The organism is Pedobacter sp. AC379 (assembly GCF_979258145.1).
The window spans coordinates 865,073-1,095,758 of sequence record NZ_OZ409839.1 but is presented as its reverse complement, the minus strand read 5'-3'; the positions used below and the strand labels follow the sequence as shown (position 1 = coordinate 1,095,758).

Annotated in this window: 216 protein-coding genes, 5 tRNA genes and 1 riboswitch (2 of these 222 cut by a window edge); of the genes, 92 read left to right on the top strand and 129 right to left on the bottom strand. The window is 37.8% G+C overall.

Annotated elements, in window-relative coordinates:
* Window positions 1-454 (bottom strand): IS3 family transposase gene (locus ACZZZW_RS04870; protein WP_463492068.1). Its coding sequence is split into 2 segments (ribosomal slippage): window positions 1-193 and window positions 193-454, totalling 1,074 coding nucleotides (it extends 619 nt beyond the left edge of the window); the frame shifts between segments, so codons are not numbered across the junction.
* Between the two features lie 76 nt (window positions 455-530).
* On the opposite strand from ACZZZW_RS04870, the gene ACZZZW_RS04865 reads away from it, so the two are divergent.
* Window positions 531-1,877 carry an ISL3 family transposase gene (locus ACZZZW_RS04865; protein WP_463497717.1) on the top strand — a complete coding sequence of 449 codons (1,347 nt, stop codon included), beginning with the start codon at window positions 531-533 and terminating at the stop codon, window positions 1,875-1,877.
* Between the two features lie 230 nt (window positions 1,878-2,107).
* Here the strand turns inward: ACZZZW_RS04865 and ACZZZW_RS04860 are convergent, their stop codons facing one another.
* The 3 genes from ACZZZW_RS04860 to ACZZZW_RS04850 form a co-directional block, all read right to left on the bottom strand.
* Complete coding sequence (locus ACZZZW_RS04860) at window positions 2,108-3,028, bottom strand: IS3 family transposase (RefSeq protein ID WP_463492455.1); 921 nt, start codon at window positions 3,026-3,028, stop codon at window positions 2,108-2,110.
* Between the two features lie 2 nt (window positions 3,029-3,030).
* Window positions 3,031-3,426, bottom strand: coding sequence for a hypothetical protein (locus ACZZZW_RS04855; protein WP_147226476.1), 396 nt, complete (start codon window positions 3,424-3,426; stop codon window positions 3,031-3,033).
* 202 nt (window positions 3,427-3,628) lie between these two features.
* Window positions 3,629-3,702 (bottom strand) — tRNA-Asn (locus ACZZZW_RS04850).
* A 144-nt stretch (window positions 3,703-3,846) separates the two neighbouring features.
* On the opposite strand from ACZZZW_RS04850, the gene ACZZZW_RS04845 reads away from it, so the two are divergent.
* Entirely contained in the window at window positions 3,847-4,767 is a 921-nt protein-coding gene (locus tag ACZZZW_RS04845) for a PfkB family carbohydrate kinase (protein ID WP_463492454.1), read from the top strand.
* A 256-nt stretch (window positions 4,768-5,023) separates the two neighbouring features.
* On the opposite strand, the gene ACZZZW_RS04840 is transcribed toward ACZZZW_RS04845, so the two are convergent.
* The 3 genes from ACZZZW_RS04840 to ACZZZW_RS04830 are packed head-to-tail and all read right to left on the bottom strand — an operon-like array spanning window position 5,024 to window position 9,010.
* On the bottom strand, window positions 5,024-6,619 hold the full coding sequence (locus ACZZZW_RS04840; protein ID WP_055908438.1) for an MFS transporter: 1,596 nt from the start codon (window positions 6,617-6,619) through the stop codon (window positions 5,024-5,026).
* On the bottom strand, window positions 6,612-7,670 hold the full coding sequence (locus ACZZZW_RS04835; protein ID WP_055908439.1) for an HlyD family secretion protein: 1,059 nt from the start codon (window positions 7,668-7,670) through the stop codon (window positions 6,612-6,614). The genes ACZZZW_RS04840 and ACZZZW_RS04835 overlap by 8 nt, the downstream gene beginning before the upstream one ends.
* 2 nt (window positions 7,671-7,672) lie before the next feature.
* Window positions 7,673-9,010, bottom strand: a complete 1,338-nt coding sequence (locus tag ACZZZW_RS04830; RefSeq protein WP_055908442.1) for a TolC family protein — start codon at window positions 9,008-9,010, stop codon at window positions 7,673-7,675.
* Window positions 9,011-9,095: 85 nt separating this feature from the next.
* Between ACZZZW_RS04830 and ACZZZW_RS04825 the strand changes: the two genes are divergently transcribed.
* The gene (locus tag ACZZZW_RS04825) at window positions 9,096-9,923 is read left to right on the top strand and encodes a helix-turn-helix domain-containing protein (protein WP_055908445.1); all 828 of its coding nucleotides are present in this window, start codon (window positions 9,096-9,098) and stop codon (window positions 9,921-9,923) included.
* Here the strand turns inward: ACZZZW_RS04825 and ACZZZW_RS04820 are convergent.
* The 3 genes from ACZZZW_RS04820 to ACZZZW_RS04810 form a co-directional block, all read right to left on the bottom strand.
* Complete coding sequence (locus ACZZZW_RS04820; protein WP_055908448.1) at window positions 9,910-10,152, bottom strand: cytochrome b5 domain-containing protein; 243 nt, start codon at window positions 10,150-10,152, stop codon at window positions 9,910-9,912. The two genes, ACZZZW_RS04825 and ACZZZW_RS04820, sit on opposite strands and share 14 nt — an antisense overlap.
* A 684-nt stretch (window positions 10,153-10,836) precedes the next feature.
* Window positions 10,837-11,514 (bottom strand): lycopene cyclase domain-containing protein, encoded by a 678-nt coding sequence (locus ACZZZW_RS04815; RefSeq protein WP_055908451.1) that lies wholly within the window; start codon window positions 11,512-11,514, stop codon window positions 10,837-10,839.
* The gene (locus ACZZZW_RS04810; protein WP_055908454.1) at window positions 11,515-12,045 is read right to left on the bottom strand and encodes a hypothetical protein; all 531 of its coding nucleotides are present in this window, start codon (window positions 12,043-12,045) and stop codon (window positions 11,515-11,517) included.
* A 248-nt stretch (window positions 12,046-12,293) separates the two neighbouring features.
* Between ACZZZW_RS04810 and ACZZZW_RS04805 the strand changes: the two genes are divergently transcribed.
* On the top strand, window positions 12,294-13,775 hold the full coding sequence (locus tag ACZZZW_RS04805; protein ID WP_055908457.1) for a phytoene desaturase family protein: 1,482 nt from the start codon (window positions 12,294-12,296) through the stop codon (window positions 13,773-13,775).
* A 475-nt stretch (window positions 13,776-14,250) separates the two neighbouring features.
* Here ACZZZW_RS04805 and ACZZZW_RS04800 read toward each other — a convergent pair whose 3' ends face one another.
* The 4 genes from ACZZZW_RS04800 to ACZZZW_RS04785 all read right to left on the bottom strand — a co-directional run bounded on the left by ACZZZW_RS04800 (window position 14,251) and on the right by ACZZZW_RS04785 (window position 16,875).
* Window positions 14,251-14,781 (bottom strand): RNA polymerase sigma factor, encoded by a 531-nt coding sequence (locus tag ACZZZW_RS04800; protein ID WP_055908459.1) that lies wholly within the window; start codon window positions 14,779-14,781, stop codon window positions 14,251-14,253.
* A gap of 131 nt (window positions 14,782-14,912) precedes the next feature.
* Window positions 14,913-15,929, bottom strand: coding sequence for a UDP-N-acetylmuramate dehydrogenase (murB, locus tag ACZZZW_RS04795; protein WP_463492453.1), 1,017 nt, complete (start codon window positions 15,927-15,929; stop codon window positions 14,913-14,915).
* A 41-nt stretch (window positions 15,930-15,970) separates the two neighbouring features.
* Window positions 15,971-16,426 carry a hypothetical protein gene (locus tag ACZZZW_RS04790; protein WP_463492452.1) on the bottom strand — a complete coding sequence of 152 codons (456 nt, stop codon included), beginning with the start codon at window positions 16,424-16,426 and terminating at the stop codon, window positions 15,971-15,973.
* An 8-nt stretch (window positions 16,427-16,434) separates the two neighbouring features.
* Complete coding sequence (locus tag ACZZZW_RS04785) at window positions 16,435-16,875, bottom strand: sterol desaturase family protein (RefSeq protein WP_200912296.1); 441 nt, start codon at window positions 16,873-16,875, stop codon at window positions 16,435-16,437.
* 167 nt (window positions 16,876-17,042) lie between these two features.
* Between ACZZZW_RS04785 and ACZZZW_RS04780 the strand changes: the two genes are divergently transcribed.
* The 4 genes from ACZZZW_RS04780 to ACZZZW_RS04765 all read left to right on the top strand — a co-directional run bounded on the left by ACZZZW_RS04780 (window position 17,043) and on the right by ACZZZW_RS04765 (window position 23,392).
* Entirely contained in the window at window positions 17,043-17,654 is a 612-nt protein-coding gene (locus tag ACZZZW_RS04780; protein WP_055908467.1) for a TetR/AcrR family transcriptional regulator, read from the top strand.
* Between the two features lie 70 nt (window positions 17,655-17,724).
* Window positions 17,725-19,065 carry a TolC family protein gene (locus ACZZZW_RS04775; protein ID WP_055908471.1) on the top strand — a complete coding sequence of 447 codons (1,341 nt, stop codon included), beginning with the start codon at window positions 17,725-17,727 and terminating at the stop codon, window positions 19,063-19,065.
* A gap of 2 nt (window positions 19,066-19,067) precedes the next feature.
* On the top strand, window positions 19,068-20,135 hold the full coding sequence (locus ACZZZW_RS04770) for an efflux RND transporter periplasmic adaptor subunit (RefSeq protein WP_055908473.1): 1,068 nt from the start codon (window positions 19,068-19,070) through the stop codon (window positions 20,133-20,135).
* Window positions 20,136-20,197: 62 nt separating this feature from the next.
* Entirely contained in the window at window positions 20,198-23,392 is a 3,195-nt protein-coding gene (locus ACZZZW_RS04765; RefSeq protein WP_055908477.1) for an efflux RND transporter permease subunit, read from the top strand.
* A 114-nt stretch (window positions 23,393-23,506) separates the two neighbouring features.
* Here the strand turns inward: ACZZZW_RS04765 and ACZZZW_RS04760 are convergent, their stop codons facing one another.
* On the bottom strand, window positions 23,507-24,940 hold the full coding sequence (locus tag ACZZZW_RS04760) for an AAA family ATPase (protein ID WP_463492450.1): 1,434 nt from the start codon (window positions 24,938-24,940) through the stop codon (window positions 23,507-23,509).
* Between the two features lie 387 nt (window positions 24,941-25,327).
* Between ACZZZW_RS04760 and ACZZZW_RS04755 the strand changes: the two genes are divergently transcribed.
* A complete protein-coding gene (locus tag ACZZZW_RS04755) occupies window positions 25,328-26,050 on the top strand; it encodes a hypothetical protein (protein WP_235526061.1) in 723 nt (240 codons plus the stop codon).
* A 131-nt stretch (window positions 26,051-26,181) separates the two neighbouring features.
* Here the strand turns inward: ACZZZW_RS04755 and ACZZZW_RS04750 are convergent, their stop codons facing one another.
* The 9 genes from ACZZZW_RS04750 to lpdA all read right to left on the bottom strand — a co-directional run bounded on the left by ACZZZW_RS04750 (window position 26,182) and on the right by lpdA (window position 34,006).
* Window positions 26,182-26,682 carry a hypothetical protein gene (locus ACZZZW_RS04750; RefSeq protein ID WP_463492449.1) on the bottom strand — a complete coding sequence of 167 codons (501 nt, stop codon included), beginning with the start codon at window positions 26,680-26,682 and terminating at the stop codon, window positions 26,182-26,184.
* Window position 26,683: 1 nt separating this feature from the next.
* Entirely contained in the window at window positions 26,684-27,061 is a 378-nt protein-coding gene (locus tag ACZZZW_RS04745; RefSeq protein ID WP_463492448.1) for a S41 family peptidase, read from the bottom strand.
* A 183-nt stretch (window positions 27,062-27,244) separates the two neighbouring features.
* Window positions 27,245-28,450: an MFS transporter gene (locus tag ACZZZW_RS04740; RefSeq protein WP_055908493.1), complete on the bottom strand. Its 1,206-nt coding sequence runs from the start codon at window positions 28,448-28,450 to the stop codon at window positions 27,245-27,247.
* Between the two features lie 108 nt (window positions 28,451-28,558).
* Window positions 28,559-29,212, bottom strand: a complete 654-nt coding sequence (locus ACZZZW_RS04735) for a TenA family protein (RefSeq protein WP_463492447.1) — start codon at window positions 29,210-29,212, stop codon at window positions 28,559-28,561.
* Window positions 29,209-30,027, bottom strand: coding sequence for a bifunctional hydroxymethylpyrimidine kinase/phosphomethylpyrimidine kinase (gene thiD / locus ACZZZW_RS04730; protein WP_463492446.1), 819 nt, complete (start codon window positions 30,025-30,027; stop codon window positions 29,209-29,211). Before thiD ends, ACZZZW_RS04735 begins: the two co-directional genes overlap by 4 nt.
* 665 nt (window positions 30,028-30,692) lie before the next feature.
* A complete protein-coding gene (locus tag ACZZZW_RS04725) occupies window positions 30,693-30,854 on the bottom strand; it encodes a hypothetical protein (protein ID WP_463492445.1) in 162 nt (53 codons plus the stop codon).
* A complete protein-coding gene (locus ACZZZW_RS04720; RefSeq protein WP_463492444.1) occupies window positions 30,841-31,842 on the bottom strand; it encodes a DUF5977 domain-containing protein in 1,002 nt (333 codons plus the stop codon). The genes ACZZZW_RS04725 and ACZZZW_RS04720 overlap by 14 nt, the downstream gene beginning before the upstream one ends.
* Before the next feature lie 47 nt (window positions 31,843-31,889).
* Window positions 31,890-32,273 (bottom strand): trypsin-like serine protease, encoded by a 384-nt coding sequence (locus ACZZZW_RS04715; protein WP_463492443.1) that lies wholly within the window; start codon window positions 32,271-32,273, stop codon window positions 31,890-31,892.
* A gap of 326 nt (window positions 32,274-32,599) precedes the next feature.
* On the bottom strand, window positions 32,600-34,006 hold the full coding sequence (gene lpdA, locus ACZZZW_RS04710; RefSeq protein WP_463497714.1) for a dihydrolipoyl dehydrogenase: 1,407 nt from the start codon (window positions 34,004-34,006) through the stop codon (window positions 32,600-32,602).
* Between the two features lie 821 nt (window positions 34,007-34,827).
* Here lpdA and ltrA (ACZZZW_RS04705) point away from each other — a divergent pair.
* Window positions 34,828-36,495 carry a group II intron reverse transcriptase/maturase gene (gene ltrA, locus ACZZZW_RS04705; RefSeq protein ID WP_463492442.1) on the top strand — a complete coding sequence of 556 codons (1,668 nt, stop codon included), beginning with the start codon at window positions 34,828-34,830 and terminating at the stop codon, window positions 36,493-36,495.
* A 121-nt stretch (window positions 36,496-36,616) separates the two neighbouring features.
* Here ltrA (ACZZZW_RS04705) and ACZZZW_RS04700 read toward each other — a convergent pair whose 3' ends face one another.
* The 3 genes from ACZZZW_RS04700 to ACZZZW_RS04690 form a co-directional block, all read right to left on the bottom strand.
* Window positions 36,617-37,282, bottom strand: coding sequence for an HAD family hydrolase (locus ACZZZW_RS04700; RefSeq protein WP_463492441.1), 666 nt, complete (start codon window positions 37,280-37,282; stop codon window positions 36,617-36,619).
* Between the two features lie 21 nt (window positions 37,283-37,303).
* Window positions 37,304-38,464: an esterase-like activity of phytase family protein gene (locus tag ACZZZW_RS04695; protein ID WP_463492440.1), complete on the bottom strand. Its 1,161-nt coding sequence runs from the start codon at window positions 38,462-38,464 to the stop codon at window positions 37,304-37,306.
* A gap of 324 nt (window positions 38,465-38,788) precedes the next feature.
* Window positions 38,789-39,637 (bottom strand): DUF6515 family protein, encoded by an 849-nt coding sequence (locus ACZZZW_RS04690; protein ID WP_463492439.1) that lies wholly within the window; start codon window positions 39,635-39,637, stop codon window positions 38,789-38,791.
* A 249-nt stretch (window positions 39,638-39,886) separates the two neighbouring features.
* On the opposite strand from ACZZZW_RS04690, the gene ACZZZW_RS04685 reads away from it, so the two are divergent.
* The 6 genes from ACZZZW_RS04685 (at window position 39,887) to ACZZZW_RS04660 (ending at window position 47,764) form a co-directional block, all read left to right on the top strand.
* A complete protein-coding gene (locus tag ACZZZW_RS04685; protein ID WP_463492438.1) occupies window positions 39,887-41,758 on the top strand; it encodes a CocE/NonD family hydrolase in 1,872 nt (623 codons plus the stop codon).
* Window positions 41,759-41,898: 140 nt separating this feature from the next.
* Window positions 41,899-43,764, top strand: a complete 1,866-nt coding sequence (locus ACZZZW_RS04680) for a CocE/NonD family hydrolase (protein ID WP_463492437.1) — start codon at window positions 41,899-41,901, stop codon at window positions 43,762-43,764.
* A gap of 65 nt (window positions 43,765-43,829) precedes the next feature.
* Window positions 43,830-45,482 carry a M1 family metallopeptidase gene (locus ACZZZW_RS04675; RefSeq protein WP_463492436.1) on the top strand — a complete coding sequence of 551 codons (1,653 nt, stop codon included), beginning with the start codon at window positions 43,830-43,832 and terminating at the stop codon, window positions 45,480-45,482.
* Window positions 45,483-45,603: 121 nt separating this feature from the next.
* Complete coding sequence (locus ACZZZW_RS04670) at window positions 45,604-46,335, top strand: head GIN domain-containing protein (protein ID WP_055908523.1); 732 nt, start codon at window positions 45,604-45,606, stop codon at window positions 46,333-46,335.
* A gap of 211 nt (window positions 46,336-46,546) precedes the next feature.
* Entirely contained in the window at window positions 46,547-47,305 is a 759-nt protein-coding gene (locus tag ACZZZW_RS04665) for a hypothetical protein (protein ID WP_463492435.1), read from the top strand.
* Between the two features lie 12 nt (window positions 47,306-47,317).
* Window positions 47,318-47,764, top strand: a complete 447-nt coding sequence (locus tag ACZZZW_RS04660; protein ID WP_463492434.1) for a DUF1572 family protein — start codon at window positions 47,318-47,320, stop codon at window positions 47,762-47,764.
* A 319-nt stretch (window positions 47,765-48,083) separates the two neighbouring features.
* On the opposite strand, the gene ACZZZW_RS04655 is transcribed toward ACZZZW_RS04660, so the two are convergent.
* Window positions 48,084-48,974 carry a hypothetical protein gene (locus ACZZZW_RS04655; RefSeq protein ID WP_235526063.1) on the bottom strand — a complete coding sequence of 297 codons (891 nt, stop codon included), beginning with the start codon at window positions 48,972-48,974 and terminating at the stop codon, window positions 48,084-48,086.
* An 85-nt stretch (window positions 48,975-49,059) separates the two neighbouring features.
* A complete protein-coding gene (locus ACZZZW_RS04650) occupies window positions 49,060-49,767 on the bottom strand; it encodes a DUF2490 domain-containing protein (protein WP_055908534.1) in 708 nt (235 codons plus the stop codon).
* A 389-nt stretch (window positions 49,768-50,156) separates the two neighbouring features.
* On the opposite strand from ACZZZW_RS04650, the gene fabV reads away from it, so the two are divergent.
* From fabV to ACZZZW_RS04625, 5 genes are all read left to right on the top strand, one after another.
* Window positions 50,157-51,350, top strand: coding sequence for an enoyl-ACP reductase FabV (gene fabV / locus ACZZZW_RS04645; protein ID WP_055908538.1), 1,194 nt, complete (start codon window positions 50,157-50,159; stop codon window positions 51,348-51,350).
* Between the two features lie 116 nt (window positions 51,351-51,466).
* Window positions 51,467-52,006 (top strand): GNAT family N-acetyltransferase, encoded by a 540-nt coding sequence (locus ACZZZW_RS04640; RefSeq protein WP_463492433.1) that lies wholly within the window; start codon window positions 51,467-51,469, stop codon window positions 52,004-52,006.
* Window positions 52,007-52,452: 446 nt separating this feature from the next.
* Window positions 52,453-52,905 carry a cold-shock protein gene (locus tag ACZZZW_RS04635; protein WP_025142069.1) on the top strand — a complete coding sequence of 151 codons (453 nt, stop codon included), beginning with the start codon at window positions 52,453-52,455 and terminating at the stop codon, window positions 52,903-52,905.
* A 584-nt stretch (window positions 52,906-53,489) separates the two neighbouring features.
* Window positions 53,490-54,176, top strand: a complete 687-nt coding sequence (locus ACZZZW_RS04630; RefSeq protein ID WP_463492432.1) for an SIMPL domain-containing protein — start codon at window positions 53,490-53,492, stop codon at window positions 54,174-54,176.
* Window positions 54,177-54,274: 98 nt separating this feature from the next.
* Window positions 54,275-54,589: a hypothetical protein gene (locus ACZZZW_RS04625; RefSeq protein WP_463492431.1), complete on the top strand. Its 315-nt coding sequence runs from the start codon at window positions 54,275-54,277 to the stop codon at window positions 54,587-54,589.
* A 101-nt stretch (window positions 54,590-54,690) separates the two neighbouring features.
* Here the strand turns inward: ACZZZW_RS04625 and serS are convergent, their stop codons facing one another.
* The gene (gene serS / locus ACZZZW_RS04620) at window positions 54,691-55,962 is read right to left on the bottom strand and encodes a serine--tRNA ligase (RefSeq protein WP_463492430.1); all 1,272 of its coding nucleotides are present in this window, start codon (window positions 55,960-55,962) and stop codon (window positions 54,691-54,693) included.
* Between the two features lie 98 nt (window positions 55,963-56,060).
* On the opposite strand from serS, the gene rsmI reads away from it, so the two are divergent.
* The 6 genes from rsmI (at window position 56,061) to ACZZZW_RS04590 (ending at window position 61,232) form a co-directional block, all read left to right on the top strand.
* Window positions 56,061-56,774: a 16S rRNA (cytidine(1402)-2'-O)-methyltransferase gene (rsmI, locus tag ACZZZW_RS04615; RefSeq protein ID WP_055908553.1), complete on the top strand. Its 714-nt coding sequence runs from the start codon at window positions 56,061-56,063 to the stop codon at window positions 56,772-56,774.
* A 37-nt stretch (window positions 56,775-56,811) separates the two neighbouring features.
* Window positions 56,812-57,465 carry a PH domain-containing protein gene (locus ACZZZW_RS04610; RefSeq protein ID WP_463492429.1) on the top strand — a complete coding sequence of 218 codons (654 nt, stop codon included), beginning with the start codon at window positions 56,812-56,814 and terminating at the stop codon, window positions 57,463-57,465.
* A gap of 107 nt (window positions 57,466-57,572) precedes the next feature.
* Complete coding sequence (lnt, locus tag ACZZZW_RS04605; RefSeq protein ID WP_463492428.1) at window positions 57,573-59,189, top strand: apolipoprotein N-acyltransferase; 1,617 nt, start codon at window positions 57,573-57,575, stop codon at window positions 59,187-59,189.
* Between the two features lie 28 nt (window positions 59,190-59,217).
* Complete coding sequence (gene lspA / locus ACZZZW_RS04600) at window positions 59,218-59,724, top strand: signal peptidase II (protein ID WP_463492427.1); 507 nt, start codon at window positions 59,218-59,220, stop codon at window positions 59,722-59,724.
* Window positions 59,725-59,865: 141 nt separating this feature from the next.
* Window positions 59,866-60,615, top strand: coding sequence for a M57 family metalloprotease (locus tag ACZZZW_RS04595; protein WP_463492426.1), 750 nt, complete (start codon window positions 59,866-59,868; stop codon window positions 60,613-60,615).
* Between the two features lie 200 nt (window positions 60,616-60,815).
* Window positions 60,816-61,232: an OsmC family protein gene (locus ACZZZW_RS04590; RefSeq protein ID WP_086548955.1), complete on the top strand. Its 417-nt coding sequence runs from the start codon at window positions 60,816-60,818 to the stop codon at window positions 61,230-61,232.
* A gap of 145 nt (window positions 61,233-61,377) precedes the next feature.
* Here the strand turns inward: ACZZZW_RS04590 and ACZZZW_RS04585 are convergent, their stop codons facing one another.
* Window positions 61,378-63,018, bottom strand: a complete 1,641-nt coding sequence (locus ACZZZW_RS04585; protein WP_463492425.1) for an NAD+ synthase — start codon at window positions 63,016-63,018, stop codon at window positions 61,378-61,380.
* Window positions 63,019-63,079: 61 nt separating this feature from the next.
* Window positions 63,080-63,754 carry a porin family protein gene (locus tag ACZZZW_RS04580; RefSeq protein ID WP_463492424.1) on the bottom strand — a complete coding sequence of 225 codons (675 nt, stop codon included), beginning with the start codon at window positions 63,752-63,754 and terminating at the stop codon, window positions 63,080-63,082.
* Between the two features lie 30 nt (window positions 63,755-63,784).
* Here ACZZZW_RS04580 and gldB point away from each other — a divergent pair, with 30 nt between their 5' ends.
* The 4 genes from gldB (at window position 63,785) to ACZZZW_RS04560 (ending at window position 67,777) form a co-directional block, all read left to right on the top strand.
* Window positions 63,785-64,819: a gliding motility lipoprotein GldB gene (gldB, locus tag ACZZZW_RS04575; protein ID WP_463492423.1), complete on the top strand. Its 1,035-nt coding sequence runs from the start codon at window positions 63,785-63,787 to the stop codon at window positions 64,817-64,819.
* An 89-nt stretch (window positions 64,820-64,908) separates the two neighbouring features.
* Window positions 64,909-65,679: a patatin-like phospholipase family protein gene (locus ACZZZW_RS04570; RefSeq protein WP_463492422.1), complete on the top strand. Its 771-nt coding sequence runs from the start codon at window positions 64,909-64,911 to the stop codon at window positions 65,677-65,679.
* A 315-nt stretch (window positions 65,680-65,994) separates the two neighbouring features.
* Window positions 65,995-66,789, top strand: coding sequence for a M12 family metallopeptidase (locus ACZZZW_RS04565; protein ID WP_463492421.1), 795 nt, complete (start codon window positions 65,995-65,997; stop codon window positions 66,787-66,789).
* Between the two features lie 70 nt (window positions 66,790-66,859).
* Window positions 66,860-67,777, top strand: a complete 918-nt coding sequence (locus ACZZZW_RS04560) for a hypothetical protein (protein WP_463492420.1) — start codon at window positions 66,860-66,862, stop codon at window positions 67,775-67,777.
* On the opposite strand, the gene ACZZZW_RS04555 is transcribed toward ACZZZW_RS04560, so the two are convergent.
* From ACZZZW_RS04555 to ACZZZW_RS04540, 4 genes are all read right to left on the bottom strand, one after another.
* Window positions 67,774-68,511: a 2-phosphosulfolactate phosphatase gene (locus tag ACZZZW_RS04555; protein WP_463492419.1), complete on the bottom strand. Its 738-nt coding sequence runs from the start codon at window positions 68,509-68,511 to the stop codon at window positions 67,774-67,776. The genes ACZZZW_RS04560 and ACZZZW_RS04555 overlap by 4 nt on opposite strands.
* 84 nt (window positions 68,512-68,595) lie before the next feature.
* Window positions 68,596-69,675 (bottom strand): glycine cleavage system aminomethyltransferase GcvT, encoded by a 1,080-nt coding sequence (gcvT, locus tag ACZZZW_RS04550; RefSeq protein WP_463492418.1) that lies wholly within the window; start codon window positions 69,673-69,675, stop codon window positions 68,596-68,598.
* Window positions 69,676-69,945: 270 nt separating this feature from the next.
* Entirely contained in the window at window positions 69,946-71,148 is a 1,203-nt protein-coding gene (locus tag ACZZZW_RS04545) for a glycosyltransferase family 4 protein (RefSeq protein ID WP_055908593.1), read from the bottom strand.
* Window positions 71,149-71,170: 22 nt separating this feature from the next.
* Entirely contained in the window at window positions 71,171-71,779 is a 609-nt protein-coding gene (locus tag ACZZZW_RS04540; protein WP_463492417.1) for a ribonuclease HII, read from the bottom strand.
* Between the two features lie 96 nt (window positions 71,780-71,875).
* Here ACZZZW_RS04540 and ACZZZW_RS04535 point away from each other — a divergent pair, with 96 nt between their 5' ends.
* The 3 genes from ACZZZW_RS04535 (at window position 71,876) to ACZZZW_RS04525 (ending at window position 73,554) form a co-directional block, all read left to right on the top strand.
* Window positions 71,876-72,214, top strand: a complete 339-nt coding sequence (locus ACZZZW_RS04535; protein WP_463492416.1) for a TfoX/Sxy family protein — start codon at window positions 71,876-71,878, stop codon at window positions 72,212-72,214.
* A gap of 77 nt (window positions 72,215-72,291) precedes the next feature.
* Complete coding sequence (locus ACZZZW_RS04530) at window positions 72,292-72,927, top strand: hypothetical protein (RefSeq protein ID WP_463492415.1); 636 nt, start codon at window positions 72,292-72,294, stop codon at window positions 72,925-72,927.
* 96 nt (window positions 72,928-73,023) lie between these two features.
* Complete coding sequence (locus ACZZZW_RS04525; protein ID WP_463492414.1) at window positions 73,024-73,554, top strand: DUF4251 domain-containing protein; 531 nt, start codon at window positions 73,024-73,026, stop codon at window positions 73,552-73,554.
* 115 nt (window positions 73,555-73,669) lie between these two features.
* On the opposite strand, the gene ACZZZW_RS04520 is transcribed toward ACZZZW_RS04525, so the two are convergent.
* The 13 genes from ACZZZW_RS04520 to ACZZZW_RS04460 all read right to left on the bottom strand — a co-directional run bounded on the left by ACZZZW_RS04520 (window position 73,670) and on the right by ACZZZW_RS04460 (window position 88,131).
* A complete protein-coding gene (locus ACZZZW_RS04520) occupies window positions 73,670-74,752 on the bottom strand; it encodes a glutaminyl-peptide cyclotransferase (RefSeq protein ID WP_463492413.1) in 1,083 nt (360 codons plus the stop codon).
* Window positions 74,730-75,095 carry a YraN family protein gene (locus ACZZZW_RS04515; protein ID WP_463492412.1) on the bottom strand — a complete coding sequence of 122 codons (366 nt, stop codon included), beginning with the start codon at window positions 75,093-75,095 and terminating at the stop codon, window positions 74,730-74,732. The genes ACZZZW_RS04520 and ACZZZW_RS04515 overlap by 23 nt, the downstream gene beginning before the upstream one ends.
* A gap of 261 nt (window positions 75,096-75,356) precedes the next feature.
* Entirely contained in the window at window positions 75,357-77,336 is a 1,980-nt protein-coding gene (gene dnaG, locus ACZZZW_RS04510; protein WP_463492411.1) for a DNA primase, read from the bottom strand.
* Window positions 77,337-77,463: 127 nt separating this feature from the next.
* Window positions 77,464-78,123 carry an SGNH/GDSL hydrolase family protein gene (locus ACZZZW_RS04505; RefSeq protein WP_463492410.1) on the bottom strand — a complete coding sequence of 220 codons (660 nt, stop codon included), beginning with the start codon at window positions 78,121-78,123 and terminating at the stop codon, window positions 77,464-77,466.
* Window positions 78,124-78,143: 20 nt separating this feature from the next.
* The gene (locus tag ACZZZW_RS04500) at window positions 78,144-79,712 is read right to left on the bottom strand and encodes a serine hydrolase (protein WP_463492409.1); all 1,569 of its coding nucleotides are present in this window, start codon (window positions 79,710-79,712) and stop codon (window positions 78,144-78,146) included.
* Between the two features lie 289 nt (window positions 79,713-80,001).
* Window positions 80,002-80,943: a hypothetical protein gene (locus tag ACZZZW_RS04495; protein WP_463492408.1), complete on the bottom strand. Its 942-nt coding sequence runs from the start codon at window positions 80,941-80,943 to the stop codon at window positions 80,002-80,004.
* An 86-nt stretch (window positions 80,944-81,029) separates the two neighbouring features.
* Window positions 81,030-82,214 (bottom strand): M20 metallopeptidase family protein, encoded by a 1,185-nt coding sequence (locus tag ACZZZW_RS04490; protein ID WP_055908629.1) that lies wholly within the window; start codon window positions 82,212-82,214, stop codon window positions 81,030-81,032.
* Window positions 82,201-82,644 (bottom strand): SPOR domain-containing protein, encoded by a 444-nt coding sequence (locus ACZZZW_RS04485; RefSeq protein WP_055908632.1) that lies wholly within the window; start codon window positions 82,642-82,644, stop codon window positions 82,201-82,203. The genes ACZZZW_RS04490 and ACZZZW_RS04485 overlap by 14 nt, the downstream gene beginning before the upstream one ends.
* A 250-nt stretch (window positions 82,645-82,894) precedes the next feature.
* Window positions 82,895-83,122: a hypothetical protein gene (locus ACZZZW_RS04480; RefSeq protein ID WP_463492407.1), complete on the bottom strand. Its 228-nt coding sequence runs from the start codon at window positions 83,120-83,122 to the stop codon at window positions 82,895-82,897.
* 97 nt (window positions 83,123-83,219) lie between these two features.
* The gene (locus ACZZZW_RS04475) at window positions 83,220-83,612 is read right to left on the bottom strand and encodes a type II toxin-antitoxin system VapC family toxin (RefSeq protein ID WP_463492406.1); all 393 of its coding nucleotides are present in this window, start codon (window positions 83,610-83,612) and stop codon (window positions 83,220-83,222) included.
* Entirely contained in the window at window positions 83,603-83,815 is a 213-nt protein-coding gene (locus ACZZZW_RS04470; protein ID WP_055908637.1) for a hypothetical protein, read from the bottom strand. Before ACZZZW_RS04470 ends, ACZZZW_RS04475 begins: the two co-directional genes overlap by 10 nt.
* Before the next feature lie 402 nt (window positions 83,816-84,217).
* On the bottom strand, window positions 84,218-87,694 hold the full coding sequence (locus ACZZZW_RS04465; protein ID WP_463492405.1) for a preprotein translocase subunit SecA: 3,477 nt from the start codon (window positions 87,692-87,694) through the stop codon (window positions 84,218-84,220).
* Window positions 87,695-87,831: 137 nt separating this feature from the next.
* On the bottom strand, window positions 87,832-88,131 hold the full coding sequence (locus ACZZZW_RS04460; RefSeq protein WP_463492404.1) for a hypothetical protein: 300 nt from the start codon (window positions 88,129-88,131) through the stop codon (window positions 87,832-87,834).
* A gap of 233 nt (window positions 88,132-88,364) precedes the next feature.
* Here ACZZZW_RS04460 and ACZZZW_RS04455 point away from each other — a divergent pair, with 233 nt between their 5' ends.
* Entirely contained in the window at window positions 88,365-88,871 is a 507-nt protein-coding gene (locus tag ACZZZW_RS04455) for a hypothetical protein (RefSeq protein ID WP_463492403.1), read from the top strand.
* A 3-nt stretch (window positions 88,872-88,874) separates the two neighbouring features.
* Window positions 88,875-89,567: a pirin family protein gene (locus ACZZZW_RS04450; protein WP_463492402.1), complete on the top strand. Its 693-nt coding sequence runs from the start codon at window positions 88,875-88,877 to the stop codon at window positions 89,565-89,567.
* Between the two features lie 512 nt (window positions 89,568-90,079).
* Here ACZZZW_RS04450 and ACZZZW_RS04445 read toward each other — a convergent pair.
* Window positions 90,080-91,033, bottom strand: a complete 954-nt coding sequence (locus tag ACZZZW_RS04445; protein WP_463492401.1) for a Smr/MutS family protein — start codon at window positions 91,031-91,033, stop codon at window positions 90,080-90,082.
* Window positions 91,034-91,138: 105 nt separating this feature from the next.
* Entirely contained in the window at window positions 91,139-92,059 is a 921-nt protein-coding gene (rsgA, locus tag ACZZZW_RS04440; RefSeq protein WP_055908658.1) for a ribosome small subunit-dependent GTPase A, read from the bottom strand.
* Between the two features lie 197 nt (window positions 92,060-92,256).
* On the opposite strand from rsgA, the gene fumC reads away from it, so the two are divergent.
* The 7 genes from fumC (at window position 92,257) to ACZZZW_RS04405 (ending at window position 97,255) form a co-directional block, all read left to right on the top strand.
* Window positions 92,257-93,654 carry a class II fumarate hydratase gene (fumC, locus tag ACZZZW_RS04435; RefSeq protein WP_463492400.1) on the top strand — a complete coding sequence of 466 codons (1,398 nt, stop codon included), beginning with the start codon at window positions 92,257-92,259 and terminating at the stop codon, window positions 93,652-93,654.
* A 135-nt stretch (window positions 93,655-93,789) separates the two neighbouring features.
* Complete coding sequence (locus ACZZZW_RS04430; RefSeq protein WP_463492399.1) at window positions 93,790-94,137, top strand: hypothetical protein; 348 nt, start codon at window positions 93,790-93,792, stop codon at window positions 94,135-94,137.
* Window positions 94,138-94,144: 7 nt separating this feature from the next.
* On the top strand, window positions 94,145-94,660 hold the full coding sequence (locus ACZZZW_RS04425) for a fumarate hydratase (RefSeq protein WP_463492398.1): 516 nt from the start codon (window positions 94,145-94,147) through the stop codon (window positions 94,658-94,660).
* A gap of 1 nt (window position 94,661) precedes the next feature.
* Entirely contained in the window at window positions 94,662-95,468 is an 807-nt protein-coding gene (locus ACZZZW_RS04420; protein ID WP_463492397.1) for a S1/P1 nuclease, read from the top strand.
* 111 nt (window positions 95,469-95,579) lie between these two features.
* The gene (locus ACZZZW_RS04415; protein WP_463492396.1) at window positions 95,580-96,011 is read left to right on the top strand and encodes a hypothetical protein; all 432 of its coding nucleotides are present in this window, start codon (window positions 95,580-95,582) and stop codon (window positions 96,009-96,011) included.
* 2 nt (window positions 96,012-96,013) lie between these two features.
* The gene (locus ACZZZW_RS04410) at window positions 96,014-96,448 is read left to right on the top strand and encodes a low molecular weight protein-tyrosine-phosphatase (RefSeq protein WP_463492395.1); all 435 of its coding nucleotides are present in this window, start codon (window positions 96,014-96,016) and stop codon (window positions 96,446-96,448) included.
* A 39-nt stretch (window positions 96,449-96,487) separates the two neighbouring features.
* On the top strand, window positions 96,488-97,255 hold the full coding sequence (locus tag ACZZZW_RS04405) for a ThuA domain-containing protein (protein WP_463492394.1): 768 nt from the start codon (window positions 96,488-96,490) through the stop codon (window positions 97,253-97,255).
* Window positions 97,256-97,300: 45 nt separating this feature from the next.
* On the opposite strand, the gene ACZZZW_RS04400 is transcribed toward ACZZZW_RS04405, so the two are convergent.
* Window positions 97,301-97,975 carry a hypothetical protein gene (locus ACZZZW_RS04400; RefSeq protein WP_463492393.1) on the bottom strand — a complete coding sequence of 225 codons (675 nt, stop codon included), beginning with the start codon at window positions 97,973-97,975 and terminating at the stop codon, window positions 97,301-97,303.
* A gap of 163 nt (window positions 97,976-98,138) precedes the next feature.
* Between ACZZZW_RS04400 and ACZZZW_RS04395 the strand changes: the two genes are divergently transcribed.
* Window positions 98,139-99,590, top strand: a complete 1,452-nt coding sequence (locus ACZZZW_RS04395; RefSeq protein ID WP_463492392.1) for an alpha-L-fucosidase — start codon at window positions 98,139-98,141, stop codon at window positions 99,588-99,590.
* A gap of 2 nt (window positions 99,591-99,592) precedes the next feature.
* Here the strand turns inward: ACZZZW_RS04395 and ACZZZW_RS04390 are convergent, their stop codons facing one another.
* The 3 genes from ACZZZW_RS04390 to ACZZZW_RS04380 form a co-directional block, all read right to left on the bottom strand.
* Window positions 99,593-101,119 (bottom strand): rhomboid family intramembrane serine protease, encoded by a 1,527-nt coding sequence (locus tag ACZZZW_RS04390; protein WP_463492391.1) that lies wholly within the window; start codon window positions 101,117-101,119, stop codon window positions 99,593-99,595.
* Between the two features lie 6 nt (window positions 101,120-101,125).
* On the bottom strand, window positions 101,126-101,875 hold the full coding sequence (locus ACZZZW_RS04385) for a class I SAM-dependent methyltransferase (protein WP_463492390.1): 750 nt from the start codon (window positions 101,873-101,875) through the stop codon (window positions 101,126-101,128).
* A 98-nt stretch (window positions 101,876-101,973) separates the two neighbouring features.
* A complete protein-coding gene (locus ACZZZW_RS04380; protein WP_463492389.1) occupies window positions 101,974-105,162 on the bottom strand; it encodes a S41 family peptidase in 3,189 nt (1,062 codons plus the stop codon).
* Window positions 105,163-105,334: 172 nt separating this feature from the next.
* On the opposite strand from ACZZZW_RS04380, the gene ACZZZW_RS04375 reads away from it, so the two are divergent.
* The 4 genes from ACZZZW_RS04375 (at window position 105,335) to ACZZZW_RS04360 (ending at window position 109,526) form a co-directional block, all read left to right on the top strand.
* Window positions 105,335-106,615, top strand: a complete 1,281-nt coding sequence (locus ACZZZW_RS04375; RefSeq protein ID WP_463492388.1) for a glycosyltransferase family 4 protein — start codon at window positions 105,335-105,337, stop codon at window positions 106,613-106,615.
* Window positions 106,616-106,722: 107 nt separating this feature from the next.
* On the top strand, window positions 106,723-107,868 hold the full coding sequence (locus tag ACZZZW_RS04370; RefSeq protein WP_463492387.1) for a PDDEXK nuclease domain-containing protein: 1,146 nt from the start codon (window positions 106,723-106,725) through the stop codon (window positions 107,866-107,868).
* A gap of 129 nt (window positions 107,869-107,997) precedes the next feature.
* Window positions 107,998-108,744 carry a glycosyltransferase family 2 protein gene (locus ACZZZW_RS04365; RefSeq protein WP_463492386.1) on the top strand — a complete coding sequence of 249 codons (747 nt, stop codon included), beginning with the start codon at window positions 107,998-108,000 and terminating at the stop codon, window positions 108,742-108,744.
* A 221-nt stretch (window positions 108,745-108,965) separates the two neighbouring features.
* On the top strand, window positions 108,966-109,526 hold the full coding sequence (locus tag ACZZZW_RS04360) for a type 1 glutamine amidotransferase domain-containing protein (protein ID WP_463492385.1): 561 nt from the start codon (window positions 108,966-108,968) through the stop codon (window positions 109,524-109,526).
* A gap of 99 nt (window positions 109,527-109,625) precedes the next feature.
* Here the strand turns inward: ACZZZW_RS04360 and ACZZZW_RS04355 are convergent, their stop codons facing one another.
* The 5 genes from ACZZZW_RS04355 to typA form a co-directional block, all read right to left on the bottom strand.
* Window positions 109,626-110,669 (bottom strand): hypothetical protein, encoded by a 1,044-nt coding sequence (locus ACZZZW_RS04355; RefSeq protein ID WP_055908699.1) that lies wholly within the window; start codon window positions 110,667-110,669, stop codon window positions 109,626-109,628.
* 96 nt (window positions 110,670-110,765) lie between these two features.
* A complete protein-coding gene (locus tag ACZZZW_RS04350; protein ID WP_463492384.1) occupies window positions 110,766-111,956 on the bottom strand; it encodes a serine hydrolase domain-containing protein in 1,191 nt (396 codons plus the stop codon).
* Between the two features lie 41 nt (window positions 111,957-111,997).
* Window positions 111,998-112,912 carry a lysophospholipid acyltransferase family protein gene (locus ACZZZW_RS04345; protein WP_463492383.1) on the bottom strand — a complete coding sequence of 305 codons (915 nt, stop codon included), beginning with the start codon at window positions 112,910-112,912 and terminating at the stop codon, window positions 111,998-112,000.
* A gap of 91 nt (window positions 112,913-113,003) precedes the next feature.
* A complete protein-coding gene (locus ACZZZW_RS04340; RefSeq protein ID WP_463492382.1) occupies window positions 113,004-113,930 on the bottom strand; it encodes a lysophospholipid acyltransferase family protein in 927 nt (308 codons plus the stop codon).
* Window positions 113,931-114,397: 467 nt separating this feature from the next.
* Window positions 114,398-116,203: a translational GTPase TypA gene (typA, locus tag ACZZZW_RS04335; RefSeq protein ID WP_463492381.1), complete on the bottom strand. Its 1,806-nt coding sequence runs from the start codon at window positions 116,201-116,203 to the stop codon at window positions 114,398-114,400.
* Between the two features lie 219 nt (window positions 116,204-116,422).
* Here typA and ACZZZW_RS04330 point away from each other — a divergent pair, with 219 nt between their 5' ends.
* Window positions 116,423-116,782 carry a DUF4180 domain-containing protein gene (locus ACZZZW_RS04330; protein WP_463492380.1) on the top strand — a complete coding sequence of 120 codons (360 nt, stop codon included), beginning with the start codon at window positions 116,423-116,425 and terminating at the stop codon, window positions 116,780-116,782.
* Here ACZZZW_RS04330 and ACZZZW_RS04325 read toward each other — a convergent pair.
* A complete protein-coding gene (locus ACZZZW_RS04325; protein ID WP_463492379.1) occupies window positions 116,779-117,234 on the bottom strand; it encodes a VOC family protein in 456 nt (151 codons plus the stop codon). The genes ACZZZW_RS04330 and ACZZZW_RS04325 overlap by 4 nt on opposite strands.
* 144 nt (window positions 117,235-117,378) lie before the next feature.
* Here ACZZZW_RS04325 and ACZZZW_RS04320 point away from each other — a divergent pair, with 144 nt between their 5' ends.
* The 4 genes from ACZZZW_RS04320 to ACZZZW_RS04305 all read left to right on the top strand — a co-directional run bounded on the left by ACZZZW_RS04320 (window position 117,379) and on the right by ACZZZW_RS04305 (window position 121,015).
* On the top strand, window positions 117,379-117,795 hold the full coding sequence (locus tag ACZZZW_RS04320) for a hypothetical protein (RefSeq protein ID WP_463492378.1): 417 nt from the start codon (window positions 117,379-117,381) through the stop codon (window positions 117,793-117,795).
* Window positions 117,796-117,854: 59 nt separating this feature from the next.
* A complete protein-coding gene (locus ACZZZW_RS04315; RefSeq protein ID WP_463492377.1) occupies window positions 117,855-118,550 on the top strand; it encodes a TIGR02117 family protein in 696 nt (231 codons plus the stop codon).
* A 114-nt stretch (window positions 118,551-118,664) separates the two neighbouring features.
* The gene (locus ACZZZW_RS04310; protein WP_463492376.1) at window positions 118,665-120,101 is read left to right on the top strand and encodes an MBOAT family O-acyltransferase; all 1,437 of its coding nucleotides are present in this window, start codon (window positions 118,665-118,667) and stop codon (window positions 120,099-120,101) included.
* Window positions 120,102-120,106: 5 nt separating this feature from the next.
* Entirely contained in the window at window positions 120,107-121,015 is a 909-nt protein-coding gene (locus ACZZZW_RS04305; RefSeq protein WP_463492375.1) for a hypothetical protein, read from the top strand.
* A 7-nt stretch (window positions 121,016-121,022) separates the two neighbouring features.
* Here ACZZZW_RS04305 and ACZZZW_RS04300 read toward each other — a convergent pair whose 3' ends face one another.
* Window positions 121,023-121,835, bottom strand: a complete 813-nt coding sequence (locus ACZZZW_RS04300; protein ID WP_463492374.1) for an alpha/beta hydrolase — start codon at window positions 121,833-121,835, stop codon at window positions 121,023-121,025.
* A gap of 181 nt (window positions 121,836-122,016) precedes the next feature.
* Here ACZZZW_RS04300 and ACZZZW_RS04295 point away from each other — a divergent pair, with 181 nt between their 5' ends.
* The 10 genes from ACZZZW_RS04295 (at window position 122,017) to ACZZZW_RS04250 (ending at window position 134,419) form a co-directional block, all read left to right on the top strand.
* Window positions 122,017-122,724 (top strand): esterase family protein, encoded by a 708-nt coding sequence (locus ACZZZW_RS04295; RefSeq protein WP_463492373.1) that lies wholly within the window; start codon window positions 122,017-122,019, stop codon window positions 122,722-122,724.
* 100 nt (window positions 122,725-122,824) lie between these two features.
* Entirely contained in the window at window positions 122,825-123,880 is a 1,056-nt protein-coding gene (locus ACZZZW_RS04290; protein WP_463492372.1) for an ATP-grasp domain-containing protein, read from the top strand.
* Window positions 123,881-123,909: 29 nt separating this feature from the next.
* Window positions 123,910-125,010 carry a carboxylate-amine ligase gene (locus ACZZZW_RS04285; RefSeq protein WP_055908745.1) on the top strand — a complete coding sequence of 367 codons (1,101 nt, stop codon included), beginning with the start codon at window positions 123,910-123,912 and terminating at the stop codon, window positions 125,008-125,010.
* 7 nt (window positions 125,011-125,017) lie between these two features.
* A complete protein-coding gene (locus tag ACZZZW_RS04280) occupies window positions 125,018-125,845 on the top strand; it encodes a type 1 glutamine amidotransferase (RefSeq protein ID WP_463492371.1) in 828 nt (275 codons plus the stop codon).
* Between the two features lie 141 nt (window positions 125,846-125,986).
* Entirely contained in the window at window positions 125,987-127,174 is a 1,188-nt protein-coding gene (locus tag ACZZZW_RS04275) for a hypothetical protein (RefSeq protein WP_463492370.1), read from the top strand.
* Window positions 127,175-128,324: 1,150 nt separating this feature from the next.
* The gene (locus ACZZZW_RS04270) at window positions 128,325-128,483 is read left to right on the top strand and encodes a FeoB-associated Cys-rich membrane protein (RefSeq protein ID WP_082458743.1); all 159 of its coding nucleotides are present in this window, start codon (window positions 128,325-128,327) and stop codon (window positions 128,481-128,483) included.
* A gap of 11 nt (window positions 128,484-128,494) precedes the next feature.
* Window positions 128,495-129,082 carry a Crp/Fnr family transcriptional regulator gene (locus ACZZZW_RS04265; protein WP_055908753.1) on the top strand — a complete coding sequence of 196 codons (588 nt, stop codon included), beginning with the start codon at window positions 128,495-128,497 and terminating at the stop codon, window positions 129,080-129,082.
* Window positions 129,083-129,259: 177 nt separating this feature from the next.
* Window positions 129,260-129,790 (top strand): YceI family protein, encoded by a 531-nt coding sequence (locus ACZZZW_RS04260; RefSeq protein ID WP_463492369.1) that lies wholly within the window; start codon window positions 129,260-129,262, stop codon window positions 129,788-129,790.
* Between the two features lie 67 nt (window positions 129,791-129,857).
* On the top strand, window positions 129,858-130,727 hold the full coding sequence (locus ACZZZW_RS04255; protein ID WP_463492368.1) for a pirin family protein: 870 nt from the start codon (window positions 129,858-129,860) through the stop codon (window positions 130,725-130,727).
* A 287-nt stretch (window positions 130,728-131,014) separates the two neighbouring features.
* Window positions 131,015-134,419 (top strand): glycosyltransferase, encoded by a 3,405-nt coding sequence (locus tag ACZZZW_RS04250; protein ID WP_463492367.1) that lies wholly within the window; start codon window positions 131,015-131,017, stop codon window positions 134,417-134,419.
* A gap of 251 nt (window positions 134,420-134,670) precedes the next feature.
* On the opposite strand, the gene ispF is transcribed toward ACZZZW_RS04250, so the two are convergent.
* Both ispF and porV read right to left on the bottom strand, forming a co-directional pair.
* Window positions 134,671-135,150, bottom strand: coding sequence for a 2-C-methyl-D-erythritol 2,4-cyclodiphosphate synthase (gene ispF, locus ACZZZW_RS04245; protein WP_463492366.1), 480 nt, complete (start codon window positions 135,148-135,150; stop codon window positions 134,671-134,673).
* Between the two features lie 20 nt (window positions 135,151-135,170).
* Window positions 135,171-136,358 (bottom strand): type IX secretion system outer membrane channel protein PorV, encoded by a 1,188-nt coding sequence (gene porV, locus ACZZZW_RS04240; protein WP_463492365.1) that lies wholly within the window; start codon window positions 136,356-136,358, stop codon window positions 135,171-135,173.
* Between the two features lie 661 nt (window positions 136,359-137,019).
* On the opposite strand from porV, the gene ACZZZW_RS04235 reads away from it, so the two are divergent.
* Window positions 137,020-138,708, top strand: a complete 1,689-nt coding sequence (locus tag ACZZZW_RS04235) for an SUMF1/EgtB/PvdO family nonheme iron enzyme (RefSeq protein WP_463492364.1) — start codon at window positions 137,020-137,022, stop codon at window positions 138,706-138,708.
* 115 nt (window positions 138,709-138,823) lie between these two features.
* On the opposite strand, the gene ACZZZW_RS04230 is transcribed toward ACZZZW_RS04235, so the two are convergent.
* The 28 genes from ACZZZW_RS04230 to pckA form a co-directional block, all read right to left on the bottom strand.
* Window positions 138,824-139,324 (bottom strand): acyl-CoA carboxylase biotin carboxyl carrier protein subunit, encoded by a 501-nt coding sequence (locus ACZZZW_RS04230; RefSeq protein ID WP_463492363.1) that lies wholly within the window; start codon window positions 139,322-139,324, stop codon window positions 138,824-138,826.
* A gap of 3 nt (window positions 139,325-139,327) precedes the next feature.
* The gene (locus tag ACZZZW_RS04225) at window positions 139,328-139,945 is read right to left on the bottom strand and encodes a DUF4159 domain-containing protein (RefSeq protein WP_463497711.1); all 618 of its coding nucleotides are present in this window, start codon (window positions 139,943-139,945) and stop codon (window positions 139,328-139,330) included.
* An 86-nt stretch (window positions 139,946-140,031) separates the two neighbouring features.
* Window positions 140,032-140,736, bottom strand: a complete 705-nt coding sequence (locus ACZZZW_RS04220) for a 16S rRNA (uracil(1498)-N(3))-methyltransferase (protein ID WP_463492362.1) — start codon at window positions 140,734-140,736, stop codon at window positions 140,032-140,034.
* Between the two features lie 8 nt (window positions 140,737-140,744).
* Window positions 140,745-142,169: a hemolysin family protein gene (locus tag ACZZZW_RS04215; RefSeq protein WP_082458745.1), complete on the bottom strand. Its 1,425-nt coding sequence runs from the start codon at window positions 142,167-142,169 to the stop codon at window positions 140,745-140,747.
* Window positions 142,169-142,720: an inorganic diphosphatase gene (locus ACZZZW_RS04210; protein WP_055908779.1), complete on the bottom strand. Its 552-nt coding sequence runs from the start codon at window positions 142,718-142,720 to the stop codon at window positions 142,169-142,171. The genes ACZZZW_RS04215 and ACZZZW_RS04210 overlap by 1 nt, the downstream gene beginning before the upstream one ends.
* Before the next feature lie 2 nt (window positions 142,721-142,722).
* Window positions 142,723-143,382 carry a DedA family protein gene (locus ACZZZW_RS04205; RefSeq protein ID WP_055908782.1) on the bottom strand — a complete coding sequence of 220 codons (660 nt, stop codon included), beginning with the start codon at window positions 143,380-143,382 and terminating at the stop codon, window positions 142,723-142,725.
* Between the two features lie 47 nt (window positions 143,383-143,429).
* Entirely contained in the window at window positions 143,430-144,803 is a 1,374-nt protein-coding gene (locus ACZZZW_RS04200) for an NADH-quinone oxidoreductase subunit N (protein ID WP_055908785.1), read from the bottom strand.
* Between the two features lie 3 nt (window positions 144,804-144,806).
* Entirely contained in the window at window positions 144,807-146,270 is a 1,464-nt protein-coding gene (locus tag ACZZZW_RS04195; RefSeq protein ID WP_463492361.1) for a complex I subunit 4 family protein, read from the bottom strand.
* Between the two features lie 20 nt (window positions 146,271-146,290).
* Window positions 146,291-148,192 carry an NADH-quinone oxidoreductase subunit L gene (nuoL, locus tag ACZZZW_RS04190; protein WP_055908790.1) on the bottom strand — a complete coding sequence of 634 codons (1,902 nt, stop codon included), beginning with the start codon at window positions 148,190-148,192 and terminating at the stop codon, window positions 146,291-146,293.
* 13 nt (window positions 148,193-148,205) lie between these two features.
* Entirely contained in the window at window positions 148,206-148,535 is a 330-nt protein-coding gene (gene nuoK / locus ACZZZW_RS04185) for an NADH-quinone oxidoreductase subunit NuoK (protein WP_055908793.1), read from the bottom strand.
* Window positions 148,535-149,038 carry an NADH-quinone oxidoreductase subunit J family protein gene (locus ACZZZW_RS04180; RefSeq protein WP_055908796.1) on the bottom strand — a complete coding sequence of 168 codons (504 nt, stop codon included), beginning with the start codon at window positions 149,036-149,038 and terminating at the stop codon, window positions 148,535-148,537. Before ACZZZW_RS04180 ends, nuoK begins: the two co-directional genes overlap by 1 nt.
* Window positions 149,039-149,136: 98 nt before the next feature.
* Entirely contained in the window at window positions 149,137-149,640 is a 504-nt protein-coding gene (locus tag ACZZZW_RS04175) for a NuoI/complex I 23 kDa subunit family protein (protein WP_025146332.1), read from the bottom strand.
* Between the two features lie 2 nt (window positions 149,641-149,642).
* Entirely contained in the window at window positions 149,643-150,680 is a 1,038-nt protein-coding gene (nuoH, locus tag ACZZZW_RS04170) for an NADH-quinone oxidoreductase subunit NuoH (protein ID WP_055908799.1), read from the bottom strand.
* On the bottom strand, window positions 150,680-151,690 hold the full coding sequence (locus tag ACZZZW_RS04165) for an NADH-quinone oxidoreductase subunit G (protein ID WP_029274750.1): 1,011 nt from the start codon (window positions 151,688-151,690) through the stop codon (window positions 150,680-150,682). The genes nuoH and ACZZZW_RS04165 overlap by 1 nt, the downstream gene beginning before the upstream one ends.
* A gap of 76 nt (window positions 151,691-151,766) precedes the next feature.
* Window positions 151,767-152,303, bottom strand: coding sequence for an ORF6N domain-containing protein (locus ACZZZW_RS04160; RefSeq protein ID WP_463492360.1), 537 nt, complete (start codon window positions 152,301-152,303; stop codon window positions 151,767-151,769).
* A gap of 145 nt (window positions 152,304-152,448) precedes the next feature.
* Window positions 152,449-153,816: an NADH-quinone oxidoreductase subunit NuoF gene (gene nuoF / locus ACZZZW_RS04155; protein WP_463492359.1), complete on the bottom strand. Its 1,368-nt coding sequence runs from the start codon at window positions 153,814-153,816 to the stop codon at window positions 152,449-152,451.
* 75 nt (window positions 153,817-153,891) lie between these two features.
* Window positions 153,892-154,407, bottom strand: a complete 516-nt coding sequence (locus tag ACZZZW_RS04150; RefSeq protein ID WP_463492358.1) for an NADH-quinone oxidoreductase subunit NuoE family protein — start codon at window positions 154,405-154,407, stop codon at window positions 153,892-153,894.
* Window positions 154,400-155,614 (bottom strand): NADH-quinone oxidoreductase subunit D, encoded by a 1,215-nt coding sequence (locus ACZZZW_RS04145; protein ID WP_055908811.1) that lies wholly within the window; start codon window positions 155,612-155,614, stop codon window positions 154,400-154,402. The genes ACZZZW_RS04150 and ACZZZW_RS04145 overlap by 8 nt, the downstream gene beginning before the upstream one ends.
* A gap of 3 nt (window positions 155,615-155,617) precedes the next feature.
* Window positions 155,618-156,118, bottom strand: a complete 501-nt coding sequence (locus ACZZZW_RS04140) for an NADH-quinone oxidoreductase subunit C (RefSeq protein WP_463492357.1) — start codon at window positions 156,116-156,118, stop codon at window positions 155,618-155,620.
* The gene (locus tag ACZZZW_RS04135; RefSeq protein ID WP_055908818.1) at window positions 156,118-156,660 is read right to left on the bottom strand and encodes an NADH-quinone oxidoreductase subunit B; all 543 of its coding nucleotides are present in this window, start codon (window positions 156,658-156,660) and stop codon (window positions 156,118-156,120) included. The genes ACZZZW_RS04140 and ACZZZW_RS04135 overlap by 1 nt, the downstream gene beginning before the upstream one ends.
* A 229-nt stretch (window positions 156,661-156,889) precedes the next feature.
* Window positions 156,890-157,261 (bottom strand): NADH-quinone oxidoreductase subunit A, encoded by a 372-nt coding sequence (locus ACZZZW_RS04130; protein ID WP_055908820.1) that lies wholly within the window; start codon window positions 157,259-157,261, stop codon window positions 156,890-156,892.
* Window positions 157,262-157,345: 84 nt separating this feature from the next.
* Window positions 157,346-159,067 carry a tetratricopeptide repeat protein gene (locus tag ACZZZW_RS04125; protein ID WP_463492356.1) on the bottom strand — a complete coding sequence of 574 codons (1,722 nt, stop codon included), beginning with the start codon at window positions 159,065-159,067 and terminating at the stop codon, window positions 157,346-157,348.
* 86 nt (window positions 159,068-159,153) lie between these two features.
* The gene (locus tag ACZZZW_RS04120) at window positions 159,154-160,050 is read right to left on the bottom strand and encodes a PstS family phosphate ABC transporter substrate-binding protein (protein WP_463492355.1); all 897 of its coding nucleotides are present in this window, start codon (window positions 160,048-160,050) and stop codon (window positions 159,154-159,156) included.
* Between the two features lie 237 nt (window positions 160,051-160,287).
* Window positions 160,288-161,106, bottom strand: a complete 819-nt coding sequence (locus ACZZZW_RS04115) for an energy transducer TonB (protein ID WP_055908833.1) — start codon at window positions 161,104-161,106, stop codon at window positions 160,288-160,290.
* 18 nt (window positions 161,107-161,124) lie between these two features.
* Window positions 161,125-161,631 carry an ExbD/TolR family protein gene (locus tag ACZZZW_RS04110; protein ID WP_055908835.1) on the bottom strand — a complete coding sequence of 169 codons (507 nt, stop codon included), beginning with the start codon at window positions 161,629-161,631 and terminating at the stop codon, window positions 161,125-161,127.
* A 3-nt stretch (window positions 161,632-161,634) separates the two neighbouring features.
* On the bottom strand, window positions 161,635-162,249 hold the full coding sequence (locus ACZZZW_RS04105) for a biopolymer transporter ExbD (protein ID WP_055908838.1): 615 nt from the start codon (window positions 162,247-162,249) through the stop codon (window positions 161,635-161,637).
* A gap of 79 nt (window positions 162,250-162,328) precedes the next feature.
* Window positions 162,329-163,159, bottom strand: coding sequence for a MotA/TolQ/ExbB proton channel family protein (locus tag ACZZZW_RS04100; RefSeq protein ID WP_055908841.1), 831 nt, complete (start codon window positions 163,157-163,159; stop codon window positions 162,329-162,331).
* A gap of 298 nt (window positions 163,160-163,457) precedes the next feature.
* The gene (gene pckA / locus ACZZZW_RS04095) at window positions 163,458-165,053 is read right to left on the bottom strand and encodes a phosphoenolpyruvate carboxykinase (ATP) (RefSeq protein WP_463492354.1); all 1,596 of its coding nucleotides are present in this window, start codon (window positions 165,051-165,053) and stop codon (window positions 163,458-163,460) included.
* Between the two features lie 849 nt (window positions 165,054-165,902).
* On the opposite strand from pckA, the gene thrA reads away from it, so the two are divergent.
* From thrA to thrC, 4 genes are all read left to right on the top strand, one after another.
* Window positions 165,903-168,356, top strand: a complete 2,454-nt coding sequence (thrA, locus tag ACZZZW_RS04090) for a bifunctional aspartate kinase/homoserine dehydrogenase I (protein WP_463492353.1) — start codon at window positions 165,903-165,905, stop codon at window positions 168,354-168,356.
* Window positions 168,357-168,360: 4 nt separating this feature from the next.
* Window positions 168,361-168,819, top strand: coding sequence for a DinB family protein (locus ACZZZW_RS04085; RefSeq protein WP_463492352.1), 459 nt, complete (start codon window positions 168,361-168,363; stop codon window positions 168,817-168,819).
* Window positions 168,820-168,836: 17 nt separating this feature from the next.
* Window positions 168,837-169,769: a homoserine kinase gene (locus ACZZZW_RS04080; RefSeq protein ID WP_463492351.1), complete on the top strand. Its 933-nt coding sequence runs from the start codon at window positions 168,837-168,839 to the stop codon at window positions 169,767-169,769.
* An 86-nt stretch (window positions 169,770-169,855) separates the two neighbouring features.
* Window positions 169,856-171,166: a threonine synthase gene (gene thrC / locus ACZZZW_RS04075; protein WP_463492350.1), complete on the top strand. Its 1,311-nt coding sequence runs from the start codon at window positions 169,856-169,858 to the stop codon at window positions 171,164-171,166.
* 53 nt (window positions 171,167-171,219) lie between these two features.
* Here thrC and ACZZZW_RS04070 read toward each other — a convergent pair whose 3' ends face one another.
* The 9 genes from ACZZZW_RS04070 to murQ all read right to left on the bottom strand — a co-directional run bounded on the left by ACZZZW_RS04070 (window position 171,220) and on the right by murQ (window position 182,454).
* Window positions 171,220-172,644, bottom strand: coding sequence for a sugar MFS transporter (locus ACZZZW_RS04070; RefSeq protein WP_463492349.1), 1,425 nt, complete (start codon window positions 172,642-172,644; stop codon window positions 171,220-171,222).
* A 133-nt stretch (window positions 172,645-172,777) separates the two neighbouring features.
* Entirely contained in the window at window positions 172,778-173,191 is a 414-nt protein-coding gene (locus tag ACZZZW_RS04065) for a tail fiber domain-containing protein (RefSeq protein WP_463492348.1), read from the bottom strand.
* Window positions 173,192-173,267: 76 nt separating this feature from the next.
* Window positions 173,268-173,567, bottom strand: a complete 300-nt coding sequence (locus ACZZZW_RS04060) for a hypothetical protein (protein WP_463492347.1) — start codon at window positions 173,565-173,567, stop codon at window positions 173,268-173,270.
* Window positions 173,568-173,612: 45 nt separating this feature from the next.
* A complete protein-coding gene (locus ACZZZW_RS04055) occupies window positions 173,613-175,004 on the bottom strand; it encodes a pyridoxal phosphate-dependent decarboxylase family protein (RefSeq protein WP_463492346.1) in 1,392 nt (463 codons plus the stop codon).
* 64 nt (window positions 175,005-175,068) lie between these two features.
* Window positions 175,069-176,022 carry a methylenetetrahydrofolate reductase [NAD(P)H] gene (gene metF / locus ACZZZW_RS04050; protein WP_463492345.1) on the bottom strand — a complete coding sequence of 318 codons (954 nt, stop codon included), beginning with the start codon at window positions 176,020-176,022 and terminating at the stop codon, window positions 175,069-175,071.
* Window positions 176,023-176,095: 73 nt separating this feature from the next.
* Window positions 176,096-179,797 carry a methionine synthase gene (gene metH / locus ACZZZW_RS04045; protein ID WP_463492344.1) on the bottom strand — a complete coding sequence of 1,234 codons (3,702 nt, stop codon included), beginning with the start codon at window positions 179,795-179,797 and terminating at the stop codon, window positions 176,096-176,098.
* A gap of 218 nt (window positions 179,798-180,015) precedes the next feature.
* Window positions 180,016-180,120: riboswitch (SAM riboswitch) on the bottom strand.
* A 113-nt stretch (window positions 180,121-180,233) separates the two neighbouring features.
* Window positions 180,234-180,977 carry a Bax inhibitor-1/YccA family protein gene (locus ACZZZW_RS04040; RefSeq protein WP_055908879.1) on the bottom strand — a complete coding sequence of 248 codons (744 nt, stop codon included), beginning with the start codon at window positions 180,975-180,977 and terminating at the stop codon, window positions 180,234-180,236.
* A gap of 38 nt (window positions 180,978-181,015) precedes the next feature.
* Window positions 181,016-181,582, bottom strand: coding sequence for a hypothetical protein (locus ACZZZW_RS04035; protein ID WP_055908881.1), 567 nt, complete (start codon window positions 181,580-181,582; stop codon window positions 181,016-181,018).
* A 68-nt stretch (window positions 181,583-181,650) separates the two neighbouring features.
* Window positions 181,651-182,454 (bottom strand): N-acetylmuramic acid 6-phosphate etherase, encoded by an 804-nt coding sequence (gene murQ / locus ACZZZW_RS04030; RefSeq protein WP_055908884.1) that lies wholly within the window; start codon window positions 182,452-182,454, stop codon window positions 181,651-181,653.
* A gap of 190 nt (window positions 182,455-182,644) precedes the next feature.
* Here murQ and ACZZZW_RS04025 point away from each other — a divergent pair, with 190 nt between their 5' ends.
* The 4 genes from ACZZZW_RS04025 to ACZZZW_RS04010 all read left to right on the top strand — a co-directional run bounded on the left by ACZZZW_RS04025 (window position 182,645) and on the right by ACZZZW_RS04010 (window position 185,640).
* Window positions 182,645-184,252, top strand: coding sequence for a S41 family peptidase (locus ACZZZW_RS04025; protein ID WP_463492343.1), 1,608 nt, complete (start codon window positions 182,645-182,647; stop codon window positions 184,250-184,252).
* 152 nt (window positions 184,253-184,404) lie between these two features.
* Complete coding sequence (locus ACZZZW_RS04020) at window positions 184,405-184,851, top strand: short chain dehydrogenase (RefSeq protein ID WP_463492342.1); 447 nt, start codon at window positions 184,405-184,407, stop codon at window positions 184,849-184,851.
* Between the two features lie 2 nt (window positions 184,852-184,853).
* The gene (locus tag ACZZZW_RS04015) at window positions 184,854-185,000 is read left to right on the top strand and encodes a hypothetical protein (protein ID WP_463492341.1); all 147 of its coding nucleotides are present in this window, start codon (window positions 184,854-184,856) and stop codon (window positions 184,998-185,000) included.
* Between the two features lie 133 nt (window positions 185,001-185,133).
* Window positions 185,134-185,640: a GNAT family N-acetyltransferase gene (locus ACZZZW_RS04010; RefSeq protein WP_463492340.1), complete on the top strand. Its 507-nt coding sequence runs from the start codon at window positions 185,134-185,136 to the stop codon at window positions 185,638-185,640.
* 144 nt (window positions 185,641-185,784) lie between these two features.
* On the opposite strand, the gene ACZZZW_RS04005 is transcribed toward ACZZZW_RS04010, so the two are convergent.
* The 4 genes from ACZZZW_RS04005 to era form a co-directional block, all read right to left on the bottom strand.
* Window positions 185,785-186,294: a GNAT family N-acetyltransferase gene (locus ACZZZW_RS04005; protein ID WP_463492339.1), complete on the bottom strand. Its 510-nt coding sequence runs from the start codon at window positions 186,292-186,294 to the stop codon at window positions 185,785-185,787.
* 283 nt (window positions 186,295-186,577) lie between these two features.
* Window positions 186,578-187,879, bottom strand: a complete 1,302-nt coding sequence (gene der / locus ACZZZW_RS04000; RefSeq protein WP_055908896.1) for a ribosome biogenesis GTPase Der — start codon at window positions 187,877-187,879, stop codon at window positions 186,578-186,580.
* Between the two features lie 156 nt (window positions 187,880-188,035).
* Window positions 188,036-188,542, bottom strand: coding sequence for a TlpA family protein disulfide reductase (locus ACZZZW_RS03995; protein WP_463492338.1), 507 nt, complete (start codon window positions 188,540-188,542; stop codon window positions 188,036-188,038).
* Window positions 188,543-188,558: 16 nt separating this feature from the next.
* A complete protein-coding gene (era, locus tag ACZZZW_RS03990; protein WP_055908902.1) occupies window positions 188,559-189,455 on the bottom strand; it encodes a GTPase Era in 897 nt (298 codons plus the stop codon).
* 114 nt (window positions 189,456-189,569) lie between these two features.
* Here era and ACZZZW_RS03985 point away from each other — a divergent pair.
* From ACZZZW_RS03985 to ACZZZW_RS03970, 4 genes are all read left to right on the top strand, one after another.
* Window positions 189,570-189,645: transfer RNA gene (locus tag ACZZZW_RS03985), tRNA-Met, on the top strand.
* Between the two features lie 68 nt (window positions 189,646-189,713).
* Window positions 189,714-189,785 (top strand) — tRNA-Glu (locus ACZZZW_RS03980).
* A gap of 90 nt (window positions 189,786-189,875) precedes the next feature.
* Window positions 189,876-189,951, top strand: a tRNA-Met gene (locus tag ACZZZW_RS03975).
* A 66-nt stretch (window positions 189,952-190,017) separates the two neighbouring features.
* A tRNA-Glu gene (locus ACZZZW_RS03970) sits at window positions 190,018-190,089 on the top strand.
* Window positions 190,090-190,247: 158 nt separating this feature from the next.
* On the opposite strand, the gene ACZZZW_RS03965 is transcribed toward ACZZZW_RS03970, so the two are convergent.
* From ACZZZW_RS03965 to ACZZZW_RS03920, 10 genes are all read right to left on the bottom strand, one after another.
* Window positions 190,248-191,231: an ISAon1 family transposase gene (locus tag ACZZZW_RS03965; RefSeq protein ID WP_463492337.1), complete on the bottom strand. Its 984-nt coding sequence runs from the start codon at window positions 191,229-191,231 to the stop codon at window positions 190,248-190,250.
* Window positions 191,224-191,577, bottom strand: a complete 354-nt coding sequence (locus ACZZZW_RS03960) for an ISAon1 family transposase N-terminal region protein (RefSeq protein WP_463492336.1) — start codon at window positions 191,575-191,577, stop codon at window positions 191,224-191,226. The genes ACZZZW_RS03965 and ACZZZW_RS03960 overlap by 8 nt, the downstream gene beginning before the upstream one ends.
* Window positions 191,578-191,595: 18 nt before the next feature.
* Window positions 191,596-191,916, bottom strand: coding sequence for a hypothetical protein (locus tag ACZZZW_RS03955; RefSeq protein WP_463492335.1), 321 nt, complete (start codon window positions 191,914-191,916; stop codon window positions 191,596-191,598).
* Between the two features lie 314 nt (window positions 191,917-192,230).
* Window positions 192,231-192,806 carry a YdeI/OmpD-associated family protein gene (locus ACZZZW_RS03950; protein WP_463492334.1) on the bottom strand — a complete coding sequence of 192 codons (576 nt, stop codon included), beginning with the start codon at window positions 192,804-192,806 and terminating at the stop codon, window positions 192,231-192,233.
* 12 nt (window positions 192,807-192,818) lie between these two features.
* Window positions 192,819-193,271 (bottom strand): DUF1569 domain-containing protein, encoded by a 453-nt coding sequence (locus tag ACZZZW_RS03945; RefSeq protein WP_463492333.1) that lies wholly within the window; start codon window positions 193,269-193,271, stop codon window positions 192,819-192,821.
* Window positions 193,272-193,343: 72 nt separating this feature from the next.
* Window positions 193,344-194,051, bottom strand: coding sequence for a helix-turn-helix transcriptional regulator (locus ACZZZW_RS03940; RefSeq protein WP_463492332.1), 708 nt, complete (start codon window positions 194,049-194,051; stop codon window positions 193,344-193,346).
* Between the two features lie 153 nt (window positions 194,052-194,204).
* Complete coding sequence (locus ACZZZW_RS03935) at window positions 194,205-195,290, bottom strand: Gfo/Idh/MocA family protein (RefSeq protein ID WP_463492331.1); 1,086 nt, start codon at window positions 195,288-195,290, stop codon at window positions 194,205-194,207.
* A gap of 8 nt (window positions 195,291-195,298) precedes the next feature.
* Window positions 195,299-196,753 carry a Gfo/Idh/MocA family protein gene (locus ACZZZW_RS03930; protein ID WP_463492330.1) on the bottom strand — a complete coding sequence of 485 codons (1,455 nt, stop codon included), beginning with the start codon at window positions 196,751-196,753 and terminating at the stop codon, window positions 195,299-195,301.
* Window positions 196,754-196,784: 31 nt separating this feature from the next.
* Entirely contained in the window at window positions 196,785-200,243 is a 3,459-nt protein-coding gene (locus tag ACZZZW_RS03925) for a 3-keto-alpha-glucoside-1,2-lyase-like domain-containing protein (RefSeq protein ID WP_463492329.1), read from the bottom strand.
* A gap of 21 nt (window positions 200,244-200,264) precedes the next feature.
* Window positions 200,265-201,551, bottom strand: coding sequence for a Gfo/Idh/MocA family oxidoreductase (locus tag ACZZZW_RS03920; RefSeq protein WP_055908918.1), 1,287 nt, complete (start codon window positions 201,549-201,551; stop codon window positions 200,265-200,267).
* Window positions 201,552-201,741: 190 nt separating this feature from the next.
* Here ACZZZW_RS03920 and ACZZZW_RS03915 point away from each other — a divergent pair, with 190 nt between their 5' ends.
* From ACZZZW_RS03915 to ACZZZW_RS03900, 4 genes are all read left to right on the top strand, one after another.
* Window positions 201,742-203,004 carry an ROK family protein gene (locus tag ACZZZW_RS03915; RefSeq protein WP_463492328.1) on the top strand — a complete coding sequence of 421 codons (1,263 nt, stop codon included), beginning with the start codon at window positions 201,742-201,744 and terminating at the stop codon, window positions 203,002-203,004.
* A gap of 88 nt (window positions 203,005-203,092) precedes the next feature.
* Complete coding sequence (locus tag ACZZZW_RS03910; protein ID WP_463492327.1) at window positions 203,093-203,884, top strand: alpha/beta fold hydrolase; 792 nt, start codon at window positions 203,093-203,095, stop codon at window positions 203,882-203,884.
* A 54-nt stretch (window positions 203,885-203,938) separates the two neighbouring features.
* Complete coding sequence (locus ACZZZW_RS03905) at window positions 203,939-204,616, top strand: GNAT family N-acetyltransferase (protein ID WP_463492326.1); 678 nt, start codon at window positions 203,939-203,941, stop codon at window positions 204,614-204,616.
* 84 nt (window positions 204,617-204,700) lie between these two features.
* A complete protein-coding gene (locus tag ACZZZW_RS03900; protein WP_055908930.1) occupies window positions 204,701-204,925 on the top strand; it encodes a CDGSH iron-sulfur domain-containing protein in 225 nt (74 codons plus the stop codon).
* 120 nt (window positions 204,926-205,045) lie between these two features.
* Here ACZZZW_RS03900 and ACZZZW_RS03895 read toward each other — a convergent pair whose 3' ends face one another.
* Window positions 205,046-205,849, bottom strand: coding sequence for a helix-turn-helix domain-containing protein (locus ACZZZW_RS03895; RefSeq protein ID WP_463492325.1), 804 nt, complete (start codon window positions 205,847-205,849; stop codon window positions 205,046-205,048).
* A gap of 66 nt (window positions 205,850-205,915) precedes the next feature.
* The gene (locus tag ACZZZW_RS03890; protein ID WP_463492324.1) at window positions 205,916-206,794 is read right to left on the bottom strand and encodes an oxidoreductase; all 879 of its coding nucleotides are present in this window, start codon (window positions 206,792-206,794) and stop codon (window positions 205,916-205,918) included.
* 149 nt (window positions 206,795-206,943) lie between these two features.
* Between ACZZZW_RS03890 and ACZZZW_RS03885 the strand changes: the two genes are divergently transcribed.
* A complete protein-coding gene (locus tag ACZZZW_RS03885; protein ID WP_463492323.1) occupies window positions 206,944-207,138 on the top strand; it encodes a hypothetical protein in 195 nt (64 codons plus the stop codon).
* A gap of 46 nt (window positions 207,139-207,184) precedes the next feature.
* Here ACZZZW_RS03885 and ACZZZW_RS03880 read toward each other — a convergent pair whose 3' ends face one another.
* Together ACZZZW_RS03880 and ACZZZW_RS03875 are read right to left on the bottom strand one after the other, a co-directional pair.
* Window positions 207,185-208,876: an arylsulfatase gene (locus ACZZZW_RS03880; protein ID WP_463492322.1), complete on the bottom strand. Its 1,692-nt coding sequence runs from the start codon at window positions 208,874-208,876 to the stop codon at window positions 207,185-207,187.
* A 116-nt stretch (window positions 208,877-208,992) separates the two neighbouring features.
* Complete coding sequence (locus ACZZZW_RS03875) at window positions 208,993-209,361, bottom strand: DoxX family protein (RefSeq protein ID WP_463492321.1); 369 nt, start codon at window positions 209,359-209,361, stop codon at window positions 208,993-208,995.
* A gap of 100 nt (window positions 209,362-209,461) precedes the next feature.
* Between ACZZZW_RS03875 and ACZZZW_RS03870 the strand changes: the two genes are divergently transcribed.
* Together ACZZZW_RS03870 and ACZZZW_RS03865 are read left to right on the top strand one after the other, a co-directional pair.
* Entirely contained in the window at window positions 209,462-209,854 is a 393-nt protein-coding gene (locus tag ACZZZW_RS03870) for a winged helix-turn-helix transcriptional regulator (RefSeq protein WP_463492320.1), read from the top strand.
* 99 nt (window positions 209,855-209,953) lie between these two features.
* Complete coding sequence (locus ACZZZW_RS03865) at window positions 209,954-210,502, top strand: hypothetical protein (protein ID WP_463492319.1); 549 nt, start codon at window positions 209,954-209,956, stop codon at window positions 210,500-210,502.
* A gap of 374 nt (window positions 210,503-210,876) precedes the next feature.
* Here ACZZZW_RS03865 and ltrA (ACZZZW_RS03860) read toward each other — a convergent pair whose 3' ends face one another.
* Window positions 210,877-212,151 (bottom strand): group II intron reverse transcriptase/maturase, encoded by a 1,275-nt coding sequence (gene ltrA, locus ACZZZW_RS03860; RefSeq protein WP_463492318.1) that lies wholly within the window; start codon window positions 212,149-212,151, stop codon window positions 210,877-210,879.
* Window positions 212,152-213,024: 873 nt separating this feature from the next.
* Between ltrA (ACZZZW_RS03860) and ACZZZW_RS03855 the strand changes: the two genes are divergently transcribed.
* On the top strand, window positions 213,025-213,327 hold the full coding sequence (locus tag ACZZZW_RS03855; protein WP_055908947.1) for an ArsR/SmtB family transcription factor: 303 nt from the start codon (window positions 213,025-213,027) through the stop codon (window positions 213,325-213,327).
* Window positions 213,328-213,338: 11 nt separating this feature from the next.
* Window positions 213,339-214,439: an NADH:flavin oxidoreductase gene (locus ACZZZW_RS03850; RefSeq protein WP_463492317.1), complete on the top strand. Its 1,101-nt coding sequence runs from the start codon at window positions 213,339-213,341 to the stop codon at window positions 214,437-214,439.
* A gap of 140 nt (window positions 214,440-214,579) precedes the next feature.
* Here ACZZZW_RS03850 and ACZZZW_RS03845 read toward each other — a convergent pair whose 3' ends face one another.
* Window positions 214,580-214,861, bottom strand: coding sequence for a hypothetical protein (locus ACZZZW_RS03845; RefSeq protein ID WP_463492316.1), 282 nt, complete (start codon window positions 214,859-214,861; stop codon window positions 214,580-214,582).
* 3 nt (window positions 214,862-214,864) lie between these two features.
* On the opposite strand from ACZZZW_RS03845, the gene ACZZZW_RS03840 reads away from it, so the two are divergent.
* Window positions 214,865-215,755, top strand: a complete 891-nt coding sequence (locus ACZZZW_RS03840) for a pirin family protein (RefSeq protein ID WP_463492315.1) — start codon at window positions 214,865-214,867, stop codon at window positions 215,753-215,755.
* On the opposite strand, the gene ACZZZW_RS03835 is transcribed toward ACZZZW_RS03840, so the two are convergent.
* Together ACZZZW_RS03835 and ACZZZW_RS03830 are read right to left on the bottom strand one after the other, a co-directional pair.
* Window positions 215,752-216,930 carry a hypothetical protein gene (locus tag ACZZZW_RS03835; RefSeq protein WP_463492314.1) on the bottom strand — a complete coding sequence of 393 codons (1,179 nt, stop codon included), beginning with the start codon at window positions 216,928-216,930 and terminating at the stop codon, window positions 215,752-215,754. The genes ACZZZW_RS03840 and ACZZZW_RS03835 overlap by 4 nt on opposite strands.
* The gene (locus tag ACZZZW_RS03830) at window positions 216,927-217,565 is read right to left on the bottom strand and encodes an RNA polymerase sigma factor (protein ID WP_463492313.1); all 639 of its coding nucleotides are present in this window, start codon (window positions 217,563-217,565) and stop codon (window positions 216,927-216,929) included. Before ACZZZW_RS03830 ends, ACZZZW_RS03835 begins: the two co-directional genes overlap by 4 nt.
* A gap of 174 nt (window positions 217,566-217,739) precedes the next feature.
* Between ACZZZW_RS03830 and ACZZZW_RS03825 the strand changes: the two genes are divergently transcribed.
* On the top strand, window positions 217,740-218,612 hold the full coding sequence (locus tag ACZZZW_RS03825) for a hypothetical protein (protein ID WP_463492312.1): 873 nt from the start codon (window positions 217,740-217,742) through the stop codon (window positions 218,610-218,612).
* A gap of 59 nt (window positions 218,613-218,671) precedes the next feature.
* On the opposite strand, the gene ACZZZW_RS03820 is transcribed toward ACZZZW_RS03825, so the two are convergent.
* Complete coding sequence (locus ACZZZW_RS03820; RefSeq protein WP_463492311.1) at window positions 218,672-219,070, bottom strand: HIT family protein; 399 nt, start codon at window positions 219,068-219,070, stop codon at window positions 218,672-218,674.
* 97 nt (window positions 219,071-219,167) lie between these two features.
* Window positions 219,168-219,641, bottom strand: coding sequence for a transcription elongation factor GreA (greA, locus tag ACZZZW_RS03815; protein ID WP_029276724.1), 474 nt, complete (start codon window positions 219,639-219,641; stop codon window positions 219,168-219,170).
* Window positions 219,642-219,933: 292 nt separating this feature from the next.
* Between greA and ACZZZW_RS03810 the strand changes: the two genes are divergently transcribed.
* Window positions 219,934-221,814 (top strand): M1 family metallopeptidase, encoded by a 1,881-nt coding sequence (locus tag ACZZZW_RS03810; RefSeq protein WP_463492310.1) that lies wholly within the window; start codon window positions 219,934-219,936, stop codon window positions 221,812-221,814.
* A 185-nt stretch (window positions 221,815-221,999) separates the two neighbouring features.
* Here ACZZZW_RS03810 and ACZZZW_RS03805 read toward each other — a convergent pair whose 3' ends face one another.
* The gene (locus ACZZZW_RS03805) at window positions 222,000-222,476 is read right to left on the bottom strand and encodes an OsmC family protein (protein WP_055908970.1); all 477 of its coding nucleotides are present in this window, start codon (window positions 222,474-222,476) and stop codon (window positions 222,000-222,002) included.
* 285 nt (window positions 222,477-222,761) lie between these two features.
* A complete protein-coding gene (locus ACZZZW_RS03800; RefSeq protein WP_463497709.1) occupies window positions 222,762-223,691 on the bottom strand; it encodes an NAD(P)-dependent oxidoreductase in 930 nt (309 codons plus the stop codon).
* Between the two features lie 216 nt (window positions 223,692-223,907).
* On the opposite strand from ACZZZW_RS03800, the gene ACZZZW_RS03795 reads away from it, so the two are divergent.
* From ACZZZW_RS03795 to ACZZZW_RS03780, 4 genes are all read left to right on the top strand, one after another.
* Window positions 223,908-226,394 (top strand): TonB-dependent receptor, encoded by a 2,487-nt coding sequence (locus ACZZZW_RS03795; protein ID WP_463492309.1) that lies wholly within the window; start codon window positions 223,908-223,910, stop codon window positions 226,392-226,394.
* Window positions 226,395-226,500: 106 nt separating this feature from the next.
* A complete protein-coding gene (locus ACZZZW_RS03790; protein ID WP_463492308.1) occupies window positions 226,501-227,055 on the top strand; it encodes an NUDIX domain-containing protein in 555 nt (184 codons plus the stop codon).
* 1,229 nt (window positions 227,056-228,284) lie between these two features.
* Window positions 228,285-228,746, top strand: a complete 462-nt coding sequence (gene tnpA / locus ACZZZW_RS03785; RefSeq protein ID WP_463492307.1) for an IS200/IS605 family transposase — start codon at window positions 228,285-228,287, stop codon at window positions 228,744-228,746.
* A 36-nt stretch (window positions 228,747-228,782) separates the two neighbouring features.
* Window positions 228,783-229,541, top strand: coding sequence for a lysophospholipid acyltransferase family protein (locus ACZZZW_RS03780; protein WP_463492306.1), 759 nt, complete (start codon window positions 228,783-228,785; stop codon window positions 229,539-229,541).
* Window positions 229,542-229,870: 329 nt separating this feature from the next.
* Here the strand turns inward: ACZZZW_RS03780 and ACZZZW_RS03775 are convergent, their stop codons facing one another.
* Window positions 229,871-230,620, bottom strand: coding sequence for a LytR/AlgR family response regulator transcription factor (locus ACZZZW_RS03775; protein WP_055908986.1), 750 nt, complete (start codon window positions 230,618-230,620; stop codon window positions 229,871-229,873).
* 49 nt (window positions 230,621-230,669) lie between these two features.
* Window positions 230,670-230,686 carry the 3' portion of a sensor histidine kinase gene (locus ACZZZW_RS03770; RefSeq protein ID WP_235526070.1) on the bottom strand. It continues 1,018 nt past the right edge of the window, so the window shows 17 of its 1,035 coding nt (coding positions 1,019-1,035); the start codon falls outside the window, past its right edge — the gene reads right to left on this strand; it ends in the stop codon at window positions 230,670-230,672.

Below are 230,686 nucleotides of genomic sequence, written 5' to 3'. Positions count from 1 at the left end.
CACTGCCAGAAGCCTATGGAGACGTGCTTTTCAACAAGAAGTGAAAGCGCATCAACTACTTCACTATCATCCCGTCGTTTATGTTGATAATAATGTTTGCTGCGGTTCAATCCAACGCATTTACAGGCCTGACGATGGCTTATCCTTTTTACCATTTCATCCACTAAATCCCTTTTTTCGTCAGGCGTTAAAGCTTTTTTTCTACAGCCTCCTTGAAAACTTCATGCACGAGGCTAAGATTAGCATACATTTTCTTTAAACGTGCATTTTCTTCCTCCAATGCCTTAAGTTTTGACAACTCTTTTACTTCCATTCCGCCATATCTCTGGCGCCATTTGTAAAAGGCTGCTGTACTTATTCCTAACTCTCTGCAGAGATCGTGCACATTCTTGCCATTCTCATGTTCCTTGATTGCCTTTACAATCTGGGATTCCGTAAACTTGATTCTTTTCATATTGCCAATTAAAATTAATAGTTTTTCTAATAGCCTCGCTGCGCTCGGTCTAGAATTATACTTTTAACTGGTCTGAATTTGGGGAAGTGCACAACGCTATGAAAATCATTTCCAAGCATGCAAGCGGACAACAAAGCGCCTGGAAGATAAACTATTTAATACTGCTTTAGAATTGGGTGGCAAACCTGCAGAAAGAATATGTTGTCATTTTTCAATACCAGTCAGCGATACTACTTTGCTGAGACTTATCAATAGAGCTCCTTTACCTGCCCCAGGTGTTTTTACAGCTATAGGCGTTGATGATTGGGCCTACAAAAAGCGTGAAAGATATGGCAGCATTCTGGTAGATTTAACAACAAGAAGAGTTGTCGATTTGCTACCCGACAGAGAAGAAGAGAGTTTAATTACCTGGTTAGAGAAACAGCCAAAACTTGAAGTAATAACTAGGGATCGTTATGGCAAATACAAGCGTGCGGCGACTAAAGGTGCACCTCAGGCGATACAGGTGGCCGATCGCTGGCATTTGCTAAAAAACCTCGGTGAGGCGCTCACCAAAATGATGACCCGTGAATATGCCAGATTAACTAGGTCATTAGCGCCGAGGATTGAGGAAAGCCTAGTTGAAATACCTGACGAATTACCTATAAGAGAAAAAGAATTGGCCACAACGGGGATTATAAGGCGACGGTTTGATGAGATGAAGAAATTACAGGCAGAAGGTTTATCAATAAAGGCAATTGCAAGACAATTGGGCATGCATAGGGAAACCGTTAGAAAATACATGTTGACGGAAAATTTAGTCCGTAAATCCTACAAAGACAGGGGGATGATCGAGAACTACTTCAATTATATTAAAAAGCGAATGGAAGAAGATGATGGACTTTATTTGAAAACATTATGGAGTGAGTTACGGCAAATGGGTTATCCGGGAGGGTACAGCACACTCTCTGAAGCCTTAGCTTATTATGGCATTCGCATCGGAAAAAAAGCCAGGAATCCAAAAACGCCACAGCACTCAGGCTCATTCTTTAAGCCTTCTAATGCTGCAATGCTATTCCTGACCTCGGAAAACAGGCTTACCGCAACGCAGAAAAAGCTAATAGACAAATTATGTAAATCATCATGTGGCTTAGAACACGCCTTGGTATTGGTAAGAGATTTCCGAAATCTTATGGAAAACAAGTTGGGAAATCAACTCCAGGGCTGGATAGAGAATGTACTGCACTCAGGGATTAGCGAGATGGCAACTTTTGCGAATGGCCTGTTAAGGGATTATCAGTCTATCAAAAACGCGATCAGCTTGCCTTGGAGCAATGGCCCAGTAGAAGGCAATGTAAATAAGCTAAAGACTATCAAACGGCAAATGTATGGCAGGGCCAGCTTTGATTTGCTCAGAAAAAGATTAGTGCTGAAACCCACATAACCACCAAAAGTGGGGAAGAACCACTTTTAGCGGAACCCCCATGTAAATGACTCGTCCTGATTTTACTTGTCGTTTTTGAGTTATAATACTAGAATTAGTTTACATCTTCTGGGTGGTAATACTGGAATTAGTTTACACCACTTTTGTGTTAATTCTGATATTACTTTACAATTGTACAATTTGTAATTTATTAATAAAAGAATTGCTGTGGGTTTTTTCTGATTGTATTTTCAGACGGTCTCCTGCGACTCCTCTTGCATGCCCTTTTTTTTATAAGGATAGTGTTTCCAACGCTTGCTTATCTCACCAGACATATCATGGGCTTTGCTAGGTGTAAGATAGTCCAGACTACCGTGGGGCCTTTTATCGTTATAGTTTTTGATAATGATTTCAATGCTCTTTTTAGCTTCTTTATGATCCTTATATATCTTTTTTGGGAAGAACTCATTTTTCACTATTCCATTAACACGTTCGGCTAAAGCATTATCATAGGGACTACCACTTTCAGTCATACTTATTGCAATTCTGTCACTGTTAAGAAGCTCAGTATAGCTTTTAGAACAATATTGTATCCCCCGGTCCGAATGATGAACCAATATGAACGGTGAGTCTTTTTTCCTCCCGTTGATAGCCATCTCCAGAGCGATAATACAGCCGGTAGCTTCAAGGTTCGGATGGAGTGCAAACCCTACAATCTTTCTGGAATAGGCATCTGTGATCAGGCTTAGATAGCTAAAGCCATCCTGCGTACGAATATAGGTTATGTCACTTACCCATAGTTGTTCCGGGGCAGAGAGCATCATATGTTTTATGAGATTCGGGTATCTTTTTAGAGAGTGGTTAGAGTCAGTAGTCCTTACGGAACGTTTCCTCCGCCGTATAAGTAGTCCATGAAATCTCAAAAGATCATAAAGCTGGTCTCTCCCCATCTTTATATTATGCTTTTCCATTTCCGGAGAAAGCATGTATAGCAGTTTCCCTGTTCCCAAAAATGGAACTGCTGTACGGAATTCAGCCACCAAGGCCAATACCACCATGTGGGAAATATCAGTTTTGATCGCTGTTTTCTGCGCCAGATAATAAGCCTGGCGGCTTACACCAAACAGTGCACAAAGTTCAACCAGACGCTTATCCGGTAGTTTTTGCCGCATCCTTAAGACCGTTTGGTACCACGCTTTTTTCTAATATTGATCTTAAGTTCGCTTTCCGCAACCTCAATCATAGTCTCTAATCCAACATTTCTCAGCTGGGCATCAGCCAAAGCTTTTGTTAGCTCATCGATCTTTTTCTTAAGAAGTTTTGTCTCTTGGTTTTCGTCCATCGCTGAAAGTTCATAAGATGTTTTAGAATGGACTAAGATAGCCAAATTATGTTTCTCCATCCATTTGCCAATGGTACTTGAAGGTAAGCCATATTTGCGTCCAGCTGCTCGCTGACTGAGCATACCGGATTTGATCTCGCAAATGATTTTCTCTTTCAGATCATCGCTTAACCGTCCCCAAGGTTTTCTAGTTGCAATTTTTGTTTTGTCTTTGCTTTTTGTTGCCATTTTTCAGTTTTTAATGACAAGCTATAGCAGGACGAGACAAAAGGTTTTTCGAAAAGTTTGACATTTATTAGTGTAAAACTTGACGAATAACAGTAATTGAGAAAGTGTTCGAGTGGGTAGAAGAATTCCTATATGCAAACAAAAACCCCATCCTATTGCTAGAAATGGGGTTTTTTGCGATTTTCGGACTTGAAAATCTGAGCTCCCTCTGCTGGGCTCGAACCAGCGACCCTCTGATTAACAGTCAGATGCTCTAACCAGCTGAGCTAAGAAGGAGTGCTGGTTGTTTCCTAAAAACGAGGTTTTTTACACTAATAGCGCACATAGCCTTGTTCGTTTTGGGAATGCAATATTAGGGCTTTTAAATTATTTATGCAATATTTGCAGTGAAAAATTTTAAAAAAAAATTAACACATAGATATGAGCCTGATAATCATAGGTACTGTAGCTTTTGATGCTATTGAAACTCCTTTCGGAAAAACGGATAAAATTGTAGGTGGAGCAGCAACTTACGCAAGTTTAGCCGCATCTTACTTTTATAATAAAGCAAAAATCGTAGCAGTTGTTGGTGATGATTTTCATCAAGCAGATATTGATACCTTTACTTCGCATGGGATTGATACCGAAGGATTACAGATTAAAACAAGCGAAAAATCTTTCTTCTGGTCGGGGAAATACCATAATGACATGAACAGCCGCGATACTTTGATTACAGAGTTGAACGTATTGGAAAACTTCGATCCGGTTATACCAGAAAGCTATCAGGATTGTGAATATTTGATGCTGGGAAACCTTACTCCACAAGTACAACAAACGGTAATTAAACGCCTTAAAAACCGTCCGAAATTAATTGTAATGGATACCATGAATTTCTGGATGGATATTATGATGGACGATTTACTGGAAACCATTAAACTGGTAGATGTATTAACCATTAACGACGCAGAAGCCCGTCAGCTATCTGGCGAATACTCTTTAGTTAAAGCGGCAAAGAAAATCCTTGCCATGGGGCCAAAATACCTGATTATTAAAAAAGGAGAACATGGTGCTTTATTGTTCCATGAAGATCAGATTTTCTCTGCTCCGGCATTGCCTTTGGCTGAAGTATTCGACCCAACTGGTGCCGGTGATACTTTTGCGGGTGGTTTTATTGGTTATTTGGCAAAAGTAGGCACAATTAGCTTTAATAATATGAAAAATGCAATCATATATGGTTCAGCATTGGCATCGTTCTGCGTAGAAAAATTTGGAACTGAAAAGCTATTAAATTTAACAGATGAAGAAGTTGCAGCCAGAATTCAGGAATTTGTAAGTTTAAGTGCTTTTACAATAGAAGCATAGTCAGTTTACAGTTGACAGTTTTCAGTTAACAGTTTACAGTTGATTGCAGATAAACGAACCGCAGATTTAGAGATAAATTTCTTTTAAATCTGCGGTTTTTTTCATTACAACTTATTTAACCAGATTGATGTGCTGAGTTTATTTTAGCATTTTGTTATGGCAAAATTTCCTGATCAGAGGTTAAAAGATTTATTACATGCAGCCATCGCTTTAAGATTACGTATTGCCCAAAATGAGGGTTTTTGCTAATGGTTACTTAAAATCCTGCCGCTGCAGGTTGTTTGTTTCTCAAATTAATCACCGTTTTGCTAATTACCGGCTGCAATGTTATCAGGATGATAGATAAAAAACAAAGGGCTGCAATCCATTCATAATAGCTTACACAAAACTGTAGGAATGTTTGTTTTTGCAGGGCTTTGTTCAGCAAACCCACAGCTACTTTACCCGCTTCATCGTGAGGCAAACCCTTGCCAATTAAAGCAGATTGATACATTTTTAATCTTTCCGGCAGGTTAAAATCCAACAAGGTGATACCGCTACGCAGATCATCGCTCTGTTCTCCTTTAAAATAAAGCTGATAGAAATTAATTAAAGCCAAACTGAGACTAAAAGTAGAAAAACGCACAAATACACCAACAGATGATGCAGATTGGCTTAAATTTTCGGGAACAGATGACATAATGAACATCACAATTGGCGACATCACCATCCCAGCGCCCACACCTTGCAAAAAAAGCGGTACGTAAAAGTTTTCTGTTCCTGCTTCACTGGCAAACAGTTGGCACATCCATAAAAAAAACACAAAAAGCAATACAAAACCACTTATCCACAACACCCTTAAATGTTTTTTACGGATCAAAAATCGAATCGCAACTACTGAGCCCACTACAACCCCTGCAATATTGAAGATCATAATCTCGTTGGCATGCAAAGAATCCATCCCCAAAACATTAATAAAATATGAAGATGTTAAACTGAAAGCACCACGAACAATATAAAGAATAACCAGGAAAACAATTCCGATGGCAAAATTCCTCGATCTGAAAATACTGAGGTCAACTGCCGGCCTTTTTAGGGTAAGCTGCCGGCTAATAGAAACCACAAACAAAAATAAAATCGCTAAAATAGCGTAACGGATACTTGTATCATCCAGCCAATCGTATTGCTGACCATAAACCAGAACATAGGCAATAAGTACAAGCATGGCAGAAAAAAGCACAAAACTCAGCCAATCAATTTTATAAAGTGGTGTTTTGCGTAACAAATGTACCCTGTTCATTACACTAAAAAGCAATATTGCACTAGGTAAAAAACAGAATATAATGGCTTTATATAAAACATTATATTCATAATTTTCAACAATTGGAACAGAAAAAAGTGCCGTAACCGGAGATACACAGAGAATCATTCCATAAAAAATGGTATAACCAGTTTCTTTTGCGTGTTCGGATTTTAACCTGCTAAAAAGTAAATTTAGTGATATACTGGTAAGGCCGCAATTCACAATTCCTTGTAGAAACCTCAATGTAAAAACCAACCAGATTTCGCGGGTATGGTAACACCAGTACGCAATAAGAATTTCAAGAATGATGCAGATCAATAAATAATCTTTAGTAACTACCCTGGCAAAAAAACGGCGTTCTACAACGGCAAAACTGGCAACTGCGGCATAAAACATCAATAATGAAAACTGAACATCCGATGCACTTGCACCATAATAGCCAGCCGCAGCGGTCCCATCAGCGGTAGAGAGTGCAAAAAGCAATACCGACGATAAAAGTACCGCAAAAATGCTCAGAATTATCACCCATTCGGGTACTTTAACTTTAAATATAAGCAAATGATCAGTCATTTTTTTTCACTTTAACACTAGCACTCATTCCCGCACTTAAAAGCTCAATGCCCTGGTCATTTTTACCCAAACGGATGCGAACCGGGATACGCTGTGCAATTTTTACAAAGTTTCCGGTAGCATTATCTGGGGGCAATAGCGAAAACCTTGAGCCTGTAGCACCAGATAGGGATTCAATTTCTCCAATAAACTGTCGACCAGGAAAAGCATCAACCTCAACATTTACTTTTTCGCCAACATGCATTTTAGCAATCTGGGTTTCTTTAAAATTAGCCACCACCCATTTTCCAGCTGTCCGATCAACCAGATAAGCAATAGTTTGGCCGATTTGAACCAATTGACCTGCCTGGATGGTTCTTCTACCCATTTTACCATCATAAGGCGCAACAATTACCGTATAGGAAGTATTCAGGTTGTTTCTTTTTACAACGGCCTGTCTTCGCTTTATTTCAGATTCCAGCACATCACTTTGGGCCTTAATATCATTCGTTTTGGAGATAGCAGTTAAATAATCTTCTCTTGATGCCTGATATTCTGCCTGTGCAACCTGCAATAAACTCTCAACCGTTTCCAACTGTTGGCGGGTAGCCGATTCAGCATCAAAAAGTTTTTTATAGCGGGCATATTCCGCCTGCTGTTTCCAGAGCTTTGCCTTTGCAGCAGCAATTTTAGCTTCCGCAACCAAGGCCGTACTTTGGGCTGTTTTAATATTACTTTGTTGTACCGAAACCTGTGCCTTCGCATTTAGCAAAGAAGCCGCTGCCTCATCTTGTTGAACGGTATAATCATCATCATCTATTAAAACCAGGGTATCACCCTTTTTCACTTCCTGGTTCTCTTCAAATTTCACTTCTTTAATGTAACCACTCACTCGTGCAGTTACCGGATTGATGTATTCATCCACCTGTGCATCGTTTGTTTCTTCAAATTTCATATAGCCGATGAGCGTTTTTCCACCCCATATCATCAATATCACTAAAACGATGAGTGCTATTATTGTGGTAATTCTACTGATGATTTTATCGGCTTTGCTTTGTTTCTGTGTGTTCATTTTTATAAGTTTCCTACGGCTTTTTGTAATTGATAGTATTGTATTTTAGCATTCACCTTTGCAGTGGTGAGTTCGAACCGCGATTGCAATAATTGCGTTTCTGCATCCAGCAAGTCGGTTAAAAGCGACAGTTGGTTGAAATAGGTATTTTGTACAATCCGATAACTTTCTGTGGCCTGCTTAATGTTTTCTTCTGCAAGTGCAATGCGTTGTACCGATTCTTTATAGCGGATATAATTTTCCTGCACTTCCTGGCGGATCTGATCTTTCACATCTTCATCTTCAACTTCCTGCTGATGCACCTTAATCTCCGCCTCCTTAACTTTGTGTTGATTGGTATACCAAGATGAAATCGGAATTTTAAGTTTTAATCCAACCATACCATTACTATAAAGCGATAACGCATAAGGATAAAACTGAATTTGCGGGTATGCAAAGGCATATTCCCCAAAAAAACCCAAAGAGGGCATAACATTGGATTTTACATTCTTTAGTTTCAATTTTGCGAGGGCCTGTTCTTTCTCCGAAATTTTTATTTTGTAAGAAGTTGTTTCGGCATCATTAAAATATTCGTCAATCTGCTTTAGTGCAATGGCGTCTGTTTCATTGTCAGATATTTGAGGATTCAGAGGCGCATCATCTGCCCTGCCAATTAAAATATTAAGTTTCTGTTTAGCGATTTTGATGCTATTGTTAATTTCTGTTAACAACATGCGCTGCTTAGAAAGGCGCAATTCTGCCCTCAATACATCACTTTTTAATATCGTTCCGTTTTTATATAACTGGTTAATTTCTGCCAATTGCTTTTCGCGGTCGCGGATGTCTTGTTCCAATAAATCCTGGTAAGAAATATTACGGAATACATCGTAAAAATAAACCGCAACTGTATAATGGATTTCCTGTGTACTTTGTCCTTTTTGTACCCTGCTCAATTCGCTTTCCACTTTCGAGGCATTAATTTCAGTACTGGTTTTTCCTCCATTATAAATATTGAAATAAGCATCAGCACCTGCTTTATAATAAGTTGGTGCAACCGGAAACTGGCTAGGGGTATGAAAAAGTCCGTTTTCGTAAATAGGTAAGGGTAAAACATGAGCATAAACTCCTTCGGCAGCAATTTCGGGTAACCTTTCGGCCTTGCTTACCTTTACATGCGCATCAGCAGCCTGCACATTGAGGCCCTGCATTTGTATTTTTTTATTGTTACTATCTGCAAGTGCCCAAACCTGGTTAATGGTAAAATTATCCTGATGCGGAATGGCTTGTGGATGAACAAAAATTGATGATAAAAGAAGTGCGATGCACAACCAAAACGATCTTTTATTTCTGTTAAAATTCATATTCGTTAATTAATGATGCAAATTTCGTTACAGATTTGTTACTTTGTTTTATCTAAACTGACAGATATTTATTCAAACCAGCCAAATGATAAAAGTTAGCAACGAAGACCTTTTATTTGCAATAGACGAAAAACCAGAAACCATGTACGTTTGGCATAGCCGGTTTGAAGACCGGTTTCAAGACCACAGCCATTTAAAAGGACAACTCACTTATGTAGAGGGAGGCATTATTTTTTTGTATACAAAAGAGAAATCCTACTTTTTGCCTGCACGGCACTATGTTTGGATTCCGGCCGGAGTAGAACATCATTTACAACACCGGTACCATGCCGCAATTGTTCGGAATATTTATTTTGATACCGCTACGGATGATGAAAATCCGTTTTATAAACAAATCGGAATATATCCTGTAAATAACCTCTTGTTAGAAATGTTCCTTTTTTCTGAGCGTTGGAATGGAAATATTGTTCCAAAAACGAAAGAATACGATTTTTTAAATACACTTAAGAATATTTTGCCTGTGGTGAGCGAACACCCCCTCCCTATTGCGTTGCCAACTACAGAAAACCAGCGTTTAAGACCTGTGTTACAACATATTGTAAATGGACTTGCAGATGATGGCATGAGTTTGGAAAGTGTGGGCAAAGCGATGGGTTTTAGCGAACGTACCCTATCAAGATTATTTCAATCGGCTTTGGATACTTCCTTTTTTCAATACCTAAAACTGGCCCGGATGATAAAGGCAATGGAAAAATTATTGGAAAGCGATGCCACAATCAGCGAGGTTGCCTACCAGGTGGGCTACAATAGCATTTCTTCTTTCAGTAATACTTTTTATAAGATGGTGGGTAAAAGACCCTCAGAATTTAAAGAATTAAAACAATCAACTCTTACTAAAATTAACCTGGTTTAACCAGCATCGCAATAGGTACAAATTTTTCAAAAACAGCATCAGTATGGGGTGCATCGGGCAATTCATCAGTTAAATCCTGCCCTGCCCAATGCTCATAATGTTTACCGTTTCTCCAAAGCCTGCTCTCAGTCATATCGTAGATAAGCCCCTTATAAGCCACCCAGATCTGAGGTTTATCCTGTCCGTTGCGTAAGGCGAGCTGTTGCTTGGTATAAGCTGGTAAATCCATTTAAATCAATTTCGGGTTGAAGATAATCAAAAGGTTTTTAAACATATATAAAATAGAAAGCAGTGAGCTTATATGATTTTACATGCCTTGTATAGTCAAAGCTTCGATTCATTATTAAAGAGAAAAAATTTTAATCACAGATATACACAGAGATCAGTTTTTGCCACGGAAGCACGGAAATTCATAGATGATCATACTACATCGTCCTCGTTTGCAACGAGGATGTACGAGAAAAGCGATTTTATCGCTCTTAAAGGAATTATTTTCGCATTGCAAATGCGTACCTCAAAAATCCTCGTTACAAACGAGGACTATTTAAGACTTTAACCACAGATTTACACAGAGATCAGTTTTTGCCACGGAAACACAGAAAGCACGGAGAATTCATAGATGATCATACAACATCGTCCTCGTTTGCAACGAGGATGTACGAGTAAAGCGATTTTATCGCTCTTAAAGGAATTAATTTTGCATTGCAAATGCGTACCTCAAAAATCCTCGTTACAAACGAGGACTATTTAAGGAGAAATAATTTTAACCACATATCGACACAGAGATCAGTTTTTGCCACGGAAGCACGGAAATTCATAGATGATCATCCCTTAGTTGTGTCATCCTGAGGGATAATTTATTTATAAAAATCAAAATAAATTACAGGGCACTTAAAAAACAAATCTCTTCAGATTATCGTCGCTTGTTTTTAAAAACCTCGTACAGGTAAATATTCATCAACAACAAACTCATTAAATAAAAATGATCCTCAAAAGGAATCGTGCCCACTCTGAAACCCAGGTTCTGCTTATCGTTATACATCACTATCGGAATGGAAGTCAAAAATCCATTAACAACATAAAAAGGTATTAAAGAAACCAAATAAGCCCTGTAAAACCTGTACATAAACCTATACTCAACATTGATGTATTCTACATAAGCCAATACTACAAACAAAAAGCCGAAATTAATTAGCGTATACCACCTGCTGTAACCAAAAAAAAGAATGGCCACACAAAGACCAAGAAATAAATTACTTAGTGCCAGACTATATTTCTGCAAATCATTTTTCGGGAAATAGGCATTTAAACATTCATAAATAAATACACACGCGTACGGAACCGTTAAAAAGAAGAGCATTTCTTCCAGGGGCAATCCTAAAAGATTTATTCCAACCAGGTAATCGGGGTTAAACGACCATACATTTAGTTTGGTAAAAAGGATATCCCATACTAAAAACACAATTCCGGTAATCAGTATTGCAGGAAATATAAATTTCCACTTGCTAAAAAAATGAACCTTTTTATCGAAGGATAAAACCAGCGGAAAGAAAATTACGGCAAGGTTTATGAATAAATAGGTATAATGCATTTATAGGTGTTTCTTTAAAATTTTAACTTCTGCCGGCGTACACTTTTTACTATCAATCATAAATTTGGCAACGTTTTTAACCAAGTCTTGGTCGGCAAGGCCAAAATTTTCATTTTGATAATGCTTAACAATTTCCTTTTTATCAACAGCCAAATCTTTACTGAAACCCAAAAATGAAGGCGTATAAAATTCGATAGAAAAGCGCATAAAACGAATTTCCATATTTTCTTTATCCATATCAATAGCCTTTTGCAGGGTTTTAAGCGAGCTGCCAACATATTTGATCTTGTTATATGGATTCCAGGAATGTTTTGCCTTCAAAGCTTCCAATGTTCCGGTATAGCCCGTAATCAGTGCTGTTTTATTAGGCAATTTATTCAATTGCGTAAAAAGAGAATCAGTTAGCTTTGAATTTTCTACCGCTTTTACCATATTGGCTTTTAATACCGCAATTTCTTGAGTAGATAACTGGGCATAAGTAATATTGCTTGCCGCTAGGAGCAGAAAACATATAAGGCTTAGTTTAATCATGTTTAGCCGCAAAGGTAATAAATCTATCAAGAGTTCTCTCGGCAGATATCCACTCTTTAATATAACTATATTGATAACGTTAAGAAAACTCGCTCAACCTCCTTAAACCCTTAAAAATAAAAGAGATAACCTGGAGTAATCACCTAGATTCGACATCCTCTACAAATTCCCCATTGCATTTAAAATAACCGATGCCCTGAATGACAAAAAAACAAAACAAAACAAGATAAATTTCCTTTATTTACACCATGGAGAAAAAACTTCAGGTTACTATAATTGGTGCCGGTTTTGCAGGTTTGGCCGCGTCAGCACTGTTGGCTAAAGATGGTTACGAGGTTACCGTAATCGAAAAAAATGGAATGGCAGGCGGCCGGGCCAGAACCTGGGAAAAAGACGGTTTTACTTTTGATATGGGGCCAAGCTGGTACTGGATGCCAGATGTTTTTGAAAACTATTACAATATTTTTAATAAAACAGCATCCGATTTTTACGAACTCAAAAGATTAAGCCCTTCCTATCGTATTTATTTTGACAAAGATGAACGCATTGATGTGCCTGCTACACTGGATGAACTATATGCATTATTTGAAAAGCTAGAGCCTGGCAGCACTAAAAACCTTCAATCTTTTCTCGATCAGGCCAAATATAAATATGATGTTGGCATGAATGAATATGTTTTTAAACCTTCACACAGCGTAATGGAATATTTTGATCCGCGATTGGCCATTAGCGGAGTAAAACTGCAGTTACTGGGCAACATGCGGAAACATGTACATCAATTGTTTAAAAATGAGCAATTGAGGAAACTTCTGGAATTTCCGGTTTTATTTTTAGGTGCCACACCGCAAAATACTCCTGCTTTATACAGCCTGATGAACTATGCAGATCTTGTTTTAGGTACCTGGTACCCCATGGGCGGGATGCATAAAATTGTGGCTGCCATGCAAAACATAGCTGAAGCTGAAGGCGTAAAATTTATTTTTGATACAGAAGTAACCAAAATTGAAGTTCAAAATAACATTGCTGAAGAAGTGATTACTGATAAGGGCACATTTAAAAGTGACTTTGTAGTGGGCAATGCTGATTATCAACATATAGATCAGCATTTATTTGAAAAACCATACCGCAATTACAGCGAAAAATATTGGAACAGTAGAACAATGGCTCCCTCATGCCTTTTATTTTATATTGGGCTTAACACAAAGCTAAAAAACGTTTTACACCACAATTTATTTTTCGATGAAAATTTCGATCAACATGCAGAAGAAATCTACACGGATCCGAAATGGCCGGCTAAGCCCTTATTTTATGCCTGCTGCCCTTCAGTTACCGATCCAAGCGTTGCACCTCAAGGTTGCGAGAACCTCTTTTTTTTAGTTCCGCTTGCACCTGGTTTAAAAGACAGTGAAAGCAAAAGGGAAGAATACTTTAATTTATTACTTAAACGCTTCAAAGATTTAACAGGAAACGACATTACTGATCATATTTTATTTAAACGCAGTTACGCTATGGATGATTTTGTTGCAGACTATCATGCCTTTAAAGGAAATGCGTATGGACTAGCAAACACTTTGAAACAGACCGCTTTCCTAAAACCTAAAATGAAAAGTAAGGTAACAAATTTTTTATATACCGGACAATTAACCGTTCCAGGCCCTGGAGTGCCACCTGCAATCATATCTGGACAAGTGGTAGCAAAAGAAATAAAAAAAAAGTTAAAAAAAGCTTGACAAATTTAAAATTTCCCTTATCTTTATAACCACAAAACAAAAACACTGCAATAAAGCTTTAAAACACATAATTGTTCGAGGTTTGCATTTGTTTCGAAATAAGAGAGAAGGCGAATTGTTGAAAGCAAAAATAAGAATCAACTAACCAAATATATGATAAGCAAAAAGGCCTGATAATTCAGGCCTTTTGCTTTTTACAGAAAACTTCAAATATCCAGTTCAATAGCTGATCGTCATTTAGGCCGGGCAACCAGGCAGAGGTAAATCAATACCATTATCGAAAGCCGTGATTGGCAATTCAACTCATGATCCTTAAAAAAGATGCTTAGATAATTTTGTCAACCAAATATTAAGATCCGGCAAATAGATTTCTTAACTGCATTGCAATACGCCAGAAATCAAGGATCATGTATATAAGGGAACAAAAAAAGGGCCCAGATAAAATCTGAGCCCCAAGTTTTTCAATCGATGTATCTTAAGCCATTTCGCTAACGGCAACTTCTTTAGAGTACGTTTTAAGGTATTTTTTCAAAATTCCTCTTGCAACGTGAATACGGGTTTTAACTGTTCCGATTGGAATTTCCAACATATCAGCAATTTCATGGTATTTATAGCCTTCAAAATAACGGATAAACGGCACATAATATTCTTCGGGTAATTGTGATAATGCTTTATCAATATCACCTAATACAAATTTACTTTCAGCCTGATTTTTTGTAGCACTATATGAAAGGTTAGCAGAAGAAATATCTTCGCTTTGTGTAATTAATGTATTCGTTTTCACTAAACGGCGGTAGTTATTGATAAAAGTGTTTTTCATGATGGTAAATAACCAACCTTTTAAATTCGTACCCTCTTTAAACTTATTATAATAAGTGATCGCTTTCAGCATGGTATCCTGAACCAAATCATTAGCGTCTTCTGCGTCTTTTGTAAAATTTAAAGCATAAGATCTAAGTGATACCGAGTGATGATTAACCAGATGATTGAATTCAAATTTTGTCATGATGTTTAGCTTTAGGGGATTTAAAAAAAACAAATGAATTTATGCTCATTCCCTTATTTGTAAACAAACTTAGTACCAAAAATTTTTGGCATGGTGCAAAAGGCGTACAAATACGCTAAGGCATGGTTTCGTCACAGAATATTTACTTCTCTTTCTAAAGTGACTCCAAAAGTGGACTTTACACTGTCTATAATCTGTTCAGAAAAAGCATACACTTCCGTGCCAGTTGCACCACCATGATTAACTAAAACCAAAGCTTGATTTTTCCAGGTGCCTGTTTGCCCAACAATTTTACCCTTCCAGCCACATTGTTCAATCAACCAGCCTGCGGCCAATTTAATTTTATTATCAGCTGTAGCGTAATGAACCACATCGGGGTGTTTTGCTACAATATCTGCAAACTCATACTTTTCAATCACAGGATTTTTGAAGAAACTCCCGGCGTTTCCAATGGTTGAAGGATCTGGCAATTTGCTTACGCGGATATGTGATACAGCCGCCGATACATCTGCAATAGTTGGATTTTCGATCCCTCTGTTATGCAATTCTGTTTCGATTGCACCATAAGAAGTATTTATTTTCGCTTCGGAAGAAAGGCGGAACGTAACAGATGTAATAATATATTGGCCTTTTAATACCCCTTTAAAAATACTTTCGCGGTAGCCGAAGTGGCAATCTTCATAATTAAAGGTTTTAATTTGCCCGGTGCTGATCTCAAATGCAGTACAGCTTTCAAAAACATCTTTAAGCTCTACCGCGTATGCACCAATATTTTGTATGGGCGATGCGCCTACAGTACCTGGAATCAGACTTAAATTTTCTACACCAGCAAAATGATGCTGAACACAGTAGTCTACAAAATCATTCCATACTTCTCCGGCACCTGCACTTACCAAGACCTTATCCTCCAAAACTTCAGATTGAATACCTTTGATGCTGATTTTGATTACCAAACCATCGTAATCTTGGGTAAACAACACATTGCTGCCTCCACCTACAATCAGAAGTTTTTGAGATTTTACCAGCTCATTTTCAAATAACTTAACCAGGTCTTTTTCAGCAAATACCTCTGCGAAATATTTAGCTTTAACATCGATACCAAATGAATTGTATGGTTTTAGCGAAATATTTTCCTGAATCTGAAGCATAGTGATTTTATGTTATGCTGCAAAAGTAAAATAAAAATTAATTAAGGAACAATTTTGGTAATCTCCTTATCGAAATTAAAACTCAACCCCTTCGCTTTCGCATCTTCTGATTTTACCCCAGAAAGTTTCCAGCCTATAAATTCTGGTTTGGTTTTGGCCAGATCCAGCAGGCGGTACCGCTCTTTAGTCAATTGCGCGCTGATCAATCCTACACTATCAGATTCTTCCTGACTTAAATGTTCTATTTCACTTTCAAGCAAAGCCAAAGTCGTATCCAATTTATTTCCTTTTTTTAAGCTATCGGCATAAGCTTTAGGAGAAATAGTATAGAGACTATCTAAACTTGCTTGATCAAAATCTAGGTCTTCATCACGGTTATCATAGCGGGCTTCTACAAGTGCAATGGCGCGATCTTTATTGATTTTAGTTTTCTTACCACATGAATACAATAACAATGAAGCAGTACAAATAAGAATGATCAGAGAATAATTTTTCATATTGTAATTTAACTTTTTAATACGTCTTTCCTCACAAAAAGCAGCCCAAAAGCTTTCCCTTTCTCCTTAGCCCTATTTTTATGGTGAATTTTATGCGCTTTCCGCACCGCTTGCAAATAAGTGTTATTGCTTTTAAAGGTTTTAAACCTACGGTGTACAAACCAATCGTGTACCACAAAATAAATAATACCATATAAAGTAATACCCAGGCCGATAAAAAACTTATAGCTTAAGTGATCGCGATCTATATACATTAAATACAATGACAGTGCAGCAAATAAAACCGCAAAAACATCATTCCACTCAAAAAATGATTTCGCTTTTTGATGGTGGCTTTTATGCATAAACCATAGCGGGCCATGAAATAAATATTTATGTATAAACCAGGAGAAACACTCCATTATTATGATGGTAAATAGTACCGTTAGGAAATTGATAATTACTGACAAGTTTTATAAATGATTGGTTTGTAAAGATATATAAACACGCTAAGATTAAAAATTATGTCATACCATTGTAAGCTTAATATACTTTTCAATAAACCATTCCTGACAAATCATTTTTTAGCACTATTTTTGACTAAAATATTAAAAAAGTCAGAAAGTAGAAAAGTAAAATGATTGTAGCCGATAAAAAGAGAGAGCAAATTATTGATGGTGCTATAAAACGCTTTATCCATTTTGGGATTGGTAAAACAACGATGAATGATATTGCTGAGGACCTGTCAGTTTCCAAACCATCACTCTATTATTATTTTCCGGATAAAAAGCATTTAATCATTGGTGTAATTGAACGGGTATTTCACGATTTTTTTGAGTTGATAAAAAAGAAATACAATCCGGACCAACCCCTGGATGAAATACTTTTTAACACCATAGATGTAAGAAATACATTTTTTCAGAAATATTACATGTTAAGAATTACAGAAGGTATTCCTGATTTATTAAATGATGATGTAATTAAAGGCAAGTTACAAACACTTAAAAGATCTGAAAAAGATTTTTTTGCAGAGATATTCAGTCAGGCCAAAGCCAAGGGAGAAATAGAACATGATGATACGGCCCACGTTGCCGAACTCTACCTGGAAAGTTTGATGGGCCTTTGTACCATGTGCATTATGGAAACTGGAAAAGATCTGTTCCCTGATAAAAAAGCTTTCAACAGGATGACGCTTAAACAAAAAAACCTCACCAGCATTTTTGTTAGGGGTTTAAGGTGTGCAGACTAACAGAAAATAAAATCTTCGGCTATTACAGAAGAACTTAAATAAGAACCCAAAAACAAAAAAACAATACATTATGCTTAGAGTAAAAATGGTAAAATTAATGCTCATACTCCTTATCGGTTCGGTTTTGCCGCAACTGGTGGTTGCTCAGCAGCAAATTACCTTAAAAGATGCGCTAACCTTTGCGCTCCAAAACAACACCAAGGTTCGGAATGCGAAACTGGATATTGAAGGCGGACGTTATAAGGTAGAGGAAGTTAGGGCACAGGCCTTACCTCAGCTTACAGGAAACGTAGGCTTAACCTATAACCCAATTATCGGCCAGTTGGTTGCTAACTTTGGCGGACAAACACAGGCGATTAAATTAGGCCAAAACTGGAATTCGACTGCAGGTGTTCAGCTTTCGCAACAGCTGTTTAACCAACAGGTTTTTACTGGTTTACAGGCGGCTAAATCAAGCGAGGAATATTATAACCTTACTTCTCAATACACAGAAGAGCAGATTATTGAATTGGTTGCCAACAATTATTACCAGGTTTTGGTAAACAGACAGCAGCTAAACGTAATTGATACAAACATTAAAAATGTAAAGATTGTAGAAAAAATTGTTTCCAATCAATATAAAAACGGTTTGGCAAGAAAAATCGATGTAGATCGTATTACTGTAAATTTAACCAACCTGAACACACAACGCGAACAGGTAATTAACGCGATTACCCAACTGGAAAATCAGTTAAAATTTTCGATGGGGATGCCGGTTTCTACACCAATCAGTTTACCTGCCACCGAATTAACTGAAGTAACTACTTTACCTGTTTTTACAGATTCTATTGATTTGGCGAACAGAACTGAGGTAAAACTTTTGGATAACCAGGATAAACTCTTATCGCTGCAAAGAAAAGCCTATGTTGCCGAATATTATCCATCGTTGGCTTTAACGGGTAATTATACTTACTCCAGTCAGAGCGATAGTTTCGACTTTTTAAAATCCAATGCGGCAGCAATTGGTTACGGGGCATCAGCAATTGGCTTAACCCTGAGAATCCCTATTTTCAATGGCTTTTTAACACGCTCTAAAATCCGCCAGGCAGATGTTGATATCAGAAAAGCAAAAGAAAGCCGAAAAGAATCTGTAAACTCTTTAAATCTTGCTTATGAAAATGCAAAGATTCAATTGCGGAATAACATCAATACCATAAAATCGCAGCGTAAAAATGCTGATTTAGCTCAAGAAATTTACAAAAGCACCCAAAATAACTACAACAATGGTTTAGCTTCATTAACCGATCTTTTGGATACGGAAAATGCACTTACCTCGGCACAAAACAGCTATACACAGGCTTTATTAAATTATAAAATCGCCGAAATACAATTAATCAAATCAAACGGAAATATTAAATCGCTAGTTAAATAGAAATGAAAAGAGTAATTATCATAATTGTCGTAATTGTTGTTGCCATTGGCGCAATAGCTTATGTTTTAAGCAACAATAAAAAGAAGAACGAAGAAAAAACTGCTTTCATTGCTAAAGGCGGTGGCGCTGTTGCTGTTCGTATTGCTGAGGTAGAGAAAAAAGCAGTGAATTTAGATTTCAGTGCAAATGGAAACTTTATTCCTAAGCAGGAACTTAATTTCTTATCAGAAAATGCTGGTCGTGTTACTGCCATTTATGTAGATGAAGGTGACCGCGTAAGCAAAGGACAGGTTTTGGCACGCGTTGATGCTGAAATTATCAATACCGACAGGGAAACTGCAGAGGCTAACTACCAAAATGCGGTTAAAGATGAAGCGAGGTATCAAAGTTCATTCTCAACAGGTGGGGTAACCCAACAACAGTTGGATCAGGCTAAATTGGCTACCAGAAATGCAAAATTGCGTTTACAGGCTTCGCAACGTAAATTAAGTGATGCCAATATTAAATCGCCAATTAATGGAATTGTTAACAAAAGATACATCGAAGTTGGTGCTTTTGTAAATACCCAGGGTACACAATTATTTGAACTGGTTGATGTTTCCAAATTAAAATTAAAGGTTAATGTGAACGAATCGCAGGTGGCCAACCTTAAAGTTGGAGATCAGATTGAAATTAAATCGTCGGTTTTCCCAACTGATAATTTCTCAGGAAAAATAACTTTCATCGCTGCTAAAGCTGATGCAACTTTAAACTTTCCGATTGAAATTGAGGTAGATAACAGCCACAAAAATACGCTTAAAGCAGGTATGTATGGAACTGCGGTATTCAAATTCCCTAAACAGGCACCAAGCATCCTAATTCCACGTACCTCATTTGTTGGTAGTGTGAGCAGCAACCAGGTTTTTGTATTGGATAAATCGAACAACACAGCCAAAACCCGCACAGTTGTAGCTGGCCGTATTTTGGGAGATAATGTTGAAATTCTTGATGGTTTAAAAGAAGGTGAAACGGTAATTACCAGCGGGCAGATTAACTTAACTGAAGGTACTGCAGTGAGTATCGTAAAATAAGTTAGGGGATTTTTTGGCTTTAAAACGCGGTACGCCAATCGCAAAACGCAATACTAATTAAAATGAAGATAACAGATATATCTATAAAAAGGCCTTCGCTGGTAATTGTGGTATTTACCGCATTAACCTTGCTTGGGCTACTAAGTTACTTTTCGTTGGGTTATGAATTACTTCCAAAATTCTCTAACAACGTAGTATCTATTTCGACCATCTACCCTGGTGCTTCACCAAATGAGGTTGAAAATACCGTAACCAAAAAGATTGAGGATGCGGTATCATCGATGGAAAACATTAAAAAGATCAACTCGGTATCGTTTGAGAGTTTATCAACTGTTACTATCACCTTAACTGATGCGGCAAACATTGATATTTCCTTAAATGATGCACAAAGAAAGGTAAATGCCATTCTTTCTGATCTGCCTGAGGATGTAAAAACACCATCATTAAGTAAATTCTCTCTGGATGATTTACCGGTAATTACCATGTCTGCTTCGGCAAATATGGACGATATTACATTTTACGATTTGATCGATAAACGTATTGCCCCGGTAATTTCGAGGGTAAGCGGTATTGCACAGGTAAACTTGGTTGGTGGTTCGGAACGCGAAATCCAGGTTTCGTTAGATGCTGATAAATTACAGGGCTATAACCTTTCTGTTCCACAGGTGCAGCAATTAATTCTGAGTTCTAACTTAGATTTCCCTACAGGAAGTGTTAAAACGCAAAACCAGGATGTACTGATCCGTTTATCGGGTAAGTACAGAAGTATGGAAGAGTTAAGAAACCTTGTTTTAACAACAACTAAAGATGGTGCACAAATTCGTTTAGGTGATGTTGCCGATGTTCAGGATTCACAAAAAGAAACTGAAAAACTGGCACGTATCGATCGTAAAGCTTCCATTGCAATCCAGATTATTAAACAAAGTGATGCAAACGCGGTAGAAGTGAGTAAAGGTGTGCATGCTATTATTGCTAAGCTTAAAAATGAATATGCTGCAAATAAGTTGGATATCAGAATTGTTAACGATAGTTCAATTTTCACCTTAGAATCTGCCGATGCGGTAATTCACGATTTAATACTTGCAGTTATCTTGGTGGCTTTCGTAATGCTTTTCTTCCTACACAGTTTACGTAACGCGTTAATTGTAATGGTATCAATTCCGGTTTCATTAATTGCTACGTTTATCGGAATCAGCTTATTTGGCTTTACCTTAAACTTAATGTCGTTATTGGGGCTATCACTCGTGGTGGGTATCCTGGTGGATGATGCGATTGTGGTACTGGAAAATATCCAGCGACACATGGAGATGGGTAAAAATAAAGTAAGGGCAGCATCTGATGCAACAAGAGAAATTGGCTTTACTGTAGTATCCATTACTTTCGTAATTGTGGTGGTATTCTTCCCGATTGCGGTAAGTACAGGTTTGGTATCGAACATTCTTCGCCAGTTCTGTATTGTGGTAATTATTGCAACTTTGCTATCATTGGTAGCTTCATTCACCATTGTACCACTTATTTTCTCACGTTTTGGTAAGTTAGAACGTATTGAAGGTAAAAACCTATTTGGCCGTTTCATCCTTTGGTTCGAAAAACAGTTAAAGAAATTTACACTTTGGATCACCAGCATCTTAACATGGTCATTAAACCATAAAGCACTAACATTGGTTGCCGTAGTAGTAATGTTTTTAAGTTCATGTGGTTTATTAGTTGGCGGCTTTATTGGATCAGAGTTTTTCCCTAAATCAGATAAAGGAGAGTTCTTGGTGCAGTTGGAATTACCAAAAGATGCATCTTTAGAACAAACCAACTTTTTAACCCAAAAAGCTGAAGCTTATTTAGATAAACAACCAGAAATTACTCAGTTAATTACTACAGTTGGACAATCAACCGGTGATTTTGGTGGTACGCAAGCTACGGCATATAAATCGGAGATTAACGTAAAATTAGTTGAACGCGATCAGCGTGAAGGCGTTTCTTCGGATATTTTCGCTACAAAAATGAGTCGTGCATTGGCTAAAGAGCTTGTTGGTGCCAAAGTTAAAACTGTGCCGATTAGTATTTTGGGTATTGCAGAAAATGCACCGATCCAGTTGGTGGTAATGGGATCTGATTTAGATAGTGCATTGAAATATGCTGAAGGTGCACAAAAAGTACTTGCTTCTATTCCCGGCGCAACTGAGATAAAATTATCAGTAGAAAAAGGTACACCAGAGATTAATGTTCAGGTAGATCGTGATAAGATGTCGGCTGTTGGCTTAACGTTACAAACGGTTGGATCTACCATGCAAACCGCCTTTGCAGGTAATACCGATGGTAAATACCGTAAAGGTGAGTACGAATACGACATCAATATCCAATATCAAAACTTTAACCGTCAGAATATCGACGACGTAAGGAACCTGATTTTTGTAAACAGCGATAATAAACAGATTAAGTTATCACAGTTTGCAACCATTACAGAGGGTTCAGGACCAAGCCAGTTAGAACGTTTAAATAAATCTACTTCAGTATCTGTTAAAGCCCAATCAATTGGTAGGCCAACAGGAACCGTGGTTGCAGAATTCCAGGCAAAACTGGAAGATATGCAGAAAAACGGCAAATTAAAGGCACCGGTTGGCGTAAGTTATAGCTGGGCAGGTGATCAGGAGAATCAGAGCGAAGGTTTTGGTACTCTGGGTATCGCTTTATTGGCTTCGATTATTTTGGTTTACCTGATTATGGTTGCACTTTATGATAGTTTCATCTATCCTTTGGTGGTAATGTTCTCGCTTCCTTTGGCAGTAATCGGCGCATTGTTAGCCTTAGCATTAACCAATAACTCAATCGGTATCTTCACCATTTTAGGTTTAATTATGCTAATGGGTCTGGTAGCGAAAAATGCGATTATCCTTGTCGATTTTACCAACCACTTAAAAGCAGAAGGTAAAGAAACCAAAGAAGCGCTTGTTTTAGCCAACCACGCACGTTTACGCCCAATTTTAATGACCACCATTGCGATGGTATTCGGTATGCTTCCTATTGCATTGGCAAGCGGCGCAGGTGCCGAGTGGAAAAATGGTTTGGCCTGGGTTATTGTAGGCGGTTTAACCAGTTCGTTATTCTTAACCCTGATTGTTGTACCTGTAGTATACTTAATATTCGATAGAATGTTAGAAAGATTAGGCTTCAACAAAAAAGGCAAAACAATTGATGAACTGATGGAAGAACCATACGATCATAAAGATGTAAATGAATACGATCTAGATCACGGACATTAATAAACATCCAGATTAACAATCAATTTAGCCCCGACCCCAAATCGGGGCTTTTTTGCGGATTTAAAAATCAGGAACAGTGGTTTAGCGAGCTATAAATGCTCTTAACGCACTATATTAGGGCAAAAACAAATCATCCATGGTAACTGCATTCTGCACCAGCCCAATAGAATACATATTATTTTTAATACCATAAGTTGTAACCATGGCTAGAAACAATGCTTTTTTTGTTTTGCTCTGCCCACTGAATATCTCAAGTTTGTATTTTAACGCTGCAGCATAGGCTTTATCTATTGCGAATTCAGTATTCGAAAATTTCATTTCACATATACTGATCACATTATCTTGCCTGTCTAACAACAGATCCACCTGTGCACCGTTTCCATCTTTTGGTGCATATCGCCAAGCTGATTTTTCAGTAAACACTCCAGAGATGCCCAGTGCCTGTTTAATATTAACTGTATGTTTCATGCAAATCCCTTCAAATGCATAACCACTCCAGCTCCTCCAGGAAGATGTTGATGATTTTTTAAGCCACGTACCTGCACCAGTGGCGCGGGAGTGTTCGATAAATTTAAGATAGAAAAGGCTGTATTCGTCGCTGAGTTTGTAAATGCTCTGATTTGCATTTTTCTGAAAAGGCAGGTGCGGAGTAATGAAGCCAGATTCCACTAGTTCCTCAAGTAAAAGACTGGTAGTTCCCCCACTCTGTAGGTTACACACCGCAATGATTTCGTTTCTTGTTAAGCCCGAGGGTTTTTCTGCAAGTGCTTTGACTACCGAAATGTGCCTGTCTGCGTTTTCGAACAGCGAACGGTAAAGGTTAGCGAATTCTGTTGAAAGGAGGCCGTCCTTGGTGAAGCAAAGCCTGTCGATGGCCTGAGTAGCACTTTCCCCTTTTTTGATTTCTTTCAGGTAATGTGGCACACCGCCCATCGCCATAAAAATGGTCAGCATCTGGTAACGGTCAAGTTGGATATTATTGCTTTTTAAGTACTGTTCTGTTTCATGCAAGGTGAAAGGCAACAAGCGTATTTTTCGCGTTAACCGATTGTGCAGGCCACCTTTGTTGTTTACAACTTTTTTAATCATCCAGGTGGCAGCAGATCCACATATCGCAACAATCAGATTCGGCTGTTGTGAGGCCCACTGGTTCCAAAAATATTCAAATGCAGAAAGAAAGCCTGATTTATGTGAACTTAACCATGGAAATTCGTCAAAGAAAATTACAGCTTTTCTTTTTTTAATTATTGGCGTTGCGAATTCTCTAAGTTGCCAAAAGGCTTCTGTCCAGTTTTTAGGCACTGCAGGAGTTAATGGCGAACCTAATGCTTCTGCAATAGCTTTGCTAAAATTAAGGAGTTGTTCGGCAGCATTTGCATCATGAACGCCCGAAAGTTCGAAAATGAGCTGTTTCTGGAAAACTGAGCGGATCAGGAAAGTTTTTCCTACCCTTCTCCTGCCAAACACCGCCAATAGTTCTGATGAAGATGAGGTAAGTGCCTCTAATAATATTTTTTTCTCAGCTATTCTTCCAATAAGCAATTCCATTTTTTATCCCTTTTAACGTTAACGATTGAAAACAATTTTATCCGCAGCCAAAATACGCTTCAAATATATAGTTTTGGCTGTGGATAAAAAACATCCGCAGCCAAAACATGCTTAAAATTTATAATTTTGGCTGCGGATAATGAATTATATTTAAATCCTGCATTTTTTGATATAATCGGAACCAATTATTTATTAAATCCGTGAACACTGAAATTACTTTTAAATTAAGTGTACTGAACCCTGCGCGGATAATTCTACAATATTGTATCCAAACAAATTATAACGCAATATTGTATATTAGGGATTATGTTCAAATTCATTTTTAGCCTGTTAATAGTCTGCTCGGTTCTCATAGTAAAAGCTCAACACCCTCCCGTATTTGCGGCAATGACTACTGATTCCAGTTTCATTAAACTTTCCAATCTTGATATTACCCTGGTAAAATACAGTTACAAACCCAATGGAATTAAATTTTTAGTGGTACATGATAATGAAGATACTGGCGTAAAAGCAGGCTTTGATTACATCCGTTGGAGTGGTGGCGAATTAATTGATAGTCAGTACGGTAGTGTTAGGGATTATTATTTCAGTTATATGGATGATCAATACCGCATAGATCCGAATGCAATTTACACAGAGGTGGGTGTTAATACCCGATTAAAAAAGGATCTATTCAGTTCGAACGAAGTAGAAAAGGCAATCCTAAAGGCAGGTAAACAGATAGTTGATTTTTACGACCCAAAAGCTACCGGTTACTTTTTAACGCTACACAATAATGCAGATGGCGGCTTTGGAATTTCTTCTTATTTACCAGGTTATGATTTGGCCAGCACTGCAGATTCCGTTTACATCAACTTCCAGATGGACGGCGATGACCTTATATATGTAACTGAACCCAGATTATTTTCAAGTTTGAAAAAAGCCAATGTGAATGTAATCCTGCAATCTAAATTCGCTTCTAATGATGGTTCACTTTCCATTTACGCCATGCAAAATAACATTCCCTACATTAATGTTGAAGTGCAGCACGGGCATCAAGATGAAAATTTGCGCCTTATTGAATTAGCCGTTGCCACACTAAAAGAACATGGCTTGGTAAAGAAGGAGTAAAATCTGCTTTCGTTATGGTAACGTTGAAAAGTAAACCAAAAAGGCGTACAGCCAATGCCTTTAAGATGAGCACATAATAATCTATTGAATTTTCTTTTGAAAGCAAATCAGGTTCTATCAATAAAAAAAATTTATTTGGTAAGTTTAGTTGGAACTGGATATACCACACCATTAGGCAATAAGATAACCTGTTGCAGCGAAGTGATTTTCCCTTTATCATCGCGGATCACATAAAGCCTTGTACTATTTTCACCATAGCTTGCATTATAGCCTTTAATTGTTAGCATATCCTTACTCACTTCCCTTATCTTATAATCTTCGGATGGTTTACCAGCATCAGCCCTTCTCCAGATAAGGCCTTCCTTTGTTGCAATTATATACCGGTTATTGTTGTATTTACCAATGATGCCAGCATATCTTTTTTCCCAGCCAATGTTCATTTTATCTCCTGCCTTGCTATCTTCCAACTGCCATTTAACACTTGCTATTAAATCCGAATCTTTAGAGTTTTTAATGATGTCTTCAAAGATTATTTGACGCGTTTTGGATAAGGACAGTTGACTTTTCACAACTGAATCGGGGATAACGCTTGTACCCTCCCAACCCACCTGTGAGTTTGGTGCAACTACCATTTTAACTGATAAAAAAAGCGACAAGATTGTTTTTCAACGGAATGTAAGAGCCAGCAATTCCTGCTCCAGCTGAGGCTTCACCTATTATGGTTGCCCGGTGCATTTTCTGCATGGCATAAGCAAACCCTTCTACAGCCGAACCTGTATTCGGACTTATCAATATAAATACTTTGCCGTTAACATTCCGCCTGCCAGGTACAAATGAATAGGTCCATTCCTGTTCATCATGGGTACGATCTTTATAAAATCCGTTTAAATAAAACTTTTCATCCCCGGCTGCGAAAAAATAAGAGGCCAGAAATCTTCCCATTTGCAAAATGCCGCCACCGTTCGCCCTTACATCTATAATTACATATTGGCTATAAGCTGCGGTATTCATTACTGCGGCGGCTGTTTCAAACGCTTCTTGAGTGGCGTAAAAAAGGGCCTGGGATGTTAATATACGCTGTTGAAGATGAGGGATCGATATCTACACCGCGGAATCCGTAATTTTGTTTACGTAAAATGGTAGTTCAATGATAGGCTTAAACAGATCAGTTTTATTATATACCGGAAAAATTATCTAGTTTATACTCTTAATCTTAGTAACCAAAAAAGTAATCAGCAATCCAAACACGGAAATGATCCCGAAAGAATAACGCAAACTTGATAGCTGCGAAACATAGCCAATTAATGGCGGACCGAACAAAAACGCAAAATAACCAATGCTCGAAACCATTGTAATGGCCTTACCTGATGGCACTTTTTTATTGTTACCTGCAATACTGTAAACCATCGGTACAATACTGGAAACACCTAGCCCAATAAGCATAAAACCTAAAATGGCCACAATAATATGAGGGAATATTACAGCAAGGGCCATACCTACCGATATAATTGCACCACTGATTTGCAACAGGTTTTTACGCCCGAACCTATTGATCAGATAAACACCTAAAAACCTACCGCTGGCCATCATAAACATAAATGATGCATAGCCGATTATGGCCTTGTTGTGCGGCAGTTTAACCACATCTTCAAAGTAAATTGCACTCCAATCGAACATTGTTCCTTCGGTTGCCATACTGCAAAAAGCAACAACGCCCAATAACACTAATATACCTTGTGGCCGGGTAAAAAATTTTGCTTTCTCCATCAGCACATCGGGCTTACTGTAGTTCAATAATTTTTTCCCGTTAAATGCTACATTGGTTAAAGAGAATAAAGCAATTACCCAAAAATGGGTATACATGCCCAACTTTAAGTTTACCAAACCGAGTGCAATTAATGCCCCGGTTAAATTGCCTATGCTCCATGCACCATGAAAAGAACTCATAATGGGTTTACCATAAAAGTTTTCGCCTGCTACACCCTGTGTATTTAAGGCAATATTGCATAGATTACCTGTGATACCGAACAGCACTAAAAAAGCGGCCAGTTGTAAACCTGTGGTAGCCAGGGCTAAAAATGTTAATGCAATTGCATAGAGTGGTGCGGTTGCCCTTAACATTTTCTTGCTTCCAAAATGTGTGGTCAATTTTGCAGAAAAAAACATCGTAATAATCTGTCCTGCCGGCAATGCAAAAAGAATGGAACCTAATTCTGCATCATTAAGCCCCATAGATGCTTTGAAAGTTGGTATTCTACTTGCCCAACTGGCAAAACAAACGCCTTGCATAAAGTAAAATGCGGAAATAGCGAAACGTACTTGTTTTGGAGAGCTTTGTGCTGTTACAGGTGTATTTTCTTGTTTTATTAGAATTTCCTTTTCTTGCTTGCTTTCTTCCAAAATGATGTTTTAATTATAGATTGAGCTACAAAGTTCTTTAAATCTATTGTAAAAACCGACAATTTTTTAACATTTATCCGAATTTCTGTCTGCAAACTGGTTAAAATCTTAAATTTTCCATTTTTCAAGTTGATAAGCACTATCCCAAAACATCCACTCCAATCGTGTAGCCATTTCAAAAGCCTCAAACATTTTCTGCCGGGTCTCGGTATTGGCATCAGCCGCCAGTTGATCTGCAATGGTAATCGCTTTTTCCACTGCGGTTGCAAATTCTGCTCCTGCATACATATCGATCCACCTTTTATATGGATTTTGATCTCCGCTTTGCTGCGAAAAAATATAATCGCCAACTGCTTTGTAAATCCAGAAACATGGTAAAACGGCGGCAACTGCAATTTCTACATTGGCGTAAGCAGCCTGGTTAAGGATATAATTTGTATACAATAAGGTAGATGGTGTAGGCTGAACATTTGTTGCTAAGCCAAATTCTACAAAATAACTTTCATGTAAACTCCTCTCTGCGAAAATTGCTCCTGTAGAAAATCCGGCGAAGGCCATTACCAGGTCGGCATGCTGCATCCGGCTGCTAATTGTACTTAACGTCCGCCCGAATTCCAACAAATAATAGGCATCCTGCGCCAGGTAAAAAAGGAATTTTTCTTGCGGTAAGGTACCATTGCTAAGTTCGGTATTAAAAGGCATTGTTAATATTTTGGCATAAATGGGTGCTACCTTTTCCCATGCCTGTTGGCTCCACATCATTGAATAATTAGTTTTAGCGGATTAAAAAAATGATTTAACGGGCCATTGCCCTTACCTGTTGTTACGTTACTTCCACTTTGTAGTGCCTCGCTGATATATTTTTTTGCAAGTTTTATAGCCGTTAATAGATCATAACCTTTTGCCATCTCGGCAGCTATGGCTGATGATAAAGTACACCCCGTTCCATGCAGGTTTTTTGAAGCAATAAATGCACTTTCGAGTATAACTGGTGCATCTTTTCCATTTATGAAAACATCGTAAATAATTGGTCCGGCCAAGTGCCCGCCTTTCAGTAATACAGCGTTTGCGCCTTTTTGGATAATTTTGTACCCTGCCGCAATCATATCTTCAAGGTTATTGATCGGTTGCCCGGAAAGTATAACGGCTTCATCAATATTTGGGGTAACTAAACTAACAATAGGAAACAATTTTTCAATCAGCAGGTTCACGGTATCGGGTTCTATTAAACGATGACCGCTGGTAGCCACCATCACAGGATCTAAAATTACCGGAGCAGGATTATTATAACTGCTTAATGCCATTACAATTACCTGTACCACTTCTGCACGGTTAATCATCCCGATTTTAATTGCAACAGGTGCAATATCATCCATCACGGCCTGCAATTGATCTTTGATGATTTCTCCCGGAATGCCGTGTACCGACTTTACGCCCTTTGTATTTTGTGCCGTTACTGCTGTAATTACAGAGGTGCCAAAGCAACCCAGTGCCGAAAAAGTTTTTAAATCGGCTTGTATACCAGCACCTCCTCCACTATCGGAGCCAGCTATCGTTAATACATTAATGTAATTCATTGCTTAAAGACCTCATTTTGTTTAAACAACTTCAGGAGTCTTCAAATGCAGTATGCATTTTACACAATATGTGCAGACAAACTAATTTTCCTACGCCGGCATTATCCGGATCAGGTTCCTTTGAGGTTGATGGAGGAAAGATTTATGGATAAAGGACATTACCTTTTACCTTTATAACTTTTACCATTAAACTCAAAATGGGTATGTTCTCAGCCAACTTGTTTTTTGAAGGCACCCCTAAAGTTTCGTACCGCAATATAGGGCTTAGATTTTATTCTTTATTTATAAAAATTAATTAAAAAAGTTGATCCCCGCCTGCGAAAGGATAACGGTACGGAGTAAAATACTTGTTCAATCGTCATTTCGACCGTAGTGGAGAAATCTTTGAACTTGATTTTTAATAAATTTAAAAGATTTCTCGGCTGCGCTGTACTTCGCTCGAAATGACGGTCTGGGTGTCCATCATCACTCCTAAATTAATTGAGTATTTAATGTCTAAAAATTGTTTAGTAAGATCCCCGCCTGCGCGAGGATGACTGTATGGAGTAAAATACTTTTTTAATCTTCATTTCGACCGTAGTGGAGATGAAAACGAATCAAGAAAAACAAAAGCCCCGACTTTACATCGGGGCTAAAACACAATAATTAATAAAGGGATAGAGACATTATATTTTATCCGGCTGATAGAACCTTACGGTACCATCGCCCTCGTTTGAAACAATTAATAAACTTCTACCGTTAGGACTATCTTTTGGTTTAACAAACAGTAAACCTTCGGGGGCATCGCCTAAAAAATTGCTATATTTTTCAAAGTTAGTCTCCAGCATCTTCCAGATCAAAGCCATCTGACAAATAATATACTCCACTATTTGCTGCAGTAATCTTTATTCTGTAAGTAGCATCGGCCGGCATTGCTATTAGATCCAATAGATCCGAATCTAGACCATTTAATAGTTGTCCGGTATTCGGTGCATTAGGATTTATTAATTGCTGTAAAACATATTCATAACCACCAGTATATCTTCCTAGCTGGTCTTTTAGGGGATTCTCTCGAAGGAGCTCAATTTTAACATGACTGTCGCCTGAGGATAAATTAGCATTCCAGTTGATATTCTCAACATATCTACTTCCATATTCTCCATGTGGTAATGATGAATAATCACTAGGCGTTGCCATTGTAATATAACATAGGCCATTAATATTTGCATTTTGTTGCCCATTTTGATTTATTTCTAACATTGCTTTTGCATCAGCATCAGCTTGAGAAATGGTAGAATTATATTTATTAGCTGGTACGGAATAGAAAATCTCAACCGGATCACCTAAAAATGAAGAACAATCATTTTTTTGAAAGCCGATAATTTTAAATTTGTTATAGAACATTCTGCTTATACCCGTATTTTGGGTGATCCATGATGAATAGCTCGAAACCTTGGCATAACCTTTTACACCAGTATTACAATCTCCCCATCCATTAACAATACCAACTAGGACCTTTCCAAAATCAGCAAGATCAATAACTAAAGGACCACCACTATCACCATAACAAGGAGCTTGTTGTGATGATCCTGTAGACGAAGTATAGATGTACGAAGATGTTACCGATGAAATTTTCACATCTGCGGCAAAGAGATAATCTGTAAATGTTCTGGCTCCAGTTGACGAGTTGTAGGATGTAGCGCCCCAACCCGAAACCATTGCCGGCATATTTAAGGTTACAAGCGGATCCTCGGCGGGGGTTGCATACAAAATGGAAGAAATACCATGATTATAATCATTTGGATCGAAAACCAGTGGGCTAGAAAGGTGTATCAAGGCAATATCATTGTCTGTTTGCCCAGTATAATTTGGATGCCTAATGATTAAATCTGCATTGCGCTGTACGCCATAGCCTGGGGTCCATATGAGCTGCCCGCCTGTATAGAAATTTTATTATTTTCTATCTGTGTATTTGTACCTGGGTAGGTTACAACATGTGCGGCAGTTAATATCCAATTCTCACTAAGGATTACACCACCAGCATTGAAGCTTCCATTAAAAAAAACAGCAGCTTGATAGCGAGCATCTTGAATTGGCTTTGGATTGCCTCCAATTATGCTTGTTTTAGGAACATTATTGTTTTGAAAAGATTCCAACTGCTCTAGCTGCTTGTCTTTCTTACACCCAATAAAATTTGTTGACAAAATGACCATTGTAATCATGGCGAGAACAACGATTCTTTTGCCCTTTAAAAAATGGTTTTTCATAGAATAGTTTTTTTACGGTTTATTGTTTACTTAATATCTGAACCATAAAAATAGAGTTACACAACGCTGTTTTTTAGGCATTGTTTATTATCATTTTATTAAGAAAACATAAAGCGATTAAAATAAAGTTTTGCGATCAAATGATGCAGGTCTTCACCCAACTGGAGCATTCAGGAAAAAAGCAATATTAGTGAAGAGTTGTCAACTTTAATTGCCAATTTGCTAGAAAGTTGACAACTCTGAAATGAAAAAAGCCGACAATTTCTTATCGGCTTTTATCTTTGCATGATTAAACTTTATAGTCGACCGCAACATCGACTTATCGGTTAAATATGTATCGCTCTGTTATCAGTTGCAGCAAGAGCAGCTTCTTTTAAAGCTTCTGTGTAAGTTGGGTGAGCATGGCAGGTACGTGCAATATCTTCTGCAGATGCACGGAATTCCATCGCAATAACCGCTTCGGCAATCATATCGGCAGCACGAGGACCAATCATGTGTACACCTAAAACTTCGTCGGTAGCAGCATCGGCCAAAACTTTAATAAAACCATCGGTATCCATGCTTGCTTTTGCACGTCCGCTGGCTTTGAAAGGGAATGAACCTGCTTTATATTTAACGCCTTTTTCTTTTAATTGCTCTTCGGTTAAACCTACAGAAGCCACTTCTGGCCAGGTGTAAACCACACCAGGAATTAAGTTATAGTTGATATGCGGTTTCTGCCCGGCAATGGTTTCGGCAACATAAGTACCTTCATCTTCTGCTTTGTGGGCCAACATGGCACCAGTAATTACATCGCCAATGGCATATACTCCTTTAACCGAAGTTTCTAAATGTTCGTTAACCGGAATTTTTTTACCTCTTTCTTCAATAGTGATTCCGATTTTATCTAAGCCCAAACCTTCGCTATAAGCGGTACGGCCAACGGCTACGATACAATAATCGGCATCAAATGATATGGTTTCGCCTTTTGGTGTTTCGGCAGTAACTGTTACAATTTTACCTTTGTTGGTAGCGCCGGTAACTTTATGCCCCATATAAAACTCCATGCCTAAGTTTTTCCTCAACACGCGTTGCAGCTCTTTACCTAAACCAGCATCCATTGTGTTAATAATTGATGGTAAAAACTCTACTACAGAAACTTTTGTACCTAAACGGGCATATACAGAACCCAACTCTAAACCGATTACACCGCCACCGATTACAACCATCGTTTTAGGTACTTCTTTAATATTTAAAGCCTCGGTAGAGGTAATGATGCGTTTTTTATCGATTGGCAAAAACGGTAAAGCTGTTGGTTTAGAACCAGTAGCAATAATTACGTTTTTAGCTGATAGGGTTTCGGTAGAGCCATCGGCTTTGGTAACGAGTATGGTATTTTTATCAACGAAAGAGCCAACTCCTTCGAAAGAATCGATTTTGTTCTTTTTAAATAAATAAGTAATACCAGCAGTATTTTGTGCAACAACATCATCTTTACGGGCGATCATCTGTGGCATATCAACCTTTAAATCTTTTATGTTGATACCGTGGGTAGTAAATGTGTGGGCAGCGTTGTGGTAGTGTTCTGAAGAATCCAACAAAGCTTTAGACGGGATACAGCCTACGTTTAAGCAGGTACCTCCAAAAGTTTTATATTTTTCAATAACTGCAGTTTTTAAACCTAACTGAGCACAACGGATTGCGCCTACATAACCGCCCGGCCCTGAACCGATAACAACGACATCGTATTGCATAATTTCTTGATAATTTTGATTAGTCAAATGTAGGGAAAAAAGGCCGAAAGCTGAAAGCGCATCAGGCAATAGAAGCACTTTCTTAGTCATTGTTTTATCAGTTATTTGCACTTCATCAATCGGCTATAGCCAATACACGTTTAGCTTAAGCGTAATTTTTAGAAAAACAATTGATTAATCATTTGATACGCTTTGCCCAGTATGATTTTAAATTTGTGCGAAACGAGGCTGTGTAAGTAATTGTTCAACGGAGATTGAACCTATTGTGTCGTCAATAGTAGCCTAAGGGCACATGCATTACAAGTAATTGTTTTGTGTGAAGCTGCCCTGACAAAGTAACCCTTTCACCGGCAGGTGAAGAAGTTGAAGCCGTGAGGTGGAAACAACGACGGTAAGCATTATGCTGTCTGGGGGCGAGGCTGAAGGTATGGTCAACGAAAGTGAACTATCATTAAAAGGTCGTTAAGTCGAACAAGCCAAACAATGCTGATAGGCTTGAACCAAAAGGTGACGCAGTTGGATAATCTCTGGAATTTTGGGATTACACGAACAACAGAACTGCCGGCGTAGAGATAGGACCTAACCCTTCGTTGTTACTTACACGGAACGTTGTAAGCCCGTATCATTCCTGCGGATGCAGGAAAGCCGACTGTAAGGAAGGCCGATAGTGGTGCGGGTATGGGATTACAGAGAAAGCGAATGCTATTTTGTAATGAAATGGATAGGAGTTTAAACGTCACTCCACACGAAAGTGGGCAGACTTCTGTATATGGTAATTATTTTATAAGAAACTTTTAGAACTTTTTAAAGGAGGAAAGCAAATGAACGTAAGTAAAACAGCGTGTGCGCCTACTGACAAAGAGCTCAGCAATTGGAACAACATTGATTGGGACAAATGCAAGAATGGAGTTGGAAAGCTACAAGCACGTATTGTAAAAGCTCAGAAAGAAGGTAAACATGGTAAGGTAAAATCCTTACAATGGGTACTAACACACTCTTATTACGCCAAAGCTTTGGCTGTGAAAAGAGTAACCTCTAACAAGGGGAAGAACACAGCAGGTGTTGACAAGGTAACTTGGGATTCACCTGTTGAAAGATTAAAGGCGATTGCTGATCTGAAAAGAAAAGGGTACAATCCACAGCCTTTAAGACGGGTACATATTGAAAAAAGCAATGGGAAATTACGCCCTTTGGGTATCCCAACGATGAAGGATAGAGCAATGCAGGCTTTATATCTCATGGCATTGGAGCCGGTAGCAGAAACTAAGGCAGATAAACACTCTTATGGTTTCAGAAGAGAACGCTGCACGATGGATGCTATTACCCAGTGTCACACACTTTTGGGTAAAGAGAAACTCTCCCCAAAATGGGTTATGGAAGGAGATATTAAAGGTTGCTTTGATCACATCAGCCACCAATGGCTATTGGAGAACATCCCAATGGACAAAACCATGTTAAAAAAGTGGCTTAAATGTGGTTTCATCTTCAAGGATGAACTGTTTCCAACAGAGGAAGGAACCCCACAGGGAGGTATAATATCACCAACGCTGGCCAACATGACTCTTGATGGTTTAGAAACAGTGTTGTTGGAAAAATTCCAACGGACTACAGTAAGTGGCAAATCATATTACCCAGCCGTAAGGTTGGTAAGGTATGCTGATGATTTTATTATCACAGGAAAAACGCAGGAAGCACTGGAAAAAGAGGTTAAGCCTGTGGTTGTTGAATTCTTAAAACAAAGAGGATTAATCCTTTCTGAAGAAAAGACCAAGACAACCCATATAGACGAAGGCTTTGATTTCCTGGGTTTCAATGTCCGCAGATTTAAACATGTGGTACTTACAAGACCATCAAAGAGTGGCATGAAGAAATTCCTATTAAAGATAAAGGACATTATTAAGTCCAATCAATCTACGAGACAGGATTCACTTATACGCATGCTAAACCCTGTTATTACTGGCTGGGGCAACTACTATAAACATAGCGTTGCCTCGGATATATTTCAGAACTGCGATCACTTGATCTTTCAAAAAATATGGTCATGGTGTAATCGTCGCCATTCCGCTAACAAGGGAAGGAAATGGGTTAAACAAAAGTACTTTCAAAAGATCGGCAATCGAGACTGGTGTTTTACTTGGAAGGAGAATGAAAATGAGGATAAAAACTATCTGACATTGAAACATCTTTCCAATATAAACATAACCAGGAATGTCAAGATCCATGGAAGTGCAAACCCCTTCGACCCTACATGGAAGTACTATTTTGAAAAGCGTGAAACGTACAAAATGTTACAGACATTAAAAGGAAAGACGACTCTACTTAAGTTATGGGAGAAACAGAAACGCACATGCCCTATCTGCGGCAACAAAATTGACAGGGAATTACCGTGGGGCACTACCAAAAGTATTGTCAACAACAAGGCAATTCACGAACTTGTACATGATGGTTGTCGCAGAAGTGTTTACCTTAAAAAGAGGGCTTCTCGATGAGGTCGTCTATGTAAATAGATGGCAATTACTTGAGCCGTATGAGCTGGAAACTCTCACGTACGGTTCTTAGAGGAGAAGGCGGGAGCAATTCCGCTGACTTACTCGACACAGGGGTAAGCGCTTATATCAATTCTTTTTGAAGCATAAATTCTTTCGCGTTTGCAAAACTTAAAAACAATTCATCAGCAATTTTTAATTTTTGATGTGCGCGCACATTATTTTGGATGGCATAACAGGTAATGCCCGCAGCCAAGGCAGATTTAACACCGTTTAATGTATCTTCAAAAACTATGCATTCGTCTTTTTGTAAGCCCAAACGTTCAACACAAAGGTTATAACTTTCGGGGTGAGGCTTAGAGTTGCTTACATCGGTACGGGTAATGAAAAATTTAAAATACTTGGCCAATCCGTTGCGCTCAAAAACAGCTTCAACATCAATTTTAGGGCTTGCAGTAACCACAGCCAGCGTTAATCCTCTTGCGTATGCAAACTGGATAAAATCCAACGCAAAAGGCATTAGTTCAATATCGGTTGTTCTAAAACCATCGAAAGTAATCTTCTCCCTCCTGTTGATGAAACCTTCAAGCTCTTCGTTAATTTTATACCTGTCTATTATCGTTTTGGCATTTTTAGGCAATGGGATGCCTGCATAATTGCTTAGCCAATCTTTAAAATCGATAGCCACTCCATAATCGCACAAAAAAGTATTCCAACAATCGAAATGAAACTTTTCCGAATCAATTAATGTGCCATCTAAATCGAACAGCAATGCTTTTATTTTACTCATTATAATTTTTAAAGGAATGATTTATGGGATGATCTCGAAGAGAAAAAATTGTTGTACCTGCGATTTCCCAAAGTTATTATCAACGCAAAAGATTAGAGATTGATGTCCGTTAGCCAATTTTGGACCAAAAGTTACGCCTTCAAAGTTGTCGATATGCCTGTTTAAAGTATCAAAATCGAAAAGCAGTTTTTTAGTTAACGGTTTTGGCGGATTTTTCACAAACGATGGGTTATCAATTTCATTTTCTGCCTCGTTTAAATCAACCAGGTAAAGTTTTACAAAGCTATGGTCATCATGGCCTTTTGCCCAGGCCCTTTCCATAACCAAAAGCGTATGGTTGTTTACCGCCAGTATTTCTGAAATGCCATTTACATTCCAGTCGTTTTCAACCGTTGGCTTAACTGGTAAAGCGCCAAGGTTATAAGCATATTGCGCAGTATTCTTTTTGCTTGCCACATCAAATTTCAGAATACGTGTTAAAGCTTTATCATATTCAAAAGCTGCCTGTAAACCATCTTCATATCTTGGCTCCTCTAAACTGGCATATAATGTTTTGTAACCATCGGCATAAGTTAGGCCTTCAAACAATGCATTTTTGCGTGTTCCGTTTTCGGTTTTGGTAAAATGAAAACCTTTGGGCAGTGGGATGGTATCCAAAAACTTCCCATCAGTAGAAATAAAAGTTAAACCAGGTTGAACGATTGTTGTATAACCATTTTTAAATAACCTTTCGCCTTCACTACTCCAAATTAATTGCTTGCTTAATGGGTTATACCTTACCGATTCGCCATCTGGTTTAACGCTCTTATCAGTACCATATTTAGGATATTGTTTCCCGTTTTCCTGAAGCAAATAAGTTACGCCCGTTATGCGAACAGTATCTATTTTATTTTCTTTAATATCAATTTGTGCGGTATAAATCCTCGCCGGACTAAATTGCGAAGGATCATCGCTGATCATATAATATTGGTTTTGTTTTACATCATAATCAATACCTGATAATCCGCCTACTACCGAATTTTGGAAATTTGAATTTAAAGGCATAATGTATTCATCCAAAAACTTAATGGCTGATACACTGTTTTCATTTTGCTTTACCGCAGCATACTTGGTTGCAGAACAAGATGAAAGAACGATGGAAAGAATAGAATAAACAAGGAAGAGCTGTGATACAGATTTCAAATCGTGATGTTTAGGCTGTAAAAATATGGTTTTTTGATTGCACAAGGTACGTCACCCTTAATTTATTTCAGGGCCTTAACAGTGATGATTGTTGTTTATGTTTAACTAAAATAAATTTCTAATTTCATAACGATAAACGGAACAGTCGGAATTTTACCATTTAACTGCACACTTAATAACTCGATCTGCTTAACTTCTTAAAACATTAAGAAAACCTGATTTTTTCTCTATAAAAAGAAACAGTCGAACGTTACCATCCGACTGCACAGTTATTGTGTAATGTAGTGTCAGATGTTGTTACCTAACACAGATAAAGTTTAAGATTTAAAACAACTTACCAATAACACGGTAAGTAATATTGTTTCCATCTACAATCTCTTCATAATATACATCATCAGGAGAAACAAAATATTTTTCATTTTTAATGGTCACTTCCCTGCATCCTTCTGGCAACTCGTTAATTACATCACCTATATTGTGCGAATCAACAGTTCCTCCATCAGTATTTAAAACCCCATCTTTACCTGCAACAACATATACTGCTTTACCATCGGCATTTTCTTTTTGGGTGTAATAAACGCCCTTATATTCGTAATAATCTACCCCGTTAATGGTAACCTGAGTGGCATCAGAAGGTAAATTCGGAACTTCGGCACCAACAGGTGGAGTTACCACTTCATATTGTTCGTTATTTTGTTGATAGAATAATCCACCTGAGTAATAAAACTGATTGGCACCATAGTAAAACGGATAATAACCATAAGGCAATACACCAATTCTGATACCTAAAAACGGACGGTAATAATTGTAATAGCTATAATACGGACGGTAATAAGGTCTGCCATAACCCGGGCGATATGCGTAACCTGGTCGGCCATACCCTGGTCTGCCATAACCTGGTCGGTAACCCGGTCTGTTATAACAGTAATTTGGTCTGGCTACACGCCCTCCATAACTTGGGCTATAACTTCCTCTGCCAGGTGCACGCATTGTTGGCTGTCTGGAAATGGAACCTCCACCTCTTGATGAACTTATCGAACCAGATCTTCCTCCTCCAGAAAATCCTCCTCCACCTCTACTTGCCCTTTGTGCAGAAACACTTTCGATGTTTAAGGTTGCAATCATCGCTGCTGCAGCGAAAACAACCAATCCTTTATTTAATAACCTATTCATTTTATTGTGTTTAACTTGATTACGAATATGACGATGAAAACGGTTAAAAGATTATCCCTTAACAAGATTTAACTAAATTTTGATACAGCAATGACGAATGTAGCCCTTGGAATTACCTGCTCATGCATGGAAATTGTAAAACACCTTTCTCATCAATCCCATACATGCTAACAAACCTTTTACGGGTTGTTTTTTTTTATCGATTCTTAATCACCTATATTTAAATTTTATTCCTTAAAACTAGCTTAAATGAACCTTACCAGAATTTTTAGCCTTTTATTTTGCCTGCTTACTGCTAACCAATTAATGGCCCAGCAAACCGATTCGGCTTATGTGAGAGAAAACTACACTAAAATAGAGCGCCAAATACCCATGCGCGATGGGATTAAACTATTCACTTCCATTTATATACCCAAAAATCAATCCAAAAAATATCCATTTTTAATTAACCGCACACCATACACTGTTGCACCCTATGGCGAAGACAAATACAAGCTTAGTTTAGGTAACTTTCCGGCAATGATGCGCGAAGGATTTATTTTCGTTTATCAGGATGTACGTGGCCGTTGGATGAGTGAAGGTACCTTTGCCGATATCCGCCCGCAGCAAACTGGCAAAAAGAGCAAAAACGCCATTGATGAAAGCACCGATACCTACGATACTATTGACTGGCTGGTTAAAAATGTGAAAGGCAACAATGGTAATGCCGGAATTTATGGCATATCCTATCCTGGTTTTTATTCTACCACTTCACTACCAAACGCCCACCCGGCCTTAAAAGCTGTTTCGCCACAGGCACCGGTTACCGATTGGTTTATGGGCGACGATTTTCACCACCGTGGAACTTTATTTTTAATGGATGCCTTTAGCTTTATGGGAAGTTTCGGTGTACCACGGCCTAAACCCATCACACCAGATAAAGGCCCTAAGGGTTTTCAATTCCCGATAGAAGACAATTACCGTTTTTACTTAGAAGCCGGATCGGTTAAAAGCCTTAAAGACAAATATTTTGCCGATAGCATTAAATTTTGGAATGATTTATTTAAACACCCAAACCTTGATACGTTTTGGAAAGCACGCTTAATTACCCCGCATTTAACCAATGTAAAACCGGCAGTAATGGTGGTAGGCGGTTTTTTTGATGCTGAAGATGCTTACGGAACCTTTGCAACCTATAAAGCAATTGAGAAGCAAAATCCCGGAGCCAATAATATTCTGGTTGCAGGTCCTTGGTTTCATGGCGGCTGGGTACGTAGCGATGGATCTTATTTTGGAGATATTCCTTTTGGTAAAACCACCAGTATAGATTATCAGGAGCAATATGAACTGCCATTTTTTAAACACTATTTAAAGGGTGAAGGAGATTTTAATGCCGCAGAGGCAAATATTTTTGTAACCGGCAGCAACGAATGGAAAAAGTTTAAAACATGGCCACCACAGGATGTAGAAAGCAAAAACCTGTATTTACAGCCTAACGGAAAACTGGCCTTCGAAAAAGTTGGCAGAACCGACAGTTGGGATGAATATGTGAGCGATCCGAATAACCCTGTGCCTTATCAGGATGGCATTCAATCCAAACGTACCCGCGAGTATATGATAGACGACCAACGCTTTGCAGCCCGCAGGCCAGATGTAAAATCTTACCAAACTGATGCCTTAACAGAAGACATTACCCTAACCGGACCTGTTTTAGCCAACCTTGTAGTTTCTACCACCGGAACCGATGCCGATTACGTAGTGAAATTGATTGACGTTTACCCGGAAGATGCACCAAACCCTGAGCCTAACCCTAAAAATTTAATTATGGGTGGTTACGAAATGTTGGTACGCGGAGAAATTATGCGCGGCAAGTACCGCAACAGTTTCGAAAAACCCGAAGCTTTTGTTCCAGGCACCATTACCAAAGTAAATTATCCATTGCCTGATGTGGCCCACACCTTTAAAAAAGGACACAAAATCATGATTCAGATTCAAAATTCATGGTTCCCTTTGGCTGATCGCAATCCGCAGAAATTTATGGATATTTATCAGGCAGAACCACAGGATTTTCAGAAAGCAACACATAAAATTTACCATGATGTACACAACAGTTCATATATAACCGTTTCAGTATTGAAATAAAGCGAAAAAATGCCCTCACACTCGTTTCTACGAGTGTGTAAATAGTCAATCGTTTTCAACGATGCAAAAACATTATCCGGTTCGTGTTCCCACGAACCGGAAGCTTATTAAATATCCGCTTAACCACCTAACTTATTCAAATGAAATACTTTAAACTAATCATCATTCTGCTTTCAGCATCATCAGCATTTGCGCAAGGCGATGCCGGATACCCTAAAGCAAACTACACCAAAAAGGAAGTATACATCCCCATGCGTGATGGAACAAAACTTTTTACGGCAATTTACTCCCCTAAAGATGCCTCGAAAAATAAAAAATACCCGATGATTATGCAGCGTACCTGCTATAGTGTAGCGCCATACGGAGAAGATAAATTTCCTGCCCGCTTGGGTCCATCAGAACTCATGATGAAAGAAGGTTATATTGTGGTAATGCAGGATGTAAGGGGCCGTTGGAAAAGTGAAGGTACCTGGACCAACATGACACCTGTAATTGATAATAAAAAAAGCAAAAAGGATGTTGATGAAGGATCAGATACTTACGATACCATCGACTGGCTGGTTAAAAACGTAGCCAACAATAATGGTAAAGTTGGTCAATGGGGAATTTCCTATCCGGGTTTTTATACCGCAGCAGGAATTCTGAGCAATCATCCAGCATTGAAAGCATCATCGCCACAGGCACCAATTTCCGATTTCTTTTTTGATGATTTTCACCATAATGGATCATTCTTACAAAGTTATTTCTTCACCTTCCCGGTATTTGGGGTACAAAAAACCGATACCACATCTAAACCCTGGTACAATAACCAGATAATTTTGCCAAAAACAAAAGATGGTTACCAGTTTGCTTTAGATCTTGGCCCTTTAACCAATGCAGATAAATATTATAAGAATAACTTTTTTTGGCAGGAAACTGTAAACCATCCAAACTACGATGAGTTTTGGCAAAAACGCGGTTTATTAAAACATTACAATACTGTAAAACCTGCGGTAATGTTGGTTGGCGGATGGTATGATGCCGAAGATTTGTCAGGCCCGTTAAACATTTATAAAACTATAGAAAAGAAAAATCCTAATGCTTACAATACAATAGTGATGGGGCCGTTTGGCCATGGAAGATGGAGCCGCGAAACTGGCCATACCATGCACAGCAATGTATATTTTGGCGACAGCATAGCTACCTTTTACCAAAAAGAAATCGAATCTAAATTTTTTAATCACTTTTTAAAAGGCAATGGCGACAAAAACTCTGGTTTACCAGAAGCCTACATGTTTGATACCGGCAAAAAAGAATGGGAAACTTTTACCAAATGGCCAACAGAGAAAGCTGCTAAACAGAAATTGTATTTAGCTGCCGATGGTAAACTTAGCATGACTGCCCCTGCTGCCGCTGGTTCTATAAACTACATCAGCGACCCTTTAAAGCCTGTTCCTTATACAGAAGATTTAACCACAACATTGGGTTTTACGCCACATAATTACATGAGCGAAGACCAACGTTTTGCCGGAAGAAGACCAGATGTATTGGTTTATCAAACCGAAGTGCTGGATAACGACATTACATTGGGTGGTGAAATTATGTCGCACCTTAAAATTGCAACCACAGGTACTGATGCAGATTTTATTGTAAAACTGATCGATGTTTATCCTGCCGATGAACCCAACAATCCTTATATGCCCAATAAAAACATTACCCTTAGCAATTACTGGCAAATGGTACGCTCGGAAATAATGCCTGCCCGTTTCCGTAACAGTTTCGAAAAACCTGAAGCTTTGGTTGCCAATCAAAAAACCGATGTAAATTTTCAGTTGCAGGATGTATTGCACACCTTTAAAAAAGGACATAGAATCATGATTCAGGTACAAAGCACTGCATTTCCGCTGTTTGCACGCAATCCACAAAAATTTGTAGAAAATCCTTATAAAGCAACAGAAGCAGATTACATTAAAGCCACGCAAACGGTATTTAACGATAGCTTTATCGAAGTTGATATTATAAAATAGCGCGCGTGGAAATAGCCCCGATTCGTGTCTCCACAAACAGGAAAATTGATCAACACTGAAAAAAAATGAAAAAATTACTCTTCATCCTTGCAACCGCCCTAAGTATTTCAACGGCTCAGGCGCAGCTGCTTGGAAAAAACCAGGTAAACTCCCGCGCCGAAAGTCTTCGCGGAACCCTTACCCCATTGCGCACCTGTTACGATATTAATTACTACCACTTAGATGTGAAGATTGATATTGATCAGAAATCGGTAAGCGGAAACAATGAATTTGCCTTTACTGCCACTCAGGATTTCACTAAACTACAATTCGATCTTTTCGACAACTTAAAAGTTGATAAAGTGGTTTATCAAGGCAATAATTTACCTTTTACACGCGAGTATAATGCTGTTTTTGTTACTTTCCCTAAAGCGGTAAAAAAAGGAAGTAAAGATAAATTCACGGTTTTTTACTCTGGCAACCCTACCGTAGCAAAAACACCACCATGGGATGGCGGTTTCATTTTTAAAAAAGATGCTGCAGGCAATCCTTTTGTATCTGTGGCCTGCCAGGGGCTTGGTGCCAGCGTATGGTGGCCAAATAAAGATCACCAAAGTGATGAGGTAGACAGCATGTTGATTAGCATTACCATACCAAACACCTTACAGGAAATATCAAACGGAAGGTTAAGAAACACAGTAAATAAACCCGATGGTTACAAACAATACAACTGGTTTGTGAGCAACCCCATTAATAACTATGATGTTACTTTTTACATTGGAAAATATGCACACTGGCAAGACAGTTACGATGGTGAAAACGGGAAACTGAGCATCGATTATTGGGCTTTACAAACGGATAGTGCAAAAGCGCGCCCACACTGGGATGCAGATGTTAAGCCCATGCTAAAATGTTTTGAATATTGGTTTGGCCCATACCCATGGTACAAAGACGGTTATAAACTGGTTGAGGCACCACACCTGGGTATGGAACATCAGAGTGCGGTAGCCTATGGCAATCAATTTAAGAAAGGCTATTTGGGTAGAGATTTGAGCGGAACCGGCCATGGCCTAAAATTTGATTTTATTACCGTACACGAAAGCGGGCACGAATGGTTTGGCAACAACATTACCGCAAAAGATATTGCCGATATGTGGATACATGAAGGTTTTACCAATTACTCAGAAGTATTGTTTACAGAATGTACAGAAAATAAAGCAGCTGCAGATGAATATGTAATCGGGCTGCAAAAAATAATCAGCAACGACATTCCCGTAATCGGCCCTTATGGTGTTAATAAAGAAGGATCAGGCGATATGTACCCAAAAGGAGCAAACCTGATTAGTACCATCCGCCAGTTAATTAATAATAATGAAAAATTCAGACAGATTCTTCGTGGATTAAACAAAACTTTTTATCACCAAACGGTAACTACCGCACAAATCGAAAATTACATTGCTAAGCAGAGTGGTTTAAAATTAGATAAGGTGTTCGATCAGTATTTACGCTATACCAACATCCCTGTACTTGAATATAAAATAGATAACGGAACCTTGTCTTATCGCTGGTTAACCGATGTAAAAGGCTTCGATATGCCTGTACGCGTTACCTTAAAAACTGGTGCTTATACATTAATCAAACCATCAAATGATTGGAAAACGGTTAAAGTAGACGCCAGTATTAATGTTGATAATTTTAAACAAGATCCATTATTTTACATCAAAACAAAGAAAGGATAATGGTTGATTTTTCTTTACCCCAGACTGGAATTTAAAGAAATTTTCACTTTGTGCAACTTTTCTGCAAAACAACCGTCTTATTAGAAAAACGACATTCCATTTAAAAATAAAATCTATAACCATGAAAAAAGTATTTGCAATATTATTGGCATCATTAACATTAACTGCTGGCGTTAACGCAATTGCAAAAAATGGCAGCAACACAAATGAATTCCGTACCAAAAGCGACGATCGCCAGGTTAAAAACTTTAATGGCGTAGCATCTGCAGGCCCAATTAATGTAATTGTAACACTAGGCAATACCGAGAGCTGCCGTTTAGAAGGCGATTCAGAAGCAATTGCTTCAATTATTACGGAGGTAAAAGGCAACGTGTTGGTTATCCGCCCACAAACAAGTATCACCAGCTGGTCTAGAAAATACGAAGGCAAAAAAATCACAGCATACGTAACCGCAAAAGAGTTGGCAAGCTTAACAGTAAGTGGCGATGGAAACTTAACTGTTAGCGGCAAAATCAGCACCGGTAGCCTAACCACAACGGTGAGCGGTTCGGGCAGCATTAAAGCAACAGCAGATGTAGATGATTACAGCGGTGTGATTAGCGGATCGGGCGCAATTAACATCACTGGTGGCGCAGATCATGCAAAAGTAGTTATCAGCAGTTCTGGTACATTTTCAGGTAAATCATTTTCTACAAAAACCTTAAACAGTACCATCAGTGGTTCAGGAACTGTAAATATTGCGGTTAGCGAAAGCATTAAAGCAGTAATCAGTGGTTCAGGAAATGTAAATTATTCTGGCAATCCAAGTGTTGATAAAACTGTTATTGGCTCAGGTGGAGTGAGAAAAGTTTAAATAAAAACCATTTAATAGCGAACACCTGTAAGAAATTACAGGTGTTTTTTTGTTGGTAAGGAATAAATTTTTAGTTCCATTCCCCAACACAATCGTTATGATGAACTTGTTATAGCATCTTTTTGTAAAATACCCTGATCCAGAAAGCTCTTTGGACAAGACCCGGTATTCAAACTAAAAAATTATCTTCGCTTAACAACATCCCTAGCTAATGAAAAAAACCTTATTTGCACTCCTTTTACTATTTAATATCAGCTTTGGTTACAGTCAAACACTCGATAAAAAGTATCTGCCAGTGGTAAATGCTTTTATCGCAACAGTAAAAAGTGGTTCGATAGAAAAATTGAGCGACAAAATCAAATATCCTTTAACCCGGACTTATCCCATCCCGCCAATTAAAAATAAGCAGGAATTTATAAAAAGATATAAAGAGGTTTTTGATGACCAACTCATCAAAAAAATTATTAACTCCAAACCCACAACGAATTGGAGCGATGTCGGCTGGAGAGGTATTATGCTTTTAAACGGCGATTTATGGCTCGATACCGATGGCAAAATCATTGCAGTAAACCAGCAATCAAAGCTCGAAGCCAAAGAACAAACTAAGCTAATTAATGCCGACAAAAACAAACTTTATCCATCTCTCGCGAATTTTACACAACCGGTTCTGGTTCTCGAAACTGCCCGATACCGGATCAGAATTGACGACCTTGGGAACAACAATTACAGATATGCCTCCTGGTCGCTAAAAAGTAACATGAGCGAAAAGCCTTCATTGGTATTAACCAAAGGTAGGTTGACGGCCGATGGCAGCGGCGGAAACCACAACTATCAATTTAAAAGTGGCCAATATACCTATACCTGTTATATTACAGTACTTGGAGAAGAAGATTCGACTCCCGCCCTACTCACGATCACTAAATCAGGTAAAGAAATTTTATCTCAAGAAGCAAAAAAACTCACTTTATAATAATGCAAGCATATGCTTATCGAAACTTTAAAAGCACTTTTTAACCGTGATTTAAACAAGCTCAAATCCGAAATCGAATCCTATAATAATGAAACTAATTTATGGATTATAGATAGAAACATTGCCAACTCAGCAGGCAACCTTTGCCTTCATTTAATCGGAAACCTGAATACATATATCGGTGCAACCTTAGGTAGTAGTGATTACATCCGCAATCGGGAACTGGAGTTTTCTTTAAAAAATATCCCAAAGCAAGAACTGATCAACATGATCCAGGCAACTCTGATAACGGTTACGCAAACCCTCGAAAAAATAACCGAAGAACAGCTTAATATTGAATATCCGATGTTAGTTCTTCAGGAGAAAACCTCAACCGGATTCTTTATGGTTCACCTTACCACACACTTAGCCTATCATTTAGGACAGATCAATTACCATAGAAGGTTGTTGGATGTTTAAAATTATGTTGTTATAAATAGAAGCCAGGTTGGGCATCCAGTAATGCAATCTATGTGCTAAACCATCAATTGCGAGGAGGATTTTCAGCGACAAAGCAATCAATCAAGAGAATGCAATTAATACATGAGAATTACCCATCATGCAACAACCCTTTGCTCAAAATGCAATTGTAGTTACCAAAAAAAATTAAGCGTTACACTATTTAGAAAAACAAGAGCCAATCGCTCAGAATAAAAATAATATCCTCCGTGCCTTTATTTTTCTGTGGCTTTCTACATCCAAAACAAAAAAGGAGGCTTAAACCTCCTTCCATATCTTTTTAAAACTGAACCCCAATGAGCCACATATTTTCAATGTAGTTAATCTTCTGACTGGCGTGATCGTACTCATCCCATCCAGTGGTATGCACATTTGTTAAATTGGTAGCACCAAACTTAGTGGTGTTTTGCAAATAAACATTTTTCCAAACGTAAAACTTAAGTCCGATTTTAGCCGACACCCCATAACCTGAAATATTCCAGTGGTTGTTGCGGCCAAGTCCGAATAAGCGAACATCAGAACGAGGAACCATAATTCCTCCGCCTAAGCCAGTTTCTAATGTTAATGAAGTATTTCCTCCTGGTGCAACCCAAATATCATCGTAACGTTCAACCTCTATATTGGCATAGTTAAAACCATCAGTATGTTCATAAGTAAGCATACTTTCTTTAACATTAATATTTTGCCCGTTATAATCACCAGCTAAAGATCCTGTTGCAACATTTTCGGGCGTAATATTGGCACCGATGTGCCCAGTAATGGCAACAGTTTGCGGAATATCCATCACATATTTCATGTGGTCCCATCCGATTGAAATGCTGTAGTTATCTTTAATAAAATAACCTACGCGAATATTATATTGCGGAACGGTGATTAAACCTGGGTTTAAATAAGCCCAGCTCAATTTAGACTGCCTATCGTGTGCAACAACATCTTTAAGTGTAAAATCGTAATTTGGGCCCTGAAACCTGATATCGCTTTTGCCATACCATGAACTGTTATAACCCCAGTGAAAAAAGAAATCGCCCTTGCGCGAAAAATTTCTTTTATGCTCAGGATTAAATAAACTTTTAGATGTTGGTGTATGGTCAGTTGAAGAGGTTTGAATCTCCTGAGCCTGCATACGCTTGCCGAACAAGAGTGCTAAAAATAGAATGGTAAGTCTTTTCACGCGGCAAATTGAGCAAAAAGACCAGTCAATTACAACAGCTTTAACATTTTGTAGGACTTATTGTACAAAAAATGACTTTGAAACATTAAAACCTGGTATAAACGGCCAGTTGAATGATATTATTAACTGTATTATTCGTCATGCCCTTACTCGCCTGGTTCATGTAACCTGCTTCAAGATCAAATTTCTTCGAAAATCGATAACCCGCAGCCACGTACAACCTGTTTTGATCGAAAACGCTATTGTTAATTTGATCTTTATTTTGGAGATTTAAAAAAACCTCGTTTTGCAAGGCCACAAACGGCCCTTTAGTAAAGGTAGGCTGTGTTTTTTGTAACGGTTGGATGAGCCTTAAAAAATAACGGAAACGCTGCGAAAAAACATCCTCGCCAGAGCGGCCAATAAAACGTTGCTCTAACCTAACCCTATGACTGGCAAATACTGATTTTATTTTATGAGTGTAAATATATTGCTCGAAAATACGGTGTTCGTGAAAAAGATTTTTACTGGTACCGATCAGATTCATATCAGTGGTTTGCCACAAATAACCCAAAGCCACATTATGTTTATCGTTAATAAAATATTGTACCGCAGGCCGTACCAAGGTATTCCTTAAATGACTCCAATCGTCACCAGAACGCAGCTGAACATCAAACTGAAGTCCCCATTTTTCGTTAAACTTGGTATTGTTTAAAAACATAAACCAACCCGAATTTTGCTTTTGGGTTTGCGCATAAAGCTTTCCAGATGCCACAATGATCAGCACCATGGCAGAGAATAATATTTTTTTCATAAAAAGATAAACCGGTTTTATCTGTGTGCTGCTAAATTAAAAGAAATATGGCAAAGTGAAAAGAGAGTTGTTAATTAGTTAGAAAATCAGGAGATCGGAGTCCGCCATTTATTGCCTGCAACAACGTTCCAACCTGGCGTATTTAGCGTTGTTATGGTTGTTGATAAGGTCGCAACCAACTACCTGTTCCTGGCCTTAGTGTTAAAAACCTCCAAATCCATTACCTAAACCAGTACGAATCCTTGTGTTAAAAACCCTTATTATTTAAAATTCATTTAACGTTAAACGATTAAAAATTTATCTTCGTTAAAGATTTGGGCATTATGGCATCTTTAACTTGCCTTAAATTGCGCTTATTTTAATATTACAAAACGTAAAATAGAACAAAAATGATTATCGAACCTAGAATGAGGGGCTTTATCTGTTTAACCGCACATCCTGATGGCTGCGCACAAAACGTAAAGAATCAAATTGAATATGTAAAATCAAAAGGAGCTATAGATGGTCCTAAAAAAGTATTGGTAATTGGTGCATCAACCGGTTTTGGTTTGGCATCACGCATTACTGCTGCTTATGGATCTGGGGCGGCTACAATTGGCGTATTTTTCGAAAAGGCACCTTCTGAAGGTAAAACAGCATCACCAGGCTGGTACAACAGTGCAGCTTTCGAAAAAGAAGCACATGCAGCTGGTTTATACGCAAAAAGCATAAATGGCGATGCGTTTTCTAAAGAAATTAAAGAAAAAACTTTAGCAACAATTAAAGCCGATTTAGGTCAGGTAGATTTAGTAATTTATAGCCTTGCATCTCCGGTACGAAAACATCCTGATACAGAGGTATTACACCGCTCTACTTTAAAACCTATCGGAGGAACTTACACCAATAAAACTGTAGATTTCCATACAGGCAATGTAACCGAAATTTCTATCGAACCTGCTACAGAAGAAGATATAGTGAACACTGTGGCCGTAATGGGCGGCGAAGACTGGTCGATGTGGATTGATGCTTTAAAAGCAGAAAACCTGCTTGCCGAAGGTGCCACAACAGTAGCATATTCGTACATAGGCCCAGCTTTAACCGAGCCGGTATACCGTAAAGGAACCATTGGCCGTGCTAAAGATGATTTAGAAGCAACTGCATTTACCATAGCCGATAAATTAAAAGATATTAATGGAAAAGCTTATGTATCAGTTAATAAAGCATTGGTTACACAGGCAAGCTCTGCAATTCCGGTAATTCCGCTTTACATTTCATTGTTGTATAAAGTAATGAAAGCTGAAGGTATACATGAAGGTACAATTGAGCAGATTCAACGTTTATATGCAGAACGCTTATACACCGGCAATCCTGTTCCTGTTGATGAAAAAGGAAGAATCAGAATTGATGATTGGGAAATGCGCGAAGATATTCAGGATAAAGTTGCCAAACTATGGAACGAAGCAACAACCGAAACACTACCTGCAATAGGCGATTTACCAGGTTACAGATCTGATTTCTTAAGTTTGTTCGGTTTCGAAATTGATAAAGTAGATTATCAAAAAGATGCACAGGAAGTGGTAGAAATAGAAGGTTTAGTAAATTAATTATTCAAATCCATTATCCTCAACCGCTATAGTTATTTCGACTTGAGCAACGCGGAATGGAAAAATCTTATAATAAACGGCTGGCCATATAGCCAGCCGTTTTTATACCCAAACACATGAATTTCGATTTACAGCAAACTTTAGAAAACGATTTAATCAAAGCCGTGCCATTAAAACAGGAAGATTTTGAAGTCCTTTTTGCCGTAGCCTCCGATCCATTAATTTGGGAGCAACACCCCAACAAAGACCGTTATAAACGGGAAGTTTTTGAAAATTTCTTTAAAGGTGCCATCGAATCGCAAGGTGCTTTTATTGTTTATGAAAAAGGTACCGATAAAGTAGTGGGCAGTTCGAGGTATTACGAACTGGATGAGGCAGATCGATCAGTTGCAGTGGGTTATACCTTTATTGCGCGCGAGTTTTGGGGCAAAGGGCATAACAGGGCATTAAAAACACTGATGTTCGATTATGCTTTTCAATTTGTGGATAAAGTGATTTTGCATATTGGTGCAACGAATTTCCGATCGCAAAAAGCTGCTGAAAAATTAGGGGCTGTTAAAATTGCCGATCTCGAAGTAGCCTATTACGGTGAGCCTGTTAAATGGAATTTTGTTTACCAGGTGGATAAAGATAAATGGATAAACAGGGCTTCATAAAAATTAACCACAGATCAACACAGAAGTTTTTTAAATCTATCGTCATAGTTTGTAAAGAAGATGACTGGAATTTGCATTTTTAATGCAATAAGCAGCTAATTATTAGCAGTTTTTAACCACAGATTAACACAGATGTTTTTAAAGCTATCGTCATCGTTTGTAAAGAAGATGACTGAAATTTGCATTTAATACAATAAGAAGCTAATTATTAGCAGTTTTTAACCACAGATCAACGCAATTCAAGTTATCCTATCTGTGTTCATCCTTTTCATCTGTGGTTAATTATATTGCCACCTATACAAGTTACCTTCCATGTTCCCGTAACCAACGTTATTGATAATGACAAGAGCATAACCGAATAAAATCGTATTTATGCTTTAGTATTGTTATCTTTGTTTAATTCTCCATTCCACTCACCCTTCAAAACAAAAACAATTAAATAATATATGGCTAAATCTCAGGCAACATACAGTAAAAAAGAGAACGAAAAAAAACGATTAAAAAAGAAAAACGACAAACAAGAGAAAAAAGAAGAACGCCAGGCAAATGCTAAAAAAGGCTTATCTCTTGAAGACATGATGGCTTACGTTGACGAAAACGGAAACATCTCCTCTACTCCACCAGATCCGAAGAAAAAGAAAGTGATCAACACTGAAGATATTCAGATCGGTATTTCAAGACAAGAAGACATCATCGACGAAAATCCTGTAAAAAAAGGAACAGTTACTTTCTTTAACGACAGTAAAGGTTACGGTTTTATTAAAAACACCGAAACTCAGGATAGTATTTTCGTTCATGCAAACGGTTTAATCACCCAGATTAAAGAAGGTGATAAAGTTACGTTTGAAGTAGAAATGGGCCAAAAAGGACCAACTGCTGTTAAAGTATCAAAGGTATAATACCTTGATTCAAATTCTTTTTGCAGTTCTCTAACTGCAAAACATGATTAAAATTCTGCAGAAAACTCTGCTGCGCCAGGTTTTATAACCCTATATAATTCCGACTATTTAAGCATAAAACCTAGCGCATAATTTTACTCTCTTTCTATTACTTTAGAAAATCAGGTTTCTATTGGCATTGGCTATTCAATCCCGCCATAGCTATTAGCCCTCATTTTGATGCGTTGCCATTCCGGGCTATCCGCTTTGTCGGGTTTATGTAGCTAGCGCAACCACTTTTTTTAATAGACAAATGCCTAAAGTAATATTTGCGCCATAAAAGAATAATATTTTTCAGGTTAAAATTTATTCCTAAAGCCATTAATTAGGCTGGATCGGTTTTTTTAAAGATCCGCATAATCCTTTGTCAATAAACCCGATAACAACGGCAGCCCCTGATTTTTCTTCGGGGCTAGATTGTATAGCAGGGAAATTTTGCCACAAACTACTGGCATACATTTCCCTAAAAGATAAAAAAATAATAATCTCGGTGTGGAATTTGTGTACGCTTCACATCATTACAGTACACACAAAGAAAAATAGATATGAAAAAGTTAATAGCATTTGCACTGGTTGCATTTTTAGGTTTATCATCAGCGATGGCTCAACAAGTAGATTTACGCAGAAAAATAAGCGTAAGCGGAACAGCTGAAACAGAAGTTACCCCAGATATTATTTACATCAGTATTTCCTTAAAAGAATATTTAAACGGAAAGAAAAAGGTAGAAATTACAGAATTAGAGAAACAATTGTTTGCAGCAGTACAAAAAGCAGGCATTGCAAAAGAAAACTTAACCATTAGCAATTTAAGCAGCTGGAACTACGCTACTGAGAAAAAGAAAAATCCTGATTTTTTAGCAAGCAAACAGTACCGTTTAAAAGTTAGCGATTTAAACAAATTCAATTCAATTTTAGAATCAATAGATGCCAAAGGAATTGCAAACACCAATATCGAAAGCTACGATTACTCTAAAATTGAAACGTTAAAAAAAGAGCTTAAAGTTAAGGCACTTTTATCAGCAAAAGAGAAAGCTGCTTACATGGTAGAGGCTTTAGGCGATAAATTAGGTGGTGTAATTGAAATACAGGATGGTGGAGACAATGTGATACAACCTGTTTACAGAAATTTTGCAATGAAAGCTGAAATGGCCGATGCAACAGAAGCACCAGAAATCGATTTCAAAAAAATTAAGCTGAATTTCACAGTAAATGCCATTTTCGAGATCAAATAAAAATTTTAACAGTTAAATTAATGCTTTTTTAAAACCTACCGGAACATTTTGGTAGGTTTTTTGTTAGGTAGAGGTTGAACACTAAAAAATTAGATATTATGAAAAAATTCATCTACACGTTAGCCTTGATTTTCGCTTTGGGAATTAGTTTTAATTCAGTTCAGGCGGCTGATAAACCTGCAAAAAACCCAACAGAATTAACTTCAGAACAAGCTGTAAAACTTGAAAAAATTAAAACCCGTGTTGAAGAAATCAGAGACATGGACAAATCGAACTTAACTAAAGCAGAACGTAAAGCATTACGTAGCGAGTTAAGAGAATTAAAAGGCCAGGCCCGTGCAGTTTCTGGAGGTGTTTACCTTTCAGTTGGTGCAATTATCATCATCATTTTATTATTGATCTTGATTTTATAATCAATACACAACACTCATCTATCTATAAAAACAAAAAAGCTTTGCACTACTGCAAAGCTTTTTTTATGAGGAATATCGTCATTGCTGTAATGATTTATCAATTAATCAATAATATCAAAACCTGTATATTTTACTAAAGCTTCAGGAATTTTAATACCATGCTCTGTTTGATAATTTTCTAAAATTGAAGCTACAATACGCGGTAAGGCCAACGCACTTCCATTTAATGAATGTGCAAGCTGTGCTTTTCCTTCTTTTCCTTTAAAACGCAATTTTAAACGGTTACTCTGGTAAGTTTCGAAATTAGATACAGAAGAAACTTCCAACCAACGCTCTTGCGCTGCGCTCCAAACTTCCATATCATAGGTCATGGCAGAAGTAAAGCCCATATCGCCACCGCATAAACGCAGCACACGGTAATGTAAACCAAGTTCTTTCAGTAAAGACTGAACATACAGACTCATATCTTCTAAAGTTTCATAAGATTTATCCGGATGGGTAATTTGAACCACTTCAACCTTATCAAACTGGTGTAATCTATTTAAACCACGCACATGCGCCCCATATGAACCTGCTTCTCTACGGAAACATGGTGTATAAGCGGTATTTTTAATCGGCAGATCCTCTTCCTTTACAATTACATCACGGTACAAATTGGTAACAGGAACTTCGGCTGTAGGAATTAAATATAAATCATCAACAGTTGAGTGGTACATCTGTCCCTCTTTATCTGGCAACTGGCCCGTACCAAAACCCGAAGCTGCATTAACCAAATGAGGTACCTGCATTTCTTTATAACCTGCAGCCGTAGCATGATCCAGGAAAAAATTGATTAATGCACGTTGTAACCGTGCTCCTTTTCCTTTATAAACCGGAAAACCTGCACCCGTGATTTTTACACCCAGTTCGAAATCAATAATATCGTACTTAGCGGCCAGTTCCCAATGTGGCAAAGCTTTGGTAGGCAATTGTGCGGGTTCACCATGGGTTAAAACAATTTCATTATCCTCGGCAGTAGAACCTTGTTTTACCAAATGATAAGGTAAATTAGGTAACTGAACAATTAAATTATGTTGGGCAGTTTCCAACTCGGTAAGTTTATCGCCAAGGCTTTTAATGCTTTCTTTATGAGAAGCAGTTTGTGCCTTAATCACTTCAGCTTCTTCTTTTTTACCTGTGCGCATTAAATCGCCAATCTGTTTGGCAGCTGCATTAGCCTCAGCAGAAATATTATCAAGCGAAGTTTGTGTAGAACGGCGGTCTTCATCAATTTTAATGATTTCATCTACCAGTTCTGGCTGTTTAAAATTACGCACACTTAAACGTTCTAAAACTTTCTCTCTATTTTCGCGGATATAGTTAACTTGCAGCATTATTTAATTTTTTAAGCAAAGATAGCAAGAGTTTGGAGTTTGGGGTAAGGAGTTTGGAAAAAACTGCAAACCATTAACTGTAAACTGCAAACTGAAATATGGATGGCAAACTATTTCTCGTACCAACGCCAATAGGCAATTTGGAGGATATGACCTTTAGGGCAATCCGTATATTAAAAGAATGTGATTTAATACTGGCTGAAGACACCCGTACCAGTGCGCCAATGCTTAAACATTTTGGTATTGATAAAAGAGTTTTCTCACATCATCAGCATAATGAGCATAAAGCAACTTCAGAAATCATTAAGTTTTTAAATGAAGGGCAAAAAATTGCCTTGATTTCTGATGCCGGAACACCTGCCATTTCTGATCCGGGTTTTTTCCTGGTACGCGAAGCCATAAAAAATGATATTGCTGTAGAGTGCCTGCCAGGAGCAACGGCCTTTGTGCCTGCTTTGGTTAATTCGGGCTTACCTGCTGATGCATTTTGTTTTGAAGGATTTTTACCTGTTAAGAAAGGAAGACAAACAAAATTTAAAAAACTGGCCGAAGAAGACCGTACCATTATACTTTACGAAAGTCCGCACCGCTTATTAAAAACTTTAGAAGAGTTTGCCCAATATCTGGGGGCAGATCGGCAGGCATCAGTAAGCAGGGAACTGACCAAGATGTTCGAGGAAACCGTTCGCGGTACTTTGGTAGAAATAAAATCACATTTTGAAAACAATACTTTAAAAGGAGAATTTGTAATTTGCATAGCGGGGAAACCCAATATTAAAAGCAAAAACAAATATGATGATGCTGAAGAATAGCATTTAAACATACCCACACAACAATTTAAAAAACATTATGATTAGCATAGATAGATTTCTGAGTGACGAACAAGACCCAAAAGCGGTTGAAAAAGTTATTGGAAAATTAAACGACCTTTTAACCACAGGAGAAGAACTTTTGTATTTGGCCGTACAAAAAAAACCTGCGGTAAATTTGTTGCCAGATAGCATTGCGATTTCTAATAAACGCATTTTTTACTGCGAACCTGGCAATTTAGGTTTGACCATGAACTTTAAAGATATTTCATGGAAAAGCATTAAAGAAGTATCATTTAAGGAAGAATTTTTTGGTTCTAAATTTATCTGTGTGCCACAACATGGCGAAAATATTGTAACCGAATTTATCCCAAAAGTACAGGCCCGCAAATTGCATCAGGCCGCAAATCAGCAATTGGAAGAATATAAAGAATTGCTCCGTCAACAAAAACTGGAAGAAAACCGTGCAACTTCTTCCCCGATTAATTTAAATGCCCAACCCATTTCCGAAATTCCTGCTTATGAGCCCACTCCTGAGCCAGAACAACCAGTAATTCAGATTGCTGAAGTTGTAGAAGAGCCTGAAGATGAAACCACATTAAAATTACGTAAGCTTAAAACGTTGTACGATAAACACCTGATTACCCAGGAAGAATACGAAGCTAAAAAGGCCAATATTTTAGATAGTTTGTAAACCAAATCCGTTATCCTGAATTTGTTTTAGATCTTAATAAGAGTTTATTTAAAAGATGCTGAAATAAATTCAGCATGACGGGCGTAAAACGGCGAAAAATAGCAAAAATGAACAAAAAACAAACTTACCTCCTCGCCCTCTTAAGTGCATTTTTACTTTGGCTCGCCTGGCCACCAATGCCATTTACCACACCCTTGCTGTTAATCGGTTTGGTACCATTATTTATTGCGCTAACTTCTATTTCGGGCAATCCGGAAAAAAAACAGGGAAAAAGGATTTTCTTAACAGCTGGCTTAACTTTTTTAGTTTGGAATACAGCATCAACTTACTGGGTTTATAATGCCATAAGTGCCTATAACGGACCTTTGGTAGCCATACCGGTTTCTTTAATTCCTTATGGTTTAGGTGCACTTTTAATGACTTTTGCTTTTTGGTTATATTACCGATTGGGCAAATACGTAAATAAAAAAATCGCTTACCTCGGTTTAATTGCCTTTTACATTGGTTTAGAATACCTTCAACAAACCTGGGATCTGGCTTTCCCCTGGATGACTCTAGGAAATGGCCTGGCGGGCATGCATCAGCTTGCCCAATGGTATGATTATACTGGCATTTATGGTGGTTCGTTATGGATTTTAGTGAGTAATATCCTGGCTTTTGAAGCTTATAAGAATTTTAAATCACAAAACGGTTATTTAAGGTTTAGAACCGCAGGAATTTGGGTTTCAGTGGTAATTATTCCCATCAGCATTTCATTAGCCAAATACTTTACGGCAGAACAAAAAGGGACGCCAAGTAATGTAGTAGTGGTGCAACCGAATATTGATCCTTATCAAAAGCTAGAGAATATTCCTCCTTTGGAGCAGGTTAAAATATTAACACAATTATCCGATTCGATCGGGCAAACCAACACCGAATATTTTATCTGGCCAGAAACGGCTATACCAAGTTACGACAATGAAGACCGGATCCGTGAAACTACAACTTTTGGTACCTTACAAAACTTCATGGGTAAATATAAAAACGGCACATTAATAACCGGGATAGAAAGCATTAAAATCTATCCGGATAAAAAAACACTTTCTGCGCGATACGATTCGCAGGCGAACCTTTACGTTGATCATTTCAATACGGCCATGCAGATTGAAAACTCTGCTGATGTTCAGTTTTACCATAAATCCAAGTTGGTACCTGGTGTAGAAAAAATGCCTTTCCCGAAAGTATTTTCATTTTTAGATGTTGTTTTTGCACAATTGGGCGGTGCTGTTGATGGGTGGGGATGGCAGGAAAAACCGGATGTGCTTTACGCACAAAGTGGAATTGGAGTTGCGCCGGTAATTTGCTATGAAAGCCTATGGGGTGATTGGATCGGCCAATCGGTTAAAGATGGTGCCCAATTTATTGCAGTGATAACCAACGATGCCTGGTGGGGAAATACCTCGGGCAAAGATCAGCACATGATGTACGCCAAACTCAGAGCCATAGAAACCCATCGCGATGTGGCCCGTTCTGCAAACACCGGAATTTCCTGTTTTATTAATCAACGTGGTGATATTACGCAGCGTACCAAATGGTGGACAAGAACGGCTATCAAAGGCAACGTGAACCTTAATGACGACATCACCTTTTATGTAAAAAGTGGCGATATAATTGCAAAAATATTTAGCGTTTTAGCCGTGATCTTAGCCTTGATTATTCCTTATAAAAAATGGGTAAAAAAATAACCCTTCAATAAACTTCAATTATAAAAACATGCAACATTTTAAAAGCCTTCGGTGGTCTGTTTTATTATTACTGCTAACGCTAAATTTTGGTTGCGATCAGATTTCAAAGAATATTGTACGAACCGAGATTTCAGATTATGAACACATCAGCATCATTAAAGACCGTTTTACACTCACAAAAGTAGAAAATAGTGGTGCTTTTTTAAGTTTAGGCGACAATATGCCTTATATCTTCAGAATTATAATATTAACAGGTTTACCATTGCTATTTTTAGCTTACGGATTGTATTTTTTATTCGCTAAACCAAACCTTCCTGCAACTATGCAAATTGCGATCTGCTTTTTAATTGGTGGTGGTATCGGAAATCTTTACGATCGGATTGTACATGGCTCAGTTACGGATTTTATGCACCTGGATTTATACCTTTTTCAAACAGGCGTGTTCAATTTTGCCGATATTTCGATCATGATCGGTGTAGGTATATTACTTTTTCAATCTTTTAGAAGTAATAGGCTAAAACAACAAATAGATTAGGATAGGAAGAAAGATTAATGCTAGCTAATTAAAAATATAAAAAAGTATGTTCTAAACATACACATTTGTATTTTTTGTATTATATTTATTCATGTAATACTCAATTACAGCATCTTACGATCTAAACTAAAAACCTAAACTATGAAAAACTTATTAACAAAAACTGTGCTGATTGCTTTGTTATCAGTAATAGCGATTTCGTGCTCTAAGAAAAATGAGATGCCGACTGAACCGGAAAATGAAACCACTCAGAACCAAAAAGTTATTGCTTACATCAAAAATCTTGGATTTACAGATACCCAGATTGTAGAAAATGGCGATAATTATGTTGTAGATGGCGATATCGTATTCAGTAAAAACATGGAAGTTCCTGCTGATAATGGGAAACCGATAACCGAACAATATTATAATGGAAATATTGTAACCAATAGTATTAATATACGCGTTAAGGTCGACCCTTCGATCAACAGCATGATCAGCGAAATCAATTCTGCAATTAACCAATGGAATACGGTACCTAATTCTAAACTTAAATTTGTGATTACTACAGGTACTGTTTATGATATTCTAATTAAAGTAGATAATACCATTGGAGGTTCTACCTGCGGACAGGCCTATTTATCTACATCTAACGGCAAAGCTGGCAATACGGTTTGGATTAACAAGAACCTGATCCAAAACAACTCTTTTGCACAACGTACGAGAACCATAACACATGAATTTGGACATACCATTTCATTTAGGCACACCAACCAATCTACAACGATTAATGTTCCAGGGGTTGGAGGAACCGATGCATTATCATTAATGAACGGTGGGCAATGTGGAAGTGGCGCAACTGTGTTATCTACAAAGGATAAACAGGCTACCGCAGTATTGTACCCTTTATAATTAAAAATCAGATAAATAACCAAAAAAGATCGTAATGCAATGGAAGCTGTTTCTTTGGAGCAGCTTCTTTTTTTAAAACGCTTATTTAGTATGAAATAAGATATGTTTTAACACAAGGATTTCTTAACAAAGAATTGCTACCATTAAACAAACATATTTTTATCTTTAGGTGTTAAACAATCTAAAAATAAAATCCCATCATGAAAAGAAATGCAACAGCCGTATGGCAAGGTTCTATTAAAGAAGGTAATGGCAATATTACTACCCAAAGCACTACATTAAACAACACACAATATTCTTTTAATTCTCGTTTTGCAGAGGGTGTTGGCACCAATCCTGAAGAATTAATTGCTGCTGCACATGCAGGCTGTTTTACGATGAAATTATCTGCAAACTTAACCGAAGCAGGATTTACAGCTGATAAATTAGAAACAAAATGCGAAATCAACCTTGATCCATCAAAAGGTGAAATTGTAGAATCGCATTTAACTTTAACGGCTTCTGTACCTAACCTAACACAAGAAAAATTTGATGAACTGGTTGCTGATGCAGAAAAAAACTGCCCGATCTCTAAATTATTAAATACAACGATTACTGTTGATGCTACTTTAGCATAAATAAATTTTAAACCTCGCAGGTTTTAAAAAGCATGCGAGGTTTATCATTATGAAAAAATAATATAAGCTGGCGATTTTCTATAAACAGTTTCCCGGTTTTCAGTTCACAGCTTAATCAAACCTAATAATTAGGCCGTTAAATAACTTAAGCCATATATTTACCTACTATTGGCATTCTTCTGCCCATACCAAATGCTTTTGGCGATACCCTTAAAATAGGTGGGGTTTGATAACGTTTAAATTCAGCGATATTGACCATCTTTAAAATGCGCTTAACTAATTCTGCATCATAACCCTGGGCTATAATGGCTTTCGAGCCTTGCTTTTTTTCGATATGCTGGTACAATATTTTATCTAAAATTTCATACTCAGGAAGCGAATCAGAGTCTTTTTGATCAGGTCTTAACTCCGCTGATGGCGGTTTAACAATCGTATTAACCGGAATAATTTCTCTTTCTTTATTGATGTATTTTGCCAACTCAAAAACCTGCATTTTATATACATCGCCAATTACCCCTATCGCACCACACATATCGCCGTATAAAGTACCATAACCTACCGCACACTCGCTTTTATTGGAGGTGTTTAATAAAATATAACCAAATTTGTTGCTCATGGCCATATTGATAATTCCCCGGATACGGGCCTGGATGTTTTCTTCTGTAAGGTTAAAAGGCATGCCTTTAAAAGCTGGTGCCAATATCTGATCAAAAGCTTCAGCTGCATCTTTAATAGGCACAATTTCGTGCATGCAACCAATATTATTTACAAGATCCAGGGCATCTTGTACAGAGTGGTCAGAAGAATATTTTGATGGCATTAAAACCGTCATCACATTCTCAGGCCCCAATGCCCTGCAAGCTAATGCACAAACCACAGCCGAATCTATCCCGCCAGACAGACCCAAAACGGCTTTACTGAAACCAGATTTTCTAAAATAATCGCTGATTCCTAAAATCAGTGCATCATGAATCTGCTCAATATCCGTCATTCTTTCCAGTTGAGGATATTTGTTTCGTACATTTTCAACTTCTTCCAAATCAAAAACCTGAAGATCCTCTTCAAAATATTTCATTTCGGCTTTCATTGTTCCATCTGCATCGAAAACCATCGATCCACCATCGAAAATAATTTCAGTTTGTGCGCCAACCTGGTTTACATAAAATACCGGAAGTTTATACTTTTTCGCATTATCCGCCAATACCTGTATCCGTTCATCATCGTGTGTATAAGAAAAAGGCGATGCTGCAATATTGATCATCACATCTGGCTGCTCTTTAATCAGCTCATCCATCGGATTGGATACATACAATGGGTTATCATTTATGTTCCATAAGTCTTCACAAATGGTTAGCGCAATCTTTTTCCCTTTAAAATCAATACAGCTAAATTGGGTGGCGGGCTCGAAATAACGGTATTCATCAAAAACATCGTAAGTTGGTAAAAGTGCCTTTCTAACCACCGCTTTAATTTCTCCTGCCTCAATAAAATAGGCCGCATTAAACAAATCCTTACCTTGTAATACCTCGTTTTTAATCGGCAAACCAACAATGCAAGCAATATCCGTGCAATGTTTGGCTATTTCCTCAACAGCGGTTTCGCAATGGATTATAAACTCATCAAATTCTAAAAAATCTCTTGGTGGGTACCCACAGATAGCCAGCTCAGCAAAAACAACAAGATCAGCACCTTTATTTTTCGCCAATTGAATATTTTCAGTTATTTTTTGGGTATTATGCTCAAAGTTTCCAATGTGATAATTGAGTTGTGCCAGTGCTATTTTCATTTTGCTTATCTAGTTTATGTTATAAAGAGATTGTATCAGTCGGCATATGTGTTTCCTCCGATTAGAAGAAAACACCGAAATTAAGTGCCAGGTAGTGATTTTTAACATTCCTGCCTTTATCCGATACAATATTAGTAAAGCCGTTATTAAAAGTTAAACCAGCTACAATACTGGTATTGCCAGAGATATCAAATTCACCACCACCACCAATAATTAATCCGGCGCGATAAAGTTTGATATTATCTGATACATTTTGATTATCGCCAACAGTAGTACCGCCGGTTACAGCATCTTGTTTAGCACTGATATTAATAGAATTAGACAAACCAAACTGACCGTACCAACGCTTACCATCGGCCTTTACCGTTTTTAATTTAACAGTTAAGGGTAGATCTACATATTGTAATTTATACTTTAAATCGTAAGCTTTTGGGGCAGTACTGGTACCGCCTGCATAATATGGCAAAACATTAGCCTCCGTGCTTTTACCGTTAATTGAAGTAATGGTTAACGCAGTAGAAAAACTATAATTTGGTGCAAAGTTAAAATCGCCGATCAATCCATAAGAGAAACCCAATGCTAAACCGTCGGTTTTTCCTTGTTCAGGTTTAATCCATCCAAAAGTTGGCGTAGCGGTTAAGCCCAACCTAAAACCATAGCTGGTTAAAGGAGAATTTTGCGCCCAGGCACCAATAGTTAATAGAGATAAAATTAAAATGGTCGATATTCTTTTCATGCTATAGCTGATTATATATATTTGTTCTACATGATGTATAACGTAAAACACTGGCAAATTTATCTAATTTTTCTTTTTGCCATCACATTTATTTCCTGCAAGCAAAACAACAGGCCAGATGTTAGTAATATACAGGTAAATATCAAAATAGAACGATTTGATAACGAGCTATTTACAGGTAAAAACAAAAATATTATTGATGTAGATAAGCAGTTGAACATGAAATATGGTGTATTTTATGACGACTTTATTCATAGAATCCTCGATAGCAAATATTCAAATACCGAATCGTTGGCCAATTTGTACCACGATCAGGCCTATACGGATTTAAGCAAAGAAGTTGACAGCGTTTTTCCAAATTTAAAGGCTCAGGAAGAAGGACTAAATGAAACTTTTAAATACATCAAATATTACTATCCAAAAGCGAAAATTCCTAGATTTATTTCCTTTGCTTCGGGTTTTGCTTATCAGATGCCTGTGGGCGATAATTACCTGGGTATCGGTTTAGACATGTTTCTTGGCAAAGACAGCAAATTTTACAGGGCCATTGTGCAAAGTGTTCCATTATACCTTTCAAGAAGATTTGCTCCCGAATATATTGTACCACGCGTGGCAGAAACCTTTGCACACGAAGAACTTTTTGCCGAACCTGATGAAAACAGGACCCTGCTTTCTAAAATGATTTTTCAGGGAAAGATTTTATACTTTTTAGACCAGGTTTTACCTGAAAACACGAGCGACTCTACAAAAATTGGATACACTCAGCAACAATTGGATTGGGCACAAAATTTTGAGGGTGATATTTGGGCATATTTTTTGGAGAACAATTATTTATATGAAACGGATTACCAAAAGATTCAGGTATTCTTATCAGAAGGTCCATTTACTCCAGGTTTAGGAGAGAATAGAGATTCGGCACCAAAATTGGGTGTTTGGACGGGTTGGCAAATTGTTAGAAAATATATGAAAGCACATCCTGATGTTACTTTACAAAAATTAATGGCCGATCAGGATGCGCAAAAAATTTTAACACAATCGAAATACAAACCTAAACAACAGAAGTAACTGCATTTTTTAATAGTTCATTTATGTACGCAGGTTAAATACAATTTCACAATCAAGCAGTTTTTAAACAATTATCCCAAAGTAAATCTATGAAAGTTGGCATTGTATTATCAGGCGGAGGCATAAGGGGAATAGCGCATTTAGGTGTTTTAAAAGCTTTTAGCAATTTAGGCATCACCTTTAGTCACATTAGCGGAACCAGTGCCGGAGCAATTGCAGGAGCATTTTTTGCAGCAGGTATAGATCCGGAAGAAGGTTTGAGCATTTTCTTAAAAACAAAATTATGGCGTTTTGTTAGACCTGCAGTAGGCTCTTTGGGTTTGATTAACATAGAAAACACTTCATTAATTTTAAAAGAATATTTTCCCGACAATACAATTGAAAAGTTAAAAATACCTTTAACCATTGCGGCAGTAAACTTTAGCGAAGGCCGATTGGTTTATTTTACCAAAGGCCCGTTAATTAGGGCTATTCATGCTTCGAGCTGCATCCCAGGTATATTTAAACCCATTATGATTGATGGGCAGATGTATGTAGACGGCGGCATTTTAAATAATTTTCCTGTAGAACCTCTAATGGAAGATTGTGATTTCATTATTGGATCATCTTGTAATCACCTCAAACCTGTTGATAAAATTACCGGCATAACCAATTTAATGGGACGCGCCGGTATCATGTCAATCAACCACGACATGGAAAGAAAAGCGAAATTTTGCAATGTTTTAATTGAACCAAAAGGTTTGGGTGCCATTAGTACCTTCGATATGAAACGTGCTGAAGATATTTATTGGCTAGCCCATGAAGAAGCTTTAATTACGATCAAAAACAGCCCGGTTATCTCTGATTTAATAACGAAATAAACATCCAGATATTTATTTCATTATCGGATAAAATATAGTATTTATAATACACATATATTTATATTTGTTACAAAAATATAAAGTGTAGAATATACACTTATGCAATAAAAATATTACAATTCTCTTGGTGTTGATGTAATATTATTCTATTTTAGGATTATACTTTGCAAATGCAGAGCCAATCATCCTAAATTCTATCTATGTTTTTCAACCTTATTATTCTTTTCCAAAAAAGAAGAATTCCTGTTTTTACGATTTTCTAACTTGAGTTTCAGACCGAAAAAGATCATTAATTTTTACCTAAAAACCTAAACCATGAAATTCTTAAAATCAAACAAAACGCTTTTAACTGCATTAGCGTTAACCACAGTATTATTTGCCTGTAAAAAAGAGAAACCAACAGAAATAACAGACTTAGATAAACCAGAAATAACAGCTGTTAATCCACTTGGTGATATCAAAATCTGTACAGAAAGATCTTTGGATGGTACTACTCCAAGGGGTGCTGTTTTAAAATCTACAAAATGGGCACCAGGAACCACAATTAAAGTAAGTTTAAACGGAAGCACAGCGGCAATCCGTGCCAAAGTAATTCAGTTTGCAAAACAGTGGGAAACTTATGCCAATATAAAATTCAACTTTGTAACCAATGATAACACTGCCAAAATTAGGGTAAGTTTTGTTAGTGGTGATGGATCTTGGTCTTACATCGGTAAATCGACTCCAAGCACCGGTGCCACCATGAATTACGGTTGGTTAACCGCAACTACAGCAGATTCGGAGTATAGCCGTGTGGTAATTCACGAATTTGGCCATGCTTTAGGCTTAATCCATGAGCACCAACACCCATTGGTAGCCATCCCTTGGGATAAACCAGCAGTTTACGCTTATTATGCTGCCGCACCGAATTATTGGAGCCAGGCTGATGTTGATAACAACCTATTTGCCAAATACAGCACAACACAAACCAACTATAGTGCTTACGACAAAAGTTCGATTATGCATTACTCGGTTCCAAACGAATTAACCATTGGTGATTTCGAAGTGGGATGGAATACCGTATTATCACCAACTGATAAGTCATTTATCGCTACAGTATATCCATTTTAAAAAATAATTAATACACATAGTGGTTTAAATCACCACTATGTGTATTTTGCTTGTATAAACTGAAAAAAATATGTCTATCGCTTTGCGAAACTTTTCTTTAAAACCATTTTTTGCCTGCTTAATTCTTATCCTCTCTTACCAGGTTTCGTTTGCACAAGATGTGTTGCATAAATGGGAAGTAAAGCCATATGTTGGCATAGAACAGGCCAGGTTCGATTGGTCTATTGCAGGAAATACTGCCGGAACCAATCCGAATATATTGTCGGAGTTGATTTGGAAAAATCTTAAAGGACCAGGTTTTGGCTTAAATGTAAAATACCTCATCACCAATAGGCTAAGCGTTAAGGTAAACAACCAATATAGTAATATTACCAAAGGTGATGCAGAAGATACCGATTATGCAGATGATAACAGGCAAAATGCATTCTATTTCGACCTGCTAAATGCTAATAAAGGATACTTGTACAATGCTGATTTACAATTTAGCTACCAGCTTTTAACATTTGGGCAATTTAACATTAAACCGATTATTGGTGTATCGTACAATCAGCAAAAATTTTATCTTTTGGAAAGCGCAAACAATCCAGACAGCAAAGGTTTAAATTCTACTTATCAGGCACAATATAAAGGTTTTGATTTTGGCTCTGAGTTTATTTTTAAAACACAAAAATTCAGTATCGGCGCAACAATTTTAGCTGGATTTTATAATTATTCGGCAAAAGCCAACTGGAATTTAATTCCTGACTTTGCAAAACCCATAAGCTTTACGCATAAGGCAAATTCCTTCGCACTAGGTGGAAATGTAAATCTTTCTGTCCCTCTAAATAAAAGTTTAGGTTTGCATCTCGACTATCAATTAAATAATATTAAAACTTATTCTGGCGTAGATAAAGCCTATTTTAATACGCAACCTACTGAAGAAACCCAATTTAACGGCGCAAATTTTAGAAAAAATGCGGTTTTGCTCGGCTTAAACTTTAGCTTTTAGGCCCGATTCTGGTGCTTTTCATGCTTTAAGGCCACTAAACGTGCTCCATCTAAAACAGGTATTGCTTTGCAAAGATTTAACTGCAAACAGAAAACCACGTCTTCTTCAATATTCAATTGGGCTAAACGATGGCTATGCGAAGATTTATGCAGGTATTTTCGTAAATCTGTTTTTGCAAGTGAATATAAATCTTCAGCAGCTACACTAGAATCATCGAAATGTTCAAAATTCTGTCGCAGTTTACTCACTACCGCTCCGGCAAAAAGAGTATCTTCTAAATTAAACTGATCTTTCCATCCGGCACACAGTAAAAGCACATTTTTATCCTGGCTTTTCAGGTAATCGCAAAGTGCATCAAGATTTAAGAATGAGCCAATAATTACCTGGTAAGCTCTTTTCTGTGCCAAATGCAACGCTTTTGTACCATTTGTAGTTGTTAAAACAACAGTTTTTCCGCCTACTTTTTCTTTGGTGTATGAAAAAGGTGAGTTTCCGAAATCATACCCTTCTACTACTTCACCATTTCGTTCTGCAGCCAATAAAAATCCACTGTTGCTATACGTTAAGCAATCTTCCACGTTGGCAACAGGAATAATGGCCTCAGCTTCGTTATCTATTCCATAAGTGATGGATGATGTAGCCCTTAAAATATCGATAACCACCACAATACTTTCCTCGATATCATATAAATCGATCAAGGCTGGTGTTAAACAAACTTCTATTTTTTTTGACATTTGACGAGATATGAGGTGTGAGATATGGGATATGAGATTTTAGCGGTCAAACCGTCTCAAATCTCATATCTATTGTCTCAAATCTTATTTATAAAAAGGAAACTTAACTACTTTAGCCTTAATTGGCGTATTACGGATTAAAATAAAAACTTCAGTTCCTTCTTTAGTAAATTCTTTAGCGATATAACCCATACCTATTGCTTTTTGCAATGAAGGGGCCTGCGTACCTGAAGTTACTTTACCAATAATATTTCCTTCAGCATCAGCAATTTGATAATCATGACGTGGAATACCGCGATCGATCATTTCAAAGCCAACTAATTTCTTTTGAATACCCGCTTCTTTTTGTGCCAGTAACGCCTCAGAATTGGTAAAGGTTTTAGAAAATTTGGTAATCCAGCCTAAACCTGCTTCAATTGGCGAAGTGGTATCATCAATATCATTTCCGTATAAACAGAAACCCATTTCTAAACGTAAAGTATCGCGGGCACCTAAACCGATTGGCTGAATATTGTATGGTGCACCAGCTTTAAAAATGGCATCCCAGATTTGATCAGCATATTGATTTTCAAAATAAATCTCGAAACCACCAGCTCCAGTATAACCTGTTGCAGAAATCACCACGTTATCTATACCAGCAAAAGTACCTTTTACGAAAGTGTAATATTCCATTGAAGCCAGATTTACATCAGTTAAGCTCTGTAAGGCATCTGCAGCTTTCGGCCCCTGAATAGCCAAAAGGGAGGTTTGATCGGAAATATTATGCATTTCTACACCTTTCGAATTAAACTGTTGAATCCAGTTCCAATCTTTTTCGATGTTTGAGGCATTCACCACCAACATATAGGTTTTATCGTCTATTTTATAAACCAGAAGATCATCTACAATACCGCCATCTTTATTTGGCAGGCAGGAGTATTGAACCTTGCCATCATATAATTTAGAAGCATCATTACTGGTTACACGTTGAATAAGATCCAGTGCATTTTCACCTTTAAGGATAAATTCGCCCATGTGGCTTACATCAAAAACACCTACACCACTACGAACAGTTGCATGCTCGGCATTAATACCTTCGTAAGTAACAGGCATATTGTAACCTGCAAATGGAACCATTTTAGCGCCTAAAGCGATGTGTTTTTCTGTTAATGCGGTGTTTTTCATCCGTAAGTTTATTTTTTTATGATAATGAAGCTATTTGATCTATATTATTTAACGCATTAGGCTTTGAATAAAGGTTTTCCAGCCTAATCTTTCTGGGTGGCAAAACTACTAAGAAAAAGACAAAATTTTGAGGTTAATTTTAAGGAGATTTTTAGCATAATTCTTCTCGTAATCGTGATGCTCAACCTATTTCAGCATCCATTTACGAAATTTCCAGAGTTGACAACTTTTCTTTCTAAATGCATAGAAAATTGTCAACTCTTATTATAGCTATGCGCTCACCAATTCTTCGTAAATCTTTAGCATTTTACTGGAGATTAAATGAACACCGTGGTCATTTTCTACTGTTTTCCGTGCATTTTCACCAATTTCCATCCAGCGTTTTGGATTGATGATACACTGTAATATTGACCGGTAAAATTCATCTGCAGAATCTGCAATCAAAATATCGTGACCATGCCTGCAATTAATACCCTCTGCCGCTGTAGTGGTAGCAATAATGCATTTTTTCATGGCCATACCTTCAATAATTTTTACCCGCATGCCGGTTCCTGAAATTAAAGGGACAATCATAATGGCTTTAGAGTTCATAAATTCTACGGCATCAAACACCTCTCCTTCTACAATAAGGTTTTCGGAATCGTATTCGAAGAAATGTTTTTGCATGTTTTTCCCTGCAATATAAAAGCGGAGATCTTTATTTAATTTCTCTATATCGGGCCATATATCATCCAAAAACCATTCTAAACCTTCCTGATTCGGACGCCAATCCATAGCCCCCAAATGAAAAAGTGTTGGAAAACTGGTTTTACTTTTATCTACTTTGTATTTTTCTAAATCTATGGCAACAGGAAAAACTGTCATGGGCACTTCGCAGCCAAACATCAGTATACTTTGGCGGTCGGGCTCAGAAATGGCAAAAATTTGGTGAAAACGGTTAATTTGATCAGTTTCATACGCTTTTAACCTTTGTGCCAAAAAGGCGAGGTACTTTCGGCGTATTAGAAACTTTTCTGAATGTGAAAGTCGCTCCCAGAGTGTAAATTCGATATTATGCGCACGGTAAATTAACTTCGCATTGCTATTTGCCTTTACTACATCTAAATAGGGAACAACAAAAAGACCTTCAAACTGGATAATATCAAATGCATTTTCGCGCAGGAGATTTTCTAACTGACGGGCGGCATCTTCGCTGTAATACCTGGAAACATTATAAGATTCGTTAGTGAAAATATTAAAAAATGCCGACCATACGTTTACTTCGGTATCTAAATCGTAGGTATGGTATTTAATCTGTTCAAAAATAGGATCATAGATATCTTCCATATCTATTTTTCCTTTTGTTGGGTTAAGGCTAAACAAAGTAATATCCGCACCAAGTTGCAGCAAGCCTTTTATGGTATTGTAAACCACAATGGGATAACCACTATTTGGCGGAAAGGGAACCCGCTTAGTAATCAACAGAATTTTCACAATGTTGTGAAAATACGAAAATTTAGGCGTTTTTTGAAAACAGTTCCAATTGGGGATCGCTCACGTTAAAAGTTTTGCGGTGAAAAGGCGATAAGCCGATTTCTATCACGGCTCTGCGGTGTGCTATTGTTGGGTATCCTTTATTCTGCTGCCAATTGTAATGCGGATAATCAATATGCAGATTAGTCATATATTCATCCCTGTGTGTTTTGGCCAATATAGATGCCGCAGCGATATTTAAATATTTCCCATCGCCCTTAACAATACAACTATGTGGAATTTGGGGATAGGTTTTAAAACGGTTGCCATCTATTACCAGGTATTTTGGTTGGGTATGCAATTTTTCTATCGCCCTGTGCATAGCCAGAAATGAAGCATTTAGAATATTAATCTGGTCAATTTCTTCGTGATCGCATGAGGCTACAGCCCAGGCCAGAGCTTCTTTTTCAATAATTGGCCGTAACAGGTCTCTCTGCTCATGAGATAATTGTTTCGAATCATTTAATCCTTCCAACACAAAGCCTTTTGGTAAAATTACCGCAGCTGCAAAAACAGGCCCTGCAAGGCAACCTCTTCCAGCTTCATCACACCCGGCCTCTAATAATTCTTCCTGATAGCAGTTTAACAACATGTTGCAAATTTACTGAAATAGAGATACTAAGAAAATTATTTTGTTCAACATGTTTTAAACATTAATTTTAGGCAAATACCAGCTCTGAAATAGTTTATGAAATACAACGAAACCCTCGCCCTGCGTGTTGCCGAACGTTTAATGCACCTATCCGATGTAGCGGAAAAAGAAATGTTTAGTGGCCTCGTTTTTATGGTGAATGGCAAAATGTGCATTGGCGTTTCTAAAGAAAGTATGATGGTGAGGCTTGATCCCAATATTTTAGAAAATTTATCCGAGAAAGACGGCTGGCAGCAGATGGTTATGGGCGATAGACCAATGAAAGGTTATGTTTCGGTATCGGAAGATGTGCTGGTTCGCAATGATGAACTCGATTTTTGGGTAAACCTTGCATTATCCTTTAATCCATTGGCGAAAGCTTCAAAAAAGAAATAAAGCAGCTAACCTGTAAATAAGGCCGAAACTGGCAAATCCATATTTTTTGATTAATTTTATCTTTCTAATCAAATTTTATGAAAAAAGGAGCTGCTGTAGCGGTATTTCTGCTATCTATTTCACTTACTCTTCTGGCTCAGGTTAAAAGATCCACCACGCAAACTTCAGATATTAAAGAAACAAATACACAACAATTAAAAACAGCTGCACCTGAAGGGCATTACTGTGATTATTGCAAATTAAATTACCCTGAATCGCATTTTCCATGTATCATGAAATCCATCAAAGGCAAACTGGATGTAATAACCGGAGAGATAAGTTTTGCAGCCGGGCAACCCATAGGTGGTATTGTGGTTAAAGGTGGTAAAAATGCCAGAGGGAATGCAATAAACCTGGTTACCAATCAAAACGGAGAAATAGAATTTAACAATGAAACTTCAGGAAATTATAAATTTATCATTACTGTTCCTTCAACCAACCCAAACTCAAGGGTAGCGGGTTCGCCAATTGGTGGTATCATTGTGAAAGGTGGGAAAAATCCGGGTGGCAGTTTAATTACGGTTATTACGAATGAAAATGGCGAAATAGAACTCAATAATCTTTCTGTCGGAAACTATAAATTCACCGCTCTTGGTGCTACGGAAACAGAGAAAAGTAATCCTTTATACAAATCCAGTCATTCGGATAAGGCCAACCCTTTATATCAGAAGTAAATTCGTTAAATTTACGTTACATTCCATTTTTGGCACCATTATGGAATCTTTCAAGTTTGTGCATCTTTAAATTGTTACACATTTAAAACACACATTATGAAACGTTTAAATTTAATATTGAGCCTTGCCTTTCTCTTGCTTGGGTTTCAATCTTTTGCCCAAACCAATAAAGAAACTACAGTCAGAATTGTAGCCGACAAAAATTATACTTTTATTGCCAACTCAGCCATGCCGATGTCTAATAACGATATTAGCAAAATATTAACGATGATGCCTGGCGGACAAGGGGGCGCAACCATTAACCTATCGGGATCACAATACGATGTACGGGTGACTAAAGATAGTGTTGTGGCATATTTACCTTATTACGGACGATCTTATACTGCGCCGATAGATCCGAGCCAGGGAGGGATTAAATTCACATCAAAAGATTTTACCTACACAGAATCGAAAAATAAAAAAGGATCTTATACCATCCAGATCAATACCAAGGATGTAAAAAGAGAAAACTATCGCTTTACCATCAATATTTCTACCAATGGTTATGCTTCATTAACAGCAAGTAGCGTTAATAAACAACCGATTATTTTTAACGGCTATTTAGACGAACCGAAGAAAAAGGATTAATATGTAATTCGTCATTGCTGAGAAGGAACGACGAAGCAATCTTTCATGCTGGCGAGCCCTGCTATAAAGATTGCTTCGCCGGCTGAAAAAGCCTTTCTCGCAATGACGATTTCACTTACTTCTTCACCAACTCAATTTGAAAAATATGTGGCCACTTCTTACCTGCCACGAAAAGTCTTTTGGTTGCTTTATCGTAAGCAATGCCGTTTAAAACATTATTCGCTTTTTCATCTTCAGTTTTAAAGTAATCGGCGGGCAACAATCCTGATAAATCAATCTTGCTTTCTACAGCACCTGTTTCTGGATTGATAATCAGAATTTCGTTTGTTGTATATACGTTTGCATAAATTTTGCCATCAATAATTTCCAATTCGTTCAAGTTTTGAATGGCACCTTTATTGTCGAAAACATCAATTGATCCAATTTTCTGATAAGAATCTTTATCCAGAAAAAATATTGTGTTCGAACCATCAGTATTGTATACTTTTTGACCATCGAAAGCCAAACCCCAACCTTCTCTGCCAGTGGTATAAGAAAATTCAGACAGTTTTTTAAAAGTTGTCTTATCGTAAACGAAACCAACTTTTTCGCGGTAAGTTAACTGAATAATCTTATTGCCGATTACCGTTATTCCTTCGCCAAAATATTGTTTATCTAAATCTGCTTTCTGTAAGATTTTCCCGGTGGAAGGTTCTACTTTACGTAAGCTCGAATGGCCGTAATCTCCTGCACTTTCATAAAAAAATCCGTCATGATATTCAAGGCCTTCTACATAAGAAGCTGTATCGTGAGGCAAGGTTTTAATTACCTTATAACTGTATTCAGTAGGTGCCTGAGCAGCTAAAACATTAATGTTTGAGGTTAAATCTTCTGATTTTCCTTCGCCGAATATTTTTGCTGTGATTAAGTGATTTCCTAATTTTAAACCTGCAGTTTTTAGTTTAATGGCTGAAGTATCAGTTTTCGAAAGTACTTTAACGGTATCGATTAAATAAACAACAGAATCTACCTTTTGCTCGGCTCCAAATTGTACTTTAACATCAAATTCATTACCTGATGCCACATTAAGGCCGGTCATAGGTGAAACAAAGCTTCTGTAGGTTGTGGTAGAACTGTCTTTACAAGAACTTACAAAGGCAAGTGCAATTCCGATAAATAAGAAATTTTTGATTGGGTTAATCTTCAGGCCAAAACGCATCTTCAATATGTTTTAAATTATAATTTTTATTTTTCGTAAATGTAATCGCAATAATGTCAAAACGGACATCATTTTGATGATTCATGATTTCAATATAGGCATTCGCTGCCAATTCCATCTGAATTTGCTTCGCTTTTTGTACAAATTCTTCCGGATCGCCAAAGGCTACAGAACTTCGGGTTTTTACTTCCACAAAGATCATGATTCCGTTTTTATATACAATCAGGTCAACTTCTGCTTTTCCGTGCGTCCAGTTTTCATCTAAAATTTCATAACCTTCAACTTCCAGATATTGCTTGGCAATTCGTTCTCCCTCTTTCCCTAAATCATTGTGTAATGCCATAAATGATTAAAACTGGATTTTGATTAAAAATTTCTATAGAAATGATACTAGTTTCTTAACTTAAATTGATCCTCATGATGAATTTATTTTATTAGCAGTTTTTATTGTTTTAAAGGTCTAATAACGACTTTGTGGTCAGCATCTTCCTGCTATAAAGACCCTAAAATAAATTCAAGGTAACGATACTATTATTTAATGCATGAAGTTATGTTATCTATAAAACTAAGCGATCATTTCTATTAAATGATAATCAACTCTAATTTATTTTACAATTACAGAACCCAAAAACTTTGAAATTTCCCTTTCTACGCCCTTAATCACCCCGTAACGCTGCATCAAAATCATTTGATTGTCCTCATTTTTTTCATCTTTAATTTCCTTCAACAGATTCATCAATATTTTTTCAACTTTTCGTTTTTTAAGGTGAAAAATGCCGCCTAAAATCGTAGCTTTTAAATTCATTGATTCATCTTTTACATAAATGAGATGCTTGTTTAACCAATTTTCACTTAAGGCATATTCTGAAGTCGATAGTGTAATGGCGAGATCGGCAATGTCTCTATCTTCGTGTTTTACAAAATGGTTGGAAGTAGGCAAACGTCCATTGTCGATTTCTGTTTTATAGTAATCAATAATTCTTTTACACAGCGGATCATCGAATTCTACGTCGCTCAGATTCTGCATAATAAAAGAACCAATGTACATGTCATCAATCTTATCCCAATTTACAAACTCGTGTCCGAAAGCCAGTAATAACCTCACAATTTCTTTTTCCTGATGTTCGTTTTCCTCTACAGGTGGCTCTTGCCCCATCGGGCCTGCGCTATCATCCCATAAATCATCTGGCGGACCAAGCGGCTCGGGCGGACCTGAAGAATATGGCTTTGAACTTGCAGAAGAATTTGATCTCTGGTTGTTATCAAAACTTTTTTTAAGCTTAGCCGAACGCATTTTATTGAGCTCACTTAATAGAATGTGTTCATCAATTTCGAGCAAACTGCTACACTCACGGATAAAAACAGATGCTTTAATAGGATCGGGAATTTTCGCAATACTTTCTACAATATCACGGATAATACCAGCACGTTTAATGGGATCGTTACCAGCGTCTTTTAGTAGTACATTGGCTTTGTATAAAATAAAGTCTTTTCTGTTCTGCTCAAGATAGGTTTTAAAAGCTCCTGCTCCCACATGGTGCATATAAGAATCCGGATCGTGACCATCGGGGAAGGAAACGATTTTCACATTAAGGCCTTCTTCCAAAATCATATCCAAACCTCGGAGTGAGGCTTTTATACCTGCTGCATCACCATCGAATAAAATGGTAATGTTCTGTGTAAAACGCCCGATCAGTTTAATCTGCTCTACTGTTAACGAAGTACCCGAAGATGCTACCACGTTTTCTATCCCGGCCTGATGAACGGAAAGCACATCGGCGTATCCTTCTGCCAGGTAACAGTTATCTAAATCGCGAATGGCTTTTTTAGCATGGAATAAACCATAAAGCACATTCGATTTATGGTAAATTTCACTTTCCGGGGAGTTTACATATTTAGGAACATTTTTATCTGTTTTTAATGTTCTACCACCAAAACCGATAATCCTGCCTGTAAAGTTGTGGATTGGGAACATCACACGGCCACGGAAGCGATCGTAAATTTTACCGTTATCATTTTTAATTGATAATCCGGTAGCTTCTAAAAATTCTAATTTATGGCCTGCGTTGATCGCGCTTTGCGTCATGGCATCCCAAACATCGGGTGAGTAACCTACCTCGAATTTCTTTAGGATGTCTTCTCTAAAGCCACGCTCTTTAAAATAGCTGAGGCCAATGCCTTTGCCTTCGTCTGTTTCCCAAAGTTGTTTCACAAAAAATGCAGCTGCGTATTGTGAAACAACGTAAAGACTTTCTTTGGCACTTTGTGCTTCGGCATCCTGAGGACTTAATTCAGCTTCCTCAACTTCAATATTGTATTTATTGGCTAAAAACTTAAGTGCTTCCGGATATGAATATTTTTCATGATCCATTATAAAGCGCACTGAATCTCCACCTTTGCCACAACCAAAACATTTGTAAATGCCTTTGGTTACGGATACGTGAAAGGATGGTGTTTTTTCGCCATGGAAAGGGCAATTGCCAATTAAACTGGTTCCGCGTTTTTTTAAGTGCACAAAATCCCCTACTACCTCCTCAATACGGGCGGTATCCATTATCTTATCTATCGTTTCGCGGTTTATCATATACGCACAGCGCTTTCCTCTTCTTTTTTTACCACAAAGATAACAGAGAAAAAACACAAAGAACACAGAGAAAAGTTTCTTTGTGTTCTTTGCGAAATACTTTGCGCGCTTTGCGGTTTAAAATGTTCTACTTCACTAAAGGCAATAACTCATCGGCAACCAATTTATTGCCAGTTTCGTTTAAGTGTACCCTATCAACGGTTAAAACACCTTTTTCTTTATCTTCAGGATTATTTTTTGCTTCGTATTCGGTAAAAATCTTTCTTAAATCGCATACCGGAAGATTGTTTTTTGCAGCCAGTTCTCTAATCCCGGCAGCATATTTATTTAAATCGGCATCCAATTCATTTGTACCATCTTTTTTCTCTCCTACTACAGAAGGTGTTACCAATACTACTTTGCTTCCTACGCCCTGAATTTTATTGATCAACGCCTGGTAAAACTTTAAATATTTATCGTAATCAGTTCCTGTATGAGAAGATTGCTTGTGCCAAACATCATTAATACCCACATAAATTACCACTAAATCAGGTTTTTTATTCAACACATCATCTTCTAAACGGAGGTATAAATCGTATACTTTGTTACCGCCTATCCCTGCACCAATTACATTGTATTTAGTAGAATCTAACGCTTGTTTGATCAGGGTTACATATCCTTTTTTTGAAACTCCTTGCTGGGTAATCGAATCGCCGAAAAAGATAATCCGTTTTGGTTTAAATGTCATTGAGGTTAATGCAATTAGGCAAAAGCTTAGTAAAATACTTGTTTTTAATAGTGTTTTCATCTTTTTATAATTGGTTAGGGTTATTTATTGTCGGTCTTTTTAAAATCCAGGTCTTGGAAATCGAAACTAAAATCGGTTAGTGGCGAAATTGCTTCTATTTTAAATCCATTTGCTATGGCATTGTTATCTAAACTGAAATTAACAAAAGCATCTGCATCCAAACTTCTATCGTACCATTTTACGATGTAGGTATTTCCTTTATAATAAGTCATGTCGCCTTTTAATTTTGGAGCATTTTTAGCCTTGAAATGCATTTTACCATTTACTTCACTAATGGTAACATCGCCAAACCAGGCATCGTGGAAAGTGCCGTAGTAATTTTTAGCATCAGGTTTAGAGGTAGATAGTTTTTGTTGTGCGGCAATATCATTCCACACTTTGCTCACCATTTCATCAGCCTGTTTTTCATTCCTTAACCGGTTATCGTTATAGGTTTTAATTCTATCCTGTGCTTTAATGCCTAAATAACCATCTTTAATTGAATTTGTGATGGCGTTAAATGCAGCACCAGATTGTTGATTGGTTAATACGATAATCCCCAATTTCATTTCTGGCAAAATGGTTACCTGAGTTACAATACCCGATAAGCCACCAGTATGCGTTGCCTGAAAATTACCATTAACGTTACTCAAAAACCAGCCTAAACCATAGCTGCTAAAAGTAGCCGGATTACCACCTGCTATAATGGTTTGAGGGGTCCAAAGCTCTTTGGCTACAGCAGCACTGAATAATTTCTTATCTAATGTTTCTCCGTATTTACCACCGTTAATCATTGCCGTTACCCATTTGCTCATATCGGTAACGTTAGAATAAATGCCTCCTGCTGCATTGGCAATTTCGCCAAAACTAAGGCCTACCGGAAGCAATTTACCCTGGTACGGTGCATGGCCATCAATTACATTCGATTTATCTTTTAAGCGGTACCAAGAGGCTGCAGTTTTTGTCATGCCGAGAGGCTTAATAATTCTGCTTTCTATAAAATCCTCATAAGTACTACCCGAAACCCTTGCCACCACATCACCTGCAACAATATACATAAGGTTGTCGTAATCATATTTTGTGCGGAAAGATGAAACGGGCTTTAAATAACGGAGGTTATGGATTAACTGTTTCTTATCAACTGTTGAAGAATCTGGCCAGATCATTAAATCACCTGCACCCAAACCTAAACCACTGCGGTGTGTAAGCAGATCGCGAATGGTAAATTCGCTGGTAACATAGGCATCATACATTTTAAATTCCGGAATTACATCCGTTACTTTTGTATCCCAGGTAATTTTCTTTTCATCAACCAACATACCCAAGGCAGCCGCTGTAAAAGCTTTTGTATTTGAGGCCACGCCGAAAAGGGTATTTTCATCTACCTTTTTATTGGTTTTGATAGAACTTACCCCGTAACCTTTGAGGTGAATGATTTTACCATCTTTGATAACAGAAACTGCAATTCCAGGTACGTTAAAAGTAGTTAATGTTTTTTCTACAACACTATCAATCTGCTTGGAGGTAAGTACCTGGGCTTGCACCTGGATACCTAAAAACAGTAAAATAGCAAGCGATATTTTGAATTTTAATAAGGAAAAAAGTTGCATTTGTATCAGTTTTAATAATCGGTTAAAGATAATAAGCTGCGTTCGAATAATATTTAACTATGAAGATTAATTTTTATCTCCTCACCTCAACACCATTCGTTATGCTGAATTTATTTTACAACTAAATTGCGTGTTTTAAGTTATCTGGCAGCTATTACGTGCCAGGCAGCTTTCCTGCAAAACAGCGCCTAAAATAAATTAGCTTCTGCGAACTCGCGAAGGTTCAGTTCAGGGAGAAGGCTCTCTGGGTATTAAAAGCAGCTTAATACACGTAGGAGAAAATCAATCTTTATTTTCCTTTTTCGAGTTTGTAATCTTTATGCACGATTAAAAAACTTGCCCGTTCTTCTTTTTTGAAAGGGTAATCCCAGTTGCCCTGATAGGTAATTTTAGTTGGCAGTTTATCATCTCCAAAATAGCCCATTTCGATATTCATCTGCACATCGAAATCGAACAGCATGTTGCTGTATTTCATATCAACATAACGGCCCAAAATATTGAAATTCCGTTTATCAAAAATGGTTACCAGTTCTTTAATCATAATACCATCTTTCGTCCAGCTACTTAAATCGGGTTTTACCGAAACTTTAAAACGGTATACCGGGATAGAATCCAGATAGGTGCCACTTGTAAAACCATAATCGTAATACTGGCGCATATTGGCTGAAAAAATTTCGGTTTTACTCCCAATAAAAGGAACTTTTATTGGTCTGCCAGGATTAAAAATTAATGTTTTCAGCTTGTCTTTATAACTTTCGTTTGTTCCACCTTTGCCATCCGGTTGCGGTGCATTGGGTACAAAATCGGTATTGTAGGCATTCATAAAAATGTAATCGAACATTTCTACGGTATACAACTGGTATTTTCCGTTTTTCTTGTAAATTTTACCCGTGTCTTGTTTAACCAGATACTCCATTTTATAAGGGCCACTGTTGTTGTGTTTTATTTTACGGTAAACCTTTCCATCAACTTTATTCTTCTTATCATAACTATAAATTCTGTTTTCGGCAATGAAGCTATAACGTTTCATATCCCTAAACGATTGATAAAAAGAAGTATCATACATCACTCTTTTAATAAAGGTTTCTACATTCAACTTTTCGGCCTTGATGTTTACTGTAGAATCGAGCGTAATGGTTTTGATCGTATCCGGATTAAAACGGTTAATTTCCTGAGCTAAACCTTTGTAAGAGATTGACGCTAACAGTAAAAGAAAAAAGTATTTTTTCATCGAAGGTGAATAAGTAAATGGTTTTTGCCTGAAATTTAGGGATGTTAAATGGTGAGCGCGAATGGTTTTTTTATACCGTTTCACCCTTAATTTCCTAATTGTTTCAAAGCGATATAAGCCATCAGTCCTGTTGATATTTTTAAAGCATCTTCATCTACATCAAATCTTGGCGTATGTACAGAATATTGAGTGTCTTTAGCTGCATTACCAGTACCTAAACGATAAAAACAAGCATCTGTTACCTGAGAATAGAAAGAAAAATCTTCGGCTGCCATCCAGATATCCAAATCCACTACGTTTTCTTTACCTAAAAAATCCTCAGCAAAAGCCCTTGCATTGGCAGTTAATTTTTCTTCATTAATTAAAAATGGGTATCCCCTATGGATATCGAAATCGCAGCTTCCACCCATGCTTTCTGCCATTCCTTCGGCCATTTTTTTCATGCGTTTATGCGCTTCATCTCTCCAGTTTTCATCCAAAGTTCTGAATGTTCCTTCGATTTTAACCTCATTAGGAATAATATTGGTTGCGCCATTAGCAATTACTTTACCAAATGATAAAACTGAAGGCAAACGCGGATCTGCATTGCGACTTACAATTTGCTGTAACGCGATAATAATATGTGATGCAATTACAACAGGATCGATATTTTGGTGAGGCTGCGCACCATGACCGCCTTTTCCGGTTACGGTTACATACAATTCGTCGGTAGAGGCCATATAAATTCCCGATCGGAAACCCACTTTACCAGCATCAATCATTGGCATTACATGTTGGCCAACAATATAATTAGGTTTTGGATTTTCGAGCACACCTTCTTTAATCATAATACTGGCACCACCGGGCAATAATTCTTCTGCTGGTTGAAAAATCAGTTTGATTGTACCACCGAAATCGTCTTTCATTTGATTTAAGATATTCGCAGTACCTAAAAGTGAAGAGGTATGTACATCATGGCCACAAGCGTGCATTACACCATGGTTCTTAGAACGGTAAGGTTTATCGTTCGCTTCATGGATGGGTAAAGCATCCATATCGGCACGCAAAGCAATTACTTTATCAGATGGGAGATTTCCTTTAATTAAACCCACAACACCTGTATTGGCGCAATCGGTATATTCTATTCCCCACTTTTTTAATTTATCCTTGATGAATAGTGAGGTTTCGAATTCTTTAAAAGATAATTCGGGATTGGCATGAATATGTTGACGGAAGCCTACAACTTCATTAAAAATGTTGCCGGCCAGTTCTTGTATTTTATTTTTGATCATTGTTTGTTGTGGTATCTAAACTTGGTGCGTTAATTTTTTCCCTGAAAATAAAAAGAGTGGGAAAAGTTGGTCTAAGTTCGTTAATTAGTCGCTGAGCCTCCAATCGACTCCTAAAATCGCCTACCCGAACATAGTAATTTGGTTCTTTATAAGTAAGGTATGTATTTAATTGTGGATAAAGCCCTTTAAACCTTGCCTGTTGGTTAAAAACCTCACGCCGATCAGAGCCATAAAAAATCTGCACCCTATAACCATAGGCAGAAACGATGGGTTTGCCTGGTTTTACTTCTCCGGAGCTTTTATAAACAGCAATACGTTTGGCTATTAAACTATCAATTAGAGGGTCTTTTATTACCGTTACTTCTCCTTTTTGTGCAAAAGCAGTATTAAAAAGAAACAAAAAACAGATAAAAGTTAATATTTTTTTCATGTGTAAAAACCTGAGCATTTATGAGCAGATGAGTAAAATATCATCTCATATCTTCTTAACAACAAGAATGCCGAAATCGTTGCAAAAATCGGCATTCTTTATGGGTTAAGCAAATTGATATTATGCAGTTAATTTCAATACAATCATCATGCTGAATTTATTTCAGCATCTAACCGAAATAATTATAGTCTGATCTGCATTAACGTAAATAAAACAGGGGCAATAAATTGAATATTCTTAATGGAACAGATTATTTCTTTAGCCATTTATTTATTTCATCATCCAAATCTGATTGTGTTACAAACAGACCATTATTAATTTCTTGTTGGGATGAAATAATTTCTTGTTGTTGTTCGACAGATAATTTTAAATGTTTATCCTTTGCGGGTGCTTCAAGAATTGTAAGACCAAAATTTTTTAGCATTTGCTTTACAACAGTATTGTTTTGATCAGGAATTTTTATTGTTATTGTTTCCATACTCAAAAATACTAATTTAAATACAAAAACCAGTCAGCTTAATCCTAAATCTGCATTCTTTATGGGTTAAGCAAATTGATATTATCCGAACGAAATATTACTTGTCGAATGGATTGGTAACCTTTAAACTGGAAAGCCTATCAAAGTCTTTAGAATTTCGTGTAATAAGAGTAAGGTTGTTTACAATAGCTGTTGCAGCAATTATTGCATCGGGCAATTTCAGGTTATAATATTTGCGTACCTCTACAGTTTGATTTTTAATTTCCTGGCTTAGTTCATACACATAAGAATCCTTAATAAAGTTTCTTAATATGAGTAAATCGTTTTCAGTAGCAGTTTTCCAGCAAAGAAGTTCAATCTCAGTGATCGCAGAAATGGCAGGCTGGTTAGTAGATATTATATTGTCAATAAACTTTTCAGCTGTTGGTGCAAATTGCCTTTGCAGAAAATAGATTACAGTATTGGTATCCCAAAGATAACTTATTCCCACTCGTTTCGTATACTATTTAATTGTTCATCAACATCTGAAATTGGCTGTTTTTGCATCGAACCCTTATATTTTGTGATCAGATCGTTACCAGAGAGATCCTGAGTCTTAGAATCTTTTCTTAAGCGAATAACTTTAAGCAATTCCAAATCTTTTAAAAGATCTAATGCTTTATCGTTTAAAATATCAACTGTTACAGTTCTCATACTCAAAAATACTAATTTAAATACAAAAACCAGTCAGCTTAATCCAAAATCTGCATTCTTTATGGGTTAGGCAAATTGATATTATGCGGGTTAGTTTTTTCGGTTTGTCATTTCTTCATACCTCAACAATGACGACCTTTATTAACAGATCTGTCAATGGTAGCTTAGCCGAAGGATTTTAACCACAGATCTACACAGATCAGTTTGCCACGGAAACACAGAAAGCACGGAGAATTCATAGATTTTAATCCCTTATTTGGGTCATCAATATAAGACCTTGTTTCCTAAGAATTTCATGTTTTCTCCTCATCTCAATAAAAAAGGCAGATTCGTTTTAAAAACCAGCGTTATAAAAAAAGCCCCAACAATATGCTGAGGCTTTATGTGAAATATTTATTCCGGTTATAAGTTTGCGCCGTGGCAGTTTTTATACTTTTTACCGCTACCACATGGGCAAGGTTCGTTTCTACCAACTGTAGCTTCTTTACGGATGGGCTGTTGTGGAACGGCCTCACGTGTATCGCCAAACTCAATACCTGGTTCTTCTCTGCCAAACTCTTGTTTAGTAGTTTGCAACTTTGGTTGTTTGACCGGAGCTGGTGCTTCTCTAACTTCATCTGGCTCTTGCTGAACCGGGATACCACCTTTATATAAGAAACTTACCACTTCTTTATTTACCGCATTAAGCATGTTTTTAAATAAGTTAAAAGCTTCCATTTTATAAATTACCAATGGATCTTTTTGCTCGTAAACTGCATTTTGTACGGATTGCTTTAAATCGTCCATTTCGCGTAAATGCTCTTTCCAGCTATCATCAATTAAGGCCAGAACAATGGTTTTTTCGAATGAACGAACCACTTCTTTTCCCTTGTTTTCGATTGCTTTCTTCAAATCAACCGCCACCTGAATACCGCGGATACCATCGGTAAACGGAACCACAATCTGCTCGATATGCTCACCACGTTCTTGATAAACCTGGGTTAAAACCGGTAATGACTGTTGAATAATTGCTTCTGATTTACGTGCATAAAATGCTTCAGCTTCATCAAACAACTTTTCAGTTAACTGAGGAGTACTGGTTGAAGTAAATTCTTTTTCGGTAATGGCGGTATCTAAAGAGAAATTCTTAATCACCTCCAGTTTAAAACCATCATAATTTCCTTCCTGTTTATATTCGCTTACGATATCTTCTGCAACATCGAAAACCATATTGTTCATATCTACATCTAAACGTTCGCCAAACAAAGCGTTTTTACGTTTAGCATAAATTACTGTACGTTGCGAGTTCATTACATCATCGTACTCCAATAAACGTTTACGTATACCAAAGTTGTTTTCCTCTACTTTCTTCTGTGCACGCTCTATAGATTTGGTAATCATTGAATGCTGAATTACCTCACCATCTTCAATACCCATACGTACCATAATGCTCGAGATACGCTCTGAACCAAATAAACGCATCAGGTTATCTTCTAACGAAACAAAGAACTGAGATGAACCTGGATCGCCCTGGCGACCGGCACGACCACGTAACTGCCTATCTACACGACGGGATTCGTGACGCTCAGTACCAACGATGGCTAAACCGCCAGCTTCTTTAACACCTGCACCCAATTTAATATCGGTACCACGACCAGCCATGTTGGTTGCAATGGTTACGGTTCCTGCCTGCCCGGCTTCTGCAACAATATCAGCCTCTCTCTGGTGCATTTTGGCATTTAACACATTGTGTTTAATGCCACGGAGTTTAAGCATGCGGCTTAACAATTCTGAAATTTCTACAGAAGTTGTACCTACCAATACCGGACGGCCAGCTTTTGGCTCCAGTTGACCTGTTTCAGGATTAACCGCAGGAATTAATGCACCTTTGGCATCAAGTTTTGGTACGGCTCTGCCAGTTTGATCGTATTTAACAACTGGTTTGCCATCTTTTTGCTTTACATTACCTTCTTTATCGGTTTCGTATTCTGTTTCGTAATGAGAATATGGAAAAACAAGGTACTGGATCTCTGCAGCAACAGCGTTGTATTTTTCGCGAACGGTACGGTAAACATAATCCTGTTCATCTATTCTTGAAATGTTCCTGTTTGTTGGTATTTCTACAACGTCTAATTTATAGATCGACCAAAACTCGCCTGCTTCTGTTGTTGCTGTACCCGTCATACCGCAAAGCTTGTGGTACATACGGAAATAATTTTGCAGGGTTACAGTTGCATAAGTTTGGGTTGCATCTTCAACCTTAACATTCTCTTTGGCCTCAATTGCCTGGTGCAATCCATCAGAGTATCGACGGCCATCCATAATACGGCCTGTTTGCTCATCAACAATCTTAATTTTGCCTTCATCGATGATATATTCTACATCAATTTCGAATAAGGTATACGCTTTTAACAATTGGTTTACAGAGTGAATCCGTTCTGCTTTAACAGAGTAATCGCGCATTAAAGCATCTTTCTGAACAACCTTTTCTTCTAAAGGCATATCAGATTTTTCTAAATCCGCTACTTCAGTACCCACATCAGGCAATACAAAGAAGTGAGGATCTTCACCCGATTGGGTAATCAATTCGATACCTTTTTCAGTTAACTCAACCTGGTTATTTTTTTCATCTATATAGAAGTACAACTCAGAATCTACCTTAGGCATATTCTTGGATTGATCGGCCATATAGTGGTTTTCTGTTTTCAACAACAAACCACGAACACCGCTTTCGCTTAAAAACTTAATTAAGGCTTTGTTTTTTGGTAAACCACGGTAAGCACGCAATAAGGCTAAGCCACCTTCGCCCTCTTCGGTTCCGCTATTACCTGCGTTAATTAATTTTTTAGCTTCGTTTAAGGCTTGTGTAACATAAGCTTTCTGTGCATTAACCAAACGCTCAATACGTGGTTTTAACTCATAAAATTCATGCTCATCACCACGGGGAATCGGGCCCGAAATAATTAAAGGTGTACGGGCATCATCAATTAAAACTGAATCGACCTCATCCACCATTGCAAAGTGCTGTTTGCGTTGTACCAGTTGATCTGGCGTTTGCGACATATTGTCACGCAGGTAATCAAAACCAAATTCGTTATTGGTACCGTAGGTAATATCTGCGGCATAAGCTCTTCTTCTTTCTTCGGAGTTTGGCTCATGCTTATCAATACAATCAACAGTTAAGCCATGGAATTCGAACAACGGCCCGTTCCATTCACTATCCCTTCTTGCAAGGTAATCGTTCACAGTTACAATGTGTACGCCTTGTCCGGCCAGGGCATTTAAATATGCAGGCAAAGTACTCACTAATGTTTTACCCTCACCGGTAGCCATTTCGGCAATTTTACCACTGTGTAAAACAATACCACCAATTAACTGCACATCATAGTGAACCATGTTCCAGGCCACTTCAGTTCCTGCGGCATCCCATTTATTGGCCCAGTGTGCTTTATCGCCAACAATTTTAACATTGTTTTTTCTTGCAGCATAATCTCTGTCAAACTGGGTTGCGGTAACTTCTAAATAGTCGTTTTCGCTTAAACGGCGTGAAGTTTCTTTTACAACAGCAAAAGCTTCAGGAAGAATTTCTAAAAGTACTTTTTCCAATTCTGTATCGCGGTCTTTACCTAAAGCATCAACCTGATCATAAATTGCTGTTTTTTGATGAAGATCTAAATCTTCGTTTTCTGCATCAGCTTTTAGGGCTGAAATTTTTCCGTCTATATCGGTTAAGAAAGTAGAAATCCTTTCTTTAAATTCTATGGTTTTACCACGTAACTCATCATTGCTTATTGCAGATAGTTTACTGTAGTGCTCGTTAATTTTAACAACCAATGGCTGTATAGCCTTTATATCTCTTTCTGATTTACTTCCGAAAACCTTCGCTAAAAATCCTAACATTATAATATTTTAAATCGTATTTATAAAAAAATGGTGTGTTACAACAACCAAGCCATTGTCTGTACTAAGTCAGTTTGGCAGTTATTGCTATCATTGGGGGCTTAAAATCTTTTAAAAGATTCTTTTAACAAAAGGAACTAAGGGCTGTTGTTCTTCGGTTTTTTTCTGATGGTTAAATCGGCAATTACCTGATTTACACTTACGTACTTTGCAACTTTTAATTGTGCTTGTGTGCCAATTAAAGCCAGTTTAGTGTAGGATAACAGGTAAGGATTGCGCGCTTCGTTAAGCTGAACCGAGGCCTTACCAGTTGCATTGATACTAATGTTATGCTCGTTACAATATTCATTTAATATTCTAAGCCCTTCAACGCGTTCGGCTTTCGCCAAATGTGTTAAGCTAAAAAATACAAGTGATATGGTTACAAGGTGTTTCATTAATAGCGGCAAAGCTAGTTTTAATTTTTATAAAATGAAATTACATCATCCCAAAAATCGTACCTCATTTTTTAATCCTGTATTTCTTTTATCGCCCCTTGATTCTATTTTGCTGAATTGGCTTTTTATAATGATGCCTCTGCTTTTTATAATGACGCCCCCGCTTTTTATAATATTATTTTATTTTTTAAAAAGACATTAGGAATTCTTACCGTCTTTTTTAATTTTATGGCATGTTGAAAAAAGTAATTACGCTCTGCTACCGAAAAATAATTGATACCACCAACACCAGTGCCTGGGATAAGTTTGTGCATGAAGATAGTTTTGCAGAGTTTAAGATGCAGGCTCAATTTTACAATCAGGAACAACGTTTTACCACTTTTGCCGAAATGTTGATCAATGCTCCTGAGGCAGAAAAACTGCACTTTTTGGTAAGCGCAGCCATTACCGGATATTTACGCCAGTTAAATGGCATTATACCGGATATACTGGACAATTTAGGCCGTCGGTTTCTAACTTTTGAAAACTTTAAGTTCGAATTGATCAACTCAGATATCAACGACCTGGAAAAACATAAAATAGCGATCAACTTTTTTTCTAAACCACTTATTTGGCACGACACCGTTGATAACCTGCTTTTAGTATCGCAATTTAAAGAAGCAAATGAAGCTGAGGTTTTTACAAATCTTTTTCAGATTCAACCTTTTGTGAGCATACATGCTCTAAAACATACAGATTAAACGATGGAACTTACACCTGGAAAAATATTTTTGGCAGATCAGCGCGGATTAACCGAAAGTTCAGTTTTAAGAAGTTACAATACCTTTAATTTCGAAAAATATTTTAACGAAAATAAAGAAGCTTTTGGCAACCTGTTTATATGCAATGATGAATCGATTGTTGGTGGCAAGGTTACGTTTTTTCTATGTAAAGAAGATTCGCTTCAGCTATTTATGCCCATTACCGGCGGCATTGATATTGTTGCCAACGGAAAAGAATTCGCTTTAGAAACCGGCCAGATACAGGTTTTAAATATGGGTAAAGGTGAAGTGTTGGAAATTAGCAATCCTTACCAGAACGATACCATTAATTACATGCAGTTTGGGATTAAAACCGACATGTTTTTAATGCGTGCAAGTGAAATGCTTTTTGGTTTTGATTTTGAAAAGAGCCCGAATCAACTGATCAAAATTATCGACAACCAGAAATTACCCTTTAAATTAAGCGCAGGTATTTTTGCCGAACGCGAAGCAGCAGTTTATAAAATTCAAAAGGCGGATAACAATTTTTTTGCTTTTATTATTGAGGGTACTTTCGAAATTGAAGGCCGCTTAATGCACGCCAGAGATGGTTTAGCGCTCTGGGATATTGAGCAGGTTGAATTGAAAGCCCTAAGTAATAATGCGATTGTAGTGGTTTTGGAATTGGGGTTTTAGCTTTTAAATTTTTGCAAACAAATGGTGTGTGAGAACACGAACCATGACGTAAATTTATCCCGCAGATTTTAGAAGGTTATCGCTGAGTCTTTCGACAGGCTACCGTAGATAGAATCCAAAAAGAAGATCGGCAATGCTGAGGAGTAACGACGAAGCAATCTATCATGTAATTTATTATTAAAAAAGATTGCTTCACGCCTACGCAAAGTCCCTTCTTCAGTTCGCAATGACGAAATCAAACCCCAAAACTCACGTGAATATAGCAGCACATTCCCTTAACATTTTTTCTACGCCGGGTTTTGCCTTAGGGATTGGAAGGGTTGGTACCGATTAAGCATCTGTTTTTATTTAATTACGGTATGCTTGCTTGTTTCACAGGTTTTCATCGGTACCGCAGCGAAGCGCAGCCCTGAAAAGCCGGCCCCTTTTCCGTTCTAACGGGATTGGGGAACGCCCAAATGATTAAATAAATAAATTAATTGATGATCTGCCGCCAGGCTCAGGATGATATTTTATTTAAAAACTACCTCCGTAGCCCCGTAGCCAAACTTTTCTTTCCGTGCATCCATATATGTTTTCACATGTGGATTTTTACTGATCAGTTTATGAATTTTATCCCTCAAAGTACCATTTCCTGAACCATGGATAAAAACAATTTTATCGAAATGATGCACAACCGCAGCATCCATAGCCGTTTGAAAATGATTAATCTGGATCTGCAGCATTTCATCAGCTTCTAAAAAATGATGATCATCTCTCAGTTTTTCTATATGCAGATCGATTTCTTTTTGTGGGGCTGCAACCGTTCTTTTCTCTTCTGTTGATTTAAAAAAGCTTTCTTTCAGTTTCTGAGGATCGATGTTTACAGGCACAAGATCATCCAAACGGATTAACCAGCCTTTATTTTTTAATTGTGGCAATTCTTTTTGCTCGCTACTAAAATCTTTTGCCCTAAATTTTTTGGCAATCACCAATGGGTCAACAGGTTTTACATCCGCTTTACTGAAAACCAAAACCTGGAAATTAAATTCCGGCCAAAGATCTAAATCAGCCAGAGAAGCCGAATAAACCAAGGCAGATGCATAAGATTCTACTACCCCATGAAAGGCACCCGCATATTTTTCTTTACGCGCTGTGGTTAAACTTACTAATAAAATATTGGGCGAATGGTTTTGCAGGTGGAAATGCACCACATTACCCGCTTTATCATCTGTAGCTACAGCAACATAAATTCCATTTTCAATTTTACTAATACCAGGAACATTTACCTGGATGGGTTTCGGCATATCAACCTCTTCGGCTACCACACCATGGCCATGTACCGATGTTAAATTACTAACCGCAACAGGAATTTCGAAACCATCTTCATCAGTTACACCTAAAGTTTGGGCATCGATAATCTTCGTTACATAACCTTCACGTTTTTCATCAACAAAACGCACAAAATCTCCAAGTTTAAATTTCATAGCCCCTAAATCCCCTAAAGGGGAATCTCCATATTATTTAGTAATAGTTATTACAATTTCTCCAAATTTCACTTCACCATGCAGCTCCCCTTTAGGGGCTGGGGGTTAATGACGAGTATCGTTTCCGTGGTAAATACTCAGGTAACTTTCGTATCTGGATACTGCAATTTCGCCATCATTTACCGCCGCCATAACTGCGCAGCCAGGCTCGTTAATATGCCTGCAATTGTTAAACCTGCAACTGTGTGAGGTTTTAAAAATTTCTCTAAAAAAATGCCCCAGCTCTTCTTTTTCAATATCAATAACACCGAGTTCTCTAATTCCCGGCGAATCTACAATAAAACCACCCTGAGGCAGTTCGAACATTTCGGCAAAAGTGGTGGTATGCTGCCCTTTATCACTCCAATCTGAAACCTCTCCTGTTCTTAAATCGCGATCGGGCAACAATGCATTAATCAAACTTGATTTCCCCACGCCCGAATGACCGGAGATGAGGGTAATTTTATCAGTAATCAGCTCCTGTATCACCGGAATATTGATGCCTTTTAAAGCCGAAACTTCATAGCAGGCATAACCAATATTTTCGTATATATTTTTAAATTCCTGAAGGATTTCTAAACCCTCTTTACTAAACAGATCGAGTTTATTAAATACCAATACGGCAGGCACATCATACGCTTCGGCTGTTACCAAAAAACGATCGATAAAACCTAAAGAAGTGCGTGGCGAGGCCAATGTAACCACCAACATGGCCATATCAAGGTTCGCAGCAAGTATTTGCGCCTGCTTACTCAGGTTAATTGATTTGCGGATGATGTAGTTTTTGCGGGGCAACATCTCGTTAATCAAGCCCTGGTTACTGTCCTTTTCAAGGTCGAATTTTACCCTATCGCCAACCGCAATCGGGTTGGTGGTTTTAAGTCCCTTAATTCTGAATTTCCCTACAATACGACAGTCGTAACGTTCACCATTATCGGCCAAAACGCTATACCAGCTCCCTGTAGACTTAATAACTAATCCCTGCATATTTGCGGTAAAGGTATGAATATGATTTCATTGGTAGAAGCAGCCAACGTGGATAAAAGTTTGGTTATCCGCAATAAAGATTTAAAGTTTACAGTCATTTTCACCTTATATTTTCCTATCTACCAAATATCTTACATAAATTCAACGCTTTAAAAGGCAAAAAACCTAAATTTGCGACAATAAAAATCAAAAATATAATGAGTTTCAGAATAGAACACGATACCATGGGCGAGGTGCAGGTACCAGCCGACAAATACTGGGGTGCACAAACCGAACGCTCACGCAATAACTTCAAGATTGGGCCGGAAGGTTCGATGCCAAAAGAAATTATCCATGCTTTTGGCTACCTGAAAAAAGCTGCGGCACTTGCTAATACGGAACTTGGCGTATTATCGGCCGAAAAAGCTGAATTAATTGCCAAAGCCTGTGATGAAATTGTTGCCGGTCAACTTGATGATCAATTCCCATTGGTAATCTGGCAAACGGGTTCTGGCACGCAAAGTAACATGAACGGTAACGAGGTAATTGCCAACCGTGCGCATGTAATTAATGGTGGTGCACTGGCCGATGATAAAAAAGTACTTCACCCTAATGATGATGTAAATAAATCGCAGTCATCAAACGATACCTTTCCTACTGCAATGCATATTGCGGCATATAAACTTACGGTAGAAACCACTATCCCAGGTTTAGAGAAACTTAGAAATACATTAGCTAAAAAAGTTGAAGAATTCAGTTCTATTGTTAAAACTGGCCGTACTCACTTTATGGATGCTACCCCCCTTACCCTGGGGCAGGAATTTTCGGGTTATGTACAACAGATTGATAACAGCATCAGGGCAATTAAAAATGCTTTGGTGATGGTTGCTGAGTTAGCTTTAGGTGGTACCGCTGTAGGTACTGGTTTAAATACACCAAAAGGATACGATGTTTTAGTGGCAAAGAAAATTGCCGATTTAACAGGCTTGCCATTTGTAACCGCCCCGAATAAATTTGAAGCTTTAGCAGCACACGATGCGATGGTAGAACTATCTGGCGCATTAAAACGTACCGCTGTTGCTTTAATGAAAGTAGCAAATGATGTTAGGATGTTAAGTTCTGGCCCACGTTGTGGCATTGGCGAAATTGTAATTCCTGATAACGAACCAGGCTCTTCTATTATGCCCGGAAAAGTAAATCCTACACAACCAGAGGCTTTAACCATGGTTTGTGCACAGGTAATTGGTAACGATGTTGCCGTTTCGGTAGGTGGTATGAGCGGCCATTTTGAACTTAATGTATTTAAACCGGTAATTGCGGCCAACGTATTGCAATCAGCACGTTTAATTGGCGATGCCTGTGTTTCTTTTAATGATAAATGTGCTGAAGGAATTACAGCCAACTTACCAGAAATTGAAAAACATTTACAAAACTCGTTGATGTTGGTAACGGCTTTAAATCCACATGTAGGTTATGAAAACGCAGCTAAAATTGCAAAGAAAGCACATAAAGAAAATAAAACCTTAAAAGCAGCAGCTGTAGAACTGGGCCTGTTAACTAACGAACAGTTTGATGAGTGGGTTCGTCCGGAAGATATGGTAGGCAGTTTGAAATAATTTAGAGGATCGTCATTCCCAACTTGATTGGGAATCTTAAAGCGTATTGCATTAAGATTCCCGCCTGCGCGGGAATGACGTCACTTTGAAAAATTAGTTTTTTAATCAATACCATTAATCAAAACAACTGGTAATATGAATTCAATATTCGCTACAATGATCAGTATGACATCGATCATTGCGCCATGTATTGTACTTGGGGCATGTTGCTATTTTTTATCAAAGAGAACGGTTGTTGAAGCTATTTTAATGACCATTGGGGCTGGAATGGGTTTAGTTATTCATGTGCTTTATCTTTTTATGCCAATGTTAACAAGCTATAAAAATATACCCTACACTGATATCTCTAAGTATTATACCGTAATTGGTATTTTTAATCTCATTGCCAGTCTTTGCTTTGCCATCGGTTTTTTAATACTGGTTACCAACACAGTTAAAAAGAATGCAGTAATATACGATCAATTTCCTAAAAGCATCGATTAACCATACAATGAACAAACTGCAGCCGGGTTTAAAGGGTTTTTACATCACCCTTTTTGCATTATCTATTTTTTATATTGCCTGTAGCCCTAGGCCTAACATACAGGGCAAGGGAGAAGATTTTATGCAGGGCGTGTGGAACGAAGATTCGGTTGCCTTTAGCAATAAATTAAGCAATTATACCCAACACCATTTTCGGTTTAGCTGCGATTCTGTTTACATCGATATGGTTACACACAGTAAAGTAAACCTTTACGAAGATTCGTGCTATCATAATGGCGTTTGGAAAGAATATGCAAAGGGTGTTTATGCCGTTAAAGGCGATACACTATTTGTTGGCGCAACCTTTACACATGCCAATTACAAACAAAAAATATCGGGCTGTTACCGAATTGGTCGATATGAAAAGAATTTCCTGATTAAAAAGCATACCGCAGATATAATGTCGTTAGAAAGCTTAAGTGATCAGCGTGAAATCAAATTAATCCTCAAAGAAAAAATTACCTGCGTACAAAAAGAATTATAAAATGATTTTTACATCAATTAAAAAGAAACTACTCACAGCTTTAGCACTTGGTTTTTTAGCTTATTTACCATTACAAGCAACTGCATGGGGCACTATTGGCCACCGCGTAGTTGGTGAAATTGCCGATAGCTATTTAAAGGCCAAAACGCGCAAAGCCATTCAAGGTATTTTAGGTTACGAAACTTTGGCCATGAGTGCCAATTGGGGCGATTTTATTAAATCGGATTCTACCTACAATTACATGTATAACTGGCACTTTGTTAATCTTCCTGCCGGATTGGATAAAAATGGTGTATACAACTTCCTATCTACCGAAAAAGCACCAAGCCTTTACACTAAAATACCTGATCTTATTGCTGTTTTAAAGAAAACAAGCAGTACAGCCGCCGAAAAAAAACTTGCACTACGCATGTTGGTGCATTTGGCAGGCGATTTATGCCAACCTATGCACGTTGCCCGTAAAGAAGATTTAGGTGGTAACCGTGTTTCTGTTTTGTGGTTTAATGAAAAATCGAATATCCATCGCGTTTGGGATGAGCAGTTAATTGAATATCAGCAATTAAGTTATACCGAATATGCAAAGGCAATTAATCATGCTTCTGCAATTCAGCTTTATAACTGGCAAAACACAAGCTTAAAAGATTGCATTTATGAATCGTATGGCATTTGCAACAAAATTTACGATAACACAAAACCCGATTCGAAATTGAGCTACCGCTATAACTTTGAATGGGTAGAAACGTTAAACGATCAACTTTTAAAAGGCGGCGTACGCTTAGCCAAAATGTTAAACGACATTTACGGATAAGCCATTTTGATAAGATTTTAATGCCTCAACGCCAAAAAGCTTGAGGCATTTTTTGTTTCTTGTAGCATATTGACCGTTACTTTCGTTAAAGGGGGTATAAACTAAAACGCTATGAAAAAATTAATGTTGATGTTGCTGGTTCTTTTATCCCTTTCCTGCAAAAAAAACCAAAAAGAAGATCCCATTACTAAACAAAAATGGGTATTAGAAACTGCTATTGTTTCTCCAGCTTTAAACATAAGAGGCGAATTGGTTAGCGATTATAAGAAATTGGAAGGCAATGATGGCTGTTTATCCAACAACTTTACACTAACATTTCTACCTAACGGCACCTACCGGCAATCTTCTACCGGATCGCTATGCGATATGGTAGAAAATGATGAAAATCAAAAATGGAGAAGATCAGGTGAGCAGATCATTTTAGGCCACAGTCCCAATACGGAAAATATTTGCACCATTAATGGTAACAAATTAACTTATACATTGGTAAATTCGCCAGGAATATTTTATTCCAAAGTGGTATATACTTTTAAAGCACAATAATATTGAAAATTTTAATGGTTTGCCTGGGCAATATCTGCCGTTCGCCATTGGCTGAGGGCATTATGCGCCATCTGGCAGATAAAAGCTCTTTAAACTGGGGAATTGCTTCTGCCGGCACAGGCAACTGGCATATTGGTAGTGCACCTGATCATAGGAGTATTGCTGCGGCCAAAGCACTAGGTTACGATATCAGTAAACAACGTGCGCAGCAGTTTAACCATTCTATGTTCGGTTATTACGACCTGATTTTAGTAATGGATCGCAATAATCTCGCTGATGTAATAAGCCTCGCCAAAACCCCTGAAGAAAGAAAAAAAGTTAAACTTTTTCTTGATAACAACGAAGTTACAGACCCATATTGGGATAATGCGCTTTTTAGCCCCGTTTGCAAACAGGTAGAGGAAAGATGTATGGAAATTATCAAACAACTTTCTTAAATTTAAAATTCCTAATCACACACTAACCAAGTCTGCAAAATGAAAAAGTACCTTTCCCTCTGTTTATTAATTGCATCCGTTTTTTTACTACAAAGCTTTACCACAGCAAAAAAACAGGCAAGAGTTTTAGTTTTTTCTAAAACCAAAGGCTTTAGGCATAACTCCATTGAAACCGGAAAAGAAGTAATACAAAAATTAGGGCTTGCTCATCATTTTGATATTGATACCACCGAAAATGCTGATGCTTTTACTGAAGATAACCTTAAAAAATATGCTGCTGTAATTTTTTTAAGCACTACCGGTGATGTTTTAGACAGCAAACAGCAAATAGCTTTCGAAAGATACATCCAGGCAGGTGGAGGTTATGTAGGCATCCACGCAGCTACCGATACAGAGTATGATTGGCCTTGGTATGGTAAATTGGCGGGAGCTTATTTTATCAGTCACCCAGCCGTACAAGAAGCAAAATTTATTATTAAAGACAAAAAACATCCCGCTACTAAATTCCTTACTGATTCGGTTTGGATCAGAAAAGATGAATTGTATAATTTTAAAGATATCAATCCAGATATAAAAGTACTGATTACCTTAGACGAGAAATCGTATACTGGTGGTAAAAACGGCGATTTTCACCCATTTAGCTGGTACCACAGTTTCGATGGCGGAAGAGCATTTTATACAGGTATGGGCCATACCAAAGAAGGCTGGGCCGAAGAAAAATTTCAGAACCATTTATGGGGAGGAATTGAATACGCAATTGGCAGCCAGAAAAAATTAAACTACAGTAAAGCGCATTCTAAATTTTAAGTAACCATTGCACTTGTTGATTCATCATCAATAAGTGCGATCGTTTTATATTTGTCGTTTCTTGTAATTAACCAAATAAATATAATTCAACATACAGAACGAAGCCACTGCACCAAAGGTATGCCACAAAAAGTGGGTACCGATGCTCAATATATCCCATTTATCCGCAATACGAAAAGTGAGCGCAAATACAAAAGCAACCAAGGCAAAACCAACCCATTTACCATTTTTCCATTCTGTTTTAATGAGGTAGCCAAACACAGGGAATAAAACAAGTGCTGCCATAAAAGCATAGTTGATGTTGATAAAAATCTGAAAATCGCCGTTACTGAAAAGCCGCCTTACATAAAACTGAAATAAGGCATACACTGCCACAATTAAAGCGGCGAAGTACCATTTTGTAAGTTTGGATAAAAAATAAATCCCCGCAGATAAACACAACAGCATTATAGGCATCCAGTCCATCATAATAAATATTGGCCAGCGCCTTAAGCCATGGTAAGTAGTGCCTCCTATCCCTCCAATATATAGTAATACCAACGCAATGCTGAGAAAAGTGTGCTGTTTAAAATTTCCCCAGAGTTTTATCGTCCAGTAAACGGCAATGGCCAAAAACAAGCAACTTGTTAGGGTATTAAACGGTTCGGGAAAAAGCTGGCTCAAATTGGTTTCGGTGTACATTGTACCGCCATCTGGAGGATTTTGATTTAAAGCGCTCATGATAAGTTAACGTATACTAAAATTAAATGTTTCATGGTTCAGTGTAACGATGAAGATGTAAAAATAATTTCGCATTTACATTTCCGGCAGATTAAATATCAATTAACCTATACTTCAAAAATCGTATTTATTTGTACTTTAGTTTTAGCTAAGCTATACCATTATGAGCAAATTATTAATTGTTTTTTTATTCTTATCTACCAGTATTTATGCCCAAACACCTCCTAAACCTTATGGTGCAGTGCCATCGAAAAGGCAATTGGCCTGGCATGATATAGAGGTATATGGCTTAATTCATTTTACACCCACTACCTTCGAAAATAAGGAATGGGGCTTTGGTGATGCCGATCCGAAAACTTTTAATCCAACCGATTTTAATGCCGATCAGATTATTAAAGCAGCAAAGGCCGGCGGGTTAAGAGGGATTATTTTAGTGGCTAAACACCATGATGGTTTTGCGCTGTGGCCAACCAAAACCACTGAATATAACATTAGTAAAAGTCCATTTAGAGCAGGGAAAGGAAATTTAGTTAAAGAAGTAGAACAGGCTGTACGTAAAAACGGTTTAAAATTTGGTGTGTATTGCTCGCCATGGGACAGGAATAACGCGCTTTATGGCACCGATAAATACCTTGCCATTTATCAGGCGCAATTAAAGGAACTCTACAGCAATTTTGGTGAGCTTTTTATGAGCTGGCATGATGGTGCCAATGGTGGCGACGGATATTATGGCGGCGCAAAAGAAAAACGATCTATTGATAATACCACATACTACGATTGGACTAATACCTGGGCAATTACACGGAAAATGCAGCCAATGGCAAATATTTTTAGCGATATTGGTTTGGATATACGCTGGGTTGGAAATGAAGACGGTAATGCTTCAGTAACCTCATGGGCCACTTTTACACCAATGGCACCTGATGGAAAAAGTGCAGCCGTACCTGGCCAGGCAAATTACCCGCAAAGCCCGGAAGGAATTAGAAATGGTAAATTCTGGATGCCGGCCGAATGTGATGTTCCTTTGAGAAAAGGCTGGTTTTATCACCCTAATGAAAAACCAAAAACACCAGAAGCTTTATTCGACCTATATTTAAAAAGCGTTGGCCGTGGTGCAGGATTAGACCTCGGTTTAGCACCAGATACCCGTGGGCAGCTGCACAACGATGATGTTGCTGCACTAAAAACATTTGGCGACATGGTGAAACATACTTTTGAGCATAATCTGGCTAAAAATGCATCAATCAAAACAAGCAATAGCCGGGGCAAAAGATATAATGCGGCTAATCTGCTTGATGGCAAAAAGGAAAGTTACTGGGCCACACAAGATGATGCCCATAAGGCAAGCATAGAACTGGATTTAAAAGCAGCCAAAACCTTTGATATCATTAGCCTCCAAGAATATATTCCTTTAGGGCAGCGAATTGAAGCTTACACTGTTGAAGTACTTGTAAATAACACCTGGAAAAAAGTTTACGATGGTACGAGCATCGGCGCAAAACGGTTAATTAAACTGGAGAGTCCTGTTACAACTAATAAAGTAAAAATCAACATTACCAAATCGCCTGTTTGTATTACGCTAAGTGAAATTGGGTTGTACAAAAAAGCAGTTTAAACTTAATCTGGTTTGTAAAGGATTTCGAAAACTTGTGCCAGTGCATTAGAAGTCTGTTTGCTATAGCGATAAGTGCTATCGGCCTTAATATCTCTGTACATCAGCATTACGGCACGATGGGATGCTTTACTCAGTTTAATTTTTTCCTCTCGTTCTTTAGCATCTTCAGGCTTTAAATTTAAGGCCTGCATTTGTTTAATTACAACAAGGTTCCTTTCCATCGGTATAATGCCATCCTGCTTTATAGAGGTAAGCTTAACATCCTTTGGTAAGGAAATCTTTAAATTCATAATGCTGTTAAGCGAGCCCATATTACCGTTAACAGTATCCCTTAATTTGCGGTACTCTTCAGTTCCGTACTTTGGGCTAAAGTAAAGCACTCCGCTAAAAAACATCAGAAATAATAGTACTGAAACTGCATATCTTGCCCAGCTTTTAATTTCAAAACTTTCATCCCATTTATAGTTAAGTAAATAGGTAAAAATAAAACCCGAAATAAAACCGCCAACATGTGCGGCATTATCTACTCTTTTGCCAAATGCACCATTTAGGAGTACCAGTAAGGAGACAATCAAGGTACTCATTAATAATGCTTTCGTTACTTTACGTTCAAAAGATTTAGTAATCAATAAAGCAATAAAAGCGCCATATAAGCCCATTATAGCTCCTGAAGCGCCCATCATCACTCCTTCCTGATGAAAAATTAAACTCACCAAGCCGCCACAAATGCCGCTCACCAAATAAATAAAGAGGTATTTTTTCCAGCCCAGTTTATTTTCGATCATTAAACCCAGATAAACCAGGGCATACATATTAAAAAACAAGTGCGATTTAGATCCGTGAATAAACTGATAGGTAATTAAACGCAAGTATTCGCCGCCCAGCACAAGATTACGCTGATTAACCCCAAAATTTAAAGAAATCCTTTTTATTTCCTCAATATAATCATCATGAGAAGCACTGCCGGTTTTTAATGATAGATTGATCATTAACACGGCCGAAAAAAGGAAAATTGCTACATAATAAAAAACATTGATCAGGACAACGATCGGCGTTGCGGTATAACCTTTTTGGGGAAAGAACAGGAAGAAAACATTTTTGATCTTATTTTTTGTTGCCAAAGGGGCCTTTTCAAAATAATGATCATCCTGCGTTGCTATAAGCTGGTGAAATTTACACAAACTTTCTTCCCAAACATCTTTCAGATGAAACTCTACATATTCAAATTCATGAAAGAACTTTTCAAGGTTTAAGTCGTTCTTGCCATAATCATTAAAAAGCATCTGGATACCCACACACTCACTCTTTACTACAGCGAAATTTCCATGGATGCGGATTGATATTTCTTCACTATAGGATTGGAAAGATATTGGTGTGTAAGCAATTAGCCCGCTTTCAGACACATGACTAAGGCTCCAACCCAGATTTTCGATCGCCTGCCTGGCAATAATTAAATATTTATCTGCCGGAAAATCGGCCAAAGGAATATATTTTTCAATTTTAGGCGAGTAACCCCAACTTACAGACATAGCGCGTTAATTTTTCTTCGCCACTAATATAATATAAGGGGATAGATTTTTGCTTTCGAAAGGGATAATCTTTGTAAATACTTTACCTGTTAACCAAACTGCTTTTTTAAATAAACGAACACCCGCAGATTTTTGGCTTTCATTCTCCAACCATACGCTAAAACGACCAAAATAGCCCGATTTTACCTCACTGAGACCAGCTTGCTCACATATTGATTTCAATAACGCGGGATCCATGCTATCGATATTATGTTTGTCGTAGTTTTCTTTATCAAAATTCTTTTGAAACCAGCCGTTAACCGCTTTAAAATTTGGCAATGTAATAAATAAAGTGCCTCCTGGTTTTACAAAGGCAATGTGGCGGTTAATTATATCGGCAGTATCATTAAAATGTTCAATTAAACCACAGCTTAACACAAGATCGTACTGTTTTTCGGGCGTGTAGTTAAAAAGATCGGTTTCGATGATATGGATATCACTTTCAGTTAAATTATTTTTCTCTAAAAGCTCGTTTACAACAGGTGGATGCACAAAGTAATCTAAAAGCGTAACATCAAGCTTAAAGTATTTTTTTAGGAATACCGCATAATAACCCGGGAAACCACCCAACTCAATGGCAGTTTTAACATTATTCTTTTGAATAACATCAGCCAGTTGCTGGTGAAATAAATAGTTTGAAGGTAACTGAACCGCTAGTCCTTTTTTACTTTCCCAATAATTTACCCAAAAAGCCCTGTCGGTTAATAAATTTGCCATGTTTTAAATAATTCCAATCCCAAAGAAACGGAAAAAAATGGTTAATTGTTAAAAGTGGTTAACTGTTTAAATTGTGAAAATGCGTTAAAAGCATATGCTTACTTCAAATCTTTCAAAATTTCAGCTACTGCTCTTTCCAGTTGAGGATCTTTATCTGCCAGGCGGTCTTCGAAAGTATTTTTTACAAAAATATCTGGTTTAACACCTTCCTTTTCGATATTCTTGCCATCCATAGTATAACAACCCCAGGATGGTAAACGGTATGAAGAACCATCAACCAAACCTTTAGCTGAAGTAAAAATAATCCACCTATAAGTTTCCGTTCCAATAATTTTACCCAACTTCAGCTGTTTAAAACCCGCAGCGGTCATTTCTGCATCACTTAAAGATTGCTCATTAACCAACAGCACAATTGGCTTAGCCGCCGGACCAAAATTACTCTGCGGAGCCAATTTGCCACCACGGTATTTCCATTGGAGGTACGGCCGCTGAGAAAGAAATTTCAGCACATCATCATGTACATTTCCCCCGGTGTTGTAACGCAGATCGAGAATAATAGCCTCTTTATTTTCTTCCTGTGCTACCATATCCAAAAGAAAAGTTTCCAATTCGCCACCGCTCATATTTTTCATATAAGAATAGGCAATTCGGTTATTGCTCCATTTATCAACATTTTTATGGTTTCGACTGATCCATTCATCGTAAAGATTTCCCCTCAAAGTACCCGAACTTTCTGGATGTAAATTAACAAATACATCCTTTCCATTACGTTTAAAGGTTAAGGTAATCTCTTTATCTAACGATGGCTTACTAAAATAATAATCGCGGTCTATTTTTTCATCCACCTTAACACCATTCACTTCTGTTAAAATATCTCCTGGTAAAATATTCGTTCCGTTACGTGCAGCATTACTTTTTGCAGCCACACGTACAACCTTTAACGGGTTTTCGTTATCAAAAATAATCCCTGTTTCATTGGTGGTATAATTCAGATTTTTTCGTTCTTCTGCACCAGTACTGTTAAAACCCATGTGCGAAGAATTCAACTCGCCCAACATATCATTTAATAAAATTCTAAGGTCGCTCCGGTTATTTACATAAGGCAAATAAGCAGCATAACGCGTTCTCATTTTATCCCAATCAACACCATGGAATTTTTCATCATAGAAATTCTCATCCAAACCCACCCAGGTTTCGAAAAACATCTGGTTAAATTCTGCATTCAGATTTCTCGTAAATTTATAGTCGTGGTCTACCCGATCAAGTTTATTGCCTTCTAACGAGTACTTGTTAATTGTACCCCGCGATAAGACGTAAAATTTATCACCTGCTGAGATAATTGAATAATCGCCACCATCGGCCACCTTTTCGGTTTTATTGGCTTCGAAAGGCTCAATTGTAGTCCGGTAAAGCCCGGGAGCACCCCCTTCGTGGTTAGAGGAATAAAACACATAGGTTTTATCCCCTTTGGCAAAGGCATCAGTTCCGTATTGGCCACCAAAAGCCGAGCCTACCAGTTCAATGCGATCCAGAATATTTTGGGTATTAATTGTGATGATATTTGCCGGCTTTGGTGTTGGTTTTACCTCTGTTTTCTTTTTAGCAGTATCTGCTTTTGCTTTTTTAGTATTGGTTATTGCAGGCTTAACTTCAGTTGGGGCAGGCTTGGTTTCTTTAAATAAATCATCAAATTTATCAGAGCGGTAAGCTTCATCATAATTATCCAATGCCATCCTGTAAATATGTGCATTGGCCATTCCTGTTGGATAAGATGGCTTGGTGCGTGCACTTGTAAAAAAGATATATTTTCCGTCTGGCGACCAGGCAGGCCCGGTTTCGGTAACACCGGTATTGGTTAAATTAATGGTTTTATCGCCTTTAATGTTGTGTACCATGATATCCTGTTCAAAGTTTCGATAAACGGTAAATAGTACATATTCATCATTAGGTGAAAAACTTGGTGCAGCATTTTGTAAAGCCCAAAACTCATCGGTTACTAAGGTTTTAGCTTCGAAAGTTTTAAGGTCCATCAGTTTAAGCTCATTTCTACCGCTCAGATACACGGCCATGGTTTTGGTTTTGTTCAGTGTAATATCGCGCACATTTGCTTTATCTTTCGTAAGCTGTTTTACCGATCCTTTTCCATCACCGGTAATGGTAAACCAGTTTTGATAGCCGTTAGCGGTTTCGCTGAATAATATTGTTTTGTTATCTGCAAGCCACTTACATTCGAGTGCCCGTTCGCCGCTATTGGTAATTTTCCGGATAAACTTTCCGTCAGCATCACTTACAAATACCTCACCCCTCGAAACAAAAGCCATTTTTTTACCATCGGTGGATACGTCAAATGCTGAGATATTTCCGCGTACTTCATACTCCTGCTCTTTACTCAAAACCTGGTTGCGGGATGTGCTGATGTTCACCCTTTCTGCCTTTTTTGAAGTTACATCATAAGTATACAATTGATAATCCTTTTCAAAAACAACGGTGGTTCCATTGGCCGATACAAAGGGGCGTTTAATTGATGTATCAAAATTAGTAAGTCCGGTTTTTTTACCTCCAATAAACGTGTAAAGATTGTATTCTTCATTGCCTTCATCCGATACGAAAAATATGTTTCCTTTTTGATCGATGCTCGTCCAGAAATCTTTTCCGATATAATCGGTATAGCGTTTATAACTTTTTGATTTTGGATTATACGATTGAATATCAGGATTGTATGCCCCTTTATAATGTTTGCGGTTTGCAAATCGGTAACTTTCCCATGTATCGTTAAAAAACAGCTCACCATCAGGAGATTCGGCAATATGATGAGTGGTATTAAAATAATTATCGAACAAACGTTTGGCTGTACCTCCAGTTACACTTACTTTATAGCTTGAAAAAGAATTGTATCGGCCGGAAGTAAAATAGATTGTTTTCGAATCCCAGCTCCAGTTGTCTACTTCATCCGCAGCATCATTAAAAGTGAGTTGTTTAATGTCGCCACCCGTTAAAGGCATCACATACACATCATAATTGCCAAACTGATTGGATGAAAAAGCCATCCATTTGCCATCGGGAGATATTTTAGGATTAATTTCTTCTCCCTGCATCGCTGTAACCCTTGCCGCTACACCACCTTTTACAGGTACTTTCCAAATATCACCATCATAGCTAAATACTATTGTTTGTGCATCGGGCGTTAAAGCAGGGTATGCTGCAAAATACGTTTGATTTTGAGCAAAAGAATGTACAGGCAACAAAAACGCCAGTGTTGCAAGCGATTTTAACAGGGATTTGATCATGATTTATTTTGTTTGGCTTTGATGCTTGAACCCGGCTTGTTTAAAATAATCATTAAATTCAGACATGATTATTTTAAACATTAAAGGCTCCATACTACAATTAAAAGCATTAAAAAATATTAGGATGAAATTACGCAACAGATTTTATATTCGTAAACAATAAAATGTATTTTTGATTGATTTGAAAGTTGTACACCTAAATACCTATGATGGAAATGGCGGAGCAGGGCGTGCCTGTTTGCGCTTAAGTGACGCCCTAAAGGCCAATGGGATCGATTCAAAAGTATTGGTTTACTACAAATTTGGCCAAAACCCAAAAATAGATACTTTTAGCAATTCACCTTTCCAAAAAGCAAAAGCCATTTATAACATTTTATCCGAAAGGTATTACGCCAAATGGCTAAGTAAATCGGTAAAAACACCGTTTAGTTTACAGTGGTTTGGCCGTTCGGTAATTAACCATCCCGATGTTAAAAATGCCGATATTATTCATTTACATTGGGTAAACCACGGTTTTCTTAACCCAAAATTTTTGGCGCAGCTTGATGAACTGGAAAAACCAATTGTATGGACATTTCATGATAGTAATGCCTTTACAGGTGGATGCCACGTGCGTTATGGTTGCGAAAACTTTCATCAACAATGTGGCAATTGCCCGATTTTGAAAATTAGCGGCAAAGATGATATTTCGCACAAAACCTGGCTACGCAAGCAAAAAGCTTATACCGCTTTAAACTTTCACATTGTTGCACCAAGCAAATGGATGGCTGCTTCAATAAAATTTAGCAGTTTACTGGGCACCAGAAAAGCCACCGTAATTCCAAATACCATTGAAACAAAAATTTTTAAACCCTACGTTAAATCAGAAGCTAAAAAAATCCTTAAGATTAATCCGGACAAATTTGTGCTGATGAGCGGGTTTATGCCCTCAAAAAATGATAAACACAAAGGAACGCCTTATTTAATTGAAGCGTTAGAAATTTTATCCCGAAGGGCTGGAATACAGAAAGAAAATATCGAAATCGTGATCTTCGGCAATAAAGAAAATGCCGAAATGCCAGAATTTCCTTTTAAAACCACTTTTTTAGGCACCATTAATAAAGATGACCATTTAGCCAAATGTTACTCTGCTGCAGATGCTTTTATTACCCCTTCATTAGAAGATAACCTGCCGAATACTGTGATGGAAAGTTTATCATGTGCTACACCTGTTGTTGCTTTTACCACAGGTGGTATTCCGGATATGGTTAAACACATGCAAAACGGTTACCTGGCCGAATATCAGAATGCAGAGGACCTGGCAAATGGAATTGAATGGCTTTACCACCGCCCGAATAAAGAAGAAATACAAAAAGCAGCAAGGCTAAGCATTTTAACTGATTTCTCCGAAGAAGTAATTGCGGCAGAACATATTCATTTGTACGAAACATTGATTGATTTACAGCCGAAATAGAGTTAATCTTTTAAGAAATTTATATTTTGGTTTGCGAAATCTCATTTTCGTTTTAACAAACATAAATTCTGTCAACTTTATTAATTTATATCCTCTGAAACTGTTAAATGGAAAGCATCACTAATTATTCTGAAAGTATTAAAGCATTAAAATCAGCAATTTTATCAAGTCGGTATAAAGCTGCTACTTTAGTAAATAAGGAACTTTTACTATTATACTTTACCGTTGGTAAATTCATTTCAGAAAAGATAAAGAAAGAGAAATGGGGTGCAAAAGTTATTGATAACCTTTCTACCGATTTACAGGCTGAACTACCAGGCCTACGTGGATTTTCGGCAACAGGGATTAAAAGAATGAGATTCTTTTTCGAATCATGGCAAGAATATTTTCTTATTGAGCCATTGGTAAAAGGCTTAACTTCAAATATTGACATTGAGGAACTTGTATTTAGTCCAACAGTGTTGACCAAATTACAAAACACTGATCATGAGCTATTTAAAATTAGGCCAACACTGTTGGCCCAAATTGAAAATCATTTCTTTAAGCTTAGTTTTTCACATCACATTGAGCTAGTTCAAAGTACTGAAACCTTGGATGAAAAGATATACTACATCCAAAAAACAGCAACCGAATTTTGGAGTTTAGCTACGCTAAAACACCAGCTCAAAAATAAATCATTTAGCAATTTTGGCAGTTTACCTAACAACTTTTCAAAAACAATTTACAATGATGATATAAGACAGAAAGCATTACAAGCTTTTAAAGATGAATATTTACTGGACTTCATCAATATTGAAGATGCTGACGAAAATGATGAACGCGTTTTAGAAAGTGAAATCGTACATAATGTTAAAAAGTTTTTAATGTCTTTAGGTTCTGATTTTGCTTTTATCAGTAACCAGTACAGATTGATTGTTGAAGAAGAAGAATATTTTTTAGATCTATTATTTTTTAACCGCCGTTTACAATGCTTGGTTGTTTTTGAATTGAAAACCGGGAAATTCAAGCCTGAATATTTAGGTAAAATGAATTTTTATTTATCCGCATTGGATGAATACATTAAACAGCCACATGAACAACCCTCAATAGGCATAATACTTTGCAAAGAAAAGAAAAATAAGATTGTAGAATTTTCATTTCGCGATTTTAATAAAGCCATGGGTGTTTCTACCTACAAAACCAGCAATGAATTACCACAAGCCTATAAAGGGCTATTACCGGATGTTGAAACTTTGAAAAAACTAATGGATTAGACTAAATCGCATTTGGTACCCCCATTACGCTTAAGAAAAACGAATTGTTTACATAACTTCATTTTTACATCTGGAAAGAAAAATTGAGTAATCTTTATTAAATTTACTCCAATCCAAAAAAGCCATCCCTTGCCAAAGCTAACAGTCATCACTATTGTATACAATAACGTTCGCGATATCGAACGTACCCTCCAATCTGTTCTTAACCAAACATATAAAAAAATTGAATATATTGTAATCGACGGAGCATCAACAGATGGCACTTTACAGGTTGTTCAGCGTTATAAGGATCAGCTTACTAAAATTGTATCGGAGCCCGATAAGGGTATTTATGATGCCATGAACAAGGGGCTGGCATTAGCTACAGGCGATTATGTTTTATTTATGAACTCAGGAGATGAGATTTATGATAACCATACCGTAGAAGATGTTTTTGCATCGGCTCCAGGCGCCGACATTTATTATGGAGAGACTGAAATGTACAACGACAACTGGGAAAACCTGGGCCGAAGAAGGCATGAAGCACCAGAAAAATTCGATTGGACCAGTTTTAAATATGGCATGAATATAAGCCATCAGGCGATTTATATCAGAAGAAGCATTATTACGCCTTATGATTTAACTTATAAATACAGCTCAGATATTGATTGGATTATAAAAGCAGCAAAAAAAGCATCTAATATTGTAAATGTTCACCGCTATGTAGCCAAATACCTTGTAGGCGGCATGAGCAAGAAAAAACACCGAGAGAGTTTAAAAGAACGGTTTAAAATATTCACCAAATATTATGGCCTAATTCCTAATATTTTTAACCACATCGTTATTGCTAGTAATCTGGCCTTATATTTTGTTAAGCACCGTAGAACAAATGACTAATATTTGTCTGTCATTCTAAACTTACTTCAGAATCTGTCAGGCTTGAAAATATGCAGAACTGATCCCTAAACTAGGATTACTATTATCTCTAAAAAAAGATGCTGAAACAAGTTCAGTACAACGATCCGGCTAGGCATATCTTCCCCCTAATCTCAAATTTATAAAAACAATAATTTTCCTCAACTGTCTTTAATACATCACCTATTAAAAATTTAAAGATTATGGGACAATTAAGTAACCGCACTATTGCTGTACTTTCAGAAAGCGGATTTGAAGAAGTAGAATTAACCGAACCAGTTAAAAGGTTAAAAGAAGAAGGAGCTACCGTTCACATTATCTCCTCAAAAAGTGGAAAAATTAAAGCTTGGGATCAAGATCACTGGTCGATCGAAGTAGATGTAGATAAAACTATTTCTGAAGCAAATGCAGAGGATTATCATGGTTTGCTTTTACCTGGCGGCGTAATTAACCCGGATCAGTTACGTGTTAATGAAGATGCAATTGCTTTTGTAAAAACATTTTTTGCTGATGGAAAACCTGTAGCAGCAATTTGCCACGGACCACAGACATTAATTAATGCTGATGTAGTTCAAGGTAGAAAAATGACATCCGTGAAAAATATTTCACAGGATTTAATCAATGCCGGAGCCATTTGGTCTGATGAAGAAGTTGTGGTAGACCAAGGTTTTGTAACCAGCCGCACACCAAAAGATTTACCTGCTTTTAACGATAAAATTGTAGAGGAATTTGCCGAAGGTGTTCATGAAGGGCAACACGCCTAAAAACTTTGGACGCTCTTTCTAGATTCACTCAAAAACGGTTGGCAAATTGCCAGCCGTTTTTATTTTTATTCTGTGTTCCAGAAGATGTTACCTAAACACTTATAACTTAACTTGCCTGATGATATTTTTAATGTTCAATTCAATAATATCAGTCATGGTTTTACAACGCAGGTAGTTTGTATCCTTAAAATAATCACTCATACTTTGTTTTAGCAAAGCGATGTTCTCAGGGGTGGTTAATTCTTCTTTATTCGAAACATCTCTTAAATCGGTTAACCGGTGCCTTTCACTCCGTACTCGGTGCACAATCGATGATCTTTCTTCCTGTTGATATTGCAGCACTGTTTTTTCAGTTAACTGTTCCATGCTCATTTTTACATAAGGCAGGTTCTCCTTAAAAAACTGGGGCAGATATACCTTTAAATTTCCCTCATAAAATTGCTGGTCAAAATCAATTGCACGGATCCTGAATTGAATATCATCAAAATCAGGCGTAATCTGTACCACAAAATTATAGGCCCGCATGTCGCCCAAAAGCATAATTAAACAACGCTCGTTAAACTTTACAAACTCTTTTGCAATACGCGTCGGGTTAAATTCAGGAGTATACAGCTGGCCTTTGGTAAAAACATCACCCGGAATTCCTGCAATGTGTTCCTCAACCAAAGTATTGCCATCAACAAGATAATTTACTTGGTTTGGCGAAAGAATTTCTTCCATTTCCAGGCCATAAATACGCGAGGCATCGGCTTTCTTGATATAAAAATAATCGTAAACATCATTTAAACGGTTTACAATGCGGATACGGAAAGGATGGGTATTTCCGAAGGTACAATATTCAATTTTATCAATGTACTTGTGCTCTACAATTCTCAGGTTTCCTGAAGCTTTTAGGTTGGCGTAAATTTCTTTCAAACCATCATGTAAGGTTTCAATTAAGTCTTGCGCATAGATAGGGCCTTCCCAAAGTGAATCTTTACCAAACTTATCCATTAAAGGGAAAGCCTCGTTAAACTGCATTAAATCATTGTAACCAATGGGTAGTTTTGCTTCACGCTGGTAAGTGCGCAAATATTTTTGCAAAGCAGGTGTAACCGGAAAAATCGGCTTCTTTTTTGAAATTTTTACATCATTGTTTTCCATGTAGAGGCAATTTACCATTTTAAAAATTTAACCGCAAAGGCCGCTAAGTTTTACGCGAAGAAGTAAAAGAAAAAAACAGTAGTGCGCGCTTTGCGGTTAAAACTTGGGATAACTAAATGGCAAACCGCTTAAATACCTGCTGATTTTACGGTAAGGATAATTGCCGGCACCGTGATCTGCAAACTGTACAATAATTGTATTTGTTTTAGGATCTATATATAACCTTTGCCCAAGCATCCCCTCTGCCGCGTAATCACCATTTTCTCCTTCCTGCGGAATCCACCAGAGATAATGATGTGCAGACTTTTGCCAACCTTTGGCAGAGGCAGGTATTTCTTTACCGATATTGATTGATTGATTAACCCAACGCTCCGGTAAAACCTGTTTTCCATTGTATCTGCCTTTATTTAGAAATAATCGCCCAATTTTTGCAAAATCAATGCCCGTAACCTGAAAACGGCTTGCGGTATTTGTTAAACCATCAACCTGATCTAAACCCCAGGTAGCATTATATTCTGCACCAATTTTCTGCCAAACATTCGCCTCAAAGTATTGCGCTACCGATTTCCCAGTTGCATTTTTTAAAACCCAGCCTAACAAAATCGGGTCAATGCTCTTGTATTTCCAAACTGTGCCGGGTTTATTTGCCAGCTTAACTTTCATCAGCTGTGCCTTCATATCATCCGTATAATAATACTTGGCCTCATCCGAAAAAAATGCTTTCACAATTCCACCCAAGGCATCCTGAAATTCCAGTCCGGATTTCATCTCCAGAAGATTTTTTAACGTAACCTGCTCAAAAGCAGGATTTGATTTCAATTCGGGAATGTATCTGGTTACTTTATCATTTAAATTTTTAATTGAACCAGCTTCTAAAGCTTGACCAATCATGATGGAAATTATACTTTTAGCTCCAGAAAATATACTTGTTAGCGTGCTATCGCTATATCCATTATGATACCTTTCGTATAGCACACTATCGTTCCTGATCACCATAAAAAGATTGATTTCTCCGTTTTCTATATATTCTTTTAATGGAATAGATTGATTGTCACCATCCAAAACATGGAGTGTATCTAAATCATCACGTTGCTTACCAGTTCTGATAAAATGAAAAATGGAGTCACTTTTACGCGAAACTTCCTGAGGAAAGATTTTATACGTTTCTGCATTTGGAGTTCTATACTTTATAACATTTAATAAATAAGGCTTCCAAAGGAATAGTACGAACAGCGAGAAGAAAAAAGTATAAATTAAGATTAAAAGCGTTTTTTTTAAGATCTTCATTAGATAGGCGTTGTACAGGCAAATATAAAATATTTAGGTATTTATGCCTGCTTAGCCAATTCATTTGTTGCAAAAGAATTGGCATTTTTAGGTTGATATTTCCACCTTTTATGGCTCCACAACCAATATTCAGGCCTGGCTTTGATCATTTCTTCCAAAAAACGGGTATGCATTTCTGTAATTTCAAATTCAGCAGTTTTGGCCGGATTTAAACAGAGCGGTATACAATCTACACTATAAAAGCCCCGTTTAAGTATATTGATTTTAAAATAAAATATTGGCTGATTGATTCTTTTAGCAATTTTTTCTATACCCAATTGAACAGAACTCGGCTGATTCATAAAAGTTGTCCAATAATGTGATTCATCTTTTGAAGGTGCCTGATCGTTCCCAAAACTAAATATGCTCGGCTTATCTTTGCTCGCCTGTAAAGCCCTCATGGTTTGGCGCATGGCAATTAATTTATTTCCGAATTTACTGCGCACTTTTTTAAACCAGTTATCAAAAGTAGGATTTGTTAATGGCTTATAAATTGGATAATGATCTGCATTAAAATTAAGTCCAATACCCAAAGTACCCCATTCCCAGTTGCCATAATGTGCAGCACAGATCAATACGCTTTGACCCCGATCCAAGTATTTTTGAACTTGCTCCTTGTTGTGAAATATAAAACGCTTTTCTATTTCCTCTGTCGAAATACTTTTCATCTTAATTACTTCGAAAACCAAAGAAGCCAGATAGCGGTAAAAACGTTTTTCTATAGTGATAATTTCTTTTAATGACTTATTAGGAAGGGCCTTTAATAAATTTGTTCTCACTACTTTGCGGCGATAGCCGAAAACAAAATACAGCAGTAAGTAAGCGCCATCAGCCAACACGTATAATACAGATAATGGAAGCAAAGATAATACGCCTAAAAAAAATATCCCCAGATGGGAAATCCCCTTTTTAATCATACCAGAATAAGTTGAAATGCTAATTTAAAAAGCAAGTCAAAAAATTATGCCATGAAAATGTTAGTTTTCCAGATAAGACAAAAAGATGAATTTACGCAATTGCATCCATCATATTTTCATCCCTTTGGATGATTGCAGAAATTTTTGGTTCAGGTTTGTACTTCCACCTGCGGTGGCTCCACAACCAATAAGCAGGCGCTTCTTTTATCATATCCTCTAAGAAATGTGTATGCATTTCGGTGATTTCGAATTCGGCAGTTTCGGAAGGATTTAAGCAGATCGGCACACAATCTACCTCATAATAACCTCTTTTTAAATGGTTTATCTTTAAATAAAAAACCGGACGATTGGTTTTCCTGGCGATTTTCTCTACCCCTAACTGAATAGATGATTCTTGATTTAAAAAAGTTGTCCAATAATTCGATTCCTCTTTTCCCGGGGCCTGGTCGCTACCAAAAGTGAACATGGTTGGTTTATTTTTACTGGATTGAATAGCCCGTAAAGTTTGACGCATGGATACCATATGGTTACCAAATTTACTCCTCATGGTCAAAAACCAATTATCAAAAACATCACTGCTCAGTGGCTTATAAATTGGGTAGTGTTCGCCCGAGAAGTTTAAGCCTATGGCCATACAAACCCACTCATAATTTCCATAATGGGAAGAGCAAAAAAGTACACTCTCGTTGTTTTTAAGATAAGCCTCTACCAGATCCTTATTTTTAAACCTTACTCTTTTATTCAGCTCATTTTTAGAAATACTTTTCATTTTGATCACTTCGATAAAAAGAGACGACAAAAATTTATAAAATCGCTTTTCTATAGCATAAATCTCAGCGGTATTTTTTTCGGGGAATGCATTATTGAGATTTTCTTTGACTACTTTTCTTCTATAACCAAAAACATAAAACATCAATACATAAAAAGCATCTGCCAGTAGGTATAAAATAAATAATGGCAATAGCGAGAGCATATTTAATAAAAATATACCCGCTTTGGATAACCCTTTATTAATCATGATGTGGGAAAATTAGTTTGCTTTTATAAATGCAAAATTACAGTCGCGGTTAAAATCAATTGCCATCAAACTGTTAGTTTTTTATTCCCACAAGTTTTATGAAAAAACCATGACAAAAAACGACTGTCTTGATTAAAAATTGCTTATTAACAGGCACTTACCTACTGTTATTGCTTAGCTTAATAGCATCCAAACCTATTTAACGGCCCATATTTTATAAACCTTCTTGTTATCATATTCGCTGATTTATCAAATAAGATTTAACAAAAGAAGAACTAAAATTAAAAAATCGACAGTAATTGATTTCCTATATATTTATGCTGGTAGCTCAGAAATATTTAACCCCTATAATTAACAACCTCATCGCTGCTTTACTACAAATTATCAATGCCAAACCATTAAACGTAAAAAAGCCCCGATTTACATCGAGGCTTTAATTAGCTATATTTTAAGTCTCCTTTAAGAGATTAAGCAAATTGCTTTCCTTTAACTTTACGTTCTTGCTCAGTTAAATAGATTTTACGTAAACGCATGCTAGCAGGTGTAACCTCGATATACTCATCAGCCTGGATGTATTCCATAGCCTCTTCTAAAGAGAATTTAATTGCTGGTGCAATGCGGGTGTTATCATCAGTACCAGAAGCACGCATGTTGGTTAATGCTTTACCTTTTACCACGTTTACCACTAAATCGTTATCACGGATGTGCTCACCCATAATCTGACCTTCGTAAACATCAGTTCCCGGATCAACAAAGAAACGACCTCTATCCTGTAATTTATCAATTGAATAAGCAGTAGTTTGTCCTTTTTCCATTGAAACCAATACTCCGTTCAAACGACCAGGGATTGTGCCTTTCCAAGGCTCGTAAGCTTTAAAACGGTGTGCCATAATTGCCTCACCAGCAGTAGCAGTTAATACGTTGTTACGCAAACCGATAATACCACGAGAAGGGATTTCGAATTCTAAATGCTGTAAATCGCCTTTTGGCTCCATAATTAACAACTCACCTTTACGCTGAGTTACCAATTCGATTACTTTACCAGAAACTTCACCCGGAACATCAACAATTAGTGTTTCAATTGGCTCATGTTTTTTACCATCAATTTCTTTAACGATAACCTGTGGCTGACCAACCTGAATTTCGTAACCTTCACGACGCATGGTTTCGATTAGTACTGATAAGTGGAGAATACCACGACCGTAAACCAACCATGAATCTGGAGATGCTGTTTCAACAACTTTTAAAGCTAAGTTTTTCTCAGTTTCTTTGATCAAACGTTCTTTAATACGTTGAGAAGTTACCAATTTACCTTCTTTACCGAAAAATGGAGAGTTGTTAATGGTAAACAACATATTCATTGTAGGCTCATCGATGCTGATTACAGGTAGTTGTTCTGGTGCTTCAAAATCAGCGATAGTATCACCAATATCAAATCCATCAATACCTACAACTGCACAAATATCACCTGAACTTACTTCTGTGGTACGGATTTTTCCTAAACCTTCGAATGTATATAGTTCTTTTACTCTTGTTTTTACAATTTTACCATCGCGTTTAATTAAAGTAACCGGTTGGTTTTCTTTAATTGTACCACGGTGAACACGTCCAATTGCAATACGACCTACGAAAGATGAATAATCCAATGAGGTGATTTGCATCTGTAAAGTACCGTCGTTAATTGGTGCTGGTGGAATGTTAGCCACAACTGCATCCAATAAAGCAAAAATATCAGTAGTTGGTTTTTGCCAGTCAGTACTCATCCATCCTTGTTTAGATGAACCGTAAATTACAGGGAAGTCTAATTGCTCTTCTGTAGCTTCAAGATTAAAAAACAATTCGAAAATCTGCTCATAAACCTCTTCTGGGCGACAGTTTTCTTTATCCACTTTGTTTACCACCACAATCGGTTTTAAACCAAGGGCTAAAGCTTTTTGCGTTACGAAACGCGTTTGAGGCATTGCACCTTCAAAAGCATCGCAAAGTAAAAGTACACCATCTGCCATTTTCAAAACACGCTCTACCTCACCGCCGAAATCCGCGTGACCAGGAGTGTCAATAATATTAATTTTTACGTCTTTGTATTGAACCGAAACGTTTTTAGATACAATCGTGATACCACGTTCGCGTTCTAAATCGTTGTTATCCAATATCAAATCTCCTGTTTGTTCGTTGTCACGAAAAATAGAACAAGAATGTAAAATCTTATCAACCAAAGTAGTTTTGCCGTGGTCAACGTGTGCTATAATAGCTATATTTCTAATCTTTTGCATAAAATGCGCCTCAAATTTGGCGCAAAGATAGTGTTTTGAAATGGATTTTCTACTATATCTCTCACTATTTAATATGATGATAATGTTGTAATTATCTCATTTTTAAATGGAACGAAAAGCAATACTTTTTTTATTTCCCGAATGATCTTTTGCAAAAACTTCTTCAAAATATTAAACTTAATTTAGCATAGCGAAACACCTATCCATATTCGAAAACAAATGAAAATTATACCCCATACCGTAAAAGATATTCAAATTGCCGAAGTAACTTCAGAAGAATTAATTATTAAGCACGCAGAAGATGGATTAGACTTATTGGGCAACCTATATTACCAGGGATTTGACAAAATAATTATCCATCAACAAAACATTATAGCTGCTTTTTTTGATCTTAAAAACGGAATGGCAGGAGAAATTCTTCAGAAGTTTTCAAATTATCGGGTACGCCTAACCATTATTGGCGATTTTAGCGCATACCAGAGCAAAAGCATTAAAGATTTTATTTACGAAAGCAATAAAGGTAACCACATTAACTTTCTAAGTTCAACCGCCGAGGCTTTATCGAAACTTGCTGGTTAATCATTTGCTAATGCCAACCAATCCTGGTACGAAATTACGCCCAAACCAGGCCTTGCCGCCCCTTCTAAAATGGCAATAAACTCCAATGCATGCCCGTCAGGATCATTAAAATAAATAGCCAAAGCGGGCATCCAGGCAAAAACCATCGGTTCGTGATTGCCATTGTTGAGAAAATTGTAGGGCTTTAGGTTTTTAGATTCCAAAAAAACGACAGATTTGTTTAGCACATCATCCACATCGCAGCTAAAAGCAAAATGCCTGATATCAATCTCATTCTTTGGCTTTTCCCAAATCCCCAGCATAGCCTCTTTCGGCTTGCCGATCCAGAAAAAAGCAATTTTGCGTTCCTCTTCATAATGGCATTGCGTTAAACCCAAAACATTGCTGTAAAAATTTATCGATCTTGCCAAATCTTCAACATAAATATGCGTTTCAAATAGTCCTTTTATCATATTATGAAGGTAGATATAAGTTGTAGCCACAAAAAATCATGTTTTTCGATATGCTTATCAACAAAATTGATAGCACTACAATAATTTTATTTCTAGCTTTATTAAATAAGCCAGTTGTTTATAGAAAGTTTTAATTTATGCCTGATGAAAGTTTTTAAAACCCTAGCATTTATAATTATTGCCAGTTTTATTTTAATGGTTTCTCCTGCTTACGTTTTCGCACAGAAAGCATTTGAATATGAATACTATGTAGGTAAAACCAAAGATATGACCATTAAGCTTTCCTTGGCAGATGGTTATATTGCAGCCAGCGAAATTAGAACCGTTGGTTTTAAAAGCAAAAAAACTTCCCGGTTTTTAACCGAAACAGGTTATGAACAGGCTGACCTGAAAATGAAGTTTTACCACTACTCCGCTTCACAAAAAGAATTTCCTGATTATTTTATCGTTGATAACATTAGAGATGCCTACGAGCAGTTACCGAAAGAAATGCACGGCAAATATTATTTTAAAAACGAGGTAATTGCCTTTACCTTAAAAATTATAGCAGGCCATCGTTAGGGTATCAATCAACATTGTGTATATTAATGGCATAGATTGAGAAGTTTATATTAAAAAGCATGACTAAAAAGATTCTCCGCTATACCCGAAATTCACTTTTTATACTGATAGGTTTTATCCTGTTTTACTTTCTCTGCGCCTTTTGTTTCTCCCGGATAACCATCAATAAAAACCCGGCAAACAAAAAGGAAATTGCCATTTATATAATGACGAATGGTGTACATACAGATATCATCGTTCCGGCAGTTACCCAAGAAATTAACTGGACAAAAGAAATCAGTTATAAGAATACGCTGGAAGCCGATAGCACGTACCAATACCTGGCTATGGGTTGGGGAGATAAAAAATTCTACCTCGAAACACCCGAGTTTTCGGATCTAAAACTCAGTAATGGCCTTAGGGCTATTTCTGGCTTAAGCACTTCTGCAATGCACACTACCTATTACCAAAATGTACAGATAGATGTGAACTGTAGAAAAATCCTAATCAGCAAAGCGCAATACAAACAGCTCATTAAATACATCTTAGCGAGTTTTAAAAAAAATGACGCCGGGCATTTAATCAATGTCAAATCGAACATCCATTACGATATCGGTGATGCTTTTTATGAAGCAAAAGGAAGTTATAGCATTTTTAGAACCTGTAATACCTGGGCAAATGCAGCATTAAAATCATGCGGACAAAAAAGTTGCCTGTGGACCATTTTTGACACCGGTATTTTTCTGAAATACAATGATAAAGAGTACGTAAAATAGTTATACAGCATACTTTACACCTTTAAACAATTAGCCGTACAACTTTTAATAAGGTATTAACCAGATAGCTTAAAGCATTAATTTTATTCCTAAACGAAGTATAATTTTAACGCTATGCTGTTTAACTCCTTTAGCTTTGCGGTTTTTTTACCAATTATTTTTGTGCTGTACTGGGCACTAGGAAAAGAACGCTTAAAAGCCCAGAACCTATTATTGTTGGCTGCAAGCTATTTCTTTTATGCCTGCTGGGATTGGCGTTTCCTATTTCTGCTCATCTTCTCTACCCTATTGGATTATTTTACAGGTTTAAAGATGGCCGAAAGTAAAAATAGCAAGTCTAAAAAATTTTGGTTCTGGTTAAGCATCTCGATTAACCTGGGTTTTTTGGGTGTGTTTAAGTATTATAATTTCTTTGCAGATTCTTTTGCCGAAGCCATTGCCAATTTTGGCCTTCAGGTAAACCCATGGACGCTAAAAGTGATTTTGCCAGTCGGGATTTCTTTTTATACATTTCATGGTTTATCTTACGTTATCGACATTTACAAAAACCGGATAACCGCAGAGAAAAACTTTGTTGATTATTCATTATTTGTGAGTTTTTTCCCTTTACTGGTAGCCGGGCCAATTGAACGGGCAACACATTTGCTTCCTCAAATAAAAAAAGAACGATCGTTTGATTACAGTAAAGCAATTGACGGTTTACGACAGATTTTATGGGGATTATTTAAAAAAATTGTGATTGCAGATCAATGTGCCAATTATGCCAATTTAATTTTCAACCATTCTGCAGATTATTCAGGAAGTACATTATTGCTTGGTGCCATCTTTTTTGCCTTTCAGATTTATGGTGATTTTTCCGGTTATTCTGATATCGCCCTCGGTACAGCAAGGTTATTTGGGATAGAACTGCTGAGGAATTTTGCTTACCCTTATTTTTCCAGAGATATTGCCGAATTTTGGCGCAGGTGGCACATCTCACTATCTACATGGTTTAGAGATTATTTATATATCCCCCTGGGAGGAAGCAAAGGCGGCACCTGGATAAAAATACGGAACACTTTTATCATCTTTTTGGTAAGTGGTTTCTGGCATGGTGCAAACTGGACATTCATGATCTGGGGACTGCTGAACGCACTTTACATTATGCCTTCGATTATTTTTAATACCAACCGATCAAACCTTGATACTGTTGCGCAAGGGCGGACTTTTCCAAGCTTAAAAGAATTTATTTCGATGATATTAACATTTGCGTTAACTGTTTTTGCCTGGATATTTTTCAGGGCAAATTCTGTTCAACATGCATTTAATATCCTATCATCAATTGGTTCCGAATCATTTTTCAGCCTTCCAGAAATACTGCCTGTTAAATTATTCCTTTTAATGGCCTTATTTATCCTGATAGAATGGAAGGGCAGGATGGAACAATACGCCATATCAAAATTTGCTTTATCGTGGCCAAAACCGATAAGATGGGGCATTTATTATGGCCTTGTATTGGCGATTTTCTTTTTTGCAGGTGCAGAACAGCAATTTATTTACTTTCAATTTTAATGGTGATGAAAAAATTCATTCAGTACATAAGCGTTTTTATCCTTCCGATAATTTTAATGGGTTTTATTTTTGAACTACTGATCAGAAGAATTCCAAACGATTATGAATACAAAAAAAATTACCTCGATCACCATGCGGAGGAAGTAAACACCTTATTTCTGGGCAGTTCTCATGTTTATTATGGCATTGATCCAAAATATATCAAATCGAGTTTTAACGCAAGTTATATTTCACAGTCATTCGATTACGACCTCGAAATATTAAGAAAATATGAGCATAAATGGAAAAACTTGAAATATATTGTTATTCCGGTGGATTATTTTTCATTTTACGGCCGTTTAGAGAACAGTCCGGAGGCCTGGCGGGCAAAAAATTACCGCATTTATTACGATATCAACACCGATCATAAGATTTTCAACGGTACAGAAATGCTAAGCAACAAACTCGGTGTTAATCTATCTCATCTTTACAGTTATTACCTCAAAGGTGAAAATGATATCAGTTGCAGTAATTTAGGCTGGGGATGGAGCTATAAGGCAGTAAAACATAAAAATCTTATTAAAAGCGGAACAGCAGCAGCAGCAAGGCATACAGCGAAAAATAACCTTCAATATGCCGCCAACCTACATTTATTGGATGAAATAATTGCATTTGGTGAGCAAAAACACATCAAAATTTTATTATTTACAAGTCCGGCGTATAAATCTTATGTAACACATTTGAGTAAACAGCAACTAAATGCCACACTTTCTACCATCAAAAAATTAAATAGCGCGCATCAAACCATCAAATACTATAACCTATTGCAAGATAGTACGTTCCAGGCACAAGATTTTTACGATGGTGATCACCTGAATGAAATCGGCGCAAAAAAGCTGAGTTTAAAAATGAATGTTCTTTTGGGGAAAATCTAAATTATTTTTAAACCTCAAAGGCCCAATCTAAAAAAGCAGGCATTACGCTTTCCCAGGTAGGAACATCGTGTTTACCTCCCACTTTTTCATAATAAAAAACATTTTCAGGTCTTTTATAACCTTTATTTAAAAGTATTTTAACAATATCGATAGTATCATCGATCGAATCGATAATCATGTTTTTATTTCTGTCTGCCTTTTCATCCTCAGTACCTGTCATTAACCAGAATTTCATATCAGGTTTGGTAGATGAACTTTCTAGCTTGGCATGCATAATCCGATCGGCATCCGTATAACCTTCGGCAAGGTCTTTTTTCCTCCACCAAAATGCACCCGAAAAAACACCAACGGCATCAAAAGCAGCATGATTGTTCAACGCTATATCAAAAGCCGATAAACCACCTAAAGAAAATCCCGCAAAACCCGTTTTACCGGTAATTGGCATGGCAATTTTCTTTTTAACAAAAGGTAAAAGTTCTTTAATTACGAAATCGCTATATAAACCGGCTTTGGCGCCACGGCCTTTAAAATCAGGCATACCTGCCACACCATACTCCATTATACGATCTTCGGATGCCTTAATGGCTACAACAATTAATCTGTGGTTTCTTTTACCATGGTGGGCATCTTCTAAAATTCGCCTGAAATCCATTTTGGCCACATCCTGTCCATCATTCAATAAAAGGAGCTCTATTTTCTCATTCCCTAAAATACCTTCAGGTGTGTAAATATCTATTTCTACCTCGTGCTTTAAATAAGCAGATGGAATTTTAAAATTGCTTTTATTAACCTTTACTGATAAAATTGTTGTGTACATCATATTCAAAATCCCCTATCACATGGCTATCGCCTCAGAATTCGGGGCAAAGGTACAAATCTTGCTAAACTATTAATTATCATAGGTTAATTTTTACAATACAGTTTTATTTGCTTCAATTTTAGCACTCAAACTGTTCGTTTTACAAATTTTAATTTATACCTTAAATCATTCAATTGTTATTATGGTTAAAGAAGAACATAAGAAATGGTACAGCCCGAATTTAAGTGGCGAAATCGACATGCTCATCTTTGGTCACGGTGGTATCCCTATCCTACTGTTCCCGACAAGCATGGGTCGATATTTTGAAAATAAGGATTTCAAACTGATAGATTCTGTTGAGGGATTTATCAATGAAGGAAAGATTAAAATCTATTGCCCTGATGGCGTTGATAAACTGAGCTGGTACAACAAAAGTATTCATCCCGCAGATCGGGTAAAAAATCACATCTGGTACGACAAGTATTTACTGGAGGAAGTTGCACCATTGGCTCGGCAAGAAACCGGGCATAGCAAAATTATTACCGCTGGCTGTAGTTTTGGTGGTTACCATGCAGCAAACTTTGCGTTTCGCCACCCATGGCTGGTGAGCCACATGTTTAGCATGAGTGGTGCCTTTGATATATCCGGTCAGTTAGATGGTTTTTACAACGATGACGTTTATTTTAACAATCCGGTTGATTACCTTTTAAACAACAGCAATCCGGAGCTGCACTACATGAAAATTGTTTTGGGCACAACTGATCGCGACATGTGTAAACCCGATAACGAACGTTTATCAGAAATCCTTAATAAAAAAGGAATTGACCACTGGCTGGATATCCGCCAAAATGCCGATCACGACTGGCCAATCTGGAGAGAGATGTTTCCAAATTATATCGCACAGCTATAGGAGAGTATTGGGCCGTGAATTTGAAGTTTTGAGTTGATGACTATAATAATCAAACAATTAACCGATTAACCAGTTAAAGAATTAAACTTAATACTTACCAATGAAGAAAATAGGGATTTTATTCGGACAGGAGCGTTCTTTTCCTGAAGCCGTAATCGAAAGGATTAACCAAAAAGCAGAAAAAGGCATTACCGCCGAAGCTGTTAAAATCGACAAAATATTCCAGAACGCACCATTGGGTTATTCGGTAATTATCGACCGCATTTCACAAGATGTGCCTTTTTACCGTGCATCTTTAAAAAATGCGGCAATTACTGGTACCGCAGTGATCAATAATCCATTTTGGTGGAGTGCAGATGAGAAATTTTTCAATAATGCACTTGCAGAGCAAATTGGCGTACCCGTACCCAAAACAGCTTTAATTCCATCAAGAGAACATCCTACAGGAACCACTGGTGAAAGTTTTTCTAATTTAACCATGCCCTTAGATTGGGATGCCATTTTTGAATACACCGGTTTTCCGGCTTATATGAAACCTTATGATGGCGGTGGCTGGAGAGATGTTTATAAATTGCATGATAAGGAAGACTTTTTCGACAAACATAGCGGCACGCAACAACTCGTGATGCTTTTGCAGGAAGAAATTATTTTCGAAGAATATTTCAGGTGTTATTGCATTGGTGGCAAACACGTTCGTATTATGCAGTACGATCCGCGTAATCCACACCATTTGCGTTATGCCACCGAAGGCAAATCGCCGGATCCGAAACTGCTTAAAACCGTTGAGGAATATACCTTGAAACTATGCAGATATTTAGGTTACGACTTTAATACCGTAGAATTTGCAGTTCGGGATGGTGTGCCAATCGCAATTGATTTTTGTAACCCTGCCCCCGATGCTGATATTAAAAGTGTTGGACAAGAAAATTTCGACTGGGTAGTAGAAACTACTGCTAGTTATGCCATAGAAAGGGCTAAAGCCCAAAAAGACGGTCAGGATAATTTAACTTGGGGCGAATACATTAAATCTTCAGTAGGCGGCACACCCTTAATAGCTAAAACAGCACCAAAAGTAGCTAAAACCGCGGTTCCAAAAAAAGCCGCAGCAACCGAAAAAACACCAGCAAAACCTAAAAAAGCTGCAGCAAAAAAATAATTGGGATTTATATTTTAATCAAAATTAGGATGAACGAGTTTACGCTGGGCATAGAAGAAGAGTATATGGTGATTGATCCCGTTACCAGAGAGCTTACTTCTCACGACCAAAAAATTGTAGAGGCCGCACAAAAAATACATAAAGACCAGGTTAAAGCAGAAATGCACCAGGCCGTTGTGGAAGTGGGTACCGGAATCTGCAAAAATACAACCGAGGCACGTAAAGAAATTTCGCAGCTGCGTTATACGGTATCGCAGCTTGCCGGCGAGCAGGGTTTAAGAATTGGTGCATCTGGTACTCACCCATTTTCGCATTGGGAGAAGCAATTGATAACAGAACATCCGCGCTACAATGAAATTGTGAACGAGCTGCAGGAAGCTGCCCGTTCTAACCTAATTTTTGGTTTGCATGTACATGTAGGATTTCAATCGCGCGAGTTGGCCATTCATATCGCCAACCAGGTAAGGTATTTTTTACCCCATGTTTTTGCCTTATCAACCAATTCTCCATTTTGGGAATCGCGGAACACAGGTTACAAATCGTTTAGAACTAAAATTTTTGATAAATTTCCACGTACAGGTATTCCCGATATTTTCAACAGCATAGAAGACTACGATAATTATGTAAAACTGCTCATCAAAACCAATTGCATGGATAATGCAAAAAAAATCTGGTGGGATATCCGCGTACATCCATTTTTTGATACTGTTGAATTCCGCATTTGCGATTGCCCGATGTTAATTGATGAAACAATGGCTTTTACAGCCTTATTTCAGGCACTTTGCGCCAAATTATATAAACTGCGCTTACAGAACATGGAATTTATCAGTTACTCCAGAGCATTGATAAACGAAAATAAATGGCGTGCTGCCCGCTACGGGATTGATGGAAACCTAATCGATTTTGGTAAGGAAATGGAAGTAAACTGCCGCAACCTTGTGCTGGAATTATTGGATTTTGTGGATGATGTGGTAGATGATTTAGGTTGCAGGGAAGACATTAATTATGTGCACAAAATTTTAGAGCATGGTACAGGGGCCGACAGACAGTTGGCGGTTTACCAACAAACTGGTAACTTTGAGGCGGTGGTAGATTACATTACTACTCAAACACTTATAGGCGCAAAGTAATTTTATAATGGATAAAAGTGGCTTAAAGGTAGCCGTTATCGACTTGAATAACGGTGCACCTAATCAGGGTATGCGGGGGATTCAGGAAATTTTATCCCGTTTCAAAAATGAAAATAATGTCAACCTAAGTTTCGATATTTTCGATTTAAGGCAAAAAGGCGAAATACCCAACATCGGGTATGATGCTTACATTTCTAGCGGTGGCCCTGGCAGTCCAATTGAAAGCAAAGGTGAAAAATGGGAAAATGATTTTTTTGATCTTTTAGATCAGATTGAAGCATATAATCAGCATCATGAAGAAAGAAAAAAATACGCTTTCCTGATCTGTCATTCCTTTCAACTGGCCTGTAGAAAATATGGATTAGGCAATGTAACTGAAAGGCGTTCTAACGCTTTTGGAATTTTCCCGATTACTTTAACTGAGGATGGGGAAAAAGACGAAATTTTTAATGGCATAACTAATCCTTTCTTCTCTGTTGATAGTAGAGATTGGCAAGTGATTGAGCCAGATTTTGACGCTTTTGAGAAAAAGGGCGCAAAATTATTAGCCATTGAAAAAGAACGGAAACATGTTGATTTAGAACGTTGTATGATGTCGATCCGCTTTACTGACGAAATTATCGGCACACAGTTTCATCCCGAAGCTGATCCGGTAGGCATGAAAATGTATTTACTTCAAGAGGAAAAGAAGAAAGCAATTGTTGATATGCATGGCGAACAAAAATACCTTGATATGTTAAACAGTTTAGACGATCCGGCAAGAATTGTGCTTACTCAAAGTGTTATTTTACCTAATTTCTTGCAAAAAGCAATTGGCAATTTGCAAGTGGTATAAGTCATTGCATTAAGTCGTCATTTCGACTGGCGCGTAGCGGAATGGAGAAATCTATAAAAATGCTAAAATATTAAGCTCAAAGATTTCTCCACTACGGTCGAAATGACGATATTTCTTAAGTATTGACCTAATACCCACCTTATGATACCTGCTCAACGCCAAAAATATAATCAGCAATTTACAGAAGAGAAATACCAAACTTTTTTAACAGAATTGCAACATGGTTATGCCGAAATTCCGTTCAGGGTTGCAGAAACGCCTGTATTTTTTCCCAAAGTGCTAAAAGAAAAGTTAATTGCAGCAGGAGAAGAAATCATAAAATTGATTAAACAGACGGATTTTAAAACGCTTACTCAACAGGCTATTCCATCAAATTGGAACGTGCCTAATGAAAATGAACAACCACACTTTCTGACGTTTGATTTTGGCATTTGCAAAAATGATGAGGGAGAACTTACACCTATGCTCATTGAAATGCAGGGTTTTCCATCACTATATGGCTTTCAGCACCATTTGGCCAAAACCTTTCGCGCCAATTTTGAGATCGACGGCTCCTTGAACCATTTATTAAATGGTTTTAATGAAGAGCGATATATTAATCTGCTAAGAGAAGTTATCATCGGCAATCATCAACCAAACGAAGTTGCCCTAATGGATTTAGATGCTCCAAATCAAAAAACAGCTATCGATTTCTTTGTTACCCAAAAATTGTTGGGCATTAAGATTTTAGCACTGGAAGACATCAGAAAGATAGGAAAGCAATTATTTTATCAAGAAAACGGCCAACAGATTCAATTAAAAAGAATTTATAACCGCTTAATTTTTGATGAAGTTGCAAACAATACCGAAATATTTAATAATAGTTTTGATCCCCGCGAAGAACTGGATATAGAATGGGTAACACACCCTAATTGGTTCTACCGGATCAGCAAGTATACCATGCCATTTTTAAAAAGCGAATTTGTACCCGAAACACGTTTTTTAAATGAGCTGGATACAATCCCAAAAGATCTAGAAAACTATGTTTTAAAGCCATTGTTCTCCTTTGCCGGTATGGGGGTAATTATTGATGTAACTGAAACAGACATTATCAATATTAAAGATCCTGAAAACTGGATTTTGCAGAAAAAAGTAAATTACGAGCCGGCAGTACAGGCACCTGATGGTGGCGTAAAAGCTGAAATCAGGATGATGTATTTATGGCCCGATGATGGCGAACCCCAGCTTTGCATTAACTTGGCAAGGTTAAGCAAAGGCAAAATGATTGGCGTGCGCTACAATGCCGATTTCGATTGGGTTGGTGGTACGATAGGCTTTATGGAGGAATAACTTTACTTTAATCGTAAAGACAGCGAAAGGAAGACCCAAATATTATTTATTTAACCACCGAGCGCACAGAGAAGAGGCACAGAGAACATAACAATTATTAACACAATAATCATTCAGCCACGGAAACGCGGATGTCACGGAAACTATGCCAAGTATCTCCGGTGTAAAGATTCGCTTTTGCTGTGGTAAAAATACACTAACCTCATTTCGATTATTAATATTTCTTTAAAAGTCTACCACAGACATTTTTGGTTCATAGCCGTCACCCTGAATTTATTTCAGGGTTTATTTAGCAGTAAAGATGCTGAAATAAATTCAGCATGACGATGGCGGTAATTTCACGGGTTTAAAATTAGTCAGTATTAATAAATATTAATCAAAATGAGGGTACTAAAAAAAAAGGATAGTACACAGTGATACAATCCCTTCGTGTTTTCTGTGACTCCGTGGCAAAAACCTCACTAAAAACCCTCTCGGTGCCCTCTGTGTAAAACTCGGTCATCTCTGTGGTAAAATTTAATGATTTCGTATAATCTAAGAAGTCGAAGATTAACCACCGAGTCACGAAGAAAACGGCACAGAGAAACACAGAGAAATAATTTTTCCGTGCTTTCTGTGCATCCGCGGCAAAAACCTCACTAAAAACCCTCTCGGTGCCCTCTGTGTAAAACTCGGTTATCTCTGTGGTAAAATTTAATGATTTCGTATAATCTAAGAAGTCGAAGATTAACCACCGAGTCACGAAGAAAACGGCACAGAGAAACACAGAGAAATAATTTTTCCGTGCTTTCTGTGCATCCGCGGCAAAAACCTCACTAAAAACCCTCTCGGTGCCCTCCGTGTAAAACTCGGTTATCTCTGTGGTAAAATTTAATGATTTCCTATAATCTAAGAAGTCGAAGATTAACCACCGAGTCACGAAGAAAACGACACAGAGAAATAATTTTTCCGTGCTTTCTGTGCATCCGTAGCAAAAACCTCACTAAAAACCCTCTCGGTGCCCTCTGTGTAAAACTCGGTTATCTCTGTGGTAGAACTTAATGTTTCTCTGCGAAATGCTTTGTGCACTTTGCAGTTAATTATACATAGCACTCCAATATATTTACATTCATCTGAACACCAAAATACTAAAAGCCTTTATATTTGTATTATGGATATTCAAACGATTTTAGTCTTTCTACTTTTTGCGGTAGCATTGGTATATGTTGGCCGTTTGGTTTTTAAATCTTTACAGGTAAAAAAAGATGGTTGTGGTGGAAATTGCAAATGTGGTGTAGATTTTTCCGATATTAAGCCCGTAAAAAAATAACATCACAACTTATGATTCATCAGTTCCAAAAATATTTACAGGAAAAAATTGAGATTACTGATGAACAGTTCGAAAGCATATCATCTGTTTTAAAGGTTAAAAAATTCGAAAAAAACGAAATACTTCAGTATACCGGCGATAATTTTAAACACGGATATTTTGTAGGTAAAGGTTTGCTGCGTGCTTATTCGATTGATGCGAAAGGAAAAGAACATATTTTGCAATTTGCCCCAGAAAACTGGCTGGTATCCGACCGCAATAACATGAATAATGAGCCATCAATATTTTTTATCGATGCCATTGAAACCACAGAAGCTGTATTAATGCCCAATAATTTTATGGAAGAGGCAGCAAGGCAGGTACCTTGTTTGCAACCCATGCAAATCAGGCTGTTAAATAATTCTATCCGCTTTATGCAAAAAAGAATTAATATGCTTTTGAGTGCGACTGCTGAAGAACGTTACCTCGATTTTATAAAACTATATCCCAATCTTACCCTTCGTGTACCACAATGGATGATTGCATCATACCTCGGTATTACCCCCGAATCGCTTAGCCGGGTTAGAAAAGAGCTTGCAAATAAACATTTCAGGCCATAGCCAACTTTAAATGAGTGAATGGCATATTCAAAGTTGAACTAATAATATTATCTTTCTATCCAGCATTCAATCCTGCTTTCAATCTATCATTCCTTTCTTACCATACATCAATCTCTATTCAAAACCTGCGCTGTACTTTTGTGTTGTAAATATTAAACATCTCAAAAACAAAAAGATATGGCAACTACAAAATGGACATTAGATCCAACCCACAGCGAATTACAGTTTAAAGTAAAACACTTAATGATTACCACAGTAACTGGTAATTTAAAATCTTTCTCTGCAGAGTTATCATCTGAAGGTGATGAATTCGAAAATGCAGAAATTTCTTTCAAAGGTGACATTGGTTCAATTGATACCGGAAACACTGACCGCGATAACCACTTAAAAAGCGGCGATTTCTTTGATGCTGAAAACTTTGCACACATCGAATTTAAATCCAATTCAGTAAAAAAAGATGGTGATGATTATATCGTTAGCGGTGATTTAACCATCAAAGGCGAAACCAAACCAGTAAAATTAACAGCAGAGTTTGGTGGTATAGCTACCGATCCTTGGGGAAATACCAAAGCAGGATTTACTTTAAGCGGAAAAATTAACCGTTCTGAATTTGGTTTAACCTGGAATGCTGCGTTAGAAACAGGTGGTGTAATGGTGAGTGAAGAAGTTCGCATCTTAGGCGAATTACAGTTTGTAAAACAAGCATAGCGCGTAGAGCTAAGCGTATAGCGACACTATACGCTTAGCCCCATGCCTTATTTAACTATAAAAGGTAATGGAAACAAAACAAATAGAAAAAGTATTAAAAGCCCCTGCCCCACATATGGTTGGCGATGGTTTTAGGGTACACAATTTTTTTCCAAGCGGATATGAACTCAATATGAGTCCGTTTTTTTTAATGGATTATGGCTCAAAAATCGAGTTTTCTGCAAGGAAAGAACCAAGAGGTGTTGGTGTACACCCGCACAGAGGCTTCGAAACCGTAACTATTGCTTATCATGGCGCAGTTGCACATCATGATAGCTCAGGAAACAGTGGCGTAATTTATCCAGGCGATGTACAATGGATGACTGCCGCAAGTGGTATACTACATAAAGAATATCACGAAGAACAATACAGCCTGAATGGTGGCCCGTTTCAAATGGTTCAGCTTTGGATTAATCTTCCTGCAAAGGATAAAATGGGTAAACCAAGATACCAGGCAATTAAGCAGGCAGATATGGCGCACTTCGATTTACCTGAAAATGGAGGTAAAATCGAAATTATTGCAGGCAATTATCAGGGTATAAAAGGCAATGCCAAAACGTTTACTCCGATTGAATTGTATAATGCAAGGTTAAATAAAGGAGGTAAAGCTTCTTTTAATTTTCCTGCAGATTTTAATACCGGATTTATGGTAATTGAGGGCTCAGTGATTATTAATGAGCAAGAAACAGCATCTGTTAACGATTTTATCCATTTCTCAAATAAAGGTGAAGAAATACAGTTAGAAGCTTCAGAAAACAGTGTGGTATTGATTTTAAGTGGCCAACCTATTGACGAATCGATTGTGCAATATGGCCCTTTTTTAATGAATACCGAAGCGGAGATTCATCAGGCCATTGAAGACTATAACCAAGGAAGATTTGGTTATTTAGAGGAGTAAACTGATGATTTTACGGCTGAGATAGTTTTCAGCAGCTTAATATATAATCCCAATTTTTTAAAAAGGGAAAAAAGCCGGCAATTTTTTTTCAAAATCTGTCGGCTTTTTTTATGTTTATAATTGCTGCATTCTTTTTGTTCAGCACTTTATAAACTGTTAAATAAACAGATAAAAACAGTACCTTAGGTAAGAACTAACGATCTATAATCTCAACCATATCCCTTTAAAATCATTCATCCAATCTTCATATTCGTTAGTGACATTTGATTATAAATCAGAACAGAAAAATGTCCGGAAAACAAATATTTCAAACTGAAACTAAAAGACGCTGGCACACTTTTACATGGGTAAGCCGCACATTCTTTTTAGTTTTTATAGGCGCAATAATCTGCGTGGTGTACACCCTTTCATCTGTACAGGAACCAAATTTGCCTTTCATTAATACCAATTCGCCGTTAACGCAAAAACAGCTCGATAAATTAAAGAAATCACAGCAGTACAAAGATTTTACCATCGAGAAATCGAAACTTCAAAAAATAAAGAAAGATCGTGAGCACCGCATTTTAACCCATCGGGGCAACAGCAAACGCATAAACATGGCTTTTTATGTAAGTTGGGCTTCAACCGTTGGCAAATCGCTTCCTGATCTTAAAAGAAATATCGGTCATCTGGATATGGTGGCTACAGAATCATTCTTTTTGAATGGCGATTCTATTGTGGATAAGGCTGATACCGCGGCTTTAAAAGTAATCCATACAGCAAAAAAATCAGCCATCGCCGTGGTATCAAATTACAATAAAGACCATTGGGATGGCGCTGCAGTAAGGAGATTATTAAGCGATCAGCCTGCGCAACAAAAGTTGATTTACGACCTCATCGCCATCACTAAAAAATATGGATACAATGGCATAAATATAGATTTTGAAGAACTTAACCTTCAAAATAGTGACAGCTTTAATGCTTTTATGAAAAATCTTTACAGCCAGTTTCATGCAGAAAAACTGATTGTTTCTCAGGATATTTCGCCGGAAAACGATGATTATAAACCCGAAATACTTCAAAAGTATAACGATTACATTGTTTTGATGGCTTATGACCAGCATACTGAACAGAGTAATGCCGGCGATATCTCTCATCAGGAATGGGTAGAAGAAAAACTTGATGATATTTGCAGTAAAGTAGATGCCGACAAGGTGATTTTAGCCCTGGCCTGTTATGGTTACGATTGGCCAAATAATAGCGTTGGCAAATCGGTAACCTACGAAGAAGCAATGACCACAGCTGTTAATTTCAAAAGTAAAATAAACTATAACCCTGCCTCAGCCAATTTAAATTATAGCTACAATGATGGTAGTGGCATTAAACATGAAGTTTATTTTACCGATGCAGCAACTTACTTTAACCTGATCCGTAAGGCTGATGATTGGGATATTGCTGGTGTGGCACTATGGCGCCTGGGTTCGGAAGATAAACGTTTATGGTCTTTTATTTCTAACGACCTAAGTCTTGATACCTTAAAGAAAAAGCCGTTCGATTTGCGAAAAATTGCCTCACTAAACATGGGTGGTATATCGTACATCGGTGATGGAGAAATATTAGACCTGATTTCTACACCAACACCAGGAAGTGTAAAATTTACTTTAAATAAAGACAACTTCTCTATCGCTGATCAAAAATATACCAGGCTCCCTGAGCAATATGTAATTAAAAGATTTGGAGAGGCTGACAAAAAAATTGCGCTCACATTTGATGATGGTCCAGATCCGGTATACACCCCACAGGTACTCAGTATTTTAAAACAGGAAAAAGTACCTGGCTGTTTTTTCGTGGTAGGGATTATGGCCGAAAAAAACATGGAATTGCTTAGGCAAGAATACAATGATGGCTACGAAATTGGAAATCACACCTTTTTCCACCCCGATATGTCTGCAATTGGTCCGAGGCGAGTAAAGTTCGAGCTAAATGCCACCCGCAGGTTAATTGAAGCGGTTACCGGCCATAGTACCATTTTATTTCGCGCACCTTTTAATGCTGATGCTGAGCCACAAAACATTTCAGAAATTTTACCCGTTGCCCAAAGCCGTAAAGAGAATTACATCAACATTGGAGAATATATTGATCCTGAAGATTGGGAACCTGGCAAAACTGCTGATCAGATTTTTAATGAGGTGGTAAAACAACAAGATAATGGCAATATTCTTTTATTGCATGATGCTGGCGGAAACCGTGAAGCTACCGTTGCTGCTTTGCCCAGGATAATTAAATTTTTTAAATCAAAAGGTTACACTTTTACAACAGTTGGTGATTTAATGGGTAAGAAAAGGTCCGAATTGATGCCCGCAGTTAAATCTACAGCAAATAGTGGTTTTTCTGGCTCCGGAGATTATTTTTTTATTAATTTCTTCTATTATGGAAACATGGTTTTAAACATCATATTTTCTGTCGCTATTGTTTTGGCTATTTTAAGGACAATCTTTATTGCATATTTAGCCATCAGACAGCGAAAAAGAGCTAAAAGCAATGTCGGCAAATTAATCACAAATCCAACAGAAAAAGTAAGCATCATCATCCCCGCTTATAATGAAGAAGTTACCGCTGCGCAAACCATAAACAGCTTGTTAAAAACCACTTATCCCGATTTCGAGCTGATATTTGTAGATGATGGCTCAAAAGATAAAACCTTTGATATCATTAACGAACATTTTGGAAATCACCCGCAGGTAAAGGTTTTCAGAAAAGCAAATGGCGGCAAAGCATCGGCACTAAACTATGGTATATCAAAAGCAACTTCCGATTTTGTAGTTTGTATTGATGCCGATACTCAGCTAAAAGATGATGCAGTTACCGAGTTGATGCGCTATTTCTACAGCGATAAAATAGCTGCCGTAGCAGGAACGGTTAAAGTAGGCAATGCCAATAATATCATTACCAAATGGCAATCAATAGAATACATTACAGCTCAAAATATGGATAGGCGTGCTTTTGATCTGCTAAACACCATTACGGTTGTACCCGGTGCGATTGGTGCATTCAGAAAAAATGTAATTCTTGAAGTGGGTGGTTTTACCATTGATACCCTTGCAGAAGATTGCGATTTAACCATGCGCATTTTAAGGGCAGCTTACAAAGTTAAAAATTGTGATAGTGCAATTGCGTACACCGAAGCACCAGAAACCGTAAATATGCTGTTGAAACAGCGTTTCCGTTGGAGTTTTGGGGTGATGCAAAGTTTTTGGAAAAACAGGAAAACTTTACTTAATAAGAAATATGGCTACTTTGGAATGGTAGGAATGCCAAATATCTTAATTTATCAGATCATTTTACCGTTATTTTCACCGCTAGCCGATCTTTTCATGCTTATTTCGCTCATTAGCGGCTTGTTTTCATTAAGTGCGATCAATAATTTAACCTTAACAGGCTTTTCAGGTATATTAAGCTTACATAATGGTTTTGGCCAGGTACTTTTTTATTACATCATTTTTATTGTTATAGATATGATTTTTGCCGCTATAGCTTTCCGGATGGAAAAAGAAAAATACACGAATTTACTCTACATCTTTCCGCAACGTTTTTTCTGGAGGCAATTGATGTATGTTGTGCTGTTCCGCTCTTTCAGAAAAGCCATAAAAGGTGAATTGGAAACTTGGGGAACAATAAAAAGAACAGGTAACGTTAAAGAGCAGCTAGTTTAATGGCTGCTAATGGATATCTGTTGCATAAAACAGATAATGATTGTCAACGTTGGTGTTAAGTTATAAAAATTGGGGTGCAAATAATATTTACACCCCATAACTTCATTCCCAAATCAATTGGATAGCTTGGTAACTTAAAGGGAAATAAGATTTTCTCTTTCGTGCGAGTTGTATACCATTAGTTAGCTTTATCCTGATTTTTGCGTCTACTTACCCATTTCAGACTTCAGCGGAAGAAAATTTCAACACCGTTATGATTTTTCAATCAGACAAACGGCATAGGCAACCACACCTTCTTCCCTACCAATAAAGCCCATTTGCTCGTTTGTAGTGGCCTTAATTGAAATATCTTCTGTAGACATGCCTGTTGCATCGGCAATATGCTGTTGCATTGCAGGGATATGCGGATTAATTTTTGGAGCTTCAAGGCAAAGCATTGCATCGATATTTCCTATTTGCCACCCTTTTTCGGTCAATAACTTAACGGTTTCTTTCAATAAAATCAGGCTACTGATTCCTTTCCATCTATCATCGGTATTTTTAAAATGGAAGCCTATATCGCGAAGGTTCGCCGCACCTAATAGTGCATCGCAGATGGAGTGAAGTAATACATCAGCATCCGAATGCCCAAAAGCGCCCTTATGATGATCCAAAGTAACACCACCAACAACAAAAGGATGCTGATCTATTAATTGATGTACATCGAATCCGAAACCTACTTTAATTTTCATGTATATTTTGCTTTAATCTATTATCTTTTGCTTTTATTTTCGCCAAAGTTAAACAATAGACCAAAACGAAGGGTATTTGCAAGCGGACTGCTTTGCGCATTTGCAATTAAATAAGAAAAATCAATGTTAAAAATATTATACTTTAAGCCAAGGCCTAAGGTAAAATAACGGCTATCGCCCTTTTTAGGACTTTGATAATTGTAACCTGCCCGAACAGCAAATTGCTGGTTATACCAGTATTCTAAACCTGTAGAAATTCCTACTTCTTTCAATTCTTCGCTAAAACCACCTGGTGCATCGCTAAAAGAACCAAAAATACCTGCAGGCACCGAGCGGTTTGGATCCTTTCCGCTTACGATATTATTGTTCGAATCGTAAATCGGTTGTGTGGGTACCAATAGCTTGTTAAAATCCAGCGCAAAAGTGATCGTACTAAAATCATCTACGTTTACAGTAGATGCACCTCCAATCTTGAAATTGGTAGGTAGAAAGAAATTTTCGCCACCATCAGAATAACTCATTTTTGTCCCGATGTTCGAAATATTGGCACCAGCCGAAAGAATAGCCGGTTTACCGAATAATGTGGATGTTGTTTTGTACAATCCTGATACATCAACGGCAACAGCATTTCCTGAATGTACCTGACCAGAAGATGAAAACTGCCCTGAGGCCAAATTGGAATAAATATACCTTAGAGAGGTTCCGAGCGAAAATTCTTCGCCAAAATTACGCGCAAAAGAAACATCAAAAGCCAGTTCATTTGGATTGGAAATCCCAAGATCCTGCTGGTTGATATCGGTAAGCTGAATTGATCCTAAAGAAAAATAACGCAATGATGCACCAATGGTATTGCGGTCGTCTAATTTATAAAACCCACTAAGATAAGCGAGGTTAATATCAGGAACCAAACTTTTTAACCATGGACTATAGGAAACAGAAAAACCGTAAGGTTTATCCAAAAATGCAAGTTTAGCGGCATTAATACTGGCCGAATTTACATCACCTGCAACAGCTACCCCGGCATCACCCATTGCGCCAGCACGGGCATCGGGAGTAATAAGCAGAAATGGAACTGCCGTTACAATATTGTTTGCCTCACTACCATTTGTTTGGGTATTGCCTATGGTTACCTGAGCATTTGTTTTACCAAATACCAAGGCCATTGAGAGTGCAGAAAAAGCAAGTTTACTGATGTACTTGAAATTCATCCTTTAAAGGTACGTAATTTTAGATTTTGGTATTTAGCAATAACTGGAGAATATACCCTTTAACGTAAAACCAAAACTTATATTTCACCAAATTACGAATTCTATGATTATTTACTAATTAAACCTACGATTTTTACATACCGGTGTGACTGTAGATAATGTAAGTACAAAGCCAGTAGCAATTTAGCTAAATTATTGAATTCATATTTCTCAAATTTATCTTTTAACCACCTGGGATATTGCCCTGATCTATAAAAACCAATAAATCAAATATGGTTAATTTATTGATAATCTCCATCAAATAATTATAACAGAACTTTTAATTTTCAATTATTAAACCCTTCAACAGCTCCATAGCTGAAATATATTAATGGATCCCTTTATTTTATTGAGGTTGATTTGTAGAATTTTACACCACAACTCAAATTACTTTCTTTAAACAGACTACACAATTTTAAGATTAATTTATTTTATCTAGCTTATTTATAAATATTTAGCTAAATTTATACCTCAAAACTAAACAGACACAATACCACGTAAAATAATACATTATGCCTTAAAAATATATTCAATATTTTATTCTCACATTATTTATATATTCATTTAAAATTGTTTAATTTTATCGGTTGAATCCCCGTAGGAACGACATCGAACGTATTATATGAAAAAACTATTACTATATTCTTTTACCTGTTTGTCATTAGCAGCTCTACTTTCGGGTTGTAGCTCAAAAAGTGCCAGCTCAAGCAAAACAGGTATTCCTTATGCCGATAGGAAAAGCAAAAACAACCAATCTGGTGCGTTTGCTGTAGCAACACAATACAAAAGGGCACCAGGACCGGGTTTAATTCCGATTGAAGGCGGAGTTTTGGTAGTAGGTGGCAGTGCCATTGAAGTACCTGGTGTAGAGCCAAATATTTATAATTATAAAAGGCAGGTAACGGTGCCGTCTTTTTATATGGATGAAACCGAAGTTTCGAATACCGACTGGTTAGAATACCTGCACTGGATCCGTTATAACTTTCCAGAAGATCGCGAATTTTACTACAATGAGCTGCCGGATACTTTAGTTTGGCGCCAGGCTTTATCTTATAACGAACCTTATGTTGACAATTACTTAAGGCATCCGGCTTATCGCGATTATCCTGTTGTAGGTGTTTCGTGGGAACAGGCTTCACGGTATTGCGAATGGAGAACGTCCAGAGCAAACGAATTTATTTTACGTGAGAAAGGTATCTTAACAGATTACAAAACTTTAGCTGGCAACGGTAGAGGAAACAATAACAATGCAACCGCTGCGGCTACGCCAAAACCATCTAAACCTTTTAATACTGATGCTTATTTAAATAACCAGTATGATGATAAGGGTAAAAATGCACCGATTGATTACAATACTCAATCTGGAGCGGCTACTTCAACTGCTGGTGGTACAGCGGCTACAGGCGGAGGTAGAAACAATCAGCCAAGAAGAACTGCAACGCTTGAAGATGGTGTAATTATGCAGCCTTACCGCCTACCAACAGAAGCCGAATGGGAATATGCTGCTTTGGGTTTAATTGGCAATACAGAATACGAAAACATCAACCAAAACAAAATTTACCCTTGGAACGGTTTGGGTGTGAGTTCTGCAAAAAAGAAAACCAGAGGTATGATTCAGGCCAACTTTAAAAGGGCTCCTGGAGATTATATGGGTGTTGGTGGTTCATTGAATGATAAAGGAGATTTAACTGTTCCGGTTATTCAATATACGCCAAATGATTTCGGTTTGTATAATATGGCCGGTAACGTAAATGAGTGGGTAAATGATGTTTACAGAACTGCTACTTTTACTGATGCTGATGCATTTAACCCATATCGTGGTAACTATTTCACCAATAAAAAATTAGAAGATTCGCAAAGCGGCAAAATTGCCCTTGATAAATATGGCAACCCGATTAAGGAAAATGCATATGCGGGCAGAAAACAAACCTGGGCAGAAAAACAAGCTCAGGCAAAACGTTCTGATTCAATTTCAAAATCGACAGATCCTCAAGCTACATCAGCTACTGCTTCAACAAGTTATCAGGCCGATCAGAGGGGTTACCGTGATAGACAAAATACTTTATTGAATGAAGAAGGCGTTACACTAGTGAACGATAAATCCAGAGTATATAAAGGCGGTTCATGGAACGATATGGCTTACTGGTTAAACCCTGCAACACGACGTTTTATGCAACAGGATGAATCATCTGCAGAAGTTGGATTCCGTTGTGCTATGACAATGCTTGGTGCGCCTGAGATTAGTACCGCTGGTAAAAGAAGTTTTAAAAACCCTCCACAAAAACCTTACAGGGTTAGCAGAGGTAAATAATAAAAAAGTCCCGATGAAAATCGGGACTTTTTTTATGTCTTATAGTTTGTAGTCTACTTCGACTAATTTAAATGAAACTCGTCATCTCGACTGAAGCGATATGACGTACTTTGAATTACTTAAACTGAATCAAAATCTGATTTTTCTCTACCTTATCACCTTGTTTAATTAGTATCTTCTTAACTACTCCATCCGTTGAGGATTTTAATATATTTTCCATTTTCATGGCCTCGAGGATAAGCAGGTTATCGCCTTTTTTTACTTCGGCATTTTCTTCTACCAATACTTTAAGTACCAAGCCAGGCATGGGCGCTTTAATTTCAGACACTTTATTTGTAGCTAAATTATCTAATCCAAGCTGCTTTAATAAAACATCAAACTGATCTTCGATACTAAGCTGGTAAATATTCCCATTGACTTTTATTTTACAGGTTTTATCTGTTTTATTAAGTTCTACAAGCTCAGTATTAAAAGATTTATGCTCATATAAAACATGGGCATTATTATTTCCCAAGGTGCTTAAATCAAGCTGCACAGGTTTGCCATTAACCAAAAAAGCTGAATCTTTTTGCTCAACTTCAAATACAAATTGATCATTTACTTTTATTTTATGCATAGCTTATTGAGTTAAGGCGTACTGAACCAGATTCGCGCCCATTTTAAGCGCTTTAGTTCTCGTTTCTTGTGTATCTTCAGGGTAAGTACCGAAATCTTCCCAACCGTTGCCTAAATCGCACTCATAGGTGTAATAACAAACTACCCTTCCTTTATATACTAAAGCAAATCCTTGTGGCCTTTTGTTATCATGTTCATGAATTTTCGGTAAGCCGCCCGGAAACTTAAATTTCTGGTTGTATATGGCATGATTTGCAGGCAATTCGACAAAATTCAGCTCAGGAAACACTTTTTTCATTTGTGGCCTGATAAATTTGTCCAATCCGTAGTTATCATCAATGTGCAAAAATCCTCCACCGGTAAGATACTGTCTTAAATTTTTCACTTCCTGATCGCTAAAAACCACATTTCCATGCCCGGTTATATAAACAAAAGGATAATTGAAAATTTCTTTAGAGCCAACTTCAACTATGCTTTCTTCGGCATAAAAATTAGTTTTCAAATTAGCGTTACAGTATGCTATTAAATTTGGCAACGCGGTTCTGTCTGCATACCAATCGCCACCACCACTGTATTTTAATTTTGCCATCCGGTAGGTTGGCGGAGTGAAAGCGAAAAGCATAAAGCTAAAAGCTAAAAGACCAAAGCTGAAAGACCAAAGCTGAAACCTGGAAAACTGAAAACTGAAAACTGAAAACTTCAAATTGATTATCGGTTAAGGTAATTGATTTCAAAACAAACAGCTAACGCAGCAGTTTCAGTGCGTAATCTGTTATCACCTAAAGTTAATGCTTTAAAGCCTTTGTTCAAAGCTAAATTAACTTCATCAGGTGTGAAATCTCCTTCGGGACCAATAAGAACCAGATATTTTTGATGTGGGCTGATAAGATTGGAGATATATTGCTTTTCACCACTATCAATGCAATGTGCAATTAACTGCTCTCCTTCAAAAGGAGTTTTTAAAAACGTATCGAAAGAAACAGCATCATTTAATTTTGGATGATAAGCTTTTATCGACTGTTTTACGGCAGAAGTAATTACTTTGTTCAAGCGGTCTTCTTTAACCACTCTACGCTCTGATCGATCAGTAATAATTGGTGTAATTTCATCAATTCCCAATTCGGTGGCTTTTTCTAAAAACCATTCCATCCGATCGATATTTTTTGTGGGGGCAACGGCAATATGCAAATAATGGTTTCTTTTATGAAACTCGGTTTCTACATTTAATATTGATAAGGTAACTTTTTTTGGATTATCGGAAGTAATTTCAGCAGTGTATAAACCACCTTTTCCATCAACCAGGTTCACAATTGTACCAACGGCCAGCCGAAGTACCCTAACGCAATGTTTGCTTTCTTCTTCGTTAAGCGTATAGGTATTTTGGGTAATATCTGGTGTATAAAAAATATGCATAGTTGAAATTAGTGATTATCAACCATATCTTCTTTACTGATAACCAACTCTAATTTAATGGTTTCGATGTTCTGCTCTGTCTTTTTTAGAATAGTGAACAGATAACCATAAGATTCGTTGCTTTCGCCAACCTCTGGAATACGTTCAAAAACGTGAGAAACCAAGCCCCCGATAGTATCGAAATCCTCATCTTCAGGCAAATCATGAGGCAGATATTCATTAACATCATAAACCGTAGCAAATGCATTCACGATAAATTCGTTATCAGATACTTTTTCTACCAATGGTTTTTCTTCATCATATTCATCCTGAATTTCGCCCACCAGTTCTTCAACAATATCTTCCAAAGTAACCATACCTGCTGTACCACCAAATTCATCGAGTACAATAGCAATCTGGATGCGGTTGCTTTGCAATTCACTCATTAAATCGTTTATTTTTTTGGTTTCCGTTACAAAATAAGGTTTACGGATAATGTCATTCAATGTCCAATGTTGATTACCGGCTGCAACCAATGGCAAAATATCTTTTGCGTGGATAATCCCCACAATTTTGTCCATGATTTCATCGTAAACAGGTAATCGCGAATAGCCTTCCTTAATAATGGTATCAATTACTTCCTCTTTAGGCGAAGTAAGTTCAATGCCTGAAATTTTGGTTCTTGGCACCATGATATTCTTAACTACACGCTCGTTAAAATCGAATACGTTTTTAATCAGTTCATGTTCGTTATTATCCAAGGCGCCGCTTTCCTTGCCCTGATCGAGCAGGTATTGCAATTCTTCAGTGCTGTGGATTGATTCGTGCCCGCCTGAGGTATCGATACCAAAAGGTTTAAGGATTATTGCAGCCAAACTGTTCAATGTCCATATTGCGGGCCTTAATACAACGTAAAATATCTGTAGCGGGATGGCAACAAAAAGCGTTGTGGCTACCGGTCTTTGAATAGCGAACGATTTAGGGGCAAGCTCACCAAATACAATGTGCATAATGGTAATGAGCGAAAAAGCCACAATTGTTGATGCGGTATGAATGGACGCATCACTTAAGCCCCATTGTAAGCTATCGAAAAGATTTTTAAAGATAGTATGCATAACGCCTTCACCTACCCAACCCAGGCCAAGAGATGCAAGCGTTATACCTAACTGTGTGGCGGCCAGATATCCATCAAGATTGTGGATAATGCCTTTGGCCATTTTGCCTACGCGGCTGCCTGTTTTTGCCTTAATCTCGATTTGTGATGCGCGGACTTTTACAATTGCAAACTCTGCAGCAACAAAAAAACCATTAAGTAACACCAAAAATAATGCAAAGAATAATCGCCAGCCAACAGAACCTGTATCTGGTTCTTGTAAAGCAACCAAAACTACGTTTGTGGGCAGGATTGCACTTAACTCAAAATTTAAAAACAAACATACCGTGGGTAAATCCATTAAGCCAATTCTCTAAATGTTGTGTTATAAAGTTCTATGCTTTCTTTAATTACTTTATGCGCATAACGAACACCAAGTAAATGTTCGATAGTTACATTTTTATCTTCTAATGCTTTATAATCCTGAAAGAAACGAACAATTTCTTTCATTTGATGCGGAGGTAATTCATCTAAATCGTTGATGTAGTTTACAGACATATCGTGAGCTGCAACTGCAATGATTTTATCATCCTGCTCACCATTATCTACCATGTGCATTACACCTACTACCTTAGCCTCAATCAATGTCATAGGATATACATCCACTGAGCAAAGCACTAAAATATCTAACGGATCTTTATCATCACAATATGTTTGTGGAATAAAGCCATAATTTGCAGGATACATTACTGACGAAAAAAGAACCCTATCCAATTTAATCAGACCTGATTCTTTATCTATTTCGTATTTTGCTTTTGAACCTTTTGGAATTTCAATAATTGCATTTACAACCTCTGGAAGGTTTGAACCAGGAGATACGCTATGCCACGCGTGATGATCGTCTTTTGCCATTTCTAATTTAAATCTGTTTTATCCTCTTCAGGGCCACTTACTACTTTACTTTTTACAAAGGTAATTAATAATGGTATAGTTGTAATAAGGATAAAGCCAATAATAATATATAATAAATAATCGTTAATTTCTTTTTCAAACTTTCTGCCCAAAAAATAACCGAGCAGAGTTAAGGAGCAGATCCAAAGTACGCCGCCAACAATATTGTACAAAGCGAACTTTTTAAAATCCAGCCGTACCACGCCTGCAAAAATCGGTGCAAAAGTTCTTACAATCGGCACAAACCTTCCCATGATGAGCGCAAAGGCACCTTGTTTGTGATAATAATCTTCTGCTGCCTTTAAATATTTCTTCTTAAAAAAGAAACTATCTTTTCTGGTATACAGTACAGGCCCTGTTTTACGCCCAAACCAATACCCGGTAAAATTACCTGAAATTGCAGCTACACACAATCCGGCTAAAAGTACAGCAATGTTAACATCCAGTTTACCTGTTGCAACAAACATTCCTGCTAAAAACAATAAATAATCGCCGGGAAGAAAAAAACCAAAGAACAGGCCCGTTTCTGCATAGATTACGAATATGACTAGATAGAAACCGCCCTCCCTCAATAATTTCTCGGGGTCAAGTAGTTGATGCAGGTTATTCCAAAAATCGTGCATATTCAATTATTCGTAAAACTACAAATAATTATTAAAGAACAGCATACCTATATCACGTTTAAAATAATTGCAGGGTAAATACCTAAAATAAGTGTGATTATTACTGATACCAGCAGCACAACTTTATATTGTGCAGGTGTAGAAAGCTCAGTTTCAGCACCATCTTTAAACCACATGGCAACAATTACCTTAAAATAGTAATAGAAACCAACCAAAGCGTTTAAAATCGCAAATGCAACCAATAAGGTATTATACTCTGTCATTACATTGAGAAACATTAAATATTTCCCGATGAAACCTGCAGTTAACGGAATTCCGGCCAGAGAAAGCATTGAAATGGTTAGGCATAATGCCACCAGCGGATTTTTCTTTCCTAAGCCATTAAAACTCTCAAAGCTATCGCTACCGGTTTTTTGTTTAACCAGAATGAGCACAGCAAATGCGATAATTGATGCAAAAGTATAAGCCGCGGCATACACCAAAACATTGTTGCCTGAGTTTTTGGTTAAAACAATAAGTGAAAACAACAGATAACCTGCATGTGATATACTGGAATAAGCCAGCATGCGCTTAAAATTCTTTTGGAAAAGGGCAGTTACATTTCCGATAAATAACGTTAAACAAACGATAACCATCAATGGTGCAACCCAGAAATCGTGTAATGGGGCAAGAGAACCAGCAAATAACCTTAAAAATGCCGCAAAACCAGCTGTTTTAACCACTGTACTCATGAAAGTAGTGATCAGGGATGGTGAACCTTCATATACATCGGGCGTCCAGAAGTGAAAAGGAGCAGCACCGATTTTAAAGCATAAACCGATCATCATTAAAATTACACCTGGATAAAAAATTGGCGATATTGATGTGGTATTATCAACAAGATATGATTGGATTTTATCTAAATCGAACGAACCTGTTGCACCATAAATTAAAGTGATGCCAAACAATAAAAAGCCTGTTGAAAAAGCTCCCATTAAGAAATACTTCAGAGAGGCTTCGTTTGAGGCAAAATCTTTTTTACGGATACCTGCGAGGATATATAAGCTTACCGACATGATTTCCAGGCCTACAAACAACATGGCCATATTTTTATAAGATACCATCATGATCATTCCGGCAAGCGCAAAAAGGATCAAAGTATAATATTCGGCTATGTTATCGCTTTTGGCGTGAAAATAGTTTTGTGTGAGTAAGAAAATCAATAAGGTGCCAACAATACAAACCGCTGAAAATGCAAGGGCGAAATTATCAGTCTGCATCATTCCGAAATGAACTGCATTGCCATTCCATGCAGAAAACGTAAATCCTAGCGCAGTAAGTAAGCCAACAACGGTAAGTGGTAGTAATGCTTTATTTGCCTTAAACAAACCTGCATAAAGCACTATAAAAGCTGTTATACTAATGGTTATAATAATATTCATTGCTTAATTTACTGTGTTTAATTTTTGATTTACCTGTTCTAATAAATGTTGTACAGATGCCTCTGTTAAGTGCAAAACTGGTTTAGGATAAACTCCTAAAATAATAATTAATGCACATATGGTATAAAGAACCAATTTTTCGGTTCCTTTAATATCAGTGAAAGTGATGGTTAAACTATTGGTTTCGCCCAGCATTACATTTTGGTACATGCGCAACATATAAACCGCGCCAAAGATGATGGTTAATCCTGCAATTGCAGCTGCCCAGATGCCATAGTTATAAACGCCCATTAGCAATAAAAATTCGCCAATAAAGCCATTTGTACCTGGCAAAGCTACCGTTCCTAAAACTATGATTAAAAAGGTAATGGCCAATTGAGGTGCTACTTTAGCAATCCCACCCAATTCTTCTATTTTATTTGTTTTTACGCGGGAAAAAATAATATCCAAAACGAAGAATAACCCTACTACGTTAATACCATGACTTAACATTTGTACCATTGCACCCTGCATGCCTTGTTGGTTAAAAGCAAAGATACCAGCAGAAATTAATCCTACGTGGGCAATAGATGAGTAAGCTACTAAACGTTTTGCATCTTTTTGTGTAAATGCAATTATTGATGCATAAACAATACCTATAATGGATAAAATAATAGCTAGCTGACCCCAATCGTGAACTCCTGCCGGAACAATTGGTAATAACCATCTAATTACACCATAAATACCCATTTTTAACATGATACCCGATAATAACATGGTTCCTTGTGCAGGAGCTGCTGTATATGTATCTGGCTGCCAGGTGTGGAAAGGGAAAATTGGCATTTTTATCGCAAAAGCAATAAAGAAAGCCCAAAAAATCCATCCTTGTTGTGCACTGTCTAAATTTAAAGCGTAAAATGCCTGAATATCAAAATTGTGTGCCGGGTTTTGAAGGTATAGATAAATAATCCCCATCAACATAAACAATGATCCTGCGATGGTATACACAAAAAACTTCATGTTGATACGGACGCGGTCTTTTCCGCCCCAGATGGCACAGATAAAATATATCGGAATTAATGCTGCTTCCCATCCAATGTAAAATAGAAAAGCATCTAATGCAGTAAAAACCAACAAAAGACCACACTGCATGAATAGAATAAGGGCATAAAATGCAGCCGGGCTTTTATATTCATGGTTGTAGCTTGATAGAATGATAATTGGCACCAGTAAATTGGTGAGCAACACCACGAGCATGCTGATACCATCGATACCCGCATGAAAATTGATACCCAAATCAGCAATCCAAGGCAAATTAACCTCAAACTGAGTACTTGCATTTGGAATGAAATTGCAGGCGATAACCAAAGCCAGGCCTAAAGAAGCAACCGAAAATACGGTTGAAACTATTTTTGCCGACTTACCCGCAAATGCTGTGATAATTGCACCTGTCAGCGGAAGAAATATAAGTAGTAAAAGTTGTTCCATTATTTAATTTTGAACCCTTTTTATATGTAATAAAATGTATAAGCAAGCAATGCGATGATACCGAATACCATCATAAATATATAGAAACCTACGTTTCCACTCTGTAACAAACGGATTCCTTTACTGGCTTCATTAGTGCTCCACCCTAACCCGTTCACAATTCCATCGATAAACTTGTTATCGATAATTCTATAAAAGAATTTCGAAAGTGCATCCAAAGGTTTAGTGATGATGAAATCGTAAATTTCATCTAAATAAAATTTATTGTATGATAGTTTTGCCAGTGCAGAGCGCGGTGCTTCATCAGCAACAGGAACGCGAGCTCCTCTTACATATCTACCATAAGCATAAAATAAGGCTGCTACAGCGGCAGTTACAGATATTCCCATTAAACCTATTTCAGTTGAGTGACTTAAATCTAATTCGTGTTGTGCTACTCCAGCTCCTGATAACCAATGAGCCAACCACTCGTTTCCACCAAAAATATGAGGGAAGTTGATTGCACCACCAATTGCGGCAAGAATAGCCAAAATGATTAAAGGCAAAGTCATCGCTGTTGGCGATTCGTGTACATGACTTTCTTCATGGTGTGTTCCACGGTATTTGCCAGAGAAAGTTAAGAACATCATTCTGAACATATAAAAAGCGGTCAAAAAAGCTGTTAATACTCCAACTCCCCATAAAACCGGACTAGCCTGGAAAGCGTGTGCTAAAATTTCATCCTTTGAGAAGAAACCCGAAAACGGTGGTAAACCTGAAATGGCAATTGTACCGATCATCATGGTTAAAAATGTAACCGGAAGTTTCTTTCTCAATCCACCCATATGGCGCATATCCTGCTCATGATGCATGGCGTGGATAACCGAACCAGCACCTAAGAATAATAATGCTTTAAAGAATGCGTGGGTTAATACATGGAAGAACGAACCCGTGTAAGCACCAACACCTAAACCTAAAAACATATATCCCAATTGCGATACTGTTGAATAAGCCAATACTTTTTTGATATCTGTTTGCGTAAGCGCAATAATTGCTGCCACTAATGCTGTTGCTGCGCCTACAATTGCGATAATGTGTTGTGTTAGTGGCGCAAGATCGAACAATACACTCGAACGTGCAATCATATAAATACCAGCTGTAACCATGGTAGCTGCATGGATCAAAGCCGAAACCGGCGTCGGCCCGGCCATTGCATCTGGTAACCAGGTAAACAATGGCAACTGTGCAGATTTACCGCAAGCACCTATAAATAATAAGATGGTAATTAAAACCAAAGGATTATGGCCTGGTAACATGTTTGCCGCCTGAGGAAAAATTTTAGAGAATTCGACACTTCCGAAGAAATTGAAAATCAAGAATACACCAAGCAAAAATCCTAAATCGCCGATACGGTTCATTACAAAAGCTTTTTTTGCTGCCGATGCATAAGCCGTATTGGTGTACCAGAAACCGATTAAAAGGTAAGAGCATAAACCTACTCCTTCCCAACCGATAAACATTACGATATAGTTTGAACCCAATACCAATAAAAGCATGAAGAATACAAACAGGTTAAGGTAGCTAAAAAATTTACCAAAGCCAGCATCATCGTGCATGTAGCTGGTAGAATATAGGTGGATTAAAAAACCAATTCCGGTAATGATTAAAAGCATGATTGAGCTTAAAGGATCTACCAGAAAAGATAACGGAATGTGCAATTTACCAGCACTAATCCAATCAAATAAAAATACTTCGTGAGATTTTTGTGTGTCGCCTTGTAAACTAAAGAAAATAACTACGCTGATAATAAAAGAAGCCAGGATTACTCCACTTCCAATTATACCAACAAGTCCTTTAGATAAAGAGTTTCTGCCCAGTCCATTAATTACAAACCCTAAAAGAGGCAGTAACGGAACCAACCAAATCAATTGTTCTATTGTCATTCTTATTATATATTTACCACTTAAGGCGATTTAAAACATTAATATCTATCGATTTCGTATTCCTGTATACCATTACGATAATCGCCAAACCTACTGCAACTTCTGCAGCGGCTAAAGCCATAATAAAGAATACGAAAACCTGTCCGGATGGATCGTTGCTATGAACCGAAAACGCAGTTAACAGTAAGTTTACAGCATTAAGCATCAGCTCAACGGACATAAAAATTACGATGGCATTTCTGCGTGTTAGTACACCTATTACGCCAATAGAAAAAATGATGGCACTTAAATAAATGTAGTGGTTTAGCGGAACGCCTTGAAGTTGTGATGTTAAATTTTCCATTATGCTTCTACTTCATCTCTTTTAGATAATAAAACGGCTCCAACCATTGCTGCCAACAGTAATAGAGATGATAATTCGAATGGTAATAAAAATGGGCCGAAAAGTTCTTTACCTAAATTTTCTACCAGTCCTAATCCTGGATTTTTTAAGATCAATGGACTTGTAATGCTTGCTGATTTTAGCGAACCGATTAAGGTTACTACCAAACAACCGCCTGCAATTACACCTACAATTTTAATTAGCGGTGATTTACTAGGCTCAGTTTCATTGTTCAGGTTAAGCAACATTAATACGAAAAGAAAGAGTACCATAATTGCCCCCATGTAAACAATAAAGTTTACCACTGCCAAGAATTGTGCATTTAAAAGCACATAGTGAACAGTGAAGGTAAAAAAGGTAAGAATTAAGTAGAGCACGCTGTGGATCGGATTTTTTGCAAAAATCACAAGCAGCGAAAAGATGATACTTAATGTGGCTACGAAATAGAATACTTGTGTACTCATTAATTGTTTATTTATTTATTTGTTTTCGTCACCCTGAATTTATTTCAGGGTCTTGCTTAAGAGATGCTGAAATAAATTCAGCATGACGATTCTATATACTATTTTTTCATTTCCAACGGAGCCTCTACCAACTTATCTTTCCCGTAAATAAAATCTTTACGTAAATAATCAGCCGGAACAATTGGTCCATCTAAATAAATTGCTTCTTTAGGGCAAGCTTCTTCACATAACCCACAAAAAATGCAACGCAACATATTGATTTCATAAGTTGCTGCATATTTTTCCTCACGGTATAAATCCTTCTCTTCAGGTTTACGTTCGGCTGCAATCATTGTAATGGCCTCTGCCGGACAAGATAAAGCACATAAACCGCAAGCAGTACAACGCTCTTTACCGTTTTCATCACGTTTTAACGAGTGCATGCCTCTAAAGTTGGTAGAAAATTCGCGTTCTACCTCCGGATATCTTATTGTAGCCTCTTTTTTAAATAAGTGACTGATGGTAATGCCCATACCCTTAGCAATTGCCGGCAGGTACATACGCTCCATAAAGCTCAATGGCTTTTGTTCCAGTACTTTTTTCTTATTACTTAATGATTCCATAATTAAAACTTCTCAATAATCGCAATCACAACACCTGTTATTATAATATTGGCAATTGCCAAAGGTATTAAACCTTTCCAACCTAAATTCATCAATTGATCGTAACGGAAACGAGGGATTGTCCAACGTACCCACATGAAGAAAAAGATGAATATGCATATTTTAGCAAAGAAAACTGCTGTACCAAAAAGTGGTGCCCAGGTTGGTCCTAACCATACCGCCATAGAATCCATACCAGGATAATTGTAACCACCCCAATATAAAGCTGCCATAACAGCAGATGATACAAACATATTGATATACTCCGCAAATAGGTAAAAACCCAATTTCATTGAAGAATATTCGGTATGATAACCACCAATCAGCTCAGTTTCACACTCGGGTAAATCGAACGGGGCACGATTGGTTTCTGCAAAAGAACACACCATAAAAATGATGAATCCAAGTGGCTGATATAACACATTCCATCTCCAACCATGTTGCTGATCAACAATTTCTTTTAAGCTTAGCGTATTCGTCATTAAAAGCAAAGCGATAATTGATAATCCCATTGCAATTTCATAACTGATGTTTTGTGATGCTGCACGGATTGCACTTAATAACGAGTACTTGTTATTTGATGCCCATCCACCGATCATTACACCATAAACACCCAGTGAAACCACTCCAAAGATATACAAAACACCTACATTGATATCAGCTACCTGTAAGGAAACCGTTTTGCCTGCAATTAAAACCGGGCTTCCCCACGGAATTACTGCGGTACCAATACAGGCACAAAGCAATGCCAAACCCGGGCCGGCGATAAATAAAAATCTGTTTGATGATGTTGGAATAATTTCTTCTTTCATAAACATTTTAACACCATCTGCCAGCGGTTGTAAAATACCAAAGGGGCCAGCTCTGTCTGGTCCTAAACGATCTTGTAAATATGCGGCAACTTTACGTTCTGCATAAGTAGAATACATGGCAATAACTAAACTGATGCCGAAAATTACAGCTACCAGGATAAATTTTTCTATAACAAAAGCGCTATCCATTAGTATTTAACTGTTTTATGTAATTCAATTTCATTTGCAGCTTGTAGTGCCTCATTTGGCTGAATAACGTGCAAAGGTTTTAATGTTTCGTAGTGGTTTGATGCAATTACCGAAGTATCATCAATATGAGTAGGGTGTTCGATTACCCAATCAGCCGTTGCTTTTTTATCAAAGCGGCAAGTATTACAGATAAACTCTTCTACTTCTCCAAACTGATCTTTACGTGCAGTAACACGTAAAACATCTGCTCCTTTATACCAAAGGGTTACTTTACCATTGCATTTTTCGTGATCGCAATCGCGGTGTGCGTCAACAGGTTTGGTAAACCAAACACGATTTTTAAAACGGAAAGTTTTATCTGTTAAAGCACCTACAGGGCAAACGTCAATTACATTTCCTGAGAAATCATTATCAACTGCCTGGGTAATGTAAGTAGAAATTTCTGAGTGATCGCCACGGTTTAAAATACCGTGAACACGTTTATTTGTAATCTGATCAGCTGTGAAAACGCAACGGTAGCATAATATACAGCGGTTCATGTGCAACTGGATCTTATCACCGATATCGATTCGCTCAAAAGTACGGCGCTCAAACTCATAACGTGTTTTTTGCAAGCCGTGCTCGTAACCTAAATTCTGTAAATCGCACTCTCCTGCCTGATCACAAACAGGGCAATCTAACGGGTGGTTAATCAATAAGATCTCTACAACTCCAGCACGCGCTTCCAAAACTTCTGGCGAAGTAATGTTAAGCACTTCCATTCCATCCATTACCGTTGTGCGGCAAGAAGCCACCAATTTAGGCATTGGGCGAGGATCTTTTTCCGAACCTTTAGTCACTTTTACAATGCAGGTACGGCATTTACCACCACTGCCTTGTAATTTAGAATAATAGCACATTGCTGGCGGAACAATATCCCCTCCGATTTGCCTTGCAGCATTCAGAATGGTAGTTCCGTTATCAACCTCTACTGTTATCCCATCTATCGTAACCTTAACTTTTTCACTCATGGTTAATGATATTCTTTTTATTTTTTATGCTCATCCCGTCATTGCGAGGCACGAAGCAATCTTTTTTTATAATTTATTACTTCTCTTTCGAGACTTTGTAACCAATTTGCTTTCTTGGTTCTGCTTTCTGTTCCAGTAATTCATCAAAATATCTGAATATGACTTCAATATTCTTATCCTGATTATCTACTTTCTTTTTAATCTTTTCTACTTCTAACCGTAATTCTGCATTGCTTAAAACCATTTTACGTAGTGCAACAAAAGCTCTCATAATAGAAATATTTATTTCTCTTGCTTTTTTACTTTTAAGAATACTTGATAGCATTGCCACACCCGTTTCTGTAAATGCAAAAGGATTCGCTCCTCCCAAACTTTGTCTTGAAGGTATCACATTTTGTGATACCATAATCTCAACTTCTATTTCTGACAAGATGAACATGAAATCATCTGGAAACAAATCTAAGTTTCTCCTTACAGCCTGTTTTAAAGCTCTATTTTCTATATTATAAAATTCGGCCAATTGAAAATCAAGCATCACTTTTTCCTCTCTAAGTAGAAATATCTTATTAAGAATCATTTCTGTTGGAATTAATGATATATCTTCTTTTGGCATATATTAATACTCTTATTTCTAAGATCAAAAAATTGTGACCTTAGGTTTAAAATTAAATATTCAAGGTGGTCGCAAATTGCGACCAGTTCAATACACCAAAATAACGAACTAAAATTCTAAGATCGCGAAATGCGCCCTTAAGATTTTATTTCTCTTCAGTTACCGGAGCTTTCTCTATCGGAGTTGCATAATTTGCAATACCATAATTTTGGCTCTGGCTCTTAACCGGCTCTTTAATGTGCCATTCAAATTCATCTCTAAAGTGACGGATTGCACTGGCTACTGGCCAGGCTGCAGCATCTCCTAATGGGCAGATGGTGTTTCCTTCAATCTTCCGTTGGATATCCCACAATAAATCAACATCTTCCATTTTTCCATGGCCGTGTTCGATTTTGTGCAACACTTTCTCCATCCATCCAGTACCTTCACGGCAAGGTGAACACTGTCCACAGCTTTCGTGGTGATAGAAACGTGCGAAATTCCAGGTATTACGAACAATACACTGATCCTCGTCAAAAGCAATAAAACCACCCGATCCCATCATGGTACCAGTAGCAAACCCACCTTCAGATAACGATTCGTAACTCATTAAACGAGGTTCACCGTTAGCATATTTTAAAGTTAAATTAGCTGGAAGGATAGGCACAGATGATCCACCTGCAACTGTTGCTTTTAAGCGTTTTCCATTGGCAATACCACCACAATATTCATCAGAGTAAATAAATTCTTCAACTGGTAAACCCAATTCTATTTCATAAACGCCAGGTTTTACTAAATTACCTGATGCAGATATTAATTTTGTACCTGTACTTCTACCAATACCGATTTTTGCATATTCATCTCCACCATCATTTATAATCGGTACCACTGCAGCAATCGATTCAACATTGTTTACCACTGTAGGGCAACCGTACAAACCTGCAATTGCCGGGAAAGGCGGTTTAATGCGGGGATTACCTCTCTTGCCCTCTAGCGATTCTAACAAAGCAGTTTCTTCACCACAGATGTAAGCACCTCCACCTGGCTGAACATATAACTCTAAATCGTAACCTGATCCTAAAATGTTTTTACCCAACCATCCGGCAGCTTTAGCTTCAGCAATTGCCTTTTCTAAAATGCGGATCTGAGGCATCATTTCGCCACGCACATAGATGTAAGATACCTTGGCACCTAATGCGAAACTCGAGACAATCATCCCCTCGATTAATGCATGAGGAATATAGGTCATTAAATAACGGTCTTTAAAAGTTCCTGGTTCAGATTCGTCAGCATTACAAACTAAATAACGCGCAACACCTTCTGGCTTGGCCAAAAAGCTCCATTTCATCCCCGTTGGGAAACCCGCACCTCCGCGACCGCGTAAGCCTGATTTCTTTACTTCTTCAACAATCTCTTCAGGAGTTAAAGTTTTAAGGGCTTTTTCCACAGCACGGTACCCGCCTTTTTGACGGTAGACTTCAAGAGTATTGATGCCTGGTACGTTTATATACTCAAGTAACAGTTTTCGAGACATTTTAATTAGTCTATAGTCTGTAGTCCATAGTCCATAGTCTTAAGTCATAACGACTCTCGACTTAAGACTCTCGACTTAAGACTTAATTTTCAAATCTTCAATCAATTTATCTACACTTGCCTCGGTAAGGTTTTCGTAGAAGGTATATTCCGGGCTAATTTGCAATACCGGACCAAAACCACAGGCAGCTAAACATTCAACTCCTCTAAAGCTGAACAAACCATCGGCAGTAACTTCACCTTCTTTAACACCTAACTTGTTTTCCAAGTGGTTTAATATTTTTTCGGCACCTACCAGGCAGCAAGGCCCTGTACGACAAACCTCTAAAGCATATTTACCTTGTGGCTTTAAAAAGTACATGGTATAAAACGTTGCCACTTCGTAAACTTCAATCGGCTGAATATTTAAATACTCGGCAACTTTATCCATAGCCGATGTTGGTACCCAAAGAAATTCAGCCTGTACCAAATGCAAAAGTGGTAGTAAGGACGATTTGCTCTTATCTGCCGGATAACGGCTTTTTACCTCATCAAATTTGGCTATCAATTCTGACGAAAACACTACAGGTGTTTGTTCTTCTACTTTAAGCATCTAATTCTCCTGCAATAATATTCATACTACTCATGTTGATAATGGCATCAGACAATAACATGCCTTCGCTCATTGGTGCAAACATCTGGTAGTTTATAAAACTTGGTCTGCGGAAGTGCAAACGATATGGGGTACGGCCGCCATCATTAATAAGATAGAAACCTAACTCGCCATTTCCACCTTCTACAGCATGATAAACTTCCGCTTTTGGAGCATCAATTTCACCCATCACAATTTTAAAGTGATAGATCAATGCTTCCATATTGTTGTAAACTTCTTGTTTTGGAGGAAGATAAAACTCAGGAACATCAGCATGAAAAATACCTTTTGGCTCTGTTTTTAATTTCACAATTGCTTGTTCGATAATGCGCACACTTTGCCACATTTCTTCATTACGCACCAAATATCTGTCGTAAATATCGCCACTTGTTCCTACAGGTACTTCAAAATCGAAATCCTGATAAGAAGAATATGGATCACTTACACGCACATCATAATCTACACCGGTTGCACGCAAAAGCGGGCCTGTCCAGCTGTATTCTAAAGCAGTTTCTTTGGTTACCTCTGCTACACCAGCCGTTCTATCAATAAAAATACGGTTACGGCTTAACAAGTTTTCGAACTCTTTTAAAGCCTTTGGAAATTCTTTTAAAAACTTATCAATTTTGGCAAATGCGATATCATTGAAATCTCTTTCAAAACCACCAATGCGGCCAATATTTGTAGTTAAACGTGCTCCGCAAACTTCTTCAAAAATCTCGTAAATATGTTCACGAAACTGAAATAAGTATAAGAAAGTGGTAGTTGCTCCGGTATCCTGACCAATAATGGTGTTACAGATAATGTGATCGGCAATACGCGAAAGCTCCATGATGATTACCCTAAGATAATCTACACGTTTCGGCATTTGAATATTTAATAATTTCTCAACCGTCATGTGCCAACCCATATTGTTAATAGGCGAAGAGCAATAATTTAAACGGTCAGTAAGTGGTGTAATCTGATAAAATGGGCGATGCTCGGCAATCTTTTCGAAAGCACGGTGGATATACCCAATTGTAGAAACGCCGCTAACAATACGTTCGCCATCTAATTGCAAAACGTTTTGAAAAACGCCGTGTGTTGCAGGGTGAGTTGGACCTAAGTTTAGGGTTACAAGCTCACTTTGCGGGTCGTTATCTGTAAATACCGGATGGTTATGATTCATAATTTACCTTCCAAAAAATTCGTCTTTTTTATCTACTCTGTTCGGATCTTCCAATGGATATTGTTTCAGCATCGGGTGTACGCCTAAATCGTCCATATTTAAAATACGGCGAAGATCAGGATGCCCTTCAAACTTAACTCCAAATAAATCGTAAGTTTCGCGCTCCATCCAATTGGCACCTTTCCAAACAGTTGTTGCGGTTGGAATAGTTGGATTTTGTTCCGAAATAAAAACTTTAATCCTGATCCTTTGCTTCTCTACCATGTTGTGTAAATGATAAACAACGGCAATGCCATGTTCTTTACCTGGATAGTGAACTGCAGTAATATCAGTAAGGAAATTAAATTTTAATTCTTCTTTTAGATGTGAAAGCACATTGATGATAACATCTTTGTAGGTTACAAAGGTTAATAAACCATACGGCTCAGAAACAGCAGTAACTTTTTCGCCAAACTTTTCAGTTAGTTTTACGTGGATGTCGTTATTTAACGTCGTTTCTTCCATTATTTAATGCCGTATTGACCTAAAAGATCTTTGTAATAATCAGAATTTCTTCTTCTGCCAGATTCGTTTTTCACCAAATCCTGAATACGTTGAAAACCATCTAAAATGGCTTCTGGTCTTGGTGGGCAACCCGGAACATAAACATCCACAGGAATAACCTCATCAATACCTTGCAGAACGGAATACGTATCGAAAATACCACCACTACTTGCGCAAGCACCAACAGCCATTACCCAACGAGGCTCTGCCATTTGGATATAAACCTGCTTTAATACCGGAGCCATCTTTTTAGCGATTGTACCCATAACCATTAAAACATCTGCCTGACGGGGAGAAAAACTCAAGCGTTCGGCACCGAAACGACCAAGATCGTAGTGAGAACCCATGGTTGCCATAAACTCAATTCCGCAACAAGAGGTTGCGAAAGGCAATGGCCATAATGAATTTGAGCGAGCCAAACCGATCACTTTATCAAGAGAAGTGGCAAAGAAGCCAGATCCTTCTATTCCTGGAGGCGCATCAACTATATTAATTTCACTCATGTTTATAAACAAAAAATGCTCATCCCTTTGCAGAATGAGCAACAAATTTACAATATTTTAAAGGCAATTAAACTAGGATTACCAGATTTAGAACCTTTCTAAATAACTTGAAAACAGATACAGTTAGTGTTAAGGATACACTGCAGTTTTCGGTTCTCAATTTTCAGTTTACAGTTTCAAAACTGCCAACCGTAAATTGCCCGCTGCAAACTGATAATTGCCAACTGAACTAGTTCCAGTCTAAAACTTTTTTCTTAATTACGTAAATGAAACCAAGTAATAATGTACCCATAAAAATAAACATTTCGATCATGCCATCCATCTTTAATGCGCGAAAATTGACTGCCCATGGATACATAAAGATTACCTCCACATCAAAAAGCACGAATAAAATAGCTACAACGAAATATTTAATAGAGAAAGGCTGACGGGCATTACCAACAGATTTAACACCAGCCTCAAAAGTTTCCAATTTATCGAGTGTTTTACGCTTTGGGCCCAAAAAGTGTGTAGCAACCAATGTGGTTACCACGAAACCTAAAGCTACAATTACTTGAAATATAATTGGTAAAAAATCTATAGCCGAACTTTGCGCTTGCATATTATTTATTTTTATGTTGCAAAAGTAAAAGAAAAAGGCAGAGTAACCAAACTCTGCCTTTTCTAAATTATTTAACTTTTTTAATTATTTACCTTTACCTTTTGCTTTTGGAGCAGCAGCAGGTGACTGCAGTTCTTTTAATCTAGCTGCTGCATAAGTATCTGCAGGATCTAGTGCTAAACTTTTTGTGAATGCATCTATTGCTTTTGCCTTATCCTTATCAGAATACCAAGCACCAATATTGTTATATGATTCAGATAAATTTGTTTTGTTTGCTGCTACTTCCTCAGGCTTAACTAAACTCACATATTTTTCAAAATATGGGATACCAGTTCCTTTAGGATTAGTTTTATCATCAATTAAATTGGCTATTCTTCCTCTAGTGAAATAACCCAAAGCAAAGTCAGGAGAAACTTTAGCTAAGTGACTTAATGCAGAATCCGCTTCAACTAAAGCTGCTGTATTAAAAGGTTTTTTCTCTTTTTGAGCGATATAAGCTTCGTAAAACCTAGTTTGACCTAAATAGTAATAATTGGTAAGTGAACCTTTTCCGTTAGGATTATATTTAATAGCCATTTGGAAAATTTCAGCTGATTTAGCATACTTTTTAGCTTTCATCAAAGATAAACCAGCCTCAGCTAAAGCATCTGCATTTGTTGAATCTATTTTAGCAGCCTCAATAATATTCATTACAGCTAAACTATCCTGACCAGCTTGCAATTGAGATTTACCCAAATAAAGGTAATCATTACCTAAAATTTTAGACTTATCTTTTTCTTTGGCAAAAAACTCAGTCATGTAAGTTAGCGCTTGAGGATAATTTTTGTTTTCGTAAGCGGCCCAACCTTTTAATCTTGAAACAACAATTCCTTTAGGATCATTTGCTGGAACCTGTAAAGAAGTAGCTACTTGCTCAAGAGTTTTAAAATCTTTTGCATAAAATAAGAATTGAGCATAACGCAATTGAGATTCCAAAGATTTATCAGTTAAATCCATGTATTTTTTATAATTCTCGATGCCTTTTGCTGCTTTTTCTTTATCAACACCAAAGCTACTCCATTGTAAATATAACTCCCCTAATTCGCGATAAGCCGGACCATAATTTGCGTCAGCAGCAATTACATCCAACAATTCTTTTTCTCCTTCAGGAAAAGCCCTTGATTCTTTATACATTTTACCAATCTGAGTTTTGGCTCTTCTGTTGTTTGGATCCACATCACCAACACGCATATACGGACCTAACGCTTCAGAATTTTTCTTTTGCAAAGCATAAGCATCTCCCAATGCCAAGAAAACTTCTGCATCCTTGTCTTTCGAATCTAACTCATCTGCTTTTGTAATATTTGCTAAAGCATTTGTAAAATCTGGTTTAGATACATCATCACTAGGTTTATCCTGAGCTAAATATGCTTTACCGATATACAAATAGGTTTTGTAATCCTTTGCAGCTAATGCTACAGCTTTATCAAAATTAGTTTTAGCAGAAGTAGGGTTGTTAGACAACATATCTGCTTCACCTAAACCAATAAGGTTTAAGTTGTTTTTAGGATCAGCGGTAATACCTTTGGTAAATACGGCTCTTGCAGAGTCGATATAACCGGTTTTCAAATAAACCAAACCAAGATTGTAATAGTTATTACCATCTGATGCTTTTGAGCTCACCAATGATTTAAGCATTGATGATGCTTTCTGATACTGTTCAGCGTCAATGGCTTTTTTCGCGTCATTTAAATCTTGAGCAAAAACTGCAGAACCCATCAACACTAAACCTACATTTAAGGTTATTGCTTTCTTTAAAATTTTCATCGGATATTCTGTTTTTTTATTTAATAAAAATGAAGTGTCTCTTTAGATTTACTTCGTGGTTCAATTTATAGTTTTCTAATTTAATTCTATTTTGTCAGGTTAATTTGTCTTGGCATTAATTTATGTGGACCAAGTCCTGATTTAAGTACAATCAATTGCCCTCTCTGACTTCTTAACCATGTTGCAAATCCTGTGCCTAAACCATCTCTTCCTTCGCAATCTATGATATTTATATTTCTTAAGAAAGGATAAACGCCATTAATCAGATTATCCTGAGTTGGTTTATAATATTTATCATCACCTGGAGCACCTTTCACATTCTTTACACCTAACACTTTCACCTGCGAGAGGTATTCACTCACCTCGGTATTCTTATTGGTAATCCAATTTACGCCCAAAATACCAATAAAATTTTTATCTTCTGCAATAAGTTTGATCACTTCGTTGCTAGAATTTTTAGAGTAAACGCCTGTAGTAGGAAATTGACTGATTTTAGCCAGTTCTTTAAAATACTGAAAGGTACTTGAATAAGCGTTATCAAAGACCAATTTCTTATCTGATTTCTTCCCCTGTAATATATCAATCACATCTTTAACGTTTATTGTACTATCAATATTGCCCTGATTTGTAATTAAAGCAATACCATCTACAGCAAACCTTGAGGTGTTTATTTTGATATTACGTTGGTTGTAATATTTTTCTTCAGCTTTCGTCAATAACCTTGGCAACACAATTACCCTTACGCTATCGTTTAAAAAGGCGGGCAGAAGTTTTTGTTCGGGCTTTACTGTGGTCTCAAATTTCGCTTGTGGGTAATCAAGACTAAATATATCAATCTGGTCTTTTACAATTAGCCCAACGCTTTCATCAACCAGCATTTTAAGTGTTCCGCTTGTTCGGGTTTCTTTAACTGCTTCGGCTTTGTTTTTACGTTTGCAGGAAACAAGAGCCAGAATTAGAAATATAAATAGGAAGTTTCTCATTGATTAATCTCGCCTGCTCAGGCTTAAAAGTCTTACAAAAGCATAAATAATTAAAAAGATCCCTATTGCGATTCTACCCCATTGCGGAATCCCTGGTAAACGTAATGCTATCGGTTCCCAGAACATGAAGGCTAGCCCCAATACCACGTAAAAGACAAACATGACAAGGCCTAAAATGAGCAAAAACCGCTGTTTAGGCGATTTTTGCTTAAAAATATCAAAATTTAACATCTACTATTAGTTCAATGTAAAGTTAACGTTGATGTTGTATTTTACCCTTACCGGCTTACCATTTTGGATACCTGGGTTCCAACGTGGACTAGCTTTCAACACACGGATAGCTTCTTCATCAGTTCCGCTACCCAAACCACGGGTAACCTGGATATCTGTTAACTTACCATCTTTTTCTACAACGAAAGATAAAAATACTTTACCCTGTACGTTGTTTTCTTGTGCCATTGGTGGGTATTTAATTGCTCCTCCTAAATACTTATAGAATTTTGCAATACCTCCCGGATATTCTGGTTGTTTCTCGATACTAACAAAGTCATAAACTTTATTATCATCAACTGCAACGGCAGCTTCTCTTTTCGGTCCTTCACCTACTGGTTCAGCAATAACAATATCTGCTGTTGGGTCACCTTTGATATCTCTCTGACCTGGATCTGCTTCCTTCAATTTTTCTACCGTAGGTGGTTCATCACGAACCTCGATATCTGGTTTTACAATTGGAGGTGGCATTTTCACCTGGTCAACTTTCGGTGGCGGTGGCTCTACCGGTGGTGGAGGTGGCGTTTTAGGATCCACTGGTGGTGGCGGCGCTAAAATTACTTCCTGTGCTTTTAATTGCTCATCTTCATGCTCCATAGAACCTTTGATAAGGCTATAGATTTTCGGAGAGAAAAATAACACTAGAAATATTATAGAGCCAATAATTAATGCTTTTGAGGTATTTGCACCATTGGTTTTACGCAACTGGTACGCACCATAGGTTTTGTTTTTATCTGCAAAAACCACTTCAAGCCATTCTTTTCTGAATATATCTAACTTCGACATAACTATTGGTTTTATTGATTATAAAATTCCTTGCTCTTTCATGAAATTTTTCTCGCTATCAAGGATATTATCATCATCAATCTGACGAACCTTAATTTTAAGAATTTCCAGTTCATCCATAATGTCAACAAAGTTCTGGAAAGTTGATCCTGTAGTTGGTTTTACCAGTACTACGAAATCTCCCGGAACGCCTGATGCATCTGCTGTTTTTCTATTTTTAACGATAGCAGCTTCCACTTGTGAGCCTGATTCGATTGTTGGTGCTGTTTCACCTGCAACGCCCATGTACCAAGCTATCTTATCCTTTTTACCTAATAAGATGGTCATGGTTTTACTTGCTTTCAGCTCTAGTCTGTTTTCAGGTAACTTCTCATTCTTATCTGGTTTTGCAATATCCATCGCTTGTGGTGTAGATATTGATGTAGTTAAGATAAAGAATGTTACCAAAAGAAACATTAGATCCACCATCGGAGTCATATCAACCCTTGGTGTGGCTTTCTTCCCGCCTGTATTTAATTCTGCCATTTCTTATTTCTTTTTAGCTTCAGAGTTAGTAACCAATAAAAATTTGTTTACACTTTGTTTCTGAAGCACATCAATAATCTTTTTCACAACTGGATATTCTTCTTTAGCATCACCTTTGATACTAACGCGCATATCCTGATTATTTATTTCTTTAGTTGCTTTACGAGCATTTAAAACCCATGAGTTTAATTGGTTATCGGTAGAATCTGTAGGGATACCAGTTTGTACGCCTGGTTTCATACGATCCGATCCATTCATAGCGATAAATCCTTTTAAACTTGCAAACGGCACACCGAAAGTTGATATTACTGAGAAACGTTGAAGTTCATCAGGTGTAAACTTTACACTGTATTGCTCGCCCATTAGTTCTAATGTTCTTCTTCTTACATTATTTCCTGCTACTTCAAAGAAAACCTTACCCTGGCCGATGGTTAAAATCGCATTGTTTTCTGCCGGCACCTTAAATTCATATGTAGATGAAGGTGTAGAAACGGCTAGTGGTTCTGGTTGCCTTGCAGTAGCAGTTAAGATGAAGAAAGTAAGTAACAATGAGGCCACATCACACATGGCGGTCATATCTGTTACTGTACTTGTTCTTTTAACTTTAATTCTAGGCATAATATTTTTTACTAGTTTTTAATAATGATGATCTTTTTTCCGGTTTTCCATAAAGCCGGTAAAAATTTTTTCAAAATTCTTATTTATGCGAACTAGCGTATGTTTGAACGATGCTGAAACCAGCCTCATCGATTGCATAAGTTAACTTGTCAATTTTAGAAGTTAATATGTTGTACATGATAATTGCTACAGTTGATACCAAGATACCTGTTGCAGTGTTGATCAATGCCTCAGAGATACCTACCGCTAATGCCGACTGATCTGGAGCACCAGAGTTTGCTAAACCGGCGAATGCACGGATCATACCTGTTACTGTACCCAATAAACCTACCAATGTACCGATTGATACCAAAGTTGCAATTACGGTTAAGTTTTGCTCTAACATTGGCATTTCTAAAGCTGTAGCTTCTTCAACCTCTTTTTGGATTGCAACGATTGATTGCTCAACATCCATGTTGGTATCTGCTTCAACTTCGCTGTATTTTTTCAAGCCTGATTTAATTACGTTAGCAACTGAACCTTCTTGTTTATCACACTCAGCTTTTGCAGCTTCGATGTTACCTGCGCTTAATAAACCTTGTACTTTGCGGATGAAAGTATCTAAGCTAGATTTTCCACTTGCTTTACCAATAACGATGAAACGTTCGATAGAGAATACAATTACTACTAATAGTAATCCAACTAAGATTGCCACAATCGGGCCTCCTTTGTATGCTGTTCCAAGATAGTTACCAGGTAATGGTAATTTCTCTCTGTCGCCATCGATAAAGTTACTTCCTTCTCCGAATACGAATCTCCAAACACAGAATCCAATAACAATACAGATTGGAATAACGAATGTTGCAAATACATTTGAAGCACTAGAAGAGCTCTCTTTTTTAACAGTTGTTGGTTTTGGTGCGTTTGCCATTTTTTTTGAAATTTTAGTTTTAGTTCTTGTTTTTAATTTTTAGCTGTTTTTTTCTTTTGTACTACACACAACGTTTCTTATCCGAAATTGTTGCGAAAAACAAATTTATAAATTGATTTTAAATTACAAATTAATAAATCAATAAGCAATTAAATCGTTACTTAGAATTTAGTTTCGGTAAACCACCAAGGGTGTATAACAAAAAAATTGCCCCAGCCGAGGCAATTCTTTCACAATAAAAACTAAAAAAAAATCGAATTGCAAATTTTTCTCTCAAAAAATGCATTTTAAAGTGCATTTAACATAATTTTAACGCTTCGTGTCTGCTTTTTAATACTTTTGTCAGTTCGAACTGCCTGAAATTTTCAGAAAACGCATCTGCAAGTTGATAAGCCTTAAAATAATATTCTTCCTGATTATCCCATGTTTTGGAGGGGTCTAAAATATCGTTCGGAACTCCGGGACAATTTAACGGCATCATTAATTTAAACACGTGGTGCTGTTTATAATTATTATGTTCGAGATCTCCGTTCAATGCGGCACTTATCATTGCCCTGGTATAACTCAACTTCATTCTTTTACCCACCCCGTAAGCGCCCCCACTCCATCCTGTATTTACCAGCCAAACATTTACTTCGTGTTTCTTCATCTTTTCGCCCAATAAAGTAGCGTATCTTGAAGGGTGTAATGGGAGGAACGCTTTACCAAAACAGGCTGAAAAGGTTAATTGTGGCTCGTTAACACCGGTTTCTGTTCCTGCAACTTTAGCGGTATACCCACTCATAAAGTGGAACATGGCTTGTTCTACATTCAGTTTAGAAATTGGTGGCAACACGCCGAATGCATCTGCTGTTAAAAAAAATATGTTTTTAGGAACTGAGGCTATGGAAGGTAAAATTGCATTGTCGATATAGTTTATCGGGTAAGCTACGCGGGTATTTTCCGTTTTGGAGATATTACTATAATCAACGTTTTCAGTACCCGGGAAAAAATTGGTATTCTCTAATAATGACCCAAATCTGATTGCCTTATATATCTGCGGTTCTTTCTCTTCCGTTAAATCAACACATTTGGCATAGCAACCACCTTCAAAGTTAAAAACAGAATCATTGCCCCAACCATGTTCGTCGTCTCCGATAAGCCCTCTTTCGGGATCGGCAGACAAAGTTGTTTTCCCTGTGCCCGAGAGGCCAAAAAATATAGCGGTATCTCCATCTTTTCCCACATTGGCTGAACAATGCATAGAAAGTGTATGCTTATATACTGGAAGAATAAAATTTAAAACTGAGAAAATCCCTTTTTTTATTTCGCCGGTATAACCTGTTCCACCGATCAAGATCATTTTCTTTGTAAAATTGATTATAGAAAAGTTTTCCTGCCTGGTGCCATCAATTGCAGGTTCGGCCAAAAAGCCTGGTGCCGCAATGATGGTCCACTCTGGCGTTATGCCAAGCTGATCTTCTTCAGGGCGGATAAATAAGTGATGGGCAAAAAGATTCTGGTAAGCGGTTTCTGTAATCACCCTGATGGAAATCGAATAATCCGGATTGGCACAGGCAGATGCATCGCGAACATAGATTTTTTTATCTTCAAGATAGCTGGTAAGTTTGTAAAACAGCTGGTCGAATTTTTCAGGACTGATTTTAATGTTTACATCGCCCCACCAAACCTCATCTTCTGTAACTTCGTCGCACACAATAAAGCGGTCTTTGGGCGATCGCCCAGTAAATTTTCCGGTATCAACCGCCAATGCTCCGGAAGAAGCCAGCGTACCTTCTTTATTTAATAAGGCGTCATCAATTAATTCCGTTGGAGATAATTGGTACTTTACAGCAATGTTTCCGCCTAGATTTAAATAGCTTAAATCTGGCGTTTGCAGTTTCTTTTTGCTCATAACAATAAGTTAGTTAGTACAGCAAAGGTAAAGACTTATCTTCCAGAAAAGCTAGTTTTAAAGCGTAAATTTTTACATATTGTAGCAAATACACTATTATGTAAATATTTTATTTACAGCTATTTACAACTGATTATACAAGCATAAAAAATATTAAAAATTACACTAAGTACAATTTGGTAAATGGTTTTAGTTTGCTAAAATTTTGATGATAGCCAGAGAGCAATGTACTTATAGGTTGAAAATCTGCTTCGAGAGGAAGCTTGTATGTAGAAATAATTAAAAGATTGTAAAGAGGTAATGTTAATTTCCAAAAATTATTTGAAGTGCGATAAGGGTTTAATTGTTATTTGTGAAAATGGAATTGAGCTTGATTTTTTAGATTAAAACATTTGAAAGCTAAACGTATACATTTTCCGCTTTTTCCAAATAACAGATTTAGCATATCTAATGCCTAAAGTAGGTATCAAAAGAAGATCTTTTGGGCACCTTTCCATTATTAAAAAATAATTCGTCTATTTCATCTACTTAAACGTTTTAATAAAAATTTCGAAATAAAAATCAAAAAACATTTGCATTTTAAAAAAATAATCTCCTACTTTACGGTGTACAAAGTACACAAAGACAAGATGAATTTTAACACTTCGATTATTACAACGATTATTATTACCACCGGTATAAACCAGCGGGGCTAATTTGTTGTAAATTGAAAAAACATAAAACACAGAGAGCGTCCCGATGAAAATCGGGACGCTTTTTTTTTAACCCAAGCTGATTGAAAGCTGTACGAGCACCCTTAACAATGAAAAAATTTGCACAGTATAAAACAGTTAAAACCAATATAAACTAATGAAAGTACTTAAATTCGGCGGCACATCCGTAGGTTCGGCCGAGAACATTAAAACGCTCTTGCGCCTGGTTGGCGAAGAAAAACAGAAGAATAGCCCGGTAGTTGTATTATCGGCAATGAGTGGTGTTACCAATCTGCTTACCGATATGGCCGAGATGGCTGAGCGTGGCGAGGATTACGACACCCATTTAAAAGAAATTGAAGCAAAACATTTTGCTGTAATCCGCGCACTTTTACCAGCTGCTGCACAAAACCCGGTATTTACCCGCTTAAAGATATTTTTTAACGAATTGGAAGATTTGTTGCAGGCGGTAACCAACTTGCGTGAACTAAGTTTGCAAACCAAAGATCAGATTTTAAGTTATGGCGAGCGCTGTTCTACTTTCATGATCAGCCATATCGCCTCGCAAAATATTGGCGACGCGCATTATGTTAATGGGTCTGAGTTGATTAAAACTGACAGCAATTTTGGTCAGGCGAAAGTGGATACGGACTTAACCGAAATGCTCATCAACAATTTTTACCAGGAAAATAAAAATAAAGTGCTTTTTGTTACTGGTTTTATTGCGAGTAATGCCTCAGGCAGGGTTACTACATTAGGTCGCGGTGGTTCTGATTATACAGCAGCGGTTTGGGGAGCAGCTTTAAATGCGGAAGAAATAGAAATCTGGACAGATGTAAACGGCATGATGACGGCTGACCCACGCATTGTGAAAAAAGCATTTTCTTTACCAGAGTTAAGTTATACCGAAGCCATGGAGCTGAGTTATTTTGGCGCGAAAGTTATTTATCCGCCTACAATGATTCCAGCTTTTATGAAGAAAATTCCGATTGTAATTAAAAATACTTTTGAGCCAGATTTTGCCGGAACATACATTAAAAGTGATGTTAAAGCATCAAGTTTACCAATAAAAGGTATTTCATCTATTGATCATATCAGTATTATCAACTTAACCGGAAGCGGTATGGTGGGCAAGGCAGGCTTTAGCGGCAGGTTATTCTCGCTTCTATCGCGCGAGCAGATCAATGTGGTGTTGATTACTCAATCTTCATCAGAGCATAGCATTACTTTCGCAGTTAAACCAACAGATGCTTCACAGGCAATTGCTTTAATCAAAAAAGAATTTGAGCTTGAACTGGACGCAAAGAAATTAGAGTTGCCGGAAGTTGAAAACAACCTGGCAGTTTTGGCAATAGTGGGCGAAAATATGAAACGTACACCAGGCATGAGCGGACGTTTGTTCAGTGCTTTAGGTCGTAACGGTATTAATGTGAGGGCCATTGCACAAGGTTCTTCTGAATATAATATCTCGGTAATTATTAGTAAAGACGATTTATCAAAAGCGGTTAATGCCGTACATGATGCTTTTTTCACAGACCTGAAAAGAACATTGAACGTTTTTTGTTTAGGTACAGGTAATATTGGAAAAACATTGTTCAATCAGTTAAAAGAGCAGATGCCTTTCTTAGCAGCAAATAACGATTTACAGGTAAAAGTAGCTGGTATCAGCAACACCCGAAAAATGATTTTCAATGCTGATGGCCTTTCACTGGAAAATTGGGAAACTGAATTAAACACACAAGGTGAAACTGCTGATTTAGCAGGCTTTGTAGCCAAAATGAAAGCTTTGAATCTCCCAAATTGCGTATTTGTGGATAATACTGCTGCAGAATCGCCAATTGAATTTTACCAGGACATATTCGAAAGCAGCATTTCGGTGGTAACCTGTAATAAAAAAGGTAACTCAGCTGATTTTGCCCAGTATAAATCATTTAAAGATACAGCCCGTAAGTTTGGTGTCGATTTTTATTATGAAACCAATGTAGGTGCAGGTTTGCCGATTATCCGTACCCTGCGCGAGTTGATGATGAGCGGTGATAAGGTTGCACGCATTGAAGCCATTTTATCAGGAACCATTTCTTACATCTTCAATAATTTTAAAGGCGATGCCGGTTTTTACGAAACGGTAAAGGAAGCGCAGGAGCTGGGTTATACTGAGCCAGATCCACGTGATGACTTAAATGGAAAAGATTTTATGCGTAAAATGCTGATCCTGGCCCGTGACGCAGGGTATCCATTGGAAGCGAGCGACGTAAAAATCGACAATATTTTGCCTGAAGCTTGTTTAAATGCAACTTCAGTAGAAGATTTCTATTCGGAATTGAAGGCAAATGCAGCTTATTTTGAAAATTTAAAGAATACCGCAGCCAATGATGGAAAAGTTTTGCGCTACATCGGCAAGTTAGAAGATGGAAATGTAGAAATCAGCCTGCAAATGGTTGATGATAGTCATCCATTCTATATGTTATCGGGAAGCGATAATATTATCTCATTCACTACTGATCGATATAAATCGCGCCCGTTGGTGGTAAAAGGCCCTGGGGCAGGTGCCGAAGTTACGGCCGCTGGTGTTTTTGCGGATATCATTAATGTAGGTACTTTAAATAAGTAACGAGATGAATTCGGTTTTAGACAAAAAGAACGAGATCCTTCACTTGGTTAATCAGGCGATGATCGATTTCGAAAATATTCCGGATGAGGCATGGAATGATAAACCACAGCCTTTAAAATGGTCTAAAAAGGAATTGTTGGGTCATTTGGTAGATAGTGCAGTTAACAACATCCGTCGTTTGGTTGTTGGACAATATGAACAAAGGGTTAAAATTATTTATCATCAGGATGAATGGGTAAACCACCAAAACTACCAGGAGGCAGCTATTGCAGAAGTTATAATGCTTTGGAAGTTATTAAACTATCAGATTAGCCGGGTAATTGAAAATATTCCAGAGGAAAAGCTTCAAAACACCTGCGACACAGGAAAAGGGAAAATAGAAATGCACACCCTTTCTTTTTTTATCGATGATTACTTAGTGCATTTGAAATATCATTTAAACCAAATAACGCTTAACAAATAGATAAGCCAATAATAATAATGAAAAATAGTCTAAAAGTTTTCGCTCCGGCAACTGTTGCAAATGTAGTTTGTGGCTTCGATGTACTGGGTTTCGCTGTAAACGAGCCTGGCGATGAAGTTGAAATGAGATTTACAGATACTCCTGGCGTAGTGATTAAAAAAATTACTGGTGATGATGGCCGTTTACCTCTAGATGCCGCTAAAAATACGGTTAGCGCAAGTGTACAACATTATTTACAGCATATCAACCGCTTAGATATTGGCGTAGCGATTGAACTCCATAAGAAAATGCCAATTGGTAGCGGATTGGGATCGAGCTCAGCCAGTACAGTTGCAGGACTTTTTGCCATTAACAAATTAATGGGCGATTTATTAACTGCAACTGAACTTGTTCCATTTGCGATGAAAGGTGAAGAACTGGCCTGTGGTTATGGCCATGCCGATAATGTTGCGCCTGCCCTATTGGGTGGTTTTGTACTGGTAAGAAGTTATGAACCATTAGATGTGATTTCTTTACCTACACCAGCTGGCATGTATGCCGCTATTGTATATCCGGAGGTGGATGTACCTACCAAAGATGCACGCCAGATGATCCGCAGTAAGGTGGCCTTAAAAGATGCCGTTACACAATGGGGAAATGTGGCGGGTTTGGTAAGCGGATTATTTATGAACGACTTCGATCTGATCGGACGAAGCATGAAAGATGTTCTGGTAGAACCAACTCGTTCGATCCTGATACCAGGTTTTGAAGAAATGAGGAAACTGGCCATGGAAAACGGCGCAATTGGCTTCGGAATTTCAGGTTCAGGCCCATCTGTTTTCGCCTTAACTAAAGACGAAGAAACCGCCAGAAAAATAACAAAATCACAACAGCAACATTTACATAAAATAAATATTAACAGCAAAGCTTTTGTGTCTCCGGTTAATGCGGAAGGGCCAAAAGTGATGTAAATAAGGCTTAAGGAGAAAGCTTAAGGCGTAGGCTTGTACTCTGCGCCATAACCCTAAACCTTACACCCTAAACCCTTAACCTTAAAATGAAACTATACTCAACCAACAATAAAGATTTACGCGTTTCTTTCAAAGAAGCCGTTTTTAACAGCATGCCACAAGATAAAGGTTTATACATGCCTGTTGAAATTCCGCAGCTTGATGCAGATTTTATCGAAAATATAGAGAAATATACGCTACCAGAAATTGCTTACAAAATAGCTTCAACTTTATTAAAAGATGAAATTCCTTCTGAAGATTTAAAAGCTTTAATTGATGATGCCATTAACTTTGAAGCACCTGCAGTAAAATTGGAGGATAAAACTTTTGTGCTCGAATTGTTCCACGGACCATCGTTAGCATTTAAAGATTTTGGCGCCCGTTTTATGAGTCGTGTGATGGCATATTTTTTAAAGGATGGCGAACAACTTTTAGATGTTTTGGTAGCTACATCAGGCGATACCGGCGGTGCTGTAGCATTGGGTTTCTTAGGTGTACCAAACACGAGGGTAACAATTCTTTACCCTGAAGGAAAAGTGAGCCCTATACAGGAATTACAGTTAACAACCAATGGCGAAAACATTAGGGCCGTGGAGGTAAAAGGAACTTTCGACGATTGCCAGGCACTGGTTAAACAAGCCTTTGCAGATACAGAACTGAATACAAAATTCAGATTAACTTCTGCCAATTCGATTAACATCTCCCGATTGATCCCACAAACATTCTATTATTTCAATACGTATGCCCAGCTGAAAAAGCAAGGTTTAACCGATGTAGTATTTTCGGTGCCAAGTGGCAATTTCGGAAATATTGGTGCTGGCTTATTGGCCTATAAGCTGGGTTTACCTGTTAAACAGTTTATCGCAGCCACTAATGTAAACGATACTGTACCACGCTTTTTACAAAGTGGTGTTTATGAAACTAAACCATCAACACAAACTTACTCCAACGCCATGGATGTTGGTGCACCAAGTAATTGGGTACGCATTATGGATTTGTTTGATCAGGATATTGAAAGCATTAAAAAGGTGGTAACCTCATATCGCTTTACTGACGAAGAAACACTGGAAGGAATAAAAGTGCTAGATGGTAAACTCAATTATGTAGCCTGTCCGCATACTGCGATAGCTTATTTGGCTATTGAAAAATACAGAACTGAAAAACCAACTGATGAAAGTGCTGCTGTTTTCTTATCTACTGCACACGCTTGCAAGTTTCCTGATATATTCCCCGTGGATATCGCTGCTAAAATTGAAATCCCTGAACAGGTAAAAGCTTTAGAAAGTAAACCTAAACATGCCGATCAGTTGGGTGTGGATTTTGAAGGGTTTAAGAATTATTTGCTTAAAGGCTATTAGAAACATAAAAAAAGAAGTCAAGTTTTAAAAACTTGACTTCTTTAGCATTTATATTAATGTCCCGATTTTATACTTGTTTGCTCAATGCCTTTTAATCTTTTTGAGCAATAAATACCGAAATACAAAATAAAAAGGTAACACACCAATGGCAGAATAAATGAATGGTGAACACCAATTTTATCGGCTACGGCACCTTGAATAAGCGGCATAATGGCGCCGCCCAAAATGGCCATCACCATTAAAGAAGAGCCCTGACTGGTATATGCACCCAATTTAGCAATTGAAAGCGTATAAATGTTGGAGAACATAATGGAGTTGAAAATTCCGATACCTAAAACGCTGTACATCGCCAATTCACCTTTATTTACCATTGCTGATACTAACAACAACACATTAATGGCAGAGAAAATAGCCAAAGTTCTGGCTGGCGCTGATTTCCCGACTAAAAATCCAAGGAAATTTAGTGCGATAAATGCCAAAAAGAAACTGATCTGTGCAAAAGTTAAATCTACAATACCATAAATTAAGGCAAAAACCAAAATGGCTGTACCTAACATATAAATAATCTTTTTCGATTGACTTAAAGTATGGCTAAGAGAAATTGATCCTACAAAACGGCCAATCATTGCTCCTCCCCAGTAAAGCGACAGGTAATTTTTACTCACCACCTCATCCAATCCGGTTATTTCAGGCAATCTTAAAAAGCTGATGATAAAGCTACCCACAGCCACCTCTGCACCAACATAGCAGAATAAAGCGATGATTCCCCTGGTTAAATGTGGAAATTTTAATACGCCCAAACCTTTTACTTGTTCCTCTTCTTCAGGCTGGAAAGATGGAAGTTTAACATAAAAAATAAGCAAACCCACAAGCAACAAGATGCCTGCAAAAATTAAATATGGAATACGTGTTGCGGAAGCACTAAAACTGCCATCAGCTTCAGAAAAGAATTCAAAAATAAGATGACCACCTAAAATTGGGGCAATTGTGGTTCCAAAAGCATTAAAAGCCTGTGTTAAATTTAAACGGCTGGATGCACTATCCTCAGGTCCTAATAAAGAAACATAAGCGTTGGCCGTAATCTGTAAAACGGTAAAACCCAATCCAAGCACAAATAATGCACCTAAAAACAGTGGATAAACAGAGTAGGTAGCCGCCGGAAAAAACAAAGCACAACCGATTGCTGCAAGTACAATACCGAATAGAATTCCTTTTTTATAACCCACTTTATTAATTGGGTCGCCATTGGTATAAGAAATTAGGAAATAAATTAATGATCCGACGAAATAAGCTCCGAAGAAACAAAATTGCACCAGCATAGATTCAAAAAAGCTCAATTTAAAAAGCTGCTTCAAATATGGAATCAAAATATCGTTCATGCAGGTGATGAATCCCCACATAAAGAATAAAAGGGTAATGGTAACTAAGGGAACGGCGTAATTTGATCTAGACTGGCTTTCGGCAATTTTGTTATTCATTTATTTTTAATATTAATATGGTAAAGCTAGTCCAATAATTACACCAGGTGGCTTTAACCACAGATTAGTTACCATTTTTTTACTTTCAGTAATTATATTTAATGAAAAATCCCGATTTACATCGGGATTTTTTCTATTTGGCATTTTGTGATTTTAACGCGCTTAATTCGCGCTGTAATTGTTCAATTTGCTGTTGTTGCTCTTTTATACTGGCCACCAAAAGCGGAACTAAATTTTCGTAATCAACCTTGGTTATGGTAGCGTTTTGAAAAGCATTTTTACCGGATGGATAACTTTTTGCCTGAACGGAAATAAGTTCAGGAACGGCAGCTTTAGCATCGGCCCCTACAAAACCATATTGTGGTCTGGCAGATAATTTCAATTTCTCTGCCCACACTTTATCATAGGTAAAACTTACTGGTTGCAGCTTTGTAACCTGTGTTAGGGCATTTTCTACTGGTTTAACATTATTTTGCACAACCTCTTGTGCACTGATTTTTAACGAAGCAGCGATTAATAACACTGCAAATGAAATTGCTCGTTTCATATATATAATTTGTAATTTTTAAAATAGATAATTGTTTCCGTTTCTTAGAAGCGGAGTTTAACGGTAAAAGTTATTCTTATACGGAGGGTGGAGGAGTTAAAACCTCAGGAAAGTAAGCTAATTTAAAAGAATGATCGTGGATGACGACCTTTTTTGAACTTTGAAAAGGGAAATTTATCTCATATTGAAACATCATCTGCTGCACAGCATATTCAGTTTCTATTTTTTTTTCTTCTTTCTCTGTCGCGTCATCATTGGTTGATAAAACTTCAATATCAGCAGAATAGCTTAAATACGAAACCAGATTGCTTACTTTTAAGAAAAAAGTTAGGGCAATGCAGCTGATCAAAACGTATTTAAAGGTATTAAACTTCATTGTTGCAAATATAAGTTGTGTACCTTAAAAACAATAAAATTATAGTTAAAGTTCTGTAAGAATTTGGAGCATTGTTGTAGTAACTGATTCCACATCACTAGCTGATGTACGCCAATTTACAAAAGCAGCCCGGATTCCTTTTTTCCCATTGTAAAATGTCGGGGTCATAAATACTTTACCACTCGCATTTAATTTATTCAGAAATGTTGTTACTAAATTTTCATCGGTTAATGAGAAACAAACAGTATTTAAACGCACGGGTGCCCGCAATTCGAAGTTTGAATTTTCATTGATGAAATCGGCAAACTGGAGGGCCATTTCAACGTTACATTCTACAATATCCCGATACCCTCGTTTTCCATAACTTGTTAAGGTAAACCATGCAGGTAAGGCCTTGAGGCGGCGTGAATTTTCTGGCAGAAAGTTTAAATAACTGAAATTTTCTAGCGGATTACCTAAATAAGCAGCATTGGAGTTTTGGAACGTTTCTACCTGTAATTGCTGATGCTTTTCTTTAACAAAAAATACCGCACTTTCGTAAGGCACATTTAACCATTTGTGGCAATCTACCGTAATGCTATCGGCATTTTCCCAGCCTTTAAGCAGGTGTTTGTATTTGGGTGAACAAGCTGCGAAACCGCCAAAAGCAGCATCAATATGCCACCAAAAATTATACTTATCTTTTAATACATTAATGGCTTCAAAATCATCAAAGTCTACCGTATTTACGGTTCCTGCGCTAGATATTAAGATGAAAGGCTCGCCATTTAAAGCTTGTATTTTAAGCTCAAGATCTGCAACATCCAAAGCTTCGCGATTACCTTGCAATACATTTACCTGTATAACATTGCTGCTGCCTAAACCAAGCATGGATAAGGATTTAATGGCAGATGAATGTGGCGTGGCAGATAGTATTTTTACATTTCCCGAAATGCCTTCCCTCGCAAAATCTTTACCCATCTGTTTTCCAATCCATTGTCTGGCTACCGCTAAACAAGTAAAATTAGATAAGGTAGCTCCTGTTACAAAACCACCAAAGAAATCTTTCGGCAGGTTAAATAAGGAAAGTAATAACTGAATGGTTTCGAGTTCGATTCTAGCCGAAACATCGCCATTACCATTTGCGCTTTGGGTGTTTTGATCGTAGATGGTGGCAAGCCAATCGCCAGCAATAGCAGCAGGTGTGGTTCCTCCGGTAACAAAACCCCAATACCTTGGGCCAGAAGAGGCTACCATAGTGGGTTCGAAACGCTGGTTAAATTGAGCCAGGGTATTTTTGACACCAATCCCCTCTTCGTTTAAATTGATAACCGTTTCTACATTACCCGAACTTGTTGTTGAGCGTTCATGAATGTGATTTAAATAATCTATTCCCTGTTGTTTAACTTCTGTTAGTATAGCATCAAGGTTTTGTTGATCTGTATGTAAATTGTTCATCAATAACTATTTTTGCCACGGAAACACAAATTACCACGGAATAAGGGATATTATGTAAGTAATATTAAAATATGGCCTTTGCAATTTTTTTGGTCTGCTCAGGGCGGCCCATTGTGTAAAAGTGTAATACCGGTGCGCCAAAATCTATCAATTCTTTACATTGTTTAATCATTGCTTCTGTACCGATCTCTTTTGCCTCATTATTATTTTTGGCATGCGATAATGCATCAGTTAACTCATCGGGTAAATCTATATGAAAAATCTTTGGTAAAACATTTAGCTGTGATAAGGTGCTAATCGGTTTCAAACCAGGTATAATTGGCACATTGATATCATTTTCCCGGCATTTTTTTACGAAATCGAAATACTTTTGGTTATCAAAAAACATCTGGGTTACAATAAATTCTGCTCCTGCTTCTACCTTCTTTTTCAAAAATTTAAAATCGGTACTCATATTGGGTGCTTCGAAGTGTTTTTCGGGATAACCTGCCACGCCGATACAGAAATCACTTTTAAAAGTTTCTACATCTTCGTGCAAAAATTTACCCTCGTTATGGTTTTTAATGTGTTCGATCAAATCTGTCGCATAACAGTGTCCGCCAGGAGTTGGAACGAAATTTCCATCAGCTTTACGGGCATCACCACGCAAAGCCAAAACATTATCTATACCTAAAAACTGTAAATCAATCAGTGCATTTTCGGTTTCTTCTTTGGTAAAGCCACCGCAGATTAGGTGTGGAACGGCATCAACTTTATATTTATGGATTATGGCCGCACAAATAGCAATGGTACCAGGACGCTTACGGTATGATACTTTTTGCAGCAAACCATTTGCCTGTTCTTTATAAATGTAATCCTCACGGAGCGAAGTCACATCAATAAATGGCGGATTAAACTCCAAAAGTGGTTCTATGGCATCGTAAATCCATTGGATGCTCTGCCCTTTTACTGGCGGTAATAATTCAAATGAGAATAAGGTTTTACCCTTTGCGTTTTTTATATGGTCTGTAATCTTCATAGCCTAATCCCGAATAATCGGGACTTTAAGTTTTAATTGTAATACGATTCCTCTCCTCTGTTATGGATTGGAGTTAATAAGCTAAATTCGGACTTAACCACCGCTCCACTTCTTCAATCGGCATGTTTTTCCTGATGGCATAATCCTCTATCTGATCTTTGGTAATTTTTCCTAAACCGAAATATCTTGAATCCGGGTGTGCGAAATAAAATCCACTTACTGCTGCTGTAGGATACATGGCATAACTTTCGGTTAAATGTAATCCGATTTTATTCTCTGCATCAAGCAATTCGAATAAAGTGCCTTTTTCAGTATGTTCCGGACAGGCAGGGTAACCTGGTGCGGGACGGATACCTGCATATTCCTCTTTAATTAATTCCTGATTGCTTAAGTTTTCATCTTGTGCATAACCCCAGTATTCTTTTCGTACACGTTCGTGCATGCGCTCTGCAAAGGCTTCAGCTAAACGATCGGCCAGTGCTTTAGCCATAATGCTGTTATAATCGTCGTAATTGGACTCAAACTCATTTACCAATTCATCAATACCGATACCTGCTGTTACTGCAAAACCACCAAAATAATCCTGAATACCGCTTTCTTTCGGCGCAATAAAATCAGATAAGGCATAATAAGGCTGCCCATCTACTTTTTCTGCCTGCTGGCGTAGGGTGTGGATGGTTACCAGTTTGGAGTTCTCAGTTTTCAGTTCAGAGTCGTTTGACAACTGATCACTTTCAACTCTCAACTCAATATCATCTCCTACTGCATTTGCTGGCCAAAAACCAATTACGGCTCTTGCTGTTAACAGCTTTTCATCGAGAATGCGTTTTAACAAAGTCTGCGCGTCATCGAAAAGCTTTTTCGCTTCATCGCCAACATTTTTATCATCGAAAATTTTTGGATAGCTCCCCCGGAGCTCCCATGTATGAAAAAACGGTGTCCAATCGATATATGGTACCAGTTCTTCTAAAGGATAATTATCGAAAACCCTGGTGCCTGTAAATTCCGGCACCGGCAGGTTGGGTTGAAAATCGATCTTAAATTTATGCTCACGTGCATCTTCAAGTGTTTTAAAACGTTTATCCGATCGTTTATTTAAGTGGGCTTCTCGGGCTTTATCATATTCGGCTCTTATACCAGCAATGTAATCGTCTCTTGTTTCAGGGTTCATCAAAGTGCTGCAAACGGTAACGCTTCTTGAAGCATCCAATACGTGAATGGCAGGCCCCGAATAATTTGGTGCTACTTTTACCGCAGCATGGATTCTTGAAGTTGTAGCTCCTCCGATAATTAATGGAATGGTAAAACCTTCGCGTTCCATTTCTTTGGCAAAGTGAACCATTTCATCTAATGAAGGTGTAATTAATCCGCTTAAACCAATAATATCTGCTTTTATTTCTTTGGCCTTTTTAATGATTTCCTGTGCAGGAACCATCACGCCCATATCTACAATCTCGAAGTTGTTACAAGCCAATACCACACCCACAATATTTTTTCCAATATCATGTACATCACCTTTAACTGTGGCCATTAATACTCTTCCTGCTGATGAATTTTGATCCTGATCGGGATTATCCAATTTCTCTTGTTCGATAAACGGCAATAAGTAGGCTACGGCTTTTTTCATTACCCTTGCTGATTTTACTACCTGGGGAAGGAACATTTTCCCGGCACCAAATAAATCACCTACGATGTTCATTCCATCCATCAATGGCCCTTCGATAACCTGGATTGGGCGGGCATATTTTTGCCTTGCTTCTTCTACATCATCATCCAGGTATTCTACAATTCCTTTTACAAGCGAATGTGATAACCTTTCTTCAACCGGGCCTTTTCTCCACTCTTCGTCTTTAACAACTTCTTTTCCTTTTGATTTTACCGTATCTGCATATTCTACCAATCGCTCTGTAGCATCGTCTCTTCGGTTTAAGAGTACATCTTCTACCCTTTCTAACAATTCAGGTGGAATTTCCTGGTAAACTTCCAACATCCCTGCATTAACGATTCCCATATCTAAACCTGCCTGAATGGCGTGATAAAGAAATGCAGAGTGCATTGCTTCCCGTACGGTGTTATTCCCTCTAAAAGAGAAAGAAATATTGGAAACCCCTCCGCTTACTTTTGCATGAGGAAGGTTCTCTTTAATCCATCGGGTGGCATTTATAAAATCGACAGCATAATTATTATGCTCTTCTAAGCCGGTTGCAACAGTTAAAATATTTGGGTCGAAAATGATATCCTCTGCGGGGAAACCGATTTCGTTTACTAATATATCGTAACTTCTTTTACAGATTTCTTTTCTGCGCTCATAATTATCGGCCTGCCCTTGCTCATCAAATGCCATAACAACTACGGCAGCACCGTATTGCATAATTTTGCGGGCACTTTCGCGAAATTTATCTTCTCCTTCTTTTAGTGAAATGGAGTTTACAATTCCTTTTCCCTGCAAACATTTTAAGCCATTTTCAATAACCGACCATTTGGATGAATCGACCATGATAGGCAATTTGGCAATATCAGGTTCAGAGGCAATGAGGTTTAAGAATTTGGTCATTGCTGCTTCCGAATCCAACATCCCTTCATCCATGTTCACATCAATTACCTGTGCACCACCTTCAACCTGCTGTAAGGCAACGGCCAGAGCGGCTTCGTAATCGCCACCTAAAATCAATTTGGAAAATTTTGGCGATCCGGTGATATTTGTTCTTTCTCCTATATTTACAAAAATGCTTTCTGGAGTGATGGTTACAGGTTCCAATCCGCTTAAACGCATATGTGGTTCAAGTACAGGGATTTTCCGTGGTTCGGCCTTTCTTGCATTTTTGGCAATACAACCAATATGATCTGGCGTGGTACCGCAACAGCCCCCAACAATATTAACAAAGCCTGAAGCAATAAAATCATCTACCAAATGTGCTGTTTCATGCGGCTGCTCATCGTATGCGCCGAACTCATTTGGTAAACCTGCGTTTGGATAGGCTGATACATAGCAACCTGCTTTTGCAGCAAGTTCTTCTATATGCGGACGCATTTCTTTAGCTCCTAAAGCACAGTTAAAACCGATACTTAAAGGTTTTGCATGCATTACAGAGTTTAAAAAAGCTTCGGCAGTTTGACCTGAAAGTGTTCTGCCGGAAGCATCGGTAATGGTACCAGAAATCATAATTTCCAGTTTACGACCAATAACTTCCTCATATTTTTTAATGGCTACAATAGCCACTTTAGCATTTAAGGTATCAAAAATGGTTTCGATTAATAAGACGTCTGAACCTCCATCTACCAAACCACGTACCTGCTCGTAATAAGCTGCTTCGAGTTCATCAAAATAAACCGCTCTAAAACCAGGGTCGTTTACATTCGGCGACATGGAAAGGGTACGGTTGGTTGGGCCTATAGCACCAGCAACGAAACACTTACGGTCTGGATTTGCAGCCATAAATTCATTTACGGCATCTTTTGCCACACGCGCCCCTTCGAAACTCATTTCATAAGAGAGATCTTCCATCTGGTAATCGGCCATAGAAATGCGCTGGGTACTGAACGTATTGGTTTCGATAATATCGGCACCAGCTGCCAAATACTCCAGGTGTATGGTTTTAATAATATCCGGACGTGTAATGTTAAGCAAATCGTTATTGCCTTTTACATCACAGGGATGATTTTTAAATCGCTCGCCTCTAAAATCTTCTTCTGTTAAAGTATATCGCTGAATCATGGTACCCATTGCACCATCAATCACCAAAATACGTTTCTCTAATTCTTCTCTTATGCTCATTCTTGTTGTAAGATTTGAGATATGAGATACGGGATGTCAGAAATCAGATATGAGATATGAGATATGAGGTGTAAGATATATGAAATTGGGTAGACGCTATGTCTCAACTTTCAAATCTACGGTCTCAAATCTATGGTCTCAGATCTATAGTCTCAAATCTATAATCTCAAGTCTCTAAAAGGCTTATTTAAAAAGTTGGTACGTGAATCGTAATCCTAAACTTATCTGGTCCCGAATAATTCAGGATAGAATTTAGCACCTTGTACGGTTACAGGTTGCTAAGACTTCGTTGGGTCTAATCCCTCCGTCTTTCTTAATAAGCATACAAAAATGCAACAAAGCTACATCAATTCCAAAATTTATCGCTTTGCTGCCAAATAAAATTACAAAGGCCATGCAATTCTGCACGGCCTTAAGAATATTGTTTTGTTAATGTCTATTTTCTGCTTCCGAAAATACGGAGTAAGAAAAGGAAGATATTGATGAAATCCAGATACAAATTTAAAGCCGCCATTATTGCCAGTTTTTTAGTATCTGCTTCTGGAATTGCTTCTCCGCTCTCTTGGATTCCCATCCCAATTCTTTTGATTTTCTGCACATCATATGCAGTTAACGCAGTAAATACTGCAATACCTACAAAGGCCATAATCAGGCTAAATTGTTCGCTTTTAATAAACATGTTAAGAATGCTCGCAATAAATAATCCAGCAACACCTACCATTAAGATAGGACCAAACTTACTTAAGTCGATATTAGTAGTATAGCCCATAAAAGCCATAATGCCAAAAATACCAGCAGCAGCTGCAAAACAGGTAATGATTGAGGCTCCCGTATAAATTAAAAGGATAAAGCTCAAACTCACTCCTAATAAAATAGAGAAAAGCACAAAAACGCCTAATAGTGCACCATAAGATAATTTGTTAAAACCCGCGCCCATTAATAAAACTAATCCAAGTGGCGCAAACATGGCTACATAACCTAAAGCTGTTCTTCTACCTGTTTCAAAGTCGATTAACGACCTTAATGCACTCTCACTGTTCGAAATGTAAAAAGCTGAAAGCGTAGATAATAGCAATGCAACGAACATCCATAAGAAAACGTTTGCAAAGAATTTTTTAGAAACAGATTTTTCCTGTACAAAAACACTGTTGTCTTGATATTGATAATTTTGTTGTTCCATTTTAAATTTTGTGTATTTAACTATATAAAAATAAATATTTAGTTCAATCTTTTTGTCAGCAGTTCTTCAACTTTTTTAAAGAATTGTAAGGGCTTTAATGTTCGCCATGGCAGATGGTCAAAAGCACCCCCAAAGTTAATGTAATAATCGATGTTATTATCCCTGAACTCGGTAATTACATGCTCCTGAAAATTGACACCAACAATCCAGCCATCTTCTACTTCCTGAAACCACTCTTCGTAATAACTATCGTCGGATGCATGGAAATTCAATACATTTTCACCGATAAGGATAAATTTATTAATGCCTTCATCCATCATGAGTTCTAAAATATCACGCTTCATTAACATTATATCGTTGTTAATGGCATCGTTCCACTCACCTATAAATTCAATAATGGCGTAACTGCGGTCGTAATCGGCATACAACACTTTCATATAAAGTGTATTGGAACCAAATTCGTCCCATTGCGGGTGCAATAAAAAGTTATATATCTGCTTATCGAAGTAAAGTTCAGAATATTCGGTATTGTAAAATGGCGACCGCTCATCTTCTGCCGAAATATAATCATCTCTCCACTGGTAATAAGGCTCTATCTCGTGCATAATTTTTATTTATTGAATAGATAAATTATTGAATGAGTACAATCATTCAATCTATTTTTCTATCATTTCTAATGTCCTGCTTCTACTGCTTTACGTACACTTCCGTAACGGGTTAACAATTCTGCGGCTTCATCGTAACCAATATTCAGTTCATCGGCAACCATTTGCGTCCCTCTATCCACTAATTTATGATTGGTTAACTGCATATCTACCATTTTATTGCCAACCACACGCCCTAACTGCACCATAACTGTAGTGCTTAACATATTTAATACCAGTTTTTGCGCCGTGCCGGATTTCATTCGTGTAGATCCGGTTACGAATTCTGGTCCAACCACTACTTCTACCGGAAAATCAGATTCTGCTGCAATAGGTCCGCCAGTATTACATACAATACATCCGGTTAATATGCCATGTTTGCGGGCAGTATTTAAACCCCCAATTACATATGGTGTAGTACCTGATGCAGCCAAACCCACCAGGCAATCTTTCTCATTAATATTGAATTCCTGCAAATCTTTCCAGGCTTGCTCGGCATCATCTTCAGCAAATTCTACAGCTTTCCTGATGGCGGTATCGCCACCGGCAATAATGCCCACAACCCAATCAAATGGAACGCCATAAGTAGGTGGACATTCGGATGCATCTACCACCCCCAAACGGCCGCTGGTACCTGCGCCTATATAAAAAAGACGACCACCTTTTTTCATCCGCTCGGCAACTGCCGATGTTAGTTTTTCGATCTGAGGCAAAGATTTTTCTACTGCAAATGCAACTGTTTTATCTTCGTTATTAATGCCCTGCAGAACTTCTAACACCGACATCTGATCGATGTGGTTATAATTAGATTCTTGCTCGGTAACTCTGTTCATAAATTTAATTTTGATAAAATTCGGTAAATTCTTTTTAAAAACTGCCTTAAAAATCCAAAAATATGCGCTATAAATTTCAATATATACCCAGGTTGGGTTAATTTATGTTAATTATTATAAACAAAAGACACTAAAAAGCAGTTAAAAAATATATCAACCCGCTTATTTTCATAAATTTGCAGTAACGCCGATGAAAAAAAATACCCGTAACAACATGTTGATTGCTTTGAGCTATTCTGTTATTTTAATAGCAGGCATGTTTTTGGGCATAAAATTTATTAAAGATCAAGGTTTTGGCGTAAAAAAAAGTCCTCAGCTTGCCAGCAACAGCGATGAAAAATTAAATGAGATTTTACACATCATCAACGGAAATTATGTTGATGACATCAATACAGATTCGCTTCAAAATTTACCGATAGATAGTGTTTTACACCAACTCGATCCGCATAGTGTTTACCTGCCACCAACCGATGCGCAGGATATGACAGATAACCTTGAAGGAAACTTTGAAGGGGTAGGTATAGAGTATTATATGCTGAATGATACCATGATGGTTACCGGAGTGGTAAAAGATGGCCCTGCTTACCAGGCAGGCATAAAACTGGGGGATAAAATTTTAAGTATTGATTCTACCACAGTAAGTGGAAGAAATTTACCAAAAGACCAACTTACCGGCCGGTTTAAAGGCAGGTCGGGCACAGGAGTTAGCGTGGTTCTTTTACATCCTGGTGCACCACAAACCAACCGGATTATGGTTACCCGTGGCAAAGTAAATATTAGTAGTATTGATGCGGCTTACATGATCAACAATGAAACCGGTTATGTAAGAATAAGTAAATTTGGTGCCAATACAGACAATGATTTCTCTGTTGCTGCAAATAACCTGAAAGCAAAGGGAATGAAGAAGCTCATCCTCGATCTCCGGGATAATGGTGGTGGTTATTTTACCGCTGCAACTGGCCTTGCAGATCAGTTTTTGGCTGAGAATAAACTTATCGTGTATACGCAGGGAAAACATGAACCACGAACCGATTATTTTTCTACAGGAACTGGTGCTTTTCAAAATGGCAAGCTGGCGGTATTAATTAATGAAAATACAGCTTCGGCCAGTGAAATTGTAGCCGGGGCAATTCAGGATTTAGGTCGCGGAATTATTGTTGGCCGCCGATCTTTTGGTAAAGGATTGGTACAGGAGCAATTTGCCTTTGGCGATGGCTCTGCGCTGAATTTAACCATCGCCAGGTATTATACTCCATCGGGCCGTAGCATTCAGAAATCTTACAAAAAAGGTTATGATGCCTATAAACACGAACTTGATGAACGCATGATGGATGGGGAATTAACTGGCGACCGTACTTCTTTTCAGGATTCGATTGAAAAAACTGAAGGTGTAAATATCCAGCCTACAAAAAAAGTTAAACCTTTGGGGGGCATCCAGCCCGATATTTTTGTAAAATTGGACACCACCGGCTATAATAAATTTTACAGCACTCTGGTGAGTAAAAAAGTACTTTCTGATTACGTTTTTAATGTACTCACCGCAAAATACAGTGCCTCATTTGTGGAGCAGAATATCAATATCTTCACTATAAACGATAACGACTTTAAAGATTTTATAGGATTTTTACAACGTAAAAATGTACAAATAGATCGATTTCAGTTATACAATTCAAAAACGATTATCCTTAATGATTTAAAGGCTTTACTTTGCCGCTATTATTTGGGTGATGTGGGGTATTACAAAGCCGCAAACCAAACCGATAATGCGGTAAGGCAGGCACTTCTTAACCTTCAATAAAGTCTACATTCCTTTAGATTATTTAATTAGATGGCTCCTCAAATTCTGGTAGCTACAATTGTATTGAATACCTCCTTGCAACACAAACATTTCAAGCTGATTGATGTTTAATACCGATGCTGAATAAGTGTTTTTAAATTAAATCAATTAACATGAAAATAGTAATTATTGGCGCAACAGGTACGCTCGGTAAAAAGGTGGCTGAAGCATTTGCGCAAAAGCATGAAGTAATCCGTGTGGGAAATACTTCTGGTGATGTTCAGGTAGATATTACGGATGAAACATCTATAAAAGCCATGTTTGAAAAGATTGGCGAGTTTGATGCCTTAATTAGCACCAGCGGAAAAGCACCATTTGCACCTTTAAACCAAATGACGGGGGAAGTATTTAAAAGCGGATTGCTGGATAAGTTATTAGGGCAGGTTAATTTGGTACTTATCGGCCAGCATTACATTAGCAAGGGTGGTTCTTTTAGTTTAATATCGGGAATATTGTCTGATCATCCTGTTGCGGCAGGTGCTGCCCTAAGCACAGTTAACGGAGGTTTAAATGCTTTCGTTATGCAGCAGCACCCGAACTTGATAATGGCATTCGCTTAAACGTGATCAGTCCAAATGTGGTTGAAGATTCACCTGCCTATTTTGATTCGTTCCCGGGAGAGATTCCGGTAACGATGGATAAAGTGGTTAAGGCTTTTGAGAAAAGTGTTTTTGGAATTGTTAGCGGCCAGGTAATAAAAGTATTCTAATTATAGAAAAACATTGATTCACGGTCTCTGATTGAGATAAATTTTGTTTTTTATAGAATTCACCAAAACTCATGCTGTTTTTATTGTTATTAAAAATCCATAGCATATATTGGTCTGTTTAATACTCTCGAAAATGATAGAAACTGAACGCCTCATTTTAAAGCCTTTAACACACGATCAACTTTTAAAATACATTAAAGACGATCATTCGCTGGAAAAAGAATTCGACCTTTTACCAACCAAAAAAAATATTTCCCCCTCTTTGCAGTCTGCTCTTGAACAAACGATTTTACCTCATGTTTTTGATAAGGATAAAGACTATTTATACCACACACTTTGGACAATCATTTCCAAACCCGACCGAAGAATGATTGGTGAAATTAGTTTTGTTGGTGAACCTGATGCGAACGGTGAAATTGAAATTGGTTACGGTACTTATGAAGAATTTAGGGGCAAAGGATTTATGACGGAGGCAGTAGGCAGATTAATTGAGTGGGCAAAAGCGCAACCAAAGGTAAAATCTGTTTTCGCGGCCACTACAAAAGATAATGTGGCATCCTATTCTATATTGGAAAAGAATAACTTTAAACATATTGGCGAAGTAGATGATATGTTGAGCTGGAAGATTGATTTGAAGTAAGTTTTACCGACACGAATTAAAAATATGTCTGAATAGAATCTATGTAGTTACCGTCATCCTGAATTTATTTCAGGATCTATCCAACAAGGTTATTTTTTACATGAAAGATGCTGAAACAAGTTCAGCATGACGACCGTTTTATAATTACAGCAGAATCTCAAATAAACTCAAACTAATGCCTTCGTAATGCTTAGGTAAACCATCTGTTTGTTCCATTGTTACAACGCCAACATAATTGAAACCCGATCCGGTGTAATATTCGAGCAGTTTTTCATTATCGGCCCAGGTATCCATCCTGATAAATTTTATGCTATTCTGGAGAGCGTAAACTTTTGCCCATTTGATAATTTCCTTAACAAAAGCATAACCCCGAAATTCGGGATGTGTAACTATACGGTGGATATAAATGGCATCTTGGTCGCGATCGCCCCAAATTAACTTATCATTAAAAGTAACAGCAAAAACACAGGCTACAATGCCATCAACCAATATTTTATATTGGCGGCTCTCATCAATTTCATTTTGGACCATCTCTCTACTGAAGCCCTGCCAATGTTTATTGAATACTTTTTTTTGATGGGCTACAGCCATATCATAAAACTCGAAAATGGTATCGATATCGCTTGAAAGACTATTTTGAACTTGGATTTGCATTTGCCAAAGTTACCGATAAATTACAGATTGTGGCTATCGCCCGTCATTCCCCCGCGGATGGGAATCTTAAAGGTTAGTGCATTTAGATTCCCAATCAACCCGATAGCTATCGGGTTGGGAATGACGACCTCTCTATAAATGCCGCTTCAGTCCAAATGTTCCGTAAATGCTTATTCAGAATGACAAAAACAAAACAGGGCCGCTTCCGCTATGGAATGCAGCCCTGTTTTAATAATATTTCTTGGTATTTTCTCCTTAAGATATGTACCTTGAAGCCCCTAACCTATTTCTGTCTGAAATAAATTTGGATAGGTGCCCCAGAGAAATCGAAGTTTTCTCTTAATTTATTTTCAATAAAACGTTTATATGGATCTTTAATGTACTGTGGCAAGTTGCAGAAAAAGGCAAACATTGGCGAAGTGGCATTAATTTGCGTGATGTATTTAATTTTAATGTGTTTTCCTTTTAGTGCCGGTGGTGGAAATTTCTCGATCAACGGCAACATTACATCATTTAATTTAGATGTAGGAATTTTCTTACTGCGGTTTTTATAAACTTCTAAAGCGGCTTCAATTGCTTTGAAAATACGTTGTTTGTTTAATACAGAAGTAAAAATAATTGGCACATCAGTAAAAGGACGGATGCGTTCGTGAATCTGGTCTTCGAAAGCTTTCATGGTTTGGGTATTTTTTTCGATCAAATCCCATTTGTTTACCAAAATTACAATCCCTTTTTTGTTTTTTTCTGCCAAATGGAAGATATTTATATCCTGACTTTCGATTCCTTCAACAGCATCAATCATCAATACCACAACATCAGCTTCTTCTAAAGCTTTGATGGTACGCATTACCGAATAAAACTCTAAGTTCTCTTTAACCTTCGTTTTCTTACGTAATCCGGCAGTATCAATTAACATAAACTCATGTCCGAATTGATTGTAATGAATTTTAATCGAATCGCGGGTGGTACCTGCATTAGCAGTAACGATGTTACGCTCTTTACCGATCAATGCATTTACCAAAGAGGATTTACCTACATTAGGCCTGCCTGCTATGGTAATCTTAGGCAACTGATTTTCTTCTTCAGGAATATCTTCGAAGTTTTTAACAATCTCGTCCAGCAATTCTCCTGTTCCAGAACCCGTCATTGATGATAATGGGTATACTTCTCCTAATCCGAAACCATAAAAAGTATGGATTTCATTATATAAAGCAGTATTATCTACTTTATTGGCACAAACATAAACAGGCTTATTACTTCTGCGCAATACCTGGGCAATGTCATCATCAAGATCGGTTATGCCTGTAGTTACATCCACCATAAAAACCAGCACACTGGCTTCTTCAATGGCAATCATTACCTGCTCACGAATGGCTGCTTCATAAACATCTTCTGAGTTGGCAACATAACCACCGGTATCAATTACGGTAAATTGTCTGTTCGTCCATTCGCCCACTCCATAATGCCTGTCGCGGGTTACACCGCTCATGTCATCAACAATGGCCTTACGGCTTTCAGTTAGTCTGTTAAAAAGGGTACTCTTGCCTACGTTTGGCCTGCCTACGATGGCTATAATATTACTCATGGGTGTTCTATTGATAGTTAATGGCTTATAGTTAACGGTCGTGGTGTTTGGGCAAGCTGCTCAAAACTATTTGGCTATCAGCCATTGACTATCAACTACTAACCGATTTATTTCGGGCTGCAAAGGTACGCTTAATTTTCGTAACCTCCATTAATATTAATTTTTATACTTATCTAAAAGTCCTTTTATTACTTCTTCGGTCAATTGGTTTCCTTGCAACAATGGAAAGCCCTCCCACCTTACAATTCCTTTCGGATCGATTAGAATGGCATGCGGAATACCTTTTACTTCAATTAAATTTTTCACTGTTCCTTTGGTATCAATGGCTTCAAAATAATTGATCTTTGGGTTGTTAAAAGCTTCTACTTTTTCTACAGTTTCATCAGAAACACCAATAATTACCAATTTATCAGCATATTTTTTCTGAATATCGTTCAAAGTAGGAATGTACGCCCTACACGGGCCACACCAGGTTGCCCAAAAATCAATCAGTACGAATTTACCTTTGGTATCTGGCTTTTGTGAGATCCATTTCTCCACCACAAGTTCTGGTGCTTTTTCATTGAGGATGGATTTTGCCCACAATTTTTTCCCATTATTCGATTCCTGGGCGAAAACTGTTGTACAGATTAGTAGTAAGAGAAACGTTAAATTTTTTTTCATACAATAAAAATCGAAATTAATTGTCGTAACCAAAGCTTTTTAAGTAATTCTTTTTGCTTCTCCAATCTGGAATTACTTTGACAAACATTTCCAGGAAAACCTTGGTATCCAAAAACTTTTCAATTTCTAAACGCGCTTCGGTACCTACTTTCTTTAACATACTACCGCCTGTGCCTATCAAAATGTTTTTCTGCGAATCGCGTTCTACCACAATTTCTGCAGTAATCCTCACCATTGCACCTTTGCCATTTTTCATTTCCTCTTCCTTAAAGCTTTTCACAATTACCTCGGTACTGTAGGGAATTTCTTTCTGATAATTAAGGAAGATTTTTTCGCGAATGATTTCTGAAACAAAGAAACGTTCTGAACGATCTGTCAAATCTTCTTTGTCGTAATATGGTGGATGTTCTGGCAACATTTCCAGCATACGGTCCAATAATCCGTCGACATTGTGTTTATGTAAAGCAGAAATTGCATAAATCGCAACCGGATTTAGCTTCTCCTGCCAGTAAGCAATTTTCTCTTCTACCTTTTCCTGCTCTGCTTTATCAATCTTATTAATGAGTACAATTGTTGGGATATTGCGGTTCAGAATTTTCTCCAGAACATCTTCTTCATCATGCTCTTCATTAATGTCGGTTACGAACAAAAGTACGTCGGCATCGGTCAAAGATCCGTTCACAAAGCTCATCATACTCTCTTGTAAACTGTATTTTGGCTTGATTATACCGGGTGTATCAGAGAAAACAATCTGATATTCTTCTTCATTTACGATCCCTAAAATGCGGTGCCTTGTGGTTTGTGCCTTAGGAGTTATAATGCTAAGTCGCTCGCCTACAAGCACATTCATGAGGGTAGATTTACCTACATTTGGTTTACCTATTATACTAACAAAACCTGCTTTATGCGCCATTAAAATATTTTTTAAAAAAAATTTGCAGCACAAAGAAACGAATTATATCTTTGCATTCCAATTCGGAAACAGAGTTAAGGATTTAATTCAAACAAAAAAACGAGTTGTATAGAGTGCGGGGTGGAGCAGTTGGTAGCTCGTCGGGCTCATAACCCGAAGGTCGCACGTTCGAGTCGTGTCCCCGCTACCAATTCAGTTGGTAGTGCTCAATTGGCAGTTTTAATTGCAAATTGAAAACTAAAGATTAAAACTGAAAATGGCCCGTTCGTCTAGGGGTGAGGACGCCAGATTTTCATTCTGGAAACAGGGGTTCGATTCCCCTACGGGCTACGAAACCGCAGCAAATGCCACGCGGTTTTTTTTATCAGTTTCAATACTGCAAAATTGGAGGTTGGTATTACCTTTTAAAATACATGAGAGTGCGGGGTGGAGCAGTTGGTAGCTCGTCGGGCTCATAACCCGAAGGTCGCACGTTCGAGTCGTGTCCCCGCTACCAATTCAGTTGGTGGTTCTCAATTGGCAGTTATTGCAAATTGAAGACTCAAATTATAAAACTGAAAATGGCCCGTTCGTCTAGGGGTGAGGACGCCAGATTTTCATTCTGGAAACAGGGGTTCGATTCCCCTACGGGCTACAATCCCGCTTTACGATAAGTAGAGCGGGATTTTTGCTTTTAAACTGTTTTAAATTGAGAAAGTTTTTGGATCAAGTGGGGAATATATTTTAGATAATGACAATTTTATACATCATTGTTTTTTATGGATCAAGCGGAAAAGTTGGGGGAGTTAAACTCTAGGCATATATTTTCGATAATCTGAATAAGAAAAACTTAATATCCCTTACACCTCTCGATGTTGCTCTAAAGGCTTTGATCTTTGCATTGAAAGATTCTGCAGAAGCATTTGTAGCCCTGTTAATAAAGAAGTTAAGGATATACAGGTAATGCGATTGAATTGATCTGGCAACAGTCCTAAAGGAATCAATTCCGCATGCTTCGACCTCATTATACCAGATTGCCAATCTTTTAAAGGCCTGTTCCTTACTTTTGCACAACCTGAATATATCTCCCAATTTTTGGGCAATATTATATGCATTCTTTAATTTGGGATACCTTATGAAAAGTAGCTCTGCTCTAAGTTCTTGATTCCGTGTCCATTTTGAGGGGTGTTTAAACAAAAGATACCTGCTCCGCGCCAGCAATTGCTTTAAAGTATCTCCATTAGCCAACACTTCTGGATGGTAAGCAGTTTTGTTCTTTTTTGCCGTTGCGATATCCTCATTTTCTGCATCGATAGCCTCCCAACGATACTTTATCCTAACTTCCTGAACTGCATCATAAGCCAATTTCTGAACATGGAAACGATCAATTACCCGATGCGCGTTTACAAAACATCGTTTTATGGCCAATTGCATGTTGGCAGCCATATCCATGGTTACTTCCCGCACCCGTTTTCTCAGTCTTTCCGGAATCTTTTTCAGTACAGATATAATGTTTTCGGCCACCGTACCCTTGATCATCGCTACAATAGCACTCTTTCTACCTTTGGCTTCCTTATTGGTTACAATAGTATAAAGCTCTCCATTGGATAAAGCTGTTTCATCAATACTGAGCCTGGGGCTCACATTCTTTACAAAAAGCATCCAATCATTCGCATGCCCTTTCTGATCCCAACTATTATAATCACTGATATGCTCTTTATATTGCTCCTGGAGTTGTTTGCCGTCTATTTGGAAATAATGCCCTAAATGATAGCAGCTAATGGGGTGGTTATCCAAATATTCCTTTTAAAAAAAGACCGAATTCCGTAGTCATCCGAGTCCCTTTTCTTACTAAATCCCAATCTCTACTAATGATATACCCAGTCTTTTTTACCGTCCATCTACGTCTCTTGATACGTAAGGCAACTTTTTGCCCACGAATAGGAAAATCCTGAATGGAAACTTCTGGAAGAAAGCCCTTTGATTCGAGCTCAGTTATCCCGTAACCGGAGGGAGCTACATTCTTCTCTTCAAGAAAGATCTGAAGCTCTTTCGACTCTTTTTCGACTTTGAGTATTGCGAAATAATCCAGAATGCCTTCTGGTAATAAAAAACTGATAAGGGTGTGTTCGGCTGGATTCAAGGGAATTTGTAATTACTATTAACTACAAAAGAAACAAATTATTCGATTACCCCCAACTTTTCCGCTTGATCCTTTTTTATACTTTATCCATATAAAATTAAATCCTACAATAAATATCACTAACACCAACATATCCAATAGAAAATTACTGGTATTAAAGCCAATATGGGCCAACCCAATATCAGAGGGATCTATTTTGCCATAAGTGTATTTGTTAAACGCTAAAGGAAATCCGATTAAGGTAAAACCGTCTGATTCAGCTTCGTATGTTGAGTATAAAAGAGTTATTACGATAAAAACTGCAATAGCTAACAAAGTTGGTTTAATATATATCCTCATCTACCTAAATTTAATCTGCCAAACTTGTAATTTGCAATAATTACATTATTTATTAGTATTTGAATATCATAAAAATATCTGTTTCTCAACCAAAAAAATAGCGATGGTGTATAATTGCTAACAGATCAGAATTTCTCAGACAATTTATCAACTAAATATTTCAGTTCTTAAATAAATGAATAGCGAATTTCTCCCTACGGGCTACGATCCCGCTTTACGATAAGTAGAGCGGGATTTTTGCTTTTAAAACAGAACCTGTAAACCATCTACTAAAGGACGAGTACTCAAATAAAATCACCAATTTACTATCTTAATCAAAACTGTTTTGGTTTGAGCTTTTGGCCTGCCAGTATTGCAATTTCATTAATTCTTTTTTGCCTGGTTTCAGGTTTTTTAGCAAGTACGAGCCAGTGCAGGATGCTTTTTTGAACAGATTTACTCAAACTTAAGAAAAAAGGTTTCGATCCGCGTTGCACCTTAAAGGCTGCCGATAAATCTTTCGGGATTTTCAGCTCTTCAACTCCATCCAAAATTATCCAGGAGCCATTCTGTTTTGCTTTTTCGATACTGTTAAACCCTGCCTGAGTCATTAATCCCTCATTAATCAAACGTTCAACTTTCGCTTTGTTTATTTTCGACCATGCACTATTTGGTTTCCGTTTACAAAAGAACTGCATAAAGGTGAGGTCATCTATCGGCCTTGCGGTACTATCAATCCAGCCAAAGCAAAGTGCTTCATCTACTGCCTGGCTCCAGGATATAGATGGCACATTGGATTTTATTTTGTAGTAAACAAGCCAAACGGATTGTTTTGCTGTATGGTTTTCTATTAACCATTTCCTCCAATCTGCCTGACTGGCCGGACAAAAAGTTTCAATATCTTTTTCCATATTCATTGCTAATTAATTTCCGAATTGACGCAAATGATGATCAAAATGTTTCCACTGCATCAGTGCCCATTCTTCGGGGGTTAGCGGACCGAAAAATGCCTGAGGATGTTTGGTACATATGGTCGGACCTCCTGCAGAAAATGTCTTGATCTGTTCAATAACCTTTGCTTTTTCAGTTTCAAAATCGGGATTGCCTTTTATGATATAACTTTTATCAGTTGCACTATTTTTAGGGAAAGGCACTTCACTAAAAAATTTTGTCTTCAATAGTTTACCGAACAAGCGGCCAACAAAACCTAATCTTGCTGGGTTATGCAGGCCCATGGCCGTTTCTAGCGATGCATTGCAGTGTGCAAGCATTTGATTTACGTTCATTTTGCCCCATTGTTTTTGTGCAGCAGGTGTAAGTTTTTCGATCCGCGCTAAAATGGCTATGGTATCAGATGGGTTGAAAAGGTTGTTCATGTTCATTAATTTTGTTTATACTGCAAAACTAATGCGGGCGATTGACAGCCCTATGTCAGGGGTATATGCCTGTTAATGATTTTTATCGAAATATTCCTGCAAAGTCATTTTATGGGGGCTGAATTTCTCAGCAAGCATCTCCAGTTTCTTGATGCGATCTAACCGGAAGAACCTAAATTCAAGCCTTAAACGGCACCAAGCTACCATCAACCAATTTTCTTGCGTACTCAAGAGTGCAAAAGGTTCGATCAAGCGGCTGCTGGTTTGGTTGGCTTCATTGGTATAATCTATCCGGGTAAGGTAGAAATTGGTGAGTGCAAATTGTAAATCAGACAGGTTATTACTGTTGCGTTCGTTATTAAAATTTTGAGTAAAGCGGGTACGTTCAGCCAAAAGATTCACATTATCCTTTACCTGATGCCCCAAAACAGCTTTAATTTTATCGATGGCTTCTAGGTAATCTTTAATAAAAGAAGCGTCCTTATTTTTAAGCACCAATTGCTCGGCCAAAATCAAGGCATTTGCCTGGCTTTCGGTAAACATTACCGGGGGTATTTTATAACCTTCCATCAACCGGTAGCCTTTCCCCTCTTCGGTGTAAACAGGAACACCAGCCTGCTCCAGTGCTTTAATGTCGCGATATATTGTTCTAATGCTAACCGAAAAGCGTTTGGCCAGCTCTGGTGCGGTCAAAAGTCGCTTCGTTTGCAATTGCGTTAAAATTGCGGTAAGCCGTGATAGCCTGGTGGTATCGTTATCGTTCATGTTCCTGATTTTCATTTAGATTAACGAAGTTCTTCCATAACGTAATCCCATTTCTGACTTCGTAAGTCAATGATACAAAAAACCAGGCTTTTTTGACTCAAGCACCACATGATAGATGTTGAAACAAACTTAGCAGAACGATCAAGAAAATAAAAATGACGCGAAAAATTATGATAACCGGATCATTTCACCTGTTTTTACCGATTCATCGCAGGCAAAGGCAATCCTTAAACTGTTCACGGCATCATCAGTTGCATCAATTAAAACAAGATCTTCGGTTATGGCCTTTAAAAAATAACGTTGTTCGCGGTTACAAAGTTCCTGGTGATCGGGCTCATCGGTAAGGTCTATCCATTCATCAGCTTTGCTAAACTCATCCTCGGCATTTAAATCAGCATGGTGTACCTTAATTGATTCTGTTTTGGTATGTGCATCTATGTTATCAGAGTTTCCAGCTGCTCCTGCTTTTTTTGCCATTATGGATACTGATCCCCTGGGGCCGAAAACATCTTTAATAAAAAAAGCATTGTCGCTTACCATCGGGCCCCAGCCTGCTTCATACCAGCCGATAGATCCATCCTCGAAACGGATCTGCAACTGCCCGTAATTGTAATTCCATTCGGGAATATCGTCTGTTAGCCTTGCACCAATGGCACTTACCTGTATGGGTTTAGACCGCGTCATCTGGCACATAATATCAATATAATGAACGGCACAATCTACAATCGGGCTTAAGCTTTTCATCAGGTTGCGGTGCACCGTCCATTTTGGTCCATGGCTTTGTTGGTTCAGGTTCATGCGCATTACCAGGGGTTTTCCCATTTCCTGGGTCAACTGTGTAAATTTTTCCCATGATGGGTGATAGCGCAGAATATACCCGACCAATAATTTTTTACCGGCCTTTTTCGCGGCCTCTGCCACTTTAATTGCGCCTTCAACGCTATCGGCTAAGGGTTTTTCGATAAATACATGGCAACCACTTTCGAAGGATTTGATTGCATAGGCTTCGTGGGTATCGGGGTAGGTAGAAATGCAAACGGCATCTGGCCTGGTAGTGGCGAGTGCTTCATAAAAATCAGTATAAAGCTCATATTGACCGCCCAATTTTTGGTTGAGAATTTCTTTACTTTTTCCGGTTGATACAAGGCCGCATATTTCAAAACCTGGCAATGTATGGTAGGCAGTTGCATGTGATGCACCCATGTTACCGCAGCCCACTACTAAAACTTTTAAGTTTTTATTTTCTTTTAACATAATCAATCCTAAACACCTAATGACCAACCTTTACGGTATTCGCGTTTCACAAACTGGTTTACTTCATCAAAATTGGTAACTTTCATATTTACCTTATCCCAAAGCATTTTAATATCCCTACCAGGGTAACTGATTTTGCCTGCCGTATCCCTTCGCTGCACATCGGTTCCCCTGATGGCGAGGTTAGCAATAAGCAAGGTTTCGGTAAGCGGACCGGCAGTTTCAAATGGCGAACTGAGCTGCATTTTGCCGTATCCGGCAATTGCTGCTTCGGCAAACTGTGTATAATGGCCTTCTTCCTGGTTTATGATACGTGGAATGGTAATTTTGGTTTTATCTGATTCGTTGCGCGACAGCGGCAATAACCTTGGGTTTTTGCCATAGGTTTCGCAAATCATTTTTCCTTTCGTACCGATAAAAAGCACACCGTTATCGCCGAAACTTTCATTTGCACCCAGTTCTTCCGGACGTTCGGGTTTAATGCCTCCATCCATCCAATGCACCTGCACTTCGTGTTTGGTTTTTGGTGTTTTGGCGAAAGTTAAAATAACATGGCTCGATGGCGGGCAGCTTTCTGGCAGATAGGCCCGTTTAAATTCATCCACATAAACACTGCCCACACTGCATTCTACACTGATCGGTGTATCCAACTCCAACACTCTGAAAGGTGGTTCTACCAGGTGGCAGCCCATATCGCCGATGGCCCCGGTGCCGTAATCCCACCAACCCCTCCAATTAAACGGAACAAGTTTATTGATATAATCTTTATATGGTGCACTGCCTAGCCAAAGGTCCCAATCCAGTTCTTTCGGCACCTCTTCTTTTGCTGTTGGCCACGAAATGCCCTGGGGCCATACCGGCCTGTTCGTCCAGCAGTAAACCGTGTGTACTTTCCCTATTCTACCTGCATCATACCATTCTTGGAGTCTTCTTACTCCATCGCCCGATGCACCCTGGTTACCCATCTGTGTAACTACCTTGTAGCGTTTTGCTGCTTCAGTGAGCATCCGGGCCTCATAAATATCGTGTGTAAGGGGCTTTTGTACATATACATGTTTGCCCAGCTGCATGGCCGCCATGGCTATTTGTGCATGGGTATGATCGGGAGTAGATACGGTAACGGCATCAATATTTTTGCCCTCTTTATCCAGTAACTCACGGTAATCTTTATAATATTTTGCCTTAGGGAAATTTTTAAGGGAGTTTGCAGCCCTTCTATCGTCTACATCGCATAAAAAAGCGACATCTGTTTTACCACCTCTTACAATACTGGCAATATCGCCCTCTCCTTTTCCACCTGCACCAATACCAGCCAATTGCAGGCGATCGCTGGGGGCCAAAAACCCCGGCCCACCCAATACATGGCGGGGTACAATCATAAATCCGGCTGCTGCAAGTGCCGTTGTTTTAATAAAGTTTCTTCTCGAATTTTCGGTTTTCGAATTTGCCTTATCTTCTGTCATTATTCAGGGATATTATAATGCTAAATTTAAATTATTTCTTTTTAGTTGAGGCTTTAGGGGCAGTTTCTTTTTTGCTCAAATCTTTAATTCTGATGTTGCGGAACTGCACGGGCGAGCCATGACCAAGGAAGCCGATATGACCACTTTGGCGCAATAAGCCGGGGTGCTCCTGATGATCGGGAGTACCGTTTTTCTTAAAAGGTTCTATATCGCCATCTAAAATAATGGTACCATTTAATATAACTTTAATTTTAGATCCTTTTGCAATCACTTCTTCATCATTCCATTCGCCTGTTGGTTTCAAAAATCCTCTTTTAGCAGGGATAGTACCGTAAACGGAGCCATGGTACTGGTATACTTTAAGGTCTTTATAAATCGGGGCATCATTGTCTAAAATTTGCAATTCCATACCTGCATAGGCGGCATCGCCTTCTAAAGGTGCTCTTATGCCCAACCCATTGTTTGCGCTCGGGGTTAATTGAAACTCGAACCGGTAAACAAAATCACTGAACTCTTCTTTGGTAAATAAATTACCGCCAGATCCTTTGCCGGGTTTCGGACGGATGGCAATGTTTCCATCTTCGATCACATAATCAGTTGTATTGCCTGTCCAGCTGTGCATATTGGTACCATCGAACAATACTTTATAACCTTCTTTTTTTTCTTGTGCACTTAATTCGAAAGGTTTAGGGCGGGGAATTTCTTTGATGTAAATATCTCGATAGGCCACAGGCGATCCATGTGCCTGTAACTCAATCTGCTCTTCGGCAAAAATAGGCAAACTTCTATCCCAGTAATTTTCCAAAATTACGTTATCGGTAACCAGCTGGCCGTTAAGGTAAACGGTAACACGGTCGCCTTTCATTATAATCCTGAAGGTGTTCCATTCATCTAACTTATTATCAGCTACTTTGAGCGGTTTGCTTTCGTTCGTTTGGTTGTTGTACAAACCACCAGAGCCTACCTGGGCACCAACTTTGGTACGTGCAAGATCCCAGATTTGCACCTGAGGCGTTCCGCGTAAGTAAATACCGGCATCGCCTTCCCCTTTTTTATCGTCGATGATTTTCCAGTCTACAAGCATTTCAAAATCACCATATTTTTTAACTGTAGCGAGGTTATTGCCGTGGCTCTGAAATTGCAATTCGCCGTTTACTACTTTCCAGCTTTCCTGTGCTTCGGCATCGGCTTTGCTTTGTGCCTCCGCTAAAGTTTTGGCATCCATTTTTGATCTTTTAATCGGATCGGCTACAAGGCCTTTCCAACCAGATAAATCTTTGCCATTAAAAACCTGAACAAAACCTGCGCCGGCTTTCATTTCTGAAATATACTTCCTCATGCCTTCTTTCTGGTACCCGGCATCGCCACCGGTAATTACGGCAATGGTTTTGGTTAATAGGTTTTTTACTATATCACCATTGTAAGTTCCAGCCATGGTAATATTCATCACTGCATTTGCCGCCGCCTGTTGTAAAGGGGCATTATCCAAGTACATACCTGCAAAAACAATGGCATTAAAACATTTGGCCTGTTCGGTATCTTTAAGTATCTGTTGCTGCTGCACAGGGCTTTTTGCTACTGCCATTGCATTACGTAATAACAACAAACGCTGTTCGGCAGGGTAGTTCGTTTTTCTGATTAAATTAAGGTAACCGGTAATTGCCTGATTTAAAAATTCAGCATTGCTGGTGTTGCGTGCAATACTGATCAATTCATCTGTTGAGGCAGCATCCGACCATGAAGAAAGTGCTTCAATTGCGGCCTTTTTTGTGGCCTCATCACCTGCGGCATAAGCTTCGGAAACAGCATTTAATGATTTTTGCCCGCCCAAACTGCCCAATACTTTATACAGTAACAGTTTTTTATCAGCTGGTGTATTTCCCATTTGCTGAAGAATTGCATCCGTTTGCGCATCCTTATCTGTTGTTCCCTTTACAGAGGCTATAATGGCATCCTGCAGGGCAGTAAGTTCGCCAGCATCAGTAGTTTTGTTTAAAAGCTCAAACAATTGTGCTTTATTTTCGGCTATAACAACATGTTTAAGTGAATGGAAAGCTGCTTTGCGCACTTCAGCATTTTTACTGTTCAGGGAGGTATATATTACAGCAGTTTGGTTTGTGGCTGCGCGGGCAGCTAAAATATTAATTAACGCAACCTGAACTTCTGGTTTGGCTTTAGGGATAAATGCAGCAACTTTGGTGGCTACACCATCACCTTTTATTCTTAAAATACCATTGGCGATACCTGTAATATCTGCGGCATTGGCCTTGGTCATTAGTTTTAAAAACTCCTCCAATACTTCTTCCTGGCCAAGTTTTACAGCTGCATTAATGGCTGCCAGTTTAACTTGCTGATCATCACTTTTAATCAGTTTTAGCACATCAGGCAGTGCAGATTTTGCCTTGCTTTTGGCAAGCATATCCAAAATGGAAACCTGGGTAGGTGCATCTACCTTTTTAAGTTGATTTACCCAGGCTGCGCTATTGGCATCATTTACGCCAGCCGCAGCTAACTTAACAGCAGCTGCGCGATACTCAAATTGTTTATCGCCCATTGCGGCCAATAATGCCTGCTGATCGCTTTGTGTAGCTGAAAGCAATTTTAATGCTGCTACGCGTTCGTTTACCTGATCATCAGCTGTTGCCTTAGCTAAAATTGTTTTGGCAATACTTTCTACAACGGCTTTATCTGTTGCTATACTTTTTTGTGCATACTGCAACAAGGCAGCAACGGCATTGGTTGGATCATATTTATACCCCGCCTGTTCAGCTGCTTTTATCAAAACCTCTTTTGATGCTGCATCGCCAATATTGGCCAGGGCATATAGGCTTACTTTGCTTAATGATTTATCGTTACTTGCAGCCAGCGGGGCAATAGCTGTTGCTGCTGCTTTATCATTGGTATGCCCAAGGGCTTCTACAATGGCAATTTTAGCTTTACCATTAGCTTTAGTTAAGGCACCAACCAATGCATTTGTTGCAGCAGCTGTTCCGATTTTGGCCAATGCCCGCGAGGCTTCGTCTGCCAGCTGATCATCTGTAAGGTAAGCAGTTAAACAAGGTACTGCAGCATCATTCCCAATTAAATCAAACTGACTGATGATAAATGCCTTGTTCTGTTTATCGGTTAGTTTAGCCAGCGATTTGCAATAGGCAGCAATGGCCATGCTTTTTAAAATTTGCTGATCACTTTTTGTGGCATAAGCGGTAAAGCCACCAACAGCGTACTCAATTGCCGCATTATTTCCCTTTTCAGGAGGGGTTAGGCCGCTGATTAAAGTTACATAACCTTCTTCACCCAGCGCTGCAACTTCTTTCATGTTGCCTGCTAACTGTACTGAGTTTCTGGCAGGTAATTGTGCCAATAAATCGGCAATACGGGTGGTGGTGGTTCTTTCGTCTTTTTTATCCTGAGCAAGTGCTCTTGAGCTAGCTAGCATGTTCGAAAGCATTACAAGAGCCAAAAGCACCAATAGTATCTTTTTATTCATGATAATTGTATTTGGAAGGTTTTAAATGGAAAACGGTGCCCGCATTACAGGATTAATTAATCTGTTTGCTGCCTCATCATCGATGAACTCTTGTTTTACAGGGTCAAATTTTAATGATCTCCCCAAGCGCAGAGCGGCCAAACCAATATTTACAATGTTACATGAGCGGTGTCCGTTCTCTTCATTCAGCGCAAATTTCTTTCTGGTTCTAACCGATTCGGAAAATTCTACAATCTCCGGGTCGGGATCAGGAAATTGTGCCAGTTTACGCTCGAGATCAGGAATATCAGATTTAAAGCCGGGATACAATTTACCTTTTGGGCCTTCTATATAAGGTACATTGGTATCTTTACCTTCACCATCCAAAATAATCTGGCAGCCATCGGCGTAGGTATAAGTTATCCGCCGCCAAATGCCAACAGCATCGGTATGTTGCTGTGGTGCATCAACCTCTACTGAAATGGGGTTGGTATCGTCTTTCCCTAAAAAATATTGAATCGGATCGATATAATGCTGCCCCATATCGCTCAGCCCACCACCATCATAATCCCAATAACCCCTAAAAGTTTGGTGTACACGGTGTGCATTGTAAGGTTTATATGGCGCAGGCCCCAGCCATGCATTATAATCCAGTTCTGGTGGTACTGCCTGAGGTTCCAAATGATCTTTCCCTACCCAGTAAAATTTCCAGTCGTAGCCAGTATGCTTGCTAACGGTTACCTTTAAAGGCCAGCCGAGCATTCCGCTATCCACCAGCTTTTTAATGGGTTTGACAGTTGTACCCATCCCGTAAAAAGTATCTTTAAACCTAAACCAGGTGTTTAACCTAAACATCCTGCCGTTTTGTTTCACTGCTTCTACCACCCTTTTTCCTTCACCAATGGTATGTGTCATTGGTTTTTCGCACCAGATATCTTTCCCTGAATTTGCAGCATCTACTGCCATTATCCCGTGCCAATGCGGCGGGGTAGCAATGTGTACAATATCCACTTCTGGTAACTGTATCAGTTCTCTATAATCACTAAATGTTTTTACACCTTTATCCAGCATTCCTGCGGCTTGTTTAAGGTGATTTTGATCAACATCGCAAATGGCCACTACTTGTGTACCTTCGTATTCGAAATGCCCGCGGCCCATGCCCCCAACGCCAATTACGGCTTTGGTTAATTTATCGCTTGGGGCCAGGTAGCCCTGTCCGCCCATAACATAACGCGGTACAATGGTAAAAGTAGCCAGTCCGATTGCCGATTTCTTGATAAAATCGCGCCTGGAATTTTGATTTTTTTGTGGTTCTTCTTTAGTTTTCATCTTGGTTATCTGTGTAGTAGAAACAGGGTATGCCGTGGTTAGTCGGCATATTAAGGCTTATCTATACTTTAATGTTAGCAAGAAATTATTGTAAAGACAAAACATCACTAATTTCTTTACGCATTAAAAAAACTTTAATAAATTTTTAATAGAAGTTATCTATATTTATCAAAATAGTATCATTAACCTCATGAATCTTAATCTATTAAATCATTTAATATCAGACCGGAACGATAGGCAATCGGTTTATAAACTTAAACTCATTAAACATCTTTTTAATTTAGGGGCATCATCAGTTTCTGTCTTGTGTGAAGTGATGGATATGAGCACGCCGAGTTTATTAAAGCTCTTACTTGCTTTGATGGATGAGGGTTTGGTAGAAAAGAAAGGATATGGGTTATCAATTGGTGGGCGAAAACCTGATCTTTACCGTTTAAGGGATAAAAAAATACTGATCCTTTGTATTGATATTGAACTATTTAATACCAAGATTACTGTTATAGACAATAATTATAATTTTATTCTTGATGTTAAAACCATCCCGCTGCCCATCTCTAAAAGCAGGACAGATTTTTTTGGCCTTTTGCATGATCATATCGAGGATATCTTATTGTCGGCAGCGATAGATCCTAAACAATTGATTGGATGCAGCGTGGGCATGCCTGGTTTAATTGATGCAGAAAAAGGTGAAAACTATAGCTATTTCCTAAGTGATGGCGAAAATATTTCATTAACAGCAGCCTTTGAAAAAATATTAAACATACCTGTAGTAATACAGAATGATGTAAATGGATCATCGATGGCTGAATTTACACATGGAATGGCCAAAGGCCGGAGAAATGTGCTGGTATTGCTAATGGATTGGGGCGTAGGCCTCGGTATTATTTTAGATGGCAAGCTTAGGCAGGGTAACTGCGGCTTTTCGGGAGAATTAGGCCACATGCCTTTTGTTGAAAATGGTGCCTTGTGTTACTGCGGCAAACATGGTTGCCTTGAAACCGTTGCCTCCGGAAACGCATTATCTGAAATGGCCAGAGAAGGCATTTTATCGGGTAAAAATTCAATGTTAAGTAACCTCTCTAACGAAGAACTGGAAAGGATTGAACCCGCACTGATAATTAAAGCGGCAAATAAAGGCGATCAATACGCCATACAATTACTCTCCAATGTTGGTACACACATGGGTAAGGGAATTGCAGTACTGATTCAGCTGTTTAACCCTGAACTAATTGTTTTGAGCGGCAAAATAGCAGGTGCAAAGCAGTACATTACGCTCCCTATGCAACAGGCTATTAATACGTATTGCATGACGCAGATTAGAGAAAAAACAACAATCGTATCATCCGAACTCGGTGAGGATTCCAGATTATTGGGCTACGCAGCAAGTGGAATTGATCAATTTTTGGATGCTTTTATAAAAAATACAAAAAAGTTGAAGAAGGCAAGTGCTTAATTGGCTCAAACTACCCTAAACTTGTCTGTTATTGATACCTAATTTTCTTTTAGCTTATTTAGATTTGTAAAGCAAACACATAACAATAATGGAAACCTATACAAAAGCAGCCTTCGAAAAGGTTAATGGCATTAATATGTATTATGAAGTTTATGGCGAAGGTGATATTCCGCTGGTTTTGATTCATGGTGGCGGTTCTACCATCCAATCTTCATTTGGCAGACTGATTCCTTTTTTGGCAAAAACAGAAAAAGTTATTGCCGTTGAACTCCAGGCGCACGGGCGTACGAGCGACCGCGATCAGGAAGAATCTTTTGAACAGGATGCCAAGGATGTAACCACTTTATTAAATCAGCTGAAAATAACAAAATCCAATTTTTTGGGTTTCAGCAACGGCGGAACAACGACTTTGCATATTGCAGCACACCATCCGGCTATAGTGAATAAAATCATTGTGATTTCGGCGAATTATCAACGTGAAGGTTTAATTGATGGCTTTTATAATGGTTTTGGAGATGCCACGATCAACCATATGCCTGAGCCACTTAAAACTGCTTTTTTAGCGGTAAACTCAAATCAAAACGCATTGCAAACCATGTTTGAAAAAGACAAACAGCGTATGCTGGATTTTGTTGACCTGAGCGATGATGACTTAAAGGGAATTACCGCCGATACACTTTTAATGGTGGCGGATAAGGATGTAATTAAACCCGAACATGTGGTTAAAATGTCGAGGTTGATTGCAAATGCCAAACTGGTTATTTTACCTGGGGTACATGGTGCCATGATTGGCGAAAACCTTAACCCCGAGGTAAGCGATAAAATAGTTGAGATTACAGCACACTTAATAGAAACGTTTTTGAACCAACAGGCAGTTTAAAACCCTTATTTAAAAATTACCTCCGCTTGATTTAGCATTGAATATCTTTGCCAGATGGAACACCCATTGGATAATCCAATTTATTATGCCTTAACATCCGGCCATGGCCACCTTGCAAAAGGAATTGATGAGGTAAAATATTATAAGGAAGACATTACGGCATTTGCTGGCTTAAAAAATAATTCGCAAGAGAATCTAAACACCCTTTATCAAATCAGCCCTGCGGAAAGCCTGTTTGTATTTTTTTCGAAAACGCCAGTCGAAATACCTACGCAATGGAAATTGTTAACGCACATCAATATGCTGCAATTTGTTTTTAGTGGGAAGGATATCTCTACAACAACAGGAATTACAGACCTTAATGCAGAACATGTTACTGAAATGATCGACCTGGTAGAACTGACCAAACCCGGGCCGTTTCTGTCGAAAACCATCGAACTCAGCAATTACACAGGTATATTTGTTGATGGGAAATTGGCTGCCATGGCCGGACATCGGTTTCATCCCAGTCCGTATCGTGAAATAAGTGCGGTTTGCACCCACCCCAATCATTTGGGCAAAGGTTATGCTTTTAAGGTTTTGCAAGAACAGATTAAAAGAATAGTGCAGCGTTCGGAAATACCTTTTCTACATGTTAGAAATGACAATCAAGGTGCCATAAACCTTTATCAGAAACTCGGTTTCGAGATCAGAACTGAGATGATTGCTTATGTGATAAAGAAAGAATTATAAGCAAACAAGAGAATGTTTCTAAATAGAAAACTGATCAGAAATTGCGGTTAATATGCGTTAGTTTTGCGGTAAACAAACATATACATGTCTAAAACAAAACTTACCATTAACAATAACGGCTCTGTTAAAATAGAGGGCGATTTCGAAATTGTAGATAGAAACGGAAATACTTATGGTTTACAAGGTAGAGAAATAGTATCAATCTGCCGTTGTGGTTTATCTAAAAACAAACCTTTTTGCGATGGCGCACACAATGGCCATTTCGAGCATGAAGCGATTGCATTCGATCTTCCTCCAAAAAAAGTATAATTAAAGATATTCTTTTTAAAAAGGTTGTATCATAAAGGCGATTTCACCTTAATGCCAACATTTTGATGACCTATCCCTAATAATGATACAACCTTTTTTATTTTTTAAAAGCATAGTAAATCAAATACCTATCCTGGAAGGGGCTATGCCATAAGCTTTCTTAAAGGCGAATGAAAAGTGCGACAAATCTTTAAAACCAACCTCGAGATACACATCTGAAGATTTCCAGCCCTTTTGTGTAATAAGGTAATAAGCATCATTTAACCTTTTTTTCTGCAACCACCGATTGGGCGAAAGATTAAAAATCTTTTCAAAATCTCTTTTAAAAGTAGCCAAACTTCTGCCTGTTAAATAGGCAAAACGGTTAATATCAACATTAAACTTGTAATTGGCATTCATATAGGCTTCCAGATCGATTTTTCCCGGCTCAGAAAAATCAAAAAGCACATCCTTTAATACAGGGTTCGTCTGCAATAAAATCATCACCACTTCTTTAACCTTTAGGTTGATTAAAGCCTGATTAAATCCATTTTTACCATCAAGGTATGGCCATAAAGAATCGATATAATTTTTCAGCAAACTATGGGCTTCCAGTGCCAATCCTTTTAGGTCGTGATTGGGTTTTTGCATGTGCAAATCGTATTCATTGCTAATGCTATGCAAAATTTCCTGATCTATATTGATACTGATCGATTTAAACTCTTCACCTGGAGGTGGGTATTTGGTATACCTCGCCAATTGATTGCGACGAAAAAAGCGGAAGTCTCCATCTGAAAACACAAATTTTTCTCCCCCGATAAAAATCTCAGAAGTACCCGCAATAACCAAACCCACAGAATGATTGGGGATAAACTGTTCGCCTTCGCTGCTCTTCTGCGCATAACAGGAGTATAAAATATCCGGGCGTTTTTCTGGGTTTGGCATCTTAATCAAATTTATAGTTTTATGGCGAATTTGTCATTCCCGTTTAAAAGGAATCTCAATACGTAATTATTTTTTGGTAAAAGATTTACCTAAATCAGTATCCAAAAAATTCTCTGCTTCATCGTGGTCTGTAGATAAACTAACTTCCATCCATTTTTCCATTTCAGCCGTTCTTGCAGCATCGGCATGCTTAAGCATTCCAATGGCTTCGCTTCCTAATACCAAATGTATTGGTGGTTCAGGGTTTTCAACCAAATCAATCATTGCTTTGGCAGCTTTCTCCGGATCGCCCATGGGCACAAAATTACCATTTTGGAAAAAATCAGCACGTTTTTCAACCGTAGATTCATATCCCTCAACATGGGCTGCATAGGTCATCGAAGCACCGGCCCAATCTGTGCGGAAACCGCCAGGCTCTACACTGGTTACATATATCCCCAAATCAACTACTTCTTTAGCCAGGGCTTCGCTAAAGCCACTCAATCCAAACTTTGCCGCCTGGTAAACACTAACGCCGGCATTACCAACCCGCCCTCCAATAGAGCTAACCTGAAGAATTCTACCCGAACGTTGTTTGCGCATAAATGGCAATACAGCCCTTGTAATTTCAATCGGTGCATATAAATTGGTTTCTAACTGACTGCGCACCTGCTCTTCGGTAAAAGCTTCGGCGGCACCCACAATACCAAAACCCGCATTGTTAACCAAAACATCTATTTTACCAAAACGGGCCACAGCAGATTCTACTGCCAAATGTACTTGATCATAATCGGTCACATCCAAAGTAATTGGAAAAATCTGATCAGGATATTCCTTTACAAAATCATTTAAAGCAGCAGTATTTCTGGCGGTTGCAGCAACTAAATCGCCTTTTGCCAATACTTGTGCTGTTAGGTCACGTCCCAACCCGCGGGAGCTACCTGTGATAAACCAAACTTTTTTCATTTTTATATTTATTTAATGAATCAAAGGTAGCGTGAATGATGAGTGTGAGCTTTGCTAAGCGGCTCAATTTACTTTGTTAAAAAGCTCATCTTAGTTTATCAGAACTTTTAGTTAGCGTTATATGTTACTACTCAATAAATATATCTGTTATGGCGAAAGAAAAGAAAAAGGGGAAAAAGAAGAAAGACAAAAAGAAAGGGAAGAAAAAAAACAAGTTAGGTGTTAAAAACTCCCTTGTTAACAACATCAATGCCCGTAAGAAAAAGGGGAAGTCAAGGTCGAAAAAGAAATCTAAAATCAGTAAAAAAGCTTATAAAAAAATGAAGAAGGGGTGGAAGAAATAAAGATTCCGCCCAATATTACATTTAAGCTTAAAATAATCCTACATTTTCATTTAGTTTTTGGCAAAACATGATTTTCTTTAGCCCAGGCCTGCCATTTGGCACTTAGCTCTTTTACCTTATCAGGGTGTTGAGCAGCTACATCATTCAACTCCGTCTGATCATTTTTTATGTTGTAAAGGTGCCAGGTAGAATCACCAGAAAGATTGACCATTTTCCAGTCACCTGATCGTATAAAACTGGCATTAAAATGTTCGTTAAATAGCATTTCGTGCCCGCTGGTAGCTTTTCCTTTTAAGGCAGGCACCAAACTCAAACCATGCATCGGTTTAATTAAATTACCATGATAGCTGTGTGGGTATTTTGCATTTGCAAGTTCCACAAAAGTGGTCATAAAATCTATTACATGCCCTACCTGGTTGGTATAACTGCCTTTTTTTGCTGTTAAGCCTTTCGGCCAAAAAGCAACCATGGGCGTATGTACCCCACCCTCATATGATTGCGCTTTTGCCAGTTGATACGGTGTGTTTGCTACATTTGCCCAGATTGGCCCTATTGAAGTATAACTTGTTTGTGTACCCGGCATTACCTTTTTATAAATTGGATAGGCAATTTTTTCACCTGTCCTGGTTTCACTTGGCCTGTCAAAACCCGGCCCATAACGCATTGCATCCTCAGGACTTGCTCCATTATCACTCAAAAATATAATCAATGTATTATCCAGTTGCTTGGTTTCTTTTAAGGTTTTAATAATCCTGCCAATGCCCTGGTCCATCCGATCAATCATGGCGGCATGTACGGCCATGGCCATCTCATCAAAGGCCTTGGTTGGATTATCTTCCCAACGTACGGTAGATTGACGCGGAGACATCGGGGCTGTTTTAGGATCGATCAAACCCATGGCCACCATACGTTTATACCTTGCCTCGCGGATAGCATCCCAACCTACTTTGTAAGTATCTTTATATTTTGCAATATCCTCTGGCTTTGCCTGCAATGGCCAATGTGGTGCATTTTCGGCTACATATAAGAAAAATGGTTTATCGCCTTTGCCAAAATCACGGATATAGGCAACAGCAGTATCGTTTATGGCATCTGTATGGTAATAATCTTTAGGCACATTTTTAATGGGTGTGGTTCCACTTACCAGGCTAAAAGGATCAAAAAAGTCGACCACTCCCCAAAGTGTACCGAAGAATTTTTCGAAACCCCGGCTTGTTGGATATTGATCAATCGGAGAAAATAAAGGGAAAGAGGTTTTATGGTTCAACCAATCCAATTGTGCCTGAGGTGTTGGCTGCTCAATGGTATTTGATACATGCCATTTGCCCGACATTGCCGTTCTGTAACCTGCATCTTTTAAAACCTCGGCTAATGTTACGCTATTTTTGGTTATGGCCCCGCGATAACCTTCAATACCCCTATCAGTAGTCATTTCACCAATTCCTGCATTGTGGTTGTAAAGGCCGGTAAGCAATGCCGCCCGTGTAGGGCAACAGCGTGAAGTATTATAAAAATTTTTAAACCGCACACCCTGGCTTGCCAGGTAATCTATATTAGGCGTTTTAATTTCTCCTCCATAACAGCCAATATCAGAAAAACCCAAATCATCAGCCAGAATAACAATGATATTAGGTCGTTTATCAACAGCTTTTTTAGGCTTTGGCTTATCAATAAAAGCAGTTAAAACGGTTATTGCAGCAATAAAAAACAGTGTTGAATATTTGGTCGGTTTGTGCATAATAATCCAAATTAAAATAAAAAAACGGAAGTTCTTATTTCATCAATTATTTTGTTGCAAACGCAGCTAAAACGATTTAAAGCTCAAGTTTTCCTTGTGCAACCTGTCGGTTATGGTTACTCCGTTTTGGATTTGTAGTAAGTGAAGTAGGATAGCAACAATACAATCATAAACACAACCGGACCAATGCGGTTACTGATTGGATCGCCAGAAGCACTGTGTGCTATAAAGGCAGATATAAACGTAAATGCAAAACCCGCATACGCCCATTCTTTCCATTGCCCTTTAATGGGAATCAACAATACAATGGCTCCTAAAATTTTAGCAATGGCCAGTTCAACCCTAAAGTAATCAGGAAAGCCGAGGTGATGAAAAGCTTGTTTAATGGCATGTTTTGTAAGGTAAGAATATGCAGAAAAAGTCATCATTAATGCAACTAAGGCTGTTGATATCCAATAGATAATTTTGATTGTTTTTATTTTCATTGTATTTTTTTTATGCAAACTTATGTAGTTTTGCTATCTAAAAGATACTAGTATCCCAAAGGATAGTGCTATCCTTTATGAAAGCGTTTAACTTTGTACCATGGGACCAAGAAAAGAACATCGCAATAAAGAAACCTGTATGGCAAGCTTAAATGCAGTTAAAGACGCACTTTACGTATTAAATGGCAAATGGAAACTTCCATTAATTATCTCCTTACAGGAAGGCCCTAGGCGCTTTAACGAAATTCAGAAATCGCTTGGTGAAATCACACCAAAAATATTATCGAAAGAACTAAAAGACCTCGAATTGAATGAATTTGTAGTACGTAAAGTATTTTCTACAACACCTGTAACCGTAACCTATGAACTTACGCCATATAGCGAATCATTGGACAAAGTAATTGACGAGTTACGGGAATGGGGTTTAAAGCACCGTGAAAGGTTGGTTAAAAATAGAAAAACTGAGCCTGATGCAGCAGCAATGAGTGCTTAATTACTACTATATATCAACCTGAAAAACTGCGATATTACCCTAAAAAAGCAAAAAACGGATAATGATAAAATTCGGCTATCTTTGTACAAATTAAAATCAATGGCGGTATTACATAAAAAAGAAGAAAAAATTCAGGCAGTGCTGGGTAGGTTGCCTAAAAAATATACAGACGAACAATTTGTTGAGATGTTTATTAAACTTTATTCTAAAGATTGGGGCAAAATTAAATCAGCTTACATTAAGCAATCTCAAGATAAAGAACGTGGATCAATCATCAATATGCCTAAACCCGAGGTGTATTTACGCCAGGTTTTAGCCAATTACCTGCAACAAGAGCATGCCCCAAAAGCTGTTGAGGTTAAAAAAGAGGAAATTATTGAACCGCCCGTTGTTGAAACTCCAGTTGCCGAAGTTAAAAAAGCAAAAACACCTGCTAAGAAAAAAGAAACTGTAGCTGAAGAAGCCCCTGTTGAAGTTAAAAAAGCAAAAGCACCTGCAAAAAAGAAAACTGAAACCGCAGCAGAACCTGTTGCTGAAGTGAAAAAAGCGAAAACACCAGCCAAGAAAAAAGCTGAGGTGGCAGAAGAAACTCCAGCAGTTGAAAAGAAAGCAAAAGCAGCACCTAAAAAAACAGCAGCAAAAAAATAAAATATTTCACATCGTATATAATAAATCGCCTGTTTGGTTGTTTATGTATATGAGAGCGTTAATTTAGATGACGGGGATAGGTCGGTATGATTTATCCCCGTTCTTTTTTGAGCAATTTTTCGAAATAAATTTCCAGAATTTACTGCTTACAAAAAGCTTACAAAATTTTTAGAAAAAAAATAAATTCAAGATAATAAATCGCCTTTTTGGTTGTTTATATATACGAGAGCGTTAATTTAGATGACGGGGATAGGTCGGTATGATTTATCCCCGTTCTTTTTTGTCCAATAAACCAATCGAGTAAGAAGCAGGGAATTAGTTTCCCTGCTGTCTCCTCACACCACCGTACGTACCGTTCGGTATACGGCGGTTTGTTAGAATAACTTCGTTTGGTGTGTCGTTTTCCAATAGTAATAATTGGTAAATCCATCAAGTCCATGCCTCAAAAAGAACTTCTTGTCAAGGGTTGTAAGTAATATCGGGCTGTTTGCAGTCCTACAGTACCCCTTACGGGTATTGGCCAATTGATAGGCCCTTGATTTTACCAACCCCATCTTCATTAAATTCCGCGCTCTACCCGTTATACTCTTCCATTGCTTCCAAAGAACAATCCGCAGTCTGGTCCTCATCAACTCGTCCAGTCTGGTCATATGACTCTTTGCTTCTGCAATAGAGAAATAATTAACCCAACCATGAATGATTTCCTTAAGCGTTAATATTCTTTCTTGGAATGGAACTGGTTGGCTACGTTTAGTTTGCTCCCGGATTTTCTCCTTGATCGCTCTTAGAGATTTGGATGAAATTCGCATCTTCCATCCCTCTTTGCTACCATAGAATGAAAACCCGAGCAGACTACTTTGGCTTGGCCTGCTAACCTTACTTTTCTCCCTGTTAACCTTCAGTTTCAGGCAGTCTTCCAGATATACTGAAATACTTCTCATTACCCGGTGTCCTGATTTCCTGCTTCTTAGATAGATACTGCAATCATCAGCATATCGCACGAACCTGTGCCCACGCTCTTCGAGCTTAACATCGAGTTCGTGAAGGATAACATTTGATAGTAACGGACTTAATGGACTGCCTTGTGGCGTTCCTTCTTTTCTTGGGCTGACCAATCCATTCTCCATGATCCCCACACTCAAATAAAGACGGATAAGCTTCAATGTCCGCTTATCCTTTATCTTTACTGACAGCAGATGCATAAGTTTATCATGGTTTACCCGGTCAAAAAATTTGTCCAGGTCAAGTTCCACAATCCAGGTGTAACCTGTGTTAAGATATTCCTGAGCCTTTAACACTGCCTGATGGGCATTGCGATCTGGCCGGAAACCATAACTATCAGAGGAAAAGTCGCCCTCGTACTTGGGGCTCAGCCATTGAGAGATGGCCTGCTGGATCAACCGGTCAATGACCGTTGGGATGCCAAGCATCCTCTTACCACCACTGCCTTTGGGAATCTCTACCTTTCTTACAGCGTTCGGTCGGTAATGGCCTGATAAAATATCACTCCGTAATGCCTGCCAGTTAGCATTCAGGTAGTCGCGAAGTTCATCGGTCTGCATACCATCAATACCACCAGCACCCTTATTGGCAGTAACCTGCCTAAAGGCTCTTTGTACATTTCGGATGTCTAATATTTCTTCAAGCATAATACTAAAAAAAAACTCCTTCCCAGGCATTGTGTACATTGGTTGCACGGCTCGGCTCAGCTCCTCTTATAATTTACTCTCGGATTCCGTCCTACCCTCATATAAGCAGTTCTCTAATGTGGTTCCGCTGTAAACGCTCTGCCATAAACTTCCTGTTTCCTTTGCCATCCTAACATTTGGTCCTTTCTGCATCCGAAAAATGCAGTACTACGACCGCTGCTGACTTCTGATTGAGGCATTTAACATCTCTGCCAAATGTTTCTTCTCCTGTAATCGCGCTTACAATTGACAGAACTCATTCAGATCTCCCGGGGTAAGACAATCTACTTCCTATGGATGTGGCCTCTGTATCTGCGTAATAGTCCCCGTGCAGTATTGGGCTTCTGTTTGTTTCGCAACATCACCCGGACTAAATCCGCCTCGTATACAGTTTCTGTTCGTAAGCCCCCATATTTGCCGCGGACTTCCTTCAGATTCGCAGTCACCCACGACACCCTTGTCTCGAGCTAACACTTCCTACTGCTAAGCGTGTTCGGGACTTGAACCCTATAGTCGATTGCCATGCCCGGCGCACGAAACAAAACCTTGAACAATTTTCATTTGTTCAACCTCAAAAAAAATAAAAATATTTTCACTTCGAGATAATAAATCTCCTTTTTGGCGGTTTATATATTCGAGAGCGTTAATTTAGATGACGGGGATAGGTCGGTATGATTTATCCCCGTTCTTTTTTTGCAGTTTTTTCTATTTCTTTCTTATATCACGCTTTCTGATACGCTGCTAAAAACAGGTGAAATCCTTTCGTTTTACACACCATTGTAAACTTTGACCTTTTAATTGGCATATCGGGAAAAGTCGATATACATTTGTGCCATGGATCAGGTAGAGATATTTAAAGCCCTTTCAAACAAAACCCGTTTACAAATTTTAGGCTGGCTAAAAGAACCAGAGCTAAATTTTCCTGAACAGCAAAATGCCGATTTTGAAAACGTTGGTGTATGTGTTGGTCAGATTCAGCTGAAAAGTGGCTTGTCTCAAAGTACCATCTCCGAATACCTTTCTATCCTGCAACGTGCAGATCTTATCAGTTCTACCCGGGTAGGCCAATGGACATACTACAAACGCAACAAGGAAGGTTTAGAAAAATTAAGTGAAATCATCAATACCGCATTATAAATTTAAAAAATATGAACACAGATAGTTTATTCAAGCCGTTTAGCCTTAAAACATTAAATATTAAAAATAGAATCGTAATGGCTCCGATGACGCGGTCGTTTTCTCCTAACGGAGTACCAACACCTGAAGTTGCAGCGTATTATGCAAAGAGAGCAGCTGGCGAAGTGGGTTTAATCTTATCAGAAGGAACCGTAATTAACCGCCCGTCTTCATCTGCAGACCCTAACATTCCTCATTTTTATGGTGCTGAAGCACTTGCAGGTTGGGAAAATGTAATTAAAGGCGTTCACCAGGCTGGTGGCCAAATGGGTCCACAGATCTGGCATCAGGGTGTGATGGAAAATCATGCCTCAGGATGGTTACCAAGTGCACCTTTTGAAGGTCCGTCTGGCTTAAACAAACCAGGTTTCGAAAACGGAGTACCGATGACAGATGCTGCCATTGCAGATACCATTTCTGCATTTGGGCAAGCCGCTGCAGATGCCAAAGCTTTAGGTTTTGATACCGTAGAAATTCATGGTGCGCATCAATACCTGATTGATCAATTTTTTTGGGATGGAACAAACAACCGTACCGACATTTATGGTGGCAAAACTTTAGCAGAACGTACCCGCTTTGGCGTTGAAGTGATTAAAGAAGTACGTAAAAGAGTTGGCGAAGATTTCGCATTGATTATCCGTTTATCTCAATTTAAACCCGCAGCTTACGATTTTAAACTGGCTAAAGATGAGCAGGAAATGGAACAATGGTTAACTCCTTTAGCTGATGCAGGGATTGATATCTTCCACTGTTCTCAACGCCGTTTCTGGGAACCTGAGTTTGAAGGTTCTGACTTAAACTTTGCAGGTTGGGCTAAAAAAGTAACCGGAAAAGCAACCATTTCAGTAGGTTCTGTTGGTTTGGATGGCGATTTCTTTGGTGCTTTCGCAGGTCAAAGTTCACAGCCAAGCTCTTTAGATGAATTGGTACGCAGAATGGACCGCGGTGATTTTGATTTGGTAGCCGTTGGCCGTCCGCTTTTAGCCGATCCAAACTGGGTAGAAAAAATTAAACACAACCGTACAGAAGAATTGAAAGGCTTTACCAAAGAAGCTTTAATGGAATTGGTTTAGAACCATGTTTTTCCTTTTTAAACTTAGAAAAGCATCTCGAAAGGGATGCTTTTTTGATAAGTCTTCATCCTTTCGATCCGATAGCTATCTGATAAAGCGCAGCGAAATGGAGAGATCTGCCCGCGCCGTTAGGTGAAACATTATGCTCTGAGTTTAGAAATAATTTTTATACCATGGAAGCACAGAGGAAACGGAAATTTACTTAATAATCTGAAAAGCAATAGCTGCAATACTTCGGCTGCTCCAGCCCCGCCTTTGCTTAATCCCGACTGAAAATTCGGAATAACGCTGTCGGCCGGGTTTATTTTACCTCTAACAGTAGCAATGCCGTACCACCTAAACACGATCAAAGCGGAATGCCAATTTCCTTCAATCCAAATCCCGGCCTTTTTCCTTAAATTCACCTCTTTAAAATTAACCATCACATGTCGAACATTAAACTTATTATTGAAGAAAGACCCGCAAATATTGGCAATTTTATGGTTGGCAGACTGCTTCCTTTCAGAGAAAAAAGGATGGTTGGACCTTTTTCATTTATCGACCATATGGGACCAGCGGCAATGAGTGATCATGAAAATCTTGATGTTCCGCCACATCCGCACATTGGTTTATCTACTTTAACTTTTCTATTTGAAGGTGAAATTACCCATAAAGACAGTTTAGGATCGGATATTGTGATTAAACCTGGTCAGGTAAACTGGATGACTTCCGGTAGTGGCATTGTACACTCTGAAAGAACGCCTGAATATTTACGCCATACCGATAAAATGCTCCATGGCCTACAGATTTGGGTAGCCTTACCTAAAGATTTAGAGCAAATGGATCCTGAGTTCTGCCATGTTGAAGGTGCCGATATTCCGACCTGGACGCAAGATGGTGTTGAGATTAAATTAATCGCTGGTGAAGCTTTCGGTCATAAATCGCCGGTTCCGGTATACAGCCCATTATATTTTTTAGAGTTAAAAAGCACCTCAAAACAAAAGGTAAGCATTGGCGATCACCTCTTTGGCGAAAGCGCACTTTATATTTTAGAAGGAGTAATTGAAAGTGAGGGCAATATTTTCGAACCACGCCTAATTCTGATCGCAAACGACGCCAAACTTTGTGAGTTTACCATGCACGAAAACACCACAGTTTACATTTTCGGAGGTGAACCTTTCCCTGAAGAACGTTTTATTTATTGGAATTTTGTAGCATCAGATAAGGATTTGATTGAGAATGCAAAGCAGAAATGGCTAAATCAAAGCTTTAAGCCTGTACCTGGCGAAACAGATTTTGTACCCCTACCCGATCCAATCAGAAACATTAAACATTAATTCCTGTTAAACAAATTCATATTTACTGAAACCGCTACACCAGTCGACATTAATTTAGAATTCCCATAACCAATATCGGTTAATGGAATTTTCATAAAGGGTTTTGCACTGATGCTTAAGTTATTATTTATTTTACGTTGAAATTCTACACCAACATTGGCTATGCCTAAGTAATGCTGGTTACGCCCTTTTACTTCGAAACCTTGTGGGCCCTCATAGCCACCGTTGTATGAATAGCTATATTTCTCTTTTAACATGATATAACTCGAAAGCCCGGTGCTTACCGAAATTGCATTTCTGTTATTCCCAAAAACCTTATAGTTTACATTTAAAGGAATATCGAGCACATCGCAATTGGCATGGATGTTTGAGGGTGCTACAGTAAAAAGATAATTGGTATTCGGCCTGTACAAACTAAAATCAGAATCATAAATTTTCTTGGCATAAGCGGCTCCCGTGGTTATACTTAGTTTCTTGGTTAAAATATAGGTAGCTTCTACACCAAAACCGCCACTTAAACTACTTTGCCCCGATTTTTGAACACTCGTTAAGTCTGGAGCGGCTAAAATACTAAGCACAAATCTTGATTTTTGTTTTACCAGCGGTGGTTTAATCCGCTCAGGCCTACCTATTGCCACACTAGAACTTAATTTTTGATCTCTAAATTCAACAGGATCAGTTTTAATGCTTAAGCTTGGATTATAAGTCACATCAGCCAACATACGGGATTGATCAACCACAGTTTCATTTACTTTCCGCTCAGTTTCCCTTTCGTAAGTGCCTATTACGCCTGTAGCAATTGTTTTTTTTCCTGCAATCTTCGCAACTGCTGATGCTGAATCTATAGTCGCTCCGCCATCATTAACGCTTTCAGGCACTTTAGTTACACTTTCCGGGTTATTTTTTAATTGATTATTATTTTGATCACTCTTGTTGGTTTTTACCACTGCTTTAACATCGGCTTTATCAGCCCCTGGCTTAACCAGTAAAAACACCACAAGTAACATAGCAGCTATCCCCGCCACGGCGGTAAGCCAGATTAGCGGTACAATACGCCTTTTTGGTGTTGGATGCAATCTTTCCTCCAGATCATCCCAATCTAAATCATTAAAAGGTAGATCGGGGTTTTCCAATCCGTCTTTAAATAATTTATCTATATCTTTTCCCTCTTTCATTGCATGTTTGTATTTAACCTAACCTCTAAAAGGTTTCTATCTACTCCCGAACTCCTTACCTGGTAAGTTTTCGCTTCTGTAGCTTTTAACATTTCCTGTAATTTTTGCCTCGCCTTAAACAGGTTCGACTTTGATGTGCCCACCGATATTCCGAGCATTTCGGCAATTTCCTCGTGCGCATAACCATCTATAGCAAAAAGATTAAAAACCGTTCGGTAGGCGGGAGTTAATTTTTGAACCAGTGCCAATAAATCGTGGTAAGCCAGTTTATCGTACACAGAATTTGTTTGGGCAACGTTTTCGTGATCCTGAATATCTACATGATCGGCAAATTTTAAATTGGTACGATAATAATCGATTGCCGTATTGGTAATGATCCGGCCAAGCCATGGTAAAAAAGCTTTGGAAGTTTCATATTTGGCAATATTTTTAAAGGCTTTAAAAAAACCATCATTCAGTATCCCTGCGGCATCCAACCTATCATTTGCATAGCGTAAACAAATACCCATAGCAAAGCTATAGAAATGTTTGTATAGTGCTTTCTGACTATCCCTTTCATTTCTAATACATCCCTGAATATACTTTTGTATAATATCTTCTCTATCGCGGTCAGCGCTCACAAGGTCTCCTTTCAACACACATTACGGTAAGAAATTACAAATGGTTGCCTCAAAATATATTTTTTTGATAATAATTTTCTTTTGTTCGTTTTGGTTAAAATTCTTTTTTCTGCAAGCAACCATTTACAACCTGGCGGCGTAATAGCGGCATATCATTTTAATAAAGTTAAAATTTAAAACAAAAATCTTATGCTAATCTACTTAAAAAAAAATCTATTGGTTATGCTTTGTATAGCCATGGTATTTACTGCCTGTAAGAAAAACAGTTCAGACGATCCAACAAATCCACCTGCTGCTAACAATAATAAAGGGATACAACTGGCAGCTGATGCGAAGTTTGGATCGGTACTAACGGATAAGGATGGCAAAACTTTATACTTTTTCTCATCTGATGCAGCTGGTACACCAACCTGCGTTAACGGTTGCGAAACAATATGGCCGCTTTATTATTCTGCAGATGCCAGTACAGATTTAAACTTAAACAAAGCCGAAGTTGGCGAAGTTACCCGTGCCGATGGCCGTAAACAAAGTACTTATCGCGGTTATCCACTTTATTATTACTCGGGCGATGCCGCAAAAGGCGAAATTAAAGGAGATGGTGTTGGCGGAATCTGGTTTGTAGCTAAGCCTGATTATTCTTTGATGCTGGCCAATGCACAATTAACATCTAAAAATATTAATTACACCAGCACATATGCTGTTGGAGATGGCAAAACCATTTACTTAACGGATAACAAAGGCCGCACCTTATATGCTTTTGCTAATGATAAAAATAGTGTAAATAATTATACTAAAGGAACCACGCAAGAAGGTATCTGGCCAGTTTATGAATCTGAAATCCTAAACGTTCCTTCTGTAATAACTAAAACTGATATCGGGGTCATTACCGTTGCTACAGTGAACAAAAAGCAATTAACCTATAAAGGGTGGCCTTTATATTACTATGTTCCTGATGTAAACAGAGGTGATAATCAAGGCTTCAATGTAAAGCCACCAACTGCAGCAGTTGGTTCAGTTTGGCCGGTATTACAGCTTAATTCTACTGTTGCTCCGGCACCATAAAATTCTTTGGGTAAGGCGGGTTGGAATGGTCGGCTGTTGTTTTCACAGCCGGCCTTTTTTTATACTTCTAATAAGGCTTGTTTAATTTTTTCAGCAGCATCAGCCAGTTCTTCGTCGCTTGGCTTTAGTTTTTCTTTACTAAAGTTCATATCGCCAACATTATTCATTGGTATTAAATGAATATGTGCATGGGGCACTTCCAATCCAATTACAGAAACGCCTACCTTTTTACAAGGGAAAGCTATCTTAACTCCTTTAGCTACAATTTTAGCAAACATCCAAAGACCTACATATAAATCTTCGTCCATATCGAAAATGTAGTCGGTTTCTATTTTTGGAATAACCAGAACATGGCCCGCTGTTAAAGGTTGAACATCCAAAAAAGCTAAATATTCTACAGTTTCAGCTACAACATGTGCAGGGATTTCGCCTGCAACGATTTTTGAAAAGATAGTCATTTGAGGGTTATGGTTTAGGGTGTAAGGGCTGGGCAGTTAGCGTTAAGTGTTTGGCGGCAAGCGATTAGTAAAACGCTCATCGCCAAACGCTATCCGCTTATCTCGATATTTCGAGTACTTCGAACTGCATTTTACCTGCAGGCACTTCAATTTCGGCAAATTCGCCTACTGATTTACCCAATAAACCTTGCGCTATCGGCGATTTAACAGAAATTTTCCCTGTTTTTAAATCAGCTTCTGTTTCGGCTACCAACTGATAAGTCATCGTAGCACCGTTTTTAACATTTTTTATCTTTACGATAGATAACGCAAGCACTTTCGACAGATCAAGTTTCGATTCGTCAATTAAACGGGCATTGGCTAACGTATTTTTTAATTTTGAAATTTTTGCTTCATGCAAACCCTGCGCCTCTTTGGCTGCATCGTATTCTGCATTCTCCGATAAATCACCTTTATCCCTCGCTTCTGCAATTGCTTTAGATATTAGCTGACGACCGGTGGTTGTTAAATAATGAACTTCCTCTTTTAATTTATCTAACCCCTCTTGGGTGTAGTATGTTACCTCTGTCATTGCTCTATTAATTTTATTCAAACGCTATAAAAAACAAACAAGACTATATAGTTGGTTTGCTACATAGTCTTGCTTCAATTATAACGAAGATAAATTGTGGAAATTACAAAAGCAAATAAATACTCATGATTTTTATGATTTAAGGTTTTATATGCCTCATAATGGGATGATTAGGAACAGATACCACTGAGTACGCAACTTAAGATTTAGCCACTGACAACGTAACATTCAATCATACACGTATTCAAAATTCAATCATTAGTTTTAATTTAGCTAAAATTATTCTTAAAAAATGAAAAAGATATTGTCTATTGCCCTACTGATCTGTTTGGGTGGGTATACTGTTTCTGCCCAAGAACTTTATATGCCGCGCAACATTAAGGCTGCATATGCCAAGGGTACCCGTTCAATGAGCGGAAAACCTGGCCCCAATTATTGGCAAAACCATGGTAAATACAACATGGCTATTAAAGTAGATGCCAACACGAAGGTGGTTAGCGGTACCGAAGAAATTTTATACAGCAACAACAGTACAGATACTTTAAAAACACTCGCCATCCGCTTTGTAAACAATTTACACAAACCAACTTCTCCAAGAGGCGGCGCAGTGAGCGAAGATTTTTTGAGCACCGGTTTAAATATTGCTGCTTTTTCGGTAGATGGCGAAATTTATCAGGTTGATAGTAAGAGCTGGGGAACAGTTGGCAATGTAAGATTAAAAAAACCTTTGTTGCCTAAATCGAAAATAACAGTAAAAATCGACTGGGATTATCCATTATCAAAAGAAAGTGGTAGAGAAGGGCAAATTGATCCAAATTCGTTCTTCGTGGCATATAGTTATCCTCGTGTTTCGGTATTTGATGATTATAATGGCTGGGACCGCATTCCGCATACGGATAGAGCCGAGTTTTATAACGATTTTAACGATTACGAATTCTCCATTAAAGCACCTAAAAATTATGTGGTTTATGCGACAGGCGATTTCCTGAATCCAGACGAGGTTTTACAACCTGAAATTTCTGCCCGTTTAAAAAAATCGTACAATGGGGATGAGGTCATTCACATTGCTACCGAACAAGAAATGAAAGATGGTAAAGTAACCCAGCAAAAAGACTGGAACACCTGGAAATTTGCAGTAAACCACATTACCGATGTTACCTTTGCCTTAAGCAACCATTATGTATGGGATGGTGCAAGTGTAGTTGTAGATAAAAAAACAAGTCGCAGAGCAAGTGCACAAGCTGCATATAACCCAACCACAGGTAAAGATTTTGTAAACTCGGTTAAGTATAACTTGAATGCTTTAGATTGGTTTTCTAACAATTGGCCAGGTATCCCTTATCCTTATGTAAAAACAATTGCTTTCCAGGGTTTTGCTGATATGGAATATCCGATGATGGTAAATGATTCGCAATTTGGAGATCCGGTTTTTGCTCAATTGGTTCAAGACCATGAGGTGGCACATACTTATTTTCCATTTTATATGGGCATTAACGAAACCCGTTACGCTTACATGGATGAGGGTTGGGCCACCACATTTGAATATTTAATTGGTATTGCAGAACATGGAAAGGAAGCAGCAGATAAGTTTTATAAAAACTTTAGGGTAAACCAGTACATTAATGATAAATCTGCAGAAGAAGATCAACCTGTAATTTCGATGTCTGATCAGGTATCGGGTACAGGTTACGGAAATAACTCTTATGGAAAAGCTTCGCTATCTTATTTAGCATTAAAAGATATGCTTGGTGATGATTTATTTAAAAAAGCATTGCATAACTATATGAGTAACTGGAACGGCAAACACCCAATTCCATGGGATTATTTTAACTCGATGAATGCGGGTTCTGGACAAAACTTAAACTGGTTTTTTCAAAACTGGTTCTTCAGCAACAATTATCTCGATTTAGCCATTACTAAAGTTACCGCTGCAAAAGGTAAATCTACGTTAACAGTTAAAAATACAGGTGGGTTTGCCATTCCTTTTGATGTGGTGGTTACTTATACAGATGGAAAAGTAGATACCATCCATAAAACCCCGGCAGTTTGGAAAGCAAATCAGAAAGAAGTTGTGGTAACAGTGAATAGTGCTAAAAAAGTAAAATCGATCAGTTTGGATAACGGCATTTATATGGATGCCACACCAGCAGATAATGTTTGGTTAGCTAAATAGTTTTCAGTTGGCAATTTTCAGTTGGTGGTTCGATACGGCTACCAACTGAAAACTGTTAACTAATAGTCCTCGTTTTTAACAAGGATTATCGAGATTCGCATTTGTAATGCGACATAAACAAATAATGGCGATAAAATGGCTTACATCCTCATTACAAGCGAGGACGATATATCAACTGAAAGCTGTTAACCGTTTTCTGCTTTACAAGTAGGTTCATGTTTTACCGGAAAATTTAGCGAATTAGCAATAAAACACATTTTATTTGCTTCATGGTGAAGCGATGTTGCAAGTTCGTAATGTGCTTTATCTGCAATTAAAACCTGTGGATGTAGTGTAACTTCTTTAAACTTACCACTACCATCCGCACCTTCTTCCATTGTACCTGTGGCTTCATCTTTATAGTCGATAACCACAATCTCGTTTTTTGAGCATAAATGTAAATACCAAAGCATATGGCAACTTGAAATAGAGGCCAACAACAAATCTTCGGGGTTATATTTAGATTTATCACCCAAAAATGCAGAATCTGATGAACCGGAGATATCGGCTTTACCCTTTACCGAAATTACATAATCGCGATCGTAAGAACGGTAATCCATTGTACCCGAGCCTTTATTGCCCGTCCAGGTAACTGTAGTAGAATATAAATGATCTTTCGGCATGATAAAATTGGTTAGATTGTATAGCCAATTTAAGAAAATAAAATTGAGATTTCCCTGTTTTTTCGCGTACTTTCAGACAAAAAATTAAGCTTTTTATCACTAAGGTGGCTTAAGTGGTAAATTAATTTGAAAAGCAGGGTTTAGTGGTGCTTCGGTTCCGAAAGCCCTGCTATCTCTCCAAGTCCTCGCTGCGCTGTGGGCTTTCCGCTCTATCAGGTTTAGTTAACAAAGAGTTTCGAAGTCAGCAAATACACCTTGAAGCTTTAAAAACCTGCAAGGTCTTGATTAGCTAAAACTAAGTCCCTTTAATTTCTCAGCTAAAACTTCCGAGATCTTACGGTACGAATCAAAAGTCCAGCCGCCAACATGTGGGGTTAAAATTACCTTTTCGTTATTCTTTAATTCATCATACCAGGACTGTTCACCTAAGGCGGGGAATTTTTCTGTCTGTAAAACATCTAGTCCTGCCCTTAATATCTTTCCTGTTTTTATGGCATTCAATACTGCTGCTGTGTTTACAATTTCGCCCCTTGCGGTATTGATAAAGAAAATAGGCTTTTTAAAATGGAAGAAATATTCATCATCAACCATTTGTTTGGTTTCGGCTGTTAAAGGAATATGCAAACTCAGCACATCGCTGTGTTTTACAATTTCTTCCATACTCACCTCGCGGGCAAAAGCATCAGAAAAACCGGTTTTATATTTATCATAAGCCATTACATCTACTTCGAAGCCAGCGAGCTTTTTCGCAAAACTTTGTCCCATAAAACCATAACCGATAATGCCAACTTTTTTTCCTTTCAGTTCGTAACCACGGTTTCCTTCCCGGTCCCAAATGCCATTCCTGATTTCGATATCGGCCCTGCGGAAGTTGTTCATCAACGATAATAGTAATCCTGTGGCATGTTCGCCAACCGCATCACAATTGCCTTCGGGGGCATTTATTAATGCTATATTTTTTTCAAAAGCAATTTTATCATCAATATTATCCAGGCCCGCACCTGCCCTTGCCACAAACTTTAAATTTGGTGCAGCAGCAAAAATTTCGGCATCAATCCTAAATTTTGTCCTTACGGCAATCCCCGTATAATCTTTTATTCTATCTAATGTTTGTTGTCGCGTAATCTGTGGTTCATCGTCTACCTGGTAACCCATAGCAGTGGCCTGCTCTTTAAATGCAGGGTGCAGATCATCAACAATCAATATCCTTTTCATCATAAACAAAAGTAACATTTTGCAAATTGATCAATTGTAATATTCCTCATTGTTTTATCAAAACGAAACCTACTGATTTGTTAAAGTATTAACAGCAGGTTACCACAAAAATATTACTATAAAATGGCTGTAATAAAATAGTTACGGCTCCTTAATTAAACTTAGTTGCCGTTACTTTGTCTCCCTTTATAAAAACACACGAAATTTTATTTTTTAATGAGACTTATACATTCAAGAACAATACAGATTACCCTCTTACTTTTAAGCTTAACATTTAGCCTTTTTGCCCAAACAGGTGGAAAAGCAAAAATTACCGGAATACTTAAAGATGCAAAAACACAGGAAACCATTCCATTTGCTACGGCCGTTTTAATAGATAAGGCTACTGCTAAAAATGCTAAAATTGTACAAACAGATGTAAACGGTGCATTTGTGATGGCCGATATCCCTACCGGAAATTTTACTTTTAAGATAAGTTTTGTGGGTTACCAAACGATGGTGAGGGATAACATAGCCATTACTGCGGCAACAGGTACATTAAACTTTGGTGAGATCAAAATGAACCCAGCTAAAGGAAATGTATTAAGCGAAATTACTGTAACGGGCGAAAAACAGGGCATGCAGATGGGGATTGATAAAAAGATTTTCGCAGTAGATCAAAGCGTAATCAGTGAGGGTGGCTCGGCAGGAGATTTATTGCAGAACGTACCCTCAGTTTCTACTGATATGGATGGTAACGTAAGTTTACGTGGTTCTACTGGCGTAAAAGTATTAATTGATGGGAAACCCTCGTTAATTGCAGGCGGTAACGTTGCGCAGATTCTTCAATCTATCCCGGCAAGCTCTATTGAAAGTGTTGAGGTAATTACTAATCCATCAGCTAAGTACGATGCTGAAGGTCAATCAGGCATCATTAACATTGTGTTGAAGAAAAACACAAAACTTGGCTTTAACGGTTCAGTTGCGTTAACAGCTGGTAACCGCGATAACTACAATGCAAATACCAATTTAAGTTTCCAAAACAGTAAAGTAAATATTTATGGAAATTATGGCTACCGTTACGGCAACCGAGTTGGTGGTGGTTTTCAGGATATTTATTATAAATCGGATTCTTTAAGAACACGATTTGCCAACCAGAACACTGTTTCCAAATCATTGGATAAAGGCCATAATGCCAAAGCGGGTATCGATTATTACCTTACGCCTAAAAGTGTAATCAGTTTATCAGGAGGTTTTAACTCAAGAGAAAATGACCGTAATGAGCAGCTCAACATCAGGCAATTGGATAAAAACCAGTCGCCAGTTTTATTAAGCAACAGAACCAATAGCACCGATGGTTTCGGAGATAGTTATGATGCCAATTTAGATTATGTACAAAAATTTAAAAAAACTAAAGAAGAACTTACATTCAACTTCGGCTATTCATACGGCACAAACAATAGCAACCAGTATTACAGTACCAATACCATTAACCGCAACGGTGTGCCCATTGATGAAACTTTAAGTTTACAACGTGTATTCAATACCGGCAACAATACCAACTATAACATACAAACAGATTATGCTCTGCCTGTTGGTAAAGCTGGTAAAATTGAAGTGGGTTACCGCAGCCAGATCCGTTTAGGAGAAAATGATCAGTATGCGGATTCGATCCCTACAAACACAAATATTTACATCAGTAACAATAAATTAATTAATGGATTCGATAGTAAAGATCAGGTGCATGCACTTTATTTCAACTACCAGAACCAGATTAAAGATTTTGGATACCAAATAGGGTTAAGGGGCGAAGATGCACGTTTAGATACCCATTTAGAAGGTTATACCGGCAATGTATTAACCGCTGCAGAAGGAAACATCCACTACAAAAGAATTTACCCAAGCGTTTTCTTAACACAGAAATTAAAAGGAGATAATCAGCTGCAATTGAGTTATACCCGTCGTGTAAACCGTCCACGCCCATGGGATACCAATCCGTTTTTAGATGTTTCAGATCCTTTAAATTATAGAGGTGGTAACCCGAATTTATTGCCGGAAGATGTACACTCTTTCGAGCTGGGGTATAGCAAATACTGGAAAAAAGTAACCTTAACATCGAGTTTGTATTTCCGCCAAACCAATGATGTGATTCAACGCGTAAGAAGTACACCAGTTAATGGAATTATAACTTCAACCCCTCAAAACTTAACCAATCAGATTAATAGTGGTTTAGAATTAATCGGTCGTTTCGACTTGATCAAAGCTTTAAACTTTACAACCAACGTTAACCTTTACCAGGCGAAGTTTGCCGGAGATGCCAGGTTTGATATCCCATCGAGCAGTGGCTTTAGCTGGAATGCCAACCTAACTGGAAATTTAACCGTAGTTAAAAATCTATCATTACAAGTGCGTGGCGATTACCGTGCACCAGAAGTAATGGCACAGGGTAAACGTAATGCCATGTACGGAATTGATGGTGGGGCCAAATATGATTTCCCAAACAAAAAAGCATCTCTAAGTTTCAATGTGCGTGATGTGTTTAACACCAGAAGATGGAGCATGACAACTGAAGATAGAGCAACAATTGTTGATTTCGAACGCCAATTTCAAGGAACAATGGGCAACCTAACCTTCTCTTACCGATTCGGAAAAACCACTTTTACTGGTACAAATAAAAAGAAGAAAGAAGAGCAGGACAACCGTCCTGATGAAGGATCGTTTTAATAACTTAAGGTGCTTAGAAATTTTTAAGCACCTTTTTTTTTTACCAAATTTTATTCAATACAATTCCTTCCTGCGTAAAAGCTATTACAAGTTATTATCTTGCAGCATGGAAGAGATAAATCCCTGGAAAACGCTAGATAGCGATGTAAAATACGATAACAATTGGATCCGTTTAACTGAGCACCAAGTCATCAATCCATCTGGCGGAAAGGGAATTTATGGTACCGTTCATTTTAAAAATCTTGCCATAGGCATACTTCCGTTGGATGAAAACCTCAATACCTGGCTGGTTGGCCAATACAGATATGCGCTAAATGCCTACAGTTGGGAAATTCCGGAAGGTGGTGGACCATTTCATGAAGCACCGCTTGAAAGTGCCCGAAGAGAATTATTGGAAGAAACGGGCTTGAGTGCCAGAAACTGGAAAGAGATTCAAAGAATGCATCTTTCTAATTCTGTAAGCGACGAACTAAGCATTATTTACCTAGCTACCGATTTAATACACGGCATTGCAATGCCCGAAGAAACCGAACAACTAATTGTTAAAAAATTACCTTTCGAAGAAGCCTATCAAATGGTTTTGGATGGTAAAATTACCGATTCAATGAGCGTTGCCGCAATTTTGAAAGCAAAGCTGATGATATTAAATGGTGAATTGTAATTATAAACACCAAATGTTCCTACGGAACATTCAAAATATTGCATATTTTTTCTACCCAGCACATGTCCCGATGGGACATTAAACTATATCAATGTTCTAACAGCTTTTTAGAGATATTTTCTTTTATAATCCTGTAAAGCACTCATACTAAATCTTCTCAAAGAAACATTTTAACAATGCTGAATATTTTCAAATAGGGTATTTTCCTATGGAACATTATTATTTATAAAATCTGTTTCTTGTTCCGTAGGGACAAATCTTAGAACTACTAACTAGCATATGTCACGATAGGACATTAAACTATATCAATGTCTAACAGCTTTTTAGAGATATTTTTTTTTATCCTGCTAATTATTCTACTAATTTTCATAAACAAGAGTTATGTAATTGAATTTTTCCGATAAAAAAAGATTAAGATTGATATTATTTAAAAAATCCGTTCCTTGTTCCGTAGGAACAAATCCTCGAACTACTAACTAGCATATGTCACGACAGGACATTAAACTATATCAATGTCTAACAGCTTTTTAAAGATATTTTCTTTTATAATCCTGTAAATAATAAATCTTCGAAAAGAAACATTTTAAAAATGCTGAATATTTTCAACTAATGTATTTTCCGATGGGACATTAAAGAAAATGGATGTCTAACAGCTTTTTAAAGATATTTTCTTTTATAATCCTGTAAATCTTCGAAAAGAAACATTTTAACAATGCTGAATATTTTCAACTAGCGTATTTTCCGATGGGACAATAAACTAAATTAATGTCTAACAGCATTTTAGAGATATTTTCTTTTATAATCCTGTTAAAGCACTCATACTAAATCTTCTCAAAGAAACATTTTAACAATGCTGAATATTTTCAAATAGGGTATTTTCCTATGGAACATTATTATTTATAAAATCCGTTTCTTGTTCCGTAGGAACAAATCCTGGGTAGAACATTACGAATTATAATTTTCGTTCCGTAGGAACGTTTCGTGTTCCAACAAAAAGATAAGGTTTTATAGAAAAATTAAAAAATAATTGCTAATTTGATTTACGCATTGCTTGCAATGGAAGATTGCTTATTTAATAAGCACATATTAAAGCGTTTTTAAGTATCCCCTAAATATTAAATCATTCCATTTTCTATTATCCCTTAGTGATAAACCCTCGGCAGCAAAAATTTCGCTTTGAAATTTTGGTTTCCATAGGAAAATTATTGTTGATTTAATTTTATAACGCTATGCCAAACACATACACGCAGTTGCATATCCAATTTGTTTTTGCCGTTAAATTTCGTGCTTCCTTAATCAGGGCAGAATGGAAAGAAAGACTGTTAAAATACATTACAGGAATATTCCAGACAAACAACCATAAAATGATTCAAATTAACTGTATGCCTGATCATATACATATCCTAATTGGAATGCGGCCTCATCAATCTATTTCCAGTCTTATCCAGAATGTAAAAACCGAAAGTTCCAAATGGATAAATGATCAGGGATTCTGTAAAGTTAAATTTGCATGGCAAGAAGGATATGGTGCTTTTTCATATTCAAAAAGCCATATTCAACAGGTTATTCAATATATTCAAAACCAGGAACAACACCACAAAAAGCAAAATTTTTTAGAGGAATACACCAGCCTTTTGGAGACCTTTAAAATTGAATACGAAGAAAAATACATCTTCAAAGAACCAGAATAATTTATTATTATCTTTGCAATCTATTAAACCGACCAGATGAGCAAGCTTTTTGGATATATTTTAAGCCCTATTTTTTATATTTTTTTTGGATTAACCCTCTGCATCTTCCACCCAATTCAATGGCTTAGTTTTAAGCTTTTTGGCTATAAAGCGCACAAGGTTTCCGTAGATATCCTTAATTTTTTTCTCACCTATTGCCAGGTTTTCCTTTTCAATTCGATCAGTTTTAAAAATGAATATGATTTGCCAACCGACAGACCGATTATTTTTGCGGCAAATCATCAGAGCATGTACGACATTCCATCGCTAATCTGGTTCTTAAGAAAACACAGCGCAAAATTTATCTCCAAAATTGAGCTTACCAAAGGTATTCCATCCATCTCCATTAACCTCCGTTTGGGCGGTGGAGCAAATATTAACCGTAAAGACAATAAGCAGGCCATTTCAGAAATTATTAAACTTGGTCGTAGAATGAAGGAAAACAACTGGAGTACGGTTATTTTCCCGGAAGGAACAAGAGCGAAAGATGGGCAATTAAAAACATTTCAGTTTGGAGGCATCGCAACCATCTTAAAGGTTGTTCCTAATGCACTAGTAGTACCGATAGCCATCGAAAATTCATGGAAAATTGTTCGCTTCGGCATGTTTCCGTTAACCACAGGCAACGCCTTAAAATGGACGGTTTTAAAACCCATAGAACCAGGCATAAAAACACCGAATGATATCACCCTGGAAGTTGAAAACGAAATCAGAAAAGTTTTGGGTCAACCAGTGGCGCAGCCTGCTATTTTATAATTTTTATTAATTTCTTTAAAGATCCTTCGACTCCGCTACCATTGACAGGCTCCAATAGAATGGTCGTCATCTCGACGTTAGCGCAGCGAAATGGAGAGATCTTTGTACCAAGTTATTTGAAATCAAATTTAAAAGATTTCTCCACTGCAGTCGAAATGACGATACTTCAAGACCATTCACCTGCTTTATCTATCTGTCATTTATATTGATTTTTAAAATAAATTATCCCTCAGGATGACCAAATCAAGATAATATTCCGTGGTTTCTGTGCTTCCGTGGCAATATAAATTAATATCCTGTTAAGCGCTAAACGCTTGGCGTCAAATGCACTAAATATTCTTATTCCCTATTACCCTGAAAAATTCATCACGATAAGTATCGCCTACTGGGATAATTTTCTGATTAATGGTGATGCGGCTACGCTCAATACTTTCAATTTTATCAACCGCTACAATGTATGATTTATGCACCCTGATAAACTGACTCTGAGGCAACGCCTCTTCCATCTTTTTCATACTTTGCAGGGTAATAACTCGCTCATCTTTGGTAAAAATCGAAATGTAATCTTTCAAACCCTCAATAAACAAAATATCGTGCAAGTATATTTTTTGGATCTTATGCTCTGTTTTTACGAAAATGTAATCCTGAACCGGATTTGGCGATCCTGAAAATGGTGCTGGTGTAACAATGGGTTGCGCTACACTCGCAGGAGTTTCAACAGGTTTTACCTGGTTGTGAACTTTTTCTACCGCTTTATAAAAGCGATCGAATGCAATGGGTTTTAAAAGATAATCAGAAACATTCAGATCATAACTTTCCAAAGCATATTGCGGGTATGCGGTTGTGAGGATGTAATGGCATTTATTACCTGCAATTTTCAAAAACTGGATGCCAGTTAGCTCAGGCATTTGGATATCTAAAAATACAAGATCAATTCCCCCACCCTGAACAATCTGCAAAGCTTCAATAGGGTTTTCGCACCTTTTAACCATCGTTAAAAACGGTACTTTAGAAATATAATCCTGTAAAATATCAAGCGCTAAAGGCTCATCATCAACAACAATACAGTTTAAGTTCATTTTTGGTTATTATTTAATTCGAGATGATAATTTATATCCGGTTTACAGATTAAATATCAATCATCA

Bases quoted from the DNA above. Each gene is read 5' to 3' on its own strand.
- ACZZZW_RS04120 (WP_463492355.1), bottom strand. From the start codon at position 160,050: ATGAGAAACTTCCTATTTATATTTCTAATTCTGGCTCTTGTTTCCTGC.
- ACZZZW_RS04660 (WP_463492434.1), top strand. From the start codon at position 47,318: ATGCTTATCGAAACTTTAAAAGCACTTTTTAACCGTGATTTAAACAAG.
- rsmI (WP_055908553.1), top strand. From the start codon at position 56,061: ATGGATGGCAAACTATTTCTCGTACCAACGCCAATAGGCAATTTGGAG.
- ACZZZW_RS03885 (WP_463492323.1), top strand. From the start codon at position 206,944: ATGGCGAAAGAAAAGAAAAAGGGGAAAAAGAAGAAAGACAAAAAGAAA.
- ACZZZW_RS04150 (WP_463492358.1), bottom strand. From the start codon at position 154,407: ATGCTTAAAGTAGAAGAACAAACACCTGTAGTGTTTTCGTCAGAATTG.
- ACZZZW_RS04415 (WP_463492396.1), top strand. From the start codon at position 95,580: ATGAAAAAATTAATGTTGATGTTGCTGGTTCTTTTATCCCTTTCCTGC.
- ACZZZW_RS03795 (WP_463492309.1), top strand. From the start codon at position 223,908: ATGAGACTTATACATTCAAGAACAATACAGATTACCCTCTTACTTTTA.
- fabV (WP_055908538.1), top strand. From the start codon at position 50,157: ATGATTATCGAACCTAGAATGAGGGGCTTTATCTGTTTAACCGCACAT.
- ACZZZW_RS04105 (WP_055908838.1), bottom strand. From the start codon at position 162,249: ATGCCTAGAATTAAAGTTAAAAGAACAAGTACAGTAACAGATATGACC.
- ACZZZW_RS04135 (WP_055908818.1), bottom strand. From the start codon at position 156,660: ATGAGTGAAATTAATATAGTTGATGCGCCTCCAGGAATAGAAGGATCT.
- ACZZZW_RS03790 (WP_463492308.1), top strand. From the start codon at position 226,501: ATGGAAGAGATAAATCCCTGGAAAACGCTAGATAGCGATGTAAAATAC.
- ACZZZW_RS04555 (WP_463492419.1), bottom strand. From the start codon at position 68,511: ATGTCAAAAAAAATAGAAGTTTGTTTAACACCAGCCTTGATCGATTTA.
- ACZZZW_RS04025 (WP_463492343.1), top strand. From the start codon at position 182,645: ATGAAAAAAAATACCCGTAACAACATGTTGATTGCTTTGAGCTATTCT.
- ACZZZW_RS04835 (WP_055908439.1), bottom strand. From the start codon at position 7,670: ATGAACACACAGAAACAAAGCAAAGCCGATAAAATCATCAGTAGAATT.
- ACZZZW_RS04080 (WP_463492351.1), top strand. From the start codon at position 168,837: ATGAAAAATAGTCTAAAAGTTTTCGCTCCGGCAACTGTTGCAAATGTA.
- ACZZZW_RS04760 (WP_463492450.1), bottom strand. From the start codon at position 24,940: ATGGAATTGCTTATTGGAAGAATAGCTGAGAAAAAAATATTATTAGAG.
- ACZZZW_RS04845 (WP_463492454.1), top strand. From the start codon at position 3,847: ATGAGCCTGATAATCATAGGTACTGTAGCTTTTGATGCTATTGAAACT.
- nuoL (WP_055908790.1), bottom strand. From the start codon at position 148,192: ATGACAATAGAACAATTGATTTGGTTGGTTCCGTTACTGCCTCTTTTA.
- pckA (WP_463492354.1), bottom strand. From the start codon at position 165,053: ATGAGCAAAAAGAAACTGCAAACGCCAGATTTAAGCTATTTAAATCTA.
- ACZZZW_RS04735 (WP_463492447.1), bottom strand. From the start codon at position 29,212: ATGATGTGGAGCCAACAGGCATGGGAAAAGGTAGCACCCATTTATGCC.
- thrC (WP_463492350.1), top strand. From the start codon at position 169,856: ATGAAACTATACTCAACCAACAATAAAGATTTACGCGTTTCTTTCAAA.
- ACZZZW_RS04070 (WP_463492349.1), bottom strand. From the start codon at position 172,644: ATGAATAACAAAATTGCCGAAAGCCAGTCTAGATCAAATTACGCCGTT.
- gldB (WP_463492423.1), top strand. From the start codon at position 63,785: ATGATGTATAACGTAAAACACTGGCAAATTTATCTAATTTTTCTTTTT.
- ACZZZW_RS04560 (WP_463492420.1), top strand. From the start codon at position 66,860: ATGTCTATCGCTTTGCGAAACTTTTCTTTAAAACCATTTTTTGCCTGC.
- ACZZZW_RS04815 (WP_055908451.1), bottom strand. From the start codon at position 11,514: ATGCATTATACCTATTTATTCATAAACCTTGCCGTAATTTTCTTTCCG.
- ACZZZW_RS04750 (WP_463492449.1), bottom strand. From the start codon at position 26,682: ATGGTAGTTGCACCAAACTCACAGGTGGGTTGGGAGGGTACAAGCGTT.
- ACZZZW_RS04765 (WP_055908477.1), top strand. From the start codon at position 20,198: ATGAAGATAACAGATATATCTATAAAAAGGCCTTCGCTGGTAATTGTG.
- ACZZZW_RS04680 (WP_463492437.1), top strand. From the start codon at position 41,899: ATGAAATACTTTAAACTAATCATCATTCTGCTTTCAGCATCATCAGCA.
- thiD (WP_463492446.1), bottom strand. From the start codon at position 30,027: ATGAATTACATTAATGTATTAACGATAGCTGGCTCCGATAGTGGAGGA.
- rsgA (WP_055908658.1), bottom strand. From the start codon at position 92,059: ATGCAGGGATTAGTTATTAAGTCTACAGGGAGCTGGTATAGCGTTTTG.
- ACZZZW_RS04470 (WP_055908637.1), bottom strand. From the start codon at position 83,815: ATGAGAACTGTAACAGTTGATATTTTAAACGATAAAGCATTAGATCTT.
- ACZZZW_RS04800 (WP_055908459.1), bottom strand. From the start codon at position 14,781: ATGACAAAATTTGAATTCAATCATCTGGTTAATCATCACTCGGTATCA.
- ACZZZW_RS03820 (WP_463492311.1), bottom strand. From the start codon at position 219,070: ATGACTATCTTTTCAAAAATCGTTGCAGGCGAAATCCCTGCACATGTT.
- ACZZZW_RS04055 (WP_463492346.1), bottom strand. From the start codon at position 175,004: ATGAACAATTTACATACAGATCAACAAAACCTTGATGCTATACTAACA.
- ACZZZW_RS03910 (WP_463492327.1), top strand. From the start codon at position 203,093: ATGGAAACCTATACAAAAGCAGCCTTCGAAAAGGTTAATGGCATTAAT.
- ACZZZW_RS04455 (WP_463492403.1), top strand. From the start codon at position 88,365: ATGTTGAAAAAAGTAATTACGCTCTGCTACCGAAAAATAATTGATACC.
- ACZZZW_RS04640 (WP_463492433.1), top strand. From the start codon at position 51,467: ATGAATTTCGATTTACAGCAAACTTTAGAAAACGATTTAATCAAAGCC.
- ACZZZW_RS03805 (WP_055908970.1), bottom strand. From the start codon at position 222,476: ATGCCGAAAGATCATTTATATTCTACTACAGTTACCTGGACGGGCAAT.
- ACZZZW_RS04565 (WP_463492421.1), top strand. From the start codon at position 65,995: ATGAAATTCTTAAAATCAAACAAAACGCTTTTAACTGCATTAGCGTTA.
- ACZZZW_RS04855 (WP_147226476.1), bottom strand. From the start codon at position 3,426: ATGGCAACAAAAAGCAAAGACAAAACAAAAATTGCAACTAGAAAACCT.
- ACZZZW_RS04690 (WP_463492439.1), bottom strand. From the start codon at position 39,637: ATGAATAGGTTATTAAATAAAGGATTGGTTGTTTTCGCTGCAGCAGCG.
- ACZZZW_RS04200 (WP_055908785.1), bottom strand. From the start codon at position 144,803: ATGAATATTATTATAACCATTAGTATAACAGCTTTTATAGTGCTTTAT.
- ACZZZW_RS04755 (WP_235526061.1), top strand. From the start codon at position 25,328: ATGACTACTGATTCCAGTTTCATTAAACTTTCCAATCTTGATATTACC.
- ACZZZW_RS03870 (WP_463492320.1), top strand. From the start codon at position 209,462: ATGGGACCAAGAAAAGAACATCGCAATAAAGAAACCTGTATGGCAAGC.
- ACZZZW_RS03945 (WP_463492333.1), bottom strand. From the start codon at position 193,271: ATGAACAACCTTTTCAACCCATCTGATACCATAGCCATTTTAGCGCGG.
- ACZZZW_RS04860 (WP_463492455.1), bottom strand. From the start codon at position 3,028: ATGCGGCAAAAACTACCGGATAAGCGTCTGGTTGAACTTTGTGCACTG.
- ACZZZW_RS04285 (WP_055908745.1), top strand. From the start codon at position 123,910: ATGAACGAGTTTACGCTGGGCATAGAAGAAGAGTATATGGTGATTGAT.
- ACZZZW_RS04595 (WP_463492426.1), top strand. From the start codon at position 59,866: ATGAAAAACTTATTAACAAAAACTGTGCTGATTGCTTTGTTATCAGTA.
- ACZZZW_RS04035 (WP_055908881.1), bottom strand. From the start codon at position 181,582: ATGCACGAGATAGAGCCTTATTACCAGTGGAGAGATGATTATATTTCG.
- ACZZZW_RS04320 (WP_463492378.1), top strand. From the start codon at position 117,379: ATGAAAGTTTTTAAAACCCTAGCATTTATAATTATTGCCAGTTTTATT.
- ACZZZW_RS04780 (WP_055908467.1), top strand. From the start codon at position 17,043: ATGATTGTAGCCGATAAAAAGAGAGAGCAAATTATTGATGGTGCTATA.
- ACZZZW_RS04540 (WP_463492417.1), bottom strand. From the start codon at position 71,779: ATGTTGTTAAACTGCTATCAGGAAGAATTATTAGAGGCCGGGTGTGAT.
- ACZZZW_RS04530 (WP_463492415.1), top strand. From the start codon at position 72,292: ATGAAAAAAGGAGCTGCTGTAGCGGTATTTCTGCTATCTATTTCACTT.
- ACZZZW_RS04825 (WP_055908445.1), top strand. From the start codon at position 9,096: ATGATAAAAGTTAGCAACGAAGACCTTTTATTTGCAATAGACGAAAAA.
- ACZZZW_RS04775 (WP_055908471.1), top strand. From the start codon at position 17,725: ATGCTTAGAGTAAAAATGGTAAAATTAATGCTCATACTCCTTATCGGT.
- ACZZZW_RS04485 (WP_055908632.1), bottom strand. From the start codon at position 82,644: ATGAAAAAAATATTAACTTTTATCTGTTTTTTGTTTCTTTTTAATACT.
- thrA (WP_463492353.1), top strand. From the start codon at position 165,903: ATGAAAGTACTTAAATTCGGCGGCACATCCGTAGGTTCGGCCGAGAAC.
- ACZZZW_RS03800 (WP_463497709.1), bottom strand. From the start codon at position 223,691: ATGAAAAGGATATTGATTGTTGATGATCTGCACCCTGCATTTAAAGAG.
- ACZZZW_RS04425 (WP_463492398.1), top strand. From the start codon at position 94,145: ATGAACAAACTGCAGCCGGGTTTAAAGGGTTTTTACATCACCCTTTTT.
- ACZZZW_RS03955 (WP_463492335.1), bottom strand. From the start codon at position 191,916: ATGAGGATATATATTAAACCAACTTTGTTAGCTATTGCAGTTTTTATC.
- ACZZZW_RS04145 (WP_055908811.1), bottom strand. From the start codon at position 155,614: ATGAATCATAACCATCCGGTATTTACAGATAACGACCCGCAAAGTGAG.
- ACZZZW_RS04215 (WP_082458745.1), bottom strand. From the start codon at position 142,169: ATGGATTTACCCACGGTATGTTTGTTTTTAAATTTTGAGTTAAGTGCA.
- ACZZZW_RS04480 (WP_463492407.1), bottom strand. From the start codon at position 83,122: ATGGAAACAATAACAATAAAAATTCCTGATCAAAACAATACTGTTGTA.
- ACZZZW_RS04745 (WP_463492448.1), bottom strand. From the start codon at position 27,061: ATGAATACCGCAGCTTATAGCCAATATGTAATTATAGATGTAAGGGCG.
- ACZZZW_RS04345 (WP_463492383.1), bottom strand. From the start codon at position 112,912: ATGATTAAAAAGGGGATTTCCCATCTGGGGATATTTTTTTTAGGCGTA.
- ACZZZW_RS04570 (WP_463492422.1), top strand. From the start codon at position 64,909: ATGAAAGTTGGCATTGTATTATCAGGCGGAGGCATAAGGGGAATAGCG.
- ACZZZW_RS03995 (WP_463492338.1), bottom strand. From the start codon at position 188,542: ATGAAAAAAAATTTAACGTTTCTCTTACTACTAATCTGTACAACAGTT.
- ACZZZW_RS04380 (WP_463492389.1), bottom strand. From the start codon at position 105,162: ATGATCAAATCCCTGTTAAAATCGCTTGCAACACTGGCGTTTTTGTTG.
- ACZZZW_RS04790 (WP_463492452.1), bottom strand. From the start codon at position 16,426: ATGAAAAATTATTCTCTGATCATTCTTATTTGTACTGCTTCATTGTTA.
- ACZZZW_RS03845 (WP_463492316.1), bottom strand. From the start codon at position 214,861: ATGGTTAATTTTAAAGAGGTGAATTTAAGGAAAAAGGCCGGGATTTGG.
- ACZZZW_RS04805 (WP_055908457.1), top strand. From the start codon at position 12,294: ATGGAGAAAAAACTTCAGGTTACTATAATTGGTGCCGGTTTTGCAGGT.
- serS (WP_463492430.1), bottom strand. From the start codon at position 55,962: ATGCTGCAAGTTAACTATATCCGCGAAAATAGAGAGAAAGTTTTAGAA.
- ACZZZW_RS04060 (WP_463492347.1), bottom strand. From the start codon at position 173,567: ATGAAGTTTAATACCTTTAAATACGTTTTGATCAGCTGCATTGCCCTA.
- ACZZZW_RS04065 (WP_463492348.1), bottom strand. From the start codon at position 173,191: ATGAAACGAGCAATTTCATTTGCAGTGTTATTAATCGCTGCTTCGTTA.
- ACZZZW_RS04675 (WP_463492436.1), top strand. From the start codon at position 43,830: ATGAAAAAATTACTCTTCATCCTTGCAACCGCCCTAAGTATTTCAACG.
- ACZZZW_RS04020 (WP_463492342.1), top strand. From the start codon at position 184,405: ATGAAAATAGTAATTATTGGCGCAACAGGTACGCTCGGTAAAAAGGTG.
- ACZZZW_RS03880 (WP_463492322.1), bottom strand. From the start codon at position 208,876: ATGCACAAACCGACCAAATATTCAACACTGTTTTTTATTGCTGCAATA.
- ACZZZW_RS04250 (WP_463492367.1), top strand. From the start codon at position 131,015: ATGTCCGGAAAACAAATATTTCAAACTGAAACTAAAAGACGCTGGCAC.
- ACZZZW_RS04270 (WP_082458743.1), top strand. From the start codon at position 128,325: ATGGATATTCAAACGATTTTAGTCTTTCTACTTTTTGCGGTAGCATTG.
- ACZZZW_RS04665 (WP_463492435.1), top strand. From the start codon at position 46,547: ATGAAAAAAACCTTATTTGCACTCCTTTTACTATTTAATATCAGCTTT.
- ACZZZW_RS03855 (WP_055908947.1), top strand. From the start codon at position 213,025: ATGGATCAGGTAGAGATATTTAAAGCCCTTTCAAACAAAACCCGTTTA.
- ACZZZW_RS03915 (WP_463492328.1), top strand. From the start codon at position 201,742: ATGAATCTTAATCTATTAAATCATTTAATATCAGACCGGAACGATAGG.
- ACZZZW_RS04275 (WP_463492370.1), top strand. From the start codon at position 125,987: ATGATACCTGCTCAACGCCAAAAATATAATCAGCAATTTACAGAAGAG.
- ACZZZW_RS04210 (WP_055908779.1), bottom strand. From the start codon at position 142,720: ATGGCAAAAGACGATCATCACGCGTGGCATAGCGTATCTCCTGGTTCA.
- ACZZZW_RS04685 (WP_463492438.1), top strand. From the start codon at position 39,887: ATGAACCTTACCAGAATTTTTAGCCTTTTATTTTGCCTGCTTACTGCT.
- ACZZZW_RS04325 (WP_463492379.1), bottom strand. From the start codon at position 117,234: ATGATAAAAGGACTATTTGAAACGCATATTTATGTTGAAGATTTGGCA.
- ACZZZW_RS04445 (WP_463492401.1), bottom strand. From the start codon at position 91,033: ATGAAATTTAAACTTGGAGATTTTGTGCGTTTTGTTGATGAAAAACGT.
- ACZZZW_RS04260 (WP_463492369.1), top strand. From the start codon at position 129,260: ATGGCAACTACAAAATGGACATTAGATCCAACCCACAGCGAATTACAG.
- ACZZZW_RS04110 (WP_055908835.1), bottom strand. From the start codon at position 161,631: ATGGCAGAATTAAATACAGGCGGGAAGAAAGCCACACCAAGGGTTGAT.
- ACZZZW_RS04630 (WP_463492432.1), top strand. From the start codon at position 53,490: ATGAAAAAGTTAATAGCATTTGCACTGGTTGCATTTTTAGGTTTATCA.
- ACZZZW_RS04590 (WP_086548955.1), top strand. From the start codon at position 60,816: ATGAAAAGAAATGCAACAGCCGTATGGCAAGGTTCTATTAAAGAAGGT.
- ACZZZW_RS04140 (WP_463492357.1), bottom strand. From the start codon at position 156,118: ATGGAAGAAACGACGTTAAATAACGACATCCACGTAAAACTAACTGAA.
- ACZZZW_RS03920 (WP_055908918.1), bottom strand. From the start codon at position 201,551: ATGAAAACTAAAGAAGAACCACAAAAAAATCAAAATTCCAGGCGCGAT.
- ACZZZW_RS04770 (WP_055908473.1), top strand. From the start codon at position 19,068: ATGAAAAGAGTAATTATCATAATTGTCGTAATTGTTGTTGCCATTGGC.
- ACZZZW_RS03835 (WP_463492314.1), bottom strand. From the start codon at position 216,930: ATGAAAGAGGGAAAAGATATAGATAAATTATTTAAAGACGGATTGGAA.
- ACZZZW_RS04420 (WP_463492397.1), top strand. From the start codon at position 94,662: ATGATTTTTACATCAATTAAAAAGAAACTACTCACAGCTTTAGCACTT.
- ACZZZW_RS04830 (WP_055908442.1), bottom strand. From the start codon at position 9,010: ATGAATTTTAACAGAAATAAAAGATCGTTTTGGTTGTGCATCGCACTT.
- ACZZZW_RS04625 (WP_463492431.1), top strand. From the start codon at position 54,275: ATGAAAAAATTCATCTACACGTTAGCCTTGATTTTCGCTTTGGGAATT.
- ACZZZW_RS04430 (WP_463492399.1), top strand. From the start codon at position 93,790: ATGAATTCAATATTCGCTACAATGATCAGTATGACATCGATCATTGCG.
- ACZZZW_RS04505 (WP_463492410.1), bottom strand. From the start codon at position 78,123: ATGAAAACACTATTAAAAACAAGTATTTTACTAAGCTTTTGCCTAATT.
- ACZZZW_RS04395 (WP_463492392.1), top strand. From the start codon at position 98,139: ATGAGCAAATTATTAATTGTTTTTTTATTCTTATCTACCAGTATTTAT.
- ACZZZW_RS04580 (WP_463492424.1), bottom strand. From the start codon at position 63,754: ATGAAAAGAATATCGACCATTTTAATTTTATCTCTATTAACTATTGGT.
- ACZZZW_RS04490 (WP_055908629.1), bottom strand. From the start codon at position 82,214: ATGATCAAAAATAAAATACAAGAACTGGCCGGCAACATTTTTAATGAA.
- ACZZZW_RS04040 (WP_055908879.1), bottom strand. From the start codon at position 180,977: ATGGAACAACAAAATTATCAATATCAAGACAACAGTGTTTTTGTACAG.
- lpdA (WP_463497714.1), bottom strand. From the start codon at position 34,006: ATGCAATACGATGTCGTTGTTATCGGTTCAGGGCCGGGCGGTTATGTA.
- ACZZZW_RS04500 (WP_463492409.1), bottom strand. From the start codon at position 79,712: ATGCAACTTTTTTCCTTATTAAAATTCAAAATATCGCTTGCTATTTTA.
- ACZZZW_RS03930 (WP_463492330.1), bottom strand. From the start codon at position 196,753: ATGACAGAAGATAAGGCAAATTCGAAAACCGAAAATTCGAGAAGAAAC.
- ACZZZW_RS04005 (WP_463492339.1), bottom strand. From the start codon at position 186,294: ATGCAAATCCAAGTTCAAAATAGTCTTTCAAGCGATATCGATACCATT.
- ACZZZW_RS04390 (WP_463492391.1), bottom strand. From the start codon at position 101,119: ATGTCTGTAAGTTGGGGTTACTCGCCTAAAATTGAAAAATATATTCCT.
- ACZZZW_RS04305 (WP_463492375.1), top strand. From the start codon at position 120,107: ATGAAAAAATTCATTCAGTACATAAGCGTTTTTATCCTTCCGATAATT.
- ACZZZW_RS04715 (WP_463492443.1), bottom strand. From the start codon at position 32,273: ATGAAAAACCATTTTTTAAAGGGCAAAAGAATCGTTGTTCTCGCCATG.
- ACZZZW_RS04460 (WP_463492404.1), bottom strand. From the start codon at position 88,131: ATGAAACACCTTGTAACCATATCACTTGTATTTTTTAGCTTAACACAT.
- ACZZZW_RS04125 (WP_463492356.1), bottom strand. From the start codon at position 159,067: ATGAAAATTTTAAAGAAAGCAATAACCTTAAATGTAGGTTTAGTGTTG.
- ACZZZW_RS04195 (WP_463492361.1), bottom strand. From the start codon at position 146,270: ATGGAACAACTTTTACTACTTATATTTCTTCCGCTGACAGGTGCAATT.
- ACZZZW_RS04635 (WP_025142069.1), top strand. From the start codon at position 52,453: ATGGCTAAATCTCAGGCAACATACAGTAAAAAAGAGAACGAAAAAAAA.
- ACZZZW_RS03935 (WP_463492331.1), bottom strand. From the start codon at position 195,290: ATGTTAAAAGAAAATAAAAACTTAAAAGTTTTAGTAGTGGGCTGCGGT.
- ACZZZW_RS04360 (WP_463492385.1), top strand. From the start codon at position 108,966: ATGGGACAATTAAGTAACCGCACTATTGCTGTACTTTCAGAAAGCGGA.
- ACZZZW_RS03925 (WP_463492329.1), bottom strand. From the start codon at position 200,243: ATGAATAAAAAGATACTATTGGTGCTTTTGGCTCTTGTAATGCTTTCG.
- ACZZZW_RS03780 (WP_463492306.1), top strand. From the start codon at position 228,783: ATGAGCAAGCTTTTTGGATATATTTTAAGCCCTATTTTTTATATTTTT.
- ACZZZW_RS03875 (WP_463492321.1), bottom strand. From the start codon at position 209,361: ATGAAAATAAAAACAATCAAAATTATCTATTGGATATCAACAGCCTTA.
- ACZZZW_RS03810 (WP_463492310.1), top strand. From the start codon at position 219,934: ATGAAAAAGATATTGTCTATTGCCCTACTGATCTGTTTGGGTGGGTAT.
- murB (WP_463492453.1), bottom strand. From the start codon at position 15,929: ATGCTTCAGATTCAGGAAAATATTTCGCTAAAACCATACAATTCATTT.
- porV (WP_463492365.1), bottom strand. From the start codon at position 136,358: ATGAATTTCAAGTACATCAGTAAACTTGCTTTTTCTGCACTCTCAATG.
- der (WP_055908896.1), bottom strand. From the start codon at position 187,879: ATGAGTAATATTATAGCCATCGTAGGCAGGCCAAACGTAGGCAAGAGT.
- greA (WP_029276724.1), bottom strand. From the start codon at position 219,641: ATGACAGAGGTAACATACTACACCCAAGAGGGGTTAGATAAATTAAAA.
- ACZZZW_RS04205 (WP_055908782.1), bottom strand. From the start codon at position 143,382: ATGCACGATTTTTGGAATAACCTGCATCAACTACTTGACCCCGAGAAA.
- ACZZZW_RS04295 (WP_463492373.1), top strand. From the start codon at position 122,017: ATGGTTAAAGAAGAACATAAGAAATGGTACAGCCCGAATTTAAGTGGC.
- ACZZZW_RS03890 (WP_463492324.1), bottom strand. From the start codon at position 206,794: ATGAAAAAAGTTTGGTTTATCACAGGTAGCTCCCGCGGGTTGGGACGT.
- ACZZZW_RS04310 (WP_463492376.1), top strand. From the start codon at position 118,665: ATGCTGTTTAACTCCTTTAGCTTTGCGGTTTTTTTACCAATTATTTTT.
- lspA (WP_463492427.1), top strand. From the start codon at position 59,218: ATGCAACATTTTAAAAGCCTTCGGTGGTCTGTTTTATTATTACTGCTA.
- ispF (WP_463492366.1), bottom strand. From the start codon at position 135,150: ATGAAAATTAAAGTAGGTTTCGGATTCGATGTACATCAATTAATAGAT.
- ACZZZW_RS03850 (WP_463492317.1), top strand. From the start codon at position 213,339: ATGAACACAGATAGTTTATTCAAGCCGTTTAGCCTTAAAACATTAAAT.
- ACZZZW_RS04495 (WP_463492408.1), bottom strand. From the start codon at position 80,943: ATGAAAAAATACTTTTTTCTTTTACTGTTAGCGTCAATCTCTTACAAA.
- ACZZZW_RS03840 (WP_463492315.1), top strand. From the start codon at position 214,865: ATGTCGAACATTAAACTTATTATTGAAGAAAGACCCGCAAATATTGGC.
- ACZZZW_RS03950 (WP_463492334.1), bottom strand. From the start codon at position 192,806: ATGGAAAAAGATATTGAAACTTTTTGTCCGGCCAGTCAGGCAGATTGG.
- ACZZZW_RS04230 (WP_463492363.1), bottom strand. From the start codon at position 139,324: ATGCATAAAATAAAAGTAAATGATCAATTTGTATTTGAAGTTGAGCAA.
- metF (WP_463492345.1), bottom strand. From the start codon at position 176,022: ATGAAGATTACAGACCATATAAAAAACGCAAAGGGTAAAACCTTATTC.
- nuoH (WP_055908799.1), bottom strand. From the start codon at position 150,680: ATGGATAGCGCTTTTGTTATAGAAAAATTTATCCTGGTAGCTGTAATT.
- nuoK (WP_055908793.1), bottom strand. From the start codon at position 148,535: ATGGAAAATTTAACATCACAACTTCAAGGCGTTCCGCTAAACCACTAC.
- ACZZZW_RS04385 (WP_463492390.1), bottom strand. From the start codon at position 101,875: ATGGCAAATTTATTAACCGACAGGGCTTTTTGGGTAAATTATTGGGAA.
- tnpA (WP_463492307.1), top strand. From the start codon at position 228,285: ATGCCAAACACATACACGCAGTTGCATATCCAATTTGTTTTTGCCGTT.
- ACZZZW_RS04400 (WP_463492393.1), bottom strand. From the start codon at position 97,975: ATGAGCGCTTTAAATCAAAATCCTCCAGATGGCGGTACAATGTACACC.
- ACZZZW_RS04255 (WP_463492368.1), top strand. From the start codon at position 129,858: ATGGAAACAAAACAAATAGAAAAAGTATTAAAAGCCCCTGCCCCACAT.
- typA (WP_463492381.1), bottom strand. From the start codon at position 116,203: ATGCAAAAGATTAGAAATATAGCTATTATAGCACACGTTGACCACGGC.
- ltrA (WP_463492442.1), top strand. From the start codon at position 34,828: ATGAACGTAAGTAAAACAGCGTGTGCGCCTACTGACAAAGAGCTCAGC.
- ACZZZW_RS03865 (WP_463492319.1), top strand. From the start codon at position 209,954: ATGGCGGTATTACATAAAAAAGAAGAAAAAATTCAGGCAGTGCTGGGT.
- ACZZZW_RS04725 (WP_463492445.1), bottom strand. From the start codon at position 30,854: ATGCTGGAGACTAACTTTGAAAAATATAGCAATTTTTTAGGCGATGCC.
- ACZZZW_RS04220 (WP_463492362.1), bottom strand. From the start codon at position 140,736: ATGCATATTTTTTATACACCAGATATTACCCAAAATACCTATACGCTT.
- ACZZZW_RS04355 (WP_055908699.1), bottom strand. From the start codon at position 110,669: ATGGAAAACAATGATGTAAAAATTTCAAAAAAGAAGCCGATTTTTCCG.
- ACZZZW_RS04520 (WP_463492413.1), bottom strand. From the start codon at position 74,752: ATGCGTTTTGGCCTGAAGATTAACCCAATCAAAAATTTCTTATTTATC.
- metH (WP_463492344.1), bottom strand. From the start codon at position 179,797: ATGAGCATAAGAGAAGAATTAGAGAAACGTATTTTGGTGATTGATGGT.
- ACZZZW_RS04010 (WP_463492340.1), top strand. From the start codon at position 185,134: ATGATAGAAACTGAACGCCTCATTTTAAAGCCTTTAACACACGATCAA.
- ACZZZW_RS04115 (WP_055908833.1), bottom strand. From the start codon at position 161,106: ATGTCGAAGTTAGATATATTCAGAAAAGAATGGCTTGAAGTGGTTTTT.
- ACZZZW_RS04350 (WP_463492384.1), bottom strand. From the start codon at position 111,956: ATGAAGATCTTAAAAAAAACGCTTTTAATCTTAATTTATACTTTTTTC.
- dnaG (WP_463492411.1), bottom strand. From the start codon at position 77,336: ATGATAAACCGCGAAACGATAGATAAGATAATGGATACCGCCCGTATT.
- ACZZZW_RS04165 (WP_029274750.1), bottom strand. From the start codon at position 151,690: ATGAGTGAAAAAGTTAAGGTTACGATAGATGGGATAACAGTAGAGGTT.
- ACZZZW_RS04130 (WP_055908820.1), bottom strand. From the start codon at position 157,261: ATGCAAGCGCAAAGTTCGGCTATAGATTTTTTACCAATTATATTTCAA.
- nuoF (WP_463492359.1), bottom strand. From the start codon at position 153,816: ATGTCTCGAAAACTGTTACTTGAGTATATAAACGTACCAGGCATCAAT.
- ACZZZW_RS04330 (WP_463492380.1), top strand. From the start codon at position 116,423: ATGAAAATTATACCCCATACCGTAAAAGATATTCAAATTGCCGAAGTA.
- ACZZZW_RS04315 (WP_463492377.1), top strand. From the start codon at position 117,855: ATGACTAAAAAGATTCTCCGCTATACCCGAAATTCACTTTTTATACTG.
- ACZZZW_RS04160 (WP_463492360.1), bottom strand. From the start codon at position 152,303: ATGCCAAAAGAAGATATATCATTAATTCCAACAGAAATGATTCTTAAT.
- ACZZZW_RS03940 (WP_463492332.1), bottom strand. From the start codon at position 194,051: ATGAAAATCAGGAACATGAACGATAACGATACCACCAGGCTATCACGG.
- murQ (WP_055908884.1), bottom strand. From the start codon at position 182,454: ATGAACAGAGTTACCGAGCAAGAATCTAATTATAACCACATCGATCAG.
- ACZZZW_RS04225 (WP_463497711.1), bottom strand. From the start codon at position 139,945: ATGCTTTTCGCTTTCACTCCGCCAACCTACCGGATGGCAAAATTAAAA.
- ACZZZW_RS04290 (WP_463492372.1), top strand. From the start codon at position 122,825: ATGAAGAAAATAGGGATTTTATTCGGACAGGAGCGTTCTTTTCCTGAA.
- ltrA (WP_463492318.1), bottom strand. From the start codon at position 212,151: ATGCTTGAAGAAATATTAGACATCCGAAATGTACAAAGAGCCTTTAGG.
- ACZZZW_RS04180 (WP_055908796.1), bottom strand. From the start codon at position 149,038: ATGAGTACACAAGTATTCTATTTCGTAGCCACATTAAGTATCATCTTT.
- ACZZZW_RS04465 (WP_463492405.1), bottom strand. From the start codon at position 87,694: ATGTTAGGATTTTTAGCGAAGGTTTTCGGAAGTAAATCAGAAAGAGAT.
- ACZZZW_RS04340 (WP_463492382.1), bottom strand. From the start codon at position 113,930: ATGATTAATAAAGGGTTATCCAAAGCGGGTATATTTTTATTAAATATG.
- ACZZZW_RS04670 (WP_055908523.1), top strand. From the start codon at position 45,604: ATGAAAAAAGTATTTGCAATATTATTGGCATCATTAACATTAACTGCT.
- ACZZZW_RS04700 (WP_463492441.1), bottom strand. From the start codon at position 37,282: ATGAGTAAAATAAAAGCATTGCTGTTCGATTTAGATGGCACATTAATT.
- ACZZZW_RS03775 (WP_055908986.1), bottom strand. From the start codon at position 230,620: ATGAACTTAAACTGTATTGTTGTTGATGATGAGCCTTTAGCGCTTGAT.
- fumC (WP_463492400.1), top strand. From the start codon at position 92,257: ATGAGTTTCAGAATAGAACACGATACCATGGGCGAGGTGCAGGTACCA.
- ACZZZW_RS04300 (WP_463492374.1), bottom strand. From the start codon at position 121,835: ATGATGTACACAACAATTTTATCAGTAAAGGTTAATAAAAGCAATTTT.
- ACZZZW_RS03905 (WP_463492326.1), top strand. From the start codon at position 203,939: ATGGAACACCCATTGGATAATCCAATTTATTATGCCTTAACATCCGGC.
- ACZZZW_RS04820 (WP_055908448.1), bottom strand. From the start codon at position 10,152: ATGGATTTACCAGCTTATACCAAGCAACAGCTCGCCTTACGCAACGGA.
- ACZZZW_RS04610 (WP_463492429.1), top strand. From the start codon at position 56,812: ATGATTAGCATAGATAGATTTCTGAGTGACGAACAAGACCCAAAAGCG.
- ACZZZW_RS04515 (WP_463492412.1), bottom strand. From the start codon at position 75,095: ATGGCATTACACAATGATTTAGGGAAAGAGGGAGAACGAATTGCCAAG.
- lnt (WP_463492428.1), top strand. From the start codon at position 57,573: ATGAACAAAAAACAAACTTACCTCCTCGCCCTCTTAAGTGCATTTTTA.
- ACZZZW_RS04370 (WP_463492387.1), top strand. From the start codon at position 106,723: ATGGAAAGCATCACTAATTATTCTGAAAGTATTAAAGCATTAAAATCA.
- ACZZZW_RS04405 (WP_463492394.1), top strand. From the start codon at position 96,488: ATGAAAAAGTACCTTTCCCTCTGTTTATTAATTGCATCCGTTTTTTTA.
- ACZZZW_RS04235 (WP_463492364.1), top strand. From the start codon at position 137,020: ATGAAAAAACTATTACTATATTCTTTTACCTGTTTGTCATTAGCAGCT.
- ACZZZW_RS04265 (WP_055908753.1), top strand. From the start codon at position 128,495: ATGATTCATCAGTTCCAAAAATATTTACAGGAAAAAATTGAGATTACT.
- ACZZZW_RS03895 (WP_463492325.1), bottom strand. From the start codon at position 205,849: ATGCCAAACCCAGAAAAACGCCCGGATATTTTATACTCCTGTTATGCG.
- ACZZZW_RS04525 (WP_463492414.1), top strand. From the start codon at position 73,024: ATGAAACGTTTAAATTTAATATTGAGCCTTGCCTTTCTCTTGCTTGGG.
- ACZZZW_RS04280 (WP_463492371.1), top strand. From the start codon at position 125,018: ATGGATAAAAGTGGCTTAAAGGTAGCCGTTATCGACTTGAATAACGGT.
- ACZZZW_RS04100 (WP_055908841.1), bottom strand. From the start codon at position 163,159: ATGGCAAACGCACCAAAACCAACAACTGTTAAAAAAGAGAGCTCTTCT.
- ACZZZW_RS03825 (WP_463492312.1), top strand. From the start codon at position 217,740: ATGCTAATCTACTTAAAAAAAAATCTATTGGTTATGCTTTGTATAGCC.
- ACZZZW_RS04535 (WP_463492416.1), top strand. From the start codon at position 71,876: ATGAAATACAACGAAACCCTCGCCCTGCGTGTTGCCGAACGTTTAATG.
- ACZZZW_RS04085 (WP_463492352.1), top strand. From the start codon at position 168,361: ATGAATTCGGTTTTAGACAAAAAGAACGAGATCCTTCACTTGGTTAAT.
- gcvT (WP_463492418.1), bottom strand. From the start codon at position 69,675: ATGAAAAACACCGCATTAACAGAAAAACACATCGCTTTAGGCGCTAAA.
- ACZZZW_RS04175 (WP_025146332.1), bottom strand. From the start codon at position 149,640: ATGGAATCATTAAGTAATAAGAAAAAAGTACTGGAACAAAAGCCATTG.
- ACZZZW_RS04585 (WP_463492425.1), bottom strand. From the start codon at position 63,018: ATGAAAATAGCACTGGCACAACTCAATTATCACATTGGAAACTTTGAG.
- ACZZZW_RS04840 (WP_055908438.1), bottom strand. From the start codon at position 6,619: ATGACTGATCATTTGCTTATATTTAAAGTTAAAGTACCCGAATGGGTG.
- era (WP_055908902.1), bottom strand. From the start codon at position 189,455: ATGGCGCATAAAGCAGGTTTTGTTAGTATAATAGGTAAACCAAATGTA.
- ACZZZW_RS04810 (WP_055908454.1), bottom strand. From the start codon at position 12,045: ATGATTAAACTAAGCCTTATATGTTTTCTGCTCCTAGCGGCAAGCAAT.
- ACZZZW_RS04650 (WP_055908534.1), bottom strand. From the start codon at position 49,767: ATGAAAAAAATATTATTCTCTGCCATGGTGCTGATCATTGTGGCATCT.
- ACZZZW_RS04450 (WP_463492402.1), top strand. From the start codon at position 88,875: ATGGAACTTACACCTGGAAAAATATTTTTGGCAGATCAGCGCGGATTA.
- ACZZZW_RS03900 (WP_055908930.1), top strand. From the start codon at position 204,701: ATGTCTAAAACAAAACTTACCATTAACAATAACGGCTCTGTTAAAATA.